We start from the raw sequence: 225,677 nt of genomic DNA on the forward strand, positions 1-225,677 counted from the left end.
TTCGCATGAGGGCGCAAGCCGAGCCAATCGATCAGCTCATCGGCCTTGGTGCGGGCTGTAGTAGCGTCGATCTGCCAGAGGCCGGCGACGAATTCGAGGTATTCCAGCGGGGTGAGCCGGTCATAGACCATGGGCTCGTCGGACACCCATGCGACGATGCGTTTGGCGGCAATCGGATCCTGCAGGGTGTTGATACCAAAGATCTCGATTTCGCCAGCATCGGGCTGCAGCAGCCCCGCAACCATGCGCAGAATAGTGGTCTTGCCGGCCCCATTGGGTCCGAGCAGGGCGTAGAACTCCCCGGCGCGGACGGTCAGGTCCAGTGCATTGACGACGGGGCGGTCAAAGCTCTTGGTCAGGCTGGTGATGGCAAGGGCAGGGGCGGTCATCAAGGGTATCCGGCTGGGTTGGCCCGAGCCTAGTCCCAAAGCCCTTTCACCGTGGTGAATCCCAAAAGCCAAAACGCGAAGTTTTGTACAGGTCAGCGGTGCGGCGGAACCGCATGGGGGCACCAGCCGTTGTTATGGCAATCAAAAATGGAGATTTGCTCATGGCACCGGTTGAACGAGAGACAGTGGTTGTGAACCGTGGCGGCGGTGGTGGGGCGATCATCGCTATCGTCCTTGCCCTGCTGATCATCGTGGGCGGGTACTTCCTGTTCTTCAACGGAAATGGTGGCAGTGGCTCGGTCGATGTCGACGTGCCAGCCGTCAATGTCGATGTGGTACCAGACGGGCAGTAAGCCCGGGCCCATCCTCGCGATCAAGAGCGCTCTCTGAGGAGGGCGCTCTTTTGTTTTAGGCAAGGCGATCAACGAATTGGCGCGGTGGTTGGGCTGCTTCAGCGCCGGATCTATCGGTCCGTTGCGCCAGTGTGCCACCGAAGCGCACGGCTTCGTCCTCAATTGGCGCAACACCTTTTGGCGCTCGAGGGTCGATGAATTTCCTGGCGTCCGCCATGCTGCCTCGCGAAGACTTCTCCAGTCTATTCGCACCGCCAGCATCAGACGTTACTGCTGCCGGGTCGACGACCCGACAGCGGTAGATTTATGGTTAGTCAAAAGTTTAGAAGACGGTCAGTCTGACGTCGATATTGCCGCGTGTGGCATTGGAATAGGGGCAAACCTGATGGGCCTTCTCGACCAGTGCAACTGCCGCATCGTGCTCGACGCCCGGCAAGGTGATCTTGAGTTCAACGGCGATACCATAACCCACACCTTCAGCCAGTTCGCCGAAGTCGACAGCCGCATCGATGCTGGTCTCGTCGGCGATCTTGACCTTTTCGCCTCGGGCGACGGCCTTCAATGCGCCCAGGAAGCAGGCGGAATAACCTGCGGCAAAGAGCTGCTCCGGATTGGTGCCGGGTCCGCCATTCCCGCCCATTTCCTTAGGCGTGTCGAGGGTGACAGAAAGGCGCTCGTCATTGGTCCTGCTCGTGCCCGTGCGGCCGCCCGTGGAGGTGGCGTGAGCGGTATAGATGGCAGACTTGATCATGGGATGGCTTCCTTTGTAGGTGAAATCAGTCCCGTTTAGATAGTGTGCAATTTAATTGTGCGCAATAGATAAATTCGTGCTAGTTTGAAACTGTGTTCAACCGGTGATCCCCATGGCGCTTCAGCAAGACCCCCTCAAACTCGATTCCATGCTGTGCTTTGCCGTTTACGCGGCAGGGCATGCATTTACGCGTTTTTACAAACCGCGGCTGGATGGGCTAGGGCTGACCTATCCGCAATATCTGGTGTTCCTGGTACTCTGGGAAGCGGATGGTCTCACGGTCAAAGGGCTCGGGGATAAGTTGTTCCTGGATTCAGGGACGATCACGCCACTGGTCAAACGCCTTGAGGGGCGTGGCTTGGTGCGGCGAGAGCGCGATGAGAACGACGAGCGGCAGGTGCGTGTGTTTCTGACCACCGAAGGCCGGGCACTGCGCGAGAAGGCTCTGGCCATTCCGCTGGCAGTCGGGGCGGCGCTGGATGGCGAGCGCGAGGCCATTGATACGCTCCGCGACGGACTGCATCGCTTGCGGGAACGTCTTGACGGTGATCTGGGCGTCTAGCGCAGGCCGACGGGGTCGACCATGCCGGAGGAGCAGCCGCCAGATGCGGGGCTCGCGGCCGCGAGCAGGGCTGACAGGTCATCGGGCCCATTGATCGTGCCTGTCAGAGCAATGGTAAGTTCGGTGATGATGGTGCGGTTGCCGTCAGCTGCGCAGTCCATGCTGACACGCTCGCCAGAGCCGGGACCAAAGGCCTGATCGAAAGCGGTGCGGATCTGGCGCAAGGTGACCTTCTTGCCGATATTGGCCGCGAAAAGCTCGGCAACCGCAGAAGTGTTGATGGCCAGGAGCAGATCGAGGGAGTCGGCGAAGTATTCTTCCTGCGAGGTGCCATAGCAGGTGCCGTGCTTGGTCCATTCGTGGCGGTCCAGCGCGGACATGGTGCCGGGCATTGCCGTGTCGAGATCGCGGCGAAGTCCATCGCTCAGGGGGATGGCGGGGAGGTCGCGCCAGCGGCCGTTCTGGCTGGCCCATTGATCGTCGTGCGAGACATCACAGTACTCGTTGTTGCGCGGCTGGGGCCACAGACCGTGCAGGGTGAAGTGAGTTGCTTCAAAACTGTCTGTGGTCTGGCTCCCGCATTCGGGTTTGCCCGAACTGATTTCGCAGAAGGCAGGTTGCCAGTTGATGGCCAGCACATATTGCGTACCGCGATAGGCCGGGGCGGTGGTGCCAGCGGTGTGCCCGGTTGCCTGACTGCCCGCAGCGCCTGAGCGACTGCCACACTCGATCGCGACCCAGCGCTGCTTGGGCTGCGCGTCGGGCACGATGATCCAGTAATGCGTGGCGCGGTCTGCATTGGCGGCGAGTAGTTCGTAGGCGTTGCCGGGGTGGGTGAGGATATTGCCCGGATTGGTCTGTTTGCGGATCGACTGCAGCGCGGGGCAGGCCTGGCTGGCAGTGAAGGTGCCGGTCAGGGGCACTTCGGCGCGTGCAGGTGTCACCAACAGCGTCAGCAATACCAACAGCAGCAAGCGGGCCATATGTTGTCTCCGTCAAAAGCAATGAGGGAGCCATAGCGGCCCCCTCACCAAATTGCCATGCGTCAGGCCCTAAAGGGTGATGCGGTACAGCCCGAAGCCGTCCTGGTTGGTTTCGCCCGTGGCCTCAATCTTGATGGCGCTGACGTCGTCAACCAGATCGGCCGCCTTGGGTCCGGTAGCAAACAGCACCGTGGTGCCGTCCATCGGGGCGAGCGACCAATTGCTGTCGGCCTTTGGATTGATTGTGCCTTTTTCGACGATGTAGCGGACGATGATGTCACGATTGGTGTCTGGGCCCTTGAAGACAATCACATCTTGGCCGATGCCGGGGAATGTGCCGCCGCCACCGGCGCGATAATTATTGGTCGCGACGACAAACTTGGCGGCCGGATCGATGGGCTTTCCATCAAACATCAGGTCGACAATGCGGCTGGCGTCGGGATTGGGCTCTTCCTTCCCATCCGGCGAAAAGCGCGATGGTTGGCTCAGATCGATCTTGTAGGTGACGCCGTCGATCACATCGAAATTGTAGGACGGGAAGTCGTTGTTGATCAGCTCGGCATCAACCGCGCCGGGCTCGATCTGATTGAAGATGCCGGCCGAACGCTCCAGCCAGTTCTTGACGTCAGCACCGGTAATGACCACGGCCTGAATGGTGTTGGGGTACAGGTAGAGATCGGCCACATTCTTGATGGCCACCGGACCGACCGGAACGTCGGTGTAGTAGTCCGGACCACCACGACCACCAGCCTTGAAGGGGGCTGCGGCCGAGAGGATGGGCAGCCCTTCCCACTCGGTGCCCTTCATCATCTGGGTGATGTACCAGGTCTGCGCCTGGCTGACGATCTGCACCGACGGATCATCGGCAACCAGCGCGAAGTAGGAGAAGAGCGGGGCGGCGGTTTCTCCGACGGCGCGGCGGATATAGTCGAGGGTTTCGGTGTGCTCGGCTTCCGCGGCGGCCACGACCTCGGCATCGTCCTCGACCAGTGGATTGACCTTGCCATCGATCCGCTCGGAAATTGGACGCGCCTCGGAGGTGTGCGAGACAATGACCCATTTGCCGTCGGCATCCTGCTCAAGCAGCAGATCGATCAGACCCATATGGCTGCCCCAGAAGCCGGCCATGACGGCAGGCTTGCCATTGAGCGTGCCCGCTTCGGTGTCGGCGCCTTCAAGGCCCTCATAATCGGGGCCGGGAAAGACGCGATGATGATGGCCGGTCAGCACAACGTCGATGCCATCAACGGCGGCCAGCTGCAGCGAGGCGTTCTCGGCGCCGGGGCCCTGATCGGCATCAATACCGGAATGTGACAGGGCGACGATGATGTCGGCACCCTCTTCGCGCATTTTGGGGATGTAGGCCTGAGCCGTCTCAATGATGTCGCGCGTATTGACCTTGCCGCTGAGATGGGTGGCGTCCCATGTCATGATCTGGGGCGGCAGGAAGCCGATCAGGCCAACCTTGATGGTCTTGGTGGCACCAGAGCCGTCGGTCAGCTCTTTATCCACGATCATATAGGGCTTGATGTAGGTATCGTCGCTGAGCGGGTCTGCGGCCAGCTCGCCGCGCACGAGATTGGCTGAAACGAAGGGGAACTGCGCGCCTTGGAGGGCCTTGTCGAGATATTCCAGACCGTAGTTGAACTCGTGATTGCCGAGCGTTGCGGCTTCATAACCTAGCGTGTTCATGGCGGCGATGACGGGGTGCACATTGCCGTCGAGGCCCTTTTCATAGGCCATGTAATCGCCCATCGGGTTGCCCTGGATGATGTCACCATTGTCGATGAGCATGGAGTTGCCAGCCTCAGCACGGATCGACTCGATGATCGATGCGGTGCGGGCCAGGCCCATCGTGTTGTTGGGGGCGTCCGCATAATAGTCATAGGCGAATACCGCGACGTGCAGGTCGGTGGTTTCAAGAATGCGCAAATGGGCCTGATTGGCCTGGGCCATGGCGGCGAAGGGGTGCATGGCGGCGAGGGCTCCTACGCTCGCCGAACCAGCGAGGAATGTGCGCCGCGAAATCTTGGGCAAGAAATTCATTGATCGTCTCCCTGAAGCGTTCACGTGATGAACTGGACATTTCGGGGGCGTAGCGCTCCCGAAAACCGGAGCAATGTCCGGCGCGTGGCGCTCCCGAAGGAGCGAGCATGCTCATGCCGCCCTGAGGTGACGCTTGAATGACGGCTGGAGGGTGACGGTATGGATTTTTGATCACCCGGTCAATTTGTGACAGCGGCCAGGCGTCGGGGTTGTGCGGCCCGCTTAGCCACCCCTGATGGCATGGGAGGGCGATCGGCATTGGACGCGCAATTCGCGGGGAGGTGGAACTGTTTGCATTGCGGCCCCTTGTTGCTAGGAAGAATGCTCAACGGGAGATGAGACCACCATGAAATGGCGCGGCCGGCAGCAGAGCTCCAATATTGATGACCGTCGCGGCCAGGGTGGCGGCGGATTTGGCGGCAGCCCGTTTGGACGAAGCAGTGGGGGTGGGTTCCGTATGCCCACCGGTGGCGGTCGGGGTGGTCGCGGCGGCATGGGCAGCCTGATCGGCATTATTGCCGTGTTGGGTATCATCTGGCTGGTGACGGGGCAGAACCCTGTCGACATGTTGATGGGGAACGCCAGCACTTCGTCCAGTTCATCGGCTCAGGCACCCGCGAGCGGCGAACCTTCTGAAATGCGCGACTTTGTCGGCGTCGTGGTCAAGGAAACCGAAGACTTGTGGGGCGAGGTTTTCGCTGCACAAAATCAGGATTACCCGGAGCCGACCGTGGTGCTTTTTACCGATCAGGTGAACACCGCCTGCGGCGCGGCCGATTCGCGGACCGGGCCATTTTACTGCCCCGGCGATCAGAAAGTTTACATCGATCTGAGCTTTTACGACCAGTTGCGTGACCAGTTCGGAGCGCCGGGGGATTTTGCCCAGGCCTATGTGCTGGCCCATGAAGTGGGGCACCACATTCAGAACATTACGGGCGTGCTGCCCGAGTTCAACCGTCGCCGCGCCAGCCTGAGCCAGGAAGAAGCCAATGCCTATTCGGTGCGGGTCGAGCTGCAGGCGGATTGCTATGCGGGCGTTTGGGCCAATTACGCCGGCCAGGAAGACCTGCTGGACAATGGCGATATTGAAGAGGCGCTGAACGCGGCTAACCAGATTGGCGATGATACGCTGCAAAAGCGCATGCAGGGCTATGCGGTGCCCAAAACGTTCAATCACGGTACTTCGGCGCAGCGAAAAACTTGGTTTGAGCGCGGCTATCGTTCTGGCAATCCCGGAGATTGTGATACGTTCTCGGGCAATGTGTAACGATACGAACTGACGGGCGGAACAGTGCTGGGAATACCTGATAGCGTAATGCCGCATGTGCGGCGCTTTGGCTTTTCGGGGGTGTTTGCCGTCGGCGTGGTGGTGGTGATGGTGTTCGGGATCAACCCGATCACCGTACTGACCGGACAAGTTGCCGAGCCCTTGCCCCATACGCCCCTCACCGCCCTTGCGGACCTTGAGACAGGCAAAGCAACGCCGGAAGATCTGGTGGATGCCGTATCGCGCGAGACCAATGGTTTCTGGGAGCGTGGCTTTCGCAGCGCAGCAGCCTTCTACCCGCCGGTGTCGCTGAGCATGGTTGAAAGCAGCCGCGAGCTGGGCTGCGGCTTGTCGGGATCAAGCATCGGGACGTTCTACTGCCCACAGAACAGCACGATCTACGTCGATATGGCCGCCTATGCGGATCTGGTCGCGGCTTATCCCGCGCAGGGACATCTGGCGCAGACCTATCTGATCGGGCTGGCCTATGGTCACCACGTTCAGAACGCCCAGGATCTGTTCGAGACTGTTAGCGCGCCTGGCCTTTCGGCAGAGGCGCGTGTGGTGCTCGAACAGCGCATGAGCGCACAGGCCGCCTGCTATACGGGAGCGTCGACCAAATGGGCTGGGCTCGACATGCTGCTCGACGATGCGGCAACCGCCAACGCGATCGCGTCGGGGCTTGCTGGCGGTGGTGATGTCACCCGGGTGCCTTCGCGTGCTGAGATGGCGTTGCCCCGCGATTTCGCGCCAGCACCCGCAGCGTTCAACAAGGCGTGGTTTGACGCTGGCTATGCCATTCCCGCCATCGGCACCTGTCGGCTGGAAAAGATCGGGCTGCCAGACTGAGCGAACGGGTGGACACGAGCGGCGTGACGAGCGATAGCGCTGCGGTCATCCCTCCTGTTCGAGCAGAGTCTTCATGATCCCGCGTCTCCTGCACTTCACCTGGAAGACCTCCGAGCTGCCCCGCGAAATGGCAGACTATTATGCCAAATGGCAGGCGTTGCATCCGGGTTGGGACATCCGGCTGTGGACTGATGACAGCATGCGCGCCTTCGTGGCGGAGAGCTATCCCGCGCTTCTGGCCACCTATGACAGCTATCCAAAAATGATCCAGCGGGCGGATGCGTTTCGCTATCTGGTGCTGGGAAAACTGGGCGGGATCTATGCCGATCTCGATGTCGAGCCGTTTGAGGCAGTAACGCCCCTGCTTGAGCATGAGGCGTTTGTCGGGATCGAGCCGCTGGAACACATCTTTCCTGATCGCACCCATCAAGGGGTGCCGCTGCTGTTCACCAATGCCTTTATGGGCTCGGTGGCCGACCACCCGCTGTGGCGCACAATCATTGCCGAACTGCCCAAGCTGGTGGGGCTGGAGACTTTCTATGCCACCGGGCCCTCAATGGTAACGGCGATGCTGCTGCGGCTGGAGCGTTCGCAGCGCCCTGTGTTTCTGTTGCCTGAGGTGTGGTCGCCGCTGCTGTCGGATGGCAAACGGACGCGGACTGATGCGCTGGTCCGCGAGATGGTTGGCGAACTGGGTACGGTAATTGGCGCAGAAGCAGGGCGACTGGTGTCGCACAAGTGGATGACCACCTGGGTGCCGTGGCATATGCGGGCCAACCGTCTGGTTGAGGTGTTGCAGGTACCCACGACCATCAAATGGTGGCTGCGGAAGCAGCAGCACCGTGCCCTGGCGGCCACGGTCATACCTGATCCGATTGAACCCTATTTTGAGCAGTCGCTCGTCCCGATAGCTGAGCGGCCTCACATACATATTGCGGTTCGGCTGGGAGAGCTGCCGCCGGCGCCCGAACTGGAGCGGGCAATTGCGGCGCTGGAGTATCCGCGAGACAAGTTGTCGGTGCGGTATTTCACGGAGGCACAAGCCGGCGGGCTCAATGCTATGCTGGCGGCGCGACCGGATGAGGCCGAATTTGTGCTGTTGGTGGACGGCGGTGTTCGTGATGTGCCGACCGACGCGCTGCTGCGCATGCTGGCCGCGCGGCAGCCTGTGGTAGCGGCGAGTTGCGTGGATGGCCAAGGGCAGAATGCCGATCCGCAGCTATTCCGCTACCGCCATGGAGGCAGCTTCAAGGTGCTCTACAAGGATGGTGGCGCTGAGGGAGCGCTGCGGCGTGATCCGGAGCATCGCGCTTATCTCAATGAGCAGAAGGTATTCACCATGCTGCCGCTGGATGGGGTGGGGGAGAGCTTTGTGCTGCTGCGCCGCGATGCTCTGGAAGCGGGCGTGGGCTTTGCCGAGACGCCGTACAAGCTTCATCTGGGCGCGGAAGCGCTGGGCATCAGGGCGCGCGACCTCGGGTTTGAGGTAGCGGGGTTGCCGCAGCTCGAAGTGGTGCGGCAGCGCTAAAAGAAAAGGCGCCTCGCGGCGCCCTTTCGAATTGATCCATCAGGCCGCTGGCGCAGCGTGCTCGGGCTTTGGCTCGAGACCCTTCTGGGCGCGGACGTGATTGAGGAAGCGCGTGAACAGATAGTGGCTGTCACGCGGGCCGGGGCTAGCCTCGGGGTGATACTGCACCGAAAAGATCGGCTTGCCATCAACGCTCAGGCCCGCATTGGACTGGTCGAACAGCGAGATGTGCGTCTCGCTAATGCCCTTGGGCAGACTGGCCTTGTCCACAGCAAAGCCATGGTTCATCGAGGTGATTTCCACCTTGCCGGTGGTCAGGTCCTTGACCGGATGATTGGCGCCGTGGTGGCCCTGATGCATCTTTGATGTGGTGGCGCCCAGCGCCAGACCCAGCAGCTGATGCCCCAGGCAGATACCAAAGACCGGCTTGCCGGTTTCCATCAGCGTCTGAATGGTGGGCACGGCATATTTGCCGGTCGCGGCTGGATCGCCGGGGCCGTTGGACAGGAAAATCCCATCTGGATTGTGCGCCATGACTTCTTCAGCGGTCGCAGTCGCGGGGACAACGGTTACCTTGGCGCCCTGATCGGCCAGGCAGCGCAGGATGTTGCGCTTGGCGCCGAAGTCGATAGCGACGACGTGGAACTCAGGTTCATCGAGCGTGCCGTAGCCCTTGTCCCACACCCAGCTGGTCTGGTCCCAGTGATAGGTCTGGGCCGTGGTGACTTCCTTGGCCAGATCGAGACCTTCAAGACCGGGAAAGGCCTTGAGTTCGGCTGCAATGGACGGCTCGTCAAACTGGCCGTCGCCGGCATGGGCGATGACGCCATTTGGCATGCCATGCTCGCGGATGCGGGCAGTCAACTCGCGGGTGTCGATGCCGGTGATGCCGATAATGTTGCGCTTCTTGAGCCAGGCATCGAGCTTCTCAGCGGCACGATAGTTGGACGGGTTGGTAATATCGGCCTTGAGCACAACGCCGCGGACGCCGGACAGCGCGGCCATGTTGACCGTCTCGATGTCTTCGTCATTGGAGCCGACATTGCCGATATGAGGGAAAGTGAAGGTGATGATCTGTCCGGCATAGGACGGATCGGTCAGCACTTCCTGATAGCCGGTCATGGCGGTATTGAAGCAGACTTCGCCAGCGGCGTGGCCGATGGCCCCGATTCCGCGGCCTTCCAGGCGCGTACCGTCTGCGAGGATCAGAACTGCGGTCGCGGGGGATTGCTGCCAGCCGGTCACGGTGGGCCTCCAAAATTGTTTTCAGGTGCTCGCGCAGCCAAACCGGAAAAGCTTCCGACTTTCCTGACCACGCGTCCGACGATGTCGATTGAGGCCTCCTATTAGAAGCCTGATCGCGGTGGCGCAAGTGGCGGCGCGGTTTGAATGTGCCTATATGGGAGCAGAAACAGTCACAACAAGAGGATCAGGCCCCATGCGCGAAGAGTTCAGCGAAGGTCTCAAGACGGCGCTCAAAGCCCGCGATCAGCGCCGCACCGCGACGCTTCGGGCCATTACGTCTGCCATCAAGGACAAGGATATCGCAATCCGGCAGGAGAATCGCGGCCCCGCCACCAATGAAGAGATTCTGACGATCGCTCAGAAAATGGTGAAGCAGCGCGAAGAGAGTTTCGCCATTTACGCCCAGGCGGGCCGGGCTGATCTGGCGACGGTAGAAAAAGAAGAGATCGATATTCTCAACGAGTTTCTGCCCAAGGGACTGAGCGAGGCAGAGGTCGATGCTGCCATCGTGGCAGCGATTGCCGCGACCGGTGCTGAGGGCCCAAAGGACATGGGCAAGGTCATCGGTCAGCTCAAGGCTGACTATCCTGGACGGATCGACTTCGGCAAGGCCAGCGGCAAGGTACGGGCGGCTCTGGCCGGCTGATCAGGCGACGCTGCGCGCAGGGCTGCCGGCGACGCGGTTTCGGCCCTGGCGTTTGGCTTTGTAGAGGGCGGTATCGGCGCGGTTGAGTACGACCGAGAAGGTTTCGCCCGCCATGGCAATGGCGACCCCGGCGCTGACGGTGGCGGGGAAACTCTCGGCCAGCAGCCGCGCCGGGTGCTGATCGAAATCTTCGCGAATGCGCTCGGCGATGGCGCGTGCTTCCTCGATACTCATCTTGGGCAGGACGGCGCAGAACTCCTCGCCGCCGATCCTTGCAATCACGTCGTTCTTGCGAACGCCGCGCTGCATGATGTTGCCGAAATGCTGGATAACGGCATCACCGGCACCATGTCCCTGCTGATCATTGATCTGCTTAAAATGGTCGATGTCGAACATCAGCACCGCAGTCTGTTCAGGCAGCTCTCCGAGACTAAAGCGATCAAACAGGGCGCGCCGGTTGAGCAGACCCGTCATGGCATCGGTCTGCGCCTCGTCGCGGTGTCGCCGGGTGACGCGTGACTGGTTCAGTGTGAGACCAAGGGCGCCCAGACCGGTCAGGCCTATAATTGCCATGATGGAATTGAAACGCTCTGCCCAGTTGTTCGGGGGGCTGACAGCACGAGATTGCCTTCGACAACCAGCGCGATGGCGCAAGCCAAGAACGACAGGCTGGTCAAGCCGAAGAGCACGACCGACACGATCATCTGAAGCGGGGATTCGCGTCTGGCCTGCCAAAAATAGCGCCCCGAAAGGGCGATGAAGACGGCGCACCAAATGTTCAGAAGAGCTGTTGCCGGGCCGGACCAGCCGAGCACAAAGGTGAGATTGGTGCTGAACATGGCAGCCAGCCAAAGCAGCAGGGTTGGCGTTCGGCGCTGACTGGCCGTGGCGAACTGAAACGACCCCAGATGGATCAGTGCCATGCCGCTGAGCAGCGGCGAGAACGCGCCGATCTGGATGGCAGTGTCATAACGACCATCGCGCAGTCCCAGCACGGCCAGGGCCACCACCACAAAGGCCATGCCGGCGGCCCAGCTCATCAGATAGTTGTCCTCACGCGCATTGAGCCAGCTGATCAGCAAGGCGATCATCAGGGCCGCGCTGGAGAAAGCAATGGCAATAAGCAAAGTGGCGTTGTCTATCACTGCGCGTCCCTCTAGTGGCCATAGGCCTCGCCAGTCATCACGTAATGCGTGATTGGAGCGAAAGAGACACGGGCAAATGACTAAATCGTTAGCATTGACCGTAAGTTGGCACGAATTCACTCAGCAGGTTGAGGTGCCCGGACGGTGGAGCGCAGCTCGAGCCAATGTGACGTAATGGCCACCAGTGTCGCCAAGACGAGAGCGCCAGCCCCGAGCAAGGGCAGGGTCCGGTAGCCATAGCCGTTCTCCAGAGCCGCTGCGCCCAGGACAGCACCAATGGCGATACCGATATTGAAGCCGGTGGGAATGAGCGAGGATGCCAGATTTGGTGCATCGCCTGCCCACGCCAGAATACGGGACTGCACCGGCGATCCAAAGGCAAAGTTGACGCCACCCCAGAGTACCACTGTGACGGCCATGGCTAGCGGATAGGGGCTGACAAGATGCAGGGCAGTGAAAGCCGCGACCTGCAGGGCCAAAATGGTTATGAGCGAGGGCATGAGCTTCCAGTCGGCAAGCCGACCACCGATAAACACGCCGATTGTCGAGCCCACCCCATACAATAGCAGGATCCAGGGCACGGTGTTGACGTCCAGCCCTGTGACTTCACGCAGCAGCGGGGCGATATAGGTGAACAGGCTGTACTGGCCGATCATCACCAGAATGACGATGATCAGCGAGGTGACGATCTGCTGGCGCCAGAGCGCCTTGAATTCGCGACGAAAGCTGCCCGTGGTGGCCGAGGCACCCGCAGTGCGGGGCAGGGCGACGGCAGTGATGAGCGTGGCCACCAGCCCCAAGGCACCTACGGCCCAGAACGTTGCGCGCCAGCCCAGGGCATTGCCGATGGCCGTGCCACCCGGCACGCCCAGAATGTTGGAGACGGTCAGGCCTGAGAGGATCAGGGCGACGGCAAAGCCGCGTTTGTCCTTGGGAACAAGGCTGACCGCAACAATGGCAGCGATGCCGAAATAGGTGCCATGGGCGAATGAGACGATGACGCGCGCGGCCATCAACAATTCAAAGCTTGGGGCCAGGGCACACAAGATCTGGCCCAGGGTGAACACGATGCCGAGCACCAGAATCAGTGTTTTGCGGGCGATCTTCTTGGTCGCCACGGCCAGCAAGGGACCACCGATTGCGATGCCGATGGCGTAGCCAGTGATCAAATATCCTGCGACGGGAATAGTGACGCCAAGCCCGGTGGCCACTTCGGGCAAAACGCCCGCAATAACAAATTCAGCCGTGCCAAAGGCGAAGGCGGCCAGAAACAGGGCAATCAGGGGCAAGAACATGGCGCATGACCGCCAAAGGCGGGCCTCGGTTGAAGCCATCTCAAACCACAGGCCGGCACATGCGGCAATCAACAAATTGCTCGTGCGCCTATAGAAAAGCTACAACGATCAATGCTTGGAAATGGCGCTGGCTCGGCTACAGTTGAGCGCGGGACAAACAGCTTTGCGGCTTTGGAGGCATATATGACGGTATCGGCTGACACGAGAAGGCGCTTTGCGCTGGCGACTGCCCTGCGGGGTATTTTCATGCTGCTGGCAGGGCTTTACGGGGTGATATGGCCGACGGAAGCACTGACCATTCTGGTGCTGGCTGGCGGCATCCTGCTGTTGATTGATGGCGTGCTGGGATTGTGGAGCCTGACATTCGGTGGTGGCAAGAGCGGTAATTACTGGTTTGACGTGGTGTCGAACGCGCTCTCGCTGGTTCTGGGCATCTTGATCCTGATCAGCCCGCTGCTGGCGACGATCTTCACCGTCACTTTCATGGCAACGCTGGTGGGTATTGCCGCGCTGGTGGTGGGGATCATGCAGATCCTGGTGATCACGCGCGAACGAGAACATTATGCGCGGATCTGGCCGGTGGTGTTGTCGGGCATTTCCTATGTGCTGCTGGGGCTGGTGTTTCTGTTTTTTCCGCTGCTCAGTGCCTCGATTGGGGTGATCTTTGGCGGTGTGCTGTTGATCATGTTCTCGTTTGGCCTGTTTGGCTGGGCCTGGCGGCTGTATCAGCGCAGCAAGGCTGGTTGATCCATGGCGAACGGGTCGGCTCCTGGCCGGTGGACCGCGGCGCGGGCGAACGCATGGTATGACCAACTGCCATGGCTGGTGGGCGCCAATTTTGTGCCCTCGACAGCGTCCAATCCCCTCGAGATGTGGCAGGCGGAAACTTTCAGCCCCGCAGTGATCAAGCGCGAGCTCGAATGGGCAGCGGGTATTGGTATGAACACGATGCGTGTGTTCCTGCATGACCTGCTGTGGCATAGCGATCAGGGAGGGTTCACCGATCGGATCAGGCACTACCTCGATATCGCGGACAGCCTGGGCATCAGCACCATGCTGGTACTGTTCGACTCGGTCTGGAACCCTGACGTGAGGCTGGGGGCGCAACCAGAGCCGGTGCCGGCGGTGCACAATTCGCAATGGGTACAAGGGCCAGGACGTGCTCTGGCCGACCCAAGCCAGTATGGTCGACTTCAGGACTATGTTGAGGGTGTGGTCGGCACGTTTGCCAATGATGAGCGGGTGCTGGTGTGGGACGTATGGAACGAGCCCAGCAATCTCAATGGCGGGCGCTTTGATGAACTGGACAATAAAGTAGAGCTCATCAGCCAATTGCTGCCGCAGGTTTTTGACTGGGCGCGCAATGCCGGGCCGAGTCAGCCGCTGACCTCGGGTGTCTGGACCGGTCGAACGCTCTATGACGATCCTCATGCGCGCATCCAGATCGAGAATTCCGACGTCGTGAGTTTTCACGATTATCAGGTGCCGGAGCGTTTTGAGGCCAAGCTGCGGGAGTTGCCCAGGGACCGCCCCCTGTTCCTGACCGAGTTCATGGCGCGCACGCCGGGCAGCACGTTTGAGGGCATCCTGCCGATCGCCAAACGGGAGCGAATCGCCAGCTATTGCTGGGGACTCGTAGCCGGACGGTCGCAGACGCTCTATCCATGGGATAGCTGGACCCGGTCCTATCTGGATGCGCCGCCTGACCCGTGGTTCCACGATGTATTCCACACGGATGGCAAGCCCTACCGTGCCGAGGAAACCGCATTGCTGCGGCAGATCACCGGGCGCGGCCAGCCAGACTGATCAGCGATAGACGACGGCGATGCCGGCGACGTTGTCGTCCTGCCGATAAATTTTTGCGGTACCGGGCACGCTCAGTTCAATATTGCCAAAACCGTCCCAGCGCGGCGCCAGATCGGCATCGGCGCCAATGGAGACAAAGCTCGCCGCATCTTCGGGGAGGCTGTCGCCCGCCGGGATCAGGGCTGCCTGGGTGTTGGGGCCGGTATCGGGACCGCAGGTGCGCGAGAAGACCACCAGATCAAAAGCGCCGTCTGGCGCCGTCAGTCGAAGGGTTTCAATGGTGCTGCACGAGGGCAGAAACCCGGCGGTCAGCCAGAGCAGGGCACCCACCAGCAACGCAGGCAGGGTGGTGAACAGCACCAGATTGAGAAATCGAAACTTGTTGGTGATGGCCACTAAAACGTCCATGCTGTGGATAAGATCATGGCCCGTGACTCGGACCCTGGGAATGCTTATCTAACACCTCATGCGCTTTTCCGATCAGTTTCTGGATGAGATCCGTCAACGCCTGCCGATAACGCAGGTGGTCGGCGAACACGTCATGTGGGACAAGCGCAAAAGCCAGCCGGGCAAGGGCGACATGTGGGCCTGCTGCCCGTTTCATGGCGAAAAAAGCCCCAGCTTCCATGCTGATGATCGGCGCGGAATCTATCACTGCTTTGGCTGTGGGGTGTCGGGCGACCATTTCCGGTTCCTGACCGAAAAGGCCGGTCTGAGCTTTCCCGAGGCCGTCGAACGACTGGCCGAGATGGCCGGTGTGCCGATGCCAGCGCGCGATGAGCGCCAGGAAAAGCGGGCCGCCGAGCGCAAGTCGCTGACCGATGTGATGGAGCTGGCGACCAAGTATTTCGAGGCCGCGCTGAGCCACAATATCGGGGCGCGGGCACGCGGCTATCTTTTGGAGCGTGGCGTGTCGGCTCAGAGTCAGTCGCGGTTTCGGATCGGTTTTGCGCCTGATAGTCGCAACGGGCTCAAGGAGCATCTGGCAGCCAATGGCGTGTCGGCGCAGGACATGATCGACACCGGGCTGGTGGCGGTGCGTGAGAATGACCCGATGCCCTATGATCGGTTCCGCAACCGGGTGATGTTCCCGATCACCGATTTCCGCGGCAAGGTGATCGCCTTTGGCGGGCGGGCACTGTCGGCCGATGTGCCGGCCAAGTATCTCAACTCGCCCGAGACCGAACTGTTTCACAAGCGGCAGACGCTCTATAACGGCCAGACCGCGCGGCAGGCAGCACGCGATGGCGGCACGGTGGTGGTGGTCGAAGGCTATCTCGATGTGATCGCGGCGGTGGCGGCGGGCTTTGAAGGCACTGTGGCGCCGCTGGGTACCGCGCTGACTGAAGAGCATCTGCAATTGCTGTGGCGGATGAGCCCGGACCCCGTGCTGTGCTTTGACGGTGACAAAGCGGGGCAGAAGGCCGCCGAGCGTTCCGCGGATATGGTGATCCCACACCTCAAGCCGGGCTTTACAGTGCGGATCGCGACGCTGCCCGAGGGGCAGGACCCCGATGATCTGATCAAGTCGCAGGGGCGTGGGGCCTTTGCCGATGTGCTGGACCGGGCGCGCAGCCTGTCCGATGTGATCTGGAGCATGGAAACTGGCGGGTTGGTGCCCGAAACGCCCGAGGCGCGGGCTGCTTTGCAGGCGCGACTGCGGGAGCGCGCCAATTTGATCCAGGATTCTGTCGGTGCGGTTTCACTATTCGCAGGCGTTTGACGAGAAGCTGCGGGCGTTTCTGGCACCGGTGCGTCAGAACCGGTTCGAACCGCGCAATGGCCAGCAGCGCTATGGTCAAAGCGGTGCCTATGGCTATCCGGGCCGGGGGACGCCCAAGCTGGTGGTGTCCGATACGCTGCGCAATTCGCGCCTGCTCAAACCAGGCTCGGTAGCGGATGCGACCCCCGCGAGGCTGCGATCATCCTCAGCCTGGTCAATCACCCCGCACTGGTGGAAGACAGTTTTGAGCCGCTGGCCAATCTGGACTTCGAGACGCCGGCTGCCCAAAAGGTGATGAGCGAGATTCTCAGTCTTGTGGTGCGCCACCATGATATCTCGGCCGATGATCTGCGGGCGGCGCTGGGGGTGCGGGGACACGGTCCCGCGATCGCCCGTATGGCGGATGTGCTGGCGCGACAGGGGGTCTGGCAGATTGCTTCAGAGATCGCTCTGGCAGATGCCCAGACCGGATTGAGTCATGCCTTGGCCTTGCATAACAAGAAAGTTCAGCTAAATAGAGAGCTTAAAGCAGCCGAAGCAGCGCTGGGCGAAGACCCGAGCGAAGAAACCTTTGAAAGGCTGCGAGACATCAAGAACCAGATTACCACTGTCGATGGCACAGAGGCATTGATCGAAGGATTTGGTTCGTTATCGGGGCGCGCGACACGCAGTTTTTAGAGATTTTCTCTAAAAGCGGGCGCGTACGCGCGATTTCGCATATGATTTGTGCGAAGTTTCGAGGCGGACCAGGTCACAAAAGGCGTAACGCCTGAGTGACTGACCTTTACCTTGCTTTGAGGTGTCACCACTTAAAGCCTTATTCGGACCCGAGCGCTGACGGGTTCCGACGGAGTACCAGATGGCCACCAAGGCAGCTACCAAAACGACCAAAGACAATGAGAAGCCGGAATCCGGCGCCCCCGAGGCGACGACAAACGATAGCCCGCTTCTCGATCTTTCCGATGCCGCGGTCAAAAAGCTCATCAAAGTCGCCAAGAAGCGCGGCTATGTGACCTATGAAGAGCTGAATGCAGTGATGCCTTCAGACGAGGTCAGCTCCGAGCAGATCGAAGATTTCATGTCGATGTTCTCGGACATGGGCATCAATGTCGTCGATGAAGACGAGGTTGAAGAGACCGAAGTCGAAAAAGACGAAGAAGATCAGGGCCAGGAAGTTGCTCCCGCCACCGGGACGGCTGTCGCGAGCACATCGAACGCCAAGTCCGGTTCAGATCGCACCGACGATCCGGTGCGCATGTATCTGCGCGAAATGGGCTCGGTCGAACTGCTCAGCCGCGAGGGCGAAATTGCCATCGCCAAGCGCATCGAGGCTGGTCGCGAGACCATGATCGAAGGGCTTTGTGAAAGCCCGCTGACCTTCCAGGCCATCATTATCTGGCGCGACCAGCTCGCCGAAGGCGAAATTCTGCTGCGCGACATTATTGATCTTGAAGCTACCTATGCTGGTCCGGACGCCAAGCAGGCCGCGCCTGTGCCGGACATGGCAACCCTGATTGCGCCGAAGTCGGCTGAAGCGACGGCCGAGAAGATCAAGGCCGCAACACCGCGCCGCTCGACCAACGAGAATGGCGAGTATGTGCCGGAAGAGCCCAAGGCTCCCGAAGATCCAGCACCCGATGATGATGACGATGAGTTCGAAAACGCGCTGTCGCTGTCGGCGATGGAAGCCGAGCTCAAGCCACAGGTCGTTGAGACGTTTGATCGGATCGCTACCGCCTATGGCAAGATGCGCGAAATCCAGGACCGCAATGCGCAGGATCTGGGTGCTGTCGTCAGCGATGCTGATCGCAAGAAGATCGACGGTTTCCGTGCCGAAGTGATTGCCGATGTGAAGTCGCTGGCGCTCAACAATGGCCGTATCGAAAATCTGGTCGAGCAGCTTTACGACATCAACAAGCGTCTGGTGAAGCTTGAGGGTCGTCTGCTGCGCCTGGCTGAGAGCTATGGCGTCAAGCGCGAGAAATTCCTCGAGAGCTATTATGGCCAGGAAGTGAACCCGGCCTGGGAAGCCAATCTTGCTGATTTCGATGGCAAGGGCTGGGGCGAGTTTGCCAAGCGCGAAGTCGACACCATCCGCGAAATCCGTGGTGATGTGGCGACGCTGGCGACTGAAGCCGGTCTGAACATCGGCGAGTATCGCCGCATTGTGCACAAGGTTCAGAAGGGCGAGCGCGAAGCTGCAATCGCCAAGAAGGAAATGGTGGAAGCCAACCTTCGTCTGGTGATCTCGATTGCCAAGAAATACACGAACCGCGGTCTGCAGTTCCTGGATCTGATTCAGGAAGGCAATATCGGCCTGATGAAGGCCGTCGATAAGTTCGAATATCGTCGTGGCTACAAGTTCTCGACCTATGCGACCTGGTGGATCCGCCAGGCAATCACCCGTTCGATCGCCGATCAGGCGCGCACTATTCGTATTCCTGTGCACATGATCGAGACGATCAACAAGATCGTGCGGACATCGCGTCAGATGCTGCATGAAATCGGTCGCGAGCCGACTCCTGAGGAGCTCAGCGAAAAGCTGCAGATGCCTTTGGACAAGGTTCGCAAGGTGCTCAAGATTGCCAAGGAGCCAATCTCGCTCGAAACGCCGATCGGCGACGAGGAAGATTCGAACCTGGGCGATTTCATTCAGGACGTGAATGCAACCCAGCCCATCGACGCGGCGATCCAGAGCAATCTGCGTGAAACCACGACCCGTGTGCTGGCCTCGCTGACACCACGCGAAGAGCGCGTGCTGCGCATGCGCTTCGGCATCGGCATGAACACTGACCATACGCTCGAAGAAGTCGGCCAGCAGTTCTCGGTGACCCGCGAGCGCATTCGTCAGATTGAGGCCAAGGCATTGCGCAAGCTCAAGCACCCCAGCAGGAGCCGCAAGCTTCGCAGCTTCCTGGACAACTAATCTGTAAGGGCCGCGAAAGCGGCCCTTGTCTTGTGGTGTGCGAATTGCCGCTGGCGGTATGGTCGGATAGGTTGCGCGAATCTAACCGGGAAGAGTTTGCGCTGATGCAGCAAGGCAGTACTGAACCAGCCAAACGCCTCAAAGTCAGTGCGATCAGGGCCATCGTCCCGTTCAAACTAGTGGTAAGCTTTACCGATGGCTCATCGGGGACGTTTGATGCGGCGCCGATGATCGGGGAACGCGGTGAAGGCACTGAGCCCTTGCGTGACCGACGCTTTTTCGGTTCGGTTGAACTGGCCAATGGCGTGCCAACCTGGCCGAACCACTTCGATATCTCGCCAGACTGGCTGCGCGAGGAAATGGAAAAACGCGGCGACTTGCGATTGCCGCTGCCGGTGCGCCACAGGCGCTGATCTGGCTGCAAGAGGAGACGAAACCATGTCGTTCTGGAAAAATCTGTTTGGCGGTGGTGCATCCAGTGCCGAGCCTGCCGGCGACAAGGTGCTGGGCGAAGAAGGCCATAAGGGCTTTCTGATCAAGGCCATTGAAATGAAGGCCGGCAGTGAATTGCAGCTGGCCGGGACCATCGAGAAAGAGATCGATGGCGAACTCAAGACGTATCGTTTTGTCCGTGCCGATCGCATGACCTCGCGTGATGATCTTGTTGCTCTGGCGCTGTCCAAGGGCAAACAGATCATCGACGAGCAGGGCGAGCAGATCTTTAATTAAGCCGACCACCGCAGAAATTTTGGCGCAGATGCCCAGTCCAGCGGACCGCAAGGTTCGCGGGTGGCTCTGCCCCGCACAGGAGTAAAGACCATGGCCAGAAAGCCCACCGCGCGCAGCGAATTCGTGATGTTTGACGTCGTCTATGAAGACGGCAGCCAGCGCTCCAACCGCAAGGTTGATGCCAGCCTGCTGGGTGGCCTGGACGGGGATGAACCCGCCAAGGCCGCGATCGAAGAGCAGGATCGCGCCATTTCCGAGAAGTCGGGCATGCCGCCGCTTGAGATCAAGTCGCTCAAGCGCTCGGGGAAGTAGTTCCCAACGCCTTGTCCACGGCCGGTTTGACGACGGTGCCGTAAAGCTCGATGGCTTTCATGACCTTTTCATGGGGCAGGGTACCGACGCTGAGTTGCAGGCCGAAGCGGTCGTGTTTGAACAATTCGTGCTGGGCGAGGATCTTGTCGATGATCTGCTGCGGCGACCCCATGAAATAGGCGCCTTCGGGAGCTGCACCTGCCTCGAACTGGGCGCGCGTTGTGGGTGGCCAGCCGCGTTCCTTGCCAATGCGGTTCATTGCTTCGCTATGGGCTGGATACGCCATATCACGGGCGTCCTGGCTGTCAGCGGCAATGAAGCCGTGTGAGCTGATGCCAACGGGCATCACAGTGACGTCGCGACCGACCTTGGTGGCCGTTTCACGATAGAAATCGACCAGTGGCGCAAACTGGCGTGGCTGGCCACCAATGATGGCGATCATCAGGGGCAGGCCGTGATAGGCCGCCCGGGCCACAGAATTGGGTGTGCCGCCAACCGCGATCCAGAGTGGAATGGGTTGTTGAACGGGCACCGGATAGACCGCGATGCCAGGAATAGGCCTGGTGTGTTCTGTGCCCTCCCAGGTGACAGGACCACCCTGTCGTAGCTTGAGCAGCAGATCGAGCTTTTCTTCAAACAGGGCGTCATAATTCTTCAAATCAAGCCCGAAGAGCGGAAAGCTCTCGATGAATGAGCCGCGCCCGGCCATGATCTCGGCCCGACCATTGCTGAGAAGATCGAGCGTGGCGAACTGCTGGTAGACGCGGATCGGGTCTTCGGAGCTCAGAACGGTGACGGCAGTGGAAAGCCGGATTGATTTGGTGCGCGCAGCTGCGGCAGCCAGAATGGTCAGTGGTGCCGATGCGACGAAGTCCGGGCGGTGGTGTTCGCCAAGGCCGTAAAATGACAGGCCGAGCTGGTCGGCCAGTTCAACTTCCTCAAGCAGATCTGCGAGCCGGTCGGCCGGACTTTGCAGCGCGCCGCCGTTGAGTGGATCGGGTGTATTTTCAGCAAAGGAATAAAGGCCAAGTTCCATGATGCACCTGTTGCGTTGGCGACAGACATGATCGCCACGGTTGGGCGTATCAAGAACGCACAGCGGTGTAACTACCCCTGCGCCGGGCACGAAAAAGGCCCCGGTGGAAACCGGGGCCAGGGGTGCTGGCGAGCGGGGGGACGACTGCGCCAGCGAGGGAGGAAGACTATTTACTGAGCAGGTGCGGCGACTGGATCAGTCGTTGCTGCTGGCTCGGCTGGTGCTGCTGGAGCAGCAACGCCATCAGCCGGTGCGGCTTCGGTGGCTGGTGCCTGGGCAGCAGGTGCCTCTACGGCTGGAGCTGTTTCGGTCATTGGCGCAGGGGCCATTGCCGGATCAGCCGGTGCTTCAACGGCAGGTGCAGTGTTCACATCCACCGTGGTTGCCGGACCGGAATTGGCCGAGAAGACCAGGTAGCCGATGGCCAACAGAGCCAAGGCAACGATGATGCCGACGAACCAGCCGGTGCCGTTGCTTTCGCGGGTATAGACGGTGCGGTTGCCGTCATTGGTATAGACTGTGTCGCGTTCGGGATAAGCCATGATGTCGATCCTTGTTTGAACCTATGGCAGAAAAACGCGGGGTAATTACTTTCGTTCCCGAGGCTGTGATCACGGATTTCAAGTTTATTGAAAATCGTAATTCGCGTTAAATTTCAGCTGGATAGTGAGCGCCATTGGTTTCCTGGGCGCAGCGTGCCGCACCCAGACTGACTTTGTTTTCCTGTATTTGGACATATTTGAGGGCGCGGTGTCCCGAAAAGTCCGATCAGTGCGGCGGTCGGGCTTCGATAGCCTTGTGAATTTCTTCGACCAGGCCTGGCTCCAGACCCAGCTTGGTGGCCAGCGCATCAAGATAGGCCCGCTCGGCTGCGGTATCGGCGGTGATCGCCACGAGCGATGCGGCATAGATCTCGGCGGCATGCTCGGGCGTGTCGGCACGGGCAACCACCGCATTGATATCGAGCGGGGTTGATAGCTCGTCAAACACCCAGGCCTTTTCTTCCGAAGAGAGCGGCATTGCTTCGAGTCGGGTGAAGATGGCTTCTTTCTCATCGGCATCAATGCGGCCATCGGCTTTAGCGGCCGAGATCATGGCGCGCACCAGCGTCTTGCCGAGTTGTTCTTGTGCATCAACATCCGCGGCTGGTGGGATGAAGGCATCGGGCGAGGATGGGGCTGGCGCGGCGGGTCTGGAATTCTGATGGTTCTGCCAGGCGCTATAAGCAAGTCCACCCAGAGCAGCCATGGCGCCAAGCTTGGCCGTGTTGCCGGCCAGCTTTCCCAGTTTTCCGCCGCTGAGCAACATGGCTGCGGCCAGCCCGGCTGCGCCCGTCATGGCAGTGTTCTGCGCATTCCTGTCGGTCTGAAGGGCTTTGACGATCTGGTCGATGTTGAACATGGCTACTCCCTTGGTTTTGTTCGAGATGGGGAATGATGGGTGTGATCGCAAGCGCGACGGAATGACGCTTGAGATGATGGATGACAAAAAAAGGGCCAGGCAAATTGCCCGGCCCTGATCGTGTTCGGTGTGGCGTTAAACGTTACCTGTTGGCGACGGTGATCAGCGGCGTGATGCGGCGGATCGTGACGCGACGGTTGGAGCGCTCAGCCGCTTCGGTACGGATCTTGAGGTAGCGCTCGCCATAGCCCTGTGTCGCCAGGTTTTCAGGCGGGACCCCATAGAAGTCGGTCAAGATACGGGCGACAGTGGCGGCGCGCAGATCAGACAGCTGCAGGTTGGAGATTTCCGAACCCACCGCGTCAGTGTGGCCTTCAATCAGGAAGGTCTCGCTAGGATTGTTGTCGAGCAGCTGCAGCATGGCGTTGGCCACATTGGAGAGTGCCCCAACCTGATCGCGGCTGATGGTAGCGGCGCCGGTGTCGAAGGTCAGGCCGCCGACTTCGAGCTTGCGCACGCTGTCACGAACGCGGGCGGAGCGCTTGACCTCGTCAATCGAATAAAGACGGGCAACCTGCTCGACCGGTGGCTGGCCAAAGAAGACTTCGACTTCCTGCTCGTTGGCGTATTCGGCATCAAGCACGTAGTCCTGAACCGGGATGTTCAAACGCAGTGGAGGCAGATCGCGACCTGGATCGCGCCATTCGATGAGATCGTTGTCGTAGCGCTCATCGAAATAGGCCAGGATGTATTCACGGCCGTCGGGATCAATGCGCGAGCGACGCAGTACGTCGCCATTGCGGTTACGGACGGTGACAATCTGGGTGCCATCGGGACGCGTGATGGTTTCGCGGACCCGGCCATTGCTCAGGGTTTCGTAGTAGATCTCGTCCTGCTGCGGATTGTAAAAGCGGTCGGTATCCTGACCCACCGAGTTCACGATCAGCTGGGTGCCGACCTGAAAGATCATCTGGGTGATGGCTTGACCGGGGTCGAGCGGCTGAATGGGGGTATTGGCAGACTGGCCAGTGGCCACATCAGCAGACTGTTCGGTCGACACGTTGTTCTGCTGCTGGCCGATATTGGCACCAGAATTGTCGATGTTGGTCGTGTTGTTGTTGGTAACGGTCGTCTGGTTGATGATCGTCACGTTCTGCGGCGTGGACTGCTGTTCGACGGCATTGGCCTGGACCGCCTGGCCTTCTTCAGCAGAGACCGGCTGGACGGCTTCCATGGTCTGGAAGCGCGACTGGGCGCTGGCGTCGCTGGTGGGGGCAGGTTCGGCAGCGGGTGCGGGTTCAGCCGAAGCTTCGCCTTCAACGGGCTGCTCAGGGTCCTTGGCGCTATCAAGCACGGGAGCAACCTGCTCCTGGGTCACGCCTTCGGGCAGGGTTTCGATTACTTCAGCGGGCTGTTCCACTGGCGCAGCAGGCTCGGCCTGTGCAGCGGGTTCAGCAGGCGCGTCCATCTTGGGAACTGCTGCCAGTTCAAGGCCATAATTGGCCAGGCAAGCAGTCACGTCGTCCATGCCGGCTTCAGCACACAGCGCAGCGATGTTCTGCTTGGCAGTGTCCATCTGAGCACGTGCGGCGGCCTCGTCGCCACCCGACATCATGTCGGCGATAGCGGCGTTGTAGACGTCAACTTCTGCCTGCAACTGGGCAGCGATATCGACAGTGGCCTCGATGGGGGCGGGTTGTTCAGCCGGTGCAGGCGCAGCGGCGGGCGCCGGTTCGGCAGCTGGCTGTTCCATGGCAGGCTCAGCTTCAGCTGCGGGCGCAGGCTCCGTGGCTGGGGCAGGCTCCGCGGCTGGGGCAGGCTCTGCAGCAGGGGCCGGCTCAGCTTGAGCAGCTGGCGCTGGCTCAGCTTCCATAGCCGGTGCGGGCTCTGGAGCCGGTTCAGCGGCGGGTTCAGGTGCTGGATCGGCAGCAGGCTCAGCCTCCTCGGCAGGAGCGGCCTGCTCAGCCGGGGCAGCTTCTACAGGTGCTGGTTCTGCCGCAGGAGCGGCAGCGGGCTCAGCGGACATGCTGGCCTCAACTTCGGCCACGCATTCTTCAATGCTTGTGTAGCCTGCCACGATACAGGCTTCAGTGAAGGAACCTTCAGCGGCGGCGAGGGCATCGGCGTCGCCAGATTGCTGGGCGGCCACATAGGCCTGATAGGCGGCGACAAGGTCACCATCCTGTGCGCGTACGGTGAGCGGCAGCAAGGCCATCAGGCCGATGCTGGTGCCGGTCAGGAGCCAGTTTTTGAGGCGCATTGTTTTTCCTTTAATACGATAGGCGATTGAGCCAAGCATCGTGGCAGCGGCCTGAACGCAGTCTGAACGGCGTTTGAGCGATGCCACGTGCTGATTTATTCCCCGCAGGCCCACAACGCCTGGCTTTTGGCATGGTTCCCCCATTGGCTCGTGCCATCACAGGCGCGCCGATCATGGCGCGATTGCGGCGGACTGGACGGATTGGTGTGCGACTGTGCTACTGGGCATGGCGATTTTCGTGCTAGGGCGGGGGCATGCAACAAGCCATTGATACGCTGATCATTCCGACTCAGGGCTCGGGTCTCTACGAATTCACGCAATCGGTCGCGCAATTCGTACACAAGAACGACGTGGCGACGGGACTGCTGACGGTGTTCGTGCGGCATACGTCGTGCTCGCTGCTGATCCAGGAGAATGCTGACGACGACGTCAAAACCGATCTGGATGGCTTCTTTGCGCGGCTGGCGCCCGAGGGCATGGACTGGCTGGTGCATACCACTGAAGGGCCTGACGACATGCCGGCCCATATCAAGGCGGCGCTGACGCAGACCTCGATCGGTGTGCCGATCAGCAATGGGGTGCCTGTGTTCGGCACCTGGCAGGGTATTTATTTATTCGAGCATCGTCGTCGGCCGCATCGGCGCGAGGTGGTGCTGCACATGATTGGAGACAGGTAATGGATTTGGTGGCCCAATACTGGCCGTTCGTGGTCGGTCTGATGATCACCGGGGTATGCTCGGGCATCGCCGCGGGATTGCTGGGCATTGGGGGCGGCGCGATCATCGTGCCTGCACTGTCCACGGCCCTGTCGCTGATGGGCTATGACGGCGACGTGGTGCAGCATGTGGCTGTGGGAACGTCGCTGGCCATCATTATTCCGACCGGCATTGTCAGTGCCCGCTCGCACTACAAGCGTGGGGCACTCGATATCGCCACGCTCAAGCTATGGGTGCCGTTCATTGTAGCCGGCACGTTCATTGGCGGGCTGGTGGCGGGCTATTTTTCGGGCAATGTGCTGCGTATCGTGTTCGCCTTCATGGCCTTCCTGATTGCCGCCAACATCATCTTTGCGTTCCAAACCAGGCTTATGGGACATCTGAAGGGCTCGGCGCTGACGCATCGCATCTCGGCCTCGGTGGTGGGGTTCATTTCGGCGCTGATGGGAATCGGTGGCGGTTCGCTGAGCGTGCCGACACTGGTGGCCTTTGGCGCGACCATGCATGCAGCGGTGGGCACCTCGGCGGCCATTGGCGTGGCAATCGCGGTTTCGGGCACGCTGGGCTTTGCGATTTCAGGCTGGGGCGCCGAAGGGCTGCCACCTCTGAGCCTGGGCTATATCAACCTGGTGGCGATGCTGCTGGTGGCGGTGCTGGCGGCCGTGTTCGCGCCGATGGGCGCGGCATTGGCGCACAAGCTCAATCAGCAGACGCTGAAATATGTCTTTGCCGGATTTCTGGTGCTGGTCGGCCTGAACATGCTGTGGAAGGTGCTGGCCGGCTAGAAGAAGGTTGGTGGGGACGGGTGACTACGATGGTCCGTCCCCACCGCCCAAGCCCCCTCAAAGAGGGGTATTGGAACGTTTATTTGCTGGTGTCAGCGAGTTCCCACTGCACGCTGACATTGATGGCAAAGCTCAATTCGCCGCCTTCGACTGGCACTTTGGCGGCGTCGGCCATCTCGGATCGGGCATACATGGGGTAGGGCTGGGGCTCATTGAACCCCTTGGTCTCGGAAATCGAGATAATCTCTTCAAGCGCGCCACCAGCGGCACCGGCATAGAGTTCAGCCTTGGCGCGGGCATCGGCAAAGGCTGCCTTGCGTGCTTCGTTGTAGAGATCAGCCGGATCGGCCACCGAGAAGGTGACGCCATTGATTGTGTTGGCGCCCACTGTCACGGACTTGTCGAGAATTTCGCCCAGCGTTTCGAGATCACGGACCGCTACCGTCACCGAATTGCTGACCTGATAGCCATTGATCTTGGGGGGCAGCGAATAGCCATTGGCATCGCGGGCGTCGGAATAGACGTAGTTTGGGTTGACCGAAAAACCCGAGGTCTGGATGTCGCGGGCTTCGATGCCGAATTCCTTGAGGGTGGCAATCAGGTCGGTCATGGCAGCGGTATTAGCGTCGAGCGCCTCACGCGCGGTGACGCCCTGCGTGGTGACACCGGAGCTGATCATCGCCATGTCGGGTGCTGCGGCGACTTCGCCACGGCCATCAATCGAGATCGTGCCAGCATAGGCTGGCTGAGCCAGACCGGCGAGCAGGGCGAAGGGAACGAGGGCAGCAAGGTGACGCATATGAAAACTCCATGAGCTGATCGGGGGGACTACTCCCCAGCCATTGCGTCAGTATTGCGGCACGGATGAACCGGAGTTGAACACTTCTGTGGACGGGTGTTCACAACTGGCATCGCCAAAAGTATGACTTATTACTAAGGTAGCGCTTGCGCGGCCCGGCTCGGGTGGAGTAGTCACGGCCCTAACATTTTAGGGGGCAGCAAGGTGAGTAACATGGACTATCCGAACGGCATTCTGGTGGGGCGCGCTCATGTGCCCGGACATGCCCATCCGCGGATTGTCACAGTGCGTGGCGAGGAATTGTTCGACATCACCGCACCCGGGATGGCTACGGTACGCGATATCGCCGAAAGCGGCCGCGCTGCAGACCATGTGCGCACGGCGCCGGGCGTGTCGCTGGGCAATGCCAAGGCCGTGCTGGCCAACAGTGTGGCTGCTGCCACCGATGCGAAATTGCCTAGTCTGCTGTCTCCAATTGATCTGCAGGCCATCAAGGCCTCGGGCGTTACCTTTGTGGTGTCGCTGCTGGAAAGAGTAATCGAAGAACAGGCCCGCGGGGATAACTCCCGTGCCGATGCGCTGCGCACCGAAATCCTCGATCTGATCGGCATGGACCTCAGCGAACTGGTTCCCGGTTCGGAAGCGGCGATGAAGGTGAAGGCGGCGCTGATCGAAAAGGGCGTGTGGAGCCAGTATCTCGAAGTCGGTATCGGCCCGGATGCGGAAATCTTCACCAAGGGTCAGCCGATGAGTTCGGTGGGATATGGCGCTGAAGTGGGGCTTCACCCTGCTTCGAGCTGGAACAATCCCGAGCCAGAAGTGGCGCTGCTGGTGACCAGCACCGGTGCCATCATCGGCGCGACACTGGGCAATGACGTCAATCTGCGCGACGTGGAAGGCCGTTCGGCGCTGTTGCTGGGCAAGGCCAAGGACAATAATGCTTCGGCGTCGCTGGGGCCGTTCGTCCGCCTGTTCGACGGGACGTTCACGCTCGAGACCATCAAGAACAGCGAAATAGCACTGCGGGTTGAAGGCGAGGATGGCTTCGTGCTTGAAGGACACTCCTCGATGAACCAGATTTCGCGGACGCCGGAGTCGCTGGTTGCAGCGACGCTGGGGACGCACCATCAATATCCGGACGGGCTGGTGCTGTATCTGGGCACCATGTTCGCGCCAGTGAAGGATCGCGACGGCGCCGGCAAGGGGTTCACCCACAAGCTTGGCGATGTCGTTTCGATCTCGACAGAAAGCCTGGGAACCCTGTCTAACAGGGTGAACCTGTCAACCAAATGTCCGCCCTGGACCTATGGCAGCAGCCATCTGCTGCGCGACCTGGCCAAGGCAGACCTCCTTTAGACCCCACCCGAAAGGCATCAATAATGGCTGAATTGCACAAGAACCTCATCAACGGGGAATGGGTTGGCGCGGATGGCGCCGAGAACATCAACCCCTCCAATATCAAGGAAGTGGTGGGCGTCTATGCCCGCGCGACCGCCGAAGACACCAAGCAGGCCATCGCTGCCGCCAAGGCGGCTTTCCCTGCATGGTCGCGCTCGGGCATTCTGCAGCGGCACGCCATCCTGAGCAAAGCCAGCCAGGAAATCCTGGAGCGCAAGGCCGAGCTGGGCGAGCTGCTCAGCCGCGAAGAAGGCAAGACCTTGCCTGAAGCCATCGGCGAAGTGACGCGCGCAGCGCAGATCTTTGATTTCTTTGCTGGTGAAGTGCTGCGCCTTGCTGGCGAAGTGCTGCCAAGCGTGCGTCCCGGCGTTGGTGTGGAAATCACCCGCGAGCCAATCGGCGTGATCGGCATCATCACCCCTTGGAACTTCCCGATTGCCATTCCGACCTGGAAAATGGCCCCAGCGCTTGCCTACGGCAATACCGTGGTGATCAAGCCTGCCGATCTGGTGCCGGGCTCGACCTGGGCGATTGTCGACATTCTCAAGCGCGCTGGCCTGCCTGATGGCGTGCTCAACCTTGTAATGGGCAAGGGTTCGGTCGTTGGCCAGACCATGCTCGACAGCAAGGACGTGACCGCGATCACCTTCACCGGCTCGGTTGGTACCGGCAAGCGCGTTGCAGCAGCCTCGATCGAGGTTGGTCGCAAGTTCCAGCTCGAAATGGGCGGCAAGAACCCGACCATCGTGCTTGACGACGCCGACCTCAAGGTGGCCGTTGAAACCGTGGCCCAGTCGGCCTTCTTCTCGACGGGTCAGCGTTGCACCGCGTCATCGCGCGTGATCGTGACCGAAGGCATCCACGACGCATTTGTCGATGCCCTGTGCGAGCGCACCAAGAACCTGCGTGTCGGCGATGCCCTGGCCAAGGACACCGAAATCGGTCCTGTGGTCGATCCGGGCCAGCTCAAGCAGGACATGGACTATATCGAGATCGGTCAGTCCGAGGGGGCGACGCTGCGCGTGGGCGGCAATCGGGTCAATGCGGCAACGGAAGGCTACTTCCTGCAGCCAGCGCTGTTCACCGACGCCACCAACGACATGCGCATCAGCCGCGAAGAGATCTTCGGGCCGGTGGCCTCGGTCATTCGCGCCAAGGACTATGATGAAGCGCTGGCCATGGCCAATGACACCGAGTTCGGTCTGTCGGCCGGTATCGTGACCACCTCGCTGAAATACGCCACCGACTTCAAGCGCAATTCCGAAGCGGGCATGGTGATGGTCAATGTGCCGACCGCTGGCGTGGACTTCCACGTGCCATTTGGTGGTCGCAAGGGCTCGAGCTATGGCCCACGCGAGCAGGGCAAGTACGCGGCCGAGTTCTTCACCGTAGTCAAGACGGCCTATACCGCCGCCGGCTAATCGCCATTGCGGTTTTAGAACGACCAGCCCTCGCAGCATCACGCTGTGGGGGCTTTTGCTGGGCTATCGACGCTGGGTCAGTGCCATGCCAGCCAGAATGAGCACCACACCCAGGCTGCTGGCCCAGAGCGTGGTGGGGACATTGCGCAGCAGATCGAGCGCGACGCCGGAAACCATCTGGCCGCTAATGACCAACAGGGCCGTGTTGGCTGCGCCGATGCGGGCGATCAGCCAGCTGCCGGCAGCCACAAAGACAACGCCAATGGGGCCGCCCACATAGGCATGCCAAGGGGCGTCGGCGGCGCCGGGCGGGACCAGCCCGCCAATGATGAGCCCCAGCACGCTGAGGGCGACAAAGCCCACCAGATGGTTCCAGAACGAGGCAATCAGCGGGGCGGTTGACAGGGCAAGTCGACCATTGATCTGGCGGCTGAGGCTGACCAGTGCCCCGGCCGTAAGGGCAAAGAAAATGGGCAGGATCATGCGCCTCTCCCGAACAGGATGATCAGGGCGCTACCGGCGACAATCAAAGCCAGCGCCGCCATATCGCGGGCCGTGGGGCGGCGGCGGGGCATGCCGAACAGTCCCCAGCGATCGGCGGCAAGGCTGAACACAACCTGACCGGCCAGACCCAGCGCCAGCGTGCCGGACAGGGCTAGGGCGGAGTTGACGGTGGTGGAGGTCAGAATGACGGTGAGGGCGCCCGATATGCCGCCCAGATAGGCCCAGAGTGGCGCCTTGCCGGACGCGACGGGCGCGCGCGGGCGCCGATACAGCACGGCAAGCATGATGATGGCGGCCACGGTGCCGGTGCCATGGGCGGCCCAGGAGGAAAATAGCGGGTTGCCGTAATGGGCCAGCTGGCCGTTGAACAGGACCATCAAGGTGAGCAGGCCGCCGGTGAGGAAGGCGGCCAGCACATGGAGCGGATTGAGCCGCTGGGTGGTGGTAGTCATGCAAGGTCCGAATCGTGGTGAGGCGTGGCCAAAACTAGCATGCCTGATCCGCTTCAATGCACGTTGACAGCCCGCGCCATGGCCTGACGACCGAGCAGTTGGCAAAGCTTGAAAATGCCCAGCTCGATCTGGGCCTCGTCGGCCAGCGAAAAGCTTAGCCGCAGGGTGTTGCGACCCGTGCCGTCGGGGAAGAAGGCGCCGCCGGGCACAAAGGCGACGTCTTCGCGAATAGCCTGCGAAAGCAGGGCACTGGCGTCGAGGTGCTCGGGCAATTCGAGCCAGATGAACATGCCGCCATCGGGCTTTTTCCAGCGCACGCCGGTGGGAGCATAGCGCTCCAGCGCGGCCAGCATGGCATCGCGCCGTGTGCGATAGACGCAGCGAATGGCGGTTACCTGCGCATCATAGCTGCTGGTGGCGACATGGTGCATGACCATCTGGTTGACGGTTGAGGTGTGCAGATCCGCGCTCTGCTTGAGCATGGCAAGTTTGCGGATCAGGGCTGTGGGGCCGCAGACCCAACCAATGCGCAGGCCGGGTGACAGTGTCTTGGAAAAGGTGCCGCAATAGAGCGTGCGGGTAGCCTCGACAGGGCCACTGGCGGCGTCGAGTGCGGCAATGGCGGGCAGGGCCTCGCCATCGTAGCGTAGGGCCGAGTAGGCGGCGTCTTCGACGATGATGGCATTGAGCGCTCGGGCCTGTTCGAGCGCTTGCTGGCGGGCAAGGCGGCTCATGGTGACGCCTGTCGGATTGGCGAAATCGGGCACCAGATAGAGCAGGCGCGGGGCGTCGTCGTCCAGCGGATGGGGGGTGTCGAGTGCGGCAAAGCGGGGCTGGTAGGCGGAAAAGGCCTGCACGGCGCCCAGATAGGTGGGGCGGGCGGTGACTACGGCGCTGCCGGGATCGATCAGTAATTTGCCAATCAGATCAAGCGCCTGCTGGGAGCCAGTGGTGATCAGGATGTTGTCTGCCGTGGCCGGTACGCCCTGGGACTGCATATGGCTGGCCAGCCACTGGCGCAGCGGCGCGTAGCCTTCGGTGGTGGAGTATTGCAGGGCTTCGCGCGCCACCTGGGGGCCGCCAAATGCTTCGTGGCAGGCGGCCTGAAAAGCGGCGAGATTGAATAGCGCCGGGTCCGGAATGCCGCCCGCAAAGGAAATCATCGACGGCTTGCCGACCAGCTTGAGTAGCTCGCGGATTTCGGAAGCCTTGAGGGTCTGGGCGCGTGTGGCGAGGCGAAAAGCGGGCTGGGTCATTTGTACCATCCGTCAGTGATATGACTGATACAATCACTTCATTATTGTTATGTCAACTGTATTGACCTTGTTGCGAGGAGGCCGTAGGAATCACCCTCGGATGCGGTGCTGTATCCGCCGCTGTGCTGGCGGTTTCGATGTCGGGGCAGGGTTTTCAACATTGTAACACTGCCTGTGTGGGCGGGGATTGGGAGACGGCGATGAGTTTTGTATCGGAATATGCAGTGGCGGCGCCTGCGGTTGCCGTGGCGCATTTTGGCCAGCGGCTGGCGCTAGAGACTGACTGCGCTGATGTGCAGGCGTGCCTGGCGGCTGGCGATGTGGATTTTGTGCTGCTCCATGTGGTGGGCTCGGATGCAGCCTTTGCCCGCCGGCATGTGCCGGGTGCCCTGCATCTGCCGCATCGCCAGATCAGTGCTGAACGGATGGCGCAATGGCCTGCAGACACGCTGTTTGTGGTGTATTGCGCGGGGCCGCACTGCAATGGTGCTGACCAGGCAGCGTTGAAGCTGGCGCGGCTGGGGCGTCCGGTCAAGCTGATGATTGGCGGACTGACAGGCTGGGCCGATGAGGGTTTTGCCTTTGAGAGTGCTGTCGAGGCAGTGTCACAGGTCGGGTCAACTGGTTGACAGACTGTGCACACTGAGCCTCGCCCCAGGGCCGATTGTGCTGCGGTTTGGGGGCGCATGGACAATGGCAGTGGCGGGTATGATAGTATCAGCATAATGAGTGATACAATATCAGAAAACAGCAATACAATGCAGCTTGATGATAGTGACCTGCCGCTGCATGAGCGGCTGGCCAATGCCGTCGAGGCGGCGATAGCGACCGGGCAGTTCCAGGCAGGGTCACGCCTGCCGACACACCGGCAATTGGCACAGCAGTTTTCGGTATCGATTGGCAGCGTGACGCGGGCGATTGATACGCTGAGTGCCCGTGGCGTGGTACGCGGCGAGATCGGGCGCGGCACGTTCGTGCTCGAGCAGGGCGATAGCGATGATGGTGGTGTGGTGGACCTGACGGTCAACGCACCGCCACCCGTGGTGCCGCTGGCGCGGTTGAACGAAGCGAGCCTGATGGCCAATCGACAGGCGCTGGGGTTGGCCCATGGCGGCTATGTCGACCCCAGTGGGACCGAGCGGCAGCGCGCCGTGATCGCTGACTGGCTGAGCCAGAGCCGGACCGCGCTGAAGGCCGATGATATCCTGTTGTGCAACGGGGCCCAGCAGGGGCTACATCTGGCCTTTGCCGTGCTGCAGCCGCGCTCCAACATCATCCTGACCGAAACGGCAACATTCCCCGGCGCCCTGGCGGCGGCGGCCAATCTGGGGATGAGCATGGCGCCGGTGGCCATTGATGATGAAGGCATGTTGCCCACCGCACTGGCACAGGCGCTGGAAACCAGCGGTGCGCGGATCATCTATACAACGCCGGTGTGCCAGAACCCTCTGGGGTTTGAAACGGGGCCAGCGCGGCGGCGCGAACTGGCGACAATCGCCCGGCGCTATGACGCGATGATCATCGAGGATGATATTTACGGAGTCTATGCGGCCAAGGGGCGACTGACCTATCGCGAGCTGGCGCCCGAGCGGGTGTTTTATGTCACCAGTCTGTCCAAGAGCGTGACGCCGCTGGTACGCGAAGGGGTGATCGCGCCGCCGCCCGAACTGATGGCGGCCGTGCGCAAGCGGCTGCGGGCCGAATGCTGGGGGTTACCGCCCTATATTGGCGAACTGGCCGCCGCGATGATCGAGACGGGACTGGCGGGCGACGCCGCATCGGCCCTGCGCGAAGAGGCCCGCGCGCGCGTGGCGCTGACCCAGGATTTGCTGGGACTGGATGCTGTGCCGATGCCCGATGGCGCACCGCATGTGTGGCTGGCCATGGACCCTCTCAAGGCCGAGCAGTTCGCCCGCCGCGCCAGCGAAGCCGGGGTGCGCATCACCCCGCCTTCGGCCACCCAGGTGGGCGAGGCGCCGGTGAGCGGGGTGCGGCTCTGCATCATGGCCCCCGCTGCCCGCGCCACACTGACCCGGGCTCTCAAGATCATTGCCGGGATACTGGGCAGTGACGAGGATGTGGTGGTTTAAGGGCGCGGGGCTGGAGCAGCGCTGCAACCTAGTGTTCACGGCGTGGCTGGCTTCAGCGACCACCGCAATTCGGCGCACAGCGTTGGCTTTGTTTCGCTGATAATCGACGCGGCATAAAACCGCTCTTGGGTGGGTGTCCATTGGAAGGGACCGGCGCCGGCGCCCGTCAGGTGCGGATAATGAGCAGCGGAGTGCCTAGACGTCGTCCGGCGGTTGTTCAGACGCACTTCCCGGCGTTTTTCCGCCCAGAGCGTCGCGCAATTCCAGAGTGATCTCGGCAAGCTCGCGTGCCTTTTCCGGACCGATTGCGTTCTCAATGACATCGTCAATGGCGCGCCAGGCCGCGCGAATCTGATCGAGCAGGTCACTGCCCTTTTTGATAGTCTGAGCGTGTTGCTGCGAATGTCGTGGCGATCGACTTCGCGCGTGATGAAACCGGCCGCCACCAGCCGTGCCGTCATGGTGCTCATGCTGGCCGGGGAGACATCGAAAGCCCGGGCAAGTTCGACCTGCGACGCGCGGCTCATTCTGGCGAGAGCATCGAGGATGCGTGCCTGTCGCGGCTTGATGCCAAGCGGCGCAAGCTGATGATGGAGGCGGTCCTCGATGAGGTCTGCGGAATGCAGCAGGTAGTGCAGGCGAAGGCTGTCTGATTGCATGGGTATAGTTAGTATGCTAACTGTCACGTAACGGCAAGAGGGGCGCGGGGTGCAATCGGCGCGCGGTGTCCGGCCTTCAATATACAGGAGACGGCTTACTTTCGTGAGCTTCCTGGCCACTGCTCTGCGAATTTGGAACATCATGCAAAAAACCAACCAAGCGATCCGTACTCTACTGCTTGCTGGCGCGTTCACGACGCCCGGTATTGCCGCCGCGCACAGCGACATGGCCAGCTTCGACGCCGCCATATTCGTCGAGCAGCCGGTCACCGTGGAGTGCATGCTGGACAATGGCGCTGCCGCGAGTTGTCACGAGTTCACGGTGCGCTATTTGCCTGAGGGTCTCGAGATTGGACCATTTTGTCCTGTGACCCTGGACGACGTCGGGGGCATCTGGGAATGGACCGGCGAGAATGGCGGGCTGTACCGCGTTGACGCCGCTTTCCTGCATATGCTCGATGATCTGGGCTATCGCTTCTTTGACGATGACGGCACCGTCCATGTGGTGGATATCGCGACCGAGCAACCAAGTGTCGATCATGCCTGCATCAATGTCTCGGCCGACGAGACTGTCACCATCACCATGCGCCTTCCGGTCGATCCGGTCATGGCAGAAACCCCAACTGCTCTGGGCGTGGTTGGCAAGGTCGGCGTCGCGCTTGATGGCGTGCCGATCTTCTCGGATGCACCCAGCATCCAGCAGACTGGCCATATGCCCGCGCTTGACACCTGTGGCGGCCATATCGATCCCGGCGGCTGGTATCACTGGCACGCCACCTCGACCGATATCGACACGGTCTTTGAAGCCGAAGACGTGGCGGCCCAGTGCGGCCTGGAACAGGACAGCGCCGCCCTGTTCGGATATGCCTTTGATGGCTTCCCGATGTATGGCAGCGCCGAGGCCGATGGATCTTCCCCGGTAGCGCTCGATGACTGCAATGGCCATGTCGGGGTGACGGCGCTGGGCGAGACCTATCACTACCATTCTTCCAAGGAATTTCCGAACCTGCCGGCCTGTCTGGTTGGCGTTCAGGCGCAGGACAATTTCTCGACTACGGCAAGTGCCGGGGTCGGCGCGACTCAGGCTGGTGAGGGCGGTCGCAACGAGCCGCCACGTCCAACCGATGGTGGCCAGGGCGGGGCGCCTGCCGGCCTTGACGCGGCAGCTGCAACGCTGGGGATCACCACCGAGGCGCTGATGGATGCCCTGGGAGACGCCCAGGGCGGTCGCCCTGATCTGGCCGCAGCTGCAGCAACTCTTGGTATTACCGAAGGCGAGCTGAGTGCCGCCCTGCCAGCGCCGCCTATGCAGTAGATGGCCGCTGAGCCGTGTATGCGGTTGTGGGGGTGTCGAACAAAGCATCGATCAGCAGAACGTTAGGACACAGGATATGAAGATCGCCATTGTCGCCATTGCTGGCTGGATCGCCGCGACAGCGCCGGGCCTTGCCCAGACTCAGAGCCAGGCTGATCGTCTCGAGGAGATCGCCCAGTTCTTTGCTGGTGCCGATATCGTCTCGGGGCCGTCAGTTGTGGACTGCACCTTGTCAGGCGGAACCAAAACCACCTGCTTTCAGCTCACCGTGACGACCGATCCGCAGACCTACACGCCCGGCCCGTGGTGCCCGAGCAACATCTCCCAGGACGCGTCACATGGCGGCATCTGGCTGGAAGATGGCGAAGTGCACGACGTCGACGGTGCCTTTATTGCCAATCTGGCCGAATTCTATGGCGATACCGACTGGCAGTTGTTCGATGCGCAGACGGGTGACATCAATTTTACCGGCACACTGGCATCGTGTGAGGCCGCTGCGCGTCCCGATGTCGATGCGGCCCATAATAATTACTGCGTGCAGTGCCTGCCCGAATACATGCCTGATGATGCGAGCGTGACCTATGTCATTCCGCTCGATCCGCAGCCAGCGGCACGGGCGTCGCAGACTGGCATGTCAGGCTCCGGCATCGCCTATAACGGCATTCGCCTGGATGGGCCTGCGCCTGTCGACGCGATCCTGGATGCGCACACCATCGCGCCATTCGACGATTGTGGGGGCCATGTCAATTTGCATGTCGGCTACCACTATCATGCCGTCACGACTTGTCTGGATGCGTCACCGTCAACCACGGGGCCGGTGTCTGCCGACGCCGCCGCGGAGCACGGCATGCAGATCGGGCTGGCCATGGATGGCTACCAGATATTTTCGCATCTGATGGGTGATGGCAGCGATCCGGCCGATCTGGACGCGTGCAACGGTCATCAGGCTGACAATGCGTCTTACCACTATCATGCAGGCGAAGCAGGCTCGAACGCTATTCTGGCCTGCCTGATGGCAGAAGCCGGTTGCGTTAGTGAGGACGCTGATGCGGCGTGCGATGCGTCGGCGCGACCCGGGCGACCGTAGTCGTTGATCTTACCCGGATGAGGGCTGGCGGTTGAGGGAGCCCTGGAATCCGCGCCGGTTTCTGCGCGTCAGGATTGGTTGATACGATCTCCCGTCTGAGGTATGATGTACGTACCTCATTTTTGTTGTGTCCCCAGAATCCCAGGCGGGCTCAGAAGGGCGTGAGGGGTGGGGGAGGTATCAAGATGACGTCGTTCGAGATCAAGCCTGAGAGCGTCATTGCAGACGAGCAGTCGCTTCGGAAGCTGTTTTCCGAGACGCATGAGCTGGCTGTTCAGAAGCAACAGGGCGCGCTCGACGCGCACGCCCAGGCGTTTATTCGGCGTTCGCCGTTCATTTGCATAGGCACCCAGAACCTGGTGGGACAGGCCGATGTCAGCCCGCGCGGGGATCCGGTTGGCTTTGTCAAAATCCTCGATAAACACACGCTCGCGATACCAGACCGGCCCGGCAATAACCGGCTCGATAGCCTGGTCAATATACTCGAGAATCCGCGGGTCGGCCTGTTGTTCATCATCCCGGGGTTCGACGATACCTTGCGCGTGAACGGGCACGGCAGTCTGGTCACCGATCCCGACGTCCTTGAGGGCATGACCGTCAATGGCCGCTCGCCCAAACTGGCGATCGTGGTCAAGGTGGATGAGGTCTTTCTGCATTGCGCCAAAGCCTTTCGGCGCGCGCAATTGTGGAACCCGGAGCACTTCCAGAACCGCTCGGACATGCCGTCGCTGATCAAAATGATCCTAGACCAGTCCAGCGGCGCGCCCAGCGACGCAACCGCGCAGCGCAAGCTCGATGATGATCTAGAAGATGACTACAAGCGCACCTTGTACTGACTAGCGGGGCGGTGCTGCCGCCTTTCCTGTTGGCAGCTGGTCATGATGGGGCATCTGCATCTGTCAATGCGGCCTGGTTGAGGTAACTGCGGCACATCTGGGCCAGTTGATCGCGGACATCATTTTCAAGGCCTGCCGGGAGGCGACGTTCGAAGACGTTGCGGACGGTGCCGAAAATCACCGCCAAAAGCGTGGTGTTGACCAACGGCAGATCGGCGAAGCGGGCATCGGGGGCCGTGCAGAACATGGCGATGGTGGCGGTATCGACGCGCTGCGCAAAAGTGGCGATCAGGGCGTCATTGTCGAGTTCAACCGCGGCGCGATAAAGGGCGCGGGTGACGTCGCTGCGCTCGGTCTTGGCGGCCCAGTAAGTGTTCACCAGAGCATCGACCATTTCCGCGATGGGGACGCCTGCGTGCTGGCTGCAGGTTGTCTCGATCCTGTCAGCGACCATGTCGAGATAGCGCTCGTTGAGGGCGTAGAGCAGCGCCTGCTTGTGGGGGAAGTACTGATACATGGTGCCCACAGATACACCTGCACGGTCGGCGACGCGGGTGGTGGTCAGGCGGTTGAGACCCTGGGCCAGCAAAACCTGAATAGTGGCTTCGAAAATGGCGTCGAGCGTGACCATCGAGCGCGCCTGAAGCGGCTTTTTGCGGGCAGCCAGATGGCCCGGAGTGGTGGTGGCCATATGCGGATCCTCAAGATGAATGATCCTTCATATAATCGGCTGCATCAGCAGAACAATGTGAAAGATTACGCATGACCAACACGCAACGCATTGCGCTTGTGACCGGCGCCAATAAGGGGATCGGGTTTGAAATTGCCCGCCAGCTCAAGGCGGCGGGTGTCACCATCATCGTAGGCGCCCGCAATGGTGAACGTGGCAAGACGGCGGCTACAGCGCTGTCGAGCGCGGATGAGCAGGTCGCGTTCATCCAGATCGATGTGACGGACGCCGCCAGCATTGGGGCCGCTGCCGCCGAGATCGAGGCCCGGCACGGGCGGCTGGACATCCTGATCAACAATGCCGGGATCGTCGACGCGGCAGACGGCCCGCCCAGCGTGTCGGATATCGATGCGGTGAGACGGTTGATGGAGACCAATTTCATCGGCGCGCTGAGCGTGACCCAGGCCATGCTGCCGCTATTGCGCAGGGCGCCGGCCGCACGGATCGTCAACCTGTCCACGACATTGGGTTCGCTGACGATCAATGGCGACCCCAGCTCGCCCTATTATGAGGCCCGGCTGATTGGCTACAACGCTTCGAAAGCGGCGCTGAACATGCTGAGCGTGCAACTGGCCGCAGAGCTGGCGGGAAGCGGGATCGCGGTCAATGCGGTGGCGCCGGGCTATGTCAAAACCGACCTGACGGGGCATGTCGGCTTCATGAGCGCTGAAGAGGGCGCCAGGCTGCCGGTGCAATATGCCTTGCTGGGTGCAGATGCGGTCTCCGGGCGCTTTGTGGCGCCAGACGGGGAAACACCCTGGTAGGAGCGGGCTGATCCAGATGGGCGGGTGGTGGCTGCCCGTTCAGGCTTGCGCGGCGGGCCTTGGCTCGTTTTCGACGCGGTGCTCGAAATCGGCCAAGGCCATGGGACGACCGTAAAGATAGCCCTGGAACTGGGTGCAGCCGGCCTGAGCGAGCAGGGTATGCTGTTCCATGGTTTCGACGCCTTCGGCCAGCACGTCGTGATCGAGATCGTGGCCGATGCGGATGACGTTCTTGACCAGCGAGGTGCTCTGGCTGGTGCTGGCGGCATCCTGGACAAAGCCGCGGTCAATCTTGATTTGCTGGATGGGCAGCCGGCGCAGATAGGACAGGGACGAAAAGCCGGTGCCGAAATCATCGAGCGAGATGGTGATGCCCAGCGCGCGCAGGCGGTGGAGGCGGGCGATCACCAGCTCCATATCGGTGACCAGAATGCTCTCGGTCAGTTCAAGGATCAGCTGACGCGGGTTGGCGCGGGTCTTGACCAGCGTGTCGCGCACAAAGTTCTCGAAATCGGCATGCATGAGCTGGCTGGCGCTGACATTGACCGACAGGGTGAGGTGCCGGAACTGGGGAATTTTGCCCCATTGCGCCAGGGTGTAGCAGCCTTTTTCGAGCACCCAGCCGCCAATGGCGATCATCAGGCCAAGCTTTTCAGCCTGCGGGATGAACTCGATCGGCGATACGGTGCCGCGTTGCGGGCTGTTCCAGCGTAATAGCGCCTCGGCGCCAATGGTGGCGCGGGCCAGATCGACCTGTGGCTGGAAAACCAGCTGGAACTCGTCATTCCACAGCGCGGCCATCAGATCGCGGCTGAACCTGTCCTTGCGGACAAACTCGGCCTGCATGGCATGGACGCTGGCTGCCAGCAGCGTGGTGGCGAAGATTGCATTGGCCCAGGTGCCGCCCACGCGCAGCGAGTCGGGCATGGTCAGGACATAGGGGGAGGCCAGCGGTGCGCTGGCGAGAACGACAAAGGCCAAAAGGCACAGGCCGATCAGGGCGAGCTGGATGCGCGAATTCTCGCGCTGGTAATTGAGATAGCCCAGAGCGGCGATCAACAGCAGATAGAGATGGCTGACGCGGGGAGCGTCGGTAGTGGGAACATCGAGCACCAAGCCCATGATGATGGCGATGAGCATCAGGGCGGCCTGAGCGGCCAGAAGGCCGAAGGTGAGATGGCCACGCCGGATCAAGCCATAGATGGCCAGCCCGGTGGCAATGATGGCGATGTCCAGCGCCACCACGCCCCACCAGCCGATGACCGCAAAGACTACGGCCCAGCCCAGACCAATGGCCGCTATGGCCAGCGAGCCATAGCGATAAGCAACGACCATTCGGGTTGAATAGTGGCTGCTGGCTGCCGAAGAGGGGCCTAGCGCTGATCTTGCCATACATGCTCCGAGCGCGGCATCAGGTGACGCCATGGTGCACGATAGCGGCGGCGTTGTTAAGAACACGTGTGCCGACCTGCGCTGTGGCGCGGAGGTTCTGCCTGGTATGCGCATCAATCGACGCCTGATATGGAACGAGCATTGGCCCGGTTCGTTGGTGTGCTCACGGTTGCAGCATTCGGCCCCGCGTCGTTGCGCCAAGCGACTGAATTCCCCTGATGACAAGAGGTAACAAGCCGATGAAAATTCTCATGGTTCTGACGTCGCACGACCAGCTGGGCGACACGGGAAAGAAGACCGGCTTCTGGCTCGAAGAATTCGCAGCGCCCTATTACGTGTTCAAGGATGCGGGCGCCGAGGTTACGCTGGCGTCGCCCAAGGGCGGGCAGCCGCCGATCGATCCATCCAGCGATGCGGAAGACGCCCAGACCGAAGCAACCAAGCGCTTCAAGGGGGATACTGCGGCGCAGCAGGATCTGGCCCACACCACCACGCTGGCGGATGTTTCGGCCGATGGTTTTGACGCGATCTTTTACCCCGGCGGCCATGGTCCGCTATGGGATCTGGCCGAGGATGCCCATAGCAAGGCGCTGATTGAAGCCTTTGCCGGCAGTGACCGCCCCGTGGGGGCTGTGTGCCATGCCCCCGCCGTGTTCCGGCATACCCAAGGCCAGGACGGAAAGCCTCTGGTATCGGGCAAGACGGTGACCGGTTTCACCAATACGGAAGAAGAAGCGGCCGGCCTGACCAAGGTGGTGCCATTTCTGGTCGAAGACATGCTCAAGGCCAATGGCGGTGAGTACCAGAAGGGCGCTGACTGGGCCTCGTTCGTAGTGACCGACGGCAAGCTGGTGACCGGGCAGAACCCGGCTTCATCAGAAGAAGCTGCACGCAAGCTGCTGGGCCTGCTGGGCTAGAGGCAATCGGGGAGGCCGGATGACGGCCTCCCCGTTATTAATGAGACGCTGTTAGAGCGCGCCCTGATACTCGCCGCGCGCCGGGTAGTCGTTCTTGATGGCGAAATCGAGTGCGGAGACCAGCTCGGCGAAGTGCGGGCGCACGAAGGGCATGGTCTGGACCGAGCCGTAATACAGCGTCTGGCCGGGCGAGACCAGGAACAGGCCGGGTTCGGAAAACAGGGCTGGTTCTTCGATGCCGATCGAGGTCTTGCCGCGCGAGGTCGAGATATAGAGGCCCCATTCGCGGGCCTTTTCCAATGACAATCCGTAGCCGATCTGCAGCTTGCTGGCGCCGATCTTGTCGGCCATTGCGCGGGCGCGTTCCTCGGTATCGGTGCTCAGGGCGATAACCGAAACGCCGCGCTCGGCGAAGTCGTCGATGCGGGACTCCAGATCCTTGAGGTAGTTGGCGCAGATGGGGCAGTGCAGGCCGCGATAAAAGCAGACGACCGTACCGCGTTCTGCCTCCGCCTCGGAGAGGTTGAAAACCCCGTTGTCCAGGGTCTGGACGGAGAGGTCAGGGGTTTTTTGGCGGGGCATCAGCACGGGCAGTCTCCTTGAAGGGGTTATAGCTTGCCATGGTGATAGCCGATGTTATGATATGAAAAATCCTAAAAAACAGATCGTAACGCCGAATGCAGCCTCTGGATCGTCTATCCGCCCTGATGGCGCGGTTTGAACTGAGTGTCACGGCAACCGAGATTGCCCAAGGCAATCTGCTGGTGCTGGCGGATGCCCAATCGGGCTGCGCAACGCGACTGATCCTGCGGGCGAGCGGTAGCGTGGCCGGGTTCGATACAGGTGGACAGAGCGTATTGCTGAGCGCCCGGGTGGATTGGGGCGGTACCGATAATCCCCTGTTGACCGCCTTGCCCGAGACGTTGGAACACGCGCTGTGCGACGACGATGAAATTAAGCTGCTGACCCAGTTGCTGGTGGACGAACACAAGGGCGCGCTGCGGCTCCAAATCGGTGATCAATCGTCTGGGCGAGGTGCTGGTGGTGCGCCTGCTGCGCCGCCAACTGGAAGCGGGCAGCCTGCGCGTTGGATTGCTGGGCGGGCTGGCCGACAAGCGGCTGAGCCGCGCTATCGTGGCCATGCATGAGCGGCCCGAGCGGGTGTGGAGCGTAGATGATCTGGCCGAGATTGCCGGGCTATCAGTCAGCCGGTTTGCGCAATTGTTCAAGGTCGCCGTCGGGCAAAGCCCGCTGAGCTATCTGCGCAAATGGCGTCTGGTGCTGGCCAAGCAGGACATTGAGCGCGGTGATCGGGTATCGAGTACGGCGTTGCGCTATGCCTATGGCTCGTCGGAAGCCATGAGCCGAGCGTTTTACCAGCAATACAGGATCAAGCCGGTGGCCCTGCGCAAGCAGATGGCCGAGGGGCTGGCGCGGCCATAGCCGGGATCAACGCGGCGCGGTTTTGACAAAAACCGTGTGTAGCGCTCTGTCTGGCACGATCCGACATTGACATGTTTCTATGTGCACTTTAATGCATGCATTAATGAAGTCGATGACCTTGAGGGCGTGTTTGCAATGGGAATGACGAAGACAGTTGTATCGATCGAGGGCGAGAGCTTTTTGGTCAATGGCGAGGTGCTGCATCAGGGGCAGAGCTATAAGGGCCACAGCATTGAGGGCCTGTTGTTCAATTCGCGCATGGCCAATGCCATGTCGGACGATGAGAACCCCAGCACGCGTGGCGTATGGGCCTATCTCGATGGTCCGTTTTCGGCCGAGCGCAATGTCAGCGAGTTCATCGCCCAGCTGCCCGAATACAACCGGCACGGGCTCGATGCGGTGTGCATCAACATGCAGGGCGGCAGCCCGCAGGGTTATAGCTGGGTGCAGCCCTGGGAAATCACGGCGTTCAACGCCGATGGTTCGATCAAACCAGCCTGGCTGGAGCGTCTGGACCAGATCATCACCGCCTGTGACGAACTGGGCATGGTTGTGGTGCTGGGCCTGTTCTACTGGAAGCAGACGCGCGTCTTCAAAGACGAGGACGCGGTCAAGGCAGCGGTCACCAATACGGTCGACTGGCTGGCCGAGCGCGGCGCGCGCAATGTGATCATGGAAATCGGCAATGAGGTCGACCTCAAGTTCGCCCATGAGATCATTGAGGCGGCGCGTGGCGACGAGCTGATCAAGCTGGCGCAGTCGCATTCCGAAGGGCGGTTTGACACGCCGGCCAAGCGCCTGCTGGTCAGCACCAGCCTGGCATTCCCCAACCAGCCGACTGATGCGCATATGGCCTGCGCCGACTTCCTGTTGCTGCATGGCAATGCCACGCACCACCCTGACAGCGTGCGCCTGCTGGTGTCGCGCTACCGGGCGAACCCGGCCTATCGCGGCCAGCCGCTGGTGTTCAACGAAGACGACCATTTCGATTTCGACAAGAGCGACAACAACATGCTGGCAGCCATCGAGATGCATGCTGGCTGGGGCTATTTCGACTACCGCATGAGCCGCGAAAACTACGAATATGGCTATCAGTCGCTACCCGTGGACTGGTCGATCTCGACCGACCGCAAGAAGGGGTTCTTCAACCTGCTCAAGCAGGTCACCGGCAAGTAGGCTGAAGCATCTGTCATGGCCTATGTCGTTGTCGTTGATCTGACACTCGCGCCCCAGCATCGGGGGGATTTCATGCCCCTGATGCTGGCCAATGCCACAGCCTCGCTCGCCCATGAGCCCGGCTGTCGGCAGTTTGACGTCTGTGTGTCCGTGCAGGACGCCAATAGCGTGCTGCTCTACGAAGTCTATGACAGCGCCGCCGCTTTCCAGACACATCTGGAAAGCCCGCATTTCCAGAGTTTTGACCAGAATAGTGCCGCCATGGTGACCCACAAGAGCGTGCGCAGCTACCTGTTGCCGGATACATCGGCGGCAGGCGCATGAGGCTGGGGGTCATTGCCGACGATTTTACCGGCGCCAGCGACATTGCCAATGTCATTGCCCGGACCAGCGGGGATGGACGGGCATTGCGGGTGGCGCAATATTTCGCGCTGCCCCAGCAACCTGCCGATGATGCCGTCGATGTTGGCGTCGTCTCGCTGAAGTTCCGCTCCCTGCCGGCTCAAGAGGCGGTCGCGCAGGCGCTGTCTGCGCTGAAGTGGCTGCAGGCGCAGGGCGCAAGCCAGATCATCTACAAATACTGTTCAACTTTTGACTCCACACCGGCAGGCAATATCGGCCCGGTGGGGGAGGCACTGGCGGCAGCGCTGCAGGTCAAGGGTGTTGTGGCCTGTCCGGCGTTTCCGCAAACCGGGCGCACGGTCTATCAGGGCCATCTGTTCGTGCAGGGAAAATTGCTGCATGAATCGGGCCTTGAGAACCATCCGTTGAACCCGATGACCGATGCGTATCTGCCGCGCTGGCTGGCGCAGCAGACGCAAAGCCCGGTGGGGTTGATTGATCGTTCCAAGATCGTTGCGGGGGCGGCGGCAGTTGCGGCGGCCCTGGGTCAGGCCGCAGCGGAAGGGCAGGTGCTGGTCATCGCCGATGCCATTGATGATGGCGATCTGGAGGTGCTGGCGCAGGCGGTGGCTGACGCGCCCCTGGTCACAGGCGGTTCGGCAATCGCGGCGGGTCTGGCGCGGGCGCATATCAGGGCCGGTGGCGGCAAGCCGAGCGGTACGCTGGGCGTGGGCATCCAAGGTCCTGCCGTGGTCCTGGCGGGCAGCTGCTCGCGCGCAACACGAGAACAGGTCGCGCAATTCAGCGCAGACCATCCTGCATTGCTTGTTGAGGCCGCCGCGCTGATGGGCGGGCGGATCACGCCCGAAGATGCGTTGGCCTTTGTGAAGGCCCAGGGCGATCGGACCCCGATCATCTATTCTTCAGTAGCGCCCGATCTGCTTAAGCAGGTGCAGACACAGTTTGGCGGCGCAGTGCTGGCCGAGCGGCTGGATCGTTTCTTTGCCGATACGGCGCGGCTTGTGGTGGCCAATGGCGTGCGGCGGCTGGTGGTCGCGGGTGGTGAGACCTCGGGGGCGGTTGCGTCCAGTCTGGGGCTCACCGATGTCGAGATTGGACCCGAAATAGCGCCCGGCGTACCGGTACTGGTGGCGCAGGGTGAAACGCCGCTTGCTCTGGCGCTCAAGTCGGGCAATTTTGGCACCGCCGATTTCTTCGCACGAGCGCTCGATCTGATGGCGCACCCAGAACAGGATCCGAGATGAGCCAAGCCGAGCTACGAGCGCAGATTGTCGAGTTGTCGCGCTCCCTGTTTGAGCGTGGCTATTCCGTGGGCTCGTCGGGCAATATCAGCGTGGCAGTTGCGGGGGGCGGTTTTCTGGTGACGCCAACCAATAGCTGCCTGGGTCGGCTTGATGCAGACGCGATCTCGCAGCTCGATGCGGACTGGAACCATATCGGAGGCGATGCGCCATCCAAGGAAGTGTTTCTGCACCGCGCCTTTTACGAATCCCGGCCCGGCACGGGTGCGGTGGTGCATCTGCATTCGACCTATGCCACGGCGCTATCGTGTCTGAGTGATACCGACCCGGCGGACTGCATTCCGCCGATCACACCCTATGTGGTGATGCGCGTGGGGACGGTGCGAATGGTGGATTACGCCATGCCGGGTGACCCGGTGACCGGCGATCTTATTCGCGGGCTCGATGGGCAGGCGGCAGCGGTTCTGCTGGCCAATCATGGACCCGTGGTGGCTGGCGCCAATCTGACAGCGGCGGTCTATGCGGCCGAAGAGCTGGAGGAAACGGCCAAGCTGGTGTTTCTGATGCGTGGTCTGGCATCACGACAGTTGACGACCGAGCAGGTGGCGGCGCTGAACGCGCGGTTCAAGCGCTAGGCTAGATCTGGGTCAGTCCGAGCCGTTCAAGCAATTCGACCAGCATCTTGCCGGCACGCCGCCGATGCTCTTCGTGGATGGCGCGGGCTTCCTGCGGTTTGCCATCGATTATGGCCTGCACCATGGCCTCGTGCTCACGGTTGGAGTCGGTGGGGGTGGGCCGCAGACGCAAGGTGAGCAGACGGGCGCGGTGGGCCTGATCCCATAGCTGGGCGACCATCTGAATCAGGCGCTGATTGCCGCTCAATTCGACCAGGGTGAGGTGGAACCGCTCATCGGCAGCGGCCCAGGCCTGCAGGTCTTCCTGCTCAAGCGCCTTGTCCATGTCGCGGACGGGAGCCTGCAGGGCCGAAATCTGGCGATTGCTGAGGCCACGCTGCGCCACGGCTTCGGCGGCGGCGCCTTCCAGGGCCGTCATGATTTCATAGATGTCGCGCATGTCATCGGCGGAAATCGGCAGCACGCGCATGCCGTGTCGCGGCCGGATTTCGACAATGCCTTCCTGACGCAGGCGCACCATGGCCTCGCGCACAGGGGTGCGGCTCATGTTCAGCCGGGCGGCTGCTTCGAGCTCAAGCATCTGTGCGCCGGCAGGCAGGGTGCCATCCAGAATGAGCTGCTTGAGCTGCACATAGGCCTGATCAGCCTGACTGCTGCGATCCGCCGGCTTGCCGGGGGCGTCAGGCCGCAAAGACGGCGATCGTTCGGCCTTGCTGATCTGACTCATAGACGGCGTCCTCTATCCGGAGATTGTTCAAGTATGCGGCGGCCAGGTTTACAGGGGGCAAATCGCCCAACAGGCTATCTACAACTGCGCGTTGTAACCGAAACACGCAGTCACCGCCAAAATCTTCGTCGCGCCAAGTGTAAGGCAGCGGCTGGGACTGGTTGGTGCCTAGTCTGCGAATACTGATTTCACCGTCGCCATTCAAAGCAATACTGCCGTACTCGGCCTCGATCAGCATTTCGCCCATGGTCAGCCGGCGGTTTTCCGCAGGGTGATCGGACAGGCGGTTGGCGTCCAGGGTGGCCAGTACGCCATTGTCCATTTCAAGCACGACCAGCCCGGCATCCTCGCCGGCAATGACCGGATTGAGGCGCCGCAGCTTGGCCGAGACCGTGCGGACCTCACCGAACAGGAAGCGGAACACATCGACAATGTGAATGCCGGTTTCGTGGACCATGAAGCGCTTCATGTCCCGGAAATAGGGCTGGCGGGCCAGATAGGCATCGGGGCCGCCACCATCGCCCGGGCGCAGCCGGAAGGTGGCGCTGAACACGGCGCCGAGCTCGCCGCTGGCCAGCAGCATGCTGATGGCGTGATACCAGGGCTGGAAGCGGAAATTCTCGTGTACGATCAGCTTGATGCCGGCGGCACGGGCGATCTCCACAGCCTGTTCCGCGGTGGCCAGATCGCCGCAGAAGGGCTTTTGGCAGATGACGTTGATGCCGCGTGCAGCGGCAGCCTTGATGGCCCGCAGATGCACGGCCGGGGGCGCGATGACGTCGAGCAGGTCGATTGTCACATTGTCGAGCATGGCGTCGAGCTGGTCGTAGGCCTGCCCGATCTCGAACTGCCCGGCTGTCAGTCGGGCGAGCGCTGCATCGCGGTCGCAGGTTGCGACCAGCGTGACTTGAGGTATCCGCCGCCAGGCGCGGTGGTGAAACTGGCTGAAATAGCCGTTGCCCAGCGTGGCGACCCGCAGCTTTTGCGTCATGCGTATTCCTGTTCCAATGCGGCTTCGACTGCGTCGGCAATGGCTGATGTGCCATCCTTGCCGCCGATTTCATAGGGCGCAAGGCCAGCCTGGAAGGCGCGGTCGACGGCATCACGCAATTGGCGGCCGGCAGCGAGTGCGGCGGGGTTGGTGTAGCGGGTGCCCAGCCATTCGAGCATCATGGCGCCCGACAGGATGGCTGCGGTGGGGTTGGCCATGCCCTTGCCGGCGATATCGGGAGCCGAGCCATGGCTGGGCTGGAACACGGCATTGTTGATGCCGATATCGGCGGAGGGTGCAAAGCCCATGCCGCCCATCAGGCCCGCTCCCAGATCGGACAGGATGTCGCCGAACATGTTCTCGGTTACCATGACGTCAAAGGCCCATGGCTTCTTGATCATGTTGAGGGCGGTGGCGTCGACATAGGCGTGTTCCACCGCGATGTCAGAGAAGCCGGCATGGCGTTCATCGAAGATCTTGCGGAAGAAGGCCAAGCTGGCAAACACATTGGCCTTGTCGACGCAGGTCAGGCGACCCGGGGTACCGGTCTTCTTGCGCTCGCGGGTATAGGCAAAGGCGAAGTCGAACAATTGCTCGCAGATGGCGCGGGTAATCACCATGGTATCGCGGGCTTCGCGATCATCGATCACGACGCCTTCATTGCGCAGGGCGAACAGGCCTTCAACCGATTCGCGGATGAGCACGAAATCGATATCGGCGCCGCGTGCATCGCTGAGTGCACTGGGGATGCCGGGAATGGAGCGGATCGGTCGCACACCGGCAAAAAGCTGAAATTCGGTGCGCAGGTCGAGCTGCGGCGCGATTTCGGTGCCGTCGGGATAGCGCAGTTCGGGCCAGCCCATGGCGCCCAGCAGGATAGCGTCGGCGTTGCGGCAGCTGTCCATGGTGGCATCGGGCAGGGCTTCGCCGGTCTTTTGATAGTGCAGGGCACCCGCATCGCAGTGTTTGAAGCCGAGCGTGAAGCTGTCCGAACGCGATGCCAGTTGTTCAAGGAGCCGGACGGTCGGCGCGATAACCTCGACACCAATCCCGTCGCCGGGGAGAACTGCAATCTCGAAATGTGTCTTGGTCGTCATGTTCTGTCCAACGCTGAAAGAAGGGGGCCGATGTCGTCCCCGTAATGAATCGGCGGCAGTCCCCTGACGGGCGTGTCTGTCGCGATGATGCGGTCGCCCAGAAGGCAACCAAGGAAAGCGGTGCGCATGTCCGGGCCGCCGAAGGCGAGCGAGGAAATGTTGCGCAGGGTTCTGGCGGGTGAGCCGTCCAGGTGTGGACGCGCCATGCGGTGGTTCTGGAATGCGTCCTCAACCGTGGCGAGGTGGTCGGGGTCGCTCTCCTCGAGCATGCGCTCGACGCCCTCTGGTGCGACCCGGATAACGCGATTGGAGACGATGCTGGTGATCCACAGCCCGCCGGTTTGATCGAGGACCAGACCATCGGGGAAGTCACCGGGGCCCAGCTGCGCCATGGTCTGCGGATCAGAGAGGGTGGCATCGGGCCCCACTGCAAAACGGGTGACGCGGCGTGCGAAGGTCTCGTTTACATAGGCAAAGGCGCCATCAGCCGAGAAAGCCAGCTCATTGGTATAGCCCAGGCCATCGGCAACAATGCGGGCAGCCCCATTCTCGATGACCGCGATAAAGCCGGTATTGGCGTCGGGGCGATAGTCATCGGCGCGCGGCACCTTGCGCGTGGAAACAGTGAACCAGATGCGGTCGGCGCGGTCGCGAATGACGAAATTGGCCGGGGGCAGGGGCACGCCATCGATATGGGTGCATAGCGCTTCGCTGCTGCCATCGGGGAACAGGCGGAATATGCCGCCGGTCTCGGCGCCCAGATGGGCCACCAGAAAGCTGCCGCCGGGTTCGAGCGCAATGCCGTTGGGGCGCAGCTCGATTGGACTATCGGCGAATTGCACGCGACGCACGCTATCGTCAGCATCGACAATGGCCACACCACCGGCACCCTGCCAGTCCGAACAGAACAGTAGCCCTGATTGGTGGCTCAGCACGCATTCAGGCCGGACCAGGCCGGTTCCGTATGTGCGGGTTATATTGAGGCGGCCAGTGAGCACGATCAGTCCTGAATTGCGGTTTCAATAACGTATGCATAAACACAAAGGCGAGGGCGTGCAAGCTGAACATTTTTGTAGGATTTTGGCGCTGGTGGCGCGCATTCCTCTAGAAAATATCGATAAATTACAGATATTTATGCTGATTTTGTGGTCGCAGGCGTTTGTATGACAACTGTCTTGACGTGCACAATAATGAATGCATTAATACGGCATGTTGGCCTGTGAGGCTGCGTGTGGTCGATTGTGACCCGCCGCCCGCCACATGGCGAAAATGCCAATTCTGAGGAGGAAACCAATGTTTGATTTTACCAGTGGCAAGCCTGCGAAGGGACGCAGTCTGCAGCGCCTCAAGCTTGCCTTGATGTCGTCGGCCCTGCTGGGTCTGGCGGCAAGTTCTGCCGCCACGGCACAGAATATCTCGTTCTGGACACAGCCGCAGGGCGAACTGCTCGGCTACCAGGATCTGTTTGGCGAATTCGCCAGTGAGTTCAAGGCTGAATCCGGTGTTGATGTCTCGGTCGAGGTCATCAACTGGGGCGTGGCCTTCAATACCTGGCTGACCGTTGCCCAGGGCGGCGCGGCACCTGACTGCGCCGATATGTACTGGCTGCATTCCTATTCGGGTATCGGTGGCGACAAGTACGGTCCGATGCCGATCAATGAATACCGCGATCAGTGGCCAAATCTGGAAGATGAGTTCTATCCGGGCAGCCTGCAGGATGTGCAGTGGGCCGGCGATTTCTACGGTATTCCCTGGCGCGTCGATATCCGGCCCCAGATGTACAATACCGAGATGTTTGCCGAAGCTGGTCTGAGCGCAGCGCCAGACACCTGGGCTGAAATCGTCGAGATGGCCAAGGCACTGACGGTGCGCGACGACAATGGCAATGTAACCCGCTGGGGTTTCTCGGCTGGTCCGAACAATCCAGCCCAGACCCTGTTGCCCTATTACTGGCAGGCTGGTGGCGCGATTCTGAGCGAAGACGGCACCCAGGCCAATATCGATAATGAAGCGATGCGCACGGCGCTGAAGTTCCTGCAGGACCTGGTCTGGGAACACGAAGTGATGTCGCCGGAATCCTTCGAGAAGGGCGTCGACCCTCTGGACGGCTTTGCATCGGGCACGGTGGCCATGGTTGGCAGCACCCCGATCGCCTGGGCATCGCAGATGGAGCGGGAATATCCCGAGCTCGATGGCAAGTGGGCGATGGCGATCAATGCCATGGGTCCGGTCAATCGCGACTCCTATAGTGGCGCCGGTTACTGGGGCGTGCTGCGTGGCACCGAGAATGTCGACGCCTGCGTGGACTGGATCAAGTTCCTATCGCGCGAAGAAAACATGCAGCGTCTGAGCGAATTCAGCGGTGCAGCCAGCCCGCGTCGTGCGGTGATGTCATCGCCATCGTGGTCCGACAGCCAGTGGAAGGTTGCTGCAGCCGAAACGCTCGACTATGGCCACACTTCCCAGCATGCGACCTCGGTGTGGGGCGCGCTCGCCTCTCCAGAGCCCGGCGCTGTGATCTATGATCTGGTGTATTCCACCGTGATCGTGCGCGAAGATATCGACGCTGCTGTCGAACAGGCTCAGGCTCGGCTGCAGGAAGAACTTGATCGGGCCAATCGCCCACAGTGATCCTCCCAGGGCTGGCGCGGTCATGCCGCGCCAGCCCATTTGACTGACACGAAGTGACGGATCGCGCTGATGAATCGCCAGAAACTCGTCTTTTGCTACCTCATGGTGACCCCGGCGCTGCTGCTGACGGCGGTCCTTGGCATCTATCCCATGGTCTTCTCGCTCTGGATGGGCTTTGTCGAATACGACCTGCTGCGCATCCAGGACTTCGGGACCCCCTTTGTCGGTCTCGACAATTACATTCATGTGTTTTCCGATCCCAAATTCGTGCAGACGGTGGTCAATACCGTGCTGTTCACCGGCATTGCCGCCGGCGGGGTGGTGGTGATCGGCCTGCTGGTATCGCAGGTGCTCAATGCCGAGTTCCGGGGGCGCACCGCGTTGCGCATGCTGTTCTGCGTGCCCTGGTTTGTGCCGCCCGCGGTGGCGTCGGCGATCTGGATGTGGCTGCTCAATACTGAACGCAGCCCGATCAATTTCCTGCTTCAGGACATGGGCCTGACCACGGGCAACATCAAATTCCTGACAGATCCAACGACCTGGGGGCCGTTCAGCATTCCCATGCTGGCAATTTCAGCGGTGCGTATCTGGAACGGTCTGCCATTCGCGATCATCTTTCTGCTGGCCGCGCTGCAGTCGATCCCCAAGAGCCTGTATGAAGCCGCCGAAATGGATGGCGCCACGCTGCTGCAACGCTTCTGGTTCGTGACGCTGCCCATGTTGCGTCCGGTGCTGGTGATCCTGATCACGCTGCTGGTGATCGGTGGGCTGGGATCGTTTGAAATCAACTACATCATGACCGGTGGCGGGCCGCAGAACCTGACCAACATCATGGCGGTCTATTCCTATCAGCAGGGCTTCTCGTTCTTCCGCTTCGACCTGGCGTCGGCGGCGAGCGGGGTGATCCTGATCCTGACCGGGTTTGTCTGCGTGTTCTACATCCGCGAACAGGTCAAGAGAGCTCAATAATGACCGCTGCCATCGTCGACCTTCGCCGCCGTATCAGCAATATGGCCCCATCGGATCTGCTCACGCGCTTCGTCGTGCTGGTCATCTCGACCGCTGTGCTGATCTATGTGCTGATGCCCGTGTTCTGGATGCTCAAGAGCTCGTTCCAGACCACGGCGGAAATCCGCGCCATGCCGCCCGTATGGTTGCCCAGCGCGCCGTCCTTTGACCCCTATGTGACAGCCAACAAGCTGATCCCGGTCTGGCGCTATCTGGCCAATTCGCTGTTCGTGTCGGTCACCGCTGCGGTGATCTCCACGGCGATAGCAGCGTCAGCGGCCTATGTGCTGGCGCGGTTCCGGTTTCCCGGCGCTACGCTCATTCTGGTGCTGATCCTGCTGACCAATCTGATCCCGCAAATCACCCGCGTGTTTCCGATCTATTTCTTCATTCAGGATCTCAAGCTGATCAACACCTATGCCGGGCTCATTCTGGCCTATGTCAGCTTCTCGGTGCCCTTTGCCGTGTTGCTGTTGCGCGGCTATTTTGAAACCAGCGCGCCGCCAGAACTGGAAGAAGCGGCCATGATCGACGGGTGCAGCCATTTCTCGGCATTCTGGCGCGTGATCATTCCGGTGTCGCTGCCCGGTATTGCCGCGGTTGCCATCTTCACCTTCCTCAATGCCTGGAACGACTTTTTGTGGGCCAGCCTGCTGCTCAGCGATGGTGCGCTCAAGACCATTCAGGTGGGTATCGGCGACTTTGCCTCTGAAGGCGGCGGTGTGCAGTACATGAACGCGTTCATGGCCGCCTGTGTGGTGACCACAATTCCAGCGCTGATCCTGTTTGTGTTGATGCAACGCTGGCTGGTCGGCGGGCTGACCGCCGGTTCGGTAAAGAGCTGACGCCTTTTTGGGCAATGGACTGACGAAGCAACCGTTGAGGCGGTTGAACAAGGAACTGAAAATGGCTGCGATTGAAATCCGCGACGTCAAGAAATCCTATGGATCCGCGCAGGTTCTGCACGGTGTCTCCATCGATATTGCTGACGGCGAGTTCGTCATTCTGGTGGGCCCTTCGGGTTGCGGCAAGTCGACCCTGCTGCGCATGGTGGCCGGGCTTGAGAGCATTACCGGCGGCGAAGTGGCGATCGATGACAAGGTGGTCAACGATCTGCCGCCCAAGCAGCGCGACATCGCCATGGTGTTCCAGTCCTATGCGCTGTACCCGCATATGGATGTGGCCGAAAACATGGCGTTTTCACTCAAGCTGGCCAAACGGCCAAAAGCCGAGATCGAACAGAAGGTCAATGCGGCGGCGGAAATCCTGGGGCTCAAGCCCTTGCTCAAGCGGCGGCCGGCCCATCTGTCGGGCGGGCAGCGGCAGCGCGTGGCGATGGGCCGCGCGATCGTGCGCGACCCCAAGGTGTTCCTGTTTGACGAACCGCTGAGCAATCTGGATGCGCAGTTGCGCGTGCAGATGCGCACCGAGATCAAGGACCTGCATCGCCGGCTCAAGACCACCATTGTCTATGTCACGCACGACCAGATCGAAGCGATGACCATGGCTGACCGCATCGTGGTGATGAACCAGGGACGGGTGGAGCAGTATGGCACCCCGCTCGAGCTGTTTGACCGGCCAGCCAATCTGTTTGTGGCGCGCTTTATCGGTTCCCCTTCGATGAATTTGGTGGACTGCACGCTGGACGCAGCAAGTGCCGCCCCGACGCTGCGCACGGCTGGCGGCATGCGGGTGGCAATACCAAAGGAACGGGCCGACAAGCTGGGTACAACGGATCTGGTGCTGGGTGTGCGCCCGGAAAATCTGAAGGTGGTGCAGGCAGATGATCCGGCGGCTTTTGCAGCCGAGGTGATGGCGGTCGAGCCAACCGGTTCGGAGGTCATGCTCAGCGTCGCCGCGGGCGAGGATCATCTGCTGCTGCTGCTGCGGGAACGCTCGTCGCTGCAGGTTGGTGACACGGTGCACCTCAGTGTCGATCCGGACCACGTGCATGTGTTTGATCGGCAGACGTCCCAGCGCCTGGACTTCTGACCGGCGACCAGACAGCAACCGGCTATTTTTCAGGCCGCTGGCACGGGCATCCGCCCTGCCGGCGGCCTTTGTGTTTGGGGGGCTGCGCCGCCAACGAAAAATCCCCGCGCCTAGTGGGGCGCGGGGACCAATGGTGTGGAGCGGCAGCGCTTGCTAGATGAGCTTTTTGCGCAGGGTTGAGGACACCACTTCCCCGAAGATCACCAGAGCGAGAATGGTCAGCAGGACCATTGAGACTTCCTGCCACTGGAACGTGTCGATCGCCCCCTGCAGGATGACGCCGATACCGCCCGCGCCAACCAGTCCCAGCACGGTGGATTCGCGCAGATTGATGTCCCAGCGCAGGATGCTGATGGCGAAGAAGGCAGGGGCGACCTGAGGAACAACGCCATAGAGAACCACCTTGAAGGGTGAGGCGCCGCAGGCCTGGAGGGCCTCGATGGGGGCAGGATCAATCTCCTCGATGGCCTCGCCGAGCAATTTGCCGAGGAAGCCGATCGAGCGGAACATGATGGCGATGATACCCGCAACAATGCCCGGTCCGAAGATGGCCACGAACAGCAGCGCCCAGATGATGGTGTTCACCGACCGTGATGACACCACGATAAACCGCCCCAACCAGAGGAAAAACCGGTTGGGCGTGGTGTTCTGCGCCGAAATATAGGCAACGGGCAGGGACAGGAACACGGCAAGGAACGTAGCGATGGTGGCGGTGTTGATGGTCTGCCAGATCGCCTCGAGGATTGAGGGCAGGTTGGTGGGATCGGGCGGGATCATGCGATCGAACAGATCGATGAGCTGGATGGGGGCATCCCAGACCCATTCCCAGATCACATCAATGCTGCCAAAGGCCCAGACGACGATCAGGGTGACACTGAGAAAGGCCGCGTAGCGCTTGAACCGCTGCATCGGGGTAAAGCGGGCCCAGCTGTCCATGGTGTTTTGAGTGCTCATGACATGCGCTTTCTGATCACGCCGCTGAACGCTTCTGAAATCAGAATGGCGCCGACAATCACCATGGTGATCGCGAGGGCGAAATCGTAGTCATAACGGCCGAATGCATTGGCCAGGGTGGCGCCAATGCCGCCGGCACCGACAATGCCGATCACCGCGGAAGCCCGCAGATTGCTGTCGAGCTGGTAGATACCCAGGCCCACCAGACGTGGCATGATTTGCGGCAGGATGGCGTAGATCATGGTCGAGAGGAACGGTGCGCCGACGGCGCGCATGGCCTCGACCTGACCAAAGTCAATTTCCTCGATCCGCTCTGCCAGCAGTTTGGCGACGAAACCAATCGAATAGACGACCAGGGTCAAGGCTCCGGCCAGAGGGCCGAAGCCGACGGCCTTGACGAAGATGATCGCGACGATCACGGGGTGAAAGCTGCGGGCCAGAATGATGATGCCGCGCCCCAGATAATAGATCGGGCGGGGCGAAATGTTGCGGGCCGCCATGAAGGCCAGCGGCACGGAGGTGATCAGGCCGCCCGCGGTGGCGAGAATGGCGATCTTGAGGCTTTCCATGAAGCCGCTGAACAACAGGCCGGAACGCTCAAAGCTGGGGGGAATGCCCCGCTAAAGATGCGCCCAGCGGCCTCCATCCCCTTGGCTGTGCGCTCCCAGTCGATGGGCAGGGTGGCAATGGTCAGCACGAAATAGGTCAGCGCGACGGCGTAGATGCCGTAGCGCAATGCGGGCGTCTTGATGAGTGGCGGTTTGCGCCAGTGACTGACTTTTGCCGTCATGCCACTGCACCGATTTCCTGACGATCCTCAGAGGGTGTGCCAGCGTAGATTTCATCCATCTGGGCGGCGTCCAGGGCCGCTGGAACATCGTCAAAGATGATCCGGCCATAGCGCATGCCGACGATGCGGTCGCTATATTCCTTGGCTTCGGTCACGTTGTGGATGTTGATGATGACCGGCAGGTTGAGTTCGTGGGCGAGATCACGCAGCAGGGACATGATCTGCTCGGAGGTCTTGGGGTCCAGCGACGCGGTTGGCTCGTCGGCCAGCAGGATTTCGGGGCGCTGCATCAGGGCGCGGACAACACCGACGCGTTGACGCTCGCCACCGGACAATTCATCGGCGCGCTTATTGGCGTATTGGGCAATGCCGACGCGCTCCATCAGCTCGAAGGCGCGCTCGATGTCGGCCTTGGGATAGCGACGAGTGAAGGCGGCCCAGGTGGAGATATAGCCCAGCCGGCCGGACTGTACGTTTTCCATGACGGTGAGACGATCGACCAGGTTGAAGCCCTGGAACACCATGCCAATGCGCCGCCGCGCTGCCCGCAATTCGCGCGTTTTCAGCGTGGTGAAATCGGTGCCGTTCAGGACAATCGATCCTGATGTCGGTTCAACCAGACGGTTCACACAGCGCAGTAGTGTGCTCTTGCCAGCGCCAGACGAGCCGATGATCGACATGATCTGTTCGCCCTGCACCGACAGGTTCAAGTCCTTGAGGACCGGCGAACCCTTGCCGTAGCGCTTCACGAGATTCTTGATTTCAAGCATGTTGCCTCTCAGACTCCAATGTCGCCCCTGCCCGAAAGCAGGAGCGGCACGGGGGAGTTCGTTATTCTGCTGCGAGACCCTGAGGCGTGTATTCCACGCCATTGGATGCCTGGATCTGACGGATGACAGCCCACTGATCCTGATAGGTGATCGGGATGAACTTGCTCACGCCGTCAAATTCATCGCCCAGCACGGTGCCTTCGAAATCGAAGGTGAAGAAGGCTTCCTTGATCTTTTCGACAAGGGCCGGGTCGAGGTCATGGGCAACGTTGAACGAGGTTGTGGGGAATGGGTCGCTTTCCCAGATCTTGCGCACGTCAGCGGTGTCATACAGGCCACGCTCGGCCATACGGTCAACCACTTCGGAGGCAACTGGCGCCGCGTCGTAATCGCCGGCAACAACGCCGAGCATCGACTGGTCATGCGAGCCAGAATAAACCACTTCGTAGTCTTCATCAGGGGTCACGCCGAGCGCGGGGAACAGGGCGCGTGGGGCCTGGTTGCCCGAATTGGAGGTTGGCGAGGTGTGCGCCACGCGCTTGCCGGCAAGATCGGCAACGGTCTTGATCTCGGAATCGGCCTGGGTGAACACCTGCAGACGATAGCCAAACTGGCCATCTTCAGCGCCCATGATGGCAAATGGCACGGCGCCGGCAAGGTTCACGGCGAATGGGGTTGGACCGGTCGAAAAGCCTGCAATATGCAGACGGCCGGAGCGCATGGCTTCAACTTCGGCCGAGTTGGACTGCACGGCAAAAAACTGCACATCCTTGCCGGTGGTTGCCGCCAGATGTTCGATGAAGGGTTCCCAGATGTCAGCATAAACAGCGGGGTCTTCAACCGGCGTATAGGCGAACACCAGTGTGTTGGGGTCGTTCAATTCGGCAGGATCTGTTGGGGTATCGGCCACCAGATCGCCATTGGCGTCGCAATAGAGTGTGTCGAGATCACCCCGTTGTGCGCAGTCTTCAGCGGCCATAGCCGAAACACTGCCCATGGCAAAAATACCAGCGGCCATCGCGGCGCGCGTCATCATCGCTTTCATAACTCTCTCCCTTTGGATGTTGTCGCCGAAGGATAGTTTCCTCCAACCCCGGCGACAGCAATGAGACAAGCTTGGCGCAGCGGGGCAGCGATAGCGAGGACGGCTGTGTTAACGGAATATTACAGAGGCCGGATTTGCGTTAACAGTGTTACGGGCGCCCCTTCGCCGATCGAATTTGCCGTATAGAGGCGGTCCGGCATCGTGGTGCCGGATGAGGTCTCTGGGAGGGGATTGGACATTGGCTGAGGCTTTCAAGAGTGGCGAGAAGCCGCCGGTCATTGCGATTGTGGATGACGATCGCGAGGTCAGCGAGACGCTGTCGGCACTGCTCAAGGAGAGTGGTTTTGAGCCGATCGTTTGCGCCAGCAGCGCCGAATTCCTCGCGCTTGGTGATCCGCCGCCGGTTGATCTGGCGCTGATCGATCTGTGGCTGCGCGGTGAATCCGGGCTGAACCTGGCGGTTCATATCGGCAAGCTATATGCGCTGCCGATCGTCATGCTGACCGGGGTTGGCGACGAAAGCGACAAGATCATTGGGCTGGAAACCGGCGCCGACGACTATCTGATGAAGCCGTTCAATCCGCGCGAACTGGTGGCGCGCATTCGCGCTGTTCTGAGGCGCTACGGCCATGGGCTGACCCGCGCGCCGTCGTCGCCGGAACACACGGTGGGCTTTGGTGACAAGCGGATTGATCTGCATGGCCGGTTGTTGCTCGATAGTGCCGGACATGAAATTCCGCTGACCAATGGCGAATACCGGCTGCTGGAGTATTTCGCGCGCAATCCGGCGCGGGTGATCTCGCGACCGGAGCTGCTGTCCGAACTGGGATCGGACATGGAGCGCTATGTCGACCGCACGATTGACGTGCTGATCCTGCGCCTGCGCCGCAAGATCGAGAAGACGCCATCCAAGCCGGTGCATCTGCAGACGCGTCGTTCGCAGGGCTATTTCTTCCAGCTGGACGAGACCTAGCGGCATGTTTGGGCGGTTGGACAATCTCAGCGTCAGGTTTCGGCTGTCAGCGGCGATTGTCATTCTGTGCGTTGTCGCGCTGGTGATCTCGGCAATCAGCCTGCTGACCCTGCGCAATGCAGAGAACTGGCTCGAGACCATCCACCGCGAAACGCTAGCGGAGGTGTCGAGCGCGCTGGAGTTGTCACGCGGCGCGGCCAATCTCGCCACAGCGGCGCCGTTCCTGCTGACGGTTCAACTGCCGTTCCAACTGCAGGTGGAAGCCGATCAGATCGTGCAGACCATTGCTGACCTTGAGGCAATGGCGGGTAATGATGCCAGTCTGGCATTGCCACTGGCCCGCATGCGAGCAGCCATCTCCAATCTTGTTCGGGTGTCCTCGCCGCAGAGCACGCTGCAGGCCGACATCACCCGGATCGACCGCGATCTGGTGCGGCTGCAGAGCCGGTTCACGCGACAGGCCAATTCGGGTGATGGCAGCCTAGCGGAGCGGCTGGCCCGGGCCCAGCTGATGCAGCTGACCAGCGCGGCGCAAAGCGTGGCGCGCGCCAATGCGCTGATCGAGGTGGGCGAATTCACCCGCCAGTTCACCAATGGCCGCAAGGCGGTGACGCTGCCCGATACGGTTGCGGCGGGGCTGGCCGAGATAGACGCCGTTCTGGCCAGTGGATCCGCACATTTGTTTGTGCTCAAGCATCAGGCGCTGACTGCGGCGCTGGATGCCGAAAACGCACTGTTCCGCATTCGCCAGCTATCCGATCAGGTCACGTCCTATGCCGCTCAGAAGGTCGAAGACGCCGAAGAGCGCCTGCGCCTTGCCCGGACGCAGACCACACAGAACCTGGCCATTGCGCAGCAAGCGGTGGCCATTCTGGCGCTGTTCAGTGCCGTTGTGGCAATCCTGTCGGCGCTGTTCGTGTCGCGCTATGTCGCGGTCAATCTGCGGCTGATTGCCGATGGGATGCACCGGCTGGCAGCGGGCGACCACAAATCGGACCTGATCCGCAATACGCAATCGCAGGACGAGATTGGCCAGTTGTTTGATGCCTTCGGGGTGTTTCGCGACAATGCCCAGAAGCTGGAGCGGCGGACGGCAGAGATCAGGCGGCAGAACACGCTGTTTGCCAATGTGTTTCGCAACATCAAGGACGGGGTCGCCATTCTGTCACAAGCGGGCACGATCGAGGCCGAGAACGGCAAGGTGCGCGAGTTGCTGCGCCTGCACGACACGACAGCGACACAGGGCCTGTCGATGCAGGATCGCATTGCCCAGTCGGCGTTTTCTCGACAGACCGACGGCGTCGACCGCGCCGGGTTTGACGAATATGTCGATGCCGCGGGGCATGTGCTCGAAATCCGCCAGTCGCAACTCCCTGATGGGCGGTCGGTGTGGCTGCTGTCGGAAACTACCGAACGCAAGCGGATCGACGAGCGGCTGGAGGAAATCAGACGGGTGGAAACGCTGGGCAAGGTGACCGGCGAAGTGGCCCATGATTTCGGTAATATCCTGTCGACGATCTCGGGCAATCTACATCTGCTTGAAACGGCATCTGCGAGCGCAGCGCCGGCGCATCTGAACCGGATCAGGACGGCGGTGGATCTGGGTGTGTCGCTGACCGAGCGGCTGGTGGCGTTTGCACGCAAGCAACATCTCGAGCCCGAGGTGATCGAAATCGGCGCGCTGGTCGAAGGCATGGTCGATCTGTTGAGCATCGCCTTGCCCGAAGAGATCAGCCTGACGCTGGATCTGAGCCCGGCGCCGGTATCGGTGCGGCTGGACCCGGGGCAGTTGGAAAGCGCGATCCTGAATCTGTGCGTCAATGCCGGTCAGGCCATTTCGGGCGCGGGCCATATCGCCATCGCGGTCTATCAGGAGGGCGATCAGCAGGTGATCCTGTCGATCAGCGATGACGGGGCGGGGATGACGCCCGAGACCAAGCGGCGGGCGTCCGAGCCGTTCTATTCAGCTCGCCCGAACGGAGATGGTACCGGCCTTGGGTTGTCGATGGTCTATGGTTTTGTGGCGCAGTCGGGCGGGTCCATGCAGATTGAATCCGAGCTTGGGGCCGGCACCCAGATCATCCTGCGGTTTCCGATCCACCAGTCAGCAAGCGCTGAACTGCCCAGGTTCAGCGGGCGCGCGCTTGTGGTGGACGATACCGCCAATGCTGCCGTCTCGGTGGCAGCGACGCTGGCGGGACTGGGGTTTGATACCCTGACAGCGACACAGTTTGGTCAGGGGCGAGACCTGATCGAGAATACGCCTGATCTGGCGCTGATCCTGACGGACCTCAATCTGGATCACGGGCAGTCGGGTGTTGAGCTGATTGCGCAGACGCTGGAGCTGCACCCGGGTTCGCTGGCTATCCTGATGTCGTCCCGGCTGCCAGAGACGGTTCCTTTCCAGGCGCAATATCCGGGGCGGGTGGCGATGCTGGCCAAGCCGATTGTCGGCGACCACCTGGCGGATGCAGTCACGGCGCTGGAGCAGGCCGACAAGGATAGCCTTGGCGCTGAGTGAATAGGCGTCGGTTCAGAGCAGGGTGGTGGCGCGGGCGTTGTCGAGTGCGACCACTGTGTCGATGGCGGCGGCAGCGGCATCGGGGGCGCCTTTTTCGATCGCGGCGACCAGCTCGGTCAGCGCGGCCAGGGTGGCGCGGGCGTAATCGTTGCGGGTGGTGTCATCGAGCGATTTCAGGGCGAGCGCCAAAGTCAGTTCCACAATGCCGGTTACTGAACGGAGCAGGGCATTGCCTGCGCTTTCGGCAACGGCACGATGGATCTCCAGACTTGAAAGACCGAGTGCTTCAAGATTGCCGTCGGCCAGTTCCATCTGATGCAGCCAGTATTTCATCAGCCGCACATGTTCGGCCGTGCGGCGCTCTGCTGCCAGACGCACGGCGCGGGCTTCGAGCGCGCTGCGCACATCGAACAGGCTTTCAAAGAAGCGCGCATCGGGCTTGGCGTAAAAGTGCCAGGACAGGACCTGCGGATCAAAAAAGCTCCAGCGATTGGAGGGGGTCACACGGGTGCCTACCTTGGGGCGGGCTTCAACCATGCCCTTGGCTTCGAGCGTCTTGAGAGCCTCACGCAGCACGGTGCGGGAAACGCCATAGGTTTCCATCATCACCGCATCGCTGGCCAGCACCGAGCCAACGGGAAATTGGCCAGTGACAATGCCATGGCCAATCTCGTTGATGACGAATGTGTGGAAGTTGCGCGCAGCGGGTCGCCCGGACAGTGAGCGAATAAGGCTGCCAGCTTCGATCATACTAGGCTTTCTCGGACGATTTCCCTCCGGGAGCGGAGGCCGCAAATATGATCCGCTGCAGTACGATGAACAAGAACAGCAGGACGCCAATGACAATTTTGGTCCACCAACTCGACAGCGTGCCGTCAAAGATGATGTAGGTCTGGACCAGGCCCAGCAACATCACACCGACAAAGGTGCCCAGCACGAAGCCGTAGCCCCCGGTCAGCAAGGTGCCGCCAATCACCACCGCGCTGATGGCGTCGAGTTCAACGCCGACGGCGGCAAGTGGGTAGCCTGCAGAGGTGTAGAGCGAAAACACGATTCCCGCCAAGGCAGCCAGCATGCTTGAGAGCATATAGATCAGCACTGTGGTCTGCGCCACCGGGACGCCCATCAGCGACGCGGACACCGGGTTGCCACCCAGGGCATAGACGTAGGAGCCGAACTTGGTGCGGTGGGCAAGCAGGGCGCCGCCGAGGAACACCACGATCATCAGCATGCCGATGAAGCTGAGGCGACCGCCGCCGGGCAGGCGGATCATGAGATCGCCCAGCGTCTCGTAGAAGTCGTGGTGGATCGGCACGGAATCCTGGGTGATTACCGATGCGCCACCGCGGGCCAGGAACATGCCGGCCAGGGTGACAATGAAGGCGGGCACCTGCAGATAATGGATGATGAAGCCCATGGCGGCGCCAAACAGACCCGCGACGCCCAGAGCGATGACGAAGGCCGCCAGCGGATGAAAGCCCAACCAGTTGATCAGCACCGCAATCAGCACGCCGGTAAAGCCGATGACCGACCCTACCGAGAGGTCAATGCCGCCCGAGATGATAACAAAGGTCATGCCCACGGCTGCGATACCCAGAAAGGCATTATCGGTCAGAAAATTGCCCAGCACCCGGGTGGAGAGCATGTTGGGGAACTGCACCACGCTGAGCGCATAGGCAATGATGAAGATGACGGCGGTGGCCGCCAGGGGGCGCAGACTGCGTTTCATTGTGAAGCCGCCTTGGTGATGGTGGGGCGACGACGCCGGAAGGGCAATGTCACATTGGGCGACTGGATCAGCAGGATCAGGATGATCATGCCGGCCTTGACGATCAGATTGAATTCGGGTGGGAAGCCGGACACCAGAATGCCCGTATTCATGGCCTGAATAATCAAGGCGCCAATCACGGCCAGCGGTATGGAGAAGCGTCCGCCAAGTAGCGAGGTGCCGCCAATGACCACTGCCAGAATGGCATCGAGTTCGAGCCAGAGGCCGGAATTGTTGGCGTCGGCGCCCCGGATATCAGCGGCCACCACAATGCCGGCGACCGCCGCACAAAAGCCCGAAGTGGTATAGACCAGCATGAGCAGCATGCGGCTGCGAATGCCGGCCAGAGACGCGGCAGCGCGATTGACGCCAATAGCCTGGATGAACAGGCCGATGGCGGTCTTGCGCACGAGCAGGGTGACCAGCACCATCAGGGTCAGCGCAATCACCGCTGCCATGGGGAAACCAAGCAGGGAGCCGGTGCCCAGGAAGATCAAGGCCGGATCGTTGAAGGTGACGATGGAGCCTTCGGTGATCAGCTGGGCAATGCCACGACCGGCCACCATCAATACCAGTGTGGCAACGATGGGCTGGATGTCGAGCACGGCGACCAGAAAACCGTTCCAAAGGCCGCACAGCATGCCGACCGAGAGGGCTGCGATGACGGCAATGGGTGTTGGGTAACCGGCTACGACCATGGTGGCGGCGACAGCACCGCACACCGCCATGATGGCCCCGACCGAGAGGTCCACGCCCTTGGTGGCGATCACCCCGGTCATGCCGATGGCCAGAATGGCGACCGGCGCGCCGCGATTGAGCACGTCGATAATGCTGCCGAAGAAGCGGCCGTCCTGCCAGGTGACATTGAAGAAATTGGGAAACAGCAGCCAGTTGATCAGCAATACACCGATCAACGCCATGATCTGGGGGTTGGCCAGTCGGCCGGGCGAGAGCCGCTTCATGAGACCACCTCATCGGGGTTGTTGGCGATGGCCTGCACGATCACGCCGGGATTGATGTTCTTGCCGCGCAATTCGGCGACTACTTCGCGATCGCGCATCACCACGATGCGCGAGGAGTAGGCCACGACCTCATCGAGCTCGGAGGAGATGACGAGCATGGCCATGCCATCATCGCGCAGCCGGTTAATGGTGCGCACGATTTCGGCGTGCGCGCCGACATCGATGCCGCGGGTGGGCTCATCCAGAATGAGGAAGGCGGGGTCGGTGGCCAGCCAGCGCGAGAGGATGACCTTTTGCTGATTGCCGCCCGAGAGCAGTTTGACCGGCATATCGAGCGAGGCCGCCCGGATATCCATAGATTCCCCAAACTTGCCGGCAATTTCGAGCTGTTCGTCGCGGTTGAGGGCGCGGAACCAGCCCAGCTTGCCCTGAAGCGCGATGATGATGTTTTCACGGACCGACAGGTCGCCAAAAATGCCCTCGGCCTTGCGATCTTCGGGGCAGAAGCCAAAGCTCTGGCCGATGGCGTCGGTCGTATTCTGAATGCTGGCTGCCGCGCCGTTGATGCGCAGGCTGCCCTGATCGGCCGGGTCGGCGCCAAACATGGTGCGGGCCATTTCGGTGCGGCCGGAGCCCAGCAGGCCCGCCACACCCACGACCTCGCCTTTATGGATGGTAAGATCGAAAGGATGCACGGCCCGCTTGCGACCATAGCCCTTGAATTCGAGCAGGACTTCATTGGTAGGATTTGCGAGCTCGACATCGGTGGCACCGCTAAAGGCAATGTCCTTGCCCAGCATGAGGCGGACAACATCGGTCCGGCTGACCGAATCCAGCTGACGGGTTTCTACCAGTTGGCCATTGCGCAGCACGGTCACCTGATCGGCAATGGCAAAGACCTGGTCGAGAAAATGGGTAATGAAGACGATGGCCAGACCGTCGCGCTTGAGGTCGGCGATGACCTCGAACAGGCGCTCGACTTCGTTGCGATCAAGGCTTGCAGTGGGTTCGTCCAGGATCAGCACCTTACCCGAAAGGGCAACCGCGCGGGCAATGGCCACGATCTGCTGGACGGCCACGGAATGGCCGCCGAGTTCGCTGCCGGGATCAAGATCAAGTCCATAGCGGGCCAGCAGAAGCCGGGCGTCGGCCTCCATCTTGCGGTGATCGACCAGACCAAACCGGGTCGGCTGGTGCCCCAGATAGAGGTTTTCGGCCACCGACCGGTTGGGCAGCAGATTGACCTCCTGATAGACCGTGCCGATGCCGTGCGTCTGGGCGTGCAAGGGGTTCTCGAGTGCGGCCGGGACACCGTCGACCAGCACCTGGCCACCATCAGGCTGGTAAGCGCCGGTGAGGATCTTGATCAGGGTGGATTTGCCGGCGCCGTTCTCGCCCAGCAGGGCATGCACCTGGCCGGGACGAACCCCGAAATCAACGGAATCAAGCGCGGTGTGACCGCCGAAAATCTTGGTGACGCCGCGTGCTTGAAGCACGTATTGGCCCTCGGTCATGCCGGTCTCCCCCAGGTCTCGCGCCGCCGTTCCGGCTGTGTCGCGAAGCAAGTCCCGCCAGCGTGAGCCGGCGGGACAGATGTGTCAGGTCTGATTAGTAGCCCAGACCCTTGCGGGTGTCATATTCACCCTGTGGGTTGTCGGCAGGGGTGTAGAGCTTGGACTCGGTGATGATGAACTTCTCGGGCGCCGTGCCATCGGCAAGATAGGCAGAGAGGGCATCAAAGCGGGGCCGGCCATGTTGGGTGTCAGCTCAACAGTGGCGTTGGCTTCACCAGCAACCATGGCAGCGAAGATGTCTGGAACGGCGTCAATCGAGACGACCTTGATATCGGTGCCGGGCTTGAGGCCGGCGTCCTTGATCGCCTGAATGGCGCCAACAGCCATGTCATCATTGTGGGCATAGACGGCGCAGATATCGGCGCCACCGTTTTCAGCCTTGATGAAGCCTTCCATGACTTCCTTGCCCTTGGAACGGGTAAAGTCGCCGGTCTGGCTGCGGGCGATGGTCAGATTGTCATGACCGGCGAGCGCTTCTTCAAAGCCCTGCTTGCGATTGATGGCCGGGGTGGAGCCCACGGTTCCCTGCAACTCGACGACCTTGCAGTCGGCGTCGCCCACCGCATCGACCAGCCACTGGCCAGCAACGCGACCTTCCTTGATCTGATCTGATGCAACCGAGGTGAGATAGAGATCTTCAGACGCGTCCACGCCGCGATCGAGCAGAATGACGGGGATTTCGGCTTCCTTGGCTTCAGTCAGTACGTCGTCCCAGCCGGTGGCCACGACCGGCGCAACCATGATGGCGTCAACGCCCTGGGCAATGAAGCCGCGGATCGCCTTGATCTGGTTTTCCTGCTTCTGCTGTGCGTCGGCAAATTTGAGATCAATGCCGCGCTCTTCGGCCTGCTGCTTGGTGACCGAGGTCTCGGCAGCGCGCCAACCCGATTCCGAGCCGATCTGGCTGAAGCCGACAGTGAGGCCGTTCAGATTGTCCTGAGCGATGGCGACAGATGTCAAAGCGGTAGCGAGGCTTGCCGCGATGGCAAGCTTGGAAATGATGTTCACGATGTCCTCCCAAAAATGATCGCAGCGGTGTGTTCACCTGCGGCGATGACAGGACGCTATATAAAGTACTATTATATGTAAAGATGGAATCGAGGCCAGTGCCCGCAGGTAGCTTCCAGGTCGGGCTAGACCAAGTGCTAGTCGCTTAACTCGTTGAAAAGAGGCAGGAAATCCACATGAACCAGGCCAGGTTTGACGGGCTGGTCGGTAGCGAGATGGTGTGGGTGTCTCAAATTTTTCTGAACCGTTACCCCTGAATTTGTCGCTGCTGGCCCTCAGAGCGAAGGGGCTTTTACCGCAAAGCCGGGTCCGCGGGGCGAAGGCGCGCGGCACCTGTCGCCAACGTCGCAAAAGACAGATGCGGCTCAATTTCTGGACCGCAGATCGATCAATCACTCCAGGGCGAAGATGGCAGATTGCGCCGAATTTCCTCTATTCGTTGGCCCAAGAATATCAAAAACGCTGAAATTCGCGATAATATGAAGAAATTTGACTCTTAATCGCGAGTAATTTATCCATTTGTCCAACAAATAGGAGCGACGTGCGTGAGTGCATCAAAGAGCAATGCCAATGCCGCCGACAGGGACGCCACGGCCAGCGGCGTGTCCGATGCCGTCATCCGCTCCTCGTCCCACTCCGCGGTAGACGAGATGGTGCTCAATATTCGGGGCCTGATTTCGAGTGAGGGGCTGGGTGTTGGCGACAATCTGCCAACTGAGCGCGAGCTGTGCGAGCGTTTCTCCTCAAGCCGCAATACGGTGCGCGAGGCGATGCGCATTCTCAAAGCCTACGGCATCGTGTCGGTGCGCCCCAAAGTGGGTGCAACGATCATTGATGACCGGATGGAGCGCGCGCTCGACCTGTTCTCATTCAATACGCTGGAAGTGTCGCGCGACACGTTCGCCGATATTCAGGGCTTTCGCGGTCTGCTCGAAGTGTCCTCGGTCGATCTGCTGTTCGAGAAGGTCAATGCGGCCGATATCGCGGCATTGCGGGCTGCCAATGAAGAGCTGAAGAAGGCCGAACTGGCGCTGGATGCGTCCGAAGCTGACTTCCGGTTTCATACGCGGCTGATCCAGATCATGGACAACAAGGCCATGCTGGACGTGTACAAAATCATGAAGCCAGTGATCCTGCGCATCATGCTGCGCGGCAAGACCCGGCACACCTTCTCGACCGCGACGTTTGAAGAGCACAACGAGATCGTGGATGCGCTCGAGAAGCGGGACGGCACTGCCTACCAGTACAAAATGAAAACGCATTTGGAGGCGGGCTTCAGGCATTTCAGCGCCTAGGGGCGCCGAGCAATCTGCCGTGGTGCGGGGAGGCAACACGGCAAGACAGGTTTGATGACCACCTCAGGTGGCGTCAACACAAGGTGCACTCAGGCACCAAGGGAGGAACCTATGAAACTCAATATATTTATCGCCGCGAGTGTGACCAGCTTGATGCTGTCGACAAGCGCATCGGTGGCGGCGCCAGCGGTTGTGGCCGGTCCGGGCGTTGATCCGGGCTGCTTTGCGCCCTGGGACGCGGAGACAAGCTTTTTCCAGTGGCCAGCCAAGCAGGGCCCCTACAAGGTCGCCATCGTGAATGGCTTTGTCGGCAATGGCTGGCGCATCCAGATGATCAAGACCGCCAAGGCCTTTGCGGAAGATCCGTCGATGAAGGACAAGCTGGCTGAATTCAAGGTTGTCTCGACCGGGACGGATGCGGCCACCCAGTTGGGCGCGATTGAGGACTTCATCAACCAGGGCTTTGACGCCATCGTGACGATTGCGGTGTCTCCCGAGGGCTTTGACCGGGTAATCAAGCTTGCCGACCGACAGGACGTCGTGATCGTGCCGTTCGACAATGTGCTCGATACCGACGCGGTGATGCAGATCAATGAGGACCAGCTGGCGATGGGCCGGACCTGGGCGCAGTTTGTCCTCGATCAACTCGCCGAGGACGGCAAGACTTCGGGCAAGGTGCTTGAAGTGCGCGGGCTGGCCGGCAATTCTGTGGACCGGGACCGCTCTATCGGCATCAACGCCGTTCTGGATGAGTCCGGTGGTGACTGGGAGCGCGTCTCGGTTGTTGGCAACTGGGACGATGGGACCGCTCAGAAGGTCGTGGCCGACGCCATCGCTGTCCACGGCAGCTTTGACGCCATTCTGGCTCAAGGCGGGACAACGGGCGTGGTTCAGGCGATGCTGGATGCTGGGCATCCGATGGTGCCGGTTGCTGGCGAGTCCGAAAATGGCTTCCGCAAGCTGATGGCCGAGCACTCGGCCGAAGGGCTTAAGGGTATCTCGATTGGCCAGTCGCCCGGTCTTGTGGCCATTGCGATGAAGGCAGCGGTGTCGGCGCTGGAAGGCAATGTGATGCCACAGCTGATTTCGGTGCCCTTGCCTGTGGCAACCTATGACGAGCTCGAGGATGGCGTGAACTATTGGTCGGATCTGCCCGACAATTTCTTCACGGTGAACGAGTTCCCGGCCTGTGGCGTGAACATTACCGGCCCGTCGATCATGGCGCAGAGCGAAGCAGACGCGACCTAGTTGTTGCTCCCGTCAGCCAAACAGGGCCGGCGGGTATCCCGGGTGAAGGCAGCGTTTGGCGCTGCCTTCACATCACGAGCGGCAAGCGATTGTCGCCGCCAGCCGAGACCATTCTCATCTACCGTTCCGGCCGCCTGTCGCAACCGGGAAATGGGAGCGCGCATTGACGTCCAGTGACCAGTTTGACCAGCCCATCGTACAATTGAGTGGCGTATCGAAATACTTCTCGGGCGCGCGGGCGCTGGAAGGTGTCGATTTTGCCTGCCGCAGGGGCAGTACGCACGCCATTCTGGGGGAGAATGGTGCGGGTAAATCGACCCTGATCAAGATCATGTCGGGCGTGCTGCGGCCCGATGCCGGCCGTTTGCTGGTCAACGGCAACGCAGTGCTGTTTGCTTCGCCGTCCGAAGCGGCAAGAGCGGGGGTGGTCTGCATCTTCCAGGAATTGTCGCTGGTTCCTGATCTGAGTGTGGCCGACAATATTTCGATCTCCGATCCGCCCCGGCGCTTCGGCATGATCGATGCTCGCGCGCAGCGGCGTCGCGCCGAAGCGCTGCTGGCCCGCATCAAGTGTGAGGATGTTGATCCCAACGCGCTGGTGCGCGATCTCAGCCTGTCGCGGCGCCAGATGGTGGAGATCGCCAAGGCGCTGGGCAAAAATCCCCAGGTGCTGATCCTTGATGAGGCCACATCGGCACTGACCAGTCGCGATGTTCAAACGGTCTATGACCTGCTGGCGGAGCTCAAGGCGGACAATGTTGCGAGCCTGTTTATCTCTCATCGCATGAACGAGGTGGAAGCGCTGTGTGACACGCTTTCGGTGTTCCGCAATGGCAGCCATGTCGAGACCTTTGCCAAAGGCGCGAAGTCTGATCGTGATATCGTGCGCATGATGATCGGACGCGATGTCGAGGCGCAGTTTCCGCCCAAGCCTGCCGCCAAAGAGCATGCGCCGTGCCTGAGCACTGAAGAGCTCAAATGGGAAAACCGGCTGAATGGGGTGAACCTGAGTGTCGGTGCTGGCGAGATCGTTGGGCTTGGCGGGCTGGATGGTCAGGGACAAAAGGAATTGCTGCTGGCGCTGTTCGGTGTGCTGCGCGGCGTGCAGGGCACGGTGAACGCTGGCGGGAGTATCGGTATTCCCAACTCACCCGCCGCATCGAAATCGGGGCAGGCCCGCATTGCGCTGGTGCCCGAAGATCGCAAGACCGAAGGGCTGATGCTGCCAATGTCGATTGCCGACAATCTGCTGGCGGCTTCCTATGACAAGATCTCCAGCGGCCCGTTCATCATTCCCGCGCTTGAGAAACAGGCCGTGGCTGACGGCGTCTCCAAACTGCAGATCAAGATCGGCCAATCCAAAGACGCGGTGGCCACACTGTCGGGTGGCAATCAGCAAAAGGTGGTGATCGCCAAGTGGCTGATGACCGATCCGGACATCATCCTGCTCAATGACCCGACGCGGGGCATCGATGTCGGGACCAAGCAGGAAATCTACAAGTTGATGCGTGATCTCGCCGATGCGGGCAAGGCGATCCTGTTCTACTCAACCGACTATGCCGAACTGATCGGGTGCTGTGACCGTGTGGCGGTGATGTATGACGGCGCCATTCTGACGGAGTTGCGCGGAGAGGCAATCACCGAAGAGGCCATTGTTGCCGCTGCCCTCAACATTGATACGGGAGCCGCAGCATGAGCGATTTCACCCGCGCCCTGGCTGCCAATGTCCGCCAGAACCGAGGCTTCTTTGGCGCCCTGATCCTGCTGTCGGTTCTCTATATCACCTATAATTTCATGCATCCGCGCGGCTTCTCCACGGCGGTGCTGGTGCAAAATGCCAATGAAGTTGTGGCCATCGCGTTTGTGGCCATGGCGCAGACATTGCCGGTGTTGCTGGGCGGGCTTGATCTGTCGGTCGGCGCCGTGATGACGCTGGCGGCGTGCATTGCCTCCGAACTGGTGCATGGTTCGCCGGCTCAGATCATGCTGGGGATGGTCATCACGCTGATGTCAGGCGCTGCCTTCGGCCTGATGAACGGGCTGATCATTGTCTATGGGCGTTTGCAGCCGATTATCGCCACGCTGGCGACCGGGGCGATCGCGATGGGGCTGGCGCTGTTCATCCGGCCCAATCCGGGTGGGAATGTCGATAGTGACCTGAACTGGGCGATGACCAATTCGCTGTGGGATTTTGTCGACACCTATAAGCTGTTTGATCCGGATGCGGGCTGGTTTCAACCGCTGGCCTGGATCCCGGTGCCTTTCATCTTTCTGTTCGGTATCGCAGCGGCCACCTGGATACCATTTCGTCGCTCGGTGACCGGGCGCACGGTCTATGCCATCGGCTCATCGGAAGGCGCTGCCTTCATGTCGGGCCTGCCGCTCAACCGCGCCAAGATCGCCGCGTTCACGCTGGGCGGGTTCTTTGCAGCCTGTGGCGGGCTTTATCTGGCCATTCAGACCTCGTCGGGCAATGCCGATATCACTCAGGCGGGCACCTATACGCTGAACTCGATTGCGGCGGTGGTGCTGGGTGGCACGTCGCTGATGGGGGGCGTGGGCAGCGCCATCGGTTCACTGGTCGGCGCACTCATCCTGCGCGTGATTTCGTTCTACTTCCGCATCGTTTCCATTGATCCGCTGCTGCAGCCGCTGGTGGAGGGTATCGTTCTGCTCGCCGCTGTCAGTCTGGGCGCCATCAGAACGCTGCGGGTCAAAAACCGCCTCGACCTCTTTCGATAGGTGATATCTTGCAGTCTCTTTTCTCGCGCATAACCCCAGACAGCAGGCCATCGGTCATTGCCTCTGGCTTCATTGTCGTCATCCTGCTGGTTGGCACGGTCTACACGTTAATGACCCAGGGTACGGCGCCGCTGCTATCGCCCAATTACATGCTGCAACAACTGCAGACCGGTGCGTTTCTCGGTATTGTGGCGGCCGGCATGATGATGGTCATTCTGCTGGGCCATATCGATCTGAGCATACCGTGGACACTGACCGCGGCGGCGATGATGGCGACCACTGTCGGTGGCGATCTGGCGATACCGACCGCGATCGGCGTAGGCGTTGCGGTGGGGCTGGCCAATGGCATCGGTGTGGCCTATCTGCGCATTCCATCAATGATCTTCACGCTGGGCATCGACTCGGTGCTGCGCGGCCTGATGGTGGCCCATACCGGTGGCTTTGCGCCGCCCGATCAGGCCACGCCGCTGATGCGGTTTCTGGCTGCCGACAAGGTTCTGGGCATTCCCGTGGCGATCTTCGTGTGGGCGCTGGTTTCGGTCGTGATCGCCTTTATTCTGAAGCGTACCAGCTTTGGGCGATCGGTTTATGCCACGGGCAATCGTGAAGCCGCCGCCTATCTGTCGGGCATCAATACGCGATGGGTGATCATCGGCGCCTTCGTGATTTCGGGGGTATGCGCGGCGCTGGCCGGGGTGTTGCTGGCCGGATATTCGGCCAAGGCCTATCAGGGAATGGGCAATGCGTTTCTGTTGCCGTCAATCGCGGCGGTGGTGCTGGGTGGTACCCGCATTCTGGGCGGGCAGGGGCGTTATACCGGCACGATTATCGGCGTTGTGCTGATCGTACTGCTCAACTCGGTGCTCTCGATCATGCAGATGCCCGAGGCCGGCCGGCAGGTGATCTATGGCTCGGTGATCGTCGGCATGTTGCTGGTGTATGGCCGGGGCCAGAAGGTCGTGTCCTAGGCTGTCAGAAAACCGCCTCTATGCAGAGGACGCCCGCAGGGTTCAGGACAGGTCGGCTTCGTCGAGGTCTTCGATGAAATAGTGCGGCCACAGGGTGCGGAATGCCTCCATGTCGGGTTTGAGCTTGCTGAGGTGCTCGTCCATCAGTGCCACGGCGGTATCAGCGTCGCCCCTGGACATTGCCGCGACAATGGCGCCGTGCTCCTTCACCACGAGCAACATGCGCCCTTGCTGAGGCAGGGTCAGCCAGCGATAGCGATCGATATGGACTTTGACCTGCTGAATCAGTGTCCACAGGCTGGGGTATCTGCCGATCTGGGCAAAGGCGGCGTGGAAGGCTTCATCGGCGTGGTGGAAGGCCTTGATGTCACCGGCGTCGGCATGGCGCTGCTGCTCGGCCAGATTGATCTCGAGCTGGGCGAAGTAATGCGGGTTCGCCTGTGCGGTCGCTGCCCGAACAGTGGCGGCTTCGAGGGCGCGCCGCGCCATCATCGCTTCGCGTACCAAAGAAAGCCGAATGCGCGAAACGAAGGTGCCCGACTGGGGGACGACATCGACCAGCCCCTCTTCGCTTAACCGCAAAATGGCCTCGCGCACCGGTGTGCGGCTGACACCGTAGCGCTGGGCCAGATCCTGCTCGGACAGGGCGGTGCCGGGGGGCAGATCCAGGCCACTGATGGCAGCGCGCAGATCGGCATAGATGATTTCAGAGTTTTTCTGGCGGGGGCGGGGACGCCGTTCGGCCAGTACTGGCGGAGCGGTGTTCGGCGCGCGCGGCTTGCGAGGCTTCTTCATACTGCGGCGGTGTGCCGTTCCCCTTCATTGCCCGGGTCGTTTTGCCGGTGGCATGTCGCACACCCCTGGCCGGTTCGGCCATCCCTGCCTTGCGTGCCGGGTGCAAGTGCTATAACCCTTAACAACATTAGCTTGTATACAAGGTAATTGAATTGTGGCCGGCGGGCAACGACCCGGCTCGGTCCAAAAGGGAGGAAGACTATGTTTGGCAAGACCATTCGCAGCATTGCTGTGGCTGCAGGCATTATGGGCGTCGCCATGAGCGGTGCACTGGCCGCTGATTTGCGCTGGGCGCACGTTTATGAAGAAGGCTCGTCCTATCACAAATGGGCTGTCTGGGCCGCTGACGAGATCAAGGCCAAGACCGATGGCCGGGTCAATATCACTATTTTTCCCGCATCCTCGCTGGGCAATGAATCCGATATCAATGAAGGCCTGGGCATTGGCTCGGTCGACATGATCTATACCGGCCCGAACTTCGCCGAGCGCGATTACGGCCCGATCGCCATCTCCGACTATCCTTTCATGCTCAAGAATTACGATCACTGGGCAGCCTATCGCGACAGCGATCTGTTCAAGGATCTGTCGGCTGGCTATCTCGATGCGACCGGCAATACGGTCATGGCCATCACCTGGTATGGCTATCGCCACGTGACGTCGAACTTCCCGATCACCAAGCCAGAAGACATGAAGGGTCTAAAAATCCGCGTGCCGGATTCGCCACTCATGCTGATGTTCCCCAATGCCGTTGGCGCCAATCCGACGCCAATCGCCTTCGCAGAAGTCTATCTGGCACTGCAGCAGGGCGTGGTGGATGCGCAGGAAAACCCCCTGCCGACCATCCAGTTCAAGAAGTTCTATGAAGTGCAGTCCAACATCAATCTAACCGGCCATATCGGCAATTCGCTGATCATCGTGATTGCTGCTTCGGCCATGGATCAGATCGGCGACGACGCCGAGACTGTCCGTGCTGTGCTGCAGGAAGCGACAGCCAAGAGCTCCGAAGAAATCCGTCAGTCCGAGGTTGATCTGGTGCAGTGGTTCGTCGACGAAGGCATCACCATCAATGAGGTGGACAAGCAGGCGTTCCAGGACGCGCTGATGCCCATCATCACCGATCCATCCAAGGTGCCCTACACCATGGAACAGTTCGAGCGCATGCAGGCGCTGGCTCAGTAATACGGCGCAATTGGTGAGGGGGAGGCCAATTTGAACGAGGACAAACAACAAACCGAGGCTGGGCGCGCTGATGGCGCGCCCGAGCCGATCCTGTTTGAAGACCAGGAAGTCTCCATCGCTGATCTGCGCTGGATCGATGCCCCCGGCATCCTGGTCTTTTGGGTCCTGGCCATCGTGGTGTTTCTACAATTCTTCACCCGCTATGTGCTCAATGACTCGCTGGCCTGGACCGAAGAAGCCGCACGCTATCTGTTGGTGCTGCTGTGCTTTTTGGGCTCCATAAGTGTCGTTCGGCGCGGCTCGCACATCATGCTTGAGTTCGTGATCCGAAAGATGCCGCCCCGCATTTCCAAAGCCATGGCCGTGACCGCCGAGGCGATTACACTGGGCTTTTTCGCCAGCATGACCTGGATCGGCTATGAGCTGATCCTCAAGACCAAGCAGAAAATGGTTACGGTGCCCATTCCCAAGGCCTGGATCTACACCGTCTGCGTGGTCGCGCTGGGCCTGATGACGGTCTATTCGGCGATCTGGCTCTGGCGCAAATGGCACAGCACGCCTGAGCAGATCATCGCCAATTTCGATGCTTCCCTGAACACCGACTGATCTGGAACATTTGCAATGACCATCCTGATGATGATCCTGATGCTGTTCGTGCTGATGCTGGTGGGTGTGCCGGTGGCCGTCTCGCTGGCCCTGTCGTCGCTGGTGTTTGTGACCTTTAACGGCCTGCCGCCGATGATCGTGCTGGCCAATATGGTCAATGGTATCAACTCGTTTCCGCTGATCGCGGTGCCGTTCTTTATTCTGGCGGGCAATCTGATGAACAGCGCGGGGATCACCTCGCGCATCTTTGCCTTTGCCCGCGCGACCGTGGGCTGGATGCATGGCGGTCTGGGCCACGTCAATGTCGGCGCCAGCGTGATTTTTGCGGGCATGTCAGGGGCGGCTGTGGCCGATGCCGGCGGGCTGGGCAATATCGAAATCAAGGCCATGCGCGACGCCGGCTATGACACCGATTTTGCCGTGGGTATCACTGCGGCCTCATCGACCATCGGCCCGATCATCCCGCCCTCGCTGCCCCTGGTGATCTATGGCGTGATGGCGGATACCTCAATCGGCCAGCTGTTTGCTGCCGGACTGGTGCCGGGTCTGCTGATGGCCATTTCGCTGATGCTAATGGTGGCCTGGTTCGCCCGCCGCCGGAATTATCCGCGCGATGCGCGCTTCAACCTGGGCCGCTTCGGCAATAGCCTGCTGCATGCCATCATGCCGTTGATGACGCCCGTGATCATTATCGGCGGTATTATTGGTGGTCTGTTCACCCCCACCGAAGCCGCTATCGGGGCCGTGGCCTATGCCATGTTCCTGGGCGTGGTGGTGTATCGGACGCTGGATTTCAAAACGATCATGCGGGTGTCCATGGATACGGTGGAAACCACCGCGGCCATCATGCTGATCGTGGCGGCATCGACCATTTTTGCCTGGATACTGACCGCCAATCAGGTGGCCCTGAACTTTTCGCAGGGACTGCTGGCGGTGACCGACAACAAGGTCTTGCTGCTGCTGTTGATCACGTTGATCGTGCTGGTCATTGGCTGCTTCATGGAGACCATCGCCGCCATCACCATTCTCACCCCGGTGCTGCTGCCGGTGGCGGTCAGCCTGGGCATCGATCCGGTACATTTCGGCATCATCATGATCCTGAACCTGATGATCGGCCTTTTGACGCCCCCGGTGGGCATGGTGCTCTATGTGCTCTCAAAAGTGGCCAACGTGCCGTTTGAGCGCTGCGTGACGGCGACGGCGCCATTCCTGATCCCGCTGGTCACTGTGCTGTTGCTGCTGACCTTCGTGCCCGAGATCACCATGTGGCTACCCACGCTGCTGTATCGCTGAGGCCACTCTGACAAAACAAAAGCCGCCGCGTCACTGCGGCGGCTTTTTTGCGGCCAGATACTGTCCAGCCGCCGCGGCAGCCTGCCCGCGTAAACCATAACTGGAGCTTGGTCAGACTCCGCTGCCATCACGCGTTAAGGTTTCGTCAACCATATCTGCGAGGGTGCCATGCGCGTTCCATCTGTAGGCCAACCACTTGATGAACGTCGCATCGTGCGTGAAGGCTATCGTCTCGCGGAGCGCCTGTTGGCGGATTACCGCGACCCGCCGGGCATGCTTGAAACAGTCAGCATATGGTTGGCCGGGTCTCGTCAGGCGCTGCTCGGACTTTATCGCGACTATATCAGGAACTAGATCGCCACCGATGCGCACCTGCTGCGAACCCATGTGACAGCCTCATGCGGTCCGGCAACGCCAATGATAACGTTCCGCAGTAGAATGTAACAAAGGCTTCATGGTTTGGGAGGATCATGATTTCGGACGCGACAGAGACGGATGCTCATGCCCGATGCTGTGATAAACGCGCGGGGGCATGATCGCGGGGGTCACGGACGATGCAGCAAAACGCGACGCACAAAGCCACGGGAGCTCGGCCGGCGCGCTGGTCCATCGGACCCAAGTTCATCTCGCTCAAGAACAAGATCATCGCACTGACCTGCGTCACGGCTTTGCTCAGCGCTGTGGTGGTGGGGGGCGTCGGCTATTATCGCATCGAGAAGATTGTGCTCGATACAGCGGTGCAGAAGCTGGCGGGCGAAACCCGGCTGATGGCACAGCGGTTCAAGTTCTCTTACGACCAGATGAAGAGCGACGCTCAGGTCCTATCGCAGACGCCACCGATCAAGGGTATTCTGCGTAGCGTCGACAATGACGGGCTGGATCCACTGGATGGCTCGACGCAAGAGGCGTGGAGCGCCCGTCTGGGAAGCATATTTGCGTCGATGATGGCGGCGCGACCGCACTATGTTCAACTGCGCTATATCGGTGTTGCTGACTTCGGTCGCGAGCTCGTACGCGTCAATCGCCTGCCGGCGGGATTGGAATATGTAAAGGCACCAGACCTGCAGCAAAAGGCGATGGAGCCCTATTTCATTGCTGGGGTGCAAACTCCGAGCAAAACGGTGCACTTTTCCGAGGTCAGCTATAACCGCGAGCGGGGCTCGCTGGATGTGTCGCTGGTGCCGACGGTAAGGACCGTATTGCCGGTCTTCGGACCCGAAGGCGCGGTCTTCGGGATGATCGTGATCAATGCCAATTACGCTGAAATGCTGCGTCCTGCGCTGCTAGAGATCGCCCCGCAGGACAATACCTTCGTGGTCAATAGCGCCGGTGACTATCTCGAGCACAAGAAGGACGGCACGATTGGCAAGTTCGAGTTCCACGATGCCTATTCGGTGTCACCGCCCAGCTTTATTACCGAAATTTCGCAGACCAACGCGAATGAGAAGCTGTTCACCACCGATAACGCTGTTTCCTATTTTGTTCGGTTGAACATAGATCCGCAAAATCCCGAGGCGTTTCTAGGGGTTGTGTCGCGCGTGCCATATGACGAGTTGATGGCGGCCGCGATCGATACGCGTACGGTGAGCCTGGTGTCAGGAGCTCTGCTGATCCTGGGGTGCCTGGTCGCTTCGCTGGTTGTGGCGCGCTGGTTTACCGAACCATTGAAAAGAATGACGGCTGAGATCAAGCATTCGGCGGGACACCATACGCTAGAGAACCTGCCACTGGATCGCGGCGACGAGATTGGCGATCTGGCGCGGGCGTTTGACCAAAAGGCGCGCGATCTGGCGACCAATGAAGCCAAGCTGACGGCTATCGTCGACAATACTGTGGATGGTCTGATCACCATTGATGCGCGTGGACATGTCGAAACCTTCAATCGGGCCTGCGAGGACATCTTCGGCTATGAGGCCGAGGAGGTCATTGGCCGCAACGTCAAGATGCTGATGCCGGCGCCCTATCACGACGAGCATGACGGCTATCTCAAGAATTATCATGGCACTGGCGAGCGCAAGGTGATCGGTATCGGACGCGAGGTGGAAGGGCGGCGCAAGGACGGCAGCATTTTCCCGCTCGATCTTTCGGTGAGCCAGGTCAATATTGGTGACCGCACCATCTATAGCGGTATCGTGCGCGACATTTCCGAGCGCAAGCAGATGGAGAGAATGAAGGATGAATTCATCTCCACCGTCAATCACGAGCTGCGCACGCCACTGACATCGATCCAGGGATCGCTGGGGCTGCTGATGGCCATGCCCGGCAAGGCCACCGATGAGCGGACCCGGAAGCTGCTGCAATTGTCGTATGACAATTGCCAGCGACTGTCCCGGCTGGTCAACGACATCCTGGATATGGAGAAGATCGCGGCTGGCAAGTTGGAGTATCAGCTCGAAGTGGTTGAGGTTTGCCAGCTGGTTGCCGATATCGTGGAGCGGCAGCAATCATTCGCCGAGAAGCATGATGTCAGCTTCGCGGTGGACTTCGCGGTGCCCAAGGTATTCGTCAATCTGGACCAGGATCGGTTCGATCAGGCGCTGGTCAATCTGCTCTCCAACGCTGCCAAATTCTCGGCGCCAGGCGATAGTGTCGAGATCGGGGTGGCCATGGACGCCGCCGCAAACGTGATCATTTCAGTGCGCGATTATGGGCCGGGGATACCCGAAGCGTTTCGCAGCAAGATCTTTGGCAAATTCGCGCAGGCCGATGGCTCGGCAAGCCGGGTCAATGAAGGCAGCGGCTTGGGTCTGAACATCACCAAAAAGATCATCGAGGCCTTTGACGGGGTCGTCGAATACCAGACCGAAGAAGGGGTGGGCACAGTGTTCACCTTCGTGCTGCCGGCCTGTCCGCCCCAAAAAATGAGAGCCTGACCGTGTCCGAGACGCTGACAAAGCTGCTCTATGTTGAAGACGATGACAGCATTGCTCAGGTGGTGGTGATTACGCTTGAGGAACTCGGGGGCTTTACGGTCAAGCACTGCGATAGCGGAGCCAAAGCGATCGACAGTGTTGTCGCCTACGCACCGCAACTGATCCTGATGGATGTAATGATGCCGCGGATGAGCGGGCCGGAAACTCTCGAACAGTTCAGCCAGATGCCCGCTGCCAAGGACATCCCGGTGATCTTCATGACGGCCAAGGCGCAGACCCATGAGCAGGAGGCCTATCGCGCGCTGGGCGCAATAGGCGTGATCGTCAAGCCGTTCGATCCGATGACCCTGTCAGATCAGATCGTGGCGCTGTGGCAGGCCCACAGAGCGGGCTGATCGGCAGCCAGATCAGGACCCGAACTTGTTCAGCGCCGGGATCATGCGGGTCAGGGTGCCGTCCTTGCGGACATACTGGTTCCACAGGGCTGCCGCCACATGGCCAGCAATCATGACGACCAGAGCGATGTTGAGCGCCCAGTGCACCCGGCCAAGATCGGCCACGGCGTTGAAGGTCATGCCACCAGTGACAACCATGGCCAGCAGCACGGCATAAAGGCCATTGTGCATCAGACTGGACAGGCGGGCGGCCAGGGCGGGGGTGCCGGGCGCATGATCAGGAACGCCGCGGCGGATGCGCAGTACAATGCGCGTGACGACAGCCAGAAAGATCAGGCTGCCCGAGGCCACATGGGCATAGGCCATCACCGTACCCAGTGTGCCGACGCTTTCACCGCGCTCGAAGACCTGCATGGCCTCAACGATGAATTCGTGAAAAGCAATCTGGAAGATCACGCCGAGAACGACGACCCAGTGGAGCGCAATCTGGGCCTTGGAGTAGTTCGACACGTGCTTGACCATTGAGCTGATCCTTTGGTGTGAGGGCGCCGACTATGGGGCGGTTACGATCGTAAAAGAAGTGCCGCTCGGGTCGACCATCTGGACGGCGTCAGGAAGAAAGTCGGCACCAGAGAGCGTGGCGGCCTGCGCCACCAGACGCGGCTCGACGGCGCGTAGCGTGTAGCCAGTCAGGCGTGCCGACTTAGTGGGGGCCGGGGTAATGTCGGTACCCTGCCAGGTATTGAGGGCGATGCGGTGGGTATAACTGCCGCCCGCGCCCAGATCGGCGAAACCCATCTGGGGCAGATGCAGATTGGGCGCAAAGCCCAGCCTGGCGTAGAACTCGATGGCGGCCTGAAGATCGGCCACGGTGAAATGCAGGTGGGCAATGGTAGCGCCGTCGGCAATGGGCCGGTCGATGTCGCCTTTGCGTAGGCTCAGTTCGTGCCCGGCATCGAGCGGTTCACGCGCCGAGTGGGGATTGCCGTACGCATCAAAGAGCTCGAATTTATTGGTCGAGGTTCCAAAGCGGCCAAAGCGCTCGGGGGTTTCAAAGGCGATTTCGATGCCGATCCCATCGGGATCCTGCAAATAGATGGCCTTGGACATCAGGTGGTCGACCAGCGATATGCGCACGCGCCGGTAGAGCAGGCGGGTCAGGAGCCGCGAGAACTCACCCTGATCAGGGACGCCGATGGCCACATGATAGAGGCCGGTATGGCCGCCTTGCGTCGGGATTTGGGCACCCGCGCGCAGCACGACCAGGGTTTGCTGCTGGGTGCCCAGCGCGACGCCGTCATGCTGGTCACGTACCACAAGACCCAGATTGTCGGTCCAGAAGGTCGTGGCGCGGTCCAGATTGGTGACCTGTAGTTCAATGGCGCCATAGCTGAAAAGCTCAGGAGCACCCTGGGTCTGGCGGGCGAGGTCGAGCGCTGCGGTCTGCATGATTATGGTCCAGTGCAATAAAGGGTGCGGCGGCGTGGCCCCGCCGCCTACGGTCGGCTGTCAGGCGCGTGGTGCGAGTGGCGCCTTGCGGGTGCGGCCCCAGGCAACAAACAGGGCAATGGCCAGCAGCACCAGGTTCATCGGCACAACCGTGAATTCGCCGCGGCTCAGATGAACGCCAATTGCAAGTGCCTGAATGACGCTGAAACCAAGCGCTGCCAGCGGTGTCAGCAGTGGCAAGATGCGGGTGAGCGCTGGCAGGAGGACGCCGATGGCGCCAGCCAGTTCGGCAAAGCCGATAAAGCGGACGAGGGCGAGAGGGGCATCGAGGGTCCAGCCCATGCCCATCTGGGCAAGGGCCTCGACGGGGGTGAAGGCGTGCATGTAGCCCGACATGCCAAACATGCCTGCCAAGGCGATCTGGCCAACCCAAAGGCCAATAGTCCAACCGCGGCCATTCGAGGCGGTCGATACAGTGTTTTCGAAAGTCATTGTCTGTCTCCTGGATCCGCCCTGAATGGGCTTAAGTGGTGAGGCCACTATCCATCTTTCCCATCCATTGATCATCGTGGTAATTGTTGATCCTATCTTTCCTGAAAGGAAATGATCATGGACACGTTGACCAGCCTGCGGGTGTTCGTGGCTGTCGCCGATTTACGCAGTTTTTCGGCGGCTTCGGCGCGCCTGGAGATGTCCGCGGCGATGACCAGCAAGCATGTGCAAGCGCTGGAGCGCCGGGTGGGCGCACGACTGCTCAATCGCAACAGCCGCAATGTGGGGCTGACCGAAGCCGGGGTCACCTATCTGGCCAGCGTGCGGATCATGCTGGACGGGCTGGATGATGTGGAGGCGCGGATCGGTGATGCGACGGTGGTGCCGCGGGGTGATTTGAAGATCAGCCTGCCGGTGTGGATGGCCAATGCGCGGTTCGTGGCTGCACTGGCGGAATATCAGCGCACCTATCCTGAGGTTGTGCTCGACCTCGATCTGGAAGGGCGTATGGTCAATATGGTCGAAGAAGGGTTCGATCTGGCCCTGCGCGGTGCCCGTATGCTCGATGAGGGTCTGATTGCGCGCAAGCTGACCGATATTGCCTTCCATCTCGTCGCCAGTCCGGAATTGCTCGAGCGCGTCGGGCGGCCTGAAAAGCTGCAGGATTTGGTGGGCATGCCGTTATTGGCCTACGGCCCGGTGACAGGTTCGGGTCTGGTGCCGTTCGAACAGAACGGAGAAACGGTCGAGGTGCGGTTTGTGCCGGTCATGCGCAGTGCCAATGAGACCATGCTGCTGGAGGCTGCGCGGGCGGGCATGGGCTTTGCGATCTCACCGGACCTAATGATCGACCAGGACCTGAAACAGGGCTCGCTGGAGCGGGTGTTGCCCGAGCAGGTCCAACTGACCGGGCCGCTTTATGCGGTCTATCCCAATCGCAGCTATCTACCGGCCAAGGTGCGCACTTTCCTTGATCACATGGTGGCCAAGGGCGTGTTCGCCTAGCGGCTCAGCGACGGCGTTTGCGGAAGGAGGCGTCGGGGGGCCGGTGAAGCAGCCGAGGACATGCGGATAGGTCTGGGTGACCACATAGCCATAAACACCGTCCTGAACCATGCCGTTGCAGGCATCCAGATCGCCAAGGCCTTCGACATATTCCCAATCGTCAATGAAGGTGCCGTCATGGGTGCCGCCGGGACCGCCGCTACGTTCTCCGGTCTTGAGGCGGTAGCTGGTTGTAGCAGCGCGGATGGTGCCATTGTCGCTGATGTAGCTGCCGAAAATGGGAAAGCCGTCGGCAGCAAAGCCGATTACCGGCGAGGTCTGGGTTGGGTTGTCCTGCTCGAACAGGGCCATGGGGTTGCCGTGATAATGGTAAGTGCCATCGGGTTGGGTGTGGGCATTGTGTTCGTCGGCGCCGAAATTGCTGGAGCCGCCCATCGGATCATAGCGATAGGGCGCGTTGATGTCGTTGCAGCCAATATTGCCATCGCCGACGCCAAAGCATCCGGCGGCGAGCAGGTCGAGCTTGACCCCGTTGAGGAAGACCGCGTTGTCGTACATCAGGCTGAGCGGTGTGGGACTGGCGGCCGCAGCAGGATTGGCGGGGATGGTGTAGGTCTGGTTCTGCGTGCTGAACCGTGTGGCGAAGCGGCCCGTGGCGTTGAAATCGTGGTTGGGCACGGCATTGGAGGCGATGGTGCAGATGGTTTCGTTAGCCATGATCTCGATGGCAGCGTCGAAGGTCTGGCTATTCTGTATGTCGGTGGCCTGTGCCGAATAGGTATTGGCGTAATCCTGACAATTGGCCGATCGCTCGGTCAAGAGCGCATTGGTAATCTCTTCATGCCCCGACGCACTTCCAATGCCTGTTGTCAGGGTCAGCATGGCCAGTACTGCGACGGCGCCGCGACGGGCAAGGGGCTGAGTTGTGCGCATGGGAGATCTCCTGATTGAGTCAGTCTGGATGCCACCAAGGTGCCTGGCAAGGGGGCCTTGGTGTGGGGTACTCAGCCGTCGGGCAGGGTCTTGATGACGGCGGTCAGTTGTTCGTGGGCGAGACCCTGCTGGATAGCGGCAGCGAAGCGGGCGCGGACCTGTTCGGATACCGGGGCGTGAGCAGGTCCACCGGCCGCGCTGACGGCATAGCCGAGGTCCTTTTTGACCAGTTCGACTGGAAAGAGCGGTGGTGTATCACCCTTGAGCATGAGTTCGCCAGCGACGCGGGCTGCAGGAGAGCAGGCGGGGGTGGCGCCTATGATGGCAAGACAACTAGCCGCATCGAGGCCCTGCCGGGGCAGCATGCTGACCAGTTCGGCCATGACAGCAGTCTGGGTGGCGTAGAGCGTATTGACGGCAAGCTTTATGGCCATAGCAGCGCCGTCGGGACCGGCGGGGTGACTGGTGTCGCCCATGGCGGACAGAATTGGCGTTGCCCGCGCCAGAGCTTCGTCGGTGCCGCCGGCGAAGAAAATGAGACTGCCCGCTTCGGCCTGAGGGCGCGAACCGGCCACAGGGGCGTCCATGAACTGCAGACCATGCCTGGTTGCCACATCTGCCAGATGGCGTAGGTGCTCAAGGCTGAGCGTAGAGCACTCAATGGCCAGCGCAGACTTGTCCATGCCGGCAAAGGCGCCGGATTGAGGATCTGTCCACACCTGGACCGAGGCTGCATCGTCGCGCAACATGGTAAGCACAAATTCCGCGCCCTGAGCAGCGTCGTGTGGGGTGGCCGAAATATTGGCACCCTTTTCGGCCAAAGGCGCGCAACGGGCAGCGGTCCTGTTCCAGACCGTCACCGCGTGCCCCGCGTCGAGGAGGTTCGCGGCCATGCGCGTGCCCATGGCGCCAAGGCCAAGAAAAGCAATATTGGCCATCAAAGTGCCTCCGCATAATTCTGCGGGAACAAGGCGCGCATGGTGTCCTCATCGAAAGCCTGTTTGACACTGAGGTGATCACCAGCGTGCCGGGCTCTGTCGGCGGCTGGGCGCGCGTTGATGGTTGCGCACCAGCGGGTCAAGGCGGGCCAACGATGCCCGCCATCTTCCCCATATACCAAGCCATTACGCACGGCAAAATCAACCCAGCCCCAGGCCGCCATGTCAGCGATTGTGTAGTCAGACCCGGCTAGCCACGGGGTCAGTGTCAGGTGCTTGTCCAGCACGGAGAAATGGCGTTCCAGTTCGCGCGCATAGCGGTTGGTGGCGTAAGCGCTGTCGGTGTGAATGTTGAGGAAATGAAATGCCTGTCCACAAAACGGGCCCAGGCCCGACGCGACAAACATCAGCCAGGAGAGCATTTGGGGGCGTGACCTGTCGTCGCCGTTGAACTGCTCCGCCCGGTCAGCCAGCCAGAGCAGTATGGCCGTTGAATCAAAGATGACCACGTCACCCTCAATAATGGCCGGGACTTTGCCATTGGGGTTGATGCGGCGAAACTCGGGTGTGTGCTGGGCGCCATCCCAGATGTCGGTGGCGACCACCTCATAGGGGTGTGCGAGTTCTTCGAGGAGCAGGGCGACTTTCGTCGGGTTTGGTGTGTTGTGATAAAATAGCTTGAGCATGTGAACCTCCTTGCAGGGTAGGTCACATTGATGGATTATTCCGCTGGAAAGCTGTAGGTGGGTATTTCTGCTATGACTTATCTGGTTCTCAGATGAATGACCGACTGCTGGCGTTGCGCGTGTTCTGCCGCGTCGCCCGTCTGGGAAGCTTTTCGCAGGCGGGTCGTGCTTTGAATCTGTCGCAGTCTTCGACATCGCGGATCGTGTCGGAACTGGAGCGTGAGCTGGGCGTGACGCTGCTAACGCGCACGACGCGGGCGGTTGCGTTGACTGAAGCGGGTGCCGACTATCTGGAGCGGGCAGAGCGCATCCTGGATGCGATGGAGGAGGCCGACCATGCTGTGCGGGGCGATGGGCGGCTGACCGGGCGGCTGCGTATCGGACTGTCGAGCAGCTTTGGTCTGCGCAAGGTGGTGCCGAGACTGGCTGAATTCATGGCGCGCCATGAAACACTGACAGTAGATCTGGCTGTTTCGGACAGCCATCAGGACCTGGTCAGCGAGGGGATCGACATTGCGTTTCGCCTGGGCGCGCTGGTCGACAGCACTACGCTGGTTCGCAAACTGGGCGAGACGCCGCGCATTCTGGCGGCCTCGCCGGACTATCTTGCGTCCCGTCCGACGATTGTCACGCCGCATGATCTGGCAGCGCATGAATTGATCGTGGGGCCGGGCGTCGTGCCGCAGGAGCTGAACTTTCAGTGCGGGGGCGAGAGAATAACCATCCGTGCTTCGGGCCGTACGACCTGCATCGCCAATGAAGGCGCGACTGCCGCGGCACGAGCCGGGCTGGGGATAACCGTATCCTCCATCTGGGGTGTTGAGGCCGAGATCGCGAGCGGACAACTGGTGCAGGTGCTGGCGGGATGGCACGTGGGCAATGTCGCGCTGCATGCGGTGTTTCCTCCCGGGCGCCAACCCAGACCGGCGGCACGAGCGCTTGCCGATCTGTTCGTCGGGCAGCGCCTCTAGGGTTGTATTGGAGTGAGTCAGACACCCACGCCTGGTGACGTGATGTGCTTGTCAAACAAGCGTGGCTAGCTCAAGACAGGGGGGTCTTCGTTCTGCTACTGAGGAGCCAAAATGCCCGATAGACCGTCCGTGCTGGCGCCGTTTCGGCATGAGACGTTCCGCCTGCTGTGGATTGCCACGCTGATGAGCAATCTGGGTGGGCTGGTGCAGTCGGTGGGTGCCGGCTGGATGATGACCACGCTGACGGACAGCCACAATATGGTGGCGCTGGTGCAGGCCTCAACGACACTGCCGATCATGATCTTTTCGATCGCTGCGGGGGCACTGGCGGACAATTTTGACCGGCGCATCGTGATGATCATTGCCCAGAGTGGGATGGCAGTGGTCTCGCTGCTGCTGGCAGTTCTCGCCTTTATGGGGCTGATGAGCCCATGGCTGCTGCTGGGGCTGACCTTTCTGATCGGGGCTGGGACAGCGTTGTTCAATCCCTCCTGGCAGGCCTCGATGGGCGATATCGTGCCGCGCAGCGATCTGGCGGGCGCGGTAACGCTGAATGCCATGGGTTTCAATATGATGCGCAGCATCGGCCCGGCGGTGGGCGGGCTGATCGTGGCGCTGGCGGGTGCGGCGGCGGCGTTCGCACTCAATGCCGTGACCTATGTGCCGCTGATCTTCTCGTTGCTGCGCTGGAAGCCGGAGCGGCCGCCGAACCGGTTGCCGCGCGAGGATTTCGGTAGCGCCATTCTGGCAGGCATTCGTTACGTGTCGCTGTCGCCCAACTTGACCACAGTGCTGTTTCGCAGCTTTTTGTTTGGTCTGTCTGCCATCGTCGTGCTGGCGCTGCTGCCATCAGTGGCGGACGAATATGTCGGCGGCGGTGCGCTGGTCTATGGCACGCTGCTGGGCAGTTTCGGGGTAGGGGCGATTGGGGGGGCGTTCATCAATGGCCGGGTGCGCGAGCGCTATAGCAATGAGTGGATCGTGCGGTTTGCCTGTGTCGGCTTCGCGCTGAGTTGCGTGGGGCTGGGGTTCAGCCGTGATGTGTTTCTCAGCCATATCGTGCTGCTGCCAGCGGGTGCCTGCTGGGTGCTTACGATGAGCCTGTTCAATGTATCTATACAGCTGTCATCGCCGCGCTGGGTGGTTGGGCGTGCCCTGTCGCTGTATCAGACGGCAACATTTGGCGGCATGGCAATGGGCAGCTGGCTGTGGGGCATCAACGCTGATGCAGTGGGGTTGGACTGGTCACTGGCGACAGCGGCGGTGGTGCTACTGGTCTGCGCGCTGGTGGGGTTCAGACTGCCGCTGCCGCAGTTTGAATCGCGCGACCTCAATCCGCTCAACACCTTTAACGAGCCGGTGCTGCGGCTGGATCTGACGCCGCGCAGCGGGCCAATCATGGTGATGGTGGATTATCGCATAGCCCAAGAGGACATCCCGCAGTTTCTGGCGCTGATGACCGAGCGGCGCAAGGTGCGGTTGCGGGACGGGGCGCGGCAATGGGCGCTACTGCGTGATCTCGAGTTGCCCGATCTTTGGGTCGAGAGTTACCACGTGCCGACCTGGGTAGATTATGTGCGGCACAATCTGCGGCGTACCAAGGCGGATGCGGAGAACTTTCAGGCGCTGCGGACTTTGCATCAGGGCGATGCGCCGCCGCGCGTGCACCGGATGATCGAGCGGCAGACGGTGCCACTGGATGACGAGACGCCGTTGCGGGGCACGCCGGAAGTCTAGGACCTAGGCAACAAATCGACACCCCTCGGGTTTGACCTGAGGGGATTGTGCTTGCGGGCAAAGGGATAGGGTAGGGCCCTCGGGTCAGGCCCGAGGGCGACGCGCAGTGGCTGGCTGCCTGCTTCAGGCGACCTGGGCGAAGCGTTCGTCGAAGGCGTAGCCGGCCCCGCGCACGGTGCGGATGGGGTCGGTTTCGCGGCCACGATTGATGGCGCGGCGGAGGCGGCCGATATGGACGTCCACGGTGCGTTCATCGACATAGACGTCGTTGCCCCAGACGCCGTCGAGCAGTTGCTCGCGTGAATAGACCCGGCCGGGATGGCGCATCAGATATTCAAGCAGGCGGTATTCGGTGGGCCCCAGATGCACGTCGCGCGCGGCGCGGCGGACACGATGGGTGGTGCGGTCGAGTTCGAGATCGCCAACCTTGAGGGCGGCCGTGACCAGATTGGGGTTGGCGCGGCGCAGCAGGGCATGGATGCGGGCGACCAGTTCGGGGACCGAGAAGGGTTTGACCACGTAGTCATCGGCGCCGGTGGCCAGACCGCGGACGCGCTCTTCTTCCTCACCGCGGGCGGTGAGCATGATGATCGGGACGCGGGCGGTTTCCTCACGGGCGCGCAGGCGGCGGCACAGTTCGATGCCCGAGATTTCGGGCAGCATCCAATCGAGCAGGATCAAATCGGGCAGCTTGTCCTGAATGGCGTGGGTGGCTTCGTCACCGGTTTCAGCGGTGACGACGCGAAAGCCTTCGGCCTCAAGATTGTAGCGCAGCAGGATGGCGATATCGCCTTCGTCTTCGACTACGAGGATAGTGGCGGGCATTGCTTGCTCCGGTCGTTCTTGCACCACGCCTGGGTGCGAGTGGCTCCACCCTTCAGCCTTCCCCATCAAGGGGAGGTGCAGTGCGGTGGATATATCTGGATCAGGCCTTGATCTGGGTGCGCTGCAGTTCTTCGACATCGCTCGAGAGCTGCTTGCCGGTCTGCAGGTAATAGGCACGTTCAGCAATATTGGTGGCGTGGTCGCCGATGCGTTCCAGGCTCTTGGCGCAGAACAGCAGATGGGTGCAGGGCGTGATGTTGCGTGGATCTTCCATCATGTAGGTGAGCAGTTCGCGGAACAGCGAGGTGTACATGGCGTCCACCTCGTCATCGCGGTTGCACACCTGAATGGCGCCTTCGGCATCGCGGCTGGAGTAGGCGTCCAGCGATTCCTTGATCTGGCGCAGCACCAGTGCGGTCATGTTGCGCACGCCATTGTAGAAGGTGGGCTGCAGGTTCAGCCCTTCGATCTTGAGCGAGCGGCGGGCAAGCTGCTTGGCCATGTCGCCGACGCGTTCAAGATCGGAAGCAACGTGGATGGCCGTGATGATGGAGCGCAGATCGGACGCCATGGGCTGGCGGCGGGCGATCATGGAAACGGCCATATCGTCGATCTTGCGCTGCATGTCGTCAATGCGCTGATCGGCGATGATGGTCAGATCGGCCAGTTCGCGATCGAGCTTGAGCAGGGCCTTGGTGCCGTTTTCAATGGCGACTTCGACCTGGCCACCCATCTCGGCGATGGTCTGGGCGAGGGCGACAAGTTCGTCATTGTAGGAAGAGACGATATGTTCGGGGGCCATGGTGTTCCTCTGGACCTGTGACGTGGCGCGACCGGCCCGCAAAAACCGGACGCCAGAGTGGGTGGGGCGCCGGACTAGCCGATGCGGCCCATGATGTAGTCCTGGGTCTGTTTGTGGACCGGGTTGGTGAAGATGTCTTCGGTGACGCCTTCCTCAATCAGGTTGCCCAGGTGGAAGAATGCCGTGCGCTGGCTGACGCGGGCGGCCTGCTGCATGGAGTGGGTGACGATCACGATGGTGTAGTTTTCACGCAATTCATCGATCAGCTCTTCGATGATGGCGGTGGCGATGGGATCAAGTGCCGAGCAGGGCTCGTCCATCAGGATCACTTCCGGGCCAACCGCAATGGCGCGGGCGATGCACAGGCGCTGCTGCTGACCACCGGACAGGCCGGTGCCTGGCTCATTGAGGCGATCCTTGACCTCTTCGAACAGGCCCGCCTTGCGCAGGGACGACACCACGATTTCATCAAGGTCGGTCTTGGATTTGGCGATGCCGTGGATCTTGGGACCGTAGGCGACGTTCTCATAGATCGATTTGGGGAACGGGTTGGGCTTCTGGAAAACCATGCCGACGCGGGCGCGCAGTTCCACGACGTCCAGATTGGGATCGTAGATATCGTCGCCATCAAGCTTGATGGTGCCGCCGACGCGGGCCCCCTCAATGGTGTCGTTCATGCGGTTGATGCAGCGCAGAAAGGTCGACTTGCCGCAGCCCGATGGGCCGATGAAGGAGGTGACGGCACGATCGGGGATATCGATCGAGATACCGTGCAGGGCCTGTTTGGCGCCGTAGTGGACCGTCACATCGCGGGCGGTGAGACGGATGGGGCGCTCGAGGGCATCGGTGGGGTTCATGGTGCTGTTCACTGATTGCTGAGTCATCTTAACCTTGCCGGCGACCATATCCATTTGTGCGTTCTCCAGTTCGGTCATGCGCGACGCTCGAGGCGCGTGCGCAGGAAGATTGCGACTGCGTTGAGAAGGATCATCATGCCGAGCAGCACCATAATGGCAGCAGAGGTGCGCGCTTCAAAGAAGTTCCGGTTTTCATTGCCCTGCCAGAGGAAGATCTGCACCGGCAGCGCGGTGGCCTGATCCATCGGCGAGCCGGGAATAGAGGCGACGAAGGCGTTCATTCCGATCAGCAGCAGGGGCGCGGTTTCGCCGAGCGCCTGCGCCACGCCAATGATGGTGGCGGTCAGGATGGAGGGGAAGGTGACCGGCAGCACGTGATGGAACACCATCTGGGTTCTGGAGGCCCCCAGACCGAGCGCGGCCTGACGCAGGGCTGGCGAGACCGCCTGCAAGGCTGCGCGGGTAGCAATGATGATCGTGGGCAGGGTCATCAGGGTGAGCACCAGGCCACCGACAAGCGGCGCTGACAGGGGCAGGTGGAAGTAGTTGATGAACACTGCGGCGCCGAGCAGACCGAAGACAATGGAAGGCACCGCGGCCAGATTGTTGATATTGACCTCGATGAGATCGGTGAGCCGCGACTTGGGCGCGAACTCTTCGAGATAGATGGCGCTGGCGACACCGATGGGCACAGCCAGGCAGATCACCACCAACATCATGTAGAGCGAGCCCATAAAGGCACCCGCCAGACCGGCTGAGGCGGGCGCAGCGCGGCTGTCGACATTGGTGAACAGGCCCCAGGCAAAATCCTGGGTGATGGCGCCATTGTCGACCAGAATGTCGACGAGATCGCGGACCGGTGCAGAAAGCTGCTGGCGCGCATCGGGCAGGTCGCGATCGATATTGCCCTTGACCCAGTTATCGACATTGGCCGAGGCGAGTAGGCTGAAATCCTTTGACTGACCCAGCAGGCTCGGATCAGCCACGAATGCCTCGCGCACGACGTGGCGCGCATTGGTTTCGGGGATGGTCAGGATGTCCTTGCTGGATATCTCAAAGCCCGCCGGCGCGGCTTCGGTCATGGCCGCTGCAATGACCTTGTTCCAGTTCAGCATGGCGACATTGCGCTGCCATTTGAGCAGGACAGCATTGTAGTCGGCATCGGACTGGCCGGCTTCCTGAACGGGTTCTGGATCGACCTTGATGATGGCGGGATCAAACGTGACCGTGAGATGCAGCGATGCCTGATGGAAGGCAGGAATGCCCTTGCGCATCACATCGGTGAACAGCAGGGCCACAAAGCCCAGCGCCGCGCAAATGGCGACAATGCCCAGGATCCGGAAGATCTGTTCGTTGAGGTGACGACGGCGCAGACCGGCGCGGATCAGCTTGGTGCGTTCGGTGGCCTGCTTGCGGCCGGGAGCCTGTTGATCGGTCATTATTCGTACTGCTCCCGGAAGCGGCGGACGATGTAGAGCGCCACGATATTGAGAAGAAGGGTCATGACGAAAAGGGTCAGACCCAGTGCGAAGGCGACCAGCGATTGCGGGCCGGCAAAATCGGTGTCGCCGGTGAGCTGGTTGACGATGGACACGGTGATGGTCGAGATCGGCTCAAGCGGGGTGCCGCGCAGGACCGGGCTGTTGCCAGCGGCAAGCACCACGATCATGGTTTCGCCAATGGCGCGGCTGACGGCCAGCAGGAAGGCGCCGACAATGCCGGGCAGGGCAGCGGGCAACAGCACGTTGCGAATGGTTTCGGACTGGGTAGCCCCCAGACCATAGGAGCCATCGCGCATGGCCAGCGGCACCTGGTTGAGGATGTCGTCGCTGAGCGAGGAAATGAAGGGAATAATCATGATCCCCATGACCAGACCGGCGGTCAGGGCACTGGTGGCCGAGATATCCAGCCCCACCATATCACCAAGGCCGGCCAGAAACGGGCCAACCGTGACCAGAGCGAAGAAGCCATAGACGATGGTGGGGATGCCGGCGAGAATTTCGATGACCGGCTTGATGATGGCGCGCATGCGGCGCGGTGCATATTGCGAGAGATAGATTGCCGTCATCAGCCCGATGGGAACAGCCACCAATGAGGCGATGGTGGCGACCCACAGCGTGCCGGTGAGCAGGGGCAGCAGGCCATAGGAGCCATAATCGAGCGTCTCGGTGGTCGAGAATTTAGGATTCCAGACCGTACCGAAGAAGTAGTCGACCGGATTGATGAAGGAGAAAAACCGGATCGCCTCGGTGAGCAGGGAGACCACGATGCCCACAGTGGTCATGATGGCCACGGCCGAGCAGAACATCAGCAGGCCGGTGACCACCACTTCCACAGTATTGCGGGCGCGCAGGCGGGCATTGATGCGGGCGCGGGCGACCAGCAGGGCGACAATGGCGGTACCCGCAGCGGCAGCGACTATGGCCAGGAAGGTGATGAACTGGAAAGAGCGCAGTGCGTCGGCAGCGCTTTGTTCGTAGGGCGCAATGTCGCCAGCCACGCCATAGTCGGAGGCGAGTGCACCAATGCGCTGAACGGCGGCGTTCAGGCCACTCTGATCAAAGCCGGCCAGAATGTCGGTGGGGAGCTGGGAGATGATGTAGGCGCGGGTGATGCCCTGTCCCAGCCAGGCCCACAGGCCCAGAATTATCAGCGCGGGGACAAGGGTCCAGATCGCGACCAGAGCGCCATGATATTGCGGACGGGAGTGAACCTTGACGCCGTTGATGGGCGCTGTCGCCAGAGCGCGGCTTTTGGACCAGCCGGTCTGATAGGCAAGGCCAAGCAGGACGAGGAGAAGGCCGGCGATAATCAGCGAATTCATTGGCGCTCTCCATGCCGTTGGAAAGAGGTGGGCCGCACCAGAAGGTGCGGCCCGGATCGGGTGGTCTTACATACCGGCTTCGAAAGCAGCCAGCACTTCAGCGGTCTTTTCTTCTGGCTGCGGGATCAGGCCAGCGGCTTCAAGGGTGCCGCCATTGCCCGAGATCGCATCGGAGAGGAAGAACTGAACATATTCCTCGATGCCGGGGATGACGCCGATGTGCTGACCCTTGACGTAGAAGAACAGCGGACGCGACACAGGATACTCACCAGCGGCAACGCTTTCGAGCGATGGGGTGACGCCATCAACGGTCGCAACCTTAAGGGTGTCGCGGTTCTGTTCGTAGAAGGACAGGCCAAACACGCCGACCGTGTCGGGGTTGGAGGTCAGGCGTGCCAGGGTTTCGGTGTAGTCGCCGGCGATTTCGACGACAACGTCCTGACGCAGGGTTTCGCAAGCGTCTTCAGCGTGACCTTCTGGCAGACCGGCTGCTTCACAACCGATATTGACGACCTTCTCCTGGAACACTTCGCGGGTGCCGTGATTGGAGCCCGGGATAGCCAGAGCGATCGCCTGATCGGGGAGCGATGCGTCGATCTGGTTCCAGTTGGTGTATGGATTGTCGACCATTTCGCCATCGACAGGCACCTGGGCGGCGATTGCCTTGTAGACAAACAGCGGGGTCAGGGCGAAGTCAGCCTTTTCAGCGGAGGAGGCAAACACGATGCCGTCAAAACCGAACTGGATTTCGCGGATGTCGGTAACGCCCGCAGCGGCGCAGGCTTCCTTCTCGGAATCCTTGATCTGACGCGATGCATTGGCGATGTCGATGGTGTTCTCACCAACGCCTTCGCAGAATTGCTTCAGGCCGCCACTGGAGCCGCCCGAGCCAACAACAGGGGTGTTGAATTCTGGGAAGACGGCGCCGAACTCTTCAGCCACGATCGAGGCGAAGGGCAGTACGGTGGACGAACCGGCGATCTGGATAGTGTCGCGCGACTGGGCGAAAGCGACGGGGGTGCCGAATGCGGCAAGCGCGATAACAGCAGCGCTGGCGAATAGTGCGGTCTTCATGGGGAGTTCCCTTTCGGAATTCAGTTCAAACCTGGCTGGCCACTCCGGAAGGTTATTCCCCGGTGCCGCCCTTTGACGAGGCAGACCATATTGAGCGCGTGCGACAGTTTTATTGCGCTTACGTGACGCGTTTGTGACAGGCTAGGTATCTGAAAACAAATAGAAATGCTCAGAATAAGTGGCTGAGCGCGTCGCTCGACAAGAGCGGATTGTGACACCGATGCCGGCGCGGCCACAGACTCGGTGGGGGGCGAGGTGCAGGTGTGAGCGCAGATGCTAGCGCTGCTGTGTGACAGTCAGATCATCGTAAAGGCGCGTCAATGCGCGCTGGTGTCAGCGTAACAGGGGGCGCACTTCGGACTGTACCTTGCGCATCAAGGGCAGGAAATTGGCGATCATGTGCGAGGTCGAGGCGCGGGCGCTTTGCGCGCCGATATTGAGGGCGGCGACGGTCTGGCCCTGGGTATTGAACAGAGGCACGGCGATGGAACACAGGCCCAGTTCGAGTTCTTCATCAATCACGGCGAAGCCCTGCGCTGCGATGACCGCCAGTTCAGTGGTAATGGCGGCGCGGTCGGCCTTGGTCTTGGCGGTATAGGCGATCAACTCGGATCGATCGAGAATATCGCTGGCGACATTGGCGGGCAGCGCAGCCAGCATAATGCGGCCCATGGAGGTGCAATAGGCTGGCAGGTGCGCGCCTGCGCCCAGATTGATCGACATGACGCGGCGATGGGCTGCGCGGGCAATATAAAGGATCTCGGTATTGTCGAGCACCGCTGCGGACGAGGATTCGTGGATCTGCGCGGAGAGTTCATCAAGAAAGGGCTGGATCAACCGCGGTAGCGGGGTGGCAGCGAGATAGGAATGACCGAGGTTGAGAATGCGCGGCGTCAGGCGGAAGAACTTTCCGTCATAGCTGGCGTAGCCAAGGTGGTGCAGGGTGAGCAGGCAGCGGCGGGCGGTGGCGCGTTCCAGGCCGGTCCGATGTGCTACATTGGTGATGGACAGGCTGGCATGTTCCTCATCAAAACACTCAATGACCGCCAAGCCATTAACCAGACCATTGATGATATCGCCGTCGCGCATGATTGCCCCGTGACCGGTTAGCTCACTGTGTTCGTGGCCAGTGCCGTCATCACCGCGTTGGGCGCAAGACGAACATGTAGCGCAGGGCGCACATTAGGCGTTGGGCCGGGTCCGGGCAATGTGATTGTGTGCTGCATGCGCGCCGGGGAAGGGCGCGCGGACGACGGCGCTAGTCGTAAAGTCCAATTCCCTCTTGCCTGTCGCTGTCACCCTGATATGAGGCCCATGGGGCCTATAGCTCAATGGTTAGAGCCGACCGCTCATAACGGTCTGGTTCCAGGTTCGAGTCCTGGTGGGCCCACCACTTATCCATGCATGATTGAGACCCCAGGACCCGACGGCCCTAGGCGGATAGGCGCATAGGGGCGTCGGCTTTGCTTTGGGCCGATGGCGCGGGCAGGCGAAGGGCAGCCACGAGGTTGCGGTATTCGTGGCGGGCGTTGACGTGGGACATGGATGGCGCGCTGCCGAGCAGATCGGCGTCGAGGGGATCAAACACCGTCATGCCGATTGGAAAGAGCGAGCGGAAAATCACCCGCTCGGCAATGCCATCGGCAACGCGGCAACCCAGGCGGTCGGCCACACGTTCGATAGCGCTCTGGACTTGGCTGGCATTGCGTGAGCCCAGATTGGAAATGCGATTGCGCACCAAAACCCAGTCCGTGCTCGAGCCGGTATTGGCCAAACGTTCTGCCCGGGCGCGCTGCACGTTGCGCGAATAGGGGCTGGTCTCGATCGGCTCGCCGGTGACGCTGTCGAGCCGGACCAGTACGTCCAGATCGATCATGCTGTCATTGATCGGGGTCACCAGGGTATCGGCATAGCCGTGGGCCAGACGCGCCAGATTGCCATCGAAGCCGGGCGTGTCGATAACGATGTAGTCGACCTCATCGCGCAGGCCAGCGATCGCCTTGGTGAAGATTTCGAGTTCCGTACGCTGGTTCTCGCGGATCGAGTCACCCCAGGCTGTGGGGAGATGCACATGCTTGGGCATTGGCACCTGATGGCCGGTCGCTTCGACCGTAGCGCGGCGATTACGGACATAGCGGGTCAGGGTCTGCTGTCGGCTATCGACGTCGATGGTGGCGACGCGATGACCCTGATGCAACAGATAGACGGCCAGATGCAGCGCCGTGGTCGATTTGCCCGACCCTCCCTTTTCATTGCCTACCGCAATGATGTGCGCGCCGGTCTGCACCATGTTCGTCTCTCCAAATCAGAAACTGATCCCTGATATCCATGAAGTGAGGTCATGGTTAACAAGGCCCTAAGATTGGCGCGTTCAGGTGGTTCTGGGTCCGTGTTTTCGACAGATTTGCGGGGGCAGTGCTGCTCGCGCGCTATTGTGTGACCCAGGCGGTCCAGCGCGGCCGTGGCGTGGGCGCGCTGCCCATGGTCTTGCAACTGCCATAGGTGTGAAAGGTCTGCCGCTGCGCATTGATGGTGAGGGGAACACTACCCAGTAGCACGCGAATGGTGGCGGTGTCTTCGGCGAGCATCTCAACACCAGAGATCTGCACCTGATGGACATGACAACGCCCCTGCGCCCAGTGACGTGCGGCCGTTTCGGCGGATTGCTCAAGTTCGGACAATCCCGGATCGCCTTTGTAGGCGGGCAGGTAGACGTCGTTGCGCGCCACCATGGCAAGGAAGTCGGGGACTGCAGCGGGGGTTAGTCGCCCATAGCGCTGGCGATCAGGCATGACGATGACCGAGGGGGCGAAATGGCAGCCGCCGATATGCGTGCATTGCAGCACGTCCAGGCCGACGGCGGGCGCGGCCGCAGACAGCGCCTTGAAAACCGGAAAACCGAAGCGCGCGCAGCAGGCGTCGGTCTTGGCGTCGGTGCAACACAGGATGACCCGACGGGGCAGGGCAGTGCCACCCATTGGCAAGCCTGCGTTCCAGCGGCCCACGAGTTCAGCAGCGTGATTCTGGTCGCGCGGTACAATGCTGGTCGCATCTGGAAAAGATATCAGTTCGAGCGCTGTGCCGTCGCCGGCATCGACAAGGCCGACATAGCTGTCGGGGGCCGACGCGGCGGTCATGGCCAGCCGCAGGGGCGCCTCGATGTCAACGCTTTCAAAGCGGGGGCGGCGCCACTTGCCCTTGGGCCAGCGGATGAACAAGTGGCGCGCCGCCAAGGCTGCGGTGCCCGCAAGGGGCTCGCCGCAGGCAATGGCGTGATCGGTGCAAAAGCGGTGCATCTGAACCTAGTCAGCCTGCGCGGGCAGGGTGACATCGTAGATGTCGGCGATTTCGTCGAGCATCATATAGGCGCTGTAGATGCCACCGCCGAGGTTCCAGCTCAGTTCGCGGACGCGCGTGGCCTTGCCCGCTTCGGTGGCGTCCAGCTGCAGGAAGAGTGGATCGTTCAGCCATTCGCCCAGATTGGCCATCGACTCCGCATTGTCGTCGTCTGGCGCGAAGTAGAAGATGCGGTCTGCGTCCATCTCGGGAATGCGCTCCTTGCCGATCTGCACGAAAGTATCCTCGCTGCGCTGCAAGGCGGGGCGCTGAAAACCGACCAGATCAAGCACCACTCCGGCAAAGGAGTGGTCGGAATAAATGCGGGTGCGGCCGGGTGCAAAGCGCACGAGGGAGACTTCCTCGTTCACCCCGTCACCAATCGCTTCGCCAAGCGCGGTAGCGCGGTCCTTGAATGCGGCGACATTTGCCTGGGCCTTGTCGCCAAGGCCAACGGCCTGCCCGTAAAACGCATAGTTTTCGAGCCATTGGGGCCCGATGGTTGCCGACAGGATTGTCGGCGCAATGGCGGAAAGCTGTTCGTAGACCTTCTCGTGGCGAAACACCGTCCCGATGATGATGTCGGGCTCAAGCGATGCCAGTACTTCAAGATTGATGGCGGTTTCGGTGCCCAGAGAAACCGTGTCGGCCAGTTGGTCAGCCAGATGCGGATAGAACGGGTTGCCTTGCCATGACTGGGCGGCACCCACAGGCACCACGCCAAGATGCAACAGCGCTTCTGTGCCCTCATTGGTCAGGATGGCGATGCGCACCGGTGCGTCGGGCACCTCGGTAACACCCATGGCATGGGTAATTTCCCGCGCCTGTGTCGGCACGATCAGGGCAAGCGCTAAAAGCGCTGCGGCGAGCAGAGGATTGGTCATGACTGGCTTTCACAGGATTGATGGGCCGCCGGGGCGACCCATGCTGGCTAGCGGGTGGCGGGCAGTTCGTAGATGCGCTCGACGTCGTCGAGCAGCAGATTGGCCGCCAAATAGCCACCGGCGGTGTTCCAAACAGCGTCGTCAACGGCATAGGCCTTGCCAGCCTTGACCACATCCAGGTTCAGCCAAAGCGGGTCGCTGGTCCAATCAGCAGCCTGGCTGTTGCCTTCACCGTCGCCGGTTTCATAGACGTAGTAGAACAGGCGATCGCCTTCGAGCTCGGGGATGCGTTCCTTGCCGATTGCGTCGGCGAACTCGGGCTTGTCCTGGGTGGCAGGGCGGGCAAAGCCGATTTCTCCAAGGATCAGACCGGCAAAGGTATCCTTGTAGTAGATGCGGGTGAGCGATGGCATGAAGCGGCCGAGCGAGACTTCTTCTTGGAGCACGGGGCCCGCCGCTTCTGCAATCTTGTGAACGCGTGCGTCGAATGCATCGAGGGCAGCCTTGCCCTCGTCACCCTTGCCGACGGCATCGGTGTAGAGCGCCATGTTGATCTTCCAGTCGCCACGCAGGCGTTCTGACATGACGGTGGGGGCGATGGCGGACAACTGATCGTAGATCTTCTCCTGGCGGGTCTTGTTGCCCACGATCAGGTCTGGCTGGAGCGCGGCGATGGTTTCCAGATTAACCGCCGATTCTTCACCTACGACGGTCACATCGGCCATGTCGGCGGCAATGTGGGCGTACCAGGGATCGCCCAACCAGGAGCGGACGGCGCCAACGGGTGTGATCCCGACCGCCAACAGGGCTTCGGTGCCCTCATTGGTCAGAACGACGATGCGCTGTGGACTGTCTGGGACATCGGTGGTGCCCATGGCGTGGGTGATTTCGCGAGCAAAGGCGGGCTGGACCAGAGCCAGGCTGGCCAGCGCGATGCTGCGCAGAACGGTACGGCGAAGAAGCTTCATAATTCATCTCAAACTTGACATGCGGTGTCATAAAATGGTCTTCGGAAGCAGCAGAAGTCAACCTGACTTTGAAAATCATATTTACGAGACTCGCTCTGAACAGTTTTTCGTCAACCCCGGTGCCGTCGCAGCGGCCCCTGCCATTTGCATGGGTCTGCGTCAGTCTGATTGCGGTGTTGCTTGGTGCCATGGCACTGAGCATCACGGTGGGCTATCGCATCTATGGCCCGCTGCAGGTATGGCAGGCCCTGTTCGCTTTTGACGGCTCAGAAGCGGCTACGGTGATCAGCACACTGCGCCTGCCGCGGGCGGTGATCGCGCCTCTGGTTGGCGCGGGGCTGGGTATTGCCGGGGTGCAGGTGCAGACCCTTTCGCGCAATCGTATCGCGTCGCCCGACACTCTAGGGCTCAATGCCGGCGCATCTTTGGCCGTCGTGGTCGCCAGCACGGTTTTTGGCGTTGGTTCCCTGATGGGGCTGTCACTGACGGCGGCATTCGGCGCCCTGGTCACCAGCCTTGTGGTGTTTGCCATAGCGGCTGGTGCCGGCGGGCTGTCGCCAATCCGTATCGTGCTGATCGGGGTGACCATTGCCGGGCTGGGGCAGTCGATCGTGCAGATCATCCTGACCACCAATGAGGCGCAGTTGCAGAACCTGCTGTTCTGGCTGGCGGGATCGTTCGTTGACCGTCCGATGAGCCTGGCCATCAATGGTGGCCCGTTTATCATGATTGGCGTCGCCATGGCCCTGGCTTTGGCGCGCCCGCTTGATGCCATGCAGGCCGATGACGAAACGGCAAGCGGGTTGGGCGTGCCGGTGACGCTGGTGCGGATTGGCTGCTTTGTCTCGGTATCACTGCTGACCGGCGCCTCTGTCGCCATGGCCGGGCCTGTCAGCTTTGTGGGACTGGTCGTGCCGCATGCGGCGCGCCGATTGGTAGGGCTGCGCCATGGTCGCCAGATCATTGCCGCGGGTTTGTTTGGCGCCATTTATGCGACGCTAGCCGATGTGGCGGCACGCTTTGTGATTTTTCCGGTGGAAGCGCCCGTTGGCGCCATTACTGCAGTTGTTGGCGGCATTGTGCTGGTCATTCTGCTGCGCAGGAGGGCGGCATGAGCGCTCTGAACACCTCGCTCTTTAAAGCGCGCACGCCTGTCGCGCTGGCGATCATGGTGTGTGCCTTCGCGCTACTGGCCCTGAGCGGCGTGGCGTTTGGCTCCAGCTGGATCCCGATGGACCAGGTGGCATCGGTCATTCTGGGGGCGGGCGAGAAGACCCAACGGCTCATTGTGCTGCAATTGCGTCTGCCGCGCGTGGTGATCGCAGCGCTGGCCGGCGGCGGCATGGCTGTTGCGGGCTACCTGCTTCAGAAGGTGACCCGCAATGCACTGGCATCGCCAAGCGTGCTGGGCGTAATCGACGGGGCGGCACTTGGCGTGGTGCTGTTTCTGGCGCTGCTGTCCAATGAGTCCAACACCCTCATCATCCCGATTGGCTACCAGCCGCTGGCGGCGCTGGCCGGGGCCGTGCTGGGCATCACCCTGGTATTCTTGCTCAGCGGTCGCCAGTCGAGTTCGGCGGTGCGGCTGTTGTTGTTCGGTATCGCCATGGCGGCGGTGTTCAAGGCGATGGTCATGGTGCTGATCCTGATCGGCCCGATTTATCGCGCCAGCCAGGCATCGCGCTGGCTGGCCGGGTCAGTCAATGAGATCAACTGGAGCGAAATCCAGATTACGCTGGTGATGCTGGTGCCCTTGCTCGTTATGGCAGTATTGGCAGCGCGCAAAATGCCGCCCGCTGATCTAGATGAGGTATCGGCGCGCAGCATCGGGCTCAATCTGCCGGTGTTTCGTATCGTGATCTTTGCCCTTGCCGCCGGACTGACGGCTGTGTCGGTGGCGTTTGTCGGGGGTGTCGGCTTCATCGGTCTGATGGCGCCGCATCTGGCGCGCCTGATGGTTGGCCGCAATGTCTATGCCGGTCTGCTGGGCAGCTTCCTGCTCGGCGCAATCATGCTGGTCGGCGCCGATCTGATCGTGCGCGTGCTGTTCAGTCCCGTGGAAGTGCCTGCAGGCACCGTGACGGCGGTTATCGGCGCTCCCTATTTTCTCTTTCTTTTGATGAGCAGACAACGCCATGACGGATAGCCCGGCCATTGTCATCGACGCCCTGAGCCTGGGCTATGGCAGCACCAGCGTGCTTGATACGCTCTCGCTGAGTATTCCGCGGGGCAAGATCACCGTGCTGGCCGGCCCCAATGGGTGCGGCAAGTCCACATTGCTGCGCGCGATCCGGCGCCTGCATAAACCCAGCGACGGTCGTATCCTGCTCGAGACGACAGACATCGCCAAGCTTGGCGAGCGCATGCTGGCGCGGCAGATCGGGCTGTTGGCGCAAAGCCCTTCGGCCCCGGACGACATGACAGTCGAAGAACTGGTGCGGCTTGGTCGCTATCCGCACCAATCCATGCTGCAGCCCTGGAGCCCCGATGATACGCGGGCGTTTGAAGCGGCGATGGCGGGCACTGGGGTCGCTCATTTGCGGCACCGCCATCTCGGATCGCTCTCGGGCGGGCAGTTGCAGCGTGTGTGGATCGCCATGGTGCTGGCACAGGAAACCGAAATCGTCTGTCTGGATGAGCCAGTGAACCATCTGGACATGTCGCACCAGCTTGATTGTCTCGACCTGGTGCGTCAGCTCAACTCGGCATTCGGGCGTACGATCGTGCTGGTGCTACACGACCTCAATCTGGCCGCGCGCTATGCTGACCAATTGGTGTTCCTGCGCGACGGTGCCGTCGCGGCCACCGGAAAGCCGGAAGAGCTGATGACCCAGGAACTGATCGCCCGCGTATTCGATGTCGACGCCATGATCATCACCGACCCCGCCTATGGCCGGCCGCTATGCATACCTCTTAACACGCGCGAACGTGTGATCGGGGCGTGATTGGCCCTGGTCAGTACGCCGCGGCGTGCGCCAGTGGAGAGGATAAGGTCAGCATCAGGATTTTGACATCCAGCCCGAGTGACCAGTTTTCAGCATAGGCAATGTCATGGGATATGCGGCCATCAAGCTGAGACTGGCTGATGATCTCGCCACGAAATCCGTTGACTTGAGCCCACCCGGTAATGCCCGGCTTGATGCGCTGGCGCTGTGCGTACTGCGCAAAGCGGTGGCTGAGTTCGGCATCATGCGAGATAGCGTGTGGGCGAGGGCCCACCATGCTCATGTCGCCGCGCAGCACATTGAGCAATTGGGGCAGCTCATCAATACTGGAGCGACGCAGGAAGCGACCCAAAGGCGTGATGCGGCTGTCACCCGCTATGGCGGGGGTCATTGCGCGGCCATCCTCGGTTACCGTCATGGAGCGGAACTTGAGAATGTAGAAGCTCTTGCCGTTGAAGCCGCGGCGTTCCTGACGGAACAGGATCGGTCCGGGGCTGGTAATCCTGACAAGCAGAGCAGTGCCTAGAATTATGGGGCCGAACAACACCAATGCAATGATCGCAGCGACGATGTCCAAGGTGCGCTTGATCATACGGTCGCCGTCAGTGAGCGGCTTACGCATCACCCGAACGGCGTTACCCGGTCCGATCGAAAGAACATCGAGGTATCTCTCGTCCTGACGCTGGGGCGCAAATGCGACGTTTATCGCAAAGGGCCTGCACGCCTGCATCAGAGCCGAAGTGGTCGGGGATCCGACGGGACCATCGAGAAACAGGACATGATCGCAGCGGCGCTCGACACAGATTTTGACGAAGTCATCAAAGCCGGCGGCTGAGGTGTTTTCACTGTCGTGTTCAAGAGCCCGGGTCGCAACTACCTGGGCACCTTGTTGCCAAATGCGGGCGTCTCGCTCGAACCGGCGGATCGAGTCGGCGTTGCCAACAAGTGCAGTGCGGTCAATCTGGAACTGTCCGGCGCTCATCATGGTACGCACGCGAGCGTAGAGGGCCCAGCGCACGATCATCAGAAGCGCGGCGCCGATCAGAAGCCACTGCCAGGTCTGAGGCGTTGGGCTAATGAACTCTCCCGTGATCAGCAGGCTGCAAAGCCAAACTACTGCGACCGTAATTGCCCAGTGCGTGGCGGCGGCCAGAAGGTTGGGACGAGACTGGCTTGAGGCGAGCGCCCGCTCGGAAGAGGCATGGGAAAATGCACCGTAAAGCACAGCCATCAGGGGCAGTGCCAGCGCAGCGGCGCGACCTTCAGATATCAGTGGGTCGGTCATCAGCAATGAGATGGCGAGGGCGATTGCCGCGGCAACGACACCTTCAAAGGCTGCCAGAGCATAGCCAAAATAGACTCGACTAGGGATCTTGAAACGGCGCCGACGCCGAAGTTCAGCATTTCTGGTTGTGACGCTGTCTTGATACATCGGCGGCCTCATCCCTTAAGAGCCCGTTAACCGTAGCAGGCTGGCGAGGGGTGGGCACTTGCAGACTGTGGGCGAGGTTAACGTGAGAACTTTAGAGAAATTGTCTGTTTTCAGATGTTTAGTCTGCGCTTGAGCAGGCGCTTTGAAAGCTGGGTCCTGCGTCTGTGGATAAGTCTGTTGGGACATTGTTCATCTTCGCGGCCAGCAAAGGCACGCTTGGGTGACGAGCAATCGTGCACGTGGTCATGGGGTCGGCAAACACGGCGCTCAGTTCGATCCTGACGACTGCCATTTCGACTGAGTGTGAATTTCGTGTCGGGTGCTTTCCGGACTGTCCCGGACTCGCTGACTTTCTGGCGCATAGCCAAAACCTGTCGCGGCGACCCGGCCTTTGAGCGTGGTAGTGGGAGCGGTCGAAACCGAGCAGCGCGCGGCTAGGGGTTAGGCCCGCTCAGACAGTTTCCCGGATAATGTCGCGTCAATTTTCGCGGGTGCGGGAGCGCCCCTAGCTCAAAAGCGCTTCATAACGGTCCGCAATCAAATCGATATCGAAATCCTTGGCGCGTTGTCGCAGGGCCTGGCGATCTGTTGGCCGATCCATCAAGCTGGCCATGGCTTTGGCGAGCGCCTGTGTATCCCCCACAGGCACCAACGCGCCATAGAGCCCATCGCCCAGAATCTCGCGTGGCCCATAAGGGGCGTCGGTGGATATGACGGGTACGCCTTCAGCCATGGCTTCAATGAGCACGTTGCCAAAGCCTTCGCTGGTTGAAGACAGGACGAACATGTCCGCTGCCTTGTAGCAATCCGTCAAATCATTGACGTAACCGGGCAGCAGCACACTCTGTCCGATGCCAAGTGCGTCGGCCTGATTGCGCAGGTCCGCCGCCAAGGGGCCTTCCCCAAATATCACCAGCCGCGCCTCGTGCGTTTGTCGCAATCGGGCGAAGGCCGCAATCAGTGTCTTGTGATCTTTGACCGGGACCAATCGGCCTGCGGTCGCAATGACGGTAGCTTTGCCCATCGCCGCAAGATCGGTTTGCCAGCGATCATCGACCGATGGCTTGCTCTGTTTTGGGGGCAGTGGATTGTTGATGATGGCGATGCGTTGCCTGTCAAAACCACGGGCCTCCAGGTCCTGGCCTATGCCTTGGGAGACCGCGATGGCCTTGCTGGTCCGGCTACGCACCAGATGAGACAAGGTGACGGCCAGTTTGGCGCCAAAGGTCGTTGATGGCAGGCCGGCTGCCGCGTGGAAACTGGGGAAGAACCTCGCCCTGCTGGCTGACAGTCTCAACGCCATGGAAATGGCGAGATTGGCAAATTCGGGGGCAGAGAAAACCGCGTCTGGCCGGTGTCGGCGGAAGAACAGCGCGGATTGAAAAATGCCCCGGATCGTGCCGATCTTGCCATAGCCTTCGCCGTGGATCGGCAGGTCGAGCGACACCAGGCTGACTGCGGGCGAGAGCAGTGTGGCATTAGGGCCGTCAGCGTTCCAGGTGAAGAGCGTCACCTTATGACCGCGCCCTGCAAGGGCGTTCGCCATCAGCGTAAAGACGCGTTCAGAGCCACCGCCCCGCAGGCTGGCCGTGTGGAAGACGACGCGTTTACCCACCGCTATTGCGGTGCTGTTTGTGCGGCAGGTGGGTTGCGCATATCGCGCCAAATCCCGACGCAAACGGCGATCACCATCCCCAAGAAGAGTCCAAGGAAGCCACCAATGCCCATCACGAGGACCGTGCGTGGCGGCCACGAACGTCCTTTGGGTGGCACAGCAGTGGAGATGACGCGCACATTGGTCGTATCGATCTGTTCACGCTCGGTGATCTGCCGCGCCCGCGACAGGAAGCTCTCGTAGATTACTGTTTTGGATGTTGCGTCACGCTCGAGTTCGCGCAGTTGAACCTGCAGGTCGTTGTCGGTGAAGACAGCGCTGGTGAGGTTAGCGCTCTCTGCGGTCAGGGCAGCGAGGTTAGTCTCGGCGTCATCCAGCGCGGTCTTGGCCGATGCTACAGCGCGATCGATTTCAGTGCGGATCTGGGTTTGCACGGCGTCCAGTTCCGCTGTCAGGCCCACGATGGTCGGGTGGCGAGGGCCGAGCAGCATTGACTGCGACAGGAGCTGTTGCTGCAGAGCGCCTGCGCGATCGCGCAGGGCGGGCAGGCTGGTAGCGGCTGTGCCCGTCGACGGGTTGGCCTGTGCGCCAGCGGCGGCGAGCGCATCATAGGTGGTGCGGGCTTCAATGACACGCGCCTGTGCGGCGACGACCTGAGCATTGAGGGCGTTCATGGTCTGGGTGCTGACCAGTTGCCCGTCACCCGACATTGCAAGTTTGTTTTCGCGGCGGAAGGTCTGGACCCTCTCCTCGGCAGCCTGAACATCGGTCTTGAGTTCATCAAGGCGGTTATCAAGTGACGTGGCGGCGCGAGACGCCCCGTCCGCCTCGGCTTCAGCGAGTTCATCGCGGAACGCCTGAACGATGCCAGCCGAAATGGCGATGGCCTTGTCGGTGGATTCCGAGGATACCATCAGACTTGCCACGAAGGACTTCTCGTCCGACTTGGTGGCAACGCGTTCGCTCAGCGCGCGGACTGCTATTACCGAGGGATCTTCAGTGCTGGCACTGGCAGTACCGCCGCCAACAAAGTTTGGCAGGGAAAACAGCGGTGGCGTGGTGTCGTAAAACTCGGTGTCATTAACCAGGTCCAGATCGGCGACTACACGTGTCAGGACGTTGCGCGAAGTCAGTACCCGCAGCTTGCTGCCAGCGATGAGCAGTTGGCCATCAACCTGACCAGGCTGGGAAAATACATCCCCTTCGACTACCTGAAGATTGGCGGGATCGATCATGATGTCAGTGGTCACGGTGTAGCGTGGCTTGCTTAGCACCGCAAAAGCGCCGCCCAGGACAGTGCCAATGATGGCCAGAATTGCTGTCAGTATCAGACCATTACGCAGCCATACAAAGAGGCGTCCAAAATCAAGTTCGAGAAAATCACCGATCTTGTCGAGCGTCACTGTATTTGGTGTGCTGGGGGCTTGCGCCGTGTTTGCGGGGGCCGGCGCACGCCAATTCTGTTCGCCCCCGAGCCGCGCGTAAGCGCGAGCACCGGTGCGGCGATCGGACGGTGGGGCAATGTCGGCCATGGCGTTAACGCCTCGTTTTCCAGAGTGACATAGTGTTAAGACCTTATACAGCATGCCCGTCAGGTCGCTGCCGGAATGACCTTTTTTGGTTAAGCGGGGGCCAGACATGCCAATGTCAGGTGAACATGTGAACGACACGGCCGCTGGCGCCAACCAGACTATGCCGCCCGCGATACGCCGGCAGAATGCCCTGACCCTGCTGCTTGTGCTGGGCACCGCGCTGGCACTGGCGGTGCGGATCAACATCTCACCGATGATGATGAACCAGGTGATGGATTATACCGAAGAGGGAGGTGCCTTTTACGAGAAGCTCCACTTCGGCACCTACATGATCCTGCTCATGCTGCCGATCACCCTGTTCAGCCAACCCATCCGGCTCTGGGGCGACGAGATCGACCGTTTCAAGGTGCTGATCTGGTATTGTCTGGCCATGCTGGCATTTGTTGTCCTGCTATTCATCACGGGACGACCGGGGTCGTCAGTGTTCATCATTGATACCTATCTTGTTGCGGGTGCAGCCGGGCTAATCGCGCTGGCGCTTGGGGGGTGCGAGGCGTCTTCTGGGTGAGATCGTCCTGGTGATGCTGATTGCGAGTGCGGTTATCGGGATCGGAGAAGCGATCACCCAAGTACGGCTACTGCCATCCGATCTCGTGGAAGACAGCTTCCGACCTCTCGGGCTGTCGGAACACCCGCTGGCGCTCGGTGCCCTGTGTGCTACCGCCGTAGGCTTCGTGGTGCTGGCGCGCTGGCGTGTTTGGGTCCGCGTCCTCCTTATACTTGTGCTGCTTATTGGGTGCGCAGCTGCGGGGCGCGCTTTGCGCTGTTGCTGACTGTTGCCGAAATTCTAGGGCTGCTGATCTTCGTGCCCTGGCCGGGTCTTTCGCCACGGCAATCTCGGCGTGCCAAGGTCGGTGTGCTGCTCGTGACGTTGATCGGCGGCGCAATCATGTTTGCCGTGCTGGCGGGTGGGGGGCTGCTGGGTCGTTTCAGCGACACGCTGTTTGATGAGAATTTCTACGCGCGGCTGACCGTATATCAGGCGTTCTGGTTGGTCGGCTGGCAGGAGCTGGTGTTCGGCATGCCGCCAGCAGACCTGCTGGCGCTGGTCAACAACGAGCTCAATCTGCCGTTTATTGAAAGCGCACAGGTGGTGATCGGTCTGACCTTCGGTATTCCGCTCGCCTTGGCGTTCACCTGGGTCGTCTGCTGGATCATGCTGAGGTTGTTGCGCGGTGCGCCACTGGTCGCCTGGATCGCGACAGGGACGTTCCTGCTCGCCGCGTTGTCGAACAATACCATGTCCGCCAAGCAGCCGGTTTTAACGGTCGTCTTCATACTATTGATCGCCTTCGGCATACCGCGGCAAAAAGTAGAAACCAGCTAGCCCGCGCTATCGATTACCTCAATCGAACCAGTCCGATTTAGGGTGTGAATTCCCTTGCGGTGCCATGCCTTTCCGGGCTGGACAGGTACAGGCTCTGCAAACAACACGGCGTCATCGTCGACCCGCAGCAGTTCCATCAGGCCCAAGCCACCGCCATAGGTTTTCTGGCCATTCTGGACCGGCAGGAAAGTGCGGCCGTCACAATCGATAAAGGCGCCGCCAGGGCGCGCGGCGGCGCTATCGATGGCAATCGGGTTGAGTTTGTGCGGGCTCCAAGGACCGCGCAATGTCGGGGCGGAAAATACAACCATGGTGTCTGACGGACTCCCGGCGCCACGCCTTTCGGTGCCGAACAGCCAAAACTGGCCGTCGCGGTGAAGCAGGGTTGCGTCGTTAATATCCCTGTCTGCTATCAGGATGGTGTCCTGCACCCAATGATCCGGGAATGAACTGGCTCGATATAGAACAAGCCGTCGAGCACCACCGCTTTCGGGAAGCATGAACGTCTCGCCGTCATGCCGGAAAACCTGAGGATATGAGAGGTGGTAGGGCTCCTCGAGCACGCAGCGCGGCACGCTGGCCTGACCGTCGCGGGCAATCTTGGCAACCGAAATTACACCCTTGCCGGTCGCATAAGGGTACTCCTCGACGAACAGAAATTCCTCGCCCTGATGCTCGACGACGAAGGGGTCGGCATAGAAGCGCTGTCCATCGTCGGCCAGGGTCGTGAATTCGGGGCCGTCCACCGCTGCGGTTGTGGCAATGCCAGCATGTTGCACGGTCCGATAGGCTACCTGCCAGTAGAACGGACGCCTGGTGCTGAGCCTTTCCAAGGCGCGAGTGGCTGCAGCGCGAGTGAGGCTCGGCAAGTAGTGGCGCCAAAATCCCACAACAGGGAATGGCGGCGCCGGCGGCTCCACGGGTGTCAACGCGTCAGCAAAGAAACGCGCCACGCTTTGCTCAAGCAATGAAATGGCTCCCGACAGGACGTCATCGCTAGCGCGGCTCAGCCAAAGCCAATCTGAGAGCATTGGGCGGGCGACCCCGACAGTCTGGCCATCCAGAGTTGTGGTCAGGACTGGCTGGACTTTATTGGCCAGCATTTGGGTCAGGCCATCGGCAAAATCAGGCTGCCCCTCAAAGGTCACGCGCAGCGCCGGGGCGGATGCGACGCCGAGACGTCCTGATAGGTCGATGACCAGTTTCGCGGCGGTCGGATCTTGTGATGGGGCGGGCGGGGTCACCTTTGTTGCCAAACATTTGCCGAAGCGCAGGCTCTCAAGGGCGAGTATCGGGTCAGGCGTGTGGCGCGGTCTGCTAGGGACGTCGACGTGCTGGATATCCATGAGATGTCCTGCAGATGTTAGGCGTTCCAACAGGTTAACCTGCCAGAGCCGCGCTTCCCCGCGGCCCAATATAATTACAATTTTATTCAAATTGTTCAAAGTATTCACTCGCATAACGGATTTTGCTTCGTTATTTCCATCTGAATCAATGATTTAGATGAAACAAGGTAAACGGTCGAGCGAGTTAACCATGCGTAAATAGTTCACATTCAACTGCTGGCTATCACGATATAGGTGGTTGGCGGTAAAGAATTCTTGCCGCGACTTCGGCGAGGACGGCCATGAATTTCATATCGCAGCCATTTCTGGAAAAGAAGAAGCTTCTGATTGTGTTTGGGACACGGCCGGAAGCATTGAAGTGCTTCCCCGTGGCCCGTGCGGCGTTGGCCCGTCCCGATTTGGTCACCGAAATTTGCGTAACCGCCCAACATCGCGAAATGGTCGACCAGGTCATCAAGTTGACGGGCATGCCGGTCCACTATGATTTGGATGCCATGCGGCCGGGGCAAAGTCTGTTCGATGTGACCAACAAGGTCCTGGTCGGCATGGAGACTGTGCTGGAGCAATCCAAACCTGACATCGTAATGGTGCAGGGCGATACCACGACAGCCATGGCTGCAGCGCTTGCAGCGTTCTACAAGCGTATCCCCGTTGCACATGTCGAGGCTGGGCTGCGTAGCCACAATATAGACTCGCCATTTCCGGAAGAGTTGAACCGGCGGATCGCTGGTGACATCGCCACCTGGCACTTTGCGCCGACAACGGAGGCGCGCGCCAATCTGCTGGCGGAAGGCAAGGATGCCAGCCGCATCTTTGTGACCGGAAACACGGTGATCGACACGCTGCTGCATTTTTCAGATCAGGTCGACGCCGACAAATCGATGAATGCCGGACTTGCGGCAGGTTTCCCGTTTCTGGAAGTTGGCAAAAAGTTGATTCTGGTGACGGGTCACCGTCGCGAGAATCATGAGGGGGGCATTGAACGGATCTGTACCGCGCTCAAGGTCCTGGCGACGCGCGGCGACGTGCAAATTGTCTATCCGGTCCACCCCAATCCCAATGTGCGCCGCGTTGTCGAAGCGCAACTGGGCGATGTTCCCAATGTATTCCTCATTGAACCGCAGGACTATCTGCCGTTTCTGTATCTGCAGAAGCAGAGCTATCTGGTGCTGACCGATAGTGGCGGTGTGCAGGAAGAGGCCCCATCACTGGGCAAGCCCGTGCTTGTGCTGCGCGACAATACTGAACGCCCCGAGGGTGTTGCGGCGGGCACAGCACGCCTGGTCGGCACGCAGGTCGATTTGATCCTCTCCAATGCAAACCGTCTGCTTGATGACCCGGCGGCCTATCGCGGGATGTCAGAGCAACACAATCCCTACGGGGATGGACGGGCGAGCGCTCGTATTCTTGAGGAGCTTTTGCGCTATGACTGACATTCGTACCGTTTCGGTCATCGGGATGGGCTATATCGGCCTTCCAACTTGCGCCATCTTCGCCAAAAGCGGGTTGGATGTGCTCGGTGTCGACGTCAACGAGGACGTGGTTGCCAAGGTCAATCGGGGCGAGATCCATATCGTCGAGCCCGAGCTGGATGGCTTGATCCAGAAAATGGTCGAAACCGGCAAACTCAAGGCGTATTCGAAGCCGCAGCCAGCCGATGCACATATTATCGCTGTGCCTACGCCGTTTGCGGATGATCACACTCCTGATCTCAGTTTTGTCATGGCTGCAGCGCGCAGCCTGGCGCCGGTCCTCAAGCGTGGCGATCTGATAATTCTGGAGTCGACGTCACCAGTTGGCACGACCCGTAATATGACCATGCTGCTGGCCGAACTGCGGCCGGATTTGAAGTTTCCGCATCTGTTTGGCGAAGACGCCGACGTACTGGTCGCGTATTCACCAGAGCGCGTTCTGCCTGGAAAGGTGCTCAGCGAACTTGTGGACAATGATCGCTCCATAGGCGGATTGTCCAATGCTTCGGCACAGCGTGCGGTCGGGCTTTATACCAGTTTTGTTGCAGGCGACCTCTACATCACCAGCGCGGAAAGCGCTGAATTGGTCAAACTGACGGAAAATGCGTTCCGCGACGTAAATATCGGTTTCGCCAATGAGCTCTCAGGCGTTTGCCAGCAGCTCGGGCTCAATGTCTGGGAAGTCATCGAGCTGGCCAACAAGCACCCTCGCGTCAACATCCTCAATCCTGGACCAGGTGTGGGCGGTCACTGTATTGCGGTCGACCCCTATTTCATCATCAACGCGGTCCCCGACAGCACGGCGATGATGCAGACGGCCCGGCGAATCAATTCCGATCGTCCACACAGCGTCGTTCGCGACGTGGAAATGCTTCTGGACCCCCACAAGGCGCAGACCATTGCCTGCCTGGGGTTGAGCTTCAAGCCCAATATCGACGATATGCGCGAAAGCCCCGCCGTCGATGTGGTCCGGCTGCTGACGGAATTGCCCAATGTGCGGATTCTTGCAGCTGAACCACATGCCAAGGAATTGCCCAAACCACTGCAGGGTATCGGCGTGGAATTCACGGATGCCCTGACGGCGATCGACCAAGCCGACATTGTCGTATTGCTGGTCGATCATCGTCATTTCAGCCTGATTGATCCCGCAGCGCTTACTGAGAAGAAGCTGGTGGATACGCGTGGGCTCTGGACCTGGCGCAAAGCGCGCCGGACCGATGCCCGCATTGAGGGGCGCAACAGCATGACGCGGCCGCGCCGCCGCAGCACAGACAAGGCAGCCTAAATATGGAGTTTGACGACTGGTCCACCCACCCCTTGCTGGCGGATCGGCGCCGGGGATTTCTGGGCGCGCCAATGCACGATCTGAGCATGGCGGAGACGCTGGACCTAGCCGATGAAGCCATGCGGACGCACCGTCCATTGCTGCACACCGTGGTCAACGTCGCCAAGCTGGTGAACATGGGCAAGAACGCTGAACTGCGTGAGGATGTCTCCACCGCCGACGTCATCAATGTCGACGGGGCCGGCGTGCTGTGGGGAGCGCGCCTACTGGGCGTTGCGCTGAATGAACGCGTGGCCGGTGTGGACGTGATGACAGAGATGTTTGCGCTATGTGCCCGCAAGGCCTATCGACCCTTCCTGTTCGGTGCAGAGCAAAACGTACTGGATGCCGTTCGGGCGACCCTCGCGCGCGATTATCCCACACTGGAGATTGCCGGCTTACAAAACGGGTATTTCGATCAGGGTGAAGAAGCTGGCATTGTTGCCACTATCAATGCTTCAGGCGCTGACTGTCTGTTTGTCGCGCTGCCGACGCCTCACAAGGAGCGTTTTCTCAAGCGGCATCGTGAGGCGCTGCTGCCCAGCTTTGTGATGGGGGTGGGCGGGAGCTTTGACGTCTATGGGGGCAAGGTTTCCCGCGCGCCCGTTTTTATCCAACGTGCTGGCCTGGAATGGCTGTTTCGTGTTGCTCAGGAGCCGCGGCGCTTGTGGCGTCGGTACTACGAGACCAATACGGCCTACATAGCAATGCTTTGGCGAGAGTTTCAGCAGGCTCGGCGCAATCCGCCTGCGCTTTAGGCGATGCCGAGGCGCCTGCATGCACGCTGGGCGAGGGCACGGGTTTCAGTCGGGTGGATCAGTCCGTTAAGCGCCAGAAACGTGAGACCACCAACCACCGCCCCGACTGCCAGCTGAACGAGGTCGGGGGCTTGCGCAAAAGCGACGCTGGAGAGTTTTGCTGTCACGCCCGTTATGGCTGCGATCCCTATCGAGAAGAAGATGTCGCGCAGCGGGAGGGGAATTGCTGTCAGCTTCTGACTGATGGCAGCGCAGACCGCGAGGCTCGATAATGTGCCGCCGGCCAGAGCCAGTGCGGCGCCGGTTTCTGCCATAGTCGGGATCAGCAGTAGCGACAGTCCGATAGTGCCAATTGACCCGGCGCCATTTGCCCAAACCAGCAGCCACGGCTTCTTGTGAGCGTGCACAACTGCGCCGTAGACGAAGCTGGTAAGGTTGGCGCACAAGACGGAAAAAGCAATGACTAGAAACAGTTGGTCGACATGGCCGTGATACTGCACGGGCAATACCACGCTGGTAATTTCGGGGCCCAGGGCCACCAGAAGGGCCGCTACCGGCAAACACAGCCGGATCATCAGCGCCATGAGGTTGGATAGCAGCGCTGCCGCGGATGCGGGTCCTTCAGAGTCGAACCTGCCAACGATTTCGGGGAATGCGCCCATATTGATGGCATTGGCGACCATATCGATTGGCTGGCGGGCCAAGGCATAGGCGGCAGCAAAGATCGCGACGGAACCTGCATTATAGTAGGCGTTCAGAAAGAGCCGCTCGGCATTGTTCAGCCCGAACCCCACCAGAGCAATGACTACAAGGGGCACGCCAAAGGCGAAGAACTCGCGTTGGCTGAAGCGAGCAGGCCCCGCAACAACCTTGCTCCAGGCAATGGTGCCCGCAATGAGTCCGGCGATCAGGACACCCAGACTGGAACCGAGCGAGATCGACAGGAACGAGCCGGGCAAGATGTAGATGGCCAGGAGCGGCAACGCCAATTGTAGAACTGCCCGCAGAAATTCGAGCATGCTGTACGTTGAATGGCGTTGCTGCATTTGCAGTACGGTCAGCGCAAATCGCCCAATTGCGCCAGCGATCAGGTAACCGCCAACAGCCAAGGCAAACTCGATCCAGCGATCAGGCGCGACCAGTGTTGATGCCGCTGCGGATACAGCCAGCGCCAATAAAGTGGTCAAGACCATGACACGCGCGGCCAGAAACAGGCTGCCTCGGCTAACGTCCTTCTTGCCACCCAGTCGGAGCAATGAAATCCGCAACCAGTTGGTCACGGCAACGTCGGTCATTTCGCCGATCGCTACCACCAGCGTGAGGAGGCCAAACTCCATCTGGTCGATCAAGCGGGTCGCTACGGCAATCAGCAGCAATGCGGACATTCGCGTCAGCAAGATCGCAGGCGCATAGATGAGCGTTGAACGTAGGAGCAAAAGCGCGTTTCCGGAAGTTCGGTTTGTTCAGGCTTAGCGCTCCGCTACTGGAGGGACCAGCATAAAACCCACATAGCGTGAACGCGGGCAATTTGATCAAACGCTGTGCGCGTAAACCTTCCCGACATCCTTTGCTTTTGTGTTGTGCCTGACTGGGCTAACCAAGAGCATCATGCTGCAACGCCCCACCATCAAACCAACCGTTCACGTCATGGTCGCCACGCCCTCTGCCGCAACCGGACAGGGCGGTGTTGATCGCGTCATGGCGACTCTGAAGGCCCAATTGGCGCGCGAGGACAGGCCCGAAGTCCGCGCTCAGTTTGTGGCAAGCCGGGGGCGGGGTCGGTCCTGCTCTCCCCGTTCTACGCGCTGTTTTTTTGTTTGCGGATGATTGCTGCGCGCCTCAGGGGAAGAGTCGATGTGGTTCACATCAATCTTGCTAGCGACGGCAGCACCTATCGCAAGCTGGTGATTGCCAACTGCGCGCGCCTAATGACCATTCCATATGTTCTGCACCTTCATGGTGCGGAGTACCAAGAGTTCTGGGAAGGTGCGGGCGGACTGTTGAGCCGCTCAATTGAGAACATGTTTGAGCGTGCTGCCCAGGTGGTGGTGCTTGGCAGCGTGTGGCGCGAATTCATCGCCGGCCGTGCCCCTGGCGTTGCCGACAAAATCACCATCATTGCCAACGCGACGGGAGTGCCGGCGCTTGCACAGAAGGGCGGTGGCGAGAGCGTCCATATTCTGTTTCTGGGCCGGATTGGAGAGCGCAAGGGTGTGCCACAACTGCTGGCCGCGCTGAGCGCGATGGCTGAAGATGACCGCTGGCGAGCAACGGTTGCCGGTGACGGATCCGTTGATGCTGCGCGCAATCAGGCCGCTTCGTTGGGGCTATCGCAACGCGTTGCTTTTCCGGGCTGGGTTGGCCCAACACAAGTGGCACAGTTGATTGCTTCAGCTGATATTCTTGTCCTTCCCTCGTTTGCGGAGAACCTTCCAGTATCGGTGATCGAGGGAATGGCGGCGGGTCTAGCGGTTGTCGCCACGCCGGTGGGCGCAGTGACAGATATCATTGTGGACGAAAAGACTGGGCTACTGGTGCCGCCGGGCGATGTCGGGGCTTTGGCCCTGGCCTTGAGCCGGCTGGTCAGCGATCCGGAACTGCGCGCCGAACTGGGTAAGAATGCGCGGATGTTTCACCGTCAGCAACTGGATCTGGCGCCATTTGCGCAGGCCATCTGCGAGGTCTGGATTGCAGCGGCGCGCACGAAGATCGCGGGGGAGAAATGAGCTGGCTGGATCGCGCCCGCGGAGCATATGTCCGCAGCCCGAAATTTTTGCGGCAAGGCCTTCGTCCGCTCATGGGGCTAGTGCCGGCAAAGCTCAAATTCGGCCGAACGTACCTGCGGGAGCGTGAGAGGGTTGCACGGGCTGAAGCAGATCCGAAATTTGCGGCTGAGGCGCAATTGGCCGCCTTACGTGCGCTATTTGCCAAAGCGCAGGCCGGCAGCCCTTTCTACCGAGACCTCATTGCCCGCACGTTTGGCGCTGAGTTTGACGCAAATGTGCTTGAGCTGGCCGATCTGAGTAAGATGCCTGTCTTTGACAAGGTGGCACTGCGTTCTGCAGGCAAGGACGCACTTGCGGTGCCGCTGAGTGACGTGGATTGGGGCGAAACAAGTGGGTCGAATGCCGAAACGCCGTTCGGCTTTTATCTCGACAAGGATCGCAGCACTCGTGAGATGGCCTATGTCTACGATGTGTGGTCGCGCATCGGGTTTTCCGAAAACGATGCGCGGGTCTGTTTGCGGGGCTTTGCACTGGACCCCAATGGTCGCAAAATCCATGACTGGGACCCCGCGCTGCGCGAGATGCGCCTTTCAGTCTATCCTTTGACCGAGCAAGACGCTGCGCAATATCTCGATCTGATCGATGCTCGCGGTCTGCAGTATATTTATGGGTATCCGTCGGCGATTGAACTGTTTTGTCGGCAGATGCGGGTGCTCGGCCGCACCCCCAAACGACCGATCAAGGGCATTATGCCTATCTCCGAACCAATATTCGAGCACCAGCGCAGCTTCATCATCCAGACATTGGGCAATCCCGAGTTCTCCTGTTTTTATGGCCTGAGCGAGAAGGTGTTGTTCGCGGCAGAAGTTGCGGGTGCGCCGGGTGTGTACGAATTCAACCCGATCTATGGGCTTGCGGAGCTGGTCGATGAAGCGGGTGATCCTGTTACCGAGTTCGGCAAGGAAGGACGCCTGATTGGGACCGGCTTTCTGTCCACAGGCATGCCCTTCATTCGCTATGAGACGGGGGATTATGCGCGACTTGTCCAACTGCCTAATGCCAGCAATGGTCAGAGGATGCAGGTTTGCGATCTGACGCCGCGCCGAAAGCCCAATTATCTCGTCACTGATGAGGGGACGCGCGTGGTCACCACCGACCTAACGCCGGAAGATCCGCGGTTTTTCGCGGGGATATCGGAGTTCCAGTTCTATCAGGATACACCGGGGGACGTGGTGATCCGCTACGTCACAACGGGAGAAGGCGGGCCGGAAGATGCGGCGCGTATGGCGGCCGACCTCACGCGTACCAGTCAGAACCGATTGCGTTTCAGACCGCAGCCTGTATCGCAGATAGTAGCGGGTCGTAGCGGGAAACGCGCGTTCATTGACCAACGGCTCGATATTGGTCGCTATTGAGCGGGAGGCAGGCCCAGGGAATGTAGCATCTGGGTATCTGGCATAGCGGGTCCGATCGGCAAGATCACAGACATGCCATAGGGATTTGAATACTCCCACACCGACCAGGCAAATCCGTAGGTTTCGGCCTGCTGGCGGACGGCTGCGAGGTAGCGAAGCCGGTCAGCGTTGAAGGCCCCCATGCGACCATCGGGTGTCATCAGAATGGTGCCAAATTCGCCCATGAACAAACGCGATTCGGCGATGTCGTTGTCCTGCGCCCAGTCGACCGCTTCACCTATGCGCGCTTCAAGCTGGGTCTGTCCCCAGCCTTCAAGAAAGTACTGGGCGGCAGTGGCCTGAAACATGATCATGTTTCTGGCCTTCCGCGCGAGGTTGACGCCGGCCGCGTCCATATGGGCGCGCAGGGTTTCCAGTGCCAGATCGAGGTTTCCGGCAGAAGAGGGCCATGGCAGTCCGGCGCTAAAGTTTTCGGGGTCTTCAGCACGCTGATGCGTGAAACTGTGAGGCTCGTACATGTGGAAGCTGTAGAGCAGGTTCGGGTCGTCAAACGAAGGGTCAAGGTCAGTCAACCCGGTGATGCTGCCGCCACAAGCGCCGGTCGCTATCACGGTCAGTCTGGTACTGATTGCCCGGATGTCGGCCACGGTATCGGCCATGATCTGCTGCCAATCCCCGGTCCCGCTGTCGTCGCAAGGATAGTAGGCTGGCTCATTGTAGGGCTCCAATGCAACATTTTCTGTGCCGACGTCGACTAGCATCGCGGCCACATCGGTCACCATTGCCCGATAGGTAGCGACGCCCTCACTACCGGAGCCGCCATAAATCATCTCCATTCCGTATCGGGGTATCTGGCTGACGCCGTGAAGGTTGAAGACGACCTTGAGCCCTGAAGCGGTGACCGTGCGAACGGCTGACGCCAGAATGCTCAGAGCTTCCTCTCTAAATGCCCCCTCAGTGGCCAAGAGCGGACCCGGGTCGACGGTAAGACGGACGAAGTCAAAACCCATTGCGTGGATGCGTTCGAACTGGTCTCCCGGCGGCCAGTCGCTGAGCGGGCGCGCCCCCGCCAGCCATTCCTCCTGGTCGCGATAGGGGGCCAGCGATAGGTGCCATCTGCAGTGACGGGCGCCCAATTGAGCCAATCGTGTACGCCCACACCGCGGGCGAGTTGAAGCGGCTCTGCCCGGCTGAAGCCCGTCAGCGCAATACTTGCGATCAACACCAACCCAACACGTTTCATGGCTGCACTCCCGTGGACCTCGCGTGATGTTAACCCATGACTGCGAAAACGTAGCGCCGATGACGCAGATTTCTGGGCTTTTGGTGTATGACGGTTGAAACACCGGACATCCGATGACGCTATCCTGGTACATCAATCGCCTGCGCAGCATGGACGCCGCCGAGATACTGCATCGGGTGGTCGAGAAGAGCCGTAAGTTCACTTCAAGGCACCTCCATCAGGGATGGTCGCGATACAAGGGCGCGCGCCTGCATCCGGTAATGCCAAGGTTGAAAGGGCGGGTCCTTGCGGCCACGCCAGCGCAGCGACAGGCAATCACGCAAGCTGCCAGTGACATTTTGGCGGGCCATTATTCGGCACTGGGAGCCAACTGGCCCCAACGCCCAGCCCACATAGGATTTTCTGCCGATCTATGGCGGCTTGATCCAATAACGCAAACCCATTGGCCCAAAAGCGACCAGTATGCTTTCGCGATCGATTACCGTCATCGCTGCGGCAGGGGCGATATCAAATACGTTTGGGAAATCAACAGGCTGCAGTTCCTGCCCGTTCTGGCGGCGCAGCATGTGCTGGAAGAGGATGCCCAGAGTCTGGACACGATCGAGACCGTTCTCACAAGCTGGTACGAGGCAAACCCGCCTTTTGGCGGCGTCGGTTGGGCGTCAGGGATTGAGGTCGCACTGCGCGCGATCAGCATCATTCTGACGCTGAGTTTGATCGGAGATCGACTAAGTTCTGGCGTGCGAGAGAAAGCGGGAGACATCCTATCGGCTAGCGCTTTCTGGCTACCGCGGTTTCCCTCCCTTTTCTCCTCGGCCAACAATCATTTGGTAGCGGAGCTGGCAGGTGAAGTTCTGATAGAGCGGGCATTGGGGAGAAGCACTGGGTGGGCCTGGACGCATCTGCTGGGTGAACTTGAAAAGCAGATTCTGCCTGATGGCGCAGGTGCCGAGCAAACGCCAACCTATGCTGCCTTCACGGCAGAACTGGTCCTGACTGCTGCGATGGCTGAGCGGGAAGCGGGCACAGAACTGCCCGCCAGAGCGCTGGAGAGGCTGCGAGCGTTTGCTGATTTTATCGGCTGGATCGGGCTCAATGGGGAATACGGCGACAATGATGAAGGGCGTGTTGTGAGCCTTGGCGAGGAAGCCAGTTATCTGGCCTCAGTTGCCTCGGTCATTGCCAGCTTTGTGGATCGCAAAAGCGGTTGGTATCGCGCTGACGACTTCCGGGCTCTGGTGTTTGGCCGTCCGGCGGATGTATTCTCGCCACCTGATGGGTTGCGGGTTTTTTCTGCTGGCGGTCTCTCTGTGTGGCGTGGAGAGATGGCGAACCACGCAGCAGTGTTGCGCTTCGATCATGGGCCTCTGGGCTATTTGTCGATCGCCGCGCATGGCCATGCTGACGCTCTGGCCATTACTCTGGAGGTTGATGGGCAGCCGGTACTGGTTGATCCGGGGACGTATCTCTATGGGTCAGGCGGGGCGTGGCGAGACTGGTTCCGGTCGACACCTGCCCACAATACGCTCAACCTTGGTCAGCAGAGCCAGAGTGTCATGTCCGGGGCGTTCAATTGGTCACACAAGGCCAGAGCTTGGCTTGTCGAGAGCCACACGGGTACGGATTGGTCACTGATCGCCGAACATAATGGCTATGAACGCCGGTTCGGCGCGCGACACCGCCGCGAGGTGCTGCGAGATGGTCAGGCGATAGTCATTACTGACCGACTGATCGGTACGCCGCAGCAGGCCGAGATTGTTTTTCAGCTGGCGCCTGGGCTGGTTAGCCAACAGTTCGGAAAGGTAGTGACAGTGAGCCGTGGTGGCCTGGCATTGCTGCGAATTGAGCTGCCCAATGATGCCATTACAATCCAGTCAGGTGGGGATGCACCGGGGCAGGGTGGCTGGGTTTCGCGGGGCTTCGGCGTGAAGGTGCCGGCAGCGCGGATTTGCTGGCGTGGCGAAGTCGATAGCGCCGGTGTTCAATCCTTTCTGCGTGTTCTCGACCATTAACTAAGCTTTAGTAATTAAGGGGTCTTGGGCTGCCTGATCTGGCATTGAGAACGGGTCACAAGTGGTGTTCAAACGCCGCCTGTCGATGTCCTGCAAAGCCATTCGGGAGACGGTGTTGAAATGATCAATGAGTTCCTTGCCAAGGTGATGGACAAGCTCACCGTCGAGAATTTGGCCACTGCCGGTTTGTTGCTCCTCACGGCACTAGGGAGTGCGTTGTGGGCCTATTGGCGTACGGTCGAAAAGAAGTCTTTTGCCGACTTCTTCGAGTTCGCCCTTCCCAAAGAGGTAATCCTACATCCATCGGCGCGCGCAGACGCACTTTTCTGGATCACCAAGCGGTTGCTGATGCCATTTCTGCTCATTCCATCGGGTGTGATCTTCGTTTCCGCTGTCGCGTTCGCCACCAATCAGGGACTCGGCGCGCTGCTGGACATTCATGCGCCGGTACTGGGCGATGCCCCCGGACCTGTCGTGGTCATCGTCTTCACGATCACCATGCTGCTAGCCTATGACATATCCTACTATCTGTACCACGCAGCCCAGCACCGGTTTCCGGTGCTTTGGGAGTTGCACAAGGTTCACCACTCAGCCGAAGTCATGGTGGGAATAACCAAGGACCGCGTGCATCCCTTGGACGATCTGATGAACCGTATGTGGGACGGTGTCATCCCCGGCATTGCCTTTGGTATCTGGACCCTGGTCGCGCTGGACCCGGTCGAGGTGACCATTTTTGGCATTAATGTCTATGTGATCCGCAACATTCTGATGATGGATTTTGTTCGTCACACCCATCTCAAGATATCGTTTGGACCGCTGAACAATGTCGTGTTGTGCCCGCACTGGCACCAGTTGCATCATAGTGTCGATCCGCGGCACTACGACAAGAATTACGGCCTGCTGTTTTCATTCTGGGACCGGATGTTCGGCACTCTGTACGTCCCCGAGCCGGACGAGGAATTCAAGTTCGGGCTGATGGATCGTGATGCTCATGAATACCAGTCGTTATTCGGTCTCTACATCCTACCGCTCAAAAAGATGGGCAGGGTCATTTTCCGTCGCTTCCGGCGCCCACGCGCTGAAGCTCCGATCAAGGGCGGTCAGCCGTGAATTTGCATGCGCCGAACGGGCTGGTTCGCGCTGAAACCATCGAGGTCGTGACCGAGGCTGCGCGGCTGGCTGAGATCGGCCCTGCCTGGGATGCTTTGTGGTCTCGGACCGACGGGCTGATATTTCAGAGCCATGCATGGATTTCTGGCTGGTGGCACAATCTTTCGGATCTTGACCTTTGGGAGTTGCGCATCGGGGTGGTCTGGAATGGGGACCGTCTTGAAGCCATCATGCCGCTCTGTGTGCAGAAACGGCGCGGGCTTAGGTTCCTTGAATGGGCGGCCAACAGCTATAGCGACTATGAAGATGTCCTTGTCGCGCCGGGATATGCGCCAGAAGCACTGCACGTGTTGTGGGATCAACTGACCGCATCGGGCGGCTTTGACATTGCCCTGATCAATCGCCTTTTGCCCACGGCCCAGATGCAGGCGATGTCTGGGCGTGGCGGGGTGGTCCGACTCGTCCCCAACCATCGCAGCGAAATCAGCCACCGGGTGAGCGGGGAGTGGACCACAGGAAACGCCTGGTTTGAAAGCCAGTCAAAGAAACCTCGCCAGAACTACCGGCGTGGCAAAAAGTCCATGGCAGAGCTGGGGGATTTGCGTTTTCGTCTGCTTGATGCGGACGAAGCGGTAGAACCTGTGCTGGAACGTCTCTCAGCGCTGAAGCGACAGTGGATGGATGCTCGTGGGCACAGCTCTGCTTTGTTTGAGGCCGGAGACAAGACGCTCGCTGCGTTGGTCGACGCCATGGCGCAGGCTGGTGTGTTGCGCATCTTCGTTCTCGAACTAGATGGATTGATCGTCGCGATCTCGGTCAATTTCGTACAACACCGTAGTCTAATGGCCTTTGTCACAACCTATGATCCGGCGTTCGAACGCCTTTCGCCTGGCACGCTATTGATGAACGACTACATTATGTGGGCGTTTGAAAATGGGTACCATGTAGTGGATTTCCTATGCGGTGCTGAGGCGTTCAAGTCGCGTTTTGCTACTCAGGCCGTGCGTCTGAGCACGCTTATCGCTCCAGGATCACTTCTGGGGCGCGGGGTTCTCCTGGGCGATATCGTCCGGCACAGGATCGCGAAGTGGCGGGCGCATCGTTCACTCACAAAAGACGATGGATCAGGCACAGCCTAACAGGATTCTCGCACCTCTACTGAGCTTGCCAGCCAATGGTCAGGGTGTGCCCGGCATAGGTGCTGCGCCAGATCTGATCCGGTTTTATTGTTGCCGGCGTCGGGGACTGTTCGAGCACCAAGGTGCGATCCGGCGTTGCCCGCGTGAACCGGATTCGATTGGTGTCAGTGGCTACTTCAGCTCGGGCGTTGGCGAAAAAGCCGTGTTCGATTTTTCTTAGCTTCAGCAGGGTTCGGGTCAGCCGTGCCTTGTCGCCGGCAAAGCCGGTAGTTTCGGCGACGCTCTCAAGTTTTGACCAGTCGACCGGCAAGCGGCTGTCGGGGTCGGTCAAGGTGTAGTAGGGCGCCTCGCAGCCCCGGTAAATATCGGGAAAGCCCGGCATCAAGCACTTCAAGGCGAGTTGAGTGAGGCTCAGGGCATCTCCCGTCGCAAGCAGGACATCAAGCTCAACGGGCCGGGTGTCTCGCCAGTGTTCACAAAGCGCAGCAGCGAAGTCGATGGCCGGGTTTTCGATGGCGTCGACCGGTCGCGTCCAAAACGTAGTCTGCTTGGCTTCGCGCATCGCCTTGCGAATATGCTCGGCGAGCCGCTGCTGCAATGCGTGCGGCTCAGCACCCCAGATGGCAAGGGTGGATTGGGTGATGTACCACTGCCATGCCGGTGTGACGCCGTCCTCTGGGGCCAACTGACGCGCCTGTTGAACCAGATGCGCAAACTCTGCCGGGTGATGGCTGATCGCGACCAGTCGCGTGCGGGCATCTTCGGAGCGTTTTGTGTCGTGACTTGACGTGAGATTCATGTCCGATGGACGACGCGCAGCCAGGAAAATGTTCGCTTCTGCGTCAGTGACGGTGATGTCATCAGGCTCTGCACCAACCTCATTGCCCGCCAGAAAGCGCGTCCAGCGGAAGCCTGCGGTGTCTTCCTGCGCCTTGGCCAGCAAGGCACCTGAAACCTGTTGGAAGCGCAGAGCAAACGCCCGGTGTTCCCCATTGGCTGGCGTTAGCATGTGCTGAATGAGGTGATCGAGAACGCGGGGTGAGCGCAGGGCGGGGCGGGCTTTATCGGCAATGTCCGCGAGCAATTGGTGATCCAGCGGATTGGCACCATTATCGTCAATATAGGTGCGATAGCGCGACATGCCGGTGAGCAGGGCGATTACTGCCTCTCGTAGACTCTCGGGGCCCGCTTCGACGTCGGAATCATCAGCCAAAGCTGCGGTACCTAGTGCGATGAGCTGATGCAGTTCGGCAGCAAGTTCGTTGAACAAAATGTCAGTCTTGGCCTGCGATAGCGCCGTCGAAAAATCCTCACTGATGGCTGTTGATTGGCGCCATGCATCATCCAGCGTGTCGATGGCATCTGGATGGGTCAACAGGCGCGTGAGCAGGCGGCCTGCTTCATAGCCCGTGGTTCCTGCGGTCGGCCAGTTCTCGGGGAGGCTCTCCTGTCCGACCAGGATTTTTTCGACCCAAATTGGGGTATCAGGCAGTTTCCGGGCCAGTCGGTCGAGATAGGATTTGGGGTCGACGAGGCCGTCGATATGGTCGACCCGTAAACCATCGACGTAGCCGGACTTGACCAAGTTGACAATCAGGCTGTGGGTGTCGCGGAAGACTTCAGCGTCCTCTACGCGCATGCCGATCAGGCCTGTTACGTTGAAGAAGCGACGATGGGTGATGCTGTCGCGCTCGGTTTCCCAATGCCGGAGCCGCCAATGCTGGAGCGCGTGTAGGGCCAGGAGATCCTCGGTCGACGAGGCCTGTTGTGGCCCATCAGCGGCCAAGGGGATTTTGACGTCGTCGAACACCCAACTTCCATGTTGGGCCGAGAAACGACCGGCATTAAGCATGGCTGCAAAGGGCTCGGGCAAGAAGGGCAGCGCCAAAGTTCCCACTGACCAGTTGATGTCGAAATGCGACGCGTAGCGGCTCGCCTGCCCGTGCTGCAAGACGTCGCGCAGCCAAGGATTTTCCAGGCTGAATGCGGTGTGATTGGGTACGATGTCGAGAATGATGCCAAGTCCACTAGCGTGTGCGGCATTTGCTAGGTCTTGGAAGCCGTCACGGCCACCTAGAGTTGCCTCGATCACGGTGGGGTCGATGACATCATAGCCGTGAGTAGAGCCAGCGTTGGCCGCAAATATGGGCGACAGGTAAAGGTGCGAAATGCCCAGTTTGCAGAAGTAATCGAGACGGCTCTGTATATCAGCAAAACGCGTGCCGCCGCGCATCTGGATGCGGTAGGTCGCGGTCGGGGTTGGGTCAATCATTGCAGACCGCCTATGGAAAGACGTTGAGGGCTAGGAGGCGGACTTTGAATACGGCCTTGCTGATCATGCGCCGTGGACAATGAGATGCCAAACGCGGCATCAGAGGTTCAACCACTCGCTTGCCGCTTGAGCCAGTGCATGGTCAGCGTCTCCTCTTCGTCGAGGCCGGTTGGCGGCTGCTTTATGCGTCGGTTGCCCAATTCGCTCCTCAGCGTGTCCGCTGACCATGATGTGGGGATTTGCGGGTGAATATAGCACTTGCGGCAGATGGTGCGCGTGTTGCCCAGATGATTGGCCACCTGATCAATCAATGCGTTGGCGGTAATAGTCTGCTCGCGTTTCGTTTGCGGCAAAGGCGCCTTGCCAAAAAGGGATAGAGCCCGGGTGGTGCCACCCCATGTACGGAAATATTTGGCGGTGAAATCCCCGCCGATTACCTCCCGTATATAGGCATTGACGTCCTGAGACTGCACGGTATGTCGGTCGCCGTCCGGGTCGAGGTATTGAAACAGGTTCTGGCCTGGCAGGTCCTGTGTACTGCGAACCAGCCGCGCCATGCGACGATCGATCAGGTCAATGTTCCAGCTTTTGCCGGCCTTGCCGCGAAAGACGAAGCGAAGCTTGTCGCCCTCAATATTGACGTGACGGTCTCGGAGGGTAGTGAGCCCAAAACTTTTATTGTCGCGGGAGTAGGCGGCATTTCCGATACGGATCATGGTGTGATCGAGTAGCCAGACCACTGAGGCGACGACGCGCTGCTGTGACAGGTTGCGACGGCGAAGATCGGTTTCCACCCTGGCTCTGAGGTCAGGAAGGGCGCGGGCAAACTCGGCCAAGCCGGCGAATTTGGCTTCATCTCGGACCTCGGTCCAGCGCGGGTGGTAGCGATATTGCTTGCGGCCACGCGCATCATAACCTGTCGCCTGCAGGTGCCCTGATGGTTCCGGGCAAATCCAGACATTGGTCCATGCTGGCGGAATGCCTAACGCCTGGATGCGCTTAACAGTGCCCGGATCTGTGATGCTGTCGCCAGCCGCATCGCGGTACTGAAAGCCCTTGCCACGGCGACGGCGCGAGAAGCCATCATTCTCATCGGATGTATAGGCCAGTGACGCGATGGCGGCATGATCATGCGGTCTTGGCAGCAAATTGGTCGATGTGGATGAGATTGTCATCTGTGGGCCTGAGCAGCGTGAGCCACGACTTAATCCAGAAGGCGGGGTGAAGTTCCACGGAGCAGGCTTGGCGCGATGACTTTGCGGTGTTCGTCAGCGAACGGCGCTCAGAGCGTCGCCAATGGCGCGGCGCAGTTCAGCGATGCCGGTGTCGACATGGCGGCTTGGGTGAACGCGATTGGTGAGGAGAGACCATGCGCGCTGGTTCTCGAAATCGATCCATAGGCCCGTGCCGGTGAAGCCGGTGTGACCGATGGTTGCCGGGGACGTACGGTCGCCGCCGGACCAGCCGACATGCGCGCGCTCCCAGCCATGGGTGCGTGTGTCGGAAAGGGGCTGACGCATCAGACCCACGATCGGATGCTCGGTCTGAGCGCGCCGGAGCCATTCCTCGGCCTGGTTCATGACCGCGGTGATGGAGCCGAACAGACCGGCATGTCCGCCTCCCTCAAGTGCCGCGCAGTTTTCGTCGTGAACTTCACCACACAGGATACGCTGTCGCCATGGGCAGTATTCAGTCGCGGCGGCGTGTTGCGGGTCGGCCGCAAAGGCAAAGCCCGGACCGGGGTCCTGGGCGCGTATCGGCTTGCCCTCAAGACGTTCAAGGGCGATGCCGAGCAGGATGAAATTGATATCTGAATATCCCGCAGCACCAACAGGCCAATCACGCTGCAGGACGAAATGTCGAAGCAGTTGCGGTTCCAGACCATAGGTGTAGAGCGGAAACACACCGGGAAAGGCCGTCTGGTGTCCGAGACACTGGCGGAACGTGATCTGTCGTTGCCACGCATCGGGCACCTGTTGGTGCAGATCAGGAATGACAGATGTGAGGGGGGCATCAAGATCGATCCGGCCCGCGTGATGCAGGGCCAGAATGCGCGGTGTGGTAAAGAGTACCTTGGTCAGCGAGGCAAGGTCGAACCAGGTATCAAGCTGCATCTCCCGCTTGTCGGGCTTTAGTGCCGCCATGCCGATTGCGCGCGCGGTGCAACCGAGTTTGAGATCGGTCACGCCTAGCACACCGCCGGGGATCCGGCCGTTATCGACGGCGCTCTCGAGCAGGGTGAAGGCGCTGTCGAACTGCTGTTGCAGTTCGCCGTCGCAGTGTTGAGGCTGTTTGGTGGCCATGGCGTGTTGACTGGTCAGCCAGCCAATTTGGGATGGGTTTCCCGGCCGCGCGGCGTAGAAATCCGTCTGCTTCGAGCAATGCGGATTCGGCCGCGGGGCGCTCCATGCCGGTCAAAGCCATCAGGATCGCCAATTTTACATTGTACTCACTGAGCTCCAGGTAGTGCTCTGCCTGGTCGGGCGTGCAGCCAGTGGCCTCGACGAGAATTCGGGTAGCACGCGCGGCCAGCTTCTGATTGCTGACCGAAAGATCCACCATCAGGTTTTGGTAGGTCTTGCCCATGCGGATCATGCTTGCTGTTGTCAGCATGTTGAGGATGAGCTTTTGTGCCGTTCCGGATTTGAGACGCGTCGAGCCGGTGACGGCCTCGGGGCCGACGACCGGGGAAATGGCAATGTCAGCAAGCCGGGCAATGGCGGAGTCGGGGTTGCAGGACAGCGCCACCGTAGTGGCCCCTACCTGACTGGCATAGTTCAGCCCGCCGATGACGTATGGAGTGCGGCCGCTGACGGCGATGCCGACAACGACGTCATTTTCGGTAAGATTCACGCGCTGCAAATCCTGGCGGCCTTCATCAGGGCTGTCTTCGGCGCCTTCAATAGGGAAGCGCAGGGCGCGGTCGCCACCTGCGATCAAGCCTACCACCATGCCCTGCGGCACGCCAAAAGTGGGCGGGCACTCCGATGCATCGAGTACACCCAACCGTCCGCTGGTGCCGGCCCCCATATAGATCAGACGACCGCCGGCCTTGAACGCCTCGACTATACGATCAACGGCTATGGCCGTTTCGGGCAGGACTTTTTCGACCGCGGCGGGTACGCCCCGATCCTGTGCGTTCATGGCATCGAGAATCTGCCGGCTCGACATCAGATCGATCTGCATGGTGTCGGAATTGCGCGATTCCGAGACAAGGTGTCCCAGTTCCGCAATGAGGGCGCTTTTTGCCATTTGTCATCACTCACTATTCGCGCAGATGCTAGAAGTGAGTATTCCATATGTCAACGAAACATGGAATAATATATTCCGAAATTATTCTGGTTGTTAGATGGGCGCTACGCCCATTGGGCCTGTCGGGCGGCAAATGAAGATGTTGCTGATGGATGGACGCAGCCAGGTGCGCTAAGTCGGGATTGAGCGTTGTGTTTGTGCCTGCTGTGAAGTCGTGGAGCCAGAAATGTCGATTCTGAAAATCCTTGCTGCCCAGCTCGAGGCCATGACACAGGCGGATCGGCAGATCGGGCAGTTCATCATTGATAATCCCGAGCGCATGCTGGGACTTTCTTCAGCAGAGTTGGCCAAGGCGACTGGGCGTAGCCAGTCCAGCGTCGTCAAGTTCAGCCAGAAGCTGGGTTATGGCGGTTATCAGCAGCTCAAGCTGGCGGTCAGCAAGGCCAAGGCGCAGGAGTGGCAGGCGCCCGCTGGTATCATTCACGGCACGATTGACGCCAGCGACAGCTATATGACGATCATGCAAAAGTTGATTGGCAGCAAGCTGCTGTCGATGCGCGAGACCTCGGCAGCCAACGGGGAGCAAACCATCGACCAGGCGCTTGATATTCTGGTTCAGGCCCGGCGTATCCAGCTTGCAGGTGTCGGCGCGTCCTCTCTGGTGGCGCGCGATTTCTCGTACAAATTGCTCAAGCTGGGACGGACGGTGCTGCTGGACAGCGACAATCATATCCAGATCGCCAATGTCTCGACGCTCAACACTTCGGATCTGCTGGTGGCGTTGTCCTATTCGGGCACCAGCATGGAAATCGTGAAGATCGCAGAATTGGCAAAGGCGCGGGGCGCGACCGTCATCTCCATTACCGGACTGCAGCCCAACCCCTTGCTCGATATTGCAGATATCAATCTCTATACCGTGGCTGATGAGGAGCGGGTTCGCTCGTCGGCGATCACATCGCGTGATGCCCAATTGATGCTGATTGATCTGCTGTTCATCCTGTTGCTGCGACGCCAGGAAGACTCACACGACTACATCCATCGCAGTGAAGCCGCCGTGACGGTCCTCAAGGCCTGACCCGACGGTTTAGGTGGGCTGTTTGCGCTTATGGCGTTGACGTTCGATTGTGATCATATATTCTTGACATGGCAAATTATTGGAATTTAGTATTCCAAAATTGGCGGCTCGCATTTGGGCGGTCAGTGTGGTGGCGTGCTGCGCGTCCCCCAATAATTCGGAGAAGGCATCTTGGCTCAACTATCGCTCCGCGGCATCAAGAAGCGCTTCAATGACACGGATGTGTTGCACGGCATTGATCTCGAGATCGGCGATCGCGAGTTCGTCGTGTTTGTGGGGCCCTCGGGGTGTGGCAAGTCGACCCTGTTGCGTCTGATTGCCGGGCTCGACCCGATTTCTGACGGCGAGTTCGTGCTCAATGGCCGGCAGATGAACGATGTGCATCCGTCCCAGCGGGGCATTGCCATGGTGTTCCAGTCCTATGCGCTTTATCCGCATATGGACGTGTATGAGAATATGGCCTTCGGCGCGCGCCTGATGGGACTGACCAAGGACGAGGTCGAGGCGCGGATTGCCGAGGCTGCGCGAATGTTGCGGCTCAACGAACTGCTCAAGCGTAAACCGCGCGAGCTTTCCGGCGGGCAACGACAGCGCGTTGCTATCGGCCGCGCCCTGGTGCGCAAGCCGGAAGTGTTTTTGCTTGATGAACCACTGAGCAATCTTGACGCCGCGCTGCGGTCTGAAGTGCGTCTGGAAATTGCCCGGCTGCACCGCCAGATTGGCGGCACGATGATCTATGTGACCCATGATCAGGTCGAGGCCATGACGCTGGCCGACCGGATCGTGGTGATGAATCTTGGCCGCATCGAACAGGTCGGCACGCCACGCGAGCTCTATGAGACGCCGGCAAATGTGTTTGTCGCCAGCTTTATTGGTTCTCCAAAGATGTCGCTGGTCGATGTGCAGCGCACAGGCAATCAGTTGGTGATTGATGGCGGCGAGAGCCTGAGCGTCGACGAACTGCCCGCAGGCGGCGATGGTCCGCTCAAAATCGGGGTGCGACCCGACGCCTGGCAATTGAGCCGTGATCTGAGCAGCCCGGGCGTGTCGGCCAGCGTGGTCTATACCGAATATCTGGGTGAGAACGCTTTTGTTTACGTGCGGCTGCCCGAGGGCACGCTGGTCGGTGTGCGCACTGCCCCCAACGATATTTATGAGCCCGATGTTGCCGTTCGTCTGAACTGCGAGGGCGCCGCGATACATTACTTTTCCGCCGAGGATGGCCGACGGTTACCCGTCTAAGACGCGGGCATGATCATCCGAACAACCAATACGAAACAGGAGAGGACTAGCACAATGCGAGCAAATACCATGCGCATCGGCCTGGCTCTGGCAGCTGCGGTTATCGCCAGCCCAAGTCTGGCCCAGGATCTGACGTTCTGGAGCTGGCGGCAGGAGGACAAGGCTCAGTACGAGAGCTTTATCGATACTTTCGAAGCGGCCAACCCAGGTATCACGGTCAATTTCGAGACCTTCGAAGCTACCAATTACAACACCATTCTGGCGACAGCTCTGGCTGGTGGTACTGGCCCCGACCTGATGATGGTTCGCGCCTATGGCGGTTTGGAAAACGTTGCAACGTCGGGCTACCTTGAGGCACTGACCACCGACGCCATTCCAGCGCTGGCCGATTTCCCTGAAGCAGCGCTGGCCGCGGAATCGGTGCGTGCCGATGGCAAGCTTTACGCTGTGCCATTTGCGTCCCAGACCATGCTGGTTGTGTACAACAAGCAGATCTTCGCTGATCTTGGCTTGTCTGAACCTCAGACCTGGGACGAGATGATGGCCGCCGCTGAGGCCGTCAAAGACGCCGGCATGTTCGCCTTTGCCAATGGCACAGCAACCGCCTGGCAGAATGAAACCATCGTTTCGGCGCTGACGTCTTCAATCATCGGCAAGGATTTCTATGAGGACCTGGCTGCCGGCAATGCCGACTTCACCGATGCACGCTATGTCGAAGCACTGACCAAGCTCAAGGAAGTCAGCGCGTACTTCCCGGACGGTTTTGTCGGTCTGGATTATGCATCAAGCCAGCAGCTGTTCAGCTCGGGCATGGCGGCGATGTTTGCCGGTGGGTCGTTCGAGCTTGCCAACTTCATGGGTCAGAACCCCGATCTGGATCTTGGCGTGTTCGCAGCGCCCGGTCTGTCGGCTGACGATGAAAAGCTGGTTGGCGTCTTCTATGATGGTGGCTACGCTGCCAATGCTGCTGGCGAAAACAAGGAAGCTTCGATGAAGTTCCTGAACTTCCTCGCGAGCCAGGAATTCGGGCAGGCTTTCGCCAATTCGCTCAACAACATTTCGCCTATCCCCAATGTCAGCTTCGACAATGCCCTGCTGCAGGAAGTTGCCGACCTCAACAAGTCGTCGATCCCCTACATCATGCTGGTGCATTTCCGCTTCGGTGAGCCTTCCGGTTCCGTGCTGCTGCAGTCGGAAGTGCAGAAGCTGATGGCTGATCAGGTCACGCCTGAAGAGATCGGCGTTGCACTGACCGAAGGTCTGGCGACCTGGTACGAACCGTTCCAGAAGTAAGTCTGGTTTTTCACAACTCGCCCTCTCCCCGCGTGGGGGAGGGCATATGCCCTCACTGGAGCTGCAGCGAATATGCCCAAACTGCGCATGACCGGACGTGGACTGTGGATCACGGCGTTGATCGTCCCGCCAATGGCGTTCGTCGCGCTGTTCGTTGTTTATCCAATTGTGTCGGCCTTCACCTTTGCCTTTTTTGACTGGCAGGGCCTGTTGCGCGACGAGTTTGTCGGGCTGGCCAATTTCCACCAGGTCCTGTTCGTCGAGCCTTATGCCAGCTGGACCCGCAACGCATTCGCGCACAATATTCAGGTGTTTATTGCCCTGATGGTGCTGCAGAACGGGCTGGGATTCTTTCTCGCCTATGCGCTGTGGCGCGAGCTGCCCGGCGCCCGTTTTCACCGCGTCGCAGTTTTCCTGCCGGTAGTGCTGTCGACCATCATCGTCGGCTATCTGTTCAAGCTGTTCATGCACCCGCTTTTCGGGGTGTTCAACATTACGCTGCGCGGGGTCGGGCTGCCGGAACTGGCGCAGCCCTGGCTGGGTCAGGAATCCACGGCGCTATGGGGACTGATCATTGCCAATGCCTGGCACATGCTCGGCTTTCCCACGCTGGTATTCCTGGCTGGCATGCAGCGCATTCCCACCGAAATGCTCGATGCCGTGCGCATGGAGACGCGCAGCGAATGGGTCAAGATCACCAAGATCGTCTGGCCGCTGGTGGCGCCGAGTGCCACGGTGGTGTTCGTGCTGCTGTTTGTGGGCGCTTTCAACTGGTTCGAGCTCCCCTACATCATGGCCGGGCTGGATGGTTCGCCCTATGGCTCGACTGACGTGCTGGGGCTGTATTTCTACCGCACGGCGTTCGGCAATGTGTCGTCCGGCCAACAGGACTTCGGCCTGGGTAGTGCGCTTGCCGTGCTGATCTTCATCTTCATCGCCGCTGTTGCCAGTGTGGTCACCGTCCGACTGCGTGCCCGGGAGATCCAGCTATGAGCGTGGCAGCCACCAATTATCAGGACCGCAAGGGCATTCTGGGGATGTTGGGCCGCGACGGCCTGATCCAGATCATTCTTGTGGCCAACACGTTCATCATGCTGGTGCCGATCCTGATCATGGTGTTCTCGGCCTTCAAATCGACGCCGGAGATATTCAAGTCACCATTCAGCGTGCCGGACTTCGGCAATCTGGTGAATTTCATCAAGATTTGGACGCAGACCAATTTCCTGCGCTATCTGTTCAACTCATTCGTGGTGACTGGTGCCTCGATGGCGTTGATCCTGACGCTGGGCACAATGGCCGCCTATGCGCTGGCTCGCTACCGGTTCTGGGGGGCTGGCTTCATACTGATGTTCTTTATTGCCGGGCTGACATTACCACTCAAACTGGCCATCATCCCGCTGTTCATGTTGATGCGCGATCTGGGTATTCTGAACAACCAGTTGTCGCTGATCTTCGTCTATACGGCGATGGGTCTGCCATCGACCGTGTTCATCATGACCGGCTTTATCCGCACGCTGCCCAATGAACTTGAAGATGCGGCGCGAATGGATGGGGCGAGCGAAGCGCGTATCATGTGGTCGATCATGCTGCCGCTGGTTCGGCCCGCGATGGTGATTGCCGGCATCCAGAATGTGGTGCCGATCTGGAACGACTTTTTCTTCCCGCTGGTGTTTATCCAGAACGATGCGCTCAAGACGTTGCCACAGGGTCTGACGACGTTCATGGGCGAGTACACCACCGACTGGGGTGTGTTGTTTGCTGGGCTGACGCTCTCAGCAGCACCGATCATCCTGATCTATATTGTGCTTTCCAAGCAGTTCATTTCTGGCATGACTTCCGGCGCCATCAAATGACAATCAGCCTGCCTCGCGGGTTGATCGTCTCCTGCCAGGCGCGGGCCGACAACCCCCTGCATGGTCCTGCCTTCATGGGGGCGATGGCTCTGGCTGCGCGCGATGGCGGCGCCGTGGCTATCCGCGCGAACGGGCCGGACGACATCGCCGCGGTCAAGGCGGCGGGCCTGCCCGTAATCGGCATTCACAAAATCTTCTCGGATGAATACCCGGTTTACATCACGCCCAGCTTTGCTGCTGCCGAGGCCGTGGTGGCTGCTGGCGCAGATATTGTCGGGCTCGATTGCACCACACGGCCGCGCGATGGTGTGCCGGCACTGGCACTGATCCGCCGCATCCGACAAGAACTGGGCGTTCCAGTGTTCGCTGACGTGTCCAATCTGGAAGAGGCGCGAGCGGCTACCGATTGCGGCGCTACCTATATTGCGACCACGTTGTCGGGCTATACTGCGGCAACCCAATCAGCAAATCAGGAGCCTGATCTGGCCCTCGTTGAAGCCCTTGCGACCCGCTTGCCGATACCGGTTATTGCCGAGGGGCGCTACAACACGCCAGCGCTGGTGCGGCAGGCATTTGAAGCAGGAGCCCACGCCGTAGTGGTAGGGACCATGATCACCAATCCGCGTGAAATAACCCGCCAGTTCGTCGCCGCCGGTGTGCCGGCGTGAGCCAATTGGTGCATCTGGGTATTGACGTTGGCGGTACTGCCAGCCGCTGGGTTGCCTGTGACCAGGACGGCGCGATCATTGCACGGGGGCAAGCAAATGGTGCTACCGGGCACTTGTTCAATCCGACGGAGCGGGAGCGGCTTACTCGTGCCTTTTCCACGATTGCCGGGGCGCTCGTTGCGCAGGGGCTCGCGGCTGAATTCGTAACTGTTGGCCTGACGGGGTACGGGGCGGCAGTGTTTGGGCAGATGACCCAATTGGTGACTGACAGCTTTGGCATTAGTAGCCAGCATAGCCTTATCGCCGATGACATGACGTTGACCTATGCCGGGATATTCGCGCCCGGTGAGGGGCATTTGGTATCCGCAGGGACCGGCTCGATTGGCCTTCATATCGGTGCGGATGGGCGCTACGTGCGCGTGGGCGGACGCGGCATACTGATTGATGATGCGGGGTCGGGCAGCTGGATTGCGCTCCGCGCGTTGGACCAGCTCTATCGGTGTCTTGATCACACTGGCTCGTTTGCGGATATGTCGGTACTGGCCAATGCGGTCTTTGCCATTATCGGTTCAGACGACTGGCATGCGGTGCGCCAGTTTGTTTATGGCAATGATCGCGGGGTGATCGGCACGCTGGCGGTGGCCGTTGGCAAAGCGGCCGAGCAGGGCGATGACGCGGCGCTGGGTATACTACGTGACGCCGGGTCAGAGCTAGCACAGTTGGCGCATGCGCTGATTGCTCGCACGCAGAAGTGCCCGATCGCACTGGTCGGGGGCGTACTCACGCTGCATCCCTGCATCGGCGAACAGGTGGCGAGCGCGCTAGTCGGGTTTGAGGTCCGACAGGTCAGTGCGGATGCGGCTCTTTCGGCTGCACGACTGCCTCTTGAAGAGCAGGGGATGTGGGCGCAGGTGCTGGCGGCTAAATCGGCCTTGGGATGACGGCGTGATCTGAACTTCGGTCTGTACTGCGGTTCTCAAAGCCTGCGGCCCGCACGCCGGGCGCGGGTCGTCGAGCGAATTCAAGGAACCTGGTGGCAGACTATTGCCACCCCCCTTGTTGTCAGCTCAGCCAGAGTTGGAACAGCAAACCCGACAGCAATGAGCCGGACAGGGCAAAGGTCACGTAGAGCGCAAATACCGGACGACGGGCGAGGGCCCAGACCGCTATGGCTGCGGGAAGCGAGGTAATGCCGCCAGCGACGAGAAAGGCCAAGCCGGCGCCAGGCGCCATGCCCTGCTCAATCAAGCCCGACACCAGGGGCAAGGCTGCATACCCATTCAGGTAGGCCGGCACTCCGACCAAGGTCGCGATAGCAATCGATCCAATGCCGTTGCTGCCAACGGCAGTGATGATCCACTCAGCGGGAACGAAGGCGACCATCAGGCTCTCAAGGACAAAGGCCAGTGCGAGCCACTTGAACAGGAACAGGGCAGTCTTGAGTGCTTCACGCCCAAATTTTTGGCGACGCGCCGGGTCGCGCCAGAACGCCCAAGCCACATGCTTAGGGGTGCGCACGGAAGTTGCGCCGCAACCACCGTTGCCCACGCCCTCGCGCAAAGGGTTGGCGAAAGCGCCGCTGCGCGTGAGCGTCAGCGTTGTGTAGCCACCGAGCAGGCCGATGCCAATTGCCGAGAGGGTCTTGGCAATCGCGAACTCCCAGCCGAGCACGCCCGCGGTCAAAGCGAACATTGCGGGATCGATCACAGGTGAGGCGAGCCAGAACGCCATAACCGCGGAGAGCGGCACGCCCATGGCCAGCAGGGCTGCAATCAGGGGAATGACCCCACAGGAGCAGAATGGCGACAGGCCCCCAAACGCTGCTGCCACTGCGATCATCAAAAAAGGTGAGCCGGTAAAAGCGCGTGCGATGAGATTATCGGCACCGCTGGCGCCCGCATACGCTGCCAAGGCGATGGAGGCGATCAAATACGGTGCTGTTTGCACAAGCGCGTCGACGGTGAACTGCAGGCTCTCCAGCCCCTGAGGCGGGTCAAGCAGCGCTGTCATTGCAAGGATGAGTGCCGTGACCAGCCACACGCGCTGCTGAGACCAGAGGTTGGCGAGCAAGCTACTGCCTGAGCCAAGAGGGATATCAGTCATGATTATTTACCTAGTTTAATGGTTATATGTGGATAAAAAAAGCGGTTGGGGAAGGTCAGGCGACGTCGACTTTGCGGATCGCCACGCCATGGCAGCACTCATCGGACAGAAACCCGAGCGTGCGGGTCATCGCGTCGAAATTGACAGTATTGATGATCTCGCGACCGCGGCGCTCCTGATTAACCAGGCCGGCGGTGACCAAGGCACGCAGATGGTGCGCAAGGGTAGAGAGTGGCAGGCTGGTGTGAAGGGCAATGTCGCCGACGATCAAACCGTCATTGCCTGCCCGGACCAAGAGGCGGAAGACGTCCAGTCGAGCAGGGTGGCCAAGAGCGGCCAAGGCGCGGGCGGTGTTTTCTGTGCGTGGATCAGCGTTCAACATGAGAGGAAACATAACCGTATTTCTGGTTATGTCAATTTGTTTCGCTAATGACACCGCGTCTGCCTAACGCGTCTGGGCAATGCCTTGAAGCTGGCCGGCGAATTCGCGGTCGATCAGTTGATCGAGAGGCTCGGGCCGGTGCATCAAAAAGCCCTGTCCAAAGCGAACGCCCATTTCGCTGAGAATGTTCAGGTCCTGGGGACTCTCGATCTTCTCGGCGACGACATCGTAGCCCATGTTGTGGGCAATCGTGCTGATGGCCGCAACGATCTCGCGGTCGAATTGCTGGGTTGTCAGATTCTGGATGAACGAACCATCGATCTTGATGGTATCGACTGGAAAGCGGCGCAGATATTCGAAAGAACTCAGGCCCGTGCCGAAGTCGTCGAGACTGACGCGGCAGCCACTGGCACGAGCAGCGCGAACAAAGCGCTCTGCAGCTTCAAAATTGGTGAAAGCTGCCGTTTCGGTAATCTCGAAGACGACATTTCCGCGATAGACGCGGTGGTCCGTAATCACCTGATCAATGGTTTCCCACAGCGCAGGATCGCTCAGGGTTTGAGCCGACAGATTGAAGGCCAGCGACAGTCCGCCTCGGAATTGCATGGTGTGACCGTGGCGCTGGAGCGCGGTCTGGATAATCCAGCGATCCAGTGGTGCGGCCATGCCGAAGCGCTCGGCGGCCGGAATGAATTCAGCGGGACTGATCATCTGGCCAGATCTGGTGCGCATGCGGGCGAGGACTTCAATATGCCCTGAGCAGACCCATGGGTCGCGAATGAAACGGAGTTCCTGGCCATAGAGCTGAAGACGACCTTCAGCGCGGGCGTCGGCGATGTCGGCGACGATGCGTGCAGCGGTAAGGCCGGAGGTCGCCGTCTCCCCCAAGCGAGAGAAGAAGGCGTATTGATTGCGCCCTGACGATTTGGCCCGATAGCAGGCGTCATCAGCAAATGCCAAGGCGTCGGCGGGTGCGGTTTGGCTATCGTGGATGAGGGCGACGCCAATGCTGGCGCCCAGATTACGATGGGCGGTTGATATGCCCAGATCGGCGTTCTGGATAGCGCGAAGCAGGTTAGCAGCGATCGCGTCAGCGGCGTCGAAATCACCGGTGTCGAGAATGATAGCGAACTCGTCACCGCCGAGGCGCGCGACAATTGTGTCTTGGGGCAAGCCGTCGCGCAGTGCTGCGCCGATGGTCTGGAGTGCCATGTCGCCGGCGGCGTGTCCGGCGAAGTCATTGAGCCCCTTGAAGTAGTCCAGATCGATATAGATCACGGTGATGGGCTGGACATCTGCCTGCGCGATGTGTTCGCGCAGCTTTGCGTCGAAGGCGGAGCGATTGAGCAGCCCGGTCAGGGCGTCATGATTGGCTGCAAAGGACAGCGCTTTCTGCTGTTTCTGCTGCTCGGTGACGTCCTGAAAGGTATAGACACTACCCAGATGTGTGCCATCGGCGGCGCGGATGGCGCTTGCCGTCCAGCGCACCGAGAAATCGTCGAGATCCGCTCTGACGACATCGGCCGTCTGCGTGCCGGTCTGGGTGCCAAAGACAGCGGAAAGCGGCACCTGGGTCTGGGTAATACGTACCTGCGACAGGCTCAGGCCGATCAACTGGCTCTGTGGGCGGCCAATAAGCCTGGCGGCAGCCGGGTTGACGAAGGTAATGACGCCGCCGGTGTCAGTGCTAAGGACTGCGTCGCTGATCGAACTCAGGGTGACCCTCAGCTTTTCCTTTTCCATATTGAGCGCGTCGGCGGCCCATACTTCTTCGGATACGTCACGAATTGTGCCTAGGATCGAGCCTGGGGTACCGGGATCTGGCACAAAGATGGTGCGCGTTTCCATGTGCCGGATCGAGCCGTCCTTGAGAACGATGCGGTAGCGGATGGCAGATGGGGTATCACCCTCAGGCTTGAGCGCATGTGCTGCTTCGGCGTTTTCCTTGTCCTCAGGGTGCAAAAATGAGTGCCAGATTTTGGCCTCAAGTGGTGCTGGCAATGCAGGCATGCCGAACATCTGGCGCGTGCGGTCGTCCCAATGGCTGACGCCCGATGCCAAGTCATAAGACCACATGCCAGTGACACTGGCTTCGAGCACCAGATCATAGCTGCGATTGACCTGCTCAAGGGCGCGTTCGACATTTTTGAGAGAAGAGATATCGGTCTGAACACCGACCATGCGGGTCGGTTCACCGGCGGCGTTGCGCTCAATGATACCGCCACGGTCGAGGACCCAGACCCAATGACCCCGCTTGTGCCTCAGGCGCAGTTCGGTCTCGATGGCGTCGGTTTCGCCGGCCAGATGACGGTTGCCGCTTTCCAGAGCCCGGTCGCGGTCATCGGGATGCGTAATGCGCAGCCACAACTCGCTGTCCTGTTCGAGGTCACCCCGGGCGTAGCCGAGCATTTCGAACCAGGTGTCGGAATAGGTGCACTCACCTGTCACCAAATTCCAGTCCCACACACCCAGCCGCGCGCGGTGGAGAGCGTGCTCCCAAATGTGTTGTCCGGTGGTAAGCGTGGATTCAGAGGCGGGCATTGGGGTAGTCCGACGTCGGTAGTTCGGATCACTGTAACTTCCGGGGCAGAAGAGATTGTTAACGGATGGAACCCAATCCGCCTTTGCTGCGTTTCGAAATTAGAGGTTGTGGGGCAATCCAAAAAGCAATGGTCGGTGCTGACGTGATGATGGTGACGTCAGGGAACGGGCTGTTGGCCCGGTAAGCTGGCGTCAACGGCTGGTATCGAGCTCAGGTCCTCGTGCTGTGAAAGCGGGGCGGATCGCTTCAAGGACGATTGTGGCTCTGACCCGAAATGTGGTTAGGTCGCCGCCAGTGTGAGGGACGAGTTGATTACTGCATTGGATCGTAGTGGTTCCAGGCTTGGATTGCATCGCGCTGCAACAGCCATGGTTGTGGCGTTGGTTGCATTCATTGCAATCGGCTCAGGGTATCTTTTCTGGAAAACTTATAGCGACGCGGAAGCCCGTATTCGCAGCCAGACGGAGTCTGGGGCGCAGGTGGTGGCTGCCAATATCGGTTGGGCACTGGAGACGGCCCATCAATTGCTGCGCCGCGTTGACGACTCGCTGGGAGACGACATTCGCGTTCCGCTGCCGGAGGCCGCGAGCAAGCTTACGGAAGCCACCGTCGCATTGCCGGGTGAGGTGAAGGTCTATGTGGTTGACGTCGATGGCGCCACGCCACTGACTACCGATCCCGATTTCAAGCCGATCGATGTGCGGGATCGCGAGTATTTCTCGGCAGTAGCAAACGGCGCGCCTTGGCATACCTCCTCGCTGATGGTCAGCCGCCTCAATGGACAACAGATATTTACGGTCAGCAAACGCATCGAGCGCAACGGCGTGTTCGCGGGCGCGGCCATTTTATCGTTCAGCTCAGACCTGATGCAGGCAGTGTGGGACTCGCTCGATATTGATGATCGTTCAACCGTGGCATTGTTCCGCGATGACGGTCAGTTGGTATCGCGTTATCCGCTGGCTGATGGGCCGCTCGATCTGCGCGCCCATGTCCTTTTCACGGAGTATCTCGAAGAAGCGCCATCGGGCACTTACGAAAACATCTCGGCCATAGACGGCCAGCATCGCGTAGTTGGCTATCGCCGCATTGGCAGCACCAATCTGGTAGCGCTGGCATCGATCAGCCGCGACGCGGCATTCTCAGCGCTGAACAGGGCGACGTTTTCACTTTTGGCGCTCGCTATTCCCGCTGGGCTAGGACTGCTGTTCGCCGGCTTCTGGGTGTATCGACTACTGCAGCGTGACCGCCAGCAGTTGGAAATCGAAGCGGAGTTCCAAAGCGTTGCTGAGGCAATGCCGAACCATGTCTGGACGGCCAAGCCAAGTGGTGAGCTCGACTGGTTCAATTCGGGAATCTACAGCTTTAGCGGTTTAAAATATGACGATCTGGTGGGCAGTGGCTGGGTGCAAATCGTGCACCCTGACGATCTGCCCAGCGTCGCCCAGAACTGGCAGAAGGCGCTGGACGCTGGTGAACTCTATGAGTCCGAGTTCCGTATTCGGGAGGCTAGTGGTCGATACCTCTGGTATCTCGTCCGCGCCGTCCCGCTCCGCAACAGCAAGGGGCAGGTGGAGCGCTGGATTGGCACCAATACAGATATCAATGCTCAAAAGACCTCGACACAAGCTCTGGCCGAAAGCGAGACACGGCTGCGGTTGGCGATTGACGCTGGACAGATGGCGGTTTGGGACCTTGATACGGAATCCGGCGTCATCACACCTTCAGCTGCATTGAACCAGCTCTATGGCTTTGCCGAAGACGCAATGCCGAGCACCGAGGAATACCTGTCGCGCTATGCGCCGGGTGAGCGCGAGCGCGTGGCTCAGGCGGCGGCAGACGCCAAGGACAATGGCGAAAACGAGCTGGAAGTGGAGGTGCGACACCTCTGGCCTGACGGTACGGAAAAATGGCTGTTGATCCGCGCTCAACTGAGCCTGCCCGATGACGACAAGCGGATTGTTGGGGTGGTCATCGACATTACCGAACGTCGCTCGGTTGAGGAGGCGCTGATGCGCAGCGAGCGGCGCTTCCGCCTCTCGCAGCAGGCGGCGGGGATTGCCTCCTTGGAGCTGGATATACCCACCGGGATGGTTCTGGGCTCGGATCGCTTCTGGGAGATCTGGGGGCTCGAACGTCGTGAAAGCATCCATATCAGTGCGCTTGAAGCTATCGTGGTTCCCGAGCACAGCGATGTTCGATCGACGGAAGATACGCGCCAGTCCGGCACTGCCCAACCCAATGTCGAGTACCGTATAAAACGCCCCGATACAGGCGAGATTCGTTGGTTGTCGCGCCATATCGAGTTTGTCCACGACGGCATGGGCAAGCCGATCAAGATGTACGGCATCATGCAGGACATCACCGATGAAAAGGAGGCTCAGGCTCGCCAGCAGATGCTGACGCACGAGCTTGAGCACCGTATCAAGAATATTCTCGCAATGGTGTCTGCCATTGCATCACGCACACTGCGCAATACAGACCTGGAGACGGCGCGTGTGTCATTTACCGAGCGGCTGCAGGCGCTGGCCACTGCACACGACATTCTGACAAGCACCAAGTGGACGACGGCGTCGATTGGTGACGTCGTGAATGCCACCATCGTTCCGCTGCCGGGCGAGCAAATCGAAGCGAGCGGCCCGTCGGTCATGTTGCAGCCCAAGGCGGCTCTCTCGTTGGCGCTCGCCATTAACGAACTCGGTACAAATGCATTGAAATATGGGGCGCTTTCGGTGCCTCATGGACAGGTGAATATCCAGTGGAGCGTTCAGAACCTCAATGGCCAAGAAATGCTGACATGGCGTTGGGCCGAGAGCGGTGGACCAGCTGTGGAAGAACCAACGCGGAACGGATTCGGATCTTTCCTCGTTACACGCGTATTGGGTGGTGACTTTGGTGGTACGGCCACCTTGGGTTACCTGCCCGCAGGGGTAGTTTGCGAACTGACAGCGCCCCTGGATAACGGCCAAGTGGCAGGAATGCACCAATGACAAAAATGTCCGGCGGCGTTGTGCTCGTTGTAGAAGACGAAGCCCTTCTCTTGTTCTCGATTGCCGATGAGTTACGGGATTTGGGTTTTGATGTCCTTGAGGCACGTAATGCAGATGAGGCTCTGTCGCGCCTAGAAGCGCACGACGAGATTGCCGCGGTTTTCACTGACATTGATATGCCAGGTTCAATGGACGGCCTTCAACTGACCGCCCTGATCGATACGCGCTGGCCACTGATGAAGGTTGTCGTCACTTCGGGCAAGAAGCTGCCAGACAGCTCTGCGATGCCGGAGCGCGCGCAGTTCTTGTCCAAGCCTTATGCTATTGAGGACGTGGCACGGGCCATCGCCTGAAGTTCACCAGCAGCTAGTGCTGGAAGACGACCAGTCCTGCTGCGGTAGCCATCATCGCGCCGGCCGTCTTGTTGAGACGGCCCAAGGCACGCTCACTGCGGAACATCTCACGCGCTGCCGAAGCGAGCCAGGCGTACCCACAGCCGATCAACAGCAGCACAATCACGACAATGGCGGTCAGTTCCCCGAACGCAACAGGGTTCATCTGGTCAAGCGGTATCACTGTGGGCAGGATTGCCAAGTAGAACACAATGGTCTTGGGGTTACCCATTGTCAGCGAAAAGCCGGCCAGAAAGGTCTTGAGCCAAGCCTCGTTCTTGGGCTTCATCTGCTCGGCGCCGGGGCGAGCAGTCCAGAATTTATAGGCAATATAGAGCAGGTATGCCGCACCGGCCCAGCGGATCAGCACGAAGACCGGGCCAAACAGCGTGGCGATGGTTGCCAAACCGAAGACAGCAAAGACGAAATAGACCAGGTCACCTGCCAGGATGCCCAACACCATTGGGAATGCGCCCTTGAACCCGCCACCGAGTGCGCGGGCCACCACAGCGGCGACGCCCGGGCCTGGAACCAGCACCGCGATGGCATAGGCGATTGTGAAGGTCAGAAGGGTGAAGGGTTCCATGGTGTCCGCCGTGAATTTGTGGCGCACACTAGCGGTTCGCCTAGAGCCGGGCAATCTGCCTCAAGGCAGCCGTGCAAGCCGGTCGAACAGAAGCGCATAAAAGCCATCGGCGTCGCCGTTGCGGATAAAGTTCACATTCCTGTCACGGTGGGTGACATGCCAATAGTCGACAACGGTCATACCCATGGTCAGTTCGCTGGCGACCTCGATCTCGACATTGCATTGGCGGCCGGAAAACAGTTCCGGGCAAAGCAGCCAGGCAATGACCGTAGGGTCATGCAAGGGCGCGCCCGTCCAGCCATATTTGGCCAGATCGAAAGTCTCCGAGAAAGTGAGCATAGCGTGGGCCGCCTTGGCGCTGTCGTTTCCGATGGCGAGCATAGCGGCCAGCCGATCTGGCGTTGACTGGATCTGGTGAGTGACGTCGAGGGGCAGCATGGTAATGGGCGCGCCGCAACGCAGCACAATGTCCGCGGCTTCCGGGTCGACATAGATGTTGAATTCGGCGGCTGGGGTGATGTTGCCAACCTCGAAGTAGGCGCCACCCATCATGACGATCTCGGCGATGCGCTCGGCAATCGCGGGCTGCTTTATCAGGGCCATTGCAATATTGGTGAGTGGCCCAAGCGTGCACAGGGTAATGGTTCCCGGTTCAGCAGCCATCAGGGTGTCGATTATGTAGTCCACCCCGTGCTGCTCCTGCAGCGGCACGGTGGGTTCGGGCAAGTCGGGGCCGTCGAGGCCAGTAACTCCATGGACATGCTCTGCGGTCACGAGTGCGCGCCGAATTGGGCGGGAGCAGCCAGCGTAGACCGGAATATCGGTGCGACCGGCGAGCGCAACAATCTTGCGCGCGTTGTTGGCATTGTGGTGCAGCCCCACATTGCCCGCGACGGCGACAATACCGAGAACGTCCAGTTCCTCTGGAGATGCCAGCGCCAGGAGGATGGCGACGGCATCGTCCTGGCCGGGATCGGTGTCGATGATGATTTTACGTGACATGGAGAACCTAAAGCAGTGCGGGATCGGTCGATCGCGTGCGAGTCGATTGAATTTGGGGGACACTAACGACTTGGCTCAGTGCGGTCGACAGCGCTGATGTTGGCGGCAACGGAACATTTGTCGCAGCGTGGCGTTGAAGAGCGTTGAGGCTTTGAACCACGGACATAAAATGGCACGCAGTGCGCGGCGACCGGCGTCGGACGAGATGAGCGAAAGCCAGTTTGAGCGGATTATGGGCAATGCGGCCCGAGTCTCGCTGGTCCTCATTGGCTTTCTGGCGCTGCTATTTGCGCTCAAGGCGGGACAAGTTTTTCTTGCTCCCATCACCCTCGCCATTGTGGTTGGCTTGATGTTCGGTCCAGTGGCTGACCGGGTCGAGCAATTCGGCGTCCCTCCCGCCATTTCTGCCGCCATCGTCGTACTCATGCTGCTCAGCGTGATCGCCGCCGGCACTTTCCTGTTTGCCGTTCCGTTGTCGGAATGGGTCGCGCGGGCGCCGATGATCTGGAACAAGCTGCAATTGCAGCTCGACAATCTGCAGGGGCCTCTTGAAACGCTGGGCAATATCCAGGAGCAGATTTCCTCGGTCTTCGCCAGTGACAAGGCCATGGCTGTGACTGTTGAAGATGGTGGTGAGATGATCGGGATGGCGCTGATTGCGCCAGCCATTCTGGCTCAGGTGCTGATCTTTCTAGCCAGCCTCTACTTTTTTGTAGCAACCCGCGACCATGTGCGCATTTCGGTACTTTCATTGTGCGTGAGCCGGCGGATGCGCTGGCGGACTGCTCATGTGTTCCGTGATGTGGAAGCCAAGGTTAGCCGCTTCCTGTTGTCGATCACCTTCATCAACTTCTGCGTCGGTTGTGCCGTATCGCTGGCCATGTGGGCCATTGGCATGCCCTCACCCATTCTCTGGGGGGCGATGGCGGCAGTGCTCAACTACATACCCTATGTCGGGCAGGGCGTGATGGTGTTGGTCCTGCTCTCCGTGGGATTGGGTACCCAGACGAGCCTTGAAGGCATTTTGCTGCCCGTCGGCTGTTATGTTGCCATCAACTTTGTTGAAGGACAGATTGTTACACCGCACTTTATTGGTCGGACGATGACACTGAACCCGTTCATCATTTTCCTTTCTATTACTTTCTGGTTGTGGGCATGGGGACCGGTAGGCGGGCTGGTCGCTGTCCCTACGCTGTTGATCGCCACCTCCATGCTCCATCACTTGCTGCCCAGCAAACCCATGGTACCGAGCAAACCAATAGGGCGTTCCGCCAATATGTCGGAACGGCAGCGTTTGTTGGCCAATACGGCACAAGCCATTCGCGAACAGGCAGACGAGGCCAAGGCAGAAGAGAAAAACGAAAAGCGCAAGAACGAACGCTTCGAGCCACCCGAAGGGACAGCGCCCAGTGGCTTAGAGACGCCAGCGTAAGTCTGCCCTGCACGCTCCCTGCTTGACGTAACCGCTGCGCTGTGGCGGAACAGTCTGCATTGGACGGGCGGAGAGATTATCGTGGCGGGTGAAGAGATTGGACACGCAGCGGCGGCTCATGGCGTCGATCTGATCCCCGTGGTTGCGCTATTGGGCGCGGCGGTGATTGCCGTGCCGCTGTTCAAGCGGCTGGGTCTGGGCTCGGTGCTGGGCTATTTGGCAGCGGGTCTGATGCTGGGCCCCTCTGGCTTCGGGCTGATCAGCGATCCGGAATCAGTGCTCACCATCGCCGAACTGGGCGTGGTCATGTTCCTGTTCATTATCGGTCTGGAAATGGAGCCCGCCAAGCTCTGGGCCCTGCGAAAACAGATCTTTGGTCTCGGCGTCTTGCAGGTTGCAATCAGTGGCGCTTTGCTCACGGGGTCCGGGGTGTTGCTCGGCTTCGCGCCGATGGTGGCCTTCGTATTCGGCATGGGTTTTGTCCTCACATCAACGGCCATTGTGATGCAGGTATTGGGCGAGCGTGGAGAACTGGCCAGCCCCGGTGGGCAGCGCATGGTCTCGATTCTGCTGCTTGAAGACCTTGCCATCGTCCCGCTGCTCGCCTTGGTTGCCTTGCTTGCCCCTACCTCGGGGGAAGAGGTGGGTGTGATCAGCCGCTTACTCACTGTCGCTGCACCCATTGGTGCTGTGCTGCTGCTCATTTTTGTCGGCCGTCGGATCATGAACCCGTTCTTTGGGGTCATGGCATCGAGCAAATTGCGCGAAGTGATGACGGCTGCGGCCCTGCTGGTGGTTCTGGGCGCCGCCCTGCTTTTCCAGGCGGTCGGCCTGTCGATGGCAATGGGAGCATTTCTGGCCGGTGTACTGTTGTCGACATCGAGTTTTCGGCATCAGCTGGAGGCTGACGTCGAGCCGTTCCGAGGCATTTTGCTGGGCTTGTTCTTTCTGGCGGTGGGCATGTCGCTGGATGTGGCCGTGGTGATGAGCAGCTGGCAGATCATCGCCCTGAGTGTTGGGGCCTACATGGTGATCAAGGGGGCGGCAATCTACGCGATTGCACGCGTATTGAAGTCCAGTCATGCCGAAGCGCTGGAGCGTGCCGTGTTGATGGGGCAGGGCGGTGAATTTGCTTTCGTGCTCTATACCACCGCCGCCGCTGCCGGGCTGATTGATGGTCCGACCAATGCGATTTTCACAGCGACGGTTATCATTTCCATGGTGCTGACCCCCTGTCTGATGATCGGGCTACGCTACGCGCTACCCAAGCCGGAGCAATCGATGGAGGGGGTTGAGACCGTCAATGGTCTGGCGGAACGTATTCTGGTGATCGGCTTCGGTCGATTTGGCCAGATTGCCAGTCAGACCCTGCTTGGGCAGGGGCACAATCTGTCGATCATCGATAACGACACAGACATGATCCGGGTCGCAGCCCAGTTCGGCTTCAAGGTCTATTATGGCGATGGCACGCGCCTTGATATCCTGCGTGCCTCCGGGGCGGCTAATGTCGACCTCGTGCTGATCTGTGTCGACGACAAATCAGCCGCCAACCAGATTGCCGCAATGTTCCGAGACGAGTTCCCCCTGGTCAAGGTGATGGCACGTGCCTATGACCGCGGTCATGCCATCGAGCTGGTGAAGCTCGGTGTCGACTATCAGCTGCGCGAGTTGTTCGAATCTGCGGTGGTGTTTGGCGCGCAGGCCATCCGTGCGCTGGGTGCGAGCGAGGCCGATATCGAAACCGTGGTGCAGGGCGTGCGTGAGCGCGACGCGTTGCGGTTCAAGGCGCAATTGTTCGACAATGTCAGTGCCGTCGATGCAGCCCATGACCTGTTGTTGCGCAACGCCGCAGAACAGGCGCGTGAAGGTGGGATCGAGGTCGACGCCAATGCGGTGGAAGACACCGTCAACAAGATCACCCATCCTGCGCCTCCAGCATAGATGCCCCGCAATGCGAAGGGGGTTTCGCCTGCTCAATTTAAGTGCAAGACTAAGTTGTCTGAGGGGATATCATCGTTATGAAATCTGGATTGCGACATGCCGCAACAGCCGATCGCTTACGACGCCCCTACGCCGGAACCACGTGCAACTTCCGTTGAAGCGATTCAATCGGAAATCCTTGAAAGACTGATCTATTCAGTCGGCAAGGATCCTATCGTTGCCCGGCCACATGACTGGCTTGCCGCAACGATTCTAACGGTGCGCGACCGCGTGATGGATCGCTGGATGGAGTCCTCTCGCGAGACGTGGCGGACCTCACACAAGCGCGTCTACTATCTCAGTCTGGAGTTTCTGATCGGCCGCCTGATGCGGGACGCGATGAGCAATGTCGGGTTGATGGAGCCTGTGCGCGACGCGCTCAGGAACCTCAACGTCGATCTGGGCGATCTGATTGATCTGGAGCCTGACGCAGCGCTGGGCAATGGCGGCCTTGGTCGGCTGGCGGCGTGTTTTCTGGAGTCGATGTCGACGGTCAAAATCCCGGCCTACGGTTATGGCATTCGCTATGTGCACGGGCTGTTCCGGCAGGAGATGAGCGAAGGCTGGCAGGTTGAGCTGCCCGAGGAATGGCTGGCGCACGGCAATCCGTGGGAATTCGAGCGACGCGAAAGTGCTTATGAAGTTGGGTTCGGCGGCTATGTGGAGCCCGTGACCGATCCTGACGGCACAGTGCGCCAGGAATGGCGGCCCAATGACCACTTGCTGGCAGTGGCGTTCGACACTCCGATTGTGGGCTGGCGCGGCGCGCGGGTGAATACGCTGCGGCTGTGGAGCGCGCAGCCTATCGATCCGATCCTGCTCGACAAGTTCAATTCTGGCGACCATATCGGCGCGCTGGAAGAAAGCGCCAAGGCTGAAGCCATTACCCGTGTGCTCTATCCGGCAGATCTCGACAGCAGCTGGTCAGGAATTGCGACTGCGTCAGGAGTTCTTCTTCTCCTCGGCATCCCTGCAGGACATCGTGCGGCGGCACTTGCAGCAATATGGCGATCTGGGCTCCCTGGCCGACAAGGTCGCCATTCAGCTCAATGACACCCATCCGGCAATTTCGATTGCCGAACTGATGCGCATTCTGGTCGATGATAACGGCATGGAATGGGCCCCGGCATGGAAGTTGTGCCGCGGTACCTTCGGCTATACCAATCACACGCTTTTGCCTGAAGCGCTCGAAAGCTGGCCGGTAGCGTTGCTGGAGCGTCTGCTGCCGCGTCACATGCAGATTGTGTATCAGATCAATGCGGATGTGCTGGCGGATGCGCGCGGCCGGGCCAAATTCACCGATGCCCAGGTTGCCAATGTGTCGTTGATCGACGAGGCGGGGGGGCGACGGGTGCGGATGGGGCAGTTGGCGTTTGTCGGCTCGCACTCGATTAACGGTGTCTCGGCGTTGCACACCGAGTTGATGAAGCAGACCGTGTTCTCGGACCTGCACAAGCTTTACCCGGACCGTATCAACAACAAGACCAACGGTATTACGCCCCGGCGCTGGCTTATGCAGTGCAATCCCGGGCTGACGCAATTGGTCAGCGATACGATCGGACCAGCGTTTCTGGACGATATCGATCTGCTCAAAGATCTCGATGCCTACGCCGAAGACGCAACTTTCCAGGCGCAGTTTGCCGCTGTGAAGCTGGAAAACAAGGAACGCCTAGCCAAGCTGATCAAGGATCGTCTGGGCATCAAAGTATCGCCAGACGCCATGTTCGATGTGCAGATCAAGCGCATCCATGAGTATAAGCGTCAACTGCTCAACATTATCCAAGCTGTTGCGCTATATGACGAAATTCGCGCACATCCGGAACGGGACTGGGTGCCACGCGTTAAGATCTTCGCTGGCAAGGCGGCGCCGGGTTACTGGAACGCCAAGCTTATCATTAAGCTGATCAACGACGTTGCCAAGGTGATCAACAACGATCCTGCGGTGCGCGGGTTGCTCAAGGTAGTGTTCCTGCCCAATTACAATGTGAGCCTTGCGGAGGTCATCGTGCCGGCGGCCGATCTGAGCGAACAGATTTCGACAGCTGGCATGGAAGCCTCTGGCACAGGCAACATGAAATTCATGGCCAATGGCGCCATTACCATCGGCACGATGGACGGGGCCAATGTGGAAATGCACAAGGAAGTCGGCGCCGACAACATCGTTATTTTCGGTCTAACCACTGAAGAGGTTGAGGTGAAGCGGGGCGAGGGCGAAGTGCCGCGCGACTCGATTGATGCGTCGCCGCGATTGCAGGAAGCGCTGGAGTCGATCGCCACCGGGGTCTTCTCCCCGGATGATCCGAACCGCTATCGCGATCTGATCGGCGGACTTTACGATCATGACTGGTTCATGGTGGCGCGCGATTTCGACGCCTATGCCACGGCGCAAGCGGAAGTAGACGCCATCTGGGCGGACAAGGCGCGCTGGAATGCTATGGCGATCCGAAATACGGCGCGGGTGGGTTTTTCTCTTCGGATCGAACGATCCGGCAGTACGCCCATGATATCTGGGATGTGGCGGTGCCTGAAGAATGACGATTTGCAGCGGGCGAAAACTGACACGCAAGATCAGGCCCGTTGAGTGTTTTGGTTTTGGCGGAGCAGCCGAATTTCCGGGTGCCGCCGTCGGGGGAGCGTGCGTGTGACCAAAGAAGACTGGCAAGCCGATGTACGGGAAGTGGAGGCTGTCGTCAGTGGGCGGCATCCCAACCCGTTTGGGTTTTTGGGCCTGCATGAAGTCAACGGCCAATGGGTGCTCCGGGCATTCGTTCCGCACGCGGAGATGCTGAGTGCATTCACGCTGGATGACACGGCGCTGGGTCACATGATCCCGCGGCACCCCGGTGGTTTTTTCGAAGCGAAGGTTTCGATCAGTAAACGCCAACCGATCCGCTACCATGCCAAAAATGCTGGCGGGGAGTGGGACGTGTATGACGCCTATTCGTTCGGGCCGGTGCTGGGCCCCATGGACGACTACTATATGGGCGAAGGCAACCATTTGCGGCTGTTCGACAAGCTCGGCGCCCATGAGATGGAATTTGAGGGCATTCACGGCACGCATTTCGCGGTTTGGGCGCCCAACGCGCAGCGCGTCAGTGTGGTTGGACCTTTCAACGAATGGGACGGCCGGCGCAATCCAATGCGCAACCGCTTCGAAAACGGCATCTGGGAAGTTTTCATTCCCGTTCTGGGAACCGGCACGCTTTACAAGTACGAGATTGTCGGACCTGACGGGGTAACGCAGCCACTGAAGGCCGATCCTTTCGCGCGCCAGTCTGAAATGCGGCCCAAAACAGCCTCAATAGTGCCTGATCCGACACCCTTTACCTGGACAGATGACAAGTATCTCGAAGAGCGTGCTACCCGCGATTGGCGGCGGACGCCAATGTCGATCTATGAGGTTCATCTGGGCAGTTGGCGCCGTCGACCTGATGGCGGCTTTCTGAGCTACGACCAGTTGGCTGAGCAGTTGGTGCCTTATGCTGCAGACATGGGATACACCCATATCGAGCTGCTGCCGATCAGCGAGCACCCCTATGATCCGAGCTGGGGCTACCAGCCGACCGGGCTCTATGCGCCGACCGCGCGGTTTGGCGATCCGGCGGGTTTTGCACGTTTCGTTGACGCTGCCCATGAAGCCGGGCTGGGGGTGATCCTGGACTGGGTGCCCGCGCACTTCCCGACCGACGCACACGGCCTGTCGAACTTCGACGGTACCGCTCTTTATGAGCACGCCGACCCTCGACAGGGGTTCCACCCGGACTGGAATACGGCGATTTACAATTTCGGTCGCAAGGAGGTTGTCAGCTTCCTGCTCAACAATGCGTTGTATTGGCTGGAGAAGTTCCACATCGACGGGCTGCGCGTGGATGCGGTGGCATCGATGCTTTACCTCGACTATTCGCGCCAACAGGGCGAATGGGTGCCGAACAAGTTTGGCGGCAATGAAAATCTGGAGGCCGTCGAATTCCTGCGTCGGGTCAATACTGAAGCGTATCGCCTGCATCCAGGTACCTTCATGATTGCCGAGGAATCCACATCGTGGCCAGGGGTCAGCAAGCCGGTCGATGCCGGTGGGCTGGGCTTCGGCTTCAAGTGGAACATGGGCTTCATGAACGACACCCTGCGCTTCATGAGCCGCGAGACGATCCATCGAAAATACCATCACAGCGACATGACCTTCGGAACGGTCTACGCGTTCTCGGAGAACTTTGTGCTGCCGCTGAGCCATGACGAAGTGGTGCATGGCAAGGGGTCGCTGCTCGAAAAAATGCCAGGCGATGACTGGCAAAAGTTTGCCAATCTGCGCGCCTATTTTGCCTTCATGTGGGGGCATCCCGGCAAGAAGCTGCTGTTCATGGGCCAGGAGTTTGCGCAGCGCGATGAGTGGGCGGAGGCCAAGTCACTTGACTGGTATCTGCTTGATGCCGGGATGCATGAAGGCATTCGGCGGCTAATCTCGGACCTTAATCTGGCCTATCGCGAATTGCCGGCGTTGCATGAGCGCGACTGCGAGCCAGAAGGTTTTGAGTGGGTGATCGGGAACGATCACGGCAATTCGGTATTGGCATGGTTGCGGAAGGCACCGGGCAGTGACCCGATCATGGTGGTCTCCAATTTCACGCCAGTGCCACGCTCGGGATATAAGATTCCGATGCCGATGGCGGGAAAGTGGGTTGAACGGATCAACACTGATGCGGGTTGGTATGCTGGCTCCAACACCGGGAACCAGGGTGCTGTCGTAGCCAAGGCGGTCGAAGGGCAGCACTGGCCGGCAGAGGCCGAACTCTATCTTCCGCCGCTTTCGACGCTGTTCTTGAAGTTTGAGTCGGTCTAGGTCGGCCAAGTTTAAATACGTCCCGGAAAACGGGCATTTGTGGAGGGTTAGAAAATGGCAGACTACAGGGCACCATCGCCGCTGGCCCGCGAGGCCATGGCCTATGTACTGGCTGGTGGACGCGGTACGCGATTGATGGAACTGACCGACCGGCGTGCCAAGCCGGCGGTGTATTTCGGGGGCAAGTCCCGCATCATCGACTTCGCGCTAAGTAATGCCATCAATTCGGGTATTCGACGTATCTCCGTTGCCACGCAATACCAGGCGCATAGCCTGATCCGCCACATGTCGCGCGGCTGGAACTTCCTGCGACCCGAGCGCAACGAGAGCTTTGACGTGCTGCCAGCCAGCCAGCGGGTACGCGAAGACATGTGGTATGCCGGCACTGCAGACGCCGTGTACCAGAACATGGATATCATCGAAGATTCGGGCGCGCGGTATATCGTCATTCTGGCGGGCGACCACATCTACAAGATGGACTACGAAATCATGCTGCGGCAGCACGTCGATACTGGCGCTGACGTGACCATTGGTTGTCTGGAAGTGCCACGGATGGAAGCCGTCGGCTTCGGTGTGATGCATGTCGACGGGCGAGATCGCGTCGTTGATTTCGTCGAGAAACCCAAGGACCCACCGGGCATTCCGGACAAGCCGGACATGGCGCTGGCATCGATGGGTATCTATGTGTTCGAAACCCGGTTCCTGATGGAGCAGTTGCGGCGCGATGCGGCTACCGAAGGCTCCAACCGCGACTTTGGCAAGGATATCATTCCCTATATCGTCAAGAATGGTACCGCCTGGGCACATCGGTTCCCGCGCTCCTGCGTGCGGTCAAGCAATGAAGAAGTCAGCTACTGGCGCGACGTCGGCACGATTGATGCCTATTGGAAAGCGTCGATCGATCTGACCGACATCAAGCCGCAGCTCGATCTTTATGACCGCGACTGGCCGATCTGGACCTATGCGGAGATCACCCCGCCGGCCAAGTTCGTGCATGACTTTGATGGCAGAAGGGGGTCGGCGGTGAACTCGCTTGTCTCGGGCGACTGTATCGTGTCGGGCGGCCACCTGAACCGAACGCTGCTTTCGACCGGATCACGCGTGCACTCCTACTCAGTGCTCGAAGAGGCGGTGGTGTTGCCGCATGTGGATATTGGCCGCAATGTCCGGCTGCGCAAGGTGGTCGTTGATCGCGGCGTCAATATTCCCGAAGGGCTGGTTGTCGGTGAAGATCCCGAATTCGACGCCAAGTGGTTCCGCCGCAGCGATGAGGGTGTGACACTGATTACCCAGGCTATGGTCAACAAATATCTGGCTGGACGATGATTGAAGTTCTCTCGGTAGCTTCCGAGGTTTATCCGCTGATCAAGACCGGGGGGCTCGCCGATGTGGCGGGCGCCCTGCCTGGCGCCCTTACCAGCCATAGCGTGAGCATGCGCACGCTGATCCCTGGCTATCCATCGGTGATGGAAAAGCTCAGTGGTGGCCGCGTGGTCAAGGAACTGGACGACCTGTTTGGCGTGCCGGCCAAGCTGATCGCGGCGCGCGTTGAAGGGCTCGACGTAATCGTCATCGACGCGCCGGTACTCTACGATCGACCAGGCAATCCCTATGTCAGCCCGGATGGCTGGGACTGGCCGGACAACTGGAAACGTTTTGCAGCCTTGGGATGGGTCGCGGCCGAGTTGGCCATGGGGCTCGTCGAGGGCTATCGACCGCAGGTCCTGCACTGCCATGACTGGCAGGCGGGACTGGCACCTGCCTATATCAAGTTTGGTGCCAATCCGGACATCAAGACCGTGATGACGATCCATAACATCGCGTTCAAGGGTTTTTTCAGCGCCGACATATTCGGGCAGTTGCGCCTGCCGCCTGAGGCATTCGGTGTCGGTGGCGTGGAGTATTATGGCGGCGTTTCGTTCCTCAAATCGGGAATGGAATGCGCTGATTACGTCACCACTGTCAGCCCAAACTACGCCGATGAAATACGCACGCCGCAGTTCGGCATGGGGCTTGAAGGGCTGCTCAATGGCCGCGCCGAGACTGTCAGCGGGATACTGAACGGCATCGACCTGACCGCTTGGGATCCCACGACCGACAAGGCGCTGGCACAGAACTTTTCTGCCAATACGATCAATTTGAGGCAGGCGAACAAGCAGGCCGTCGTCGAGAAATTCGGACTTGATGGCGTGGATGGGCCGTTATTCTGTGTGGTCAGTCGATTGACCGACCAGAAGGGCATGGACCTGCTGTTGCAGGTGGCGAACGGTCTGGTCGATCTGGGCGGCCGTCTGGCTGTTCTTGGCTCAGGCGAAGGCTATCTTGAAGACGGCTTCCGGCATCAGAGCGCACTGCATCCGGGCAAGGTCAGCATTTCCAATGGCTACGACGAAGACCTGAGCCATCTAATGCAGGGCGGCGCGGATGCGATTGTTATCCCATCGCGGTTTGAGCCCTGCGGTCTGACGCAGCTATACGGTCTGCGCTACGGTTGCGTGCCTGTGGTGAGCCGGATCGGTGGCCTTGCCGATACCGTTATCGACGCCAATCCTGCAGCCCTGGCTGCGGAAGTTGCGACCGGGGTGGTGTTTGACCCCAACAGTGCGCAGGCGCTGTATGACGCTATTCGCAAGACGGTGTCGTTGTATGGCGACAGCAAGATCTGGAAGAAAATTCAGCGTCGCGGCATGAAGGCGGACGTCTCCTGGGAAACCAGCGCGGCGCGCTATGCCGACCTTTACGCCAGCATTACCGGGCTCAAGAACAATGATGATTCAGACCATTAAGACGACGCCGTATGGCGATCAGAAACCTGGCACATCGGGCCTGCGCAAGCGGGTCACCGTGTATCAGCAGCCCCACTATGTCGAAAACTACCTGCAGGCGATCTTCGACAGCCTCGAGGGCTTTGATGGGCAGACGCTTGTCATCGGCGGTGATGGTCGGTTCTACAATGATGTGGCTATCCAGACGGCTATCCGCATGGCGGCCGCCAACGGCTTTGGCCGGGTGCTGGTGGGGCAGGGTGGCCTGCTGTCGACCCCGGCCGCCAGCCATGTGATCCGCCACCATAAGGCGTTTGGCGGGCTTGTGCTGTCAGCGAGCCACAATCCCGGCGGCCCTGATGGCGATTTTGGCATCAAGTACAATATTGGCAATGGCGGTCCGGCGCCCGAGCGGATCACTGACGCGGTGTATGAGCGCACCAAGGTCATAGATACCTATAAGACCATCGACGCGCCCGATGTGGCACTGGATCAGATCGGCACGCAGCATTCGGGCGAGATGGTGGTCGAGGTAATCGACCCGGTGGCGGATTATGCCGCGTTGATGGAGACCCTGTTCGACTTCGATGCAATCCGGGCGCTGTTCGCTTCGGGGTTCCGCATGACGTTTGACGCCATGAACGCCATCACCGGCCCCTATGCCCATGCCATCCTTGAGGACAAGCTGGGCGCGCCCAAGGGGACGGTTAAGAACGGCACCCCTCTGCCCGACTTCGGTCAAGGGCATCCCGATCCTAACCTGGTCTACTGCAAGGACATGTTTGACCTGCTGATGACACCAGAGGGTCCTGATTTTGGGGCCGCTTCGGATGGTGACGGCGACCGCAATCTGATTATCGGCAAGAACCGGTTTGTGACGCCGTCGGACTCGCTGGCTCTGCTTGCTGCCAACGCCCATCTGGCGCCTGGTTACAAGTCTGGGATCGCCGGTATCGCGCGGTCCATGCCGACCAGTGCTGCAGCGGATCGGGTTGCCGATAAGCTCGGTATCGAGATGCACGAAACGCCGACAGGCTGGAAGTTCTTTGGCAATCTGCTGGACGCGGGTCGCGTGACCATCTGTGGTGAAGAGAGCGCTGGTACGGGGTCGGATCACGTCCGCGAAAAGGACGGCCTGTGGGCAGTACTGCTGTGGCTCAATATTGTTGCGGTGCGCAAGCAGGGTGTGGACGAGATCGTTCGCGAGCACTGGGCGACCTTCGGGCGTAACTATTATACGCGCCACGACTACGAAGAAGTCGATGCGACCATTGCGGGCAAATTGGTGGATGATTTGCGCGCGCAATTGCCGAGCCTGCCCGGTAAGAATTTCGGCGAAGACCTACAGGTCGCCTATGCTGACGACTTTAAATATCTCGACCCCGTAGATGGATCGACCAGCGCCAAACAAGGCGTTCGTATCGGTTTCACCGATGGCTCTCGAATAGTGTTAAGACTTTCTGGAACCGGCACGGTCGGCGCCACGTTGCGGCTCTATCTGGAACGCTATGAGGCAGCCGATGGACGACACGATCTCGAGACCCAAACCGCCCTTGAACCCCTTATCGGGCTCTCTGAACAGCTCGCCGGGATCAAGCAGCGCACCGGGCGCAAGGATCCAAGCGTCATCACCTAATATCGGAAATCCAATGAAACCCATGCTTGTCCCCAATGGGGGCAGTATCGCCCATCTCGGTGCCACTATCACTGAACAGGGTATCAATTTTGCCGTCTATTCGGAAACTGCCACCAATATCTGGGTGTCGATCTACGACGAACAAGATCAGGAGACAGATCGCTTCGAACTAGACGTCCATCAGGACAATATCCGCGCCGGACTGGTTTCAGGACTGTCAGCGGGCACCCGCTACGGGCTACGCGCCGATGGCGAATACAATCCTGATCAAGGTCTATTTTTTGATCCGATGAAGCTGCTGGTCGATCCCTATGCCAAGCGGCTGGATCGGACTTTCGTTCGGTCGCCGCGGTTGCGGCTGGACCGAGCGGAGGCGGTAGATACCGGGCCGCTGATCCCCAAGGCAATCGTGGTAGGTGATACTGGGGAAGCCATCATGCCGCGCAAGAAGGCGCCGGGCATGTTCTATGAGATGAATGTGCGTGGCTTCACCATGCGCCACCCCAGTGTTCAGGGCCCGTTGCGTGGCACGATTGCTGGCCTGACGACACAACGGGTTATCGACCATCTAAAGTATATCGGCGTCGACACGCTGCAGTTGATGCCCACGGCCGCGTGGATCGACGAAGGACATCTGCCCGAGCTCGGCCTGACCAATGCCTGGGGATACAACCCCGTTGCGTACTCTGCAATTGATCCGCGGTTGGCGCCACGCGGGCCGCATGAATTGCGGCACATGACCGATCTCTATCGCAAGAACGGCATCTCGGTGATCCTTGATGTAGTCTACAATCACACAGGCGAAAGCGACGCCAACGGACCGATGCTCAGCCTGATGGGGCTGGACGCCAAGACCTATTATCGTTTCGTGGAAGTCGACGGGAAGCAGCACCTGGTCAATGATACCGGTACCGGCAATACGCTGCGGTGCGATCATCCCGCCACCCAGCGTCTTATTATCGACAGCCTGCGCTACTGGGTAGAAGAGATGGGCGTTTCCGGTTTCCGCTTTGATTTGGCGACCGTTCTGGCGCGCGATCCGGGCTTCAATCCCAATGCGGAAATGCTCGAGAAGATCAAGGCTGACCCCGTGCTTAGCCAGTGCATTCTGGTCGCAGAACCGTGGGATCCAGGTCCGGGTGGCTATGCGTTGGGTCAGTTCGGGAAGGAATTCAAGGAGCACAACGACACCTATCGTGACGAGGTGCGCGAATTCTGGCGCGGTGAAGACGGCAAGATTGGTGCGCTGGCTGGCAAGGTTGCCGGTTCCGCAGAGATATTTGACTCTGCCGGTCGCAAGCCCAGCCATGGCGTGAATATGCTGGCGGTTCACGACGGGTTCACACTGCGCGATCTGGTGAGCTACACCGACAAGCATAATGAAGCTAATGGCGAGGAAAACCGCGACGGCCACAGCCATAACGCCTCGTGGAATTGTGGCGTTGAAGGCGAGACTGAAGACGAGGCGATCAACATTGCGCGCAAGCGTGATGTGCGAGCCCTGCTCGCAACGCTGTTTCTGTCACGTGGCGTCCCATTGCTGCAGCAGGGCGATGAGATGTATCGCACGCAACAGGGCAATAATAACGCCTATGCGCAGGACAATGAAATCACCTGGCTGGACTGGGAAAACGGCGACGGCGAACTGGTCGACTTCGTCGCAGCGATGAACAAGTTCCGCAAGGAACATCCCGCGCTCACTCACGATCACTTCCTGACAGGTCAGGAAAAGAGCGGTGTGCGTGATGTGGTCTGGTTGCACCCGGATGGCCGCGAAATGAGCGAAGAAGACTGGCAAGCTTCTGGTGGCTCGGTGCTGGGCATGCAATTGCGCAACAAAGAGGACGAAGTCCTTGTGTGGTTCAATCGTCGCTCGGAGCCCGTGGTGGCCCGATTGCCCGAAGGCGAATGGGCTGTCGGCATTGAGTCTGACAATACCGCGCAGTCTGCTCTTGCCGATGGCACGGCAACGCTGACGCCGCGGTCGGTTCTGGCCTTGGTACGCCCCGCAGCAGAAACATGATTGTTGCCCAGCTCAGCGATATTCACGCTGATGGCTCAAGCGCAGCGCTCGATCGCCTTGACCGGGTGCTGGCCTGGCTGAAAACCATAGCGCCTGATGCGATCATTGTTAGCGGTGATCTGGCCGAATATGACCATGATGCCAGCTATCACGCCATCCACACACGGTTAGCTGCGACCGGGTCCCCCTATTTCGTGGTGCCGGGCAATGTTGATGATCATCATGCGCTTTATCAGACGTTTGGTCAGCAAATGGGCTGGGGCGGCGCGCGGCCGTTCAACAGTGTCGGTTTGGTGGGTAACGGGCTCCGGGTTATCGGCCTGGATGTGACGGTTGCTGGCGCGCACCATGGGGACGCTGCGCCGGTGCTCGACTGGCTTGAGGAGGAACTCAATAGCGGTGGTCCACCGGCGCTGATTTTTCAGCATCAACACCCTTTCTTGTGCGGCATTGACGGCAAAGATCACAATATCTGCCGGAACGGCGACAGGTTGGCGGGTGTTATCAACCAAGCCAAAGACCAAGTGCTTGGGCTGACCTGCGGGCATGTCCACCGGCCGATGTTCACACGCTTTGCAGGGTTGCCTGCAACGATGTCTCCCTCAGTGGCGCGGGCCAATCGGCTCAAGCTGGATGGCAGGGAACCTGCGGTCAGCGATCCGCCCGGAATGATGCTGCACCACTGGCACGCAGACGCTCTGGTCAGCCACGTCGTGATGGTGAGCTAATCAATTCTGTACCACCGTCATGCCCATGCGGCGGTAAAGGGCAATCGCATGCGTATTCTCGGCCATCACTTTGAGGTCGCAGCTATAGACGCCGCGTTGCCAGAAGCTCCAGAAAGTCTGCTGCAATAGCGTCTCGCCAATCCCCCTGCCTCGCCACGCTGGGACGACAGCGAGATTCTTAATAAAACCGCTGGTCCAACACTGAGCAATACCGATAGGCTGACCCCCATCGTCGGCTGCGATAAATACCAGTTCTGGATCGAACTCGCTGTCGCCATTGAGCTGGGGCCACCAAGTTCCAAATGGGGCGATTTCGCCCATGCCAGCAGAATAGGCTTCAGTCAGGATCGCGTGCAGGACCTCCGGATCGGTCTGCGCCAGTGACATTTGACGGGTTGGCGCTGCCCACACAGCTGGTTGCTGAGCCCGAGAGAGATCCTTTCTCAGGCGTAACACGCTGTCCATGCAGCCTCCCATCAATTGACGCAGCTATGTACTACTCGGCGGCTTGCGCGTCGCTCAGTCCGCCTGCCTTTTCGATGAAGGCGATAATCTGGTCGAGGCTTTCATGACGCAGTAAATCGGTGAAGACATAAGGACGTCCTTCGCGCACCTTTTGGGTATCTGCTTCCATAACTTCAAGGCTGGCGCCGACATAAGGCGCCAGATCGGTGTGCGTGATGATCAGCAGGTCAGAGCGCGAAATTGCGGGGCCACCTTTGCGCGGGATTTTTTCGCCTTGGGCGACCGAAATGACATAGAGGGTAATGTCGGCCAGGTCTGGTGAAAATGTTGCGGCGAGATTATCGCCACCGCTTTCGATCAGGATGATGTCGAGATCGGGGAATTTGCGGTTCAGATCGTCGATAGCCGCCAGATTGAGCGAAGCATCCTCGCGGATGGCGGTATGCGGACAGCCACCAGTTTCCACGCCGACAATGCGATCTTCCGAGATGGCCTGCGCACGCGACAGGATCAGGGCGTCTTCACGGGTGTAGATATCGTTGGTGACCACCGCCATGGAGTAGCGGTCCCGCATGGCTTTGAGCAGGTTCTCACACAGGGTGGTCTTACCCGAACCGACGGGGCCGCCAATACCAATGCGCAGGGGACCGTTCAGGGATTTCATAGCAGCCTCATGATGACGAGTGTCAGAAAGCCTGCGCCGAGCATCACGCAGAGCGGGGAGTAAACGCGACGGTCATTGAACCGGAAGCTGGGTTCAGGGGTCTTGTCTGCCCACCACGCCGTATAACCAAGGGCGCCGCGGGCGAGGAATACTGCTGCCAATGGCAATCCAAGCAGTGTTAGGGGCAATCCGCCACTATCGTGGTCGGCCAGGGCCAGCGCAAGTATGCCGGCGAGTAGTGTGGCAATGGCCACGGCTAGGGATGCCAATTTCGGCGGCATGCGCTCAATGTCACGAAAGCCGGCTACGGTCTGGGCCAACAATTTCTCATTGCGGATAGGCCAGGTTTGGCCAACGGACCAGATGAAATGGGCGACCGAGACGGCCAGCAGGGCGATGAACATCAGGGCAGCGATCAGCATGCTCATGAACGAAAAATCCTCGTTGTCTGCGTTTCGTGGGCCATTTGAGCAATATCAGCGGCGTATGCCACTGCGCCAATATCATCGCGTGCGGCATGCTGGCACAGCGTGGCCATGCTGGCGACAATCGGCTCGAGGGTGGCCATGATGGAGAGGCCATCGGTCTGTCCAATGGGCACCAGCCGGACGGCCACTGAGACCTGACTGTGCACGGTGGCCGTGAGATAGCCAAGCAGCGCGGCTTCGAGATTTATGGCGTGGCCTGCAGCGATAGCGCCCACCGCTATAGGGTATGGACAGGGGTGCGGCAGGTTGTCGAGCACTGGAGTAGGCCATGCCTTTGCGGCGGCAGCGAAAGCGGCGCCGGTAGTGGTGGTTTCCTCGTGCCGTTCACGTGCCGGGGTTAAAGCCAGGCAGAGGTCTGCCAATCCCTGCAACTCGGCAGCATCGGACGCCGCGCGATGGGCATGGGCCAGCAGAATGGCGTCGGTGCGCAAACCGCCATGGGCGAGAACGCCCTCTACCCATTGCTCGGTGGTGCCACGGTCGTGCACAACGCCGTTGGCTATTGCGGTTTCCAAACCCGCCGACCAGGCGAAGGCCCCCACGGGAAAGGCCGGTGAAAGCCAGGTTAGCAGTTTTTGCAGGTCGGAATGGGCTGTCATCGGGCGAGGAGCGCGTGGCCGGCATCGGCATGGCTATGATAGGCGCCGTGTTCGGCGAAAAACGGTTCGGTGACATTAGTGATGTCGGCGCCAAGTCCCTCCAGCATGGTTTTGAGCACATGATCGCGCTTGATCAGGATGCGGGCCTCTTCGAGCTGGGCCGAGGTATGGCGATTGCCGATATGCCAGGCCAGACGGACCAGATGGGCTGGTGAGCTGGCGCGGATTTGGTAAAGCAGCTCTGGCGCGGCCAAAATGGCGATGATGCGACCATCTTCCAGTTCAAGCGCCCCATTATGCTCAAGGGTGACTGTGGCAGGGAAATCGACCATCACCTCGGTGCTTTCTGCACAGGTCAGCAATTTGCGGCGCAGACGTCGCTCGTCATGGGCGAGAGTTATGCTGTCGATTGGTGCGCCGCGGTCGTGACTGGCGGGCAGGTGCGAGACGGCACGGAGCATAGGGTATTCCTCGGGACGGACCCGGTTTTCAAAGGCTTCCCAACCTTGGCTGGCACCCTAGCGGGTCACGCGTTGATATAGAAGAGCCTGGTGATCCAAGAGAGCTGATAAGCGAGGTGCAGTAACACGATACCGAGATGAATTTTGCGATTGGCTGTCCAGACGGCGACGCCGCACAGGACTAAACCAACAGGCACCTGAACGTAATAATGGAGCCCGAAAAGCTCCCAATTAGTGGGTCCCTTGAGCAAGGAGTCGATGATGTCAAAAACGAAAGTGGCAGCGAACAGGCCAAAGAACCAGCCGCGTCGCTTCATGAAGAAATCTTCGTAGCCATCATACTCGTAGATCGGGTCTGGAAACAGCAAGGTGGCGAGCAGGAACAGCACGATGGTGTAGACGATCAGAAAAAAGAAGATGCCGAAATGCCAATCGGTGAGCTGAAACAGCGCAAATTGCCACCACCAGAAGTGGATCAGTTCGAGCAGGATCGAGCCAACCCAGAGCAGGTGAATGCTCGACAAGCTGGCGCGATTGGGATGCTGTACCAGCCCGGCTACCCCCATCAGCAGTCGGGTTATCGCAAGGCCGATGACCATGCCCATAACGATTCGGATATGGGGGAATAGTTCGGGGGTGAACGGGGCTTCCATGGATTAGGGGATATCGTTGACTTCGGTGCAGGTGAGAACGGGTTCGGCGTCCTCCGGCATGGTGGCGTCGTAGAGCGCAGCTTCGGCGCCCTTGGTCCACCACACCCATTTGCCGGCCGCATATCGCGCGCCAGAGCCCGAGATCACCGCTGCCATGACCATCGGCTCGGGTTCATCGGCCAGTGGCACAATGGCCAAAAAGTTCGGTGCAGCATTGAGATAGACAACCCTGGTGAACGCTTCGGTAGCGCAGTCATAGCGCACCACGCGCTGTTCAAATTCGCCGGACTGCGTGGTGATGGTCAGTTCGAGACTGGTCTGGGTTGCCAGAGCGGCGCCAGGCAGTAGCAGGGACGCGGTGACGGCGGCGGTAATGAATCGAGCTGACATGACGTGTTCTCCATTTCGGGCGCAGGCGTATCGGCAGCGAGGTTCAGATGGTGTCGACGTGGTCGGGATGGATGATCTCTACACGTGTGGAGAGAACATAGGGTTTGATCGCTTCGCTGAAGGTGGCGATATGGGGCGCTGCCAGATGGCGGTCAAATGTTTCGCGGCTGTCCCATTGTTCAAGACAAACCAGCCGATCTGGGTCTGTGACGCTGGCGTGCAGATCGTAGAGCAGGCAGCCAGGTTCACGCCGCGCTGTATCAATAGCGATATAGGCCGCAGCAACAAAGGCTTCGATGGTTCCCGGCCGAATGCGGAACGTTGCGGCGACGTATATCAAGCCTGATCTCCAATGCGATCCTGAGGCGTTAGTCTGACACTGCCGGCGGCGCCAGACTAGGTAGGGGGATAACAAAAGCGGCGTGCCTGCCAAAATGGTTTCGCACTATCCGGCACGCGTCATGAGATAGAGGATGCCGGGGATGGGTCTGTCCCGCTCCTGGCGAATAGGATGTGAGAGCCGCTCGAGAATGCCGAAGCCATGATTGTCCGCCTGTCGTTCAACGTAACGCTGGGGATGCGCAAAGCGACCGCTTGAGCGCAAGACGATTTCCTCGCCCGGTTCGTCCTCTACCGAAAAAACGAAGAAGCCTTTGGCCCCAAGAATCTTCGCAACACTGGCGAATGTGGCTTCCAGTGGCCCGACATAGACGAAGACATCGGCTGCCGTGACCAAATCATAGGGGCCGGCCAGTGCATTGTCGGTAGCCAGAATGTCGCGCGTGTCGCCGGTGCGCAAATGGCGATAGATGCCTCTTTCATGCGCCTTGCGGGTCATTTTGGGGGCGATGTCGATACCGTCCATATTCGTTACGACGTTCGCGAGCGTCGCGCCGACCAAACCCGTGCCGCACCCTAGATCAAGCATGGTTTTGAAGGGCCCGCGGTCGGCCAGCAAGTCTGCGATGACCTGAGGAATGCGATAGCCCAGCGTATCGGTGAGATGGCCGTCAAACTGATCGGCATAGGTGTCGAACAGGTCCGCCACGTAGCCTGCCGCGCGCTTGTCGGCCTGTCCGGAGAGGGCTGCGAGCATATGGGCGGCGTAGCGATCATAAGGGACGATGGCGAGGGCCGTGGCGAAGCTTTGTCTGGCCAGGTCAGTCTCGCCCAGATCCAGCTGTGCCTTGCCAAGGCCGCGCCAGGCCGCACTTTCCTTGGGTCGCAGCCCCAGCGCCTGCTCAAACAGCGCCTTGGCGTCGGCAGGCTGATTGTCGCTCAGACACGCTTCGCCGCGCCTGAGCAGGCTTTCGGCCGATTGTTCTGTCGACATTGTCAGGTCTCCGCAGCGGCCCGTGCTCGGTTGGTCGCTCGCTTGCAACGCTGACTAAAACAGAAAATAGCGCTGCGCCATGGGCAACTCGGTGGCAGGTTCGCAGGTGAGCAATTCACCATCAGCGCGCACCTCATAGGTTTCGGGGTCGACGGATATCTCGGGCGTCGCCGAATTGTGGACCATGGCAGCTTTGCCGATGCCGCTTCGCGTGTTGCTCACAGGCAGCAACTGCTTGTCGATCCCCAGCTTGTCGCGCAGGCCATCATCATAGGCGGCCTGGGAGACAAACGTGACAGAGGAGCGCGTCAGAAGCTTGCCGAACGACGCGAACATAGGGCGATAGTGCATTGGCTGGGGCGTGGGGATCGACGCATTCGGATCACCCATGGGCGCTGCAGCAATCGAGCCCCCCAGCAGGATCATCTCGGGCTTCACCCCGAAAAAGGCCGGGTGCCACAATACAAGGTCGGCGCGTTTGCCGACGGCGATGGAGCCAATATGCTGGCTCATGCCGTGCGCGATGGCTGGATTGATGGTGTATTTGGCGATGTAGCGTTTGACGCGGAAATTGTCGTTCTCGCCGCTTTCCTCAGACAGGCGTCCGCGCTGGCGCTTCATCTTGTCGGCCGTCTGCCAGGTACGAATCAGCACTTCGCCCACCCGCCCCATGGCCTGGCTGTCCGACGAAATCACCGACAGTGCCCCCATATCGTGAAGGATGTCCTCGGCGGCGATGGTCTCCTTGCGAATGCGGCTTTCAGCAAAAGCCACATCCTCAGGGATCGACTGGTCAAGGTGGTGGCAGACCATGAGCATGTCGAGATGCTCGGCAATGGTATTGACCGTGTAGGGGCGCGTCGGATTGGTCGAGGAGGGGATAACGTTGGGAAGCCCTGCAACGCGCAAAATATCGGGCGCATGGCCGCCACCGGCGCCTTCGGTGTGGAAGGCGTGGATGGTTCGGCCCTTGAAGGCGGCGATGGTGTCTTCGACAAAACCGCTCTCATTGAGCGTGTCGGTGTGGATCATCACCTGCACGTCGTAGTCATCGGCTACGCTAAGGCAATTGTCGATCGCGGCGGGCGTGGTGCCCCAGTCCTCGTGCAATTTAAGGCAGGAAGCACCAGCCAGTACCATTTCAGCAAGCGGTGCGGGCATGGATGCATTGCCCTTGCCGGCCAAAGCCAGGTTCATCGGAAAGCCGTCAAAACTCTCGATCATGCGCTGGATGTGCCAGGCGCCGGTGCAAGTGGTCGCCAGTGTCCCGTGAGCGGGCCCGCTGCCGCCGCCCAGCATGGTGGTGACGCCGCTCATCAGCGCTTCTTCGATCTGCTGGGGGGCGATGAAATGAATATGGGCGTCCATGCCCCCGGCGGTCAGGATGCGTCCTTCCCCGGCGATAGCCTCGGTGGAGGGGCCGATGATGATGTTGACGCCAGGCTGGGTATCGGGATTGCCTGCCTTGCCGATGGCCGCGATCTTGCCGTCCTTGAGTCCAACGTCTGCCTTGTAGATGCCGGTCGCGTCGACAATCAGGGCATTGGTTATCACCGTATCAACGGCACCCTCTGCACGGGTGCGCTGACTCTGGCCCATGCCGTCGCGTATGACCTTGCCGCCACCAAATTTCACCTCTTCGCCATAGGTGGTGAAGTCGTTCTCCACCTCAATGAACAGCTCGGTATCGGCCAGGCGAACCTTGTCGCCGGTGGTTGGGCCATACATGTCGGCATAGGTGGCGCGCGAGATACGAGCGGGCATGGTGTCCTCGTTCAGATGCAGCCCTAGCTGGGCTTGGCTTGAGTTCGATAATTCTTGAGTGCGGCTTCGATTACCTGATCGAGCAGGGCCGCACCGGCCTTGGTGGTGTCCTGTTGGGCATTGGTGGAAGCCAGCGACAGGGCAAGAGCCTGCAGCGCATATGCGTGGCGCCCCTTTTCTTCGTGGACTGAGCTATTGCCTTCGGCGTCAATCTGCTGGAGGAGGGCCATGATGTCGGTATCTGTCAGGGTCGATTTAAAGCCGGCCCAGCTCTGGGTATCTCGAATGGTGCACAGACGGTCGGCACCAGAGCCGAGCAGGAACATGGCTTCGCCGTCATCCATGCCAGCGGAGTGCAGGTCGGAAACGACGGCGGTCAGTTCGGCGAGTAGTTCGGTTTCAGCTTCGGTGGTCATGATTGGCTCCATGGGTCTGTTGCGCGCCCTTTTATGGGCATTTGCGGCATCCGCACAGAGTTAGTCGAGCTTCCCCATAATTTGCTGTCGAAAGCCGAAAACGGCGCGATCTCCGCTCAGGGGGATCAGGCGGACCTCACGGGCCTGACCAGGCTCGAAACGCACAGCGGTTCCTGCAGCGATGTCGAGCCGCATGCCGCGGGCCTTTTCACGATCAAAAGACAGCCCCGCATTGGCTTCAAAGAAGTGGTAGTGCGAGCCGATCTGTACTGGGCGGTCTCCGGTGTTGGAAACCTCCATGGTGATCTGGGCTGCACCAACATTAAGTTCGATATCGCCCGGCTGGGTGATGATTTCGCCTGGGATCATGATGGCCTACCGGATGGGTTCGTGAACGGTGACGAGCTTGGTGCCGTCTGGGAAGGTCGCTTCGACCTGAATGTCGTGGATCATCTCGGCTATGCCGTCCATGACCTGTGCCCGCGTGATGATGTGAGCGCCTGCTTCCATCAATTCCGCGACGGGACGGCCATCGCGGGCGCCCTCGACAACGAAATCTGTGATTAGGGCAATTGCTTCTGGATGGTTGAGCTTGACGCCACGCTCGAGGCGTTTGCGGGCCACTATGGCAGCCATGGCGATCAGCAGTTTGTCTTTTTCACGCGGTGTCAGGTTCATGGCGGGTCCTATAGATGCCAGAGGCGAGGCAATGTGCCGGCGCCAGAGAGCTCAGCCAGAATTGGAACGATCAGGCGCCGTAGCGCAAGACCTGTTTGAGCCAAAGCGCGCACAACTAGGCGTTCCCCATTCGCGCTGGCGGCAATACGACCATCCGCAGGGAGGACTTCGCGCAGGCGCGCCAAGGCGACCGCACAGGCGTCGGCATTGGGCGCGACATGCAGCACAGTGGCAAAGGCCCGCTTACCGGCCAGTAGCGACAGTCCAGCGCGTTCCGCCACAGTGCCGTCCAAGCGGGTGGCCTCCGCGTGGAGCAGCCTGCCACTGCGTCGGACGCGCCAATTGTCGCGCAGCTGGGCATCAAGTGCTAGTTCACCCATCGCGTCGCGACCCAGAAGGATAGCTTCAACGGCAGTCAGGCTGGCGCCAGCGGCCAGATCGATATTGATGCGCCGGTCGAGCTGGCTGCTGGCGAACAAGATGGTTTCCTGTGGCAGCCAGTCGAGATGGGCATTCTTGCCGACATTGAGAGTAGTGCGGACGGTAGCGGGGCCGCCCAGCGATCGGTAGATGCGTTCGCACGCCTGCGTGGTCAACACCGCTTTGCCATTGTCAGCGATATCCGCGGTCCAGTCCATCTGATCGCCGCCGGTCAGGCCTCCAGCGGTGTTGATCAACACTGCTTCGAGTGCATTGCTATGGGTGTGAGGCAGGCGGATCTTGGCGCAGCCATCCTGATAGAGACGATTGATACGGGTGACGTTGTCACCCTGTTTTGTGCTGAGGCGACCGGCGCCACGAGCACGTTGCATCGTATGATGAAAAACGTGATCAGGTGAAATGGATTGTGCAGCAACCAAACTCATATCCGCGCATTTCCCCATCGAGCCAACGCTCTACGACCATAATAAATTAAAGGCTGATAGATATGCGTTTCACCAATATTATTTCCGCTGCTGCTCTTGCTGTTGCCCTTGGCGTATCTGGCGCTGCTACGGCGGCTACACTTGTCGGCAACGTGACTGTTACTGACATTGATCTTCCTCGCGTTCAGGCGATGTGTGACCAGATGGTCAGCGCTACTGCTGATGCTGTGGGCGAAGATCTCAGCGAGAACACTGCCAATGACGTCGCGTCCACCGACAGCGACGCCAAGGGCATCGATGATATCACGCTTCAGGATTGCATCGACGCTGGCCTGCTGCCAGAAGACACCGAAGTTCCAGAAATCGAAGTGACGAACTAGTAGCGATACCATTGGTATTGTATGCGCCCGGCTTCGGCCGGGCGTTTCCTGTTTCTAGACCATCAAATGGCGGCGGACATCGGGCAGATCGAGATCGCTGGCGGGGCCGGCGTGCTGGATTTCACCGCGATCCATAACATAGATATCGTCGGCGATTTCCCGACAGAAGTCGAGGAACTGCTCGACCAACAGAATGGTCATGCCTTTCTCGTCCCGCAGGAACTGAAGGGCCCGACCGATGTCCTTGATGATGGACGGCTGAATGCCTTCAGTCGGCTCGTCGAGCACCAGAACCTTGGGGCGGGTGACGAGTGCGCGGCCAATGGCCAACTGCTGCTGCTGTCCTCCAGAGAGGTCGCCACCGCGCCGGCCCAGCATGGACTTGAGCACCGGAAATAGTTCGAAGATGTATTCAGGGATGTTACGGTCAGAGCGTTTTAGACCCGCAAACCCAGTTTCAAGGTTTTCGCGTACCGTGAGCAGGGGAAATATCTCGCGTCCCTGAGGAACATAACCAATGCCCATACGCGCCCGTTTGTAGGGCGGGGATTTGCGCAGGACGGCATCGCCGAAGCGGATGGCGCCAGCGGAGATATTGTGCACGCCGGTGACGGCGCGTAGTGTCGATGACTTGCCCACGCCATTGCGGCCCAGGACAGCGGTGATACGTCCCGGCTTGCACTCAATGGAAACAGATTTAAGCGCCTGCGCCGCGCCGTAGTGCAGGTCGATAGTGTCGATGGAAAGCGCCGTGCTCATCGTCCCAGATACCTCTCGATGACAACCGGATTGGCGCTGACCTGATCAAGTGTGCCCTCCGCCAGAACCGAGCCCTCGGCGAGGCATGTGACACGCGAGCCAAGCTCACGCACAAAGCTCATATCGTGTTCGACCACTACTACCGAGCGGGTTTTGGCAATTTCGCGCAGCAGTTTAGCCGTTTCGACCGTCTCGGCGTCCGTCATGCCCGCCACCGGTTCGTCGACCAGAAGCAGCTTGGGGTCCTGAGCCAACAGCATGCCAATTTCGAGCCACTGTTTCTGGCCATGGCTAAGGTCGGCAGCCAGTTCATCCTTACGTGAGAGGAGGCGGACCGTTTCGAGAATTTCCGTGATGCGCGCTATATCGGGATCGTCAGCGCTGTAGAACAGGGTAGCAAAGACACCGCGGGGCTTTTTCAAGGCCATCTCGATATTGTCCCAGACTGTCTGGCTTTCGAACACCGTCGGTTTCTGAAACTTGCGGCCAATGCCCAGATTGGCAATAGCGGCCTCGTCGAGCTTGGTCAGATCGGTGCGACCGTCAAACAGTACCTGGCCATCATCGGGGCGGGTCTTGCCGGTGATGATGTCCATCATAGTGGTCTTGCCCGCGCCATTGGGGCCAATTATCGCCAACATTTCAGCGGGGTGGACGATGATGGACAGATTGTTGATGGCCCTGAAGCCATCAAAGGCCACTGAGACGCCATCGAGGTAGAGCATGGTGTCAGAATTTTCGGCAGTTCCAGCCATGACTTACTCCGCCGGCTTGGGTTCGGGGTCGACGCCAGCTTCGACCTGCATGGGGGTGGGTGCATCGCGGTCGTGCTGTTCGCGCTTGGTCGTGGCCGCGCGATACTGGCCGATCAGGCCGACAATACCCTTTGGTAGAAACAGCGTGGTGACGACAAACAGTGCGCCCAGGGCAAACAGCCAGTACTCGGGAAATGCACCGGTGAAATAGGATTTGCCGACATTGACCAGAATGCCGCCCAGGATGGGGCCGACAATGGTCCCGCGACCGCCCACGGCAGTCCAGATGACCACTTCAATGGAATTGGCAGGCTCGAATTCGGAAGGGTTGATGATGCCGACCTGGGGTACGTAAAGGGCCCCGGCAATGCCGGCGATGATCGCCGAAACGACAAAGGCGAAGAGTTTGACGTATTCGACGCGATAGCCAAGGAAGCGGGTGCGGCTTTCTGCGTCACGCACGGCGACCATGACCTTGCCGAGCTTGGAATTGACGATCATTGAACAGACCAGGACGGCAAGGGCCAGCGCAATTGCGGACGCCGCAAACAGCGCTGAGCGGGTGCCGGTATCCTGCACGGAGGCGCCCAGAATGTCCTTGAAATCGGTCAGGCCGTTATTGCCGCCGAAGCCCATATCGTTGCGGAAAAAGGCCAGCAGCAGGGCATAGGTCATGGCCTGGGTGATGATGGAAAGATAGACGCCGGTTACGCGGCTGCGGAAGGCCAGAAAACCGAAGACAAAGGCGAGCAGGCCGGGGACCACGATAACCATCAGCATGGCGAACCAGAAATTGTCCATGCCGTACCAATACCAGGGCAGCTCCTTCCAGTTCAGGAAGACCATGAAGTCAGGCAGGATCGGATTGGCATAGACGCCGCGGGTGCCGATCTGGCGCATCAGATACATACCCATGGCGTAGCCGCCGATGGCAAAGAAGGCACCGTGGCCCAGCGAGAGAATACCGCAATAGCCCCAGACCAGATCCAGCGCGAGGGCCAGCATGGCAAAAGTCAGGTACTTGCCGAGCAGGGGAATGGCATAATTGGGCAGATGTAGCGGATGACCGTCGGGTAGCACCAGATTTGACAGGGGCACCAGAATTGCTACCAGCAGAAGGATGGCAACCAGCCAAATGGCCTTCTTGTCCAGAGCGCGGAACAGAGCCTGGGTAATCATGCTTCGACAGACCTTCCCTTGAGCGCGAAGAGCCCGCGGGGACGGCGCTGAATGAACAGGATGATGAGAACAAGAATGATGATCTTGCCCAGCACTGCGCCCGCATAGGGCTCAATGAACTTGTTGGCGATACCCAGCGTCAGCGCGCCGACAAAGGTGCCCCACAGATTGCCCACCCCGCCAAAGACCACAACCATGAAGCTGTCGATGATGTAGCCCTGACCCAGATTGGGCGAGACATTGCCGATCTGGCTGAGGGCTACGCCGGCCAGACCCGCTACGCCCGAGCCCAAACCAAAGGTCAGTGCATCGACCAGCGGCGTGCGGATGCCCATGGCCGAAGCCATGCGCCGGTTCTGGGTGACGGCCCGCATATGGAGGCCGATGGCTGTGTATTTGAGCACCAGCAAGAGGGCGGCGAAGACCATGGCGGCGAAAATCACGATGTAGAAGCGGTTCCAGGTGATGGCGAGGCCGCCCAGATCGAAGGAGCCTGACATCCAGGTCGGGTTGCCGACTTCGCGGATATTGGCGCTGAAAATGGTCTGCACGCCCTGCTGGATGATCAGCGACAGGCCCCAGGTGGCCAACAGAGTTTCAAGTGGACGGCCATAGAGAAAGCGAATGACACCGCGTTCAATGATGATGCCGATCAGACCGGTGACGAGAAAGGCCAGGGGAAGGGCAATGGCCAGTGACCAGTCAAAAAGGCCAGGATAATTCTGGCGAATTATCTCCTGCACCACAAATGTGGTGTAGGCGCCGAGCATGACCATTTCGCCATGGGCCATGTTGATAACGCCCATCACACCGAAGGTGATGGCCAGTCCAATAGCCGCGAGCAGCAGTACCGAGCCCAGCGAGACACCAAACCAGACGTTTTGGGCAACATCCCACGCCGCCTGATCGCGGGCCAAGCCTTCAAGGGCGGCGGCAATGGCGGGCTGCACTTCGGCCGGTGCGCCTGCTTGCGCGGTGGTCAGCATGTTGAGTGCGTCACGCCCGCCAATGGCGCGCACTGTCGGCACCGCGGCTTGCCAGTCCTCCAGCGTTGCGTTGGGCGATTTAAGAATGATGGCAGCCCGGGCCTGTCGCATGACACGCTCGATGTCGGGGCTGGTTTCGGCGGCGATCGCGCTATCGAGCAGTTCGAGGTTGTCGGGATCCGCATCGCGCAGGATGGACTGCGCAGCAGCGAGGCGGACATCATTTTTCTGGCTGAGCAGGGTCATCTGACCGATGGCGGTGCGCAATGTGCGGCGCAGGCTGTTGTTGACCTTTACCTTGTCGAGCTTGACGTCCGTCAGGGTTGGCAGTTCTTCGCCGGTGACCGGATCGGAGCGAACACCTTTGCCACCAGACTGCGCAGTGAAGACGGTCTTGCCGGAGGCTTCATCAACATAAAGTTCGCCTTCAAGCAGAACCCGAAGGACCGGGACGGCACGGGGATCACCGCTGGCAACAAGCGCATCGATTGCGGTGGCGCGGTCCTTGAAACTGCCCGGTGCCAAGGCATCGATCAGTGGTGTCAGCTCGGTGTCAGGGATCTGCGCCTGTGCACCTGATGAAAATCCAAGGGAAAGAACAAGGAAGAGCGCGATCGTCCGGAGTAATCTGATTGCGTTCATCGTTGGCCTCTGGCGTCTCGTTCGGGGGTGGACGAGGGCGGTCAAGCCGCCCTCGCCAATGGTGTGGGACTGGCGGTTACATCGCCGTGGCGCCACACATCTCGGTTTCGGTGTTGTAGTTGCCGCACGAGATTGGTGCAGTCCAATCGGCTTCGATCATCTTGGATTCGGGTAGGAAGTCGGACCAGGCATCGCCGGGGACAAGTTCGCTTTCCGAGACGACTTCGAACTGGCCGTCAGCCTGAATTTCACCGATCAGAACAGGCTTGGTCAGGTGATGATTGGGCAGCATGGTAGCGATGCCACCGGTCAGGTTCGGGGTTTCCAGGCCAATGATGGAGTCCAGAACGGCATCGGTATCTGTGGTTCCGGCCTTTTCGACAGCCTGAACCCAGAGGTTAAAGCCGATGACGGTTGCTTCCATTGGGTCGTTGGTGACCTTGTCGGCATCGTTCATGAAGGTCTGCCAGGCAGAGATGAACTCTTCATTTTCAGGGGTGTCGACGGACTGGAAGTAGTTCCAGGCTGCCAGATGGCCCACCAGTGGGGTGGTGTCGAATCCAGCGAGTTCTTCTTCGCCAACGGAGAAGGCCACGACCGGAATGTCCTCGGCCTTGATGCCCTGATTGGCGAGTTCCTTGTAGAATGGCACGTTGGCGTCACCATTGATGGTGGAGACCACGGCAGTCTTCTTGCCGGTCGAGCCGAAGGTCTTGATGTCGGACACGATGGTCTGCCAATCGGAGTGACCGAATGGCGTGTAGTTGATCATGATGTCTTCTTTGGCCACGCCCTTGTCCATGAGGTACTGCTCAAGGATCTTGTTGGTGGTCTGCGGATAGACGTAGTCAGTACCGGCCAGCACCCAGCGCTCCACGCCTTCGCTTTCCATCAGGTAGTCGACGGCAGGGATTGCCTGCTGGTTGGGAGCGGCGCCGGTGTAGAATACGTTGCGCTGGCTCTCTTCGCCTTCGTACTGCACGGGGTAGAACAAGATCGAGTTCAGCTCTTCAAAGACGGGCAGAACCGATTTGCGCGATGATGACGTCCAGCAGCCGAACACGGCTGCAACGCCGTTCACTTCGATCAGTTCACGCGCCTTTTCGGCAAACAGCGGCCAGTCTGAGGCAGGATCAACGACGACGGCTTCAAGCTGCTTGCCCAGGAGGCCGCCCTTCTTGTTCTGCTCGTCGATCAAGAACAGCATGGTGTCCTTGAGCGTGGTCTCGGAGATCGCCATCGTGCCCGAAAGCGAATGCAGGACGCCGACCTTGATGGTCTCGTCCTGTGCGAATGCGGGAACCGTGGCCGTCATGGAAAGGCTGCCGGCCATGGCCGCAGCAAGCAGAGCGCTCTTGGCGCCGAAGTTCTTCATGTGATCGTCCCTCTATGCAAATTGAGCCCCAAGCCACCAAGGGAGGCGCTTGTTGGGGGGACTGTGGGATAGTTTGTTAACGGGGCCCTATACGTCGATTGACGTAGCTGAGGCTCTGGTGTCTGCGCATCGGTCTCGCAGAAGGCTCAAAAACCTAGTGTTTCCAAGCAATACCGTGCTAACAAGCACGTGCCGATTTATTGTGCGGTCGACGAAACTGATTAACAACTAGACGGTTCATGGCGCGTCAACGCATCATTCCCATCCGCCGCGAGTATAATCGTTGGGTCGCAAATCAGACCCTCGAGGACTATGCGCTGCGCTTCACCGCCAAGTCGGCGCGCCGATTTTCCAACGATCGGATCTCGCAGACGGCCATTGGTGCCATCTCGTTCCTGGCACTGGAGGCAATTGGTGGCGCCATTACGCTGAGCTACGGGACCACCAACGCCATCATCGCCATTGTGGTGGCGTCACTTGCCATCCTGCTGATTGGCTTGCCAATCGCGCGCTATGCGACAAGGCACGGTGTTGATGTCGACCTGCTGACGCGCGGCGCCAGTTTTGGCTACATCGGTTCGACGATCACCTCCCTGATCTATGCCAGCTTTACTTTCATCCTGTTCGCCATTGAAGCCTCGATCATGTCGAGCGCGCTGCAACTCGCATTCGGAATCCCGCTGTGGCTGGGATACATAATCAGCGCCGTGGTCGTCATACCCTTGGTGACGCACGGTGTTCAGATGATCAGTCGGTTTCAACTGATAACCCAGCCAGTCTGGGTCGTGCTCAACATCCTGCCGTTCTTCTTCATAGCCTTTCTTGACTGGGACAAGTTCGATCTGTGGCGCAGCTTTGCGGGTCTGGGTACGCCGGAGGGCGTCGCTGGCAGCATCGCGCCGTTCGACCTGGCCAAGTTTGGGGCGGCTTCAGCCGTCATCCTGGCGCTGATGACGCAGATTGGCGAACAGGTCGACTTCCTGCGTTTTCTGCCCGCAGAAGGCGTCAGTAAGTGGCGACACAAGGTGGCAATCTTTCTGGCAGGCGCTGGTTGGGTAGTTGTCGGCGCGCCAAAACTGCTGGCTGGCTCGTTCCTCGCGTACCTCGCCCTTTCGAGCGGGGTATCACCCGAGCATGCGTCCGAGCCTGGCCACATGTATGCGGTGGCTTTCGGCTACATGGTGCCCAACGAGTTCATGGCGCTGATGCTGATGGCCGTTTTCGTGGTGATCAGCCAGCTCAAGATCAACGTGATGAATGCCTATGCCGGCTCGCTGGCCTGGTCGAACTTCTTTTCACGTTTGACCCACAGCCATCCGGGGCGGGTTGTCTGGCTGCTGTTCAATGTCGCAATTGCCCTTCTGTTGATGGAATTGGGCATTTATCGGCTGCTCGAGGAAACCCTGGGTATCTTTTCCATCATCGCGATGGCCTGGCTGTGCTCTATCTCGGCAGATCTGTTCGTGAACAAACCGCTTGGCCTTGCCCCGCCCGGCATCGAGTTTAAAAGGGCGCATCTCTACGACATCAACCCGGTCGGTGTTGGCTCAATGCTGCTGGCCACGACCATTGCGTTGATGGCCCATTTTGGACTGTTTGGAGAGACTGCTGCAGCCCTTTCATCCTATGTGGCGCTGGTTGTGGCCTTTGTCGCCTCGCCGACGATCGCATGGGCAACCAAGGGCAAATACTATCTGGCACGGAAGCCCCGAAAGCAGTGGCAGACGCTGGATTCGGTCACCTGTTCGATTTGCCAGCATCCTTTTGAGCCCGAGGACATGGCTTGGTGTCCTGCCTATGCGGCGCCGATCTGCTCGCTTTGCTGCTCTCTGGACGCGCGCTGCCACGATATGTGCAAACCGCACGCGCATTTTCGGGCCCAGACCCACGCCGTGGCAGCCAGTATTCTGCCTGAGTGGGCCATCGCCAAACTGCAAACCCGACTTGGGCGCTACAGCATTTCCATGGCCATTGCGGTCGCAATGCTGGGTGGTGCGCTCTGGCTTATCTATTATTTCGCGGCTGGCGCTGCGCCACATACCGCCGATGTTGTGGGAGGCACGCTGGCGGTGGTGTTCTTTGTGTTCGCCGTTACCGCAGGCATTATCACCTGGTTTCTTGTGCTGGCCCATGACAGTCGCCTCGTGGCCGAAGAAGAAAGCTCACGCCAGAATACGCTGCTTCTCAAGGAGATCGACGCGCATTCACGCACCGATGCTGCCTTGCAGCGTGCCAAAGAAAAGGCAGAAGCCGCCAATCAGGCCAAGAGCCGCTATGTTGTGGGCTTGAGCCATGAACTGCGGACGCCGCTCAACGCGGTGATGGGTTATGCGCAGGTGCTTGAGAGGGATGCAGGCCTGCCGGAAAATCGGCGTGGCTCGGTACAGATCATTCGGCGCAGCGCCGAACATCTATCGGGCTTGATCGATGGCTTGCTCGACATTTCCAAAATCGAGGCAGGACGCCTGCAGGTTTACTCCAACGAGATCAACATCCAGGACTTTCTCGATCAGATCGTTGACATGTTCAGTCTGCAAGCCAAGGCCAAAGGCTTGGAATTCCGCCACGAGCGCGCGCGCGCCTTGCCCACACATGTGCGCACCGACGAAAAACGTCTGCGCCAGATCCTGGTGAACCTTCTCTCCAACGCCATCAAATTCACCAATGAGGGTCATGTCAGCTTCAAAGTGGAGTACCGCAACCAGGTGGCCAATTTCGTCGTCGAAGATAGCGGTACGGGCATTGCAGCTGGCGATATCGAGCACGTCTTTGAGCCCTTCGTACGCGGTGAGGCCGAGCGAAACCGGTTCGTGCCGGGTCTCGGGCTGGGTTTGACCATTACTAAGCTGCTTACCGAGACGCTGGGGGGTGAAATATCACTGACCAGCACCATTGACGTTGGAACGCGGTTTCAGGCGCGGTTGATGCTGAGCAAGGTGGAGCGACCACAGGCGGCACATGCCGATATTCGGCGCGTTGTTGGCTACAAGGGGCCTTCTCGAACGGTCATGGTGGTGGACGACAATGCAGACCATCGAGATCTTGTCCGAGAAATGCTCTCGCCTCTCGGCTTCGTGGTCCTGTCAGTCAAGGATGGGTCCGGTTGCCTGCAGGGCATTGAGGCGCACAGACCGGATGTCTATTTTCTCGATATCCGCATGCCCGGCATGAATGGATGGGAGCTCGCGCAAGCCTTGCGGGATCGTGCTGTCGTTGCGCCGATCATAATGCTCTCGGCGAATATCGGCGATGGTGCTGGGCCCACCAACTCAGATGCAGGCCACACAGATACTCTGGCCAAGCCGTTTGAGCTCAATCAGTTGCTGGAAAAACTGGCGGCGCATCTGGCGCTGGAGTGGGATTACGCCGAGCAGGCTGTTGCAGCGTCCGAGAATGGTGCTTCGAAACTGCTGTCGCCGGGCGCTGAACACTTGCGCGAACTGGTCAGTCTGGGGCAAATCGGGCATGTGCGTGGAATCGAGGCCAAGCTAGGTGAGCTGGCGCGCGAAGCGGCCAACAGGCCGCTGGTGGATGCATTGTCGGCGCACTTGGCCGCCTTCGATTTCGAAAGTTATGCCGAACTCATTGAGCGGGTGAGCCATGAGCCGGATTGAGAAGGACCAGGACATCGTCCTGCTGGTCGACGACTCCCGGAGTCGCTCGGTTTCCTGACTGAGGCGCTCGAGCAATCCGGGGTCACTGTACTGGTGGCCCGCAGTGGCGAAACAGCGTTGAACATTGCCGTGCGCGTCGCTCCCGATGTGGTATTGATGGACGCTGTGATGCCGGGCCTGGATGGGTTTGAAACCTGCCGGCGGCTCAAGGCCATGGCAACGCTTACCCATGTGCCGGTGATTTTCATGACCGGGCTGACCGAGACCGAGCATATCGTACATGCGCTCGAAAGCGGCGGCGTTGATTACCTCTCCAAGCCGATCAATGTTGACGAATTGCGTGCTCGCATAAGGGTGCATCTGGCCAATGCTCGGCGGGCGCAAAGTGCGCGGATCGCGCTTGACGCCGCGGGGCGGCATCTGGTGGCGTTCGGCCGTGATGGAGTCGTATTGTGGTCGACGCCACAAAGCACGCGATTGCTGGAGCAATCGGGGGTGGACGTGCGGGGGTCTGACGAAATGTCGGCCCGTTTTCTGGCATGGCTTCTGCAGCGCGGCGATGATCTGGCTCCCGGTAGCGGATTTGAACTCGCTTTGGCAGGTGCGCCAGAGCTTCAGTACGCGTTTCTCGGGGTTGTTGGTGGCGACGAATACCTGTTTCGTCTGGCCCGTGCGCAGGCTGAAGGTCAGGAGGACGTCCTGCGGCAGCAGTTTGGTTTGACCCTGCGCGAGAGTGATGTCTTGCTGTGGATCTCACGCGGTAAATCGAACCGGGATATCGGCGATATCCTTGGGCTCAGCCCCCGCACGGTGAACAAGCACCTCGAGCAGGTTTATACCAAGCTGGGCGTAGAGAACCGGGCCTCGGCAGCGATCAAGGCAATTCAGGCCTTGCAGGCACTGTTTGAACTCTAGACTGCGCCGCCATCGCGTTTCCGGTCTCGCCAAAAACATCGATCACATATTTTTCTAGCCGGAACGCTTCTGCCCAACACCCGTTGTTCGAACAACCCTCGCGGCCACTATCTGCTGCGGGAGACGATCTTGGTGTCGGCACAAATAGGCACCAGATGGTCCGTAGGTCGCTGTGGAGGCTGACGCTCCTTTGCAGCGACCTCGGTGGGGCGCGAAACTTCGGTTTCGTGCCCTTTTGCGTTGTACAGGTGGGCCTCGGGTGGAGCGTCCCTGACAATGGCGGACTAAGTGCAAGCGGCTGATCAGCGCCCCAGCCTAAGCGCAGCGCCTGCCCAAAATCCCAGCGCATTGCACATAAAATACTCATAATATCTTTTAGGCTAATTTATGTGCGATTTTTCTTGCGCGCATGCACACACTGCGCTTGTGTTCGGGCATCATCACCCAGGGGACGTACACATGCTCAATCGCAGACTTCTCATTTCCACATTCGCCGTTGCCTTTGCCGGATTGTCGGCGCTGCCGGCGGTGGCGCAGACAGCGATCAAGTTTACACTCGACTGGAAGTATGAGGGGCCAGCCGCCGGCTTCCTGCTGGCGCTGGACAAGGGGTACTTCAAGGATGAAGGCCTCGACGTCACCATTGATAGCGGGAATGGCTCTGTCGATGCCATTCCGCGCGTCGCTACGGGTGCCTATCAGATGGGTTTCGGCGACATCAATTCAGTCATCAAGTTTCTCGATGAGGACCCTGCGCAGCCGGTCAAGGCCGTGATGATGGTCTATGAAAAGCCGGTCTTTGCCGTGGTCGGGCGCAAATCGCTTGGTGTTACCGAGGATCCGAAGTCTCTCGAAGGCAAGAAGCTGGGTGCGCCGCCACCGGACGGTGCGTTCGCCCAGTGGCCGGCCTTTGTCGAAGCTGCCGGGATCGATACGTCGACGATCGCCATAGAGTCCATCGGCTTCCCCGTCCGCGAACCCATGCTGGCGTCGGGTGATGTGGATGCGGTGTTCGGTTTCGCCTTCTCGGTGATCCTCAACCTGAAAGCCAATGGTGTTCCAGACGAGGATATTGCGACCATCCTGTTCGCCGACAATGGGCTGAACCTTTATGGCAATGCCGTGCTGGTCAACGAAGATTTCGCCGCAGAAAACCCAGAGGCTGTGAAGGGTTTCCTACGCGCTCTGATCAAGGGCTTTTCCGACGCAGTTGCAGACCCTGCCGCCGGTGTGGAGGCAGTGCTGGCACGCAATGAAATTCTCAACAGCGACATCGAACTGGAGCGGCTTGAAATGGCCAATTCGATGAATATCAAGACGCCCTATGTGATCGAAAACGGCTTTGGCGATGTCGACATGGCGCGTCTTGCAGCATCTATCGACACGCTGAAAATCTCGATGGGGCTGACTGGGGCAGTCGCGGCAGAAGATGTGTTTGACGCTCAGTACCTGCCACCTGCTGCAGAGCGCATGCTGCCCTAAGCCCTAATTCAAGCAACGGCCCGGGCGATGACGTCCGGGCTGATTTTTTCGGGGAGGCCGAGGATGGCTCTGGTCAGTATCGACAATGTGGACATGCGCTATGGCGGCCCAGGCGGGACGCTGGCGGTCAGTGGGTTGACCATGCGGATTGAACGTGGCGATTTCGTCGCGGTGGTCGGGCCTTCTGGTTGCGGCAAGTCCACGTTGATGAAATTGGTAACCGGGCTGCATGTCCCCCAGGAGGGGACGGTAATTGTTGCGGGCCACCAGGTGACCAAGCCGGTCTCCATTGTCGGTATGGCTTTCCAGAACCCCACCATGCTGCCCTGGCGGACAACGCTGGAAAACGTGCTTCTGCCACTCGAGATCGTCGAGAAGCACAGGCACCGCTTGCGCGCCCACAAAAAGGAATACGTCGAAAAGGCAGAACACCTGCTTGAAACTGTGGGACTCAAAGGGTTCGGCGAGAAATTTCCCTGGCAGTTGTCTGGCGGAATGCAGCAAAGGGCCAATCTATGTCGGGCGCTGATCCATGAGCCGGAATTGCTAATGCTGGACGAGCCGTTCGGCGCGCTCGATGCCTTTACACGCGAAGAGTTGTGGTGCGTCATTCGCGACCTGCACGCTGCCCAGGATGTGACGATTGTGCTCGTTACCCACGATCTGCGGGAATCAGTATTCCTGGCCGACAAGGTACTGGTCATGAGCGCGCGTCCGGGGCGCGTGGTTGCAGAACACGAAGTGCCGTTCACGCGGCCGCGTCAGCTCGATATTCTTTATGACAAGGCGTTCAACGACATGGTGCAAGCGCTGCACGGTGAAATTGCCACGGCGAGGGCCGCAGCATGACCAATATCGAGAGCGCCACTGCCGACGCCACCCTGCCGCCACCCAAGAGCTTTAAAATCAACTGGCTGGTGCTGGCGCCGTGGCTCTACACTATTGCCCTGTTTGTGGTCTGGGAGATTGTGGTCAGATCGATGGGTATCTCCCAAACAATCCTGCCAGCGCCGAGCCGAATTGCCGAAGCGATCGCGCAGTATTGGTCTCCGATCTGGAAGAACTCACTGCAGACTCTCTACACGACCGTGCTTGGTTTTCTGATTGCTGTAATTGCCGGCCTGGGGCTTGGGTTGTTCATTGGCTGGTCCAAGGCGATCTATGCCGGGCTCTACCCGATCATGATCGGCTTCAATGCCATTCCCAAGGTGGCATTGGTGCCCATTCTGGTAATCTGGTTCGGTATCGGGACGGTGCCGGCGGTGCTGACCGCCTTCCTGATTTCGTTCTTTCCCATCGTGGTCAATGTGGCCACAGGTCTGGCGACAATCGAACCGGAGACAGAAGACGTGCTGCGCGCGCTTGGCGCCAAGAAACTCGACATCATGCTCAAGGTCGGCATTCCGCGCTCGATGCCATATTTCTTCGGCTCGCTGAAGATCGCCATCACACTGGCGTTTGTCGGTTCGGTGGTGTCGGAAACCGTCGCCTCCAATTCGGGCCTGGGCAATATGATGAGTTCGGCGCAGAGCCAGTTCAACGTGCCGCTGGTCTTTGCCGGGCTGATGATGCTCGCGGTGGAAGGCATTGCGATGTATGCGCTGATGGCCTGGATCGAAAAGCGCATGACCGGCTGGGCGCACCGCTCAACCATGGCGCATTAGAGCCCGGCGGTCAGGTTGAGCTGGTCCAGGGTTTGGCGATCTTCGGGATCGACCATGCCGATCAGGAAGTGGGTCACGATCTTGCGCGCGTCGGGGGGCAGGCTGGCAATGGCATCATTGATGCGGCTGGCCTGGGTGGCGGACAGGGTGGCGAAGAATTCGCGGCCCTTGTCGGTAGCATAGAGCAGGCGCTGACGCCGGTCGGCGCGGCCGGTCTTCTGCTCGACATAGCCATTGTCGATCAGCTGGCGCAGCACGCGGGCCAGGCTCTGCTTGGTGATCTTGAGGATGTCGAGCAGGTCGGCCACGGGCATGCCCGGCCGAAGGCATACAAAATACAGCACGCGGTGGTGCGCGCGACCGAAGCCCTGATTGCCCAACATGGCGTCTGCATCGCCGGTAAAGTCGCGATAGGCAAAGAAGAACAGCCCCATGATGTCGAGCGGGAGGGGCTCGCCATCCGGACCTGCGTAATTTATGTCAGTCATGTTGACATTTTTTTGGTACGCTGCCATTGTCTTCCCATCAGGACGCCGTTCTGTCTTATCCCTCAGCCTTTGTGGTTTGCCAAGGCCTTGGAGCTCGGGCATGATTGGCGCTAATCAGGCAGCTGAAGCGGCGCCTGCACAGTAATTTTCGGGAGACAACGATGGCCGGCGTGCCGATGGACCAGCGTGAAGGCTGGATCTGGTTTGATGGCGAGTTCAAACCGTGGAAAGACGCGAAGATTCACGTGCTGACACATGGGCTGCATTATGCCAGCTCGGTGTTCGAGGGCGAGCGGGCCTATGGCGGCGAAATCTTCAAGTCGCGGGAACATTCGGAGCGGTTGATCCGGTCAGCTGCGACGCTGGACATGAACATGCCCTGGAGCGTCGATCAGATCGAGGAGGCCAAGCGGGCCGTTCTGGAAAAGAACGGTCTGGTTGATGCCTATGTGCGCCCCGTGGTGTGGCGCGGCTCGGAAGAGCTCAGCGTACCGGCGCGTAACAATACCATCCATTTTGCGATCGCAGCATGGGTCTGGCCGAGCTACTTCTCGGTCGAGGAGAAGCTCAAAGGCATCCGCCTGGAGTGGAGCAAGTGGAAGCGTCCGTCACCAGAGACGATTCCGTCGTCGGCCAAGGCCGCAGGCCTGTACATGATCTGTACGTTGAGCAAGGACACGGCCATGGCCAATGGTTATGCCGACGCGCTGATGCTGGACTATCGCGGCTATGTTGCCGAGGCGACCGGCGCCAATGTGTTCTTCATCAAGGGCAAGGATATCACGACGCCCACGCCTGACTGTTTCCTGGACGGCATTACCCGCCGCACATTGATCGAGCTGGCCAAACAGCACGGCTACTCTATCACCGAGCGTCACATCAAGCCTGAGGAACTCGATCAGTTTGACGAGTGCTTCCTGACCGGTACCGCTGCAGAGGTGACACCGGTCAGCGAGATCGGGCAGTTCCGCTTCAAGCCTGCTGAAGGCTGCCGTACGCTGATTGATGCCTATGCAAAGGCCGTGCAGCCCAAGCGCGCTGCCGCCGAATAGGTTTTTGATACCTATATGGAAAAAGCCGGGCCATTGTGCCCGGCTTTTTGTTGTTGGTGCGGTTCGGCCTATGCGGTTTGGGCGGTCCACTGCAGGATCTCGGCCATAACCTGCTTGAGCGCCCCGTCCAGGCCGCCAATGGCAGCAGCAGCAGGGTCAATGGCAGCGGCCTGAGTGGCCGAGAAGCTCTTGCTGGCGAAGATCATGCCGCGACGTTCATCCACCAGTTTGGCGTTGATCCGGACGGTAGCCAGATTGCCATTGGCGGCGTCGATTTCGAAGGCCTGCAGTTCGGTGGCCAGTGTGACGTCGACCCGCAACTGATCGTCTGGGCGACCAATGTTGGGGAAGTTCGATGCTTCAAAGGTCTGCAGCAGACGCGTCTGCACAAGCCGGGGCAGGGTATCGGACAATTGCGCATCAGGCAGATAGCTGAGCACATTGCCGACATCGCGCACGACCACGCGCTGCGAGTCATAGGTCTGAACCGTCTTGGGCAGGGTGATGACCACCACTCGCGACGAGCGCCTGCGCATGGGGACTAGGCTCGCGCTGCTCAGATCAAAAGTCACCGGCGGCGCTCCTGCGAGACAGCCGGTCAGCGTGAGCGCCATGGCGGACGCGCCTAGGGCCATGAATGTGCGTCGTGTGGTGGACATCGGCCCTACCTCTTGTTGTAGTCGCGGACGGTTTCCCCGCCAAAAATAAGACCCTGTGGGTTGCTTTCAAGGTTGCGCACCACGCGGTCAAGCCGCGCCAGTGTCGCCCGAGCCTCTTCGGCAAGGGCAGCATAACCGGGCAACCCGCTGGAGGTGAAATTGTTCAACCCGACTGCAATGCTGGCGGTGCTGGTATTGAGCTGATCGGCCAGTTGACGGATCGAGACCGCGGCATCGCCGATCTGAGCAAACAGGCCTTCGCCTTCGGCATTGTTGACCGAGCCGTCGACCTTTTCGAGGATCTCATCAACCTTGGTGGCCGAACCCACGAGCGAATTGGAAATCTCGGTCAGGTTGGCGACGATAGAGTCGATATTGGTCGCGTTGTCGCCAAGCTTGGTGGCGAAATCATCGACATTGCCCAGAACACGGCTGACCATTGCCGGGTCAATCTCGGCGGCGACCTGATTGATCTTGACCACAGCGGGATCGAGATTGGCCACCATTGTCGTGATCCCTTCCGCCAGCGTGCCGGTCGCAGCGAACAGGCTGTCGATCTGCTCGGAATTGCGAGCGAGGCTGTCGGTAAAGGTGGTGATATCATCCACGACAGTGGCGACCTTTTCAGGTGGCAGCGCAGCCAGAATGTCCTTGAGTTCAGCAGTCACAGTGCTGATCTCGCTGGAGAAGGTATCGGCATTGGCAACAATGCGGGTGACCGCTTCGGGATCAATGGCAGCAGTTACGGCGTCGATGCGATCAACACTGGTCGACAGCGTAGCACTCATTTTCGTGATGTCGTCAGACAGGGTCGATGCTGCGGCGAAGAACTCATCCACCTTGCCGGAATTGCGCGAGAGCGTCTCGCTGAACTCAGCGACATTGTCGACAACCTGCGTAACCTTTTCGGGCGGAATAGCGGCGGTCAGCTCACCGAGCTTGCTGGAGAGCGCACCGATCTGTTCAGCCATCGGACCCACTTGCTTGCCCGCCTCGGCTATGGTCGCAAGCGCGTCTTTGACGCCATCGGCATTGGCCGCCAGCGCATCGCTGAAAGTGGCGACATTGCTGATGGTTTCGTTGAGCTTCTCGTCATTGGTGTCGAGGAAGCCATTCAGGCGGTCCACGGCGGTGGCCGTGCCATTGATCGTTGTTGAGAGGCCGTCGAGGATGGACTGGAAGTCGGAAACCTTAGCGTACAGCGTGGGGACATTGCGGCCGGGCTCGGTCGGTGGGTCGCCTGCACTGGCCGTGCCACCCGACAATTGCAGCGAGCCCACGCCGGTCAGGCCCTGAAAGCCCATCAAGGCCTTGGTATCAGCCTTGATCGGGATCGCCGCATCGATTTCCATGCGGGCAATGACGCGATTAATGTCATCAGGGTCTAGCGTAACGGTTTTGACCTGCCCCACCTTGATGCCGTTGAACTGAACCTCGGTGCCGGCACTCAGGCCCGAGACAGTGCCCGTGAAGATCACCTCATAGGTCGCAGTCTGGGTATTGCTGGAGGGACCGGCAAACCAGTACACAAAGCCAAACAAGGCAACCAGAACGGCGGTGGCTATGACCCCGACTACGGCATAATTTGCTTTGTTTTCCATGGTTAGCCTTCGAGGTTGTGGGCGCGGGGGCCGTGGAAATAATCCCTGAGCCAAGGCTCGGAGGCAGCACGCATTTCGCTCAGTGTCCCAGCCTTGAGCAGCTTGCCGTTTGCGAGCGCGACAATGCGGTCACAGGCGACTTCCAGGCTGTCCAGATCATGGGTCACCATAAGTACTGACAGACCCAGCGTATTGCTCAATGTGACAATCAACTCGTCAAATTTTCCGGCGCCGATCGGATCGAGGCCGGCGGTTGGCTCGTCGAGAAATAGAATTTTGGGATCAAGCGCCAGAGAGCGAGCCAATGCGGCGCGCTTGATCATGCCACCCGATAACTGGGTTGGATAGGTGTAGGCGGCGCTGGCAGGCAGCCCGACCAGATCGATCTTCATTCGCGCGACCTCGCGGCGGAGCTTGGGCGACAGATCAAGGTGCTCGCGCATGGGGAATTCAATGTTTTCCAGCACGTTGAGCGAGGAGAACAATGCGCCCTGCTGGAACAGAACACCCCAGTCCCGGCGGATGGTCTCTCGTTCGCGCACGGACAGTTCAGAGAACGGACGGCCGAAGACTGTGATGTCACCGCGGCGGTGGGGGATGAGCCCGGCCATCGCGCGCATGGTGACGGTCTTGCCCGAACCGGACGGTCCGATCAGGCCGAGGATTTCGCCACTGCGCAGCTCAAAGTTCAGACCATTGATGATGATTGTGCTGCCAAAGCCCACAACGAGATCGTTGACCTGCATGGCGGCGGGGACGGGGAGGGTGGAGGTGTTTTCCATCGCTAGAACCCGACCGCAGCAAAGAAGATGGCGAACAAGCCGTCGGCCACGATCACCACAAAGATGGATTTGACCACCGAAGAGGTGGTGCGGCGCCCCAACGACTCCGACGAGCCCTGTACCTTCATGCCCTCGACTGAGGCGATCAGGCCGATCAGCAGGCCCATGAAGGGGGATTTGAGCAGTCCAACGGCAACGCTGGTGATGGTCATGGCGTCTTGCAGGCGAATGACGAAGACCTCGATCGGGATTCCGCCGTAGGCCTTGGCAACCAGAATGGCGCCTGCCAGACCGGCCATTGAGCCGACAAACGCCAGAAGCGGTAAGCCCACGATCAGTGCAAGCGCGCGCGGCAGCAGCAAGGCCTGATAGGGATCAACGCCCATGACCCGCAGCGCATCAAATTCCTCGCGGATACGCATCGAACCGATTTCGGCTGTGATGGCAGAGCCTGAACGGCCAGCGACCATGATAGCGGCAAGCAGCACGCCGATCTCGCGGAACATCAGAATGGCGGCGAGATCGACCACCAAAATGGCGGCACCGAAATTGCGCAATTGCAGAATGGTCTGCTGGGTGATGATGGCGCCCACCACCAGCGAGATCAGCGCCACGATTGGAATGGCGCGCAGAATGATCTGTTCAAACTGTTCGACAAAACTGGCGAGGCGCAGCGGGGACTGAAAGGTTGCGGTGCGCCAGAAAGCCCCGATCAGATGACCCTGGGTGGCATTGACACTGACAACGTCCTTGCTGGCATCGATAACGGTTCGGCCCAGGGCGATGAAGGGAGCGATCAGAAAATTGTCGGTATGCTGGGGTGGCAAATCGGCAGGTTCATATTCATCGATCCGCGCCAGCAGCGTCTGGTGCTTCGAGGACGCGCCAACAAAGCTGCCAGCGCCAGCAGCACCATGACGACGTAACTGCGTGAGCAACCAGGCGCCCGTTGTGTCGAGCATGCCGATACGTGCTATGTCTATATCAACACTGGTGTTTCCGGGGATCGATGGCGTGAGGCCAGCAACTTCGAGCTCCAGGGCACGTGCATTTGCTGACGTCCAATCACCCGAACAACGGATTGTCGGATCCGCCCCGCGCGTTTCGTCTAACTCGATATACCGACCCATCGGACCTGCAGTGCCACAACTTATGAGCGGACTATTAACACGTTCCGCCTGGATTTGGCATGCCCTGTTGCAGTGGGGCGCCGAGTATAGTGGCGCTATTCCCAGCGGGCCCGGGCTGTGTCGTCGTCGGCCCTGGGGGCAACCCACTGCGTACCACCGGGGCCGGTTTCCTGTTTCCAGAACGGGGCATCGGTCTTCAGATAATCCATGAGAAACTGGGCGCTCTCAAAGGCCGCTGTGCGGTGGGGCGACAGTGTCATGACCTGCACGATGGGGTCGCCTGGTTGCAGCGTGCCATAGCGGTGAATGATGCTGGCGGCGCGCAATTCGAACCGCTGCATTGCTTCACCGAGAATGGCACTGAGCTGATTGATGGCCAGTTCGGGATAGCATTCAAGTGTCAGGCTTGTGATGGGCGCGTCGGGTGTCGAACGAACCAGGCCTGTAAAGCTGACAGCGGCCCCGGCACCATCGCCAGCGGCCAGGAACGTGTTGGTTTCGGCGCCGGGGTCGAACGCTTGGGTGGTGACGCGCACGCTCATCATCAGCCGCCGGTCATGGGCGGGAAAAACGCGACGGTACTGGCGCCAGCCAATGGCGTTTCGTGCGGTACCAGTTTGGCATCAACAGCAGATTTGATCAGGCTGCGTTTGGCAACGGCGTGGGCAAAGGCTTCGTCGCGTTCAGCCAGCCAGTCGATCAGATCGCCTACCGTGGCGACGCTATCGGGCGGGCTGACCTCTTCGCTGCCCCTATTGAGGCGCTCGCGGAGCCAGGCGAAGTAGAGGATCTTCATCTCGCATCGCCTGACAGGTGTGGCCAGCTGGCGCGAAGATAGTCCCAACCCGTCCAGAGCGTCAGGGCTCCGGCGAGCCAGAGCAGCACATCGCTGAGCAGGCCAAACCCGGGAACAATGCGTTCAAACAGCACAATGGAGAGTGCTACCAACTGAACGGTGGTCTTCCATTTGGCCAGTTGGCTGACAGGCAGCACGATCTTGGTATTACCAAGGAACTCACGCAGGCCGGAGATGAAAAATTCCCGGAACAGAATGGCGCAGACCGGGATCATATCCCAGCCCGACAGGCTGCCATCCCAAGCCAGTACGGCGATCATGATACCCACCAGCAGTTTGTCTGCGATGGGGTCAAGCATGCGGCCCAAGGGCGAATACTGGTCCCAGGCGCGGGCGAGGTAGCCATCAAGCCAGTCGCTGGCTGCTGCCAGCACGAAAAGGATCAGCGCAATCAGTCGCAGGATCAGATCACCATCCATCACCAGAATGGCAATGGGGATAATCGCCAGGATGCGCGCAATGGTGATCAGGTTAGGGACGAGGAGCAGCGGGTTTTTGGCCATGGATCGACAGAACAGTTTTGCTGGTAAGGGGTCAAGAGTGAGTTCGTCAGTAGCGATGGCCATTTTAACCTCCCCCGTGGGGGGAGGATTAGTGCGGCTAGGCGATTGGCGATATTGCCTTATGCGACACGCTGCTTGGTGGCGGCGCGCCGGGCCGCTACCGCCTCGGCGAGGGTTTCCAGCGCTGTTACGGTAGTGTCCCAATCGATGCAGCCATCGGTGATAGACTGACCGTAGACGAGTTCACGGCCGTCAACGAGATCCTGACGGCCGGCCACGAGGTTGGATTCGACCATGACCCCAATGATGCGGCGATCACCGGCGGCCATCTGGGTGCCAATATCGGCCAGAACGGCTGGCTGGTTTTCGGGTTTCTTGGACGAATTGGCGTGGCTGGCATCGATCATGATGCTGGCGGGCAGGCCGGCTTTTTCTGCCGCGCTGGCGGCAGCATCGACGCTGGCTGCGTCGAAATTAGTGGTTTTGCCGCCGCGCAGGATGATGTGACCGTCCTCATTGCCCGTGGTGGCTGCAATGGCTGAGCGACCGTTTTTGGTAACGGCGAGGAAATGATGTGGCTGGCTTGCCGAGGCCACAGCGTCCAGTGCGATTTTGATGTTACCGTCCGTACCGTTCTTGAAGCCGACCGGGCAGGAAAGCCCCGAGGCCAGTTCGCGGTGGATCTGGCTTTCGGTGGTGCGGGCACCAATGGCGGCCCAACTGACCAGATCGGCGATGTATTGCGGGGTGGTCATGTCGAGGAATTCGCAGGCCGCGGGCAGGCCCAGATTGGCGATATCGAGGAGCAGAGCGCGGGCTGTGTGCAGGCCGTTATCGATGTCGAAGCTGCCATCGAGATTGGGGTCGTTGATCAAGCCCTTCCAGCCCACAGTGGTGCGGGGCTTTTCGAAATAGACACGCATGATGATCTCAAGCCGGTCGCCCAGGGTGTCACGCAGCGCGCTGAGGCGCTTGGCGTAATCCAGCGCCGCGGCGGGATCGTGGATGGAGCAGGGCCCGACCACGACCGCAAGGCGATCATCGGCGCCAGTGAGAATGTTGTGGAAGGCGTGACGAGCGCTGATGACGGTGCGCGTGGCTGCATCGGTGCGCGGATGCTGGCGCATCACCTCGATGGGGGTGGTGAGTTCTTTGATGGCGCTGATACGCAGGTCATCGGTGGTCTTGAGCATTGGTGGTCTCCTCGGGAATTTCGGGTGAGGCGGCCAACAAAAAAGCCGCCTCGTATGGGGGCGGCTGGCTTCGGGTTCGGTCGTATCCTGTAAGGATCAGATCAAGCGCGCGGTAGCCTCCGCCGAGAGCGGATAGCTAAACCAAAACGAAAAAGTGGCTGCGGTGCGGATCATGAGGGAAGTTGTAGCGTGGGATCCGCTGGCTGTCGACTACTACTTTAGCCGCCCGCGCCCTGATAATTGCGCAGGCACCAGCGCCAGTGGATTATGGCGATGGTGACCATGAGGGGGCCCGCCAGCAGGCAGGCCAGGCCGGCGCTGTCGCCCAGCAGGGGCACTGTCTTGCCGAGCAAAACTGCCACCGGGACCGTACTGAGAAAACCCAGCGGCACGATAGTGATCAGCATGAGCTGAATGGGGAAGGGGAAGATGACCATGGGGTATCGGGCCAACTCCCAGAAGCCAAAAAAGATCGAATAGAGGTGTCGTGAACGCACCCAGACCAGCGCGCTGGCGCCGATCATGGTCATCAGAGACGCCACGATGGCGGCGGCGCTGAGGAGTGTGGCGAGGAAGTAGAGCGTAGTAGAGATCGACCAGACCAGATCAACTTGGGTGAGGGCCCAACTCATCAGGCCGATCGCCAGTATGATGTGGCCGGTATAGCCAATGTTGAGGCCGGAAAAGACCAGATAGACCCAAGTGTTGATGGGTTTGACGAGGATGGCATCCATCGTGCCCAACCGGACCATGTCTTCCATGACGCGGAACTGGGTGAAGCTAAAGCTGGCCCCGGTCGCATAGGCGAGGAGATGAAAGCTGAGCAGCAAGGCCATTTCGGACCAGGTCCAGCCGCCCAGCACCCCGAAACGCTGCACGATGAGCGCGATAGCAGTGTACATGGCGCCATAAGATGTCGCCTGAGAGAACCAGGCCAGCAGCATGGCACCGGGATATTCGAACTTGGTGCGCACGAACATGCCGACAAGCTGCGGAACGAGGCGAATGGTGCGGGACATAGCTCAGCCTCCCTGCACGACAAGGCGATCGCGGGCGCGCGACCAAAGCCAGCCTAGGCCTGCAAGCAGGGCTAACAGCCAGCTTAGCCCGATACCAAAATATAGCAGGGTCTGGCCGGCATCGAATTTGCCGAGATAGACCGCGGCTGGGTAGTAGGAGACCCAGGCGAAGGGCAGGTGACCGGCGACGGCTGCCAACCAGTCCGGAAACAACCAGAGCGGCACTAATCCACCCGACAGCAAGGTCATCAGGCTCATCAGGAACCACTCCAGAGCAAAGACAGTCATCAACCAGAAGGCCAGGAGCCCGGCCAGTGTAGCCAAGGTGAACAGGACCGCAAAGGACAGCGCCCAGAACGCCAGAAAGGCGAGGCCGTGGAACGGACTGGCAGGTGGCACGAGACCATAGGTCAGCCAAACCACCAGACCGATTGGCAGTACGATCAGCAAGAGCTTGAAGGCGAAATGGCCGAAATGGGCGGCCAACAGATAGGCGGGATAATAGAGCGGCTTGAGCAGAAACACCGTCACATCGCCGGTCTGGACAGCTTCGCCGACTTCGTTGACCAGGCGCGAGAAATCCCAATACAGCACGGGCCCGGCAAGCAGGGCATAGGTGACCATATCTGGCAGGGTGAAACCATCGACAGTGGCGCCAGACGTTGCGCCATAGACCGAAATCCAGATGGCAATCCGTGCAAAGATGAACACCAGATCGCCGAAGATGCCGGCCCAGACGGCATTGCGATAGGCCAGGCGGGTCTGGAAGGCGTTGATGGTGAAATTGACATAGGCCACCGCTTTCATGGAGCGGCCGCCAGATGGGGTTTTTGCTGATAGAAGGTGCGAATGACCTCTTCGATAGCAGGCTCTACCAACGCCACATCCTTGAGATCGTAGCCCGTGCCCAGCTCGGTCAGAACGTCGAGGATCGAGGTGGTTTCGCTATCGAGCAGGAAGTGCTTGGCTGCTCCCTCGTCATTGACCAAGCGTGCCGTGCTCAGGGCGATGGGGCCGGGATCGGTACCGAATTCGAGGCGTAGTCGGCGGCGCGATCCGAGCGCTGCGCGCAGCCGGCTCAGTTCGCCATCGAACAGCAGCTTGCCATCATCAACCATGATCAGGCGGGGGCAGATTTCCTCGATATCCTGCAGGTCATGGGTAGTAAGGATGATGGTGGTGCCGCGCTCGCGGTTGATGTGGGCGAGGAATTTTCGCACCGCATCCTTGGCCACGACATCAAGCCCGATAGTGGGCTCATCGAGGAACAGGATCTTTGGATCGTGCAGGAGCGCCATGGCGATTTCGGCACGCATCCGCTGGCCAAGGCTGAGCTGGCGCACCGGGCGATCAAGATAGTCGCTCATGGCCAGCATATCGCATAGAAAGGCGAGGTTGTCGGTGTAGCGCGCCGGGGCGATGTCGTAAATGTGGCGGTGCAGGTCGAAGCTGTCGCGGACGGGCAGATCCCACCAGAGCTGGCTGCGCTGGCCAAAGACCACACCGATCTCGGCTGCATTGACCATGCGCTGACTATGCGGTTCGCGTCCCAGCACGCTGAGGCTTCCCGCTGTCGGCACCAGGATGCCGGTCATCATCTTGATCATGGTGGATTTGCCAGCCCCATTAGGGCCGAGATAGCCCACCGCTTCGCCTGCGGCGATGGCAAAGGAGATCTCTGTCACCGCGTGCACCTGGCTGTAGTCGCGACTAAACAGACTGCGTATCGCGCCGCCTAGCCCGGGCAGGCGCTTGGCCTGACGGAAGGTCTTGGCGACACCGCTGGCGGTGATGATAGCGGACATGGCTGCTCCCTCAAGCGCGGCTACGCTAGCCGATTCTTGCGCGCTGTGAACGCGTTAGATTGCAGGTGAAGAACCGCGTTGGGTGAACAGAATTGGTCTCTCTGACGACGAGCCCAGCCTATTTGGCATGTATTTGGTGCAGCATTCTTTGCGACATGTCAGGGTCTTCAAGCAGTGGCGTGAGGTCGCTGACCTGATCGAGTGCGCCGACGATTGGCAACTGCTTGATGAGCGGATCTGAGATGGCTGCGCGGGCAGCGGCGACCGCGTCGTCAGCGTTGATGGTGGTGAATGGCCGCTCGTGATAGGGCCCGATAATCGGGGTGAAGGGGGCGATGCCGCGTGCGCTCTGCAGCTGTGCCAGTTCGAGATAGGCTGCCGCAAGTGCGTCGCCGCGCGTGGTGTAATCCTGAGCGCGCATGGCGCGGTCCAGATGAGGCGTGAGGCGCGCTGCAAGGGTGAGGCGGGCAAAACTGGTGCCAAGCCATTTGGAATAGGGCGCGTAGTGACGCTCCAGCAGGAAACCCATATGCATGACATCGCGCACCAGACGGGCAGCGATTATCCGCGAGCCCAGGTCGTCGCCGACTTGCCCGGTGCGGCCGACAAAGGCCTGTTCCTCAGCGATGCGCCGCCACTGGCAGGCGATTTTGTACAGCCAGACGTCGTCGGGGAAATAGGCCAGACGCTCTCGCGCATCAGTCAGCCAGCCATCGTCATCGTGGAACACGGCGCCGGCAGTAAACGTGAGAAGCTTTTGTTCGGCCATGCCGAGCCAATCCAGAGCACTCAGAGTATCAAGCGACCGCCTTGCAAACTGGGCTTGAAGCAAATGTTCAAGGGTGTGGAATTGCAGTCCGTGTTCAAATGCGCCAGCGGCTTCGATGCCGATGGCCGGCGGATTTGGTCGGCTGCGCCAGGCAATGGGCTCGCCCAGAAAGCTGGCAGGTGCGGCACTGGAGAACTCGGTGACCAGGCGCTGCGCATAGACGTCAAAGTTGTCGCGGCTCAGGATAATCTGAACGCGTGGGCCCCAATTATGGTCCCTGGAGGTTTCGTCATCAAACCCCAGCAGTTCCGAGCCAGAGTCGATCAACGCCGCGGTGTGACGCAAATCGGGTGCCGTTTCGGCCAGCCAAGGGCGAACAATATCGGTGTAGAAACGCCGTGATAGTTCGATCCCCTGCATGCCTTCGCCTCCCCAGCGCTGGTGGAAGCTTATGGCCCGGCAGGGATATTTGGAAGGGCGGGCACGGCGCGGATGGCATGGCGCTACAGTCTGACGATATCGCCTTGGAAGTGATCAGTCCGACCATCCCTGGCGCATCAGAGTATAGGCAAACGAGGCTGTCCAGCCGATCAGTGCGAAGCCGTTCAGCGCCTCAACGCCTGAAACGATGCGCATTGCGCCCAGAGGGTAGATATCGCCGACGCCCAGCGTGGTGTAGCTCATCATGGAGAAATAGAAATGGTCCAGCGGGCTGCCCTGTGTCTCGCCAGCCAGTGAGCCCATGCCGAGCCAGCTGTCCATCGCATAGAATGCCAAAGCGTAGAGCGCTACCGAGAGCATCTGCGCTGCCGTCACACTGGCCATGCCGACCAGCACGCCAGCGCGTCGCGGTAACCCGCTCCCATCAAGGATGCTTCGTGCCGCCAACATGGACTGGTAGTGGATCAGTACCGAAACGGCCATGATCGCGAAGGCGCCAATGGTGGCGATAACAATTTCCATGCCGGTGCTCCGTGTTTTTCACAGGAGGCAATGAGGCAGGCGGTGGTCCGTTCCCTCAAGATCGGCATCGGCGTAGCGTGCGTATCAGCTGGCGCGGTTGAAGTGATCGTAGATCAGCTGAGCCATAGCGCTGGAAATGCCTGGTACGGCTTCGAGATCGGTCAGGCTGGCGCGGCCGACGGCCTTGGCGGAGCCGAAATGGTTGAGAAGGCTGCGTTTGCGGGTGGGGCCGATGCCTTCGATCTCGTCGAGCGGATTGGAAATCTGCTCTTTCTTGCGCTTGGCGCGGTGGGTGCCGATGGCGAAGCGATGGGCTTCGTCGCGCAGGCGCTGGACGTAATAGAGTACCGGATCGCGATGGGGCAGCATGAAGGCCTCGCGGCCCTCCATGAAGAATTTCTCACGGCCGGCGTCGCGTTCCTCACCCTTGGCGATGCCAATAAAGGTCACCTCCTTGGGCAGGTTCATTTCAGCGATAACGCCACGCACGGCGCTCATCTGGCCGGCGCCGCCGTCGATAAAGACGACATCGGGCCAGTCGGGCATGCCGGTGGCCTCGTCCTCGGCGTCGCTGTCGCTGTCATTGGTCAAGCGCGTGAAGCGGCGCGTCAGGACTTCGCGCATCATGCCGAAATCGTCGCCGGCGGTGATGTCGGATTTTATGTTGAAGGTGCGGTAGTGCTTTTTGGAAAAGCCTTCTTCGCCGGCCACGACCATGGCGCCGACCATGTTGGTGCCCGAGATGTGGGAGTTGTCGTAGGTTTCAATGCGGCGGGGCACGCTATCGAGGCCAAAGGTCTCGGCGACGCCTTCGAGCAGGGTGCGGTTGGTGGCGCCTTCGGCGAGCTGGCGGCCAAGGGCTTCGCGAGCATTGTTGAGAGCGTGGTTGAGCAGGTCGCGCTTTTCACCCCGCTTGGGCACTTCAATGGCGACCTTGCGACCGGCGCGGCTGGAGAGTGCTTCGCCCATCAGTTCGGGCTCGGCCAGTTCGTGACTGATCAGCACCAGGCGGGCCGGGGTGCGGTTTTCGTAGAACTGGGCGATGAAGGCTTCGAGCACTTGGGCATCGGACAGGCTGGAGTCCGCGCGCGGGCGATAGGGGTAATTGCCCCAGTTCTGGAAGGCGCGGAAGAAGAAGACCTGCACGCAGAACTGGCCGCCTTCGTGGTGGATGGCGAAGACGTCGGCTTCTTCGACGGATTTGGCGGTGGCGTCGCCCTGGGACTGGACCAGGGCCAGGGCGCCGAGGCGGTCTCGGATCAGGGCGGCGCGCTCGAAATCGAGGTTTTCGGCGGCCTGTTCCATGTCGGCCTGCAAATGGTCGCGGACCTTTTGCGATTTGCCGGAGAGGAACTGGCGGGCATCTTCGACCAGCTCGGCGTAGCCCTCAAGCGAGATTTCGCGGGTGCAGGGGGCGGCGCAGCGCTTGATCTGATGCTGCAGGCACGGGCGGGTGCGGGCAGCATAAAAGCTGTCCGAACAATTGCGGAGCAGAAACGCCTTTTGCAGGCTGGCGATGGTGCGCGCGACGGCGGTGGCTGAGGCAAAGGGGCCGTAATAATTGCCCTTGCGACGACGGGTGCCGCGATGCTTGGTCAACTCTGGGGCCTCGTGGTCACCAGTGATCAGGATATAGGGGAAGCTCTTGTCGTCGCGCAGCAGCACATTGAAGCGCGGCTTGAGGCGCTTGATCAGATTGGCCTCGAGCAGCAGGGCCTCGGATTCGGTCTCGGTGCGCACGAATTCCATGCTGACCGTGGCTGCGATCATGCGCTGCAGACGCACTTCTAGCGCCTCAGGTCGGGTGTAATTGGTGACGCGAGCCTTGAGATTGCGGGCCTTGCCAACATACATCACTGCGCCCTGCGCATCGAGCATGCGATAGACGCCGGGGGCGGCGGGCAGGGTTCGAACAAAGGCCCGGATTACCTCATGGCCGCTGGGCAGGGGCGTGCTGTCGTCGATCATGAGCGAGGAGTCGGGCCACGGCGTTCGGGGTGTTCGAGGTGTTCGCCACCATCGAGTGCCAGCATCTGGCCGGTCATGGATTTGGCGGCGAGCAGCATCAGCACACCATCGGCGATATCCTCGGGCCCCGCATTGCGTTGCAGAGGCAGACCCTGAACGCTGGCTTCGAACTGAGCCTGGCTTTGACGCGAATGGGGCAGGACCGGGCCGGGACCGATGGCGTTGACGCGGATGGTTGGGGCCAGGGTCTGGGCCATGGTCCGGGTGGCAGCCCAGAGTACGGATTTGGACAGGGTGTAGCTGAAATAGGCGGGCGAGGTGTGCAGAACGCGCTCATCGATGATGTTGACGATATTGCCGAGGCTGCCAGCGGGGTGCTGAGCGGCGAAGTCGCGGGCCAGAAAAACCGGCGCTTCGGCATGAATGGCGAAATGGCTATCCCAGAGCGCTTCGTCAAGATCGTACAGGCTATCGGGGTCAAAGACCGAGGCATTGTTGATCAGCACCGAGAGGGGACCAAAGGGTGCGGCGGCTTTGGCGATCAGCCCGGCGCGTTGGGGGCGGTCCATCAGGTCAGCCTGAACAATGGCGGCGGTACCGCCGGCAGCCGTGATGTCTGCCTGCACCTGACCGGCGCCATCGGCATCGCGGTTATAATGGATGATCACGGCATGGCCGGCGCGCGACAGCGCCTTGGCGATGGCGGCGCCGATACGGTCACCAGCGCCGGTAACAAGCGCGACGGAAAGAACTGAGGGTGAAGTGGACTGATTGATCATGCTGGGAACTGGGACCTGATGGGCGGACCATAGGCCGCTTTGGCTGGAGTCTTCAACGTGCTGGATGGGATGAGCTGGGGGCAATTGGCGCGTCAGACTGCCTCTGGCGTGCTGACAGCGTGTGGCAGCAGCGCTGTCCTTTTGTTGCGCAACCTTCGGGCATAGGCTGCTGGAGTCGCTGCAGGGCAGGAGGCACTGCGGGGCGGACGCAGATATCCTTGGGGGAACATACAGTGGAAGCGATCATCTCGATTCTGGTGCAATTGGTGGCCGGCGGTGCAGGCGGCAATGTGGTGGGGCAACTCGCCAAATCGCTGAGCCTGGGCACGGCAGGCAATTCGGTCGTCGGTGCAGTTGGCGGCATGGCGGCCACATGGCTGGCGGGAATGATCCCCGGGCTGGATGGCCTGGTGGGTGCGGCAGCGGGCATGGCTGGTAACGCGGCAGGCGCTGCGGACATGGCTGGCGGAATTGATTTCGGCGCACTGGCCGGTCAGGGCGTTACCGGTCTGGTTGGCGGCGGCGTGCTGACGGCGATTGCGGGTCTGGTCAAGTCGCAGATGGCCAAGGGCTGAACTTTGCGATAGCGCTTTGGCGTCCCGGTTCGCAAGTGAATCGGGACGTTTTTCAAGCAGGCGTAACATCTTTCTATGTCCCTTTCCGCCATTGACGACAGGGCCGATAATGTCGGTCGGGCTATTGCGCTGACACTGTTCACCATTGCGGTGTTCGGGATACAGGACGCTATGTCCAAGCATCTGGTGCAGACCTATTCGCCGTTTCAGGTGACGATGATGCGCTATTGGGGCTTTGCCGCCTTCGCACTTTATATCGTGTCGCGGCAGGCTGGGTTGCGTCAGGCGCTGTCGTCCAAGGTGCCGCTTTGGCAATTGCTGCGCGGCTCGCTGCTGATTATCGAGATCTGTGTCTTTGCGCTGGCGCTGCAGACGGTGCCGCTGGGCGAGTTGCAGGCGATCTCGCTGGTCTATCCGCTGCTGGTGACGCTGTTCTCGATCCCGCTGCTGGGTGAGAAGGTTGGCGTGTTCCGCTTTGTGGCGGTGGGCGTGGGATTTGCCGGTGCGCTGATCATCGTGCGGCCCGGAGGGCTGCCGCTGGACTGGGGTGTCGGCTTTGCAATGATCGCGGCGGTGCTCTACTCGCTCTATATCGTGCTGACCCGCAAAGTCAGCCAATACGACAAGGCGCCGACCAGCCTGGCCTATACCGGCATTATCGGGCTGGTGCTGTCGAGCGGCGTGGGTATTTTCTTCTGGCAGCCGATGGCCTGGCCGGATGTTGCGCTGGTGGTCACGATGATGATCACAACGTGTCTGGGCCATGGGGTAATGATCTATGCGCTGTCGCTGGCACCGGCGAGCACGGTGCAGCCATTCAACTATTTTGCACTGCCCTGGGCGATCGTGCTGAGCATGGTGGTGTTCGGCCACTACATCGACCCGATATCGCTGCTTGGTGCGGGAATCGTGGTTGCGGCGGGCCTAGTGGTGATGGCCCGTGAGCGGATTAAGCGCGTCAGAATTGTTGACGGCCCGATCCTGCCCGGGCGGGAGTAATCAGGCGAACATCTTGGAAATCCAGACGCCACCAGCGGCGCTGACGCCTGTCAGGAAAGTGCCCCAGACCATGTCGACCGCTGCAACCGTTGGGGTGAAGCCCTTCATGGTCGACAAATTCGTCAGGTCGTAGGTGCCATAGGCAACAAAGCCGAGCAGGGCACCGAGCATGAGGGCCTTGAGCACATCACCTTCGGCGGGTGCGGCGACCAGGGCAACAACGCCGACCAGATAGGCGAGGTAGAATAGCCCTGCGATCATCAGATTGGGATTGGGCAGCAGGATGTCGCCGATCTCGCGCTGATAGAAGCCCTTGCCCATGGTGGAGAGCCAGACGAAGTCGAGCGGGAAGAAGATCAGCGCGCAGGCGCCGTACAGGATCAAGTATTTGGTCATGAGAGCGGCTCCTTGCAGCAGGTTGGACTTGTTACGCAGCGTGGTGGTTGCAGGATCACTGTCATTGGCAGGCCTGCCCTTGAAGTCTGCGCCGGGGGAGGGCATGTCAGGGTGCACATGGAGGGAATAGTATGATCTGGCTGCTGGAAATCGGGTTGGTGTTGCTGCTGGTGGGTGGTGGCTGGACCTATCTGACACGTGGCAAGCGCGGTAGCGACAAGGATTCGCTGACCATGCGCCGGGTTGATGCCTATATCGAGACGATCCGCCGCGAGCGCAGCAACAAGGAACTGGCGGCGATGAGCGATACCGAATTGCGCGATCTGCTGCATTCGGGGGCGCACAATATGCGCGTGGCCGGGGAGCGGAAGAACTGGGCGCTGCTGGGGGCTGGAGGGGTAACGCTGTTTTCAGCGGTCATTGCGGCCAACCAGGACGGGATGCGGGGCTTCGCCGTTGCGATGGTGGTTGGCGCGCTGGTGATCTACGGGCTCAATGAATATCTGGCGCGCCGCCTGCGTGCGCCATTGGAGCAGCGCGGGATTGATGTCGACCGCATCAAGGTCGAATAGAAAGCGCCGCCCCGTGGGGCGGCGTTGTCGTTTCGATCAGTTGCCGATGCAGAAGTAGCCGTTGGGACCATTAACGCAGACGCTGCTATTGCTGCGTGGATAGGTCGGGGCGGGGCGCGGTGTCCAGCGTGGCTCGTCGCGAGGATCCCAGCGTGGGGTGCGGTCCCACCGACCGCGGTCGCGATCCCGGTCATGGCCCCAATCACGTTCGTTCCAGCCGTCATAGCCACTGCGCGAGAGGTAATTGGCCGATACCCAGCCATCTGCGCCGCGCTTTTCGACAAAGCACCAGCCGCTCCGGCACTGCTGAACATCAACCTGCTCGCCCCGACGCAAGGTGTCGACGACCCGGTAGTGCGTAGATGGTCCAGAGCGGACATTGACGTTGCTGGTTGCGTAGGCCGATGCCGCGGACGCTGCGGCAGTGGTTGCCACGAGTGCCAGGACCGCGAGGCCGCCTGCCATGAGTTTGTTGCTCAGAGCCATTGTTGATCTCCTTATCCCTGTTGGGCATTGAATGCCTGTGAGGACAGAAGACACCAGTGCGCCTGAACCCAAGCTGAATGGCTTGTTGTCTGCAGCTAGAACGTTAGCAGATCGACGAAGCGCTTGAGGCGGTCGCCCAGCTTCTTGCGCTGCTTGGTCTTGAGCTCGCCCATCAGGGCTTCTTCAAGCTGGGCCCAGTGATCGGCCAGTCCGTTGCGGATGCGCACGCCGCGTTCGCTTAGCGCAACGCCAGCAGCGAGTTCTGGACCAACGGCCTGCCGGGTGATCAGACCCCGCTCTGTCAGGCGCGCCAGACGGTCGGTCAAACCGGCCTCGGACAGCCCCAGCTCGGCTGCCAGCTCGGTTTCGGTGCGCCCCGACCGACCTAGTTCAAACAGGATGGCGTCGTCGCCCGGCTCGAGGCCGCGCTCTGAGAGCGGCAGCAGCAAGGCGCGGTGGGCGAGCTGGCCCGCCTGGATGAGCCGGTAAAGTGTTGAACGGGATGAGGGCTTGGACATAGGTGGGAAAATAGTCCGAACTCCTTGTGCGCGTCGATTGAGGTTACACTCTATCGTTAATCGTGGAAGGACCAAGGCCGGTTATTGTTCACCTCACGCAGGTGAGTTATGACTTGATTGCAATGATCTGGTGAACGGAATGCCATGACGCAGGACCTCGCACGCATCCGGGCTTTCGTTCAAGTCTTTGATTCAGGTGGTTTTTCTGCAGCGGCGCGGCAGCACGGCCGGTCAAAGGCGCTGCTCAGCAAATATGTGACGGACCTGGAGGACTATCTTGGGGTCCGACTGATGAACCGGACCACGCGCAAGCTCAGTTTGACCGAAGCGGGCGAGGGATATTACCGCGAAGCCAGTGCGCTGCTGCAGCAGCTTGATGATCTGGACGCCACCATTACTGACCAGACCGCCGAGCCGCGGGGGTTGTTGCGGGTCTCGGCGCCACGCAATTTTGGCGAAGATTCATTGGCACCAGCCATCTTTGAGTATCTGCGCAAGTTTCCCAAAGTGACGCTCGATCTGCGGCTGGAAGACCGCTATGTCGATCTGGTGGATGAGGGGATTGATGTCGCGTTGCGCATCTCCACACTTGCGGACTCCTCACTGATTGCCCGCAAGATTTCCGACATGCATGTGATTGTCGGCGGTGCGCCTAGTCTGCTTGAGGCTCATGGCACACCCAAGCACCCCGAAGACCTGCGGCATATGCCCTGCATTATCGATGTGAATTTGCAGGGTCAGTCGAACTGGCGCTTCGTGGATGAGGGCAAGACCATATCAGTGCCGGTGAATGGACCGCTGCGGGTCAATTCCCCATTGGCCGCGCGCAAGGCTGCCGTACTGGGCCTCGGATTTGTCGTATTGCCATCCTATCTGGCCGAACCAGCGGTAGCCTCGGGCGAACTGGTGCCGGTACTGGCGGATTTTCTGCCAACCGGACAGACGCTGCAGGCAGTCTATCCGCACAGGCGACATCTGGCGGGAAAGGTGCGGGCCCTGATTGACCATCTGGTCGAGTGGTTCCAGACCCACCCCATCCATTAGGGACGACACGTGAACCTCAAGACTTTCGGTCGCGCGCTTGCTGGCGCTGCTCTGGGCGTTGTAGCCCTGTCCCTGCCGGCGCTGGCACATCCACACATTCTGATCGACGCCAAGGTGGCGATCACGTTTGACGACAGCGGTGCGGTGGCGAGGCTTCACTATGACTGGACCTTTGATACGGCATTTTCGGCCTGGGTCATCCAGGGGCTCGATACCAATGACGATCGGGAAACCAGCCCCGAGGAACTGCAGGAACTGGCCGACGAGAATCTGGCGGGGCTGGCCGATTTTGGCTTCTACACCTATGCCGGTGATATTGCGGACCCGATGGTGTTCACGCCGATGGGCGACCAGCGCATGGTCTATGCGGATGGGCGCACCACGCTGAGCTATTCACTGAGCGCCGACACGCCCTATCCAGCAGGCGGGCGATTTGAGCTGGGCGTTTACGATCCGGAATATTATGTGGCCATTACCGTCTCTGATGCCACTGATGTGACGCTGGTCAATGCACCCGCTGGCTGTGCCGTCGTGGTTGAGCAGCCAAAGGAAATGTCAGATGAACTGGTGCAGCGGCTGAGTGCGCTGGGCACTGAAGTTACTGAATTGCCACCCGACCTTGCCGCAGCGACCCGCGGCACACAGGGGTTGATCGTGGTGGACTGCACCGGGGCCGAGATTGCAGCACCGGCCACGGCTGTGGAAGCCACCAAGGCCGTCGCCCAGGCCAAGCCGACGACACCTTTCGGCGGCCCGCCAGCTGAGGTGGGGCTGAACATGCCACGCACTGGCTTTTTTGGCTGGCTATCAACGCAGCAGCGCCATTTCTATGGGGCCATTACGACCTCGCTGGATGCGCTGCGCACAGACTGGACTGCATTCTGGGTGCTGGGTGGCCTCAGCTTTGTGTATGGCATTCTGCATGCTGCCGGACCGGGGCATGGCAAGGTGGTGATTTCATCCTATGTGCTGGCCAACGAGACGCAGTTGCGGCGTGGCGTAGCGCTCAGCGTGCTCTCGGCGATGATGCAGTCGCTGGTCGCGGTGGTGTTTGTGCTGATCGCCGCTGGGTTGCTGGGCATGACCAGCCTGGCAATGAGCGATGCGGCCAACTGGATCGGAATTGCCTCCTACGCCATGGTAGCTCTGCTGGGCGTGTGGCTGATTGCACGCAAGTTGTTTGGCTGGGGGCATAACCATGGCCACCATCATGCGGCTTCCAGTGCGGACATGGCGCGCAAGGCGCGGGCACATCTGCATGACCACGACCACTCCCATACGAATGGGCACGGGCATGGCAATCACAGCCACGATCACGATCATGAGGGGCATGTACACGTGGTGACACCAGCCGCGACCAGTGGCAGTTGGCGCGAGCAATTGGGCGTGGTGCTGGCTGTCGGCCTGCGCCCCTGTTCCGGAGCGTTGGTAGTTCTTGTGTTTGCGCTGTCGCAGGGCGTGCTGGCCGCCGGTATTGCGGCGGTGTTCCTGATGGGAGCGGGGACGGCGATTACGGTCACTGTGCTGGCCACGCTGGCGGTAACGGCCAAGGGGTTGGCGCAGCGGATCGGCGGTGCGGATAATCCGCTGACGGCGTCAATCATGTGGTGGTTTGAACTGTTCGGTGCTGTGGCAGTGCTGGTGTTTGGCGTGGTTCTACTGCTGGCCGGTCTCTAGCTGGACGCTTCCGGATCACCTCAGATGGCGCGACCCATCGCCGCCTTGCGGAGTTGGGCGGAGACGCTATGGTGACCAAAAGCCTAGAACCCTTCCAAACTGGCGCTCATGTCCGATCACCTGCCGCCTGCCCATCCGCCCGTCAAAGAACAGAAAATCGGTGTCCTGCTGCTCAATCTGGGCACACCTGACGCTACCGATTACTGGAGCGTGCGACGTTATCTCAAGGAATTCCTCAGCGATCCGCGCGTCATCGAGACGCCGAAATGGCTGTGGTGGCCGCTGCTCAATCTGGTGATCCTGTCGGTACGACCGCAAAAGAGCGGCCATGCCTATGCACAGATCTGGGACAAGGAAGAAAACGCCAGCCCGCTATTGGTGATTACCAGAAAGCAGACGGCTGCGCTGGCCGAGCGGATGGCGGGCCACGATAATGTCGTGGTGGACTTTGCCATGCGCTATGGCAATCCATCGACCAAGAGCGTGCTGGAGAAGATGCAGGCTGAAGGCTGCACCAAGATCCTGCTGGTGCCGCTCTACCCGCAGAATTCGGCGACCACGACCGCCACGGCCAATGACAAGGCATTCGACGTGCTCAAGACCATGCGCCGCCAGCCAGCGGTGCGCACCATGCCAGCCTATTTCGAAGACCCCAAATATATTGAGACGCTAGGTAATTCGATCCGCGATGGCGTCGCGGCGCTGGATTTCGAGCCCGACCTCGTGATCACCAGTTATCACGGCATGCCGGTGACGTATCTCGAACGCGGCGATGTCTATCATTGCCAGTGCTACAAGACGACACGTCTGGTGCAGGAGTATCTGGGCTGGCCCAAGGACAAGCTGATGGTGACGTTCCAGTCGCGCTTTGGCCCCACCAAGTGGCTCGAACCTTATACCGACAAAACCCTCGAAGCGCTGCCGGGCAAGGGGGTAAAGAAGGTTGCCATTCTGGCCCCGGCGTTCTCGGTTGACTGCATTGAGACGCTGGAGGAAATTTCCATGGAAGGGCGCGATACCTTCCTCGAAGCCGGCGGCGAGAACTTCGCCTATATCCCGTGCCTGAATGACAGCCCGGGCGGCATGGACATGATCGAGGACATGGTGCGACGTGAACTGGCCGGTTGGCTCTAGCCGGCGGCCTTGCTCTCGCCAATGATGGCCTTGACCTCGTTCTCGACGATATCAAGCATCTGATTGACGGTGGCGACCGCCTTGTCGGCGTCACCGGCAACGACCGCATCAGCAAGATCGCGGTGGATCGGGAATGAGCTCAGGCCGAAATCGTCAGCACCAAACGGCGAGGCGCCGCCGCGCTCCAGCGCGTGGTCTAGATTGACCAGGATCTGCCCATACATGGGGTTGCCAGACGCATCATAGATGGCGCCGTGGAAGGCGTGATCGGCCTTGCGCCAGGGACGCCCGGCATCGACTTCAAGCAGCAGGGCGTCGCAAAGCTCGGATATTTGCTGGCGCTGGGCTGGGGTGGCGGCCAGGGTCGCCTTGCGCACCACGTCGTTCTCCAGCGTGCGGCGAATTTCCATCAGGCGCAGCAGGGCTTCGCCTTCCAGCCGGACCATGGTGGGCACCAGACCGCGCGATGTCTGGACGCGGGCGGACAGATAGGTGCCATCGCCACGGCGGCGCCTGATGATCCCCAGGCCTTCCCAGCGATTGAGCGCCTCGCGAATGGTGGAACGACCGACGCCGAGCGTTGCGGCCAGCGAGACTTCGGGCGGCAGGCGATCGCCGATCTTGAGACCGGAGCGTTCGACCATGTCAGCAAGCGCGTCCAGCACAGCAACGCCACGCGTCCGGGTTTCCAGCGGCTCAAGATAGCTCAGGGCACTCTGTCTCACGGCGCCTGATCCTCCCGGCGTGTGCAATCAACAGCCCCACACATCACAATTTTCCTGATTTGTCAGCCTTGTGATGCCGCTCGTGGCGCAGCCGCGCCCTTGAGATCGAGCAATTCACTCAGCGCGCCTATCAGCAAATCCATCTGCGGTTTGGAATTGTAGCCCTGCACCGACAGGCGACAAATGCAGGTGTCCTTCCATCTAAAGACCGGGATTTCAATGTTGTAGCGCTCAATCAGATCAAGCTTTAGCTGGTCGACGTCACAATCGGGGATGGGCATGGCGACCATTTGCGGGGCGCAGAAGGCAGCGCTGCTGAGCGGGGTGAGCCCGGTCAACTGCGCGAGGCGGTGGGCGGTGTCCTGCGCCAAGGCCTGGCAATGGGCCTGCACATCGCTCCAGCCATTGGCGCGCCGGAAATCGATGGCGGCCGGCACGGTGAGCCAGGCGGACGGATCGCGCGTACCCTGCATCTCAAGCTCGTCGATAAAGGGCGAGTTGCCAAATGCACCCTTGGCGCCGGGCTCCTTGGAGTGCTCGGTCCAGCCGTGGCTGACGACCAGCGGATTGATCATGCCCTGTACACTGGGCCGGGTGTGCAGGAAGGCTGAGCCCTTGGGGGTCATCATCCATTTGTGACAATTGCCGGCATAGAAGTCGGCGCCAAGCTCATCGAGCGCCAGCGGAATGTGCCCAGGTGTGTGGGCGCCATCAATCACGCTCCAGATGCCGCGCTTGCGCGCTTCGGCAATGGCGTTCTCGATCGGAAAGAGCAGGGCGGTGGGCGAGGTGATGTGGCTGAGGAACAGCACGCGGGTGCGCTCGGTCATGCCGCCGATGATGGCCTTGGTAAACTGGCTCTCAGAGGTAAGCGGCAACGGGATATCGACCACCACGATCTCGGCACCGGTGCGGCGGGCGACGTAGGCCCAGGTCTTTTCGAGGGCTGAGTACTCGTGATCGGTGGTAAGGATGTGGTCGCCGGGTTTGAGATCAAGCGACTGGGCAACGATGTTCAGCCCCAGCGTGGCGTTGGTCAGCCCGACGATATTTTCCTGGGTGGTGCCCAGTTCGGCGGCCAGCGCGATGCGGGGCACCCGCATGGTCTCGGTCAACTCGCGACCGAGGAACTCCACTGGCTGGGCTTCGAGCTCGCGCTGCCAGCGCTGATAGGTCTCAAAGACCGGGCGAGGGCAGGCGCCGAAGGAGCCGTGATTGAGGAAAACGACATCCTCACGGAGGAGGAATTGCCGCGCAAGATTTTCGGACACGTCAACGGCCTTTCAAAGTCGGATCAAGCGCATCGCGCAGTCCGTCGCCAAACAGGGTGGTCGCCAGCACGGTGATGGCGAGTGCGGCGGTGGGGAACAAAGCGAGGTGCCAATAGAAGAACATGAAATCGATGCCCTCATTGATCATCTGGCCCCAGGTGGGGGTGGGCGGTGGCACACCAATGCCCAGAAAGCTCAGGCTGGCTTCGAGCATCATGGCCAGAGGAATGGCCAGCACGAAGCCAACGATGATGGGGGAGATCGAATTGGGAATGAGATGGCGGCGGATGATGTACCAGGGCGAGGCGCCCAGGGCCTGCGCAGCGCGGACGAATTCCTTTTCGCGGAAGGCCTTGATCTGGGCCCGGACAAGCAGGCAGACCTGCACCCAGCCGAACAGCGCAGCAATCAGCACGATGGTGAAATAGCCGCCGCGGGTCAGCGCGCCGAGCAGCATGGCGGCCAGCAGCGGCGGGACTACCGAGAACAGCTCGATGATGCGCATGATGAACCAGTCGGTCTTGCCGCCAAAATAGCCGGCTAGCGCGCCCAGCGGGATGCCGATGACGACACTGAAAAGGGCGGCGGTAAAGCCGATGGTCAGCGATACGCGGGCGCCATAGACGATGCGGGTATAGAAATCACGCCCCAGGCTATCGACGCCGAACCAGTGTTCAGCAGAGGGGAAGGCCAGCGCCTCGGTGAGAAATAGCTGGGCTTCGGGCGGCGCCGGGGTGATCAGCGGGGCAAAGACTGCCATCAGGATCAGGATGGCTAGGATGACGCCTGCGGTGATAGCGGCCTTGTTGCCAGAAAACCGTTGCCAGGCGAACCAGAGGGGGCTGCGCTGGCGATAGGTTGGGGTTGGCGTGACGGTCATGGGCTCAGTGGTCATTGGCCGCCTCCCACGCGGATGCGGGGATTGATCAGGGCGTAGACAACGTCAGAGATCAGATAGGCGATGCAGTACATGAAGGTGATCATGAGCATCAGCGCCATCTCCAGCGGATAGTCGCGGTTTTCAATCGACGAGACGAAATAGGCGCCCAGGCCCGGCACGCGGAACATGGCTTCGACAAAGATCGAGCCGGTGGCGGTGCCGATGAACATGGGCAGGAAGACGGTGACCAGCGGGATCGCCGAATTGCGCAGGACGTGCTGGAAGATGATGCGGCGCTCGGTGAGACCCTTGGCGCGCAGCACGGTGACAAAGGGACGGTTGAGCGTGTCCAGCATGGCCGAGCGGGTGTAGCGCGCATAGGTGGCCAGCGGGATGGCCGCATAGGCAATGATGGGCAGGATCCAGCGCTCGGGCTTGCCCCAGCCACTGGCGGGCAGCCATTGCAGCCAGACTGCGAAGACCAGAATGAGCAGCATGGATGTGACGAAGACCGGGATAGTCAGGCCGAGCGTGGCCAGGGTCGAGGCGAAGTAATCGATCCAGGTATTGCGGTTGAGCGCGGCGGCCATGCCTAGCAGGATACCAAGCGGCGCGCCGATCAGCACACCGAGACCGCCGAGCACCAGGCTGGGGACCCAGGCGCGGGAGAGCAACTGTGTGACCGTTTCGCCGGGGCTCTGATAGGGCACGCCAAAGTCGAAATGCAAGACACCCCACATATAGCGGAAGTACTGCACATAAAGCGGCTGATCGAGGCCAAGCTGGGCCATCATCTTGTCGCGCACAGCCTGGGAGACGGGCATGTCATTGCCATCAAAGGGCCCGCCGGGAATGGCGTGCATCATGAAAAAGATGATGAGCGAGACGACGATGAAGGTGACTGCGACCGAGACGAGGCGGCGGAGGATGTAGGTTAGCATTGGGGAGCTCCCGCCGTTGCGTCGCGCATGCTGCTCCACCCCCTTCTTTGCCCCTCAGGCACAGCCTTTGTGGCCTTCTTGCTCAAATTGCTCCACAGGAGCGGTTTGCCCCTGCGGGGCGCGGCGAACTCCCCCATCAAGGGGGAGGTACAGATCGCGTTACGGGCAATAGCTGGCTGCATCCACTTAACGGCACCTCCTTCAGGATGGGGGAGGCTGGCAGGGGGCGACTTCGCAAAACTCATTGCAGGCTCCCTCATGCCGTCACCAGCGCTTCGACGCGGTGGTGGGGGGCGATGGTGACGAGTTGCGGGGTATCGGCCGGGGTGGCGCCAGTCTGGATTGTGGTGAAACGCGGGGTGGCAGCAGCCAGTTGTTCGGCGCTCAGAAAGCTGCGCTCGCGGCGGTCACGTGGGTTATCAACCGGGATCGCGTCGAGTAGAGCGCGGGTATAGGGGTGCTGCGGGTTGGCAAAGATGGCTTCGGTCGGAGCCTCCTCGACGATGCGGCCGCGATACATGACGACGACGCTATCGGTCAGGGATTTGACGGTCGACAGATCGTGGCTGATGAACAGCATTGAGAGGCCCATTTCGGCCTGCAGTTCCTTGAGCAGGCCGATGATCTGGGCCTTGACGGTGACGTCGAGCGCCGAGGTTGGTTCGTCTGCAACCAGCACGGTGGGGCCAAGGATCAGGGCGCGGGCGATGGCCACGCGCTGGCGCTGGCCGCCCGAAAGCTCGTGCGAATAGCGGGAGCCGAAATTGCGTGGCAGGCCCACACGTTCGAGCCAGTCCAACGCCTTCTCGGTCTGTTCTCGGGTTGTGCCGATACCGTGGATATGGAGCGGCTCGGCGATGATCTGGCTGAGTGTCATCATCGGATCGAGCGCGGAATAGCTGTCCTGAAAGACGATCTGCATGCGACGGCGAAACGCCTTGAGTTCAGCTGGACCCATGGTGGAAATGTCGGCGCCATCGACCAGTATCTGGCCGCTGCTGGGTTCGGTCAGGCGCATGGCCATCATGCCGGTGGTGGTTTTGCCGGAACCTGACTCGCCAACCAGACCGACGATGCGGTTGCGCGGCAGCACAATGTCGAGTGGGCGTACCGCGTGGAAATCGGACTGGCTGGTGCGCAGGCCGGCGCGGCGGCTGACGCGGTAGGTCTTGGCCAAACCGCGAAGTTCCAACGCTGGTGCCGCGCCTTCGGTGGCGTCGCCCGATGGATCGAAACTGGCCTTGAGGCTGGCAAGCAGGGTTTTGGTGTAATCGTGCTGGGGGGCGTCAAAGATGTGCGCGACGCTGCCCTGTTCCATGACTTCGCCATTGTACATGACCAAGACGCGATCAACGGTTTCGGCGATGACGCCGAGATCATGGGTGATCATGATCAGGGCCATGCCGAATTCGGCCTGCACTTTCTTGATCAACTGCAGGATCTGCGCCTGGATGGTGACGTCCAGCGCGGTCGTGGGTTCGTCGGCGATCAGCACTTTGGGGCGGCAGGAGAGCGCCATGGCGATCATGGCACGCTGCAGCATGCCGCCGGAAAGCTGGTGCGGGTAATAGTTGAGGACGTCGCGCGCATTCTTGATCTCGACGCGCAGCAGGAGATGTTCGGCTTCAGCAAGCGCATCGCGCTTTGAGAGCGTGCGATGCGCCTGGATGGTCTCCCAAATCTGGTGGCCTATGGTGAACACCGGGTCGAAGGCGGTCATGGGATCCTGAAAGATCATTGCCGCGGAACGACCGCGCAGGCGAACGAGATCTTCCTTGTTGGCCCTGAGGACGTCGACGCCGTCAAGCTTGATGGTGGTAGCGCTGACCCTGGCGGTGGCCGGCAGCAGGCGCATCAGTGCGCTGCAACTGACCGATTTGCCGGAGCCGGATTCCCCGACAATGCCCAGGCTTTCGCCTTCGTTGACCACAAAGCTGACGCCGCGCACGGCATCGACTTGGCCGCCATACTGGCTGAAGCTTACCCTGAGGTTTTCAATTTCGACGAGGGGCATGAGCTGGCCTTGCTGGGGAGAAAAACGCTCCCTGGCCTTGGAGTACCAGGGAGCGAAGTTTTGGATCGGAACTACTGCTTTGTCAGGTGCGTGAAGAAGTAGTGGGCCAGACGATCCAATGGGGTGAAGCCGAGTTCGTTCGGCGTTGCTGCATCGCCGCCGAGTTCATCGGAAATCACGGCGATGGTGATCGGGTGCACGAGCGGCACGATCGAGGCATTGTCGATCAGGACCTGTTCGGCCTGTGCATAGAGATCAAGACGCTCTTCCCAGACCGGGTTGGAGTCGGCCTCGGCAACCAGCTTGTCATAGGCATCGACATGGTGGCTGTGGCGGCCGCCATTGTAGAAGATGCCGTAGAAGTTAGACGGATCGAGATAGTCGTACTCGTAGGGCGCGATGAAGATGTTGTTCTCCTTGTTGAGGAGACCCTGCATCCAGTCCTGACCGGGGAGCACGCGGATGTTCATGGTCACGCCCAGAACTTCCTTGAACTCGGCCTGCAGATACTGCGCCATGGCCGGGATGATGGCGCCGTTATAGCCGCCTTCTTCGCGATACCAGATTTCAATCTCGGGGAAGCCATCGCCGCCGGGGAAGCCAGCTGCTGCCATGTGTTCGGCTGCCTGTTCGGGATCAAAGACAGCCTCAGCGGCGACCTCTTCATTGTAGCCAGGATAGCCGGGCGGCAGGATAGAGCCGGCGGGGATGGCAATGTCCTTGAGTACGGTTGAGGTCAGTTCAGCGCGATCAACGGCGTAGTAGAAGGCCTTGCGGACATCAACATTGTTGAAGGGCTCTGAGTCCATGTCGAACGAAATGTAAGATGTGGCGAAGACGGCATTCTTGCGGATGCCATCGGGATAGCGCTGCTCAGCGACCGGCACCTGACCGGTATTGAGGAACGAGTAATCGGCGTCGCCGGCCAGGAAGGCGGGCAGGCCGACTTCAGGTGCGCCCAGAGTTGGATCAATCTCGAGACGATCGATCTGCGCCTGCCATGGTCCGGTGTAGGTGTCGGACTTGGTCAGCACGACTGAGTTGTTGGACTTTTCCCAGCTCTCGAGATCAAAGGGACCAGAGGTGACGACGGTGTCGACATTGAGAGCCCAGTCATCGCCAAGCTCATCGACCACGTGCTTGGGCACGGGATACCATAGACTGGTGACCGATGGCAGATAGGGCTTGGGCGCGTTGGTGGTGACTTCGATGGTCAGGTCATCAACCGCCTTGAGACCCAGGGTGGAAACGTCAGCGGTACCCTCGGTGACTTCCTTCCAATTCTTGATGCCGCCAGCAAAGTCCCAGTACCAGGCAAAATCGTAGCCCGAGGTCGCGGCGCGGGTGAGGGCGAAGACATAGTCCTCGGCGGTCAGTGGCTCCCCATCGGACCAGACCAGACCGGGGCGCAGTTTGAAGGTCCAGGTCAGGCCATCCTCGGACTGGCTCCAGCTTTCAGCCGCCATGGGCGTGAGCTTGAAGTCCTTGTCGAAGGTGGCGATCGGCACCTGCAGCACTTCGGCAAAAGTGGCGCGGGCATAGACCGTCTTCATGTAGTCCATATAGGTGCCGGTGGTGGACTGGCCGGGCGCGACGATAGTGGTTTGAGCCATGGTCGGTACGGTTAAAGCCGTCGCAACAGCCAGTGCCCCGGCGATTTTCAGTAGTGTTTTCATAGCAAGACTCCCTCCTTGCAGAGCCAGATTTCGGACGTTCCCTCGGTGCCGGTCGCGTTGGCGCGGCCGGTCTTTTTGTTGCGCAGCCGGGCTGCGATCGACAGATACGAATTCCCCTCGAAATCTGCCCAATGACATATGTCTGACAAATGAAAGCGAGCTTGGCAAGTCGATCTGTGGATAGCGGGTCCATTTCTGCGGCAATCATGACGAATGCCGCGAAACAGGCCGGATCAGGTTCAGTGTCGCGCGCGGCTGAAGCTGCGGGCGGCGGTTTCGATGGCTCGGGCGCCGATGCCAAAATGGGCGTAGAGATCGTTAACCGTGCCGGTCTGGCCGAAGTGCTCGACACCCAGGGTGATGGTGCGGTGGCCCAAAACGCTACCCAACCAGCCCAGTGTGGCGGGGTGGGCGTCGATAGCGGTAATCAGGCCAGCAGTGTGGGGGATGTCGGCAAGCAGGTTTTCGATGTGACTGCGGGCATCGTCATCGCCATGCAGGCGCGCGCGCTGGGCGGCATGCCAGCCGGCGTTGAGCCGGTCGGCAGAGGTCACGGCGAGTACGGCGACGTTACGGCGGTCGCCACCGATGGCGGCTGCGGCGGCGATGGCTTCGTTGGCCAGCACCCCCTGATAGGCGATGACGGTGTCGCATTCGGGGGTCGGGGCTTTGAGCCAGTAGGCACCACGGATGATGTCGTCGGCCAGGGGCTTGGCCATATCGCGCGGGGGCTGCTCGATAGTACGGGTGGACAGGCGCAGATAGACCGAGCCGCCGGTGACGTCGCGCGGCCAGTCGGCCAGATCGGGGCGTGCATCGCCCGAGCGTTGCATGTAGTCGAAGGCCCAATCCATGATGACCGAGAGTTCGTCGGCAAAAGCGGGCTCGAAGCTGGCGAGGCCGTCCTGCGACATGCCGATCAGCGGGGAGGCGATCGACTGGTGGGCACCGCCTTCGCCAGCAAGCGAGACGCCCGACGGCGTGCCGATGAGCAGGAAGCGGGCATCCTGGTAGCAGGCATAGTTCAGTGCATCGAGGCCGCGGGAAATGAAGGGGTCGTAGAGCGTGCCGATGGGCAGCAGGCGTTCGCCGAACAGGGAGTGGCTGAGACCGGCTGCGCCCAGAGCGAGGAACATGTTCATTTCGGCAATGCCGAGTTCGAGGTGCTGGCCTTGCGGCGTGAAGCGCCATTTCTGGGCGCTGGGAATGGCTTCCTTTTGGAAGATGTCGACCATTTCGCTCTTGGCGTAGAGATTGCGACGGTTCACCCAGGTGCCCAGATTGGTCGAGACGGTGACGTCGGGCGAGGTGGTGATGATGCGCCGGGCCAGATCGCTATCGGTCTTGGCGATGGCGTCGAGCACCTTGCCAAATGCAGTTTGAGTGGAAGTGGCGCCAGTGCCGACAAACTGCGGGCCGATGGTGGCGACGGCGGGCGATGTGTGGCGGCGGCTCTGAGTGGTATTGAAAGGGACCTCGGCGAGGAAGGTTTCGATGGCGGCGGGATCGTCCATGCCTTCGAACTTGTCCCATTCATGGCCCTCCCGGACATTCATGGACTGGCGCAGGCTGTCGATCTGGGCGCCGGTCATCTGGCCGGCGTGGTTGTCCTTGTGGCCGGCCAGCGGGGTGGCCCAGCCCTTGACGGTATAGGCGATGAACACGGTCGGCTTGTCGCTGCCGGCGGCCTCGAACTGTTCGAGCAGGGAGGCGGTGCAATGGCCCCCCAGGTTGCCCATCAGATCCGCCAGTTCGGCATCGCTACGGCGGGCGATGAGCGCCGAGAGGTCGCCCTGGTCGCCGATCTCGTCATTGAGGCGCTCGCGCCAGGCAGCGCCGCCACGAAACATCAGCGCCGAATAGATGGCGTTGGGGGCCGCGTCGATCCAGGCCTTGAGCTTGTCGCCGCCGGGTTCAGCGAATGCGGCGCGCTGCAGGGCACCGTATTTGAGGGTGACGATGTTCCAGTCGAAGGCGCGGAAGATGGCTTCGATGCGGTCATAGAGGCCTTCGCGGACGACGCCGTCCAGGCTCTGGCGGTTGTAGTCGATGACCCACCATGTGTTGCGCAGACCGTGCTTCCAGCCCTCGAGCAGGCATTCATAGACATTGCCCTCGTCGAGTTCGGCATCGCCAACCAGCGCCACCATGCGGCCTTCGGGGCGCGTTGTATCGGCCCAGGGCTTGGCGCGGACATAGTCCTGGATCAGCGAAGCGAATGCGGTGAAGGCGACGCCGAGGCCGACCGAGCCGGTGGAGATGTCGACGTCGTCGGTGTCCTTGGTGCGGCTGGGATAGGACTGGGCGCCGCCAAAGGCGCGGAAATTCTCGAGCTTTTCCAGGGTCTGCTTGCCGAACAGGTACTGGATGGCGTGGAACACCGGGGAGGCGTGGGGTTTGACGGCGACGCGGTCTTCGGGTCTGAGCACGCCGAAATAGAGGGCGGCCATGATGGCGGCCATGCTGGCGGAGCTGGCCTGGTGGCCGCCGACCTTGACCCCATCGGTATTGGGCCGGATGTGGTTGGCGTGGTGGATCATCCAGTTGGACAGCCAGAGCGCCTTTTTGGTGAGCGCGGCAATGGTTTGAGTCCGGTCCATATTTCCCTCCACAGAATATGTCTGACATTGCACCTTGCCGCGCGGTGGTTCTTGTCTATTCTGGCCCTGATGGGGATAAGTTGCGCATGTTATGCGCAGATATGGAGAGGAAATTGGCGGAAACTGCCAAAACGCCATTGAGCGCCGTGGACCGCAAGATCCTCGGTGCGCTGCAGGAAGATGGCCGGATGACCATCCAGGCCATTGCCGACCGGGTGGGGCTGTCGGCATCGCCCTGCCTGCGCAGGATACGCCAGATGGAGCAGGCGGGGATTATTTCTGGATACAGCGCCAGCGTGGACCAGAAAGCGGTTGGCCTGCCGGTATCGGTGTTCATCTCGATCAAGCTTGAACGGCAGCGGGCGGCGGAACTGGATGCGTTCAGCGCGGCGATCGACCGCTGGCCCGAGGTGATGGAGTGCTATCTGATGACCGGGCAGTTCGATTTCCTGCTGCGCGTGGTGTGCGCGGATCTCGAAGCCTATGAGCAGTTTTTGCGTGAGCGGCTGACCCAGATCGCCGGCGTCGCCTCGATCGAGAGCAGTTTTTCGCTCGGGCAGGTCAAGCAGTCGCGGGTGCTGCCGCTGTAGGACAGCACCCGCGCCTTTCTCGCTGAGGCCCCCACCCCGGCCCTCCCCACAAGGGGGAGGGAGCGACAGGGGGAGTGCCTTGCGCGGGTTGATCAGAGGTCGACCTTGGCGTTTTCGCCCATATCGGGGGCGTCGCCGGTGACGGCGGCATAGGCCATCTTGGCCAGCGCGACAGCCTGATTGGGGCTGTCCCAGAGTTCGCCGTCTTCGGGGGTGACGGTGAGCAGGCGGATGGATGGATCGGTGGCATCATCCCACCAGGCCTTGTCCCAGTCGCTCCATAGTTCGGTGATCTTGGCGCGGTCATTGCTCAGTTTGGCCTTGCCCGACACCACTGCATATTTGTGGCCGCCGTTATCGACCCAGGCCATGGAGACGAAGGGGTATTTGTCGACCTGTTCGTTCTTGTGGCCGGATTCATCGACCAGGAAATGCACGGCATGTTCGTCGCGACGCGGGCGGGCCGAGAGCGGGCGGCTGCGCTGGCGCTCGCCATCCCAGGTGGTGAACATGCAGATGTCGATCTTGTCGGCGAGTTCCCAGATGCGGTCCTGCACCTCGGCGGGGGTTTTTTCATTGTCGTGATGGGGTTTGACCATTGTGGTGGCCTCCTTTGCTGTTGGGAGGCAAACGGTCGAGGCGGGCAGCGGTTGCGCGCGATATTTTTGCGTTTGGAGTGATCCAGCGCGCCGGGCGCGGGTTCAATCGAATGGCGATTGCAGATCGTCCCAGGCGGGGGCGGCTTCCTTGAGCGGATCGAAACCGGCATTGTCGGGCAGCAGGGTCTGGGGATCGGCGGGCAGATTGCTCAGGCCCGACGCGGCAATCCAGCCCAGGCCACGGATGAGGCACCATGTGTCCTCGCCGGGCGCGGGGGCGATGAAGTCGGCGGCTTCGCCGGTGCAGTGCTCAATGGTGACGGTGGCGCCGGTGGGCGGGTGGCCGGTAATCTCGGCGCTCGCCTCGGGGCTGGCATGGGCCGATGGGGTGCCGCTGATCGTGGCGGTGCGGGCTGCATGCGCCGAAGTGGCGAGCAGCAGCAGGGCGGCGATGAGGGTGATCGGGCCGAGGCGCATGGGTGCATTTGCACTGCCATGGGGGGCAAATGCAAGGCCCCCTCAACCGGCCGCGATGGGCGCGGTGAGGGCGGCCGCCATTTGTGTGGAAGTCAGCTGCGCTTGACGGGGCAGGTGGAGATGCCCAGCAGCATATAGAGCGGGCAGGTGCCGACAATGCCGGTGATCAACGGCACCAGGCCAATCAGGGCCAACCAGCGCCAGCCGGCGTCGGGGAAGATGAAGAAGGCGGTGAGCAGCGCCAGTCCGACGACGACGCGCAGCACGCGATCGATAGTGCTTTCATTGGTCTTGAACATGGCGGCTCTCCTGTTGTGGTGGCACCAGCCTAGCAGAGCGGGGCGGCGGGGGATTTGATTTGGGACAAAGACCGCGGCGCGCCGGCGCGCGCCAATAACGCCACGCGCGAGGAGGGCGCTGGCGGGACACGGGTTACGGGCGGCCGATGACTCGACCTGGAGAATAGTGTGGCTGGAGCCAAAGGGCCGCCCGTCACGAACCGGTTTTGTGCGAGGGGTGGTTCAGCCTGCGCCGGTATTTCAGACGCGACTGCCACTTGCCCCACTGGATGGCGCCCCATCCCCCGGCCCCTCCCGCCCAGCCCTGCGTGGGGACTGGTGACTGGCGGGAACCCCATTAGAGTGCCACAGGCGACCGGGGGCGGGGATAAGTTGGGCGCAAAAACCCCGGCGCGTGGCGCGGTGCCGGGGTTTTGTGCGGGTTTCAGGCGTGCATGGGGGGCAGGGCCGCGTCAGTCAGATGCGCATAGCGTTGCTCAAAGGCCTGACAGGCCACGATCAGCCGCGTCACCATCAGGGCAATATCGGCATTGGTGAGCGGATTGATCGGGTCGATCAGCCGGAAACTGGGCAGGCCCGGCTCGTGCCGATAGAGCTTGTTGGCGGCGCGCATCACGTCATTGAGGCTGCGCCGCCCGTTCTCGCCCAGCGTACCGGCGGGCTTGGCCACCCGCAGCAGATAATTGAGCGCGGCGACCTCGCGCGCCAGGCGGGAATGGGCATGAATGGCGCGGCGGCCCAGTCGGGGCAGGGGATCGGACATGGCTGGTTTCTCCAAAAAGGGGATGAAACCGGAAAGGATAGCAGCGGTGCGCGGGGCGGGGATATTTTTGGTTTTTTTGGTGGTGGGGCAGTGGTGCTGGTGCTGCCGGTCTCACCCCGGCGCCGAGAGCAAAGGCCTTCGATGCTAGTATCGCCCCCGCGCCGCGATAGCCGCGTCGATCTCGGCTTGCAGGGGCGGATGGGCGTCGAGGGCGCGGGTGATCAGGGCCGTATTGCACTGGTCGAGCCCGCGCTGAGCCGCTAGCTCTTTGAGCGGGGCCGCCGATCGCGGTATCGCCGTCCGGATGGCGTGCGTGGTCGTGGCGCTGCCGTGAACTTTCTGTCCCATAGCCGATCCCTCCGACCAGGATTAGCTAAACTCATTCCATCCCATAGTGGCCCCCACCTAGCCTCCCCCTGGGAGGGGGAGGGACGGATCGGGGTTGGGGCGGGATTGGTGGATAAACGCCGCGCTGCTCCTCCCTCTGGGAGGAGGAGGGATGGCATTGAGTGTGCGGGGAGGCCCCCCACCTGGCCTCCCCCTGATAGGGGGAGGGACGGGTTGGGGTGGGCGCGATTTGTGGATGCGAACCGGGCAATTCCTCCCCCTTTGAGGGGGAGGCTGGGTGGGGGTGGTTTCCGGCATTCGGTTTGTTAAAATCGGGGCAGGAGGGGTCATGACCGATCCGGTTTCCTTTGCCCGTAGCCTGCGGCAGAACCAGACGCCCGCCGAGCGGCGCTTCTGGGCGTTGCTGGAGCCTTGGCGCAGCAGCGGCTGGCACTTTCGGCGGCAGGCGCCGATGGGGCCGTTTGTAGTGGATTTTGTCTGCAAGCGCAGCAAGCTGATTTTCGAGATTGATGGCGATAGCCACTATGGGGCCGACGGCGTGGCGCGGGATGCGCGGCGGTCGGGGTATCTGGCTGGGCTGGGGTATCGCGTGGTGCGGTTCAGCAATGATGATGTGATGGGCAATGCGGACGGGGTTGGGGTGGAGTTGATGGGGATTTTGGGGGCGCCGGGGACCCCCACCTAGCCTCCCCCTGGTAGGGGGAGGGATGGCATTGAGTGTGCGGAGAGGACCCCCACCTAGCCTCCCCCTGGGAGGGGAGGGACAGATTGGGGGTGGGGCGCGATTTGGGATTGGGCACGGAGGGCCCCTCCCCCTTCAGGGGAGGTTGGGTGGGGGTGTCGCGCGGTTAGCTGACCTCACCCTCCAGCGTATCCAGTTCCATCTCGCGCAGGCGTTTGACTTCGTCGCGGAGCCTTGCGGCCTTCTCGAATTCCAGATTGGTCGCGGCTTCGCGCATCTGGGCTTCCATGTCCTTGATGACGGCGGCCAGGTTGGCGCCGACATGGGTGACTTCCTTGCCGTCCTTGCCCTTGCCAATGGAGATGGTGACGTGGTCGCGCTCATCGACGCTGTCGACAATGTCGTGAATATTGGAGCGCACCGACTGGGGCGTGATGCCGTGTTCGGTGTTGTAGGCGATCTGCTTTTCGCGGCGGCGGCTGGTTTCGGCCAAAGCGCGTTCCATCGAGCCGGTGATCTTGTCGGCATAGAGCACGACCTTGCCATCGACGTTACGCGCGGCGCGGCCAATGGTCTGGATGAGGGAGGTTTCTGAGCGCAGGAAGCCTTCCTTGTCAGCATCCAGAATGGCGACGAAGCCGCATTCGGGAATGTCGAGGCCTTCGCGCAGCAGATTGATGCCCACCAGCACGTCGAAGGCGCCCAGACGCAGATCGCGAATGATCTCGATGCGCTCGATGGTGTCGACATCGGAGTGCATGTAGCGCACGCGAATGCCCTGCTCGTGCAGATATTCGGTGAGATCCTCGGCCATCTTCTTGGTCAGGACGGTGAGCAGGGTGCGGTAGCCGGCCTTGTTGACCTGGCGGATTTCATCGACCACGTCATCGACCTGGGCCTTGGCGGGGCGGATTTCGACCGGGGGATCGATCAGCCCGGTGGGGCGAATGACCTGTTCGGCAAACACGCCGCCGGTCTGCTCCATTTCCCAGCTGCCGGGGGTGGCCGAGACATAGACCGATTGCGGCCGCATGGCGTTCCACTCCTCAAAGCGCAGCGGGCGATTATCCATGCAGCTGGGCAGGCGGAAGCCATATTCGGCCAATGTCGCCTTGCGGCGCAGGTCGCCTCTGTACATGGCGCCGAGCTGGCCAATGGTGACGTGGCTTTCGTCGACGAACACCAGGGCATTGTCGGGCAGGTATTCAAACAGGGTGGGTGGTGGCTCGCCCGGCTTGCGGCCCGAAAAGTAGCGGGAATAGTTCTCGATGCCGGCGCAGGAGCCGGTGGCTTCCATCATTTCGAGATCGAACAGGGTGCGCTGTTCAAGCCGCTGGGCCTCGAGGAAACGGCCGCCGCCATTGAGCTCCTGCAGCCGGGCATTGAGCTCGGCGCGGATCAGCTTGATGGCCTGGTTCATGGTGGTGCGCGGCGTCACGTGGTGGGAATTGGCGAAGACGCGAATGAAGGTGAGATCGGCGCTCTTCTTGCCGGTCAGGGGATCGAATTCGGTGATCGACTCGATCTCGTTGCCGAACAGGGACACGCGCCAGGCCGCCGCTTCATAGTGGGCCGGGAAGATTTCGACGGTATCGCCGCGCACGCGGAAGGTGCCGCGCACGAAGCCGGTATCGCCGCGCTTGTATTGCAGGGCCACCAGCTTGGCGAGCAGCTCGCGCTGGTCGATCTTCTCGCCCTTCTGCACGTCGATGGTCATGGCGGTGTAGTCTTCGACCGAGCCAATGCCATAAATGCACGAGACCGAGGAGACGATGATGACGTCATTGCGCTCGAGGATCGCGCGCGTGGCCGAGTGGCGCATGCGGTCGATCTGCTCGTTAATGGTGGATTCCTTCTCGATATAGGTATCGGTGCGCGGGACGTAGGCCTCGGGCTGGTAGTAGTCGTAATAGGATACGAAATACTCGACCGCATTGTCGGGAAAGAAGGATTTAAACTCGCCATAGAGCTGGGCGGCCAGGGTCTTGTTGGGCGCCAGGATCAGGGCGGGGCGATTGGTGCGGGCGATGACCTGGGCGGCGGTGAAGGTCTTGCCCGAGCCGGTGACGCCGAGCAGCACCTGATCGGTCTCGCCATTGTTGACGCCCTCGACCAGTTCTGCAATGGCGGTGGGCTGATCGCCGCGCGGCTCGTAGGGGGTGACCATGCGGAAGGGCTGGCCGCCGCGCTTGAGCCTGGACTCGGCCTTGTGCGGCACCCAGGGAGAGCTGCCTTCGACTTCCTTGCGGCCATGCAGGATGATCTGTTCAAGCGCCTTGACGGTGGCGGTAACGCCCACGGCGGCGCCTTCGACGGTCCTGGAGGACCCCGATTTGGACTTGGCGCTGGACAGGGCGGAGCGCAGCTTGCCCTCTATTTCGGGATCGCCACTGGCCGAGGCGCCCGAGGAGGGGACGTGGCCAAAGCCGGCCTGGGGGGCCTCGCCCATGCCCTCGAAATCGACGCGGTCGACGGAATTGATCTTGGTTTTAGACGATTTGGCGGCCATGCCGGTGACGGTGTCATGGCTGGATTTGGTGGTGCGGCGCTTTTCCAGCGCGGTCTTCTTTTTGGCGGCGTCCTTGAGCGCCTTTTCGGCATCCAGACGCACCTGCTCGGCATCGGCGGCGACCTTCTGATCGGCCCGATCCAGCGCGCGCTTATTGCGCATGCGCTCGGCATAGAGCGGTTTGGAGGCTGCGATATCCTCGGCCTTCTCGATCTCGCCGAGGAAGTCGTCGATGGAGAAGTCAGCTTTGCCGGGGCGGGCGGATTTATCGGCCATAGAAGAAAACACCGTGCGTTGGCTCTGTCGCGCTGCCGGAAACCGGGGCTTCCGCCTGTCAGGCGCGCTCAAGGGGAGGCGATTAACATGGGGAACGATGCGCACAGATGCAATGTTCCCCACAGACTATCGCGTCTCCACCACGGAAGAAACAGGGGCTGCTGACAGGGCGTGGCAGTAGCGGGTGACCCAAAGCGGGGCGTGCTGCGTAACAGGTTGAACGCTCAGCAATTTCGAGAAGACCGATGAGCCGCGACAATCAACGTATTGCCACTGTGCTGACCCTGGCGGGGATCACGCCGATCTGGATTCTGCTGGCGCTGCGCCCGCTGGTTTTTGTCGACACGCTGGCCTTTGCGGCGCTGGGTTATGGCGCGGTGATCGCCAGCTTTGTGTGCGGCGTGCATTGGGGCCTGTTCATGGCCCGCTATCGGGTGATGCCATTCAATCTGCTGGTGACCAGCAATGTCGGGGCACTGGCGGCCTGGGCCATGCTGCTGCTGGGACAGGTATCGCTGCCGACCGGGTTTGTCGGGCTGGCCCTGGTGCTGGCGGGATTGCTGGCGCTGGATTGGCGACTGGTGCAGCGCGGCGGGATTGCGCCCTGGTTCTGGCGTCTGCGCTGGATGGCGACTGCCGGGCTAGGGCTGGGATTATTGGTTTGGGGAATAAGCATATGAGCCGGATTGCGATTATCGGGGCCGGTATTGGCGGGCTGACGCTGGGGCAGGCGCTGGCCAGCCAGCATGATGTGGTGGTGTTCGAGAAGGGCCGCGGCGTGGGCGGGCGCATGGCGACGCGCTATGCTGATGGCTTCGCCTTTGACCACGGTGCACAGTATTTTACGGTACGCGATCCGCGTTTTGCGGCACTGGTGCAGCCCTTGATTGCGAGCGGTGCGGTGGCGCCGTGGGAGGGCAAGATCGCCCGCATTGCCGGCGATGGGATGATGAGCACGGCGGACCCGCACGATATCCATTATGTCGGCATGCCCAATATGAACAGTCTGGCCAAGGCGCTGGCGGCCAATGTCAGCGTGCGCACCGGGGTGGACGTGGCGCCGCTGGGTGCGCGGCAGGGCGAAGGCTGGGTGCTCAGCGATATTGATGGGGTGGCGCTGGGCGTATTTGACTGGGTGATTTCAACCACGACGCCGCATCAGACGGTCGCGCTGTTTGCCGATCATGCGCCCGCCGATGGTCCACTGCGCCGTGCGACCATGCTGCCATGTTATGCGCTGATGCTGGGGTTCGGTCGGGCAATCGAGCGGCCATGGGTCTTGGCGCGTGTTGCTGATAGCGCCATTGAGCTGGTGGCGCTCAATTCGAGCAAGCCCGGCCGTGACGCCAGCAAGGGCACGCTGGTGGCGCATTCCACCAGCGCCTGGGCAGCGGCCCATCTGGGGGATGATCCGGCCGATATCCAGACGGCGCTGGAGCGGGCAGTGGCCGCTGCAATCTGGTTGGACCCGGCGACAGCGCGCTTCCGCACTGCGCACCGGTGGAAATCGGCACGGCTGCGTCAGGACAATAGTGAGCCGCCCTTTATCGACCGCGCGCGCGGCCTGGCGGCCAGCGGGGACTGGACGACAGGCAGCCGGGTGGAGAATGTGGTGCTCAGCGCGCTGGATCTGGCGGCGGCAATCGGGGCCTCAAAATAGCGCCTCAAAGTAACTCTGGGGGTGGTGAGGCCGCCTCCAGATCGCCTATGTAGTCCTACTGATTTCCTTTTCTGCCAAAAGCATACTGACTGTTCCCGGCCTGTTTAGAAACTGGAGGTGGGGCAGTGACGGCGACACGAGACGCTCT

The 225,677-nt window shown here is 60.4% G+C and carries 213 protein-coding genes, 1 tRNA gene and 5 pseudogenes (2 of these 219 only partly in view); 100 read left to right on the forward strand and 119 right to left on the reverse strand.

Annotated features, from left to right (window positions below):
- Positions 1–389 carry the 5' portion of an ABC transporter ATP-binding protein gene (locus AC0L37_RS03945; RefSeq protein ID WP_282221950.1) on the reverse strand. The gene continues 355 nt to the left of window position 1, outside the view, so only the first 389 of its 744 coding nucleotides appear in the window; the start codon lies at positions 387–389; its stop codon lies off the left edge, out of view.
- A 161-nt stretch (positions 390–550) separates the two neighbouring features.
- On the opposite strand from AC0L37_RS03945, the gene AC0L37_RS03950 reads away from it, so the two are divergent.
- Positions 551–742, forward strand: a complete 192-nt coding sequence (locus tag AC0L37_RS03950) for a hypothetical protein (protein WP_249327559.1) — start codon at positions 551–553, stop codon at positions 740–742.
- A 322-nt stretch (positions 743–1,064) separates the two neighbouring features.
- Here AC0L37_RS03950 and AC0L37_RS03955 read toward each other — a convergent pair whose 3' ends face one another.
- A complete protein-coding gene (locus tag AC0L37_RS03955; protein ID WP_282221949.1) occupies positions 1,065–1,493 on the reverse strand; it encodes an organic hydroperoxide resistance protein in 429 nt (142 codons plus the stop codon).
- 112 nt (positions 1,494–1,605) lie between these two features.
- On the opposite strand from AC0L37_RS03955, the gene AC0L37_RS03960 reads away from it, so the two are divergent.
- Positions 1,606–2,055: a MarR family winged helix-turn-helix transcriptional regulator gene (locus AC0L37_RS03960; protein WP_212657142.1), complete on the forward strand. Its 450-nt coding sequence runs from the start codon at positions 1,606–1,608 to the stop codon at positions 2,053–2,055.
- On the opposite strand, the gene AC0L37_RS03965 is transcribed toward AC0L37_RS03960, so the two are convergent.
- Positions 2,052–3,038: a ribonuclease T2 family protein gene (locus AC0L37_RS03965; RefSeq protein WP_282221948.1), complete on the reverse strand. Its 987-nt coding sequence runs from the start codon at positions 3,036–3,038 to the stop codon at positions 2,052–2,054. The genes AC0L37_RS03960 and AC0L37_RS03965 overlap by 4 nt on opposite strands.
- Positions 3,039–3,107: 69 nt before the next feature.
- On the reverse strand, positions 3,108–5,084 hold the full coding sequence (locus AC0L37_RS03970; protein WP_282221947.1) for a bifunctional 2',3'-cyclic-nucleotide 2'-phosphodiesterase/3'-nucleotidase: 1,977 nt from the start codon (positions 5,082–5,084) through the stop codon (positions 3,108–3,110).
- A 346-nt stretch (positions 5,085–5,430) separates the two neighbouring features.
- Between AC0L37_RS03970 and ypfJ the strand changes: the two genes are divergently transcribed.
- The 3 genes from ypfJ to AC0L37_RS03985 all read left to right on the forward strand — a co-directional run bounded on the left by ypfJ (position 5,431) and on the right by AC0L37_RS03985 (position 8,728).
- On the forward strand, positions 5,431–6,351 hold the full coding sequence (gene ypfJ / locus AC0L37_RS03975; protein ID WP_282221946.1) for a KPN_02809 family neutral zinc metallopeptidase: 921 nt from the start codon (positions 5,431–5,433) through the stop codon (positions 6,349–6,351).
- A 48-nt stretch (positions 6,352–6,399) separates the two neighbouring features.
- Positions 6,400–7,200, forward strand: a complete 801-nt coding sequence (locus AC0L37_RS03980; RefSeq protein WP_473314364.1) for a neutral zinc metallopeptidase — start codon at positions 6,400–6,402, stop codon at positions 7,198–7,200.
- A gap of 73 nt (positions 7,201–7,273) precedes the next feature.
- Entirely contained in the window at positions 7,274–8,728 is a 1,455-nt protein-coding gene (locus AC0L37_RS03985) for a glycosyltransferase family 32 protein (protein ID WP_282221944.1), read from the forward strand.
- A gap of 39 nt (positions 8,729–8,767) precedes the next feature.
- On the opposite strand, the gene carA is transcribed toward AC0L37_RS03985, so the two are convergent.
- Positions 8,768–9,973, reverse strand: a complete 1,206-nt coding sequence (carA, locus tag AC0L37_RS03990; RefSeq protein ID WP_212657148.1) for a glutamine-hydrolyzing carbamoyl-phosphate synthase small subunit — start codon at positions 9,971–9,973, stop codon at positions 8,768–8,770.
- A gap of 193 nt (positions 9,974–10,166) precedes the next feature.
- Here carA and AC0L37_RS03995 point away from each other — a divergent pair, with 193 nt between their 5' ends.
- Complete coding sequence (locus tag AC0L37_RS03995; RefSeq protein WP_282221943.1) at positions 10,167–10,619, forward strand: GatB/YqeY domain-containing protein; 453 nt, start codon at positions 10,167–10,169, stop codon at positions 10,617–10,619.
- Here the strand turns inward: AC0L37_RS03995 and AC0L37_RS04000 are convergent, their stop codons facing one another.
- The 3 genes from AC0L37_RS04000 to AC0L37_RS04010 all read right to left on the reverse strand — a co-directional run bounded on the left by AC0L37_RS04000 (position 10,620) and on the right by AC0L37_RS04010 (position 13,059).
- Complete coding sequence (locus AC0L37_RS04000; RefSeq protein ID WP_282221942.1) at positions 10,620–11,192, reverse strand: GGDEF domain-containing protein; 573 nt, start codon at positions 11,190–11,192, stop codon at positions 10,620–10,622.
- Positions 11,180–11,764, reverse strand: coding sequence for a hypothetical protein (locus tag AC0L37_RS04005; protein WP_282221941.1), 585 nt, complete (start codon positions 11,762–11,764; stop codon positions 11,180–11,182). The genes AC0L37_RS04000 and AC0L37_RS04005 overlap by 13 nt, the downstream gene beginning before the upstream one ends.
- Before the next feature lie 116 nt (positions 11,765–11,880).
- Positions 11,881–13,059: an MFS transporter gene (locus AC0L37_RS04010; protein ID WP_282221940.1), complete on the reverse strand. Its 1,179-nt coding sequence runs from the start codon at positions 13,057–13,059 to the stop codon at positions 11,881–11,883.
- A 183-nt stretch (positions 13,060–13,242) separates the two neighbouring features.
- Between AC0L37_RS04010 and AC0L37_RS04015 the strand changes: the two genes are divergently transcribed.
- Positions 13,243–13,806 carry an HdeD family acid-resistance protein gene (locus tag AC0L37_RS04015; RefSeq protein WP_282221939.1) on the forward strand — a complete coding sequence of 188 codons (564 nt, stop codon included), beginning with the start codon at positions 13,243–13,245 and terminating at the stop codon, positions 13,804–13,806.
- A 93-nt stretch (positions 13,807–13,899) separates the two neighbouring features.
- Positions 13,900–14,865: a cellulase family glycosylhydrolase gene (locus AC0L37_RS04020; RefSeq protein ID WP_282221938.1), complete on the forward strand. Its 966-nt coding sequence runs from the start codon at positions 13,900–13,902 to the stop codon at positions 14,863–14,865.
- Here the strand turns inward: AC0L37_RS04020 and AC0L37_RS04025 are convergent, their stop codons facing one another.
- Complete coding sequence (locus AC0L37_RS04025; protein ID WP_282221937.1) at positions 14,866–15,261, reverse strand: hypothetical protein; 396 nt, start codon at positions 15,259–15,261, stop codon at positions 14,866–14,868.
- 70 nt (positions 15,262–15,331) lie between these two features.
- Between AC0L37_RS04025 and dnaG the strand changes: the two are divergent.
- The 5 genes and pseudogenes from dnaG to AC0L37_RS04050 all read left to right on the forward strand — a co-directional run bounded on the left by dnaG (position 15,332) and on the right by AC0L37_RS04050 (position 20,555).
- Positions 15,332–17,266 (forward strand): annotated as a pseudogene (gene dnaG, locus AC0L37_RS04030) (DNA primase).
- A gap of 181 nt (positions 17,267–17,447) precedes the next feature.
- Positions 17,448–19,514 carry an RNA polymerase sigma factor RpoD gene (rpoD, locus tag AC0L37_RS04035; RefSeq protein WP_212657156.1) on the forward strand — a complete coding sequence of 689 codons (2,067 nt, stop codon included), beginning with the start codon at positions 17,448–17,450 and terminating at the stop codon, positions 19,512–19,514.
- Positions 19,515–19,618: 104 nt separating this feature from the next.
- Positions 19,619–19,927 carry a DUF2442 domain-containing protein gene (locus AC0L37_RS04040; RefSeq protein ID WP_282221936.1) on the forward strand — a complete coding sequence of 103 codons (309 nt, stop codon included), beginning with the start codon at positions 19,619–19,621 and terminating at the stop codon, positions 19,925–19,927.
- Between the two features lie 25 nt (positions 19,928–19,952).
- Positions 19,953–20,243: an HlyU family transcriptional regulator gene (locus AC0L37_RS04045; RefSeq protein ID WP_212657158.1), complete on the forward strand. Its 291-nt coding sequence runs from the start codon at positions 19,953–19,955 to the stop codon at positions 20,241–20,243.
- A 90-nt stretch (positions 20,244–20,333) separates the two neighbouring features.
- Positions 20,334–20,555, forward strand: a complete 222-nt coding sequence (locus tag AC0L37_RS04050; RefSeq protein WP_212657159.1) for a hypothetical protein — start codon at positions 20,334–20,336, stop codon at positions 20,553–20,555.
- On the opposite strand, the gene AC0L37_RS04055 is transcribed toward AC0L37_RS04050, so the two are convergent.
- The 4 genes from AC0L37_RS04055 to AC0L37_RS04070 form a co-directional block, all read right to left on the reverse strand.
- The gene (locus AC0L37_RS04055) at positions 20,536–21,591 is read right to left on the reverse strand and encodes an LLM class flavin-dependent oxidoreductase (RefSeq protein ID WP_282221935.1); all 1,056 of its coding nucleotides are present in this window, start codon (positions 21,589–21,591) and stop codon (positions 20,536–20,538) included. The two genes, AC0L37_RS04050 and AC0L37_RS04055, sit on opposite strands and share 20 nt — an antisense overlap.
- Before the next feature lie 170 nt (positions 21,592–21,761).
- Complete coding sequence (locus AC0L37_RS04060) at positions 21,762–22,133, reverse strand: hypothetical protein (RefSeq protein WP_249327856.1); 372 nt, start codon at positions 22,131–22,133, stop codon at positions 21,762–21,764.
- Between the two features lie 226 nt (positions 22,134–22,359).
- Entirely contained in the window at positions 22,360–22,992 is a 633-nt protein-coding gene (locus AC0L37_RS04065) for a tellurite resistance TerB family protein (protein ID WP_282221934.1), read from the reverse strand.
- A gap of 142 nt (positions 22,993–23,134) precedes the next feature.
- Positions 23,135–25,252 carry an OmpA family protein gene (locus AC0L37_RS04070; RefSeq protein ID WP_282221933.1) on the reverse strand — a complete coding sequence of 706 codons (2,118 nt, stop codon included), beginning with the start codon at positions 25,250–25,252 and terminating at the stop codon, positions 23,135–23,137.
- A gap of 254 nt (positions 25,253–25,506) precedes the next feature.
- Between AC0L37_RS04070 and AC0L37_RS04075 the strand changes: the two genes are divergently transcribed.
- Positions 25,507–25,929, forward strand: a complete 423-nt coding sequence (locus AC0L37_RS04075; RefSeq protein WP_269370925.1) for a secondary thiamine-phosphate synthase enzyme YjbQ — start codon at positions 25,507–25,509, stop codon at positions 25,927–25,929.
- The gene (locus tag AC0L37_RS04080; protein WP_282221932.1) at positions 25,929–26,753 is read left to right on the forward strand and encodes a sulfite exporter TauE/SafE family protein; all 825 of its coding nucleotides are present in this window, start codon (positions 25,929–25,931) and stop codon (positions 26,751–26,753) included. Before AC0L37_RS04075 ends, AC0L37_RS04080 begins: the two co-directional genes overlap by 1 nt.
- Positions 26,754–26,832: 79 nt before the next feature.
- Here AC0L37_RS04080 and AC0L37_RS04085 read toward each other — a convergent pair whose 3' ends face one another.
- Complete coding sequence (locus tag AC0L37_RS04085; RefSeq protein WP_282221931.1) at positions 26,833–27,552, reverse strand: SIMPL domain-containing protein; 720 nt, start codon at positions 27,550–27,552, stop codon at positions 26,833–26,835.
- A gap of 213 nt (positions 27,553–27,765) precedes the next feature.
- Here AC0L37_RS04085 and AC0L37_RS04090 point away from each other — a divergent pair, with 213 nt between their 5' ends.
- Together AC0L37_RS04090 and AC0L37_RS04095 are read left to right on the forward strand one after the other, a co-directional pair.
- The gene (locus AC0L37_RS04090) at positions 27,766–28,908 is read left to right on the forward strand and encodes a fumarylacetoacetate hydrolase family protein (protein WP_282221930.1); all 1,143 of its coding nucleotides are present in this window, start codon (positions 27,766–27,768) and stop codon (positions 28,906–28,908) included.
- Between the two features lie 23 nt (positions 28,909–28,931).
- Positions 28,932–30,371 carry an aldehyde dehydrogenase family protein gene (locus AC0L37_RS04095; protein WP_269370917.1) on the forward strand — a complete coding sequence of 480 codons (1,440 nt, stop codon included), beginning with the start codon at positions 28,932–28,934 and terminating at the stop codon, positions 30,369–30,371.
- Positions 30,372–30,434: 63 nt separating this feature from the next.
- Here the strand turns inward: AC0L37_RS04095 and AC0L37_RS04100 are convergent, their stop codons facing one another.
- From AC0L37_RS04100 to AC0L37_RS04110, 3 genes are read right to left on the reverse strand one after another with little or no spacing between them, the layout of a single operon-like run.
- A complete protein-coding gene (locus AC0L37_RS04100; RefSeq protein WP_212657168.1) occupies positions 30,435–30,854 on the reverse strand; it encodes a DMT family transporter in 420 nt (139 codons plus the stop codon).
- Positions 30,851–31,327: a DMT family transporter gene (locus AC0L37_RS04105; RefSeq protein ID WP_282221929.1), complete on the reverse strand. Its 477-nt coding sequence runs from the start codon at positions 31,325–31,327 to the stop codon at positions 30,851–30,853. The genes AC0L37_RS04100 and AC0L37_RS04105 overlap by 4 nt, the downstream gene beginning before the upstream one ends.
- A 53-nt stretch (positions 31,328–31,380) precedes the next feature.
- The gene (locus AC0L37_RS04110) at positions 31,381–32,583 is read right to left on the reverse strand and encodes an aminotransferase-like domain-containing protein (RefSeq protein ID WP_282221928.1); all 1,203 of its coding nucleotides are present in this window, start codon (positions 32,581–32,583) and stop codon (positions 31,381–31,383) included.
- 200 nt (positions 32,584–32,783) lie between these two features.
- On the opposite strand from AC0L37_RS04110, the gene AC0L37_RS04115 reads away from it, so the two are divergent.
- Together AC0L37_RS04115 and AC0L37_RS04120 are read left to right on the forward strand one after the other, a co-directional pair.
- A complete protein-coding gene (locus AC0L37_RS04115; protein WP_282221927.1) occupies positions 32,784–33,212 on the forward strand; it encodes a rhodanese-like domain-containing protein in 429 nt (142 codons plus the stop codon).
- A gap of 129 nt (positions 33,213–33,341) precedes the next feature.
- Positions 33,342–34,673 (forward strand): aminotransferase-like domain-containing protein, encoded by a 1,332-nt coding sequence (locus AC0L37_RS04120; RefSeq protein WP_282221926.1) that lies wholly within the window; start codon positions 33,342–33,344, stop codon positions 34,671–34,673.
- A gap of 35 nt (positions 34,674–34,708) precedes the next feature.
- On the opposite strand, the gene AC0L37_RS04125 is transcribed toward AC0L37_RS04120, so the two are convergent.
- The gene (locus AC0L37_RS04125; protein WP_282221925.1) at positions 34,709–35,332 is read right to left on the reverse strand and encodes a MarR family winged helix-turn-helix transcriptional regulator; all 624 of its coding nucleotides are present in this window, start codon (positions 35,330–35,332) and stop codon (positions 34,709–34,711) included.
- A 142-nt stretch (positions 35,333–35,474) separates the two neighbouring features.
- Here AC0L37_RS04125 and AC0L37_RS04130 point away from each other — a divergent pair, with 142 nt between their 5' ends.
- The 3 genes from AC0L37_RS04130 to AC0L37_RS04140 all read left to right on the forward strand — a co-directional run bounded on the left by AC0L37_RS04130 (position 35,475) and on the right by AC0L37_RS04140 (position 38,570).
- Positions 35,475–36,647 carry a YHYH protein gene (locus tag AC0L37_RS04130; RefSeq protein WP_282221924.1) on the forward strand — a complete coding sequence of 391 codons (1,173 nt, stop codon included), beginning with the start codon at positions 35,475–35,477 and terminating at the stop codon, positions 36,645–36,647.
- Positions 36,648–36,723: 76 nt separating this feature from the next.
- Positions 36,724–37,734 carry a YHYH protein gene (locus AC0L37_RS04135; RefSeq protein WP_282221923.1) on the forward strand — a complete coding sequence of 337 codons (1,011 nt, stop codon included), beginning with the start codon at positions 36,724–36,726 and terminating at the stop codon, positions 37,732–37,734.
- 185 nt (positions 37,735–37,919) lie between these two features.
- Positions 37,920–38,570, forward strand: coding sequence for a pyridoxamine 5'-phosphate oxidase family protein (locus AC0L37_RS04140; protein WP_282221922.1), 651 nt, complete (start codon positions 37,920–37,922; stop codon positions 38,568–38,570).
- 40 nt (positions 38,571–38,610) lie between these two features.
- On the opposite strand, the gene AC0L37_RS04145 is transcribed toward AC0L37_RS04140, so the two are convergent.
- On the reverse strand, positions 38,611–39,261 hold the full coding sequence (locus AC0L37_RS04145) for a TetR/AcrR family transcriptional regulator (RefSeq protein WP_282221921.1): 651 nt from the start codon (positions 39,259–39,261) through the stop codon (positions 38,611–38,613).
- A gap of 71 nt (positions 39,262–39,332) precedes the next feature.
- On the opposite strand from AC0L37_RS04145, the gene AC0L37_RS04150 reads away from it, so the two are divergent.
- The gene (locus AC0L37_RS04150) at positions 39,333–40,064 is read left to right on the forward strand and encodes an SDR family oxidoreductase (protein ID WP_282221920.1); all 732 of its coding nucleotides are present in this window, start codon (positions 39,333–39,335) and stop codon (positions 40,062–40,064) included.
- Between the two features lie 39 nt (positions 40,065–40,103).
- Here AC0L37_RS04150 and AC0L37_RS04155 read toward each other — a convergent pair whose 3' ends face one another.
- Positions 40,104–41,456 carry a putative bifunctional diguanylate cyclase/phosphodiesterase gene (locus AC0L37_RS04155; RefSeq protein ID WP_282221919.1) on the reverse strand — a complete coding sequence of 451 codons (1,353 nt, stop codon included), beginning with the start codon at positions 41,454–41,456 and terminating at the stop codon, positions 40,104–40,106.
- A gap of 239 nt (positions 41,457–41,695) precedes the next feature.
- On the opposite strand from AC0L37_RS04155, the gene AC0L37_RS04160 reads away from it, so the two are divergent.
- Entirely contained in the window at positions 41,696–42,373 is a 678-nt protein-coding gene (locus AC0L37_RS04160) for a type 1 glutamine amidotransferase domain-containing protein (RefSeq protein WP_282221918.1), read from the forward strand.
- A 51-nt stretch (positions 42,374–42,424) separates the two neighbouring features.
- Here AC0L37_RS04160 and AC0L37_RS04165 read toward each other — a convergent pair whose 3' ends face one another.
- Both AC0L37_RS04165 and AC0L37_RS04170 read right to left on the reverse strand, forming a co-directional pair.
- On the reverse strand, positions 42,425–42,961 hold the full coding sequence (locus AC0L37_RS04165; protein ID WP_282221917.1) for a peroxiredoxin-like family protein: 537 nt from the start codon (positions 42,959–42,961) through the stop codon (positions 42,425–42,427).
- A gap of 107 nt (positions 42,962–43,068) precedes the next feature.
- Positions 43,069–43,395, reverse strand: a complete 327-nt coding sequence (locus AC0L37_RS04170) for a hypothetical protein (RefSeq protein ID WP_282221916.1) — start codon at positions 43,393–43,395, stop codon at positions 43,069–43,071.
- Here AC0L37_RS04170 and AC0L37_RS04175 point away from each other — a divergent pair.
- The 5 genes from AC0L37_RS04175 (at position 43,388) to otnC (ending at position 47,231) form a co-directional block, all read left to right on the forward strand.
- Positions 43,388–43,816, forward strand: a complete 429-nt coding sequence (locus tag AC0L37_RS04175) for a helix-turn-helix domain-containing protein (protein WP_282221915.1) — start codon at positions 43,388–43,390, stop codon at positions 43,814–43,816. The two genes, AC0L37_RS04170 and AC0L37_RS04175, sit on opposite strands and share 8 nt — an antisense overlap.
- Before the next feature lie 141 nt (positions 43,817–43,957).
- On the forward strand, positions 43,958–44,992 hold the full coding sequence (locus AC0L37_RS04180) for a cellulase family glycosylhydrolase (protein ID WP_282221914.1): 1,035 nt from the start codon (positions 43,958–43,960) through the stop codon (positions 44,990–44,992).
- Between the two features lie 15 nt (positions 44,993–45,007).
- Positions 45,008–45,316 carry a putative quinol monooxygenase gene (locus AC0L37_RS04185; RefSeq protein ID WP_282221913.1) on the forward strand — a complete coding sequence of 103 codons (309 nt, stop codon included), beginning with the start codon at positions 45,008–45,010 and terminating at the stop codon, positions 45,314–45,316.
- Positions 45,313–46,599, forward strand: a complete 1,287-nt coding sequence (gene otnK, locus AC0L37_RS04190) for a 3-oxo-tetronate kinase (protein WP_282221912.1) — start codon at positions 45,313–45,315, stop codon at positions 46,597–46,599. The genes AC0L37_RS04185 and otnK overlap by 4 nt, the downstream gene beginning before the upstream one ends.
- Complete coding sequence (otnC, locus tag AC0L37_RS04195) at positions 46,596–47,231, forward strand: 3-oxo-tetronate 4-phosphate decarboxylase (RefSeq protein WP_282221911.1); 636 nt, start codon at positions 46,596–46,598, stop codon at positions 47,229–47,231. The genes otnK and otnC overlap by 4 nt, the downstream gene beginning before the upstream one ends.
- A 1-nt stretch (position 47,232) precedes the next feature.
- Here otnC and AC0L37_RS04200 read toward each other — a convergent pair whose 3' ends face one another.
- The 4 genes from AC0L37_RS04200 to AC0L37_RS04215 are packed head-to-tail and all read right to left on the reverse strand — an operon-like array spanning position 47,233 to position 51,044.
- Entirely contained in the window at positions 47,233–47,958 is a 726-nt protein-coding gene (locus AC0L37_RS04200; RefSeq protein WP_212657186.1) for a GntR family transcriptional regulator, read from the reverse strand.
- A complete protein-coding gene (locus AC0L37_RS04205; RefSeq protein WP_282221910.1) occupies positions 47,912–48,949 on the reverse strand; it encodes a Gfo/Idh/MocA family protein in 1,038 nt (345 codons plus the stop codon). Before AC0L37_RS04205 ends, AC0L37_RS04200 begins: the two co-directional genes overlap by 47 nt.
- A complete protein-coding gene (locus tag AC0L37_RS04210) occupies positions 48,946–50,046 on the reverse strand; it encodes an isocitrate/isopropylmalate dehydrogenase family protein (protein ID WP_282221909.1) in 1,101 nt (366 codons plus the stop codon). Before AC0L37_RS04210 ends, AC0L37_RS04205 begins: the two co-directional genes overlap by 4 nt.
- Complete coding sequence (locus AC0L37_RS04215; RefSeq protein WP_282221908.1) at positions 50,043–51,044, reverse strand: SMP-30/gluconolactonase/LRE family protein; 1,002 nt, start codon at positions 51,042–51,044, stop codon at positions 50,043–50,045. The genes AC0L37_RS04210 and AC0L37_RS04215 overlap by 4 nt, the downstream gene beginning before the upstream one ends.
- 295 nt (positions 51,045–51,339) lie before the next feature.
- Between AC0L37_RS04215 and AC0L37_RS04220 the strand changes: the two genes are divergently transcribed.
- From AC0L37_RS04220 to AC0L37_RS04235, 4 genes are all read left to right on the forward strand, one after another.
- Complete coding sequence (locus AC0L37_RS04220) at positions 51,340–52,677, forward strand: extracellular solute-binding protein (RefSeq protein ID WP_212657190.1); 1,338 nt, start codon at positions 51,340–51,342, stop codon at positions 52,675–52,677.
- A 69-nt stretch (positions 52,678–52,746) separates the two neighbouring features.
- Positions 52,747–53,646 carry a carbohydrate ABC transporter permease gene (locus AC0L37_RS04225; protein ID WP_212657191.1) on the forward strand — a complete coding sequence of 300 codons (900 nt, stop codon included), beginning with the start codon at positions 52,747–52,749 and terminating at the stop codon, positions 53,644–53,646.
- On the forward strand, positions 53,646–54,530 hold the full coding sequence (locus tag AC0L37_RS04230) for a carbohydrate ABC transporter permease (RefSeq protein ID WP_212657192.1): 885 nt from the start codon (positions 53,646–53,648) through the stop codon (positions 54,528–54,530). Before AC0L37_RS04225 ends, AC0L37_RS04230 begins: the two co-directional genes overlap by 1 nt.
- Positions 54,531–54,591: 61 nt before the next feature.
- Positions 54,592–55,677, forward strand: a complete 1,086-nt coding sequence (locus AC0L37_RS04235) for an ABC transporter ATP-binding protein (protein ID WP_282221907.1) — start codon at positions 54,592–54,594, stop codon at positions 55,675–55,677.
- A 153-nt stretch (positions 55,678–55,830) separates the two neighbouring features.
- Here AC0L37_RS04235 and phnE (AC0L37_RS04240) read toward each other — a convergent pair whose 3' ends face one another.
- From phnE (AC0L37_RS04240) to phnD, 5 genes are all read right to left on the reverse strand, one after another.
- Complete coding sequence (phnE, locus tag AC0L37_RS04240; RefSeq protein WP_282221906.1) at positions 55,831–56,631, reverse strand: phosphonate ABC transporter, permease protein PhnE; 801 nt, start codon at positions 56,629–56,631, stop codon at positions 55,831–55,833.
- Positions 56,628–57,200, reverse strand: coding sequence for a phosphonate ABC transporter, permease protein PhnE (gene phnE / locus AC0L37_RS04245; protein ID WP_282221905.1), 573 nt, complete (start codon positions 57,198–57,200; stop codon positions 56,628–56,630). The genes phnE (AC0L37_RS04240) and phnE (AC0L37_RS04245) overlap by 4 nt, the downstream gene beginning before the upstream one ends.
- Complete coding sequence (locus AC0L37_RS04250) at positions 57,155–57,421, reverse strand: hypothetical protein (protein WP_282221904.1); 267 nt, start codon at positions 57,419–57,421, stop codon at positions 57,155–57,157. The genes phnE (AC0L37_RS04245) and AC0L37_RS04250 overlap by 46 nt, the downstream gene beginning before the upstream one ends.
- Positions 57,418–58,191 (reverse strand): phosphonate ABC transporter ATP-binding protein, encoded by a 774-nt coding sequence (gene phnC / locus AC0L37_RS04255; RefSeq protein WP_212657196.1) that lies wholly within the window; start codon positions 58,189–58,191, stop codon positions 57,418–57,420. Before phnC ends, AC0L37_RS04250 begins: the two co-directional genes overlap by 4 nt.
- A gap of 61 nt (positions 58,192–58,252) precedes the next feature.
- A complete protein-coding gene (gene phnD, locus AC0L37_RS04260; protein WP_212657197.1) occupies positions 58,253–59,236 on the reverse strand; it encodes a phosphate/phosphite/phosphonate ABC transporter substrate-binding protein in 984 nt (327 codons plus the stop codon).
- Positions 59,237–59,474: 238 nt separating this feature from the next.
- On the opposite strand from phnD, the gene AC0L37_RS04265 reads away from it, so the two are divergent.
- Positions 59,475–60,209 carry a winged helix-turn-helix domain-containing protein gene (locus AC0L37_RS04265; RefSeq protein ID WP_282221903.1) on the forward strand — a complete coding sequence of 245 codons (735 nt, stop codon included), beginning with the start codon at positions 59,475–59,477 and terminating at the stop codon, positions 60,207–60,209.
- A gap of 4 nt (positions 60,210–60,213) precedes the next feature.
- The gene (locus AC0L37_RS04270; RefSeq protein WP_282221902.1) at positions 60,214–62,730 is read left to right on the forward strand and encodes an ATP-binding protein; all 2,517 of its coding nucleotides are present in this window, start codon (positions 60,214–60,216) and stop codon (positions 62,728–62,730) included.
- A 12-nt stretch (positions 62,731–62,742) separates the two neighbouring features.
- On the opposite strand, the gene AC0L37_RS04275 is transcribed toward AC0L37_RS04270, so the two are convergent.
- From AC0L37_RS04275 to ytfQ, 5 genes and pseudogenes are all read right to left on the reverse strand, one after another.
- Positions 62,743–63,480: a FadR/GntR family transcriptional regulator gene (locus AC0L37_RS04275; protein WP_212657200.1), complete on the reverse strand. Its 738-nt coding sequence runs from the start codon at positions 63,478–63,480 to the stop codon at positions 62,743–62,745.
- Position 63,481: 1 nt separating this feature from the next.
- A complete protein-coding gene (yjfF, locus tag AC0L37_RS04280) occupies positions 63,482–64,459 on the reverse strand; it encodes a galactofuranose ABC transporter, permease protein YjfF (protein WP_282221901.1) in 978 nt (325 codons plus the stop codon).
- A complete protein-coding gene (locus tag AC0L37_RS04285) occupies positions 64,456–65,460 on the reverse strand; it encodes an ABC transporter permease (protein WP_282221900.1) in 1,005 nt (334 codons plus the stop codon). The genes yjfF and AC0L37_RS04285 overlap by 4 nt, the downstream gene beginning before the upstream one ends.
- Positions 65,457–66,974, reverse strand: coding sequence for a sugar ABC transporter ATP-binding protein (locus tag AC0L37_RS04290; RefSeq protein ID WP_282221899.1), 1,518 nt, complete (start codon positions 66,972–66,974; stop codon positions 65,457–65,459). Before AC0L37_RS04290 ends, AC0L37_RS04285 begins: the two co-directional genes overlap by 4 nt.
- Before the next feature lie 94 nt (positions 66,975–67,068).
- Positions 67,069–67,994 (reverse strand): annotated as a pseudogene (ytfQ, locus tag AC0L37_RS04295) (galactofuranose ABC transporter, galactofuranose-binding protein YtfQ).
- A 593-nt stretch (positions 67,995–68,587) separates the two neighbouring features.
- On the opposite strand from ytfQ, the gene AC0L37_RS04300 reads away from it, so the two are divergent.
- The 5 genes from AC0L37_RS04300 to AC0L37_RS04320 all read left to right on the forward strand — a co-directional run bounded on the left by AC0L37_RS04300 (position 68,588) and on the right by AC0L37_RS04320 (position 74,295).
- Entirely contained in the window at positions 68,588–69,337 is a 750-nt protein-coding gene (locus AC0L37_RS04300; RefSeq protein WP_212657204.1) for a FadR/GntR family transcriptional regulator, read from the forward strand.
- A gap of 111 nt (positions 69,338–69,448) precedes the next feature.
- The gene (locus AC0L37_RS04305) at positions 69,449–70,585 is read left to right on the forward strand and encodes a sugar ABC transporter substrate-binding protein (RefSeq protein WP_282221898.1); all 1,137 of its coding nucleotides are present in this window, start codon (positions 69,449–69,451) and stop codon (positions 70,583–70,585) included.
- Positions 70,586–70,748: 163 nt separating this feature from the next.
- Positions 70,749–72,281: a sugar ABC transporter ATP-binding protein gene (locus AC0L37_RS04310; protein ID WP_282221897.1), complete on the forward strand. Its 1,533-nt coding sequence runs from the start codon at positions 70,749–70,751 to the stop codon at positions 72,279–72,281.
- Positions 72,278–73,327 (forward strand): ABC transporter permease, encoded by a 1,050-nt coding sequence (locus AC0L37_RS04315; protein WP_212657207.1) that lies wholly within the window; start codon positions 72,278–72,280, stop codon positions 73,325–73,327. Before AC0L37_RS04310 ends, AC0L37_RS04315 begins: the two co-directional genes overlap by 4 nt.
- An 8-nt stretch (positions 73,328–73,335) precedes the next feature.
- Entirely contained in the window at positions 73,336–74,295 is a 960-nt protein-coding gene (locus AC0L37_RS04320) for an ABC transporter permease (RefSeq protein ID WP_473314414.1), read from the forward strand.
- A gap of 42 nt (positions 74,296–74,337) precedes the next feature.
- Here AC0L37_RS04320 and AC0L37_RS04325 read toward each other — a convergent pair whose 3' ends face one another.
- Positions 74,338–75,090 (reverse strand): GntR family transcriptional regulator, encoded by a 753-nt coding sequence (locus AC0L37_RS04325; protein WP_282221896.1) that lies wholly within the window; start codon positions 75,088–75,090, stop codon positions 74,338–74,340.
- A gap of 201 nt (positions 75,091–75,291) precedes the next feature.
- Here AC0L37_RS04325 and AC0L37_RS04330 point away from each other — a divergent pair, with 201 nt between their 5' ends.
- The 6 genes from AC0L37_RS04330 to AC0L37_RS04355 all read left to right on the forward strand — a co-directional run bounded on the left by AC0L37_RS04330 (position 75,292) and on the right by AC0L37_RS04355 (position 81,436).
- Positions 75,292–76,269 carry a sialic acid TRAP transporter substrate-binding protein SiaP gene (locus AC0L37_RS04330; RefSeq protein ID WP_212657209.1) on the forward strand — a complete coding sequence of 326 codons (978 nt, stop codon included), beginning with the start codon at positions 75,292–75,294 and terminating at the stop codon, positions 76,267–76,269.
- Between the two features lie 30 nt (positions 76,270–76,299).
- Positions 76,300–76,875, forward strand: a complete 576-nt coding sequence (locus AC0L37_RS04335) for a TRAP transporter small permease (protein WP_269370852.1) — start codon at positions 76,300–76,302, stop codon at positions 76,873–76,875.
- Between the two features lie 15 nt (positions 76,876–76,890).
- A complete protein-coding gene (locus AC0L37_RS04340; protein ID WP_212657211.1) occupies positions 76,891–78,168 on the forward strand; it encodes a TRAP transporter large permease in 1,278 nt (425 codons plus the stop codon).
- A 168-nt stretch (positions 78,169–78,336) separates the two neighbouring features.
- Positions 78,337–78,522, forward strand: coding sequence for a hypothetical protein (locus AC0L37_RS04345; RefSeq protein ID WP_269370849.1), 186 nt, complete (start codon positions 78,337–78,339; stop codon positions 78,520–78,522).
- A gap of 200 nt (positions 78,523–78,722) precedes the next feature.
- The gene (locus AC0L37_RS04350; RefSeq protein ID WP_212657213.1) at positions 78,723–81,041 is read left to right on the forward strand and encodes a PAS domain S-box protein; all 2,319 of its coding nucleotides are present in this window, start codon (positions 78,723–78,725) and stop codon (positions 81,039–81,041) included.
- A 2-nt stretch (positions 81,042–81,043) separates the two neighbouring features.
- Positions 81,044–81,436, forward strand: coding sequence for a response regulator (locus AC0L37_RS04355; RefSeq protein WP_282221895.1), 393 nt, complete (start codon positions 81,044–81,046; stop codon positions 81,434–81,436).
- A gap of 12 nt (positions 81,437–81,448) precedes the next feature.
- Here AC0L37_RS04355 and AC0L37_RS04360 read toward each other — a convergent pair whose 3' ends face one another.
- From AC0L37_RS04360 to AC0L37_RS04370, 3 genes are read right to left on the reverse strand one after another with little or no spacing between them, the layout of a single operon-like run.
- On the reverse strand, positions 81,449–81,958 hold the full coding sequence (locus AC0L37_RS04360) for a cytochrome b (protein WP_282221894.1): 510 nt from the start codon (positions 81,956–81,958) through the stop codon (positions 81,449–81,451).
- A gap of 30 nt (positions 81,959–81,988) precedes the next feature.
- The gene (locus AC0L37_RS04365) at positions 81,989–82,885 is read right to left on the reverse strand and encodes a VOC family protein (protein WP_282221893.1); all 897 of its coding nucleotides are present in this window, start codon (positions 82,883–82,885) and stop codon (positions 81,989–81,991) included.
- Between the two features lie 60 nt (positions 82,886–82,945).
- Positions 82,946–83,377 carry a DoxX family protein gene (locus AC0L37_RS04370; RefSeq protein ID WP_282221892.1) on the reverse strand — a complete coding sequence of 144 codons (432 nt, stop codon included), beginning with the start codon at positions 83,375–83,377 and terminating at the stop codon, positions 82,946–82,948.
- A 117-nt stretch (positions 83,378–83,494) separates the two neighbouring features.
- On the opposite strand from AC0L37_RS04370, the gene AC0L37_RS04375 reads away from it, so the two are divergent.
- Positions 83,495–84,382 (forward strand): LysR family transcriptional regulator, encoded by an 888-nt coding sequence (locus AC0L37_RS04375; RefSeq protein WP_282221891.1) that lies wholly within the window; start codon positions 83,495–83,497, stop codon positions 84,380–84,382.
- Here AC0L37_RS04375 and AC0L37_RS04380 read toward each other — a convergent pair.
- From AC0L37_RS04380 to AC0L37_RS04390, 3 genes are all read right to left on the reverse strand, one after another.
- Positions 84,323–85,315: a YHYH protein gene (locus tag AC0L37_RS04380; protein WP_282221890.1), complete on the reverse strand. Its 993-nt coding sequence runs from the start codon at positions 85,313–85,315 to the stop codon at positions 84,323–84,325. The two genes, AC0L37_RS04375 and AC0L37_RS04380, sit on opposite strands and share 60 nt — an antisense overlap.
- 71 nt (positions 85,316–85,386) lie before the next feature.
- On the reverse strand, positions 85,387–86,253 hold the full coding sequence (locus AC0L37_RS04385) for an NAD(P)-dependent oxidoreductase (protein ID WP_282221889.1): 867 nt from the start codon (positions 86,251–86,253) through the stop codon (positions 85,387–85,389).
- Positions 86,253–86,939 (reverse strand): glutathione S-transferase family protein, encoded by a 687-nt coding sequence (locus tag AC0L37_RS04390; RefSeq protein ID WP_282221888.1) that lies wholly within the window; start codon positions 86,937–86,939, stop codon positions 86,253–86,255. The genes AC0L37_RS04385 and AC0L37_RS04390 overlap by 1 nt, the downstream gene beginning before the upstream one ends.
- 92 nt (positions 86,940–87,031) lie before the next feature.
- On the opposite strand from AC0L37_RS04390, the gene AC0L37_RS04395 reads away from it, so the two are divergent.
- Entirely contained in the window at positions 87,032–87,910 is an 879-nt protein-coding gene (locus AC0L37_RS04395; protein WP_212657222.1) for a LysR family transcriptional regulator, read from the forward strand.
- Positions 87,911–88,021: 111 nt separating this feature from the next.
- Complete coding sequence (locus AC0L37_RS04400) at positions 88,022–89,647, forward strand: MFS transporter (protein ID WP_282221887.1); 1,626 nt, start codon at positions 88,022–88,024, stop codon at positions 89,645–89,647.
- 123 nt (positions 89,648–89,770) lie between these two features.
- On the opposite strand, the gene phoB is transcribed toward AC0L37_RS04400, so the two are convergent.
- The 7 genes from phoB to AC0L37_RS04435 all read right to left on the reverse strand — a co-directional run bounded on the left by phoB (position 89,771) and on the right by AC0L37_RS04435 (position 97,118).
- The gene (phoB, locus tag AC0L37_RS04405) at positions 89,771–90,472 is read right to left on the reverse strand and encodes a phosphate regulon transcriptional regulator PhoB (RefSeq protein ID WP_212657224.1); all 702 of its coding nucleotides are present in this window, start codon (positions 90,470–90,472) and stop codon (positions 89,771–89,773) included.
- A 100-nt stretch (positions 90,473–90,572) separates the two neighbouring features.
- A complete protein-coding gene (gene phoU, locus AC0L37_RS04410; RefSeq protein WP_212657225.1) occupies positions 90,573–91,274 on the reverse strand; it encodes a phosphate signaling complex protein PhoU in 702 nt (233 codons plus the stop codon).
- Between the two features lie 74 nt (positions 91,275–91,348).
- Entirely contained in the window at positions 91,349–92,131 is a 783-nt protein-coding gene (gene pstB, locus AC0L37_RS04415) for a phosphate ABC transporter ATP-binding protein PstB (protein ID WP_249327711.1), read from the reverse strand.
- A gap of 74 nt (positions 92,132–92,205) precedes the next feature.
- Entirely contained in the window at positions 92,206–93,570 is a 1,365-nt protein-coding gene (pstA, locus tag AC0L37_RS04420) for a phosphate ABC transporter permease PstA (RefSeq protein ID WP_269370828.1), read from the reverse strand.
- A complete protein-coding gene (gene pstC / locus AC0L37_RS04425) occupies positions 93,570–94,955 on the reverse strand; it encodes a phosphate ABC transporter permease subunit PstC (protein ID WP_212657227.1) in 1,386 nt (461 codons plus the stop codon). Before pstC ends, pstA begins: the two co-directional genes overlap by 1 nt.
- 66 nt (positions 94,956–95,021) lie before the next feature.
- A complete protein-coding gene (locus tag AC0L37_RS04430; protein WP_473314429.1) occupies positions 95,022–96,029 on the reverse strand; it encodes a substrate-binding domain-containing protein in 1,008 nt (335 codons plus the stop codon).
- A 333-nt stretch (positions 96,030–96,362) separates the two neighbouring features.
- Positions 96,363–97,118 carry an IclR family transcriptional regulator domain-containing protein gene (locus AC0L37_RS04435; RefSeq protein WP_212657229.1) on the reverse strand — a complete coding sequence of 252 codons (756 nt, stop codon included), beginning with the start codon at positions 97,116–97,118 and terminating at the stop codon, positions 96,363–96,365.
- Positions 97,119–97,346: 228 nt separating this feature from the next.
- Here AC0L37_RS04435 and AC0L37_RS04440 point away from each other — a divergent pair.
- Positions 97,347–97,422, forward strand: a tRNA-Ile gene (locus AC0L37_RS04440).
- 39 nt (positions 97,423–97,461) lie between these two features.
- Here the strand turns inward: AC0L37_RS04440 and AC0L37_RS04445 are convergent.
- The 4 genes from AC0L37_RS04445 to AC0L37_RS04460 form a co-directional block, all read right to left on the reverse strand.
- Complete coding sequence (locus tag AC0L37_RS04445) at positions 97,462–98,319, reverse strand: division plane positioning ATPase MipZ (protein ID WP_282221886.1); 858 nt, start codon at positions 98,317–98,319, stop codon at positions 97,462–97,464.
- 139 nt (positions 98,320–98,458) lie between these two features.
- Complete coding sequence (locus AC0L37_RS04450; RefSeq protein ID WP_282221885.1) at positions 98,459–99,325, reverse strand: sucrase ferredoxin; 867 nt, start codon at positions 99,323–99,325, stop codon at positions 98,459–98,461.
- Positions 99,326–99,331: 6 nt separating this feature from the next.
- The gene (locus AC0L37_RS04455) at positions 99,332–100,249 is read right to left on the reverse strand and encodes an ABC transporter substrate-binding protein (protein ID WP_282221884.1); all 918 of its coding nucleotides are present in this window, start codon (positions 100,247–100,249) and stop codon (positions 99,332–99,334) included.
- 47 nt (positions 100,250–100,296) lie between these two features.
- Positions 100,297–101,217 carry an ABC transporter substrate-binding protein gene (locus AC0L37_RS04460; RefSeq protein WP_282221883.1) on the reverse strand — a complete coding sequence of 307 codons (921 nt, stop codon included), beginning with the start codon at positions 101,215–101,217 and terminating at the stop codon, positions 100,297–100,299.
- Positions 101,218–101,405: 188 nt separating this feature from the next.
- On the opposite strand from AC0L37_RS04460, the gene AC0L37_RS04465 reads away from it, so the two are divergent.
- From AC0L37_RS04465 to AC0L37_RS04475, 3 genes are read left to right on the forward strand one after another with little or no spacing between them, the layout of a single operon-like run.
- Positions 101,406–102,332, forward strand: coding sequence for a FecCD family ABC transporter permease (locus tag AC0L37_RS04465; RefSeq protein WP_282221882.1), 927 nt, complete (start codon positions 101,406–101,408; stop codon positions 102,330–102,332).
- Positions 102,329–103,363: a FecCD family ABC transporter permease gene (locus tag AC0L37_RS04470; protein ID WP_212657235.1), complete on the forward strand. Its 1,035-nt coding sequence runs from the start codon at positions 102,329–102,331 to the stop codon at positions 103,361–103,363. The genes AC0L37_RS04465 and AC0L37_RS04470 overlap by 4 nt, the downstream gene beginning before the upstream one ends.
- Positions 103,353–104,162, forward strand: a complete 810-nt coding sequence (locus tag AC0L37_RS04475; protein WP_269368934.1) for an ABC transporter ATP-binding protein — start codon at positions 103,353–103,355, stop codon at positions 104,160–104,162. Before AC0L37_RS04470 ends, AC0L37_RS04475 begins: the two co-directional genes overlap by 11 nt.
- Before the next feature lie 10 nt (positions 104,163–104,172).
- On the opposite strand, the gene AC0L37_RS04480 is transcribed toward AC0L37_RS04475, so the two are convergent.
- The 3 genes from AC0L37_RS04480 to AC0L37_RS04490 all read right to left on the reverse strand — a co-directional run bounded on the left by AC0L37_RS04480 (position 104,173) and on the right by AC0L37_RS04490 (position 108,741).
- Complete coding sequence (locus AC0L37_RS04480) at positions 104,173–105,606, reverse strand: sugar transferase (RefSeq protein WP_282221881.1); 1,434 nt, start codon at positions 105,604–105,606, stop codon at positions 104,173–104,175.
- 493 nt (positions 105,607–106,099) lie between these two features.
- Positions 106,100–107,209: a glycosyltransferase gene (locus AC0L37_RS04485; protein ID WP_282221880.1), complete on the reverse strand. Its 1,110-nt coding sequence runs from the start codon at positions 107,207–107,209 to the stop codon at positions 106,100–106,102.
- 2 nt (positions 107,210–107,211) lie between these two features.
- Positions 107,212–108,741, reverse strand: a complete 1,530-nt coding sequence (locus AC0L37_RS04490) for a GumC family protein (RefSeq protein ID WP_282221879.1) — start codon at positions 108,739–108,741, stop codon at positions 107,212–107,214.
- A 127-nt stretch (positions 108,742–108,868) separates the two neighbouring features.
- Here AC0L37_RS04490 and AC0L37_RS04495 point away from each other — a divergent pair, with 127 nt between their 5' ends.
- Together AC0L37_RS04495 and AC0L37_RS04500 are read left to right on the forward strand one after the other, a co-directional pair.
- On the forward strand, positions 108,869–109,309 hold the full coding sequence (locus AC0L37_RS04495; protein WP_282221878.1) for a hypothetical protein: 441 nt from the start codon (positions 108,869–108,871) through the stop codon (positions 109,307–109,309).
- A 258-nt stretch (positions 109,310–109,567) separates the two neighbouring features.
- Positions 109,568–110,128, forward strand: coding sequence for a hypothetical protein (locus AC0L37_RS04500; RefSeq protein ID WP_282221877.1), 561 nt, complete (start codon positions 109,568–109,570; stop codon positions 110,126–110,128).
- Here the strand turns inward: AC0L37_RS04500 and AC0L37_RS04505 are convergent.
- A complete protein-coding gene (locus AC0L37_RS04505) occupies positions 110,125–111,474 on the reverse strand; it encodes a glucosamine inositolphosphorylceramide transferase family protein (protein ID WP_282221876.1) in 1,350 nt (449 codons plus the stop codon). The two genes, AC0L37_RS04500 and AC0L37_RS04505, sit on opposite strands and share 4 nt — an antisense overlap.
- Positions 111,475–111,755: 281 nt before the next feature.
- On the opposite strand from AC0L37_RS04505, the gene wecB reads away from it, so the two are divergent.
- From wecB to AC0L37_RS04520, 3 genes are read left to right on the forward strand one after another with little or no spacing between them, the layout of a single operon-like run.
- Entirely contained in the window at positions 111,756–112,907 is a 1,152-nt protein-coding gene (wecB, locus tag AC0L37_RS04510) for a non-hydrolyzing UDP-N-acetylglucosamine 2-epimerase (protein WP_282221875.1), read from the forward strand.
- Complete coding sequence (gene wecC, locus AC0L37_RS04515; protein WP_212657243.1) at positions 112,900–114,231, forward strand: UDP-N-acetyl-D-mannosamine dehydrogenase; 1,332 nt, start codon at positions 112,900–112,902, stop codon at positions 114,229–114,231. Before wecB ends, wecC begins: the two co-directional genes overlap by 8 nt.
- 2 nt (positions 114,232–114,233) lie before the next feature.
- Complete coding sequence (locus AC0L37_RS04520; protein WP_282221874.1) at positions 114,234–115,028, forward strand: WecB/TagA/CpsF family glycosyltransferase; 795 nt, start codon at positions 114,234–114,236, stop codon at positions 115,026–115,028.
- Here AC0L37_RS04520 and AC0L37_RS04525 read toward each other — a convergent pair.
- On the reverse strand, positions 115,025–116,413 hold the full coding sequence (locus AC0L37_RS04525; RefSeq protein WP_473314443.1) for a lipopolysaccharide biosynthesis protein: 1,389 nt from the start codon (positions 116,411–116,413) through the stop codon (positions 115,025–115,027). The genes AC0L37_RS04520 and AC0L37_RS04525 overlap by 4 nt on opposite strands.
- A 471-nt stretch (positions 116,414–116,884) precedes the next feature.
- Here AC0L37_RS04525 and AC0L37_RS04530 point away from each other — a divergent pair, with 471 nt between their 5' ends.
- Both AC0L37_RS04530 and AC0L37_RS04535 read left to right on the forward strand, forming a co-directional pair.
- The gene (locus tag AC0L37_RS04530) at positions 116,885–117,754 is read left to right on the forward strand and encodes a glycosyltransferase family 4 protein (RefSeq protein ID WP_282221872.1); all 870 of its coding nucleotides are present in this window, start codon (positions 116,885–116,887) and stop codon (positions 117,752–117,754) included.
- Positions 117,751–119,169 carry a phenylacetate--CoA ligase family protein gene (locus AC0L37_RS04535; protein ID WP_282221871.1) on the forward strand — a complete coding sequence of 473 codons (1,419 nt, stop codon included), beginning with the start codon at positions 117,751–117,753 and terminating at the stop codon, positions 119,167–119,169. Before AC0L37_RS04530 ends, AC0L37_RS04535 begins: the two co-directional genes overlap by 4 nt.
- On the opposite strand, the gene AC0L37_RS04540 is transcribed toward AC0L37_RS04535, so the two are convergent.
- Entirely contained in the window at positions 119,163–120,179 is a 1,017-nt protein-coding gene (locus AC0L37_RS04540) for a glycoside hydrolase family 5 protein (RefSeq protein WP_473314446.1), read from the reverse strand. The two genes, AC0L37_RS04535 and AC0L37_RS04540, sit on opposite strands and share 7 nt — an antisense overlap.
- 382 nt (positions 120,180–120,561) lie before the next feature.
- Between AC0L37_RS04540 and AC0L37_RS04545 the strand changes: the two genes are divergently transcribed.
- From AC0L37_RS04545 to AC0L37_RS04555, 3 genes are all read left to right on the forward strand, one after another.
- Positions 120,562–122,424 carry a heparinase II/III family protein gene (locus tag AC0L37_RS04545; RefSeq protein ID WP_473314448.1) on the forward strand — a complete coding sequence of 621 codons (1,863 nt, stop codon included), beginning with the start codon at positions 120,562–120,564 and terminating at the stop codon, positions 122,422–122,424.
- 120 nt (positions 122,425–122,544) lie between these two features.
- The gene (locus AC0L37_RS04550; protein ID WP_212657250.1) at positions 122,545–123,534 is read left to right on the forward strand and encodes a sterol desaturase family protein; all 990 of its coding nucleotides are present in this window, start codon (positions 122,545–122,547) and stop codon (positions 123,532–123,534) included.
- Positions 123,531–124,673, forward strand: a complete 1,143-nt coding sequence (locus tag AC0L37_RS04555) for a GNAT family N-acetyltransferase (protein ID WP_282221868.1) — start codon at positions 123,531–123,533, stop codon at positions 124,671–124,673. The genes AC0L37_RS04550 and AC0L37_RS04555 overlap by 4 nt, the downstream gene beginning before the upstream one ends.
- 16 nt (positions 124,674–124,689) lie before the next feature.
- Here AC0L37_RS04555 and treY read toward each other — a convergent pair whose 3' ends face one another.
- From treY to murQ, 4 genes and pseudogenes are all read right to left on the reverse strand, one after another.
- On the reverse strand, positions 124,690–126,945 hold the full coding sequence (treY, locus tag AC0L37_RS04560) for a malto-oligosyltrehalose synthase (protein ID WP_282221867.1): 2,256 nt from the start codon (positions 126,943–126,945) through the stop codon (positions 124,690–124,692).
- A 107-nt stretch (positions 126,946–127,052) separates the two neighbouring features.
- Positions 127,053–128,120: a DNA topoisomerase IB gene (locus tag AC0L37_RS04565; protein WP_473314452.1), complete on the reverse strand. Its 1,068-nt coding sequence runs from the start codon at positions 128,118–128,120 to the stop codon at positions 127,053–127,055.
- Between the two features lie 93 nt (positions 128,121–128,213).
- Positions 128,214–129,248: a serine hydrolase domain-containing protein gene (locus AC0L37_RS04570; protein WP_282221865.1), complete on the reverse strand. Its 1,035-nt coding sequence runs from the start codon at positions 129,246–129,248 to the stop codon at positions 128,214–128,216.
- Between the two features lie 46 nt (positions 129,249–129,294).
- A pseudogene (gene murQ, locus AC0L37_RS04575) lies at positions 129,295–130,197 on the reverse strand (N-acetylmuramic acid 6-phosphate etherase); the annotation flags it as partial.
- 226 nt (positions 130,198–130,423) lie between these two features.
- Between murQ and AC0L37_RS04580 the strand changes: the two are divergent.
- The 7 genes from AC0L37_RS04580 to AC0L37_RS04610 all read left to right on the forward strand — a co-directional run bounded on the left by AC0L37_RS04580 (position 130,424) and on the right by AC0L37_RS04610 (position 137,269).
- Positions 130,424–131,272: a MurR/RpiR family transcriptional regulator gene (locus AC0L37_RS04580; RefSeq protein WP_269368967.1), complete on the forward strand. Its 849-nt coding sequence runs from the start codon at positions 130,424–130,426 to the stop codon at positions 131,270–131,272.
- A 171-nt stretch (positions 131,273–131,443) separates the two neighbouring features.
- Positions 131,444–132,514 (forward strand): ABC transporter ATP-binding protein, encoded by a 1,071-nt coding sequence (locus AC0L37_RS04585; RefSeq protein WP_212657257.1) that lies wholly within the window; start codon positions 131,444–131,446, stop codon positions 132,512–132,514.
- A 54-nt stretch (positions 132,515–132,568) separates the two neighbouring features.
- Positions 132,569–133,807 carry an extracellular solute-binding protein gene (locus tag AC0L37_RS04590; RefSeq protein WP_212657258.1) on the forward strand — a complete coding sequence of 413 codons (1,239 nt, stop codon included), beginning with the start codon at positions 132,569–132,571 and terminating at the stop codon, positions 133,805–133,807.
- Between the two features lie 72 nt (positions 133,808–133,879).
- Positions 133,880–134,800, forward strand: a complete 921-nt coding sequence (locus AC0L37_RS04595) for a carbohydrate ABC transporter permease (protein ID WP_282221863.1) — start codon at positions 133,880–133,882, stop codon at positions 134,798–134,800.
- Positions 134,797–135,660 carry a carbohydrate ABC transporter permease gene (locus tag AC0L37_RS04600; protein WP_212657260.1) on the forward strand — a complete coding sequence of 288 codons (864 nt, stop codon included), beginning with the start codon at positions 134,797–134,799 and terminating at the stop codon, positions 135,658–135,660. The genes AC0L37_RS04595 and AC0L37_RS04600 overlap by 4 nt, the downstream gene beginning before the upstream one ends.
- Positions 135,657–136,328, forward strand: a complete 672-nt coding sequence (locus AC0L37_RS04605) for an N-acetylmannosamine-6-phosphate 2-epimerase (RefSeq protein WP_282221862.1) — start codon at positions 135,657–135,659, stop codon at positions 136,326–136,328. The genes AC0L37_RS04600 and AC0L37_RS04605 overlap by 4 nt, the downstream gene beginning before the upstream one ends.
- Entirely contained in the window at positions 136,325–137,269 is a 945-nt protein-coding gene (locus AC0L37_RS04610; protein ID WP_282221861.1) for an N-acetylglucosamine kinase, read from the forward strand. The genes AC0L37_RS04605 and AC0L37_RS04610 overlap by 4 nt, the downstream gene beginning before the upstream one ends.
- A gap of 121 nt (positions 137,270–137,390) precedes the next feature.
- On the opposite strand, the gene AC0L37_RS04615 is transcribed toward AC0L37_RS04610, so the two are convergent.
- The 3 genes from AC0L37_RS04615 to AC0L37_RS04625 are packed head-to-tail and all read right to left on the reverse strand — an operon-like array spanning position 137,391 to position 141,354.
- Complete coding sequence (locus AC0L37_RS04615; RefSeq protein WP_282221860.1) at positions 137,391–138,431, reverse strand: permease; 1,041 nt, start codon at positions 138,429–138,431, stop codon at positions 137,391–137,393.
- Between the two features lie 55 nt (positions 138,432–138,486).
- Positions 138,487–138,825 carry an ArsR/SmtB family transcription factor gene (locus tag AC0L37_RS04620; RefSeq protein ID WP_473314459.1) on the reverse strand — a complete coding sequence of 113 codons (339 nt, stop codon included), beginning with the start codon at positions 138,823–138,825 and terminating at the stop codon, positions 138,487–138,489.
- Positions 138,826–138,876: 51 nt separating this feature from the next.
- Entirely contained in the window at positions 138,877–141,354 is a 2,478-nt protein-coding gene (locus AC0L37_RS04625; protein WP_282221859.1) for an EAL domain-containing protein, read from the reverse strand.
- Positions 141,355–141,663: 309 nt separating this feature from the next.
- Between AC0L37_RS04625 and AC0L37_RS04630 the strand changes: the two genes are divergently transcribed.
- Together AC0L37_RS04630 and AC0L37_RS04635 are read left to right on the forward strand one after the other, a co-directional pair.
- Complete coding sequence (locus tag AC0L37_RS04630; protein WP_282221858.1) at positions 141,664–144,342, forward strand: PAS domain-containing protein; 2,679 nt, start codon at positions 141,664–141,666, stop codon at positions 144,340–144,342.
- Positions 144,339–144,695 (forward strand): response regulator, encoded by a 357-nt coding sequence (locus AC0L37_RS04635; protein ID WP_249327564.1) that lies wholly within the window; start codon positions 144,339–144,341, stop codon positions 144,693–144,695. Before AC0L37_RS04630 ends, AC0L37_RS04635 begins: the two co-directional genes overlap by 4 nt.
- A gap of 13 nt (positions 144,696–144,708) precedes the next feature.
- On the opposite strand, the gene AC0L37_RS04640 is transcribed toward AC0L37_RS04635, so the two are convergent.
- Together AC0L37_RS04640 and AC0L37_RS04645 are read right to left on the reverse strand one after the other, a co-directional pair.
- Positions 144,709–145,320 (reverse strand): LysE family translocator, encoded by a 612-nt coding sequence (locus AC0L37_RS04640; protein ID WP_212657266.1) that lies wholly within the window; start codon positions 145,318–145,320, stop codon positions 144,709–144,711.
- Positions 145,321–145,380: 60 nt separating this feature from the next.
- A complete protein-coding gene (locus AC0L37_RS04645) occupies positions 145,381–146,322 on the reverse strand; it encodes a nucleoside hydrolase (protein WP_282221857.1) in 942 nt (313 codons plus the stop codon).
- 169 nt (positions 146,323–146,491) lie between these two features.
- Here AC0L37_RS04645 and AC0L37_RS04650 point away from each other — a divergent pair, with 169 nt between their 5' ends.
- The 9 genes and pseudogenes from AC0L37_RS04650 to AC0L37_RS04690 all read left to right on the forward strand — a co-directional run bounded on the left by AC0L37_RS04650 (position 146,492) and on the right by AC0L37_RS04690 (position 161,723).
- A complete protein-coding gene (locus tag AC0L37_RS04650) occupies positions 146,492–147,754 on the forward strand; it encodes an AI-2E family transporter (RefSeq protein ID WP_212657268.1) in 1,263 nt (420 codons plus the stop codon).
- A gap of 81 nt (positions 147,755–147,835) precedes the next feature.
- Positions 147,836–149,695 (forward strand): monovalent cation:proton antiporter-2 (CPA2) family protein, encoded by a 1,860-nt coding sequence (locus AC0L37_RS04655; RefSeq protein ID WP_282221856.1) that lies wholly within the window; start codon positions 147,836–147,838, stop codon positions 149,693–149,695.
- Positions 149,696–149,791: 96 nt separating this feature from the next.
- Positions 149,792–152,269 (forward strand): annotated as a pseudogene (locus AC0L37_RS04660) (glycogen/starch/alpha-glucan phosphorylase).
- 106 nt (positions 152,270–152,375) lie between these two features.
- Entirely contained in the window at positions 152,376–154,571 is a 2,196-nt protein-coding gene (glgB, locus tag AC0L37_RS04665) for a 1,4-alpha-glucan branching protein GlgB (RefSeq protein WP_282221854.1), read from the forward strand.
- Positions 154,572–154,625: 54 nt separating this feature from the next.
- The gene (gene glgC / locus AC0L37_RS04670) at positions 154,626–155,897 is read left to right on the forward strand and encodes a glucose-1-phosphate adenylyltransferase (protein WP_212657271.1); all 1,272 of its coding nucleotides are present in this window, start codon (positions 154,626–154,628) and stop codon (positions 155,895–155,897) included.
- Positions 155,897–157,357 carry a glycogen synthase GlgA gene (gene glgA / locus AC0L37_RS04675; RefSeq protein WP_282223024.1) on the forward strand — a complete coding sequence of 487 codons (1,461 nt, stop codon included), beginning with the start codon at positions 155,897–155,899 and terminating at the stop codon, positions 157,355–157,357. The genes glgC and glgA overlap by 1 nt, the downstream gene beginning before the upstream one ends.
- Positions 157,338–158,972 carry an alpha-D-glucose phosphate-specific phosphoglucomutase gene (locus AC0L37_RS04680; RefSeq protein ID WP_282221853.1) on the forward strand — a complete coding sequence of 545 codons (1,635 nt, stop codon included), beginning with the start codon at positions 157,338–157,340 and terminating at the stop codon, positions 158,970–158,972. Before glgA ends, AC0L37_RS04680 begins: the two co-directional genes overlap by 20 nt.
- Before the next feature lie 13 nt (positions 158,973–158,985).
- Entirely contained in the window at positions 158,986–160,995 is a 2,010-nt protein-coding gene (gene glgX / locus AC0L37_RS04685) for a glycogen debranching protein GlgX (protein WP_282221852.1), read from the forward strand.
- Positions 160,992–161,723 (forward strand): metallophosphoesterase, encoded by a 732-nt coding sequence (locus AC0L37_RS04690; protein WP_212657273.1) that lies wholly within the window; start codon positions 160,992–160,994, stop codon positions 161,721–161,723. Before glgX ends, AC0L37_RS04690 begins: the two co-directional genes overlap by 4 nt.
- Here AC0L37_RS04690 and AC0L37_RS04695 read toward each other — a convergent pair whose 3' ends face one another.
- From AC0L37_RS04695 to AC0L37_RS04760, 14 genes are all read right to left on the reverse strand, one after another.
- Positions 161,724–162,188, reverse strand: a complete 465-nt coding sequence (locus tag AC0L37_RS04695) for a GNAT family N-acetyltransferase (protein ID WP_282221851.1) — start codon at positions 162,186–162,188, stop codon at positions 161,724–161,726.
- Between the two features lie 31 nt (positions 162,189–162,219).
- Positions 162,220–162,852 (reverse strand): urease accessory protein UreG, encoded by a 633-nt coding sequence (gene ureG / locus AC0L37_RS04700; RefSeq protein WP_269369002.1) that lies wholly within the window; start codon positions 162,850–162,852, stop codon positions 162,220–162,222.
- Complete coding sequence (locus tag AC0L37_RS04705) at positions 162,849–163,280, reverse strand: DUF3995 domain-containing protein (protein ID WP_282221850.1); 432 nt, start codon at positions 163,278–163,280, stop codon at positions 162,849–162,851. The genes ureG and AC0L37_RS04705 overlap by 4 nt, the downstream gene beginning before the upstream one ends.
- Positions 163,277–163,939, reverse strand: coding sequence for an urease accessory protein UreF (locus tag AC0L37_RS04710; protein WP_282221849.1), 663 nt, complete (start codon positions 163,937–163,939; stop codon positions 163,277–163,279). The genes AC0L37_RS04705 and AC0L37_RS04710 overlap by 4 nt, the downstream gene beginning before the upstream one ends.
- Positions 163,936–164,400, reverse strand: coding sequence for an urease accessory protein UreE (locus AC0L37_RS04715; RefSeq protein ID WP_282221848.1), 465 nt, complete (start codon positions 164,398–164,400; stop codon positions 163,936–163,938). The genes AC0L37_RS04710 and AC0L37_RS04715 overlap by 4 nt, the downstream gene beginning before the upstream one ends.
- Before the next feature lie 65 nt (positions 164,401–164,465).
- Positions 164,466–165,005, reverse strand: a complete 540-nt coding sequence (locus tag AC0L37_RS04720; RefSeq protein WP_282221847.1) for a hypothetical protein — start codon at positions 165,003–165,005, stop codon at positions 164,466–164,468.
- Between the two features lie 51 nt (positions 165,006–165,056).
- A complete protein-coding gene (locus AC0L37_RS04725; protein ID WP_212657280.1) occupies positions 165,057–165,443 on the reverse strand; it encodes an MliC family protein in 387 nt (128 codons plus the stop codon).
- Positions 165,444–165,486: 43 nt separating this feature from the next.
- Positions 165,487–165,783 (reverse strand): putative quinol monooxygenase, encoded by a 297-nt coding sequence (locus AC0L37_RS04730; protein WP_212657281.1) that lies wholly within the window; start codon positions 165,781–165,783, stop codon positions 165,487–165,489.
- A gap of 105 nt (positions 165,784–165,888) precedes the next feature.
- On the reverse strand, positions 165,889–166,776 hold the full coding sequence (locus AC0L37_RS04735; protein ID WP_282221846.1) for a class I SAM-dependent DNA methyltransferase: 888 nt from the start codon (positions 166,774–166,776) through the stop codon (positions 165,889–165,891).
- Between the two features lie 54 nt (positions 166,777–166,830).
- Complete coding sequence (gene ureC / locus AC0L37_RS04740) at positions 166,831–168,540, reverse strand: urease subunit alpha (RefSeq protein WP_282221845.1); 1,710 nt, start codon at positions 168,538–168,540, stop codon at positions 166,831–166,833.
- Between the two features lie 23 nt (positions 168,541–168,563).
- Positions 168,564–168,956 carry a hypothetical protein gene (locus tag AC0L37_RS04745; protein WP_282221844.1) on the reverse strand — a complete coding sequence of 131 codons (393 nt, stop codon included), beginning with the start codon at positions 168,954–168,956 and terminating at the stop codon, positions 168,564–168,566.
- 60 nt (positions 168,957–169,016) lie between these two features.
- Positions 169,017–169,325, reverse strand: coding sequence for an urease subunit beta (locus tag AC0L37_RS04750; RefSeq protein ID WP_269369017.1), 309 nt, complete (start codon positions 169,323–169,325; stop codon positions 169,017–169,019).
- A gap of 6 nt (positions 169,326–169,331) precedes the next feature.
- Positions 169,332–169,634 (reverse strand): urease subunit gamma, encoded by a 303-nt coding sequence (locus AC0L37_RS04755; RefSeq protein WP_212657286.1) that lies wholly within the window; start codon positions 169,632–169,634, stop codon positions 169,332–169,334.
- 8 nt (positions 169,635–169,642) lie between these two features.
- Positions 169,643–170,446 (reverse strand): urease accessory protein UreD, encoded by an 804-nt coding sequence (locus AC0L37_RS04760; RefSeq protein ID WP_282221843.1) that lies wholly within the window; start codon positions 170,444–170,446, stop codon positions 169,643–169,645.
- A gap of 116 nt (positions 170,447–170,562) precedes the next feature.
- On the opposite strand from AC0L37_RS04760, the gene AC0L37_RS04765 reads away from it, so the two are divergent.
- Entirely contained in the window at positions 170,563–170,880 is a 318-nt protein-coding gene (locus AC0L37_RS04765) for a hypothetical protein (RefSeq protein WP_269369019.1), read from the forward strand.
- Positions 170,881–170,934: 54 nt separating this feature from the next.
- Here the strand turns inward: AC0L37_RS04765 and urtE are convergent, their stop codons facing one another.
- The 5 genes from urtE to urtA all read right to left on the reverse strand — a co-directional run bounded on the left by urtE (position 170,935) and on the right by urtA (position 176,576).
- Positions 170,935–171,639, reverse strand: coding sequence for an urea ABC transporter ATP-binding subunit UrtE (gene urtE, locus AC0L37_RS04770; RefSeq protein ID WP_282221842.1), 705 nt, complete (start codon positions 171,637–171,639; stop codon positions 170,935–170,937).
- Positions 171,636–172,394: an urea ABC transporter ATP-binding protein UrtD gene (gene urtD, locus AC0L37_RS04775; protein WP_282221841.1), complete on the reverse strand. Its 759-nt coding sequence runs from the start codon at positions 172,392–172,394 to the stop codon at positions 171,636–171,638. Before urtD ends, urtE begins: the two co-directional genes overlap by 4 nt.
- A 3-nt stretch (positions 172,395–172,397) precedes the next feature.
- A complete protein-coding gene (urtC, locus tag AC0L37_RS04780) occupies positions 172,398–173,573 on the reverse strand; it encodes an urea ABC transporter permease subunit UrtC (protein WP_212657291.1) in 1,176 nt (391 codons plus the stop codon).
- Complete coding sequence (gene urtB / locus AC0L37_RS04785) at positions 173,570–175,201, reverse strand: urea ABC transporter permease subunit UrtB (protein ID WP_282221840.1); 1,632 nt, start codon at positions 175,199–175,201, stop codon at positions 173,570–173,572. Before urtB ends, urtC begins: the two co-directional genes overlap by 4 nt.
- Positions 175,202–175,277: 76 nt before the next feature.
- Positions 175,278–176,576, reverse strand: a complete 1,299-nt coding sequence (gene urtA / locus AC0L37_RS04790; protein ID WP_212657293.1) for an urea ABC transporter substrate-binding protein — start codon at positions 176,574–176,576, stop codon at positions 175,278–175,280.
- A 239-nt stretch (positions 176,577–176,815) separates the two neighbouring features.
- Here urtA and AC0L37_RS04795 point away from each other — a divergent pair, with 239 nt between their 5' ends.
- The 5 genes and pseudogenes from AC0L37_RS04795 (at position 176,816) to AC0L37_RS04815 (ending at position 184,251) form a co-directional block, all read left to right on the forward strand.
- Positions 176,816–180,190, forward strand: coding sequence for a hybrid sensor histidine kinase/response regulator (locus AC0L37_RS04795; RefSeq protein ID WP_282221839.1), 3,375 nt, complete (start codon positions 176,816–176,818; stop codon positions 180,188–180,190).
- Positions 180,177–181,105: pseudogene (locus tag AC0L37_RS04800) on the forward strand (response regulator). Before AC0L37_RS04795 ends, AC0L37_RS04800 begins: the two are co-directional and overlap by 14 nt.
- A 459-nt stretch (positions 181,106–181,564) precedes the next feature.
- The gene (locus AC0L37_RS04805; protein ID WP_282221838.1) at positions 181,565–182,587 is read left to right on the forward strand and encodes an ABC transporter substrate-binding protein; all 1,023 of its coding nucleotides are present in this window, start codon (positions 181,565–181,567) and stop codon (positions 182,585–182,587) included.
- 93 nt (positions 182,588–182,680) lie between these two features.
- Entirely contained in the window at positions 182,681–183,436 is a 756-nt protein-coding gene (locus AC0L37_RS04810; RefSeq protein WP_282223023.1) for an ABC transporter ATP-binding protein, read from the forward strand.
- On the forward strand, positions 183,433–184,251 hold the full coding sequence (locus AC0L37_RS04815; protein WP_282221837.1) for an ABC transporter permease: 819 nt from the start codon (positions 183,433–183,435) through the stop codon (positions 184,249–184,251). The genes AC0L37_RS04810 and AC0L37_RS04815 overlap by 4 nt, the downstream gene beginning before the upstream one ends.
- On the opposite strand, the gene AC0L37_RS04820 is transcribed toward AC0L37_RS04815, so the two are convergent.
- Positions 184,248–184,739 carry a MarR family winged helix-turn-helix transcriptional regulator gene (locus tag AC0L37_RS04820; RefSeq protein ID WP_269369031.1) on the reverse strand — a complete coding sequence of 164 codons (492 nt, stop codon included), beginning with the start codon at positions 184,737–184,739 and terminating at the stop codon, positions 184,248–184,250. The genes AC0L37_RS04815 and AC0L37_RS04820 overlap by 4 nt on opposite strands.
- Before the next feature lie 161 nt (positions 184,740–184,900).
- On the opposite strand from AC0L37_RS04820, the gene AC0L37_RS04825 reads away from it, so the two are divergent.
- A complete protein-coding gene (locus AC0L37_RS04825; RefSeq protein ID WP_282221836.1) occupies positions 184,901–185,791 on the forward strand; it encodes a branched-chain amino acid aminotransferase in 891 nt (296 codons plus the stop codon).
- Between the two features lie 68 nt (positions 185,792–185,859).
- Here the strand turns inward: AC0L37_RS04825 and AC0L37_RS04830 are convergent, their stop codons facing one another.
- From AC0L37_RS04830 to AC0L37_RS04900, 15 genes are all read right to left on the reverse strand, one after another.
- Positions 185,860–186,450: an ABC-type transport auxiliary lipoprotein family protein gene (locus AC0L37_RS04830; protein WP_269369032.1), complete on the reverse strand. Its 591-nt coding sequence runs from the start codon at positions 186,448–186,450 to the stop codon at positions 185,860–185,862.
- A 5-nt stretch (positions 186,451–186,455) separates the two neighbouring features.
- Positions 186,456–188,051, reverse strand: coding sequence for an MlaD family protein (locus AC0L37_RS04835; RefSeq protein ID WP_282221835.1), 1,596 nt, complete (start codon positions 188,049–188,051; stop codon positions 186,456–186,458).
- 2 nt (positions 188,052–188,053) lie between these two features.
- Complete coding sequence (locus AC0L37_RS04840) at positions 188,054–188,833, reverse strand: ABC transporter ATP-binding protein (RefSeq protein ID WP_212657301.1); 780 nt, start codon at positions 188,831–188,833, stop codon at positions 188,054–188,056.
- A gap of 2 nt (positions 188,834–188,835) precedes the next feature.
- Entirely contained in the window at positions 188,836–189,795 is a 960-nt protein-coding gene (locus AC0L37_RS04845; protein ID WP_269369037.1) for an MlaE family ABC transporter permease, read from the reverse strand.
- A 263-nt stretch (positions 189,796–190,058) separates the two neighbouring features.
- Positions 190,059–190,505 carry a molybdenum cofactor biosynthesis protein MoaE gene (locus tag AC0L37_RS04850; RefSeq protein WP_282221833.1) on the reverse strand — a complete coding sequence of 149 codons (447 nt, stop codon included), beginning with the start codon at positions 190,503–190,505 and terminating at the stop codon, positions 190,059–190,061.
- 2 nt (positions 190,506–190,507) lie between these two features.
- Positions 190,508–190,759, reverse strand: a complete 252-nt coding sequence (gene moaD, locus AC0L37_RS04855; RefSeq protein WP_212657304.1) for a molybdopterin converting factor subunit 1 — start codon at positions 190,757–190,759, stop codon at positions 190,508–190,510.
- Positions 190,756–191,385, reverse strand: coding sequence for a CDP-diacylglycerol--glycerol-3-phosphate 3-phosphatidyltransferase (gene pgsA, locus AC0L37_RS04860; RefSeq protein ID WP_348984711.1), 630 nt, complete (start codon positions 191,383–191,385; stop codon positions 190,756–190,758). Before pgsA ends, moaD begins: the two co-directional genes overlap by 4 nt.
- Positions 191,386–191,441: 56 nt before the next feature.
- Complete coding sequence (locus AC0L37_RS04865) at positions 191,442–192,515, reverse strand: 3-deoxy-7-phosphoheptulonate synthase (RefSeq protein WP_282221832.1); 1,074 nt, start codon at positions 192,513–192,515, stop codon at positions 191,442–191,444.
- 218 nt (positions 192,516–192,733) lie between these two features.
- A complete protein-coding gene (locus tag AC0L37_RS04870) occupies positions 192,734–193,534 on the reverse strand; it encodes an ABC transporter permease (protein ID WP_282221831.1) in 801 nt (266 codons plus the stop codon).
- Positions 193,535–193,537: 3 nt separating this feature from the next.
- Positions 193,538–194,341 carry an ABC transporter permease gene (locus AC0L37_RS04875; RefSeq protein WP_282221830.1) on the reverse strand — a complete coding sequence of 268 codons (804 nt, stop codon included), beginning with the start codon at positions 194,339–194,341 and terminating at the stop codon, positions 193,538–193,540.
- Positions 194,338–195,339, reverse strand: a complete 1,002-nt coding sequence (locus AC0L37_RS04880) for an ABC transporter ATP-binding protein (protein WP_282221829.1) — start codon at positions 195,337–195,339, stop codon at positions 194,338–194,340. The genes AC0L37_RS04875 and AC0L37_RS04880 overlap by 4 nt, the downstream gene beginning before the upstream one ends.
- A 118-nt stretch (positions 195,340–195,457) precedes the next feature.
- Positions 195,458–196,528: a DUF4037 domain-containing protein gene (locus AC0L37_RS04885; protein WP_282221828.1), complete on the reverse strand. Its 1,071-nt coding sequence runs from the start codon at positions 196,526–196,528 to the stop codon at positions 195,458–195,460.
- A gap of 114 nt (positions 196,529–196,642) precedes the next feature.
- Positions 196,643–197,071, reverse strand: coding sequence for a potassium channel family protein (locus AC0L37_RS04890; protein WP_282221827.1), 429 nt, complete (start codon positions 197,069–197,071; stop codon positions 196,643–196,645).
- Between the two features lie 84 nt (positions 197,072–197,155).
- Positions 197,156–199,039: an excinuclease ABC subunit UvrC gene (gene uvrC / locus AC0L37_RS04895; RefSeq protein ID WP_282221826.1), complete on the reverse strand. Its 1,884-nt coding sequence runs from the start codon at positions 199,037–199,039 to the stop codon at positions 197,156–197,158.
- On the reverse strand, positions 199,036–199,818 hold the full coding sequence (locus AC0L37_RS04900; RefSeq protein ID WP_269369049.1) for an SDR family oxidoreductase: 783 nt from the start codon (positions 199,816–199,818) through the stop codon (positions 199,036–199,038). The genes uvrC and AC0L37_RS04900 overlap by 4 nt, the downstream gene beginning before the upstream one ends.
- A gap of 233 nt (positions 199,819–200,051) precedes the next feature.
- Here AC0L37_RS04900 and AC0L37_RS04905 point away from each other — a divergent pair, with 233 nt between their 5' ends.
- A complete protein-coding gene (locus AC0L37_RS04905; RefSeq protein ID WP_282221825.1) occupies positions 200,052–200,393 on the forward strand; it encodes a hypothetical protein in 342 nt (113 codons plus the stop codon).
- A 75-nt stretch (positions 200,394–200,468) separates the two neighbouring features.
- Positions 200,469–201,392: a DMT family transporter gene (locus AC0L37_RS04910; protein WP_282221824.1), complete on the forward strand. Its 924-nt coding sequence runs from the start codon at positions 200,469–200,471 to the stop codon at positions 201,390–201,392.
- Here AC0L37_RS04910 and AC0L37_RS04915 read toward each other — a convergent pair whose 3' ends face one another.
- Positions 201,393–201,788, reverse strand: coding sequence for a DUF2177 family protein (locus AC0L37_RS04915; protein ID WP_212657311.1), 396 nt, complete (start codon positions 201,786–201,788; stop codon positions 201,393–201,395).
- Between the two features lie 131 nt (positions 201,789–201,919).
- On the opposite strand from AC0L37_RS04915, the gene AC0L37_RS04920 reads away from it, so the two are divergent.
- Positions 201,920–202,360 carry a hypothetical protein gene (locus AC0L37_RS04920; protein ID WP_282221823.1) on the forward strand — a complete coding sequence of 147 codons (441 nt, stop codon included), beginning with the start codon at positions 201,920–201,922 and terminating at the stop codon, positions 202,358–202,360.
- A gap of 36 nt (positions 202,361–202,396) precedes the next feature.
- On the opposite strand, the gene AC0L37_RS04925 is transcribed toward AC0L37_RS04920, so the two are convergent.
- Positions 202,397–202,846 carry an SH3 domain-containing protein gene (locus tag AC0L37_RS04925; protein WP_282221822.1) on the reverse strand — a complete coding sequence of 150 codons (450 nt, stop codon included), beginning with the start codon at positions 202,844–202,846 and terminating at the stop codon, positions 202,397–202,399.
- Between the two features lie 95 nt (positions 202,847–202,941).
- On the reverse strand, positions 202,942–203,364 hold the full coding sequence (locus AC0L37_RS04930; protein WP_212657314.1) for a MarR family transcriptional regulator: 423 nt from the start codon (positions 203,362–203,364) through the stop codon (positions 202,942–202,944).
- A 144-nt stretch (positions 203,365–203,508) separates the two neighbouring features.
- On the opposite strand from AC0L37_RS04930, the gene AC0L37_RS04935 reads away from it, so the two are divergent.
- The 3 genes from AC0L37_RS04935 to hemH all read left to right on the forward strand — a co-directional run bounded on the left by AC0L37_RS04935 (position 203,509) and on the right by hemH (position 207,219).
- Positions 203,509–204,408, forward strand: a complete 900-nt coding sequence (locus AC0L37_RS04935; RefSeq protein WP_212657315.1) for a LysR family transcriptional regulator — start codon at positions 203,509–203,511, stop codon at positions 204,406–204,408.
- 9 nt (positions 204,409–204,417) lie between these two features.
- Positions 204,418–206,085 (forward strand): HoxN/HupN/NixA family nickel/cobalt transporter, encoded by a 1,668-nt coding sequence (locus AC0L37_RS04940; RefSeq protein WP_282221821.1) that lies wholly within the window; start codon positions 204,418–204,420, stop codon positions 206,083–206,085.
- A gap of 108 nt (positions 206,086–206,193) precedes the next feature.
- On the forward strand, positions 206,194–207,219 hold the full coding sequence (gene hemH / locus AC0L37_RS04945; protein WP_282221820.1) for a ferrochelatase: 1,026 nt from the start codon (positions 206,194–206,196) through the stop codon (positions 207,217–207,219).
- On the opposite strand, the gene AC0L37_RS04950 is transcribed toward hemH, so the two are convergent.
- The 7 genes from AC0L37_RS04950 to AC0L37_RS04980 all read right to left on the reverse strand — a co-directional run bounded on the left by AC0L37_RS04950 (position 207,216) and on the right by AC0L37_RS04980 (position 217,326).
- The gene (locus AC0L37_RS04950; protein WP_212657318.1) at positions 207,216–207,944 is read right to left on the reverse strand and encodes a FadR/GntR family transcriptional regulator; all 729 of its coding nucleotides are present in this window, start codon (positions 207,942–207,944) and stop codon (positions 207,216–207,218) included. The genes hemH and AC0L37_RS04950 overlap by 4 nt on opposite strands.
- Before the next feature lie 62 nt (positions 207,945–208,006).
- A complete protein-coding gene (locus AC0L37_RS04955; RefSeq protein WP_282221819.1) occupies positions 208,007–209,215 on the reverse strand; it encodes an aminotransferase class V-fold PLP-dependent enzyme in 1,209 nt (402 codons plus the stop codon).
- A gap of 1 nt (position 209,216) precedes the next feature.
- Complete coding sequence (locus tag AC0L37_RS04960) at positions 209,217–210,110, reverse strand: ABC transporter permease (protein ID WP_282221818.1); 894 nt, start codon at positions 210,108–210,110, stop codon at positions 209,217–209,219.
- Complete coding sequence (locus tag AC0L37_RS04965) at positions 210,107–211,036, reverse strand: ABC transporter permease (protein WP_282221817.1); 930 nt, start codon at positions 211,034–211,036, stop codon at positions 210,107–210,109. Before AC0L37_RS04965 ends, AC0L37_RS04960 begins: the two co-directional genes overlap by 4 nt.
- A 256-nt stretch (positions 211,037–211,292) precedes the next feature.
- Positions 211,293–213,050, reverse strand: a complete 1,758-nt coding sequence (locus AC0L37_RS04970) for an ABC transporter ATP-binding protein (RefSeq protein ID WP_282221816.1) — start codon at positions 213,048–213,050, stop codon at positions 211,293–211,295.
- A gap of 71 nt (positions 213,051–213,121) precedes the next feature.
- The gene (locus AC0L37_RS04975; protein WP_212657323.1) at positions 213,122–214,726 is read right to left on the reverse strand and encodes a peptide ABC transporter substrate-binding protein; all 1,605 of its coding nucleotides are present in this window, start codon (positions 214,724–214,726) and stop codon (positions 213,122–213,124) included.
- Positions 214,727–214,965: 239 nt separating this feature from the next.
- A complete protein-coding gene (locus tag AC0L37_RS04980) occupies positions 214,966–217,326 on the reverse strand; it encodes a transketolase (protein ID WP_282221815.1) in 2,361 nt (786 codons plus the stop codon).
- 101 nt (positions 217,327–217,427) lie between these two features.
- On the opposite strand from AC0L37_RS04980, the gene AC0L37_RS04985 reads away from it, so the two are divergent.
- Positions 217,428–217,916, forward strand: coding sequence for an Lrp/AsnC family transcriptional regulator (locus AC0L37_RS04985; protein WP_269369449.1), 489 nt, complete (start codon positions 217,428–217,430; stop codon positions 217,914–217,916).
- Between the two features lie 92 nt (positions 217,917–218,008).
- Here AC0L37_RS04985 and AC0L37_RS04990 read toward each other — a convergent pair whose 3' ends face one another.
- From AC0L37_RS04990 to AC0L37_RS05005, 4 genes are all read right to left on the reverse strand, one after another.
- Complete coding sequence (locus tag AC0L37_RS04990; protein ID WP_269369066.1) at positions 218,009–218,515, reverse strand: pyridoxamine 5'-phosphate oxidase family protein; 507 nt, start codon at positions 218,513–218,515, stop codon at positions 218,009–218,011.
- A 102-nt stretch (positions 218,516–218,617) separates the two neighbouring features.
- A complete protein-coding gene (locus AC0L37_RS04995; protein ID WP_282221814.1) occupies positions 218,618–218,992 on the reverse strand; it encodes a hypothetical protein in 375 nt (124 codons plus the stop codon).
- Between the two features lie 92 nt (positions 218,993–219,084).
- Positions 219,085–219,291, reverse strand: a complete 207-nt coding sequence (locus AC0L37_RS05000; RefSeq protein ID WP_282221813.1) for a YgaP family membrane protein — start codon at positions 219,289–219,291, stop codon at positions 219,085–219,087.
- A 424-nt stretch (positions 219,292–219,715) separates the two neighbouring features.
- Positions 219,716–220,054, reverse strand: a complete 339-nt coding sequence (locus AC0L37_RS05005) for a hypothetical protein (protein WP_269369071.1) — start codon at positions 220,052–220,054, stop codon at positions 219,716–219,718.
- A gap of 141 nt (positions 220,055–220,195) precedes the next feature.
- Here AC0L37_RS05005 and AC0L37_RS05010 point away from each other — a divergent pair, with 141 nt between their 5' ends.
- Positions 220,196–220,318, forward strand: a complete 123-nt coding sequence (locus AC0L37_RS05010; RefSeq protein ID WP_282221812.1) for a hypothetical protein — start codon at positions 220,196–220,198, stop codon at positions 220,316–220,318.
- Between the two features lie 412 nt (positions 220,319–220,730).
- A complete protein-coding gene (locus AC0L37_RS05015; RefSeq protein ID WP_282221811.1) occupies positions 220,731–221,087 on the forward strand; it encodes an endonuclease domain-containing protein in 357 nt (118 codons plus the stop codon).
- Between the two features lie 163 nt (positions 221,088–221,250).
- On the opposite strand, the gene uvrB is transcribed toward AC0L37_RS05015, so the two are convergent.
- Positions 221,251–223,593 carry an excinuclease ABC subunit UvrB gene (uvrB, locus tag AC0L37_RS05020; RefSeq protein WP_473315334.1) on the reverse strand — a complete coding sequence of 781 codons (2,343 nt, stop codon included), beginning with the start codon at positions 223,591–223,593 and terminating at the stop codon, positions 221,251–221,253.
- A 521-nt stretch (positions 223,594–224,114) separates the two neighbouring features.
- Here uvrB and AC0L37_RS05025 point away from each other — a divergent pair.
- From AC0L37_RS05025 to AC0L37_RS05035, 3 genes are all read left to right on the forward strand, one after another.
- Positions 224,115–224,549: a DUF3429 domain-containing protein gene (locus AC0L37_RS05025; protein WP_212657333.1), complete on the forward strand. Its 435-nt coding sequence runs from the start codon at positions 224,115–224,117 to the stop codon at positions 224,547–224,549.
- Positions 224,546–225,529: an NAD(P)/FAD-dependent oxidoreductase gene (locus tag AC0L37_RS05030; RefSeq protein WP_282221810.1), complete on the forward strand. Its 984-nt coding sequence runs from the start codon at positions 224,546–224,548 to the stop codon at positions 225,527–225,529. Before AC0L37_RS05025 ends, AC0L37_RS05030 begins: the two co-directional genes overlap by 4 nt.
- A gap of 125 nt (positions 225,530–225,654) precedes the next feature.
- Positions 225,655–225,677: the beginning of a hypothetical protein gene (locus tag AC0L37_RS05035; protein ID WP_269369085.1), read on the forward strand. Its footprint extends 370 nt past the window's final position; only the first 23 of its 393 coding nucleotides appear in the window; it begins with the start codon at positions 225,655–225,657; its stop codon lies beyond the right edge, outside the window.

This window comes from Devosia sp. J2-20, from assembly GCF_055808475.1.

Bases quoted from the DNA above. Each gene is read 5' to 3' on its own strand.
- AC0L37_RS03950 (WP_249327559.1), top strand. From the start codon at position 551: ATGGCACCGGTTGAACGAGAGACAGTGGTTGTGAACCGTGGCGGCGGT.
- AC0L37_RS03955 (WP_282221949.1), bottom strand. From the start codon at position 1,493: ATGATCAAGTCTGCCATCTATACCGCTCACGCCACCTCCACGGGCGGC.
- AC0L37_RS03960 (WP_212657142.1), top strand. From the start codon at position 1,606: ATGGCGCTTCAGCAAGACCCCCTCAAACTCGATTCCATGCTGTGCTTT.
- AC0L37_RS03965 (WP_282221948.1), bottom strand. From the start codon at position 3,038: ATGGCCCGCTTGCTGCTGTTGGTATTGCTGACGCTGTTGGTGACACCT.
- AC0L37_RS03970 (WP_282221947.1), bottom strand. From the start codon at position 5,084: ATGAATTTCTTGCCCAAGATTTCGCGGCGCACATTCCTCGCTGGTTCG.
- ypfJ (WP_282221946.1), top strand. From the start codon at position 5,431: ATGAAATGGCGCGGCCGGCAGCAGAGCTCCAATATTGATGACCGTCGC.
- AC0L37_RS03980 (WP_473314364.1), top strand. From the start codon at position 6,400: ATGCCGCATGTGCGGCGCTTTGGCTTTTCGGGGGTGTTTGCCGTCGGC.
- AC0L37_RS03985 (WP_282221944.1), top strand. From the start codon at position 7,274: ATGATCCCGCGTCTCCTGCACTTCACCTGGAAGACCTCCGAGCTGCCC.
- AC0L37_RS03995 (WP_282221943.1), top strand. From the start codon at position 10,167: ATGCGCGAAGAGTTCAGCGAAGGTCTCAAGACGGCGCTCAAAGCCCGC.
- AC0L37_RS04000 (WP_282221942.1), bottom strand. From the start codon at position 11,192: ATGGCAATTATAGGCCTGACCGGTCTGGGCGCCCTTGGTCTCACACTG.
- AC0L37_RS04010 (WP_282221940.1), bottom strand. From the start codon at position 13,059: ATGTTCTTGCCCCTGATTGCCCTGTTTCTGGCCGCCTTCGCCTTTGGC.
- AC0L37_RS04015 (WP_282221939.1), top strand. From the start codon at position 13,243: ATGACGGTATCGGCTGACACGAGAAGGCGCTTTGCGCTGGCGACTGCC.
- rpoD (WP_212657156.1), top strand. From the start codon at position 17,448: ATGGCCACCAAGGCAGCTACCAAAACGACCAAAGACAATGAGAAGCCG.
- AC0L37_RS04040 (WP_282221936.1), top strand. From the start codon at position 19,619: ATGCAGCAAGGCAGTACTGAACCAGCCAAACGCCTCAAAGTCAGTGCG.
- AC0L37_RS04045 (WP_212657158.1), top strand. From the start codon at position 19,953: ATGTCGTTCTGGAAAAATCTGTTTGGCGGTGGTGCATCCAGTGCCGAG.
- AC0L37_RS04050 (WP_212657159.1), top strand. From the start codon at position 20,334: ATGGCCAGAAAGCCCACCGCGCGCAGCGAATTCGTGATGTTTGACGTC.
- AC0L37_RS04055 (WP_282221935.1), bottom strand. From the start codon at position 21,591: ATGGAACTTGGCCTTTATTCCTTTGCTGAAAATACACCCGATCCACTC.
- AC0L37_RS04060 (WP_249327856.1), bottom strand. From the start codon at position 22,133: ATGGCTTATCCCGAACGCGACACAGTCTATACCAATGACGGCAACCGC.
- AC0L37_RS04065 (WP_282221934.1), bottom strand. From the start codon at position 22,992: ATGTTCAACATCGACCAGATCGTCAAAGCCCTTCAGACCGACAGGAAT.
- AC0L37_RS04070 (WP_282221933.1), bottom strand. From the start codon at position 25,252: ATGCGCCTCAAAAACTGGCTCCTGACCGGCACCAGCATCGGCCTGATG.
- AC0L37_RS04075 (WP_269370925.1), top strand. From the start codon at position 25,507: ATGCAACAAGCCATTGATACGCTGATCATTCCGACTCAGGGCTCGGGT.
- AC0L37_RS04080 (WP_282221932.1), top strand. From the start codon at position 25,929: ATGGATTTGGTGGCCCAATACTGGCCGTTCGTGGTCGGTCTGATGATC.
- AC0L37_RS04085 (WP_282221931.1), bottom strand. From the start codon at position 27,552: ATGCGTCACCTTGCTGCCCTCGTTCCCTTCGCCCTGCTCGCCGGTCTG.
- AC0L37_RS04090 (WP_282221930.1), top strand. From the start codon at position 27,766: ATGGACTATCCGAACGGCATTCTGGTGGGGCGCGCTCATGTGCCCGGA.
- AC0L37_RS04095 (WP_269370917.1), top strand. From the start codon at position 28,932: ATGGCTGAATTGCACAAGAACCTCATCAACGGGGAATGGGTTGGCGCG.
- AC0L37_RS04100 (WP_212657168.1), bottom strand. From the start codon at position 30,854: ATGATCCTGCCCATTTTCTTTGCCCTTACGGCCGGGGCACTGGTCAGC.
- AC0L37_RS04105 (WP_282221929.1), bottom strand. From the start codon at position 31,327: ATGACTACCACCACCCAGCGGCTCAATCCGCTCCATGTGCTGGCCGCC.
- AC0L37_RS04110 (WP_282221928.1), bottom strand. From the start codon at position 32,583: ATGACCCAGCCCGCTTTTCGCCTCGCCACACGCGCCCAGACCCTCAAG.
- AC0L37_RS04115 (WP_282221927.1), top strand. From the start codon at position 32,784: ATGAGTTTTGTATCGGAATATGCAGTGGCGGCGCCTGCGGTTGCCGTG.
- AC0L37_RS04120 (WP_282221926.1), top strand. From the start codon at position 33,342: ATGCAGCTTGATGATAGTGACCTGCCGCTGCATGAGCGGCTGGCCAAT.
- AC0L37_RS04125 (WP_282221925.1), bottom strand. From the start codon at position 35,332: ATGCAATCAGACAGCCTTCGCCTGCACTACCTGCTGCATTCCGCAGAC.
- AC0L37_RS04130 (WP_282221924.1), top strand. From the start codon at position 35,475: ATGCAAAAAACCAACCAAGCGATCCGTACTCTACTGCTTGCTGGCGCG.
- AC0L37_RS04135 (WP_282221923.1), top strand. From the start codon at position 36,724: ATGAAGATCGCCATTGTCGCCATTGCTGGCTGGATCGCCGCGACAGCG.
- AC0L37_RS04140 (WP_282221922.1), top strand. From the start codon at position 37,920: ATGACGTCGTTCGAGATCAAGCCTGAGAGCGTCATTGCAGACGAGCAG.
- AC0L37_RS04145 (WP_282221921.1), bottom strand. From the start codon at position 39,261: ATGGCCACCACCACTCCGGGCCATCTGGCTGCCCGCAAAAAGCCGCTT.
- AC0L37_RS04150 (WP_282221920.1), top strand. From the start codon at position 39,333: ATGACCAACACGCAACGCATTGCGCTTGTGACCGGCGCCAATAAGGGG.
- AC0L37_RS04155 (WP_282221919.1), bottom strand. From the start codon at position 41,456: ATGGCAAGATCAGCGCTAGGCCCCTCTTCGGCAGCCAGCAGCCACTAT.
- AC0L37_RS04160 (WP_282221918.1), top strand. From the start codon at position 41,696: ATGAAAATTCTCATGGTTCTGACGTCGCACGACCAGCTGGGCGACACG.
- AC0L37_RS04180 (WP_282221914.1), top strand. From the start codon at position 43,958: ATGACGAAGACAGTTGTATCGATCGAGGGCGAGAGCTTTTTGGTCAAT.
- AC0L37_RS04185 (WP_282221913.1), top strand. From the start codon at position 45,008: ATGGCCTATGTCGTTGTCGTTGATCTGACACTCGCGCCCCAGCATCGG.
- otnK (WP_282221912.1), top strand. From the start codon at position 45,313: ATGAGGCTGGGGGTCATTGCCGACGATTTTACCGGCGCCAGCGACATT.
- otnC (WP_282221911.1), top strand. From the start codon at position 46,596: ATGAGCCAAGCCGAGCTACGAGCGCAGATTGTCGAGTTGTCGCGCTCC.
- AC0L37_RS04200 (WP_212657186.1), bottom strand. From the start codon at position 47,958: ATGAGTCAGATCAGCAAGGCCGAACGATCGCCGTCTTTGCGGCCTGAC.
- AC0L37_RS04205 (WP_282221910.1), bottom strand. From the start codon at position 48,949: ATGACGCAAAAGCTGCGGGTCGCCACGCTGGGCAACGGCTATTTCAGC.
- AC0L37_RS04210 (WP_282221909.1), bottom strand. From the start codon at position 50,046: ATGACGACCAAGACACATTTCGAGATTGCAGTTCTCCCCGGCGACGGG.
- AC0L37_RS04220 (WP_212657190.1), top strand. From the start codon at position 51,340: ATGTTTGATTTTACCAGTGGCAAGCCTGCGAAGGGACGCAGTCTGCAG.
- AC0L37_RS04225 (WP_212657191.1), top strand. From the start codon at position 52,747: ATGAATCGCCAGAAACTCGTCTTTTGCTACCTCATGGTGACCCCGGCG.
- AC0L37_RS04230 (WP_212657192.1), top strand. From the start codon at position 53,646: ATGACCGCTGCCATCGTCGACCTTCGCCGCCGTATCAGCAATATGGCC.
- AC0L37_RS04235 (WP_282221907.1), top strand. From the start codon at position 54,592: ATGGCTGCGATTGAAATCCGCGACGTCAAGAAATCCTATGGATCCGCG.
- phnE (WP_282221906.1), bottom strand. From the start codon at position 56,631: ATGAGCACTCAAAACACCATGGACAGCTGGGCCCGCTTTACCCCGATG.
- phnE (WP_282221905.1), bottom strand. From the start codon at position 57,200: ATGGAAAGCCTCAAGATCGCCATTCTCGCCACCGCGGGCGGCCTGATC.
- AC0L37_RS04250 (WP_282221904.1), bottom strand. From the start codon at position 57,421: ATGACGGCAAAAGTCAGTCACTGGCGCAAACCGCCACTCATCAAGACG.
- phnC (WP_212657196.1), bottom strand. From the start codon at position 58,191: ATGCTTGAAATCAAGAATCTCGTGAAGCGCTACGGCAAGGGTTCGCCG.
- phnD (WP_212657197.1), bottom strand. From the start codon at position 59,236: ATGAAAGCGATGATGACGCGCGCCGCGATGGCCGCTGGTATTTTTGCC.
- AC0L37_RS04270 (WP_282221902.1), top strand. From the start codon at position 60,214: ATGTTTGGGCGGTTGGACAATCTCAGCGTCAGGTTTCGGCTGTCAGCG.
- AC0L37_RS04275 (WP_212657200.1), bottom strand. From the start codon at position 63,480: ATGATCGAAGCTGGCAGCCTTATTCGCTCACTGTCCGGGCGACCCGCT.
- yjfF (WP_282221901.1), bottom strand. From the start codon at position 64,459: ATGAAACGCAGTCTGCGCCCCCTGGCGGCCACCGCCGTCATCTTCATC.
- AC0L37_RS04285 (WP_282221900.1), bottom strand. From the start codon at position 65,460: ATGAAGCGGCTCTCGCCCGGCCGACTGGCCAACCCCCAGATCATGGCG.
- AC0L37_RS04290 (WP_282221899.1), bottom strand. From the start codon at position 66,974: ATGACCGAGGGCCAATACGTGCTTCAAGCACGCGGCGTCACCAAGATT.
- AC0L37_RS04305 (WP_282221898.1), top strand. From the start codon at position 69,449: ATGAAACTCAATATATTTATCGCCGCGAGTGTGACCAGCTTGATGCTG.
- AC0L37_RS04315 (WP_212657207.1), top strand. From the start codon at position 72,278: ATGAGCGATTTCACCCGCGCCCTGGCTGCCAATGTCCGCCAGAACCGA.
- AC0L37_RS04325 (WP_282221896.1), bottom strand. From the start codon at position 75,090: ATGAAGAAGCCTCGCAAGCCGCGCGCGCCGAACACCGCTCCGCCAGTA.
- AC0L37_RS04330 (WP_212657209.1), top strand. From the start codon at position 75,292: ATGTTTGGCAAGACCATTCGCAGCATTGCTGTGGCTGCAGGCATTATG.
- AC0L37_RS04340 (WP_212657211.1), top strand. From the start codon at position 76,891: ATGACCATCCTGATGATGATCCTGATGCTGTTCGTGCTGATGCTGGTG.
- AC0L37_RS04345 (WP_269370849.1), top strand. From the start codon at position 78,337: ATGCGCGTTCCATCTGTAGGCCAACCACTTGATGAACGTCGCATCGTG.
- AC0L37_RS04350 (WP_212657213.1), top strand. From the start codon at position 78,723: ATGCAGCAAAACGCGACGCACAAAGCCACGGGAGCTCGGCCGGCGCGC.
- AC0L37_RS04360 (WP_282221894.1), bottom strand. From the start codon at position 81,958: ATGGTCAAGCACGTGTCGAACTACTCCAAGGCCCAGATTGCGCTCCAC.
- AC0L37_RS04365 (WP_282221893.1), bottom strand. From the start codon at position 82,885: ATGCAGACCGCAGCGCTCGACCTCGCCCGCCAGACCCAGGGTGCTCCT.
- AC0L37_RS04370 (WP_282221892.1), bottom strand. From the start codon at position 83,377: ATGACTTTCGAAAACACTGTATCGACCGCCTCGAATGGCCGCGGTTGG.
- AC0L37_RS04375 (WP_282221891.1), top strand. From the start codon at position 83,495: ATGGACACGTTGACCAGCCTGCGGGTGTTCGTGGCTGTCGCCGATTTA.
- AC0L37_RS04380 (WP_282221890.1), bottom strand. From the start codon at position 85,315: ATGCGCACAACTCAGCCCCTTGCCCGTCGCGGCGCCGTCGCAGTACTG.
- AC0L37_RS04385 (WP_282221889.1), bottom strand. From the start codon at position 86,253: ATGGCCAATATTGCTTTTCTTGGCCTTGGCGCCATGGGCACGCGCATG.
- AC0L37_RS04390 (WP_282221888.1), bottom strand. From the start codon at position 86,939: ATGCTCAAGCTATTTTATCACAACACACCAAACCCGACGAAAGTCGCC.
- AC0L37_RS04395 (WP_212657222.1), top strand. From the start codon at position 87,032: ATGAATGACCGACTGCTGGCGTTGCGCGTGTTCTGCCGCGTCGCCCGT.
- AC0L37_RS04400 (WP_282221887.1), top strand. From the start codon at position 88,022: ATGCCCGATAGACCGTCCGTGCTGGCGCCGTTTCGGCATGAGACGTTC.
- phoB (WP_212657224.1), bottom strand. From the start codon at position 90,472: ATGCCCGCCACTATCCTCGTAGTCGAAGACGAAGGCGATATCGCCATC.
- phoU (WP_212657225.1), bottom strand. From the start codon at position 91,274: ATGGCCCCCGAACATATCGTCTCTTCCTACAATGACGAACTTGTCGCC.
- pstB (WP_249327711.1), bottom strand. From the start codon at position 92,131: ATGAACCCCACCGATGCCCTCGAGCGCCCCATCCGTCTCACCGCCCGC.
- pstA (WP_269370828.1), bottom strand. From the start codon at position 93,570: ATGACCGATCAACAGGCTCCCGGCCGCAAGCAGGCCACCGAACGCACC.
- pstC (WP_212657227.1), bottom strand. From the start codon at position 94,955: ATGAATTCGCTGATTATCGCCGGCCTTCTCCTCGTCCTGCTTGGCCTT.
- AC0L37_RS04430 (WP_473314429.1), bottom strand. From the start codon at position 96,029: ATGAAGACCGCACTATTCGCCAGCGCTGCTGTTATCGCGCTTGCCGCA.
- AC0L37_RS04435 (WP_212657229.1), bottom strand. From the start codon at position 97,118: ATGCGCGACGGCGATATCATCAATGGTCTGGTTAATGGCTTGGCGGTC.
- AC0L37_RS04445 (WP_282221886.1), bottom strand. From the start codon at position 98,319: ATGGTGCAGACCGGCGCGCACATCATTGCGGTAGGCAATGAAAAGGGA.
- AC0L37_RS04450 (WP_282221885.1), bottom strand. From the start codon at position 99,325: ATGCACCGCTTTTGCACCGATCACGCCATTGCCTGCGGCGAGCCCCTT.
- AC0L37_RS04455 (WP_282221884.1), bottom strand. From the start codon at position 100,249: ATGACCAATCCTCTGCTCGCCGCAGCGCTTTTAGCGCTTGCCCTGATC.
- AC0L37_RS04460 (WP_282221883.1), bottom strand. From the start codon at position 101,217: ATGAAGCTTCTTCGCCGTACCGTTCTGCGCAGCATCGCGCTGGCCAGC.
- AC0L37_RS04465 (WP_282221882.1), top strand. From the start codon at position 101,406: ATGGCACTGAGCATCACGGTGGGCTATCGCATCTATGGCCCGCTGCAG.
- AC0L37_RS04470 (WP_212657235.1), top strand. From the start codon at position 102,329: ATGAGCGCTCTGAACACCTCGCTCTTTAAAGCGCGCACGCCTGTCGCG.
- AC0L37_RS04475 (WP_269368934.1), top strand. From the start codon at position 103,353: ATGACGGATAGCCCGGCCATTGTCATCGACGCCCTGAGCCTGGGCTAT.
- AC0L37_RS04480 (WP_282221881.1), bottom strand. From the start codon at position 105,606: ATGAGGCCGCCGATGTATCAAGACAGCGTCACAACCAGAAATGCTGAA.
- AC0L37_RS04490 (WP_282221879.1), bottom strand. From the start codon at position 108,741: ATGGCCGACATTGCCCCACCGTCCGATCGCCGCACCGGTGCTCGCGCT.
- AC0L37_RS04505 (WP_282221876.1), bottom strand. From the start codon at position 111,474: ATGGATATCCAGCACGTCGACGTCCCTAGCAGACCGCGCCACACGCCT.
- wecB (WP_282221875.1), top strand. From the start codon at position 111,756: ATGAATTTCATATCGCAGCCATTTCTGGAAAAGAAGAAGCTTCTGATT.
- wecC (WP_212657243.1), top strand. From the start codon at position 112,900: ATGACTGACATTCGTACCGTTTCGGTCATCGGGATGGGCTATATCGGC.
- AC0L37_RS04520 (WP_282221874.1), top strand. From the start codon at position 114,234: ATGGAGTTTGACGACTGGTCCACCCACCCCTTGCTGGCGGATCGGCGC.
- AC0L37_RS04525 (WP_473314443.1), bottom strand. From the start codon at position 116,413: ATGTCCGCATTGCTGCTGATTGCCGTAGCGACCCGCTTGATCGACCAG.
- AC0L37_RS04535 (WP_282221871.1), top strand. From the start codon at position 117,751: ATGAGCTGGCTGGATCGCGCCCGCGGAGCATATGTCCGCAGCCCGAAA.
- AC0L37_RS04540 (WP_473314446.1), bottom strand. From the start codon at position 120,179: ATGGGTTTTGACTTCGTCCGTCTTACCGTCGACCCGGGTCCGCTCTTG.
- AC0L37_RS04545 (WP_473314448.1), top strand. From the start codon at position 120,562: ATGGACGCCGCCGAGATACTGCATCGGGTGGTCGAGAAGAGCCGTAAG.
- AC0L37_RS04550 (WP_212657250.1), top strand. From the start codon at position 122,545: ATGATCAATGAGTTCCTTGCCAAGGTGATGGACAAGCTCACCGTCGAG.
- treY (WP_282221867.1), bottom strand. From the start codon at position 126,945: ATGATTGACCCAACCCCGACCGCGACCTACCGCATCCAGATGCGCGGC.
- AC0L37_RS04565 (WP_473314452.1), bottom strand. From the start codon at position 128,120: ATGACAATCTCATCCACATCGACCAATTTGCTGCCAAGACCGCATGAT.
- AC0L37_RS04570 (WP_282221865.1), bottom strand. From the start codon at position 129,248: ATGGCCACCAAACAGCCTCAACACTGCGACGGCGAACTGCAACAGCAG.
- AC0L37_RS04580 (WP_269368967.1), top strand. From the start codon at position 130,424: ATGTCGATTCTGAAAATCCTTGCTGCCCAGCTCGAGGCCATGACACAG.
- AC0L37_RS04590 (WP_212657258.1), top strand. From the start codon at position 132,569: ATGCGAGCAAATACCATGCGCATCGGCCTGGCTCTGGCAGCTGCGGTT.
- AC0L37_RS04595 (WP_282221863.1), top strand. From the start codon at position 133,880: ATGCCCAAACTGCGCATGACCGGACGTGGACTGTGGATCACGGCGTTG.
- AC0L37_RS04600 (WP_212657260.1), top strand. From the start codon at position 134,797: ATGAGCGTGGCAGCCACCAATTATCAGGACCGCAAGGGCATTCTGGGG.
- AC0L37_RS04605 (WP_282221862.1), top strand. From the start codon at position 135,657: ATGACAATCAGCCTGCCTCGCGGGTTGATCGTCTCCTGCCAGGCGCGG.
- AC0L37_RS04615 (WP_282221860.1), bottom strand. From the start codon at position 138,431: ATGACTGATATCCCTCTTGGCTCAGGCAGTAGCTTGCTCGCCAACCTC.
- AC0L37_RS04620 (WP_473314459.1), bottom strand. From the start codon at position 138,825: ATGTTTCCTCTCATGTTGAACGCTGATCCACGCACAGAAAACACCGCC.
- AC0L37_RS04625 (WP_282221859.1), bottom strand. From the start codon at position 141,354: ATGCCCGCCTCTGAATCCACGCTTACCACCGGACAACACATTTGGGAG.
- AC0L37_RS04635 (WP_249327564.1), top strand. From the start codon at position 144,339: ATGACAAAAATGTCCGGCGGCGTTGTGCTCGTTGTAGAAGACGAAGCC.
- AC0L37_RS04640 (WP_212657266.1), bottom strand. From the start codon at position 145,320: ATGGAACCCTTCACCCTTCTGACCTTCACAATCGCCTATGCCATCGCG.
- AC0L37_RS04645 (WP_282221857.1), bottom strand. From the start codon at position 146,322: ATGTCACGTAAAATCATCATCGACACCGATCCCGGCCAGGACGATGCC.
- AC0L37_RS04650 (WP_212657268.1), top strand. From the start codon at position 146,492: ATGGCACGCAGTGCGCGGCGACCGGCGTCGGACGAGATGAGCGAAAGC.
- glgC (WP_212657271.1), top strand. From the start codon at position 154,626: ATGGCAGACTACAGGGCACCATCGCCGCTGGCCCGCGAGGCCATGGCC.
- AC0L37_RS04680 (WP_282221853.1), top strand. From the start codon at position 157,338: ATGATGATTCAGACCATTAAGACGACGCCGTATGGCGATCAGAAACCT.
- glgX (WP_282221852.1), top strand. From the start codon at position 158,986: ATGAAACCCATGCTTGTCCCCAATGGGGGCAGTATCGCCCATCTCGGT.
- AC0L37_RS04690 (WP_212657273.1), top strand. From the start codon at position 160,992: ATGATTGTTGCCCAGCTCAGCGATATTCACGCTGATGGCTCAAGCGCA.
- AC0L37_RS04695 (WP_282221851.1), bottom strand. From the start codon at position 162,188: ATGGACAGCGTGTTACGCCTGAGAAAGGATCTCTCTCGGGCTCAGCAA.
- ureG (WP_269369002.1), bottom strand. From the start codon at position 162,852: ATGAAATCCCTGAACGGTCCCCTGCGCATTGGTATTGGCGGCCCCGTC.
- AC0L37_RS04705 (WP_282221850.1), bottom strand. From the start codon at position 163,280: ATGAGCATGCTGATCGCTGCCCTGATGTTCATCGCCCTGCTGGCCGTC.
- AC0L37_RS04710 (WP_282221849.1), bottom strand. From the start codon at position 163,939: ATGACAGCCCATTCCGACCTGCAAAAACTGCTAACCTGGCTTTCACCG.
- AC0L37_RS04715 (WP_282221848.1), bottom strand. From the start codon at position 164,400: ATGCTCCGTGCCGTCTCGCACCTGCCCGCCAGTCACGACCGCGGCGCA.
- AC0L37_RS04720 (WP_282221847.1), bottom strand. From the start codon at position 165,005: ATGGGCATGGTCATCGGCCTTGCGATAACCCGACTGCTGATGGGGGTA.
- AC0L37_RS04725 (WP_212657280.1), bottom strand. From the start codon at position 165,443: ATGTCAGCTCGATTCATTACCGCCGCCGTCACCGCGTCCCTGCTACTG.
- AC0L37_RS04735 (WP_282221846.1), bottom strand. From the start codon at position 166,776: ATGTCGACAGAACAATCGGCCGAAAGCCTGCTCAGGCGCGGCGAAGCG.
- ureC (WP_282221845.1), bottom strand. From the start codon at position 168,540: ATGCCCGCTCGTATCTCGCGCGCCACCTATGCCGACATGTATGGCCCA.
- AC0L37_RS04745 (WP_282221844.1), bottom strand. From the start codon at position 168,956: ATGACCACCGAAGCTGAAACCGAACTACTCGCCGAACTGACCGCCGTC.
- AC0L37_RS04750 (WP_269369017.1), bottom strand. From the start codon at position 169,325: ATGATCCCAGGCGAAATCATCACCCAGCCGGGCGATATCGAACTTAAT.
- AC0L37_RS04755 (WP_212657286.1), bottom strand. From the start codon at position 169,634: ATGAACCTGACACCGCGTGAAAAAGACAAACTGCTGATCGCCATGGCT.
- AC0L37_RS04760 (WP_282221843.1), bottom strand. From the start codon at position 170,446: ATGCAACGTGCTCGTGGCGCCGGTCGCCTCAGCACAAAACAGGGTGAC.
- AC0L37_RS04765 (WP_269369019.1), top strand. From the start codon at position 170,563: ATGCGTTTCACCAATATTATTTCCGCTGCTGCTCTTGCTGTTGCCCTT.
- urtE (WP_282221842.1), bottom strand. From the start codon at position 171,639: ATGAGCACGGCGCTTTCCATCGACACTATCGACCTGCACTACGGCGCG.
- urtD (WP_282221841.1), bottom strand. From the start codon at position 172,394: ATGGCTGGAACTGCCGAAAATTCTGACACCATGCTCTACCTCGATGGC.
- urtC (WP_212657291.1), bottom strand. From the start codon at position 173,573: ATGATTACCCAGGCTCTGTTCCGCGCTCTGGACAAGAAGGCCATTTGG.
- urtB (WP_282221840.1), bottom strand. From the start codon at position 175,201: ATGAACGCAATCAGATTACTCCGGACGATCGCGCTCTTCCTTGTTCTT.
- urtA (WP_212657293.1), bottom strand. From the start codon at position 176,576: ATGAAGAACTTCGGCGCCAAGAGCGCTCTGCTTGCTGCGGCCATGGCC.
- AC0L37_RS04795 (WP_282221839.1), top strand. From the start codon at position 176,816: ATGGCGCGTCAACGCATCATTCCCATCCGCCGCGAGTATAATCGTTGG.
- AC0L37_RS04805 (WP_282221838.1), top strand. From the start codon at position 181,565: ATGCTCAATCGCAGACTTCTCATTTCCACATTCGCCGTTGCCTTTGCC.
- AC0L37_RS04810 (WP_282223023.1), top strand. From the start codon at position 182,681: ATGCGCTATGGCGGCCCAGGCGGGACGCTGGCGGTCAGTGGGTTGACC.
- AC0L37_RS04815 (WP_282221837.1), top strand. From the start codon at position 183,433: ATGACCAATATCGAGAGCGCCACTGCCGACGCCACCCTGCCGCCACCC.
- AC0L37_RS04820 (WP_269369031.1), bottom strand. From the start codon at position 184,739: ATGACTGACATAAATTACGCAGGTCCGGATGGCGAGCCCCTCCCGCTC.
- AC0L37_RS04825 (WP_282221836.1), top strand. From the start codon at position 184,901: ATGGCCGGCGTGCCGATGGACCAGCGTGAAGGCTGGATCTGGTTTGAT.
- AC0L37_RS04830 (WP_269369032.1), bottom strand. From the start codon at position 186,450: ATGTCCACCACACGACGCACATTCATGGCCCTAGGCGCGTCCGCCATG.
- AC0L37_RS04835 (WP_282221835.1), bottom strand. From the start codon at position 188,051: ATGGAAAACAAAGCAAATTATGCCGTAGTCGGGGTCATAGCCACCGCC.
- AC0L37_RS04840 (WP_212657301.1), bottom strand. From the start codon at position 188,833: ATGGAAAACACCTCCACCCTCCCCGTCCCCGCCGCCATGCAGGTCAAC.
- AC0L37_RS04845 (WP_269369037.1), bottom strand. From the start codon at position 189,795: ATGCTCGACACAACGGGCGCCTGGTTGCTCACGCAGTTACGTCGTCAT.
- AC0L37_RS04850 (WP_282221833.1), bottom strand. From the start codon at position 190,505: ATGAGCGTGCGCGTCACCACCCAAGCGTTCGACCCCGGCGCCGAAACC.
- moaD (WP_212657304.1), bottom strand. From the start codon at position 190,759: ATGAAGATCCTCTACTTCGCCTGGCTCCGCGAGCGCCTCAATAGGGGC.
- pgsA (WP_348984711.1), bottom strand. From the start codon at position 191,385: ATGGCCATCGCTACTGACGAACTCACTCTTGACCCCTTACCAGCAAAA.
- AC0L37_RS04865 (WP_282221832.1), bottom strand. From the start codon at position 192,515: ATGCTCAAGACCACCGATGACCTGCGTATCAGCGCCATCAAAGAACTC.
- AC0L37_RS04870 (WP_282221831.1), bottom strand. From the start codon at position 193,534: ATGTCCCGCACCATTCGCCTCGTTCCGCAGCTTGTCGGCATGTTCGTG.
- AC0L37_RS04875 (WP_282221830.1), bottom strand. From the start codon at position 194,341: ATGAAAGCGGTGGCCTATGTCAATTTCACCATCAACGCCTTCCAGACC.
- AC0L37_RS04880 (WP_282221829.1), bottom strand. From the start codon at position 195,339: ATGTCCGCTATCATCACCGCCAGCGGTGTCGCCAAGACCTTCCGTCAG.
- AC0L37_RS04885 (WP_282221828.1), bottom strand. From the start codon at position 196,528: ATGCAGGGGATCGAACTATCACGGCGTTTCTACACCGATATTGTTCGC.
- AC0L37_RS04890 (WP_282221827.1), bottom strand. From the start codon at position 197,071: ATGGAAATTGTTATCGCCACCATTGGCGCCTTCGCGATCATGGCCGTT.
- uvrC (WP_282221826.1), bottom strand. From the start codon at position 199,039: ATGATCGACGACAGCACGCCCCTGCCCAGCGGCCATGAGGTAATCCGG.
- AC0L37_RS04900 (WP_269369049.1), bottom strand. From the start codon at position 199,818: ATGATCAATCAGTCCACTTCACCCTCAGTTCTTTCCGTCGCGCTTGTT.
- AC0L37_RS04910 (WP_282221824.1), top strand. From the start codon at position 200,469: ATGTCCCTTTCCGCCATTGACGACAGGGCCGATAATGTCGGTCGGGCT.
- AC0L37_RS04915 (WP_212657311.1), bottom strand. From the start codon at position 201,788: ATGACCAAATACTTGATCCTGTACGGCGCCTGCGCGCTGATCTTCTTC.
- AC0L37_RS04920 (WP_282221823.1), top strand. From the start codon at position 201,920: ATGATCTGGCTGCTGGAAATCGGGTTGGTGTTGCTGCTGGTGGGTGGT.
- AC0L37_RS04925 (WP_282221822.1), bottom strand. From the start codon at position 202,846: ATGGCTCTGAGCAACAAACTCATGGCAGGCGGCCTCGCGGTCCTGGCA.
- AC0L37_RS04930 (WP_212657314.1), bottom strand. From the start codon at position 203,364: ATGTCCAAGCCCTCATCCCGTTCAACACTTTACCGGCTCATCCAGGCG.
- AC0L37_RS04935 (WP_212657315.1), top strand. From the start codon at position 203,509: ATGACGCAGGACCTCGCACGCATCCGGGCTTTCGTTCAAGTCTTTGAT.
- hemH (WP_282221820.1), top strand. From the start codon at position 206,194: ATGTCCGATCACCTGCCGCCTGCCCATCCGCCCGTCAAAGAACAGAAA.
- AC0L37_RS04960 (WP_282221818.1), bottom strand. From the start codon at position 210,110: ATGACCACTGAGCCCATGACCGTCACGCCAACCCCAACCTATCGCCAG.
- AC0L37_RS04965 (WP_282221817.1), bottom strand. From the start codon at position 211,036: ATGCTAACCTACATCCTCCGCCGCCTCGTCTCGGTCGCAGTCACCTTC.
- AC0L37_RS04970 (WP_282221816.1), bottom strand. From the start codon at position 213,050: ATGCCCCTCGTCGAAATTGAAAACCTCAGGGTAAGCTTCAGCCAGTAT.
- AC0L37_RS04975 (WP_212657323.1), bottom strand. From the start codon at position 214,726: ATGAAAACACTACTGAAAATCGCCGGGGCACTGGCTGTTGCGACGGCT.
- AC0L37_RS04980 (WP_282221815.1), bottom strand. From the start codon at position 217,326: ATGGACCGGACTCAAACCATTGCCGCGCTCACCAAAAAGGCGCTCTGG.
- AC0L37_RS04985 (WP_269369449.1), top strand. From the start codon at position 217,428: ATGGAGAGGAAATTGGCGGAAACTGCCAAAACGCCATTGAGCGCCGTG.
- AC0L37_RS04990 (WP_269369066.1), bottom strand. From the start codon at position 218,515: ATGGTCAAACCCCATCACGACAATGAAAAAACCCCCGCCGAGGTGCAG.
- AC0L37_RS04995 (WP_282221814.1), bottom strand. From the start codon at position 218,992: ATGCGCCTCGGCCCGATCACCCTCATCGCCGCCCTGCTGCTGCTCGCC.
- AC0L37_RS05000 (WP_282221813.1), bottom strand. From the start codon at position 219,291: ATGTTCAAGACCAATGAAAGCACTATCGATCGCGTGCTGCGCGTCGTC.
- AC0L37_RS05005 (WP_269369071.1), bottom strand. From the start codon at position 220,054: ATGTCCGATCCCCTGCCCCGACTGGGCCGCCGCGCCATTCATGCCCAT.
- AC0L37_RS05010 (WP_282221812.1), top strand. From the start codon at position 220,196: ATGCTAGTATCGCCCCCGCGCCGCGATAGCCGCGTCGATCTCGGCTTG.
- AC0L37_RS05015 (WP_282221811.1), top strand. From the start codon at position 220,731: ATGACCGATCCGGTTTCCTTTGCCCGTAGCCTGCGGCAGAACCAGACG.
- uvrB (WP_473315334.1), bottom strand. From the start codon at position 223,593: ATGGCCGCCAAATCGTCTAAAACCAAGATCAATTCCGTCGACCGCGTC.
- AC0L37_RS05025 (WP_212657333.1), top strand. From the start codon at position 224,115: ATGAGCCGCGACAATCAACGTATTGCCACTGTGCTGACCCTGGCGGGG.
- AC0L37_RS05030 (WP_282221810.1), top strand. From the start codon at position 224,546: ATGAGCCGGATTGCGATTATCGGGGCCGGTATTGGCGGGCTGACGCTG.